General features: G+C 62.6%; 187 protein-coding genes, 1 tRNA gene and 1 pseudogene (2 of these 189 cut by a window edge). 84 read left to right on the forward strand and 105 right to left on the reverse strand.

The genetic code is table 11. The annotated features are described in order from the left end of the window. The 3 genes from ACR9Y2_RS14940 to ACR9Y2_RS14950 form a co-directional block, all read right to left on the reverse strand. A protein-coding gene (locus ACR9Y2_RS14940; RefSeq protein WP_435042169.1) for a response regulator crosses the window boundary here: on the reverse strand, positions 1-253 show its 5' end (the start). The gene continues 2,171 nt to the left of window position 1, outside the view; only the first 253 of its 2,424 coding nucleotides appear in the window; it begins with the start codon at positions 251-253; its stop codon lies beyond the left edge, outside the window. A gap of 158 nt (positions 254-411) precedes the next feature. Continuing rightward, positions 412-2,121, reverse strand: coding sequence for a hypothetical protein (locus tag ACR9Y2_RS14945; RefSeq protein WP_435042170.1), 1,710 nt, complete (start codon positions 2,119-2,121; stop codon positions 412-414). Continuing rightward, positions 2,118-2,882, reverse strand: coding sequence for an ABC transporter ATP-binding protein (locus tag ACR9Y2_RS14950; RefSeq protein ID WP_435042171.1), 765 nt, complete (start codon positions 2,880-2,882; stop codon positions 2,118-2,120). Before ACR9Y2_RS14950 ends, ACR9Y2_RS14945 begins: the two co-directional genes overlap by 4 nt. A gap of 126 nt (positions 2,883-3,008) precedes the next feature. Here ACR9Y2_RS14950 and ACR9Y2_RS14955 point away from each other — a divergent pair, with 126 nt between their 5' ends. Together ACR9Y2_RS14955 and ACR9Y2_RS14960 are read left to right on the forward strand one after the other, a co-directional pair. Then, positions 3,009-4,481, forward strand: a complete 1,473-nt coding sequence (locus ACR9Y2_RS14955) for a family 43 glycosylhydrolase (RefSeq protein WP_435042172.1) — start codon at positions 3,009-3,011, stop codon at positions 4,479-4,481. A 75-nt stretch (positions 4,482-4,556) separates the two neighbouring features. Then, positions 4,557-5,573: an alpha/beta fold hydrolase gene (locus tag ACR9Y2_RS14960; RefSeq protein ID WP_435042174.1), complete on the forward strand. Its 1,017-nt coding sequence runs from the start codon at positions 4,557-4,559 to the stop codon at positions 5,571-5,573. Between the two features lie 22 nt (positions 5,574-5,595). On the opposite strand, the gene ACR9Y2_RS14965 is transcribed toward ACR9Y2_RS14960, so the two are convergent. The 4 genes from ACR9Y2_RS14965 to ACR9Y2_RS14980 all read right to left on the reverse strand — a co-directional run bounded on the left by ACR9Y2_RS14965 (position 5,596) and on the right by ACR9Y2_RS14980 (position 11,369). Further along, positions 5,596-6,141: a DinB family protein gene (locus tag ACR9Y2_RS14965; RefSeq protein ID WP_435042175.1), complete on the reverse strand. Its 546-nt coding sequence runs from the start codon at positions 6,139-6,141 to the stop codon at positions 5,596-5,598. A gap of 213 nt (positions 6,142-6,354) precedes the next feature. Further along, positions 6,355-8,748: a response regulator gene (locus tag ACR9Y2_RS14970; RefSeq protein ID WP_435042176.1), complete on the reverse strand. Its 2,394-nt coding sequence runs from the start codon at positions 8,746-8,748 to the stop codon at positions 6,355-6,357. Beyond that, positions 8,738-9,304 (reverse strand): YfiR family protein, encoded by a 567-nt coding sequence (locus ACR9Y2_RS14975; protein ID WP_435042177.1) that lies wholly within the window; start codon positions 9,302-9,304, stop codon positions 8,738-8,740. Before ACR9Y2_RS14975 ends, ACR9Y2_RS14970 begins: the two co-directional genes overlap by 11 nt. A gap of 85 nt (positions 9,305-9,389) precedes the next feature. Further along, on the reverse strand, positions 9,390-11,369 hold the full coding sequence (locus ACR9Y2_RS14980) for a TonB-dependent receptor plug domain-containing protein (RefSeq protein WP_435042178.1): 1,980 nt from the start codon (positions 11,367-11,369) through the stop codon (positions 9,390-9,392). Between the two features lie 819 nt (positions 11,370-12,188). Here ACR9Y2_RS14980 and ACR9Y2_RS14985 point away from each other — a divergent pair. After that, complete coding sequence (locus tag ACR9Y2_RS14985) at positions 12,189-12,644, forward strand: low molecular weight phosphatase family protein (protein WP_435042179.1); 456 nt, start codon at positions 12,189-12,191, stop codon at positions 12,642-12,644. Between the two features lie 525 nt (positions 12,645-13,169). Here the strand turns inward: ACR9Y2_RS14985 and ACR9Y2_RS14990 are convergent. Then, complete coding sequence (locus tag ACR9Y2_RS14990) at positions 13,170-13,655, reverse strand: winged helix-turn-helix transcriptional regulator (protein ID WP_435042180.1); 486 nt, start codon at positions 13,653-13,655, stop codon at positions 13,170-13,172. Between ACR9Y2_RS14990 and ACR9Y2_RS14995 the strand changes: the two genes are divergently transcribed. From ACR9Y2_RS14995 to ACR9Y2_RS15040, 10 genes are all read left to right on the forward strand, one after another. After that, positions 13,654-14,499, forward strand: a complete 846-nt coding sequence (locus ACR9Y2_RS14995; protein ID WP_435042181.1) for an SDR family oxidoreductase — start codon at positions 13,654-13,656, stop codon at positions 14,497-14,499. The genes ACR9Y2_RS14990 and ACR9Y2_RS14995 overlap by 2 nt on opposite strands. Beyond that, positions 14,496-14,726: a hypothetical protein gene (locus ACR9Y2_RS15000; RefSeq protein ID WP_435042183.1), complete on the forward strand. Its 231-nt coding sequence runs from the start codon at positions 14,496-14,498 to the stop codon at positions 14,724-14,726. Before ACR9Y2_RS14995 ends, ACR9Y2_RS15000 begins: the two co-directional genes overlap by 4 nt. Before the next feature lie 9 nt (positions 14,727-14,735). After that, the gene (locus ACR9Y2_RS15005) at positions 14,736-14,888 is read left to right on the forward strand and encodes a hypothetical protein (RefSeq protein WP_435042184.1); all 153 of its coding nucleotides are present in this window, start codon (positions 14,736-14,738) and stop codon (positions 14,886-14,888) included. A 469-nt stretch (positions 14,889-15,357) separates the two neighbouring features. After that, positions 15,358-15,822: a helix-turn-helix domain-containing protein gene (locus ACR9Y2_RS15010; RefSeq protein ID WP_435042185.1), complete on the forward strand. Its 465-nt coding sequence runs from the start codon at positions 15,358-15,360 to the stop codon at positions 15,820-15,822. Beyond that, the gene (locus tag ACR9Y2_RS15015) at positions 15,806-16,351 is read left to right on the forward strand and encodes a PIN domain-containing protein (RefSeq protein WP_435042187.1); all 546 of its coding nucleotides are present in this window, start codon (positions 15,806-15,808) and stop codon (positions 16,349-16,351) included. Before ACR9Y2_RS15010 ends, ACR9Y2_RS15015 begins: the two co-directional genes overlap by 17 nt. Before the next feature lie 46 nt (positions 16,352-16,397). Then, positions 16,398-16,976 (forward strand): hypothetical protein, encoded by a 579-nt coding sequence (locus ACR9Y2_RS15020; RefSeq protein ID WP_435042188.1) that lies wholly within the window; start codon positions 16,398-16,400, stop codon positions 16,974-16,976. A gap of 419 nt (positions 16,977-17,395) precedes the next feature. After that, positions 17,396-20,524 (forward strand): sensor histidine kinase, encoded by a 3,129-nt coding sequence (locus ACR9Y2_RS15025; protein WP_435042190.1) that lies wholly within the window; start codon positions 17,396-17,398, stop codon positions 20,522-20,524. A 29-nt stretch (positions 20,525-20,553) separates the two neighbouring features. After that, a complete protein-coding gene (locus ACR9Y2_RS15030; RefSeq protein ID WP_435042191.1) occupies positions 20,554-21,168 on the forward strand; it encodes a response regulator in 615 nt (204 codons plus the stop codon). Positions 21,169-21,312: 144 nt separating this feature from the next. Next, entirely contained in the window at positions 21,313-21,675 is a 363-nt protein-coding gene (locus tag ACR9Y2_RS15035) for a hypothetical protein (RefSeq protein ID WP_435042192.1), read from the forward strand. A 229-nt stretch (positions 21,676-21,904) separates the two neighbouring features. Beyond that, complete coding sequence (locus ACR9Y2_RS15040; protein ID WP_435042194.1) at positions 21,905-22,906, forward strand: sigma-54 interaction domain-containing protein; 1,002 nt, start codon at positions 21,905-21,907, stop codon at positions 22,904-22,906. Between the two features lie 162 nt (positions 22,907-23,068). On the opposite strand, the gene ACR9Y2_RS15045 is transcribed toward ACR9Y2_RS15040, so the two are convergent. Then, the gene (locus ACR9Y2_RS15045) at positions 23,069-23,404 is read right to left on the reverse strand and encodes a hypothetical protein (RefSeq protein WP_435042195.1); all 336 of its coding nucleotides are present in this window, start codon (positions 23,402-23,404) and stop codon (positions 23,069-23,071) included. Between the two features lie 129 nt (positions 23,405-23,533). Here ACR9Y2_RS15045 and ACR9Y2_RS15050 point away from each other — a divergent pair, with 129 nt between their 5' ends. After that, the gene (locus ACR9Y2_RS15050; protein ID WP_435042196.1) at positions 23,534-23,872 is read left to right on the forward strand and encodes a hypothetical protein; all 339 of its coding nucleotides are present in this window, start codon (positions 23,534-23,536) and stop codon (positions 23,870-23,872) included. Positions 23,873-24,063: 191 nt separating this feature from the next. On the opposite strand, the gene ACR9Y2_RS15055 is transcribed toward ACR9Y2_RS15050, so the two are convergent. The 5 genes from ACR9Y2_RS15055 to ACR9Y2_RS15075 all read right to left on the reverse strand — a co-directional run bounded on the left by ACR9Y2_RS15055 (position 24,064) and on the right by ACR9Y2_RS15075 (position 28,018). Then, positions 24,064-24,735, reverse strand: coding sequence for an ABC transporter permease subunit (locus tag ACR9Y2_RS15055; protein WP_435042197.1), 672 nt, complete (start codon positions 24,733-24,735; stop codon positions 24,064-24,066). Positions 24,736-24,832: 97 nt separating this feature from the next. After that, complete coding sequence (locus ACR9Y2_RS15060) at positions 24,833-25,573, reverse strand: hypothetical protein (protein ID WP_435042198.1); 741 nt, start codon at positions 25,571-25,573, stop codon at positions 24,833-24,835. Further along, complete coding sequence (locus ACR9Y2_RS15065; protein WP_435042199.1) at positions 25,573-26,469, reverse strand: ABC transporter ATP-binding protein; 897 nt, start codon at positions 26,467-26,469, stop codon at positions 25,573-25,575. Before ACR9Y2_RS15065 ends, ACR9Y2_RS15060 begins: the two co-directional genes overlap by 1 nt. After that, complete coding sequence (locus tag ACR9Y2_RS15070) at positions 26,466-26,861, reverse strand: GntR family transcriptional regulator (RefSeq protein WP_435042200.1); 396 nt, start codon at positions 26,859-26,861, stop codon at positions 26,466-26,468. The genes ACR9Y2_RS15065 and ACR9Y2_RS15070 overlap by 4 nt, the downstream gene beginning before the upstream one ends. 461 nt (positions 26,862-27,322) lie before the next feature. Further along, positions 27,323-28,018: a transposase gene (locus ACR9Y2_RS15075; protein WP_435042201.1), complete on the reverse strand. Its 696-nt coding sequence runs from the start codon at positions 28,016-28,018 to the stop codon at positions 27,323-27,325. Positions 28,019-28,173: 155 nt separating this feature from the next. Here ACR9Y2_RS15075 and ACR9Y2_RS15080 point away from each other — a divergent pair, with 155 nt between their 5' ends. From ACR9Y2_RS15080 to ACR9Y2_RS15095, 4 genes are all read left to right on the forward strand, one after another. Continuing rightward, positions 28,174-29,472, forward strand: a complete 1,299-nt coding sequence (locus tag ACR9Y2_RS15080; protein ID WP_435042202.1) for an RHS repeat domain-containing protein — start codon at positions 28,174-28,176, stop codon at positions 29,470-29,472. A 216-nt stretch (positions 29,473-29,688) separates the two neighbouring features. Further along, entirely contained in the window at positions 29,689-30,573 is an 885-nt protein-coding gene (locus tag ACR9Y2_RS15085; RefSeq protein ID WP_435042203.1) for an RHS repeat-associated core domain-containing protein, read from the forward strand. Continuing rightward, entirely contained in the window at positions 30,573-31,046 is a 474-nt protein-coding gene (locus tag ACR9Y2_RS15090) for a hypothetical protein (protein WP_435042204.1), read from the forward strand. Before ACR9Y2_RS15085 ends, ACR9Y2_RS15090 begins: the two co-directional genes overlap by 1 nt. Before the next feature lie 481 nt (positions 31,047-31,527). Beyond that, positions 31,528-32,001 carry a hypothetical protein gene (locus tag ACR9Y2_RS15095; RefSeq protein ID WP_435042205.1) on the forward strand — a complete coding sequence of 158 codons (474 nt, stop codon included), beginning with the start codon at positions 31,528-31,530 and terminating at the stop codon, positions 31,999-32,001. Here the strand turns inward: ACR9Y2_RS15095 and ACR9Y2_RS15100 are convergent. The 7 genes from ACR9Y2_RS15100 to ACR9Y2_RS15130 form a co-directional block, all read right to left on the reverse strand. After that, positions 31,900-32,490, reverse strand: coding sequence for a hypothetical protein (locus tag ACR9Y2_RS15100; protein ID WP_435042206.1), 591 nt, complete (start codon positions 32,488-32,490; stop codon positions 31,900-31,902). The two genes, ACR9Y2_RS15095 and ACR9Y2_RS15100, sit on opposite strands and share 102 nt — an antisense overlap. 1,119 nt (positions 32,491-33,609) lie before the next feature. Further along, complete coding sequence (locus ACR9Y2_RS15105) at positions 33,610-34,137, reverse strand: hypothetical protein (RefSeq protein WP_435042207.1); 528 nt, start codon at positions 34,135-34,137, stop codon at positions 33,610-33,612. Between the two features lie 198 nt (positions 34,138-34,335). Then, the gene (locus tag ACR9Y2_RS15110; protein WP_435042208.1) at positions 34,336-35,067 is read right to left on the reverse strand and encodes a DUF6454 family protein; all 732 of its coding nucleotides are present in this window, start codon (positions 35,065-35,067) and stop codon (positions 34,336-34,338) included. A 54-nt stretch (positions 35,068-35,121) separates the two neighbouring features. Continuing rightward, positions 35,122-36,222, reverse strand: a complete 1,101-nt coding sequence (locus tag ACR9Y2_RS15115) for an aminotransferase class V-fold PLP-dependent enzyme (protein ID WP_435042209.1) — start codon at positions 36,220-36,222, stop codon at positions 35,122-35,124. After that, positions 36,219-37,931 carry a proline--tRNA ligase gene (locus ACR9Y2_RS15120; RefSeq protein WP_435042210.1) on the reverse strand — a complete coding sequence of 571 codons (1,713 nt, stop codon included), beginning with the start codon at positions 37,929-37,931 and terminating at the stop codon, positions 36,219-36,221. The genes ACR9Y2_RS15115 and ACR9Y2_RS15120 overlap by 4 nt, the downstream gene beginning before the upstream one ends. Before the next feature lie 115 nt (positions 37,932-38,046). Further along, complete coding sequence (locus tag ACR9Y2_RS15125; RefSeq protein ID WP_194452376.1) at positions 38,047-38,373, reverse strand: RNA recognition motif domain-containing protein; 327 nt, start codon at positions 38,371-38,373, stop codon at positions 38,047-38,049. Positions 38,374-38,562: 189 nt separating this feature from the next. Beyond that, a complete protein-coding gene (locus tag ACR9Y2_RS15130) occupies positions 38,563-39,666 on the reverse strand; it encodes a glycoside hydrolase family 130 protein (protein ID WP_435042211.1) in 1,104 nt (367 codons plus the stop codon). Between the two features lie 80 nt (positions 39,667-39,746). On the opposite strand from ACR9Y2_RS15130, the gene ACR9Y2_RS15135 reads away from it, so the two are divergent. From ACR9Y2_RS15135 to ACR9Y2_RS15155, 5 genes are all read left to right on the forward strand, one after another. Then, positions 39,747-39,956: a hypothetical protein gene (locus ACR9Y2_RS15135; protein WP_435042212.1), complete on the forward strand. Its 210-nt coding sequence runs from the start codon at positions 39,747-39,749 to the stop codon at positions 39,954-39,956. Positions 39,957-40,126: 170 nt separating this feature from the next. After that, positions 40,127-40,528, forward strand: a complete 402-nt coding sequence (locus tag ACR9Y2_RS15140; RefSeq protein WP_435042213.1) for a YciI family protein — start codon at positions 40,127-40,129, stop codon at positions 40,526-40,528. Further along, positions 40,528-41,790 (forward strand): RNA polymerase sigma factor, encoded by a 1,263-nt coding sequence (locus tag ACR9Y2_RS15145; RefSeq protein WP_435042214.1) that lies wholly within the window; start codon positions 40,528-40,530, stop codon positions 41,788-41,790. The genes ACR9Y2_RS15140 and ACR9Y2_RS15145 overlap by 1 nt, the downstream gene beginning before the upstream one ends. Before the next feature lie 42 nt (positions 41,791-41,832). Further along, positions 41,833-42,474 (forward strand): NAD(P)-dependent oxidoreductase, encoded by a 642-nt coding sequence (locus ACR9Y2_RS15150; RefSeq protein WP_435042215.1) that lies wholly within the window; start codon positions 41,833-41,835, stop codon positions 42,472-42,474. Continuing rightward, positions 42,474-43,370 (forward strand): sigma-70 family RNA polymerase sigma factor, encoded by an 897-nt coding sequence (locus ACR9Y2_RS15155; protein WP_435042216.1) that lies wholly within the window; start codon positions 42,474-42,476, stop codon positions 43,368-43,370. The genes ACR9Y2_RS15150 and ACR9Y2_RS15155 overlap by 1 nt, the downstream gene beginning before the upstream one ends. Positions 43,371-43,413: 43 nt before the next feature. On the opposite strand, the gene ACR9Y2_RS15160 is transcribed toward ACR9Y2_RS15155, so the two are convergent. The 3 genes from ACR9Y2_RS15160 to ACR9Y2_RS15170 all read right to left on the reverse strand — a co-directional run bounded on the left by ACR9Y2_RS15160 (position 43,414) and on the right by ACR9Y2_RS15170 (position 47,345). Continuing rightward, positions 43,414-46,026, reverse strand: a complete 2,613-nt coding sequence (locus ACR9Y2_RS15160; RefSeq protein ID WP_435042217.1) for a glycoside hydrolase family 2 TIM barrel-domain containing protein — start codon at positions 46,024-46,026, stop codon at positions 43,414-43,416. Between the two features lie 121 nt (positions 46,027-46,147). Then, complete coding sequence (locus ACR9Y2_RS15165; RefSeq protein WP_435042218.1) at positions 46,148-46,417, reverse strand: hypothetical protein; 270 nt, start codon at positions 46,415-46,417, stop codon at positions 46,148-46,150. Further along, complete coding sequence (locus ACR9Y2_RS15170) at positions 46,407-47,345, reverse strand: sigma-54 interaction domain-containing protein (RefSeq protein WP_435044868.1); 939 nt, start codon at positions 47,343-47,345, stop codon at positions 46,407-46,409. Before ACR9Y2_RS15170 ends, ACR9Y2_RS15165 begins: the two co-directional genes overlap by 11 nt. A gap of 241 nt (positions 47,346-47,586) precedes the next feature. Between ACR9Y2_RS15170 and ACR9Y2_RS15175 the strand changes: the two genes are divergently transcribed. The 4 genes from ACR9Y2_RS15175 to ACR9Y2_RS15190 are packed head-to-tail and all read left to right on the forward strand — an operon-like array spanning position 47,587 to position 51,708. Then, complete coding sequence (locus tag ACR9Y2_RS15175) at positions 47,587-48,450, forward strand: ABC transporter permease subunit (protein WP_435042219.1); 864 nt, start codon at positions 47,587-47,589, stop codon at positions 48,448-48,450. Continuing rightward, a complete protein-coding gene (locus ACR9Y2_RS15180; protein ID WP_435042220.1) occupies positions 48,447-49,250 on the forward strand; it encodes an ABC transporter permease in 804 nt (267 codons plus the stop codon). The genes ACR9Y2_RS15175 and ACR9Y2_RS15180 overlap by 4 nt, the downstream gene beginning before the upstream one ends. Further along, positions 49,247-50,836, forward strand: coding sequence for an ABC transporter substrate-binding protein (locus ACR9Y2_RS15185; RefSeq protein ID WP_435042221.1), 1,590 nt, complete (start codon positions 49,247-49,249; stop codon positions 50,834-50,836). The genes ACR9Y2_RS15180 and ACR9Y2_RS15185 overlap by 4 nt, the downstream gene beginning before the upstream one ends. Beyond that, a complete protein-coding gene (locus tag ACR9Y2_RS15190; protein WP_435042222.1) occupies positions 50,833-51,708 on the forward strand; it encodes an ATP-binding cassette domain-containing protein in 876 nt (291 codons plus the stop codon). Before ACR9Y2_RS15185 ends, ACR9Y2_RS15190 begins: the two co-directional genes overlap by 4 nt. Here the strand turns inward: ACR9Y2_RS15190 and ACR9Y2_RS15195 are convergent. Next, complete coding sequence (locus ACR9Y2_RS15195) at positions 51,688-53,643, reverse strand: HD domain-containing phosphohydrolase (protein WP_435042223.1); 1,956 nt, start codon at positions 53,641-53,643, stop codon at positions 51,688-51,690. The genes ACR9Y2_RS15190 and ACR9Y2_RS15195 overlap by 21 nt on opposite strands. A gap of 204 nt (positions 53,644-53,847) precedes the next feature. Here ACR9Y2_RS15195 and ACR9Y2_RS15200 point away from each other — a divergent pair, with 204 nt between their 5' ends. Together ACR9Y2_RS15200 and ACR9Y2_RS15205 are read left to right on the forward strand one after the other, a co-directional pair. Further along, positions 53,848-55,566 (forward strand): S8 family peptidase, encoded by a 1,719-nt coding sequence (locus ACR9Y2_RS15200; protein WP_435042224.1) that lies wholly within the window; start codon positions 53,848-53,850, stop codon positions 55,564-55,566. 239 nt (positions 55,567-55,805) lie between these two features. Continuing rightward, entirely contained in the window at positions 55,806-56,831 is a 1,026-nt protein-coding gene (locus ACR9Y2_RS15205) for an abortive infection protein (protein ID WP_435042225.1), read from the forward strand. A 261-nt stretch (positions 56,832-57,092) separates the two neighbouring features. Here ACR9Y2_RS15205 and ACR9Y2_RS15210 read toward each other — a convergent pair whose 3' ends face one another. Then, the gene (locus ACR9Y2_RS15210) at positions 57,093-58,148 is read right to left on the reverse strand and encodes a zinc dependent phospholipase C family protein (protein ID WP_435042226.1); all 1,056 of its coding nucleotides are present in this window, start codon (positions 58,146-58,148) and stop codon (positions 57,093-57,095) included. Positions 58,149-58,249: 101 nt separating this feature from the next. After that, positions 58,250-61,837: a two-component regulator propeller domain-containing protein gene (locus ACR9Y2_RS15215; RefSeq protein WP_435042227.1), complete on the reverse strand. Its 3,588-nt coding sequence runs from the start codon at positions 61,835-61,837 to the stop codon at positions 58,250-58,252. Between the two features lie 511 nt (positions 61,838-62,348). Between ACR9Y2_RS15215 and ACR9Y2_RS15220 the strand changes: the two genes are divergently transcribed. Further along, positions 62,349-63,437, forward strand: a complete 1,089-nt coding sequence (locus ACR9Y2_RS15220) for a cytochrome-c peroxidase (protein ID WP_435042228.1) — start codon at positions 62,349-62,351, stop codon at positions 63,435-63,437. Positions 63,438-63,588: 151 nt separating this feature from the next. Here the strand turns inward: ACR9Y2_RS15220 and ACR9Y2_RS15225 are convergent, their stop codons facing one another. Both ACR9Y2_RS15225 and ACR9Y2_RS15230 read right to left on the reverse strand, forming a co-directional pair. After that, complete coding sequence (locus ACR9Y2_RS15225; RefSeq protein WP_435042230.1) at positions 63,589-64,269, reverse strand: hypothetical protein; 681 nt, start codon at positions 64,267-64,269, stop codon at positions 63,589-63,591. Positions 64,270-64,301: 32 nt separating this feature from the next. Next, positions 64,302-65,966, reverse strand: a complete 1,665-nt coding sequence (locus tag ACR9Y2_RS15230) for a S8 family serine peptidase (RefSeq protein ID WP_435042231.1) — start codon at positions 65,964-65,966, stop codon at positions 64,302-64,304. A gap of 368 nt (positions 65,967-66,334) precedes the next feature. On the opposite strand from ACR9Y2_RS15230, the gene ACR9Y2_RS15235 reads away from it, so the two are divergent. Further along, positions 66,335-68,269 (forward strand): ankyrin repeat domain-containing protein, encoded by a 1,935-nt coding sequence (locus ACR9Y2_RS15235; RefSeq protein ID WP_435042232.1) that lies wholly within the window; start codon positions 66,335-66,337, stop codon positions 68,267-68,269. A gap of 66 nt (positions 68,270-68,335) precedes the next feature. On the opposite strand, the gene ACR9Y2_RS15240 is transcribed toward ACR9Y2_RS15235, so the two are convergent. Further along, positions 68,336-69,397, reverse strand: coding sequence for a photosynthetic reaction center cytochrome c subunit family protein (locus ACR9Y2_RS15240; RefSeq protein WP_435042234.1), 1,062 nt, complete (start codon positions 69,395-69,397; stop codon positions 68,336-68,338). A gap of 204 nt (positions 69,398-69,601) precedes the next feature. On the opposite strand from ACR9Y2_RS15240, the gene rpiB reads away from it, so the two are divergent. The 3 genes from rpiB to ACR9Y2_RS15255 are packed head-to-tail and all read left to right on the forward strand — an operon-like array spanning position 69,602 to position 72,542. Further along, positions 69,602-70,066 (forward strand): ribose 5-phosphate isomerase B, encoded by a 465-nt coding sequence (gene rpiB / locus ACR9Y2_RS15245; RefSeq protein ID WP_435042236.1) that lies wholly within the window; start codon positions 69,602-69,604, stop codon positions 70,064-70,066. Then, positions 70,063-71,343 (forward strand): serine hydroxymethyltransferase, encoded by a 1,281-nt coding sequence (glyA, locus tag ACR9Y2_RS15250; protein WP_435042238.1) that lies wholly within the window; start codon positions 70,063-70,065, stop codon positions 71,341-71,343. The genes rpiB and glyA overlap by 4 nt, the downstream gene beginning before the upstream one ends. Positions 71,344-71,366: 23 nt before the next feature. Continuing rightward, positions 71,367-72,542, forward strand: a complete 1,176-nt coding sequence (locus ACR9Y2_RS15255; RefSeq protein ID WP_435042240.1) for a glycosyltransferase family 4 protein — start codon at positions 71,367-71,369, stop codon at positions 72,540-72,542. Here the strand turns inward: ACR9Y2_RS15255 and ACR9Y2_RS15260 are convergent. Continuing rightward, complete coding sequence (locus tag ACR9Y2_RS15260) at positions 72,539-73,267, reverse strand: hypothetical protein (RefSeq protein ID WP_435042242.1); 729 nt, start codon at positions 73,265-73,267, stop codon at positions 72,539-72,541. The genes ACR9Y2_RS15255 and ACR9Y2_RS15260 overlap by 4 nt on opposite strands. Positions 73,268-73,525: 258 nt before the next feature. Here ACR9Y2_RS15260 and ACR9Y2_RS15265 point away from each other — a divergent pair, with 258 nt between their 5' ends. Continuing rightward, positions 73,526-74,107, forward strand: a complete 582-nt coding sequence (locus tag ACR9Y2_RS15265; RefSeq protein ID WP_435042244.1) for a hypothetical protein — start codon at positions 73,526-73,528, stop codon at positions 74,105-74,107. A gap of 197 nt (positions 74,108-74,304) precedes the next feature. Next, complete coding sequence (locus ACR9Y2_RS15270) at positions 74,305-76,290, forward strand: glycoside hydrolase family 65 (RefSeq protein WP_435042246.1); 1,986 nt, start codon at positions 74,305-74,307, stop codon at positions 76,288-76,290. On the opposite strand, the gene tadA is transcribed toward ACR9Y2_RS15270, so the two are convergent. After that, complete coding sequence (gene tadA, locus ACR9Y2_RS15275) at positions 76,287-76,751, reverse strand: tRNA adenosine(34) deaminase TadA (protein WP_435042247.1); 465 nt, start codon at positions 76,749-76,751, stop codon at positions 76,287-76,289. The genes ACR9Y2_RS15270 and tadA overlap by 4 nt on opposite strands. A 67-nt stretch (positions 76,752-76,818) precedes the next feature. Between tadA and ACR9Y2_RS15280 the strand changes: the two genes are divergently transcribed. The 7 genes from ACR9Y2_RS15280 to ACR9Y2_RS15310 all read left to right on the forward strand — a co-directional run bounded on the left by ACR9Y2_RS15280 (position 76,819) and on the right by ACR9Y2_RS15310 (position 85,971). Beyond that, the gene (locus ACR9Y2_RS15280) at positions 76,819-77,979 is read left to right on the forward strand and encodes an ABC transporter permease (protein ID WP_435042248.1); all 1,161 of its coding nucleotides are present in this window, start codon (positions 76,819-76,821) and stop codon (positions 77,977-77,979) included. A gap of 15 nt (positions 77,980-77,994) precedes the next feature. Continuing rightward, complete coding sequence (locus ACR9Y2_RS15285; RefSeq protein ID WP_435042249.1) at positions 77,995-79,161, forward strand: ABC transporter permease; 1,167 nt, start codon at positions 77,995-77,997, stop codon at positions 79,159-79,161. A gap of 26 nt (positions 79,162-79,187) precedes the next feature. Further along, positions 79,188-80,534 carry an efflux RND transporter periplasmic adaptor subunit gene (locus tag ACR9Y2_RS15290; RefSeq protein WP_435042250.1) on the forward strand — a complete coding sequence of 449 codons (1,347 nt, stop codon included), beginning with the start codon at positions 79,188-79,190 and terminating at the stop codon, positions 80,532-80,534. A gap of 12 nt (positions 80,535-80,546) precedes the next feature. Beyond that, complete coding sequence (locus ACR9Y2_RS15295) at positions 80,547-81,263, forward strand: ABC transporter ATP-binding protein (RefSeq protein ID WP_435042251.1); 717 nt, start codon at positions 80,547-80,549, stop codon at positions 81,261-81,263. Then, positions 81,263-82,171, forward strand: a complete 909-nt coding sequence (locus ACR9Y2_RS15300) for an ATP-grasp domain-containing protein (RefSeq protein ID WP_435042252.1) — start codon at positions 81,263-81,265, stop codon at positions 82,169-82,171. Before ACR9Y2_RS15295 ends, ACR9Y2_RS15300 begins: the two co-directional genes overlap by 1 nt. A gap of 63 nt (positions 82,172-82,234) precedes the next feature. Next, complete coding sequence (locus tag ACR9Y2_RS15305; RefSeq protein ID WP_435042253.1) at positions 82,235-83,503, forward strand: neutral/alkaline non-lysosomal ceramidase N-terminal domain-containing protein; 1,269 nt, start codon at positions 82,235-82,237, stop codon at positions 83,501-83,503. Continuing rightward, positions 83,500-85,971, forward strand: a complete 2,472-nt coding sequence (locus ACR9Y2_RS15310; RefSeq protein WP_435042254.1) for a DUF4838 domain-containing protein — start codon at positions 83,500-83,502, stop codon at positions 85,969-85,971. Before ACR9Y2_RS15305 ends, ACR9Y2_RS15310 begins: the two co-directional genes overlap by 4 nt. 34 nt (positions 85,972-86,005) lie before the next feature. Here ACR9Y2_RS15310 and ACR9Y2_RS15315 read toward each other — a convergent pair whose 3' ends face one another. The 5 genes from ACR9Y2_RS15315 to purH all read right to left on the reverse strand — a co-directional run bounded on the left by ACR9Y2_RS15315 (position 86,006) and on the right by purH (position 94,936). After that, the gene (locus ACR9Y2_RS15315; protein ID WP_435042255.1) at positions 86,006-86,839 is read right to left on the reverse strand and encodes a PIG-L deacetylase family protein; all 834 of its coding nucleotides are present in this window, start codon (positions 86,837-86,839) and stop codon (positions 86,006-86,008) included. 21 nt (positions 86,840-86,860) lie between these two features. Then, positions 86,861-88,078 (reverse strand): hypothetical protein, encoded by a 1,218-nt coding sequence (locus tag ACR9Y2_RS15320; RefSeq protein WP_435042256.1) that lies wholly within the window; start codon positions 88,076-88,078, stop codon positions 86,861-86,863. Between the two features lie 186 nt (positions 88,079-88,264). Then, positions 88,265-91,522, reverse strand: coding sequence for a carboxypeptidase regulatory-like domain-containing protein (locus tag ACR9Y2_RS15325; RefSeq protein ID WP_435042257.1), 3,258 nt, complete (start codon positions 91,520-91,522; stop codon positions 88,265-88,267). A gap of 434 nt (positions 91,523-91,956) precedes the next feature. After that, positions 91,957-93,195, reverse strand: a complete 1,239-nt coding sequence (locus tag ACR9Y2_RS15330) for a helix-turn-helix domain-containing protein (RefSeq protein ID WP_435042258.1) — start codon at positions 93,193-93,195, stop codon at positions 91,957-91,959. A gap of 184 nt (positions 93,196-93,379) precedes the next feature. Next, positions 93,380-94,936, reverse strand: a complete 1,557-nt coding sequence (gene purH / locus ACR9Y2_RS15335; protein WP_435042259.1) for a bifunctional phosphoribosylaminoimidazolecarboxamide formyltransferase/IMP cyclohydrolase — start codon at positions 94,934-94,936, stop codon at positions 93,380-93,382. Between the two features lie 45 nt (positions 94,937-94,981). Here purH and ACR9Y2_RS15340 point away from each other — a divergent pair, with 45 nt between their 5' ends. Beyond that, entirely contained in the window at positions 94,982-95,989 is a 1,008-nt protein-coding gene (locus ACR9Y2_RS15340; RefSeq protein ID WP_435042260.1) for an isocitrate dehydrogenase (NAD(+)), read from the forward strand. 35 nt (positions 95,990-96,024) lie between these two features. Continuing rightward, positions 96,025-96,396 carry a hypothetical protein gene (locus tag ACR9Y2_RS15345; protein ID WP_435042261.1) on the forward strand — a complete coding sequence of 124 codons (372 nt, stop codon included), beginning with the start codon at positions 96,025-96,027 and terminating at the stop codon, positions 96,394-96,396. 302 nt (positions 96,397-96,698) lie between these two features. On the opposite strand, the gene ACR9Y2_RS15350 is transcribed toward ACR9Y2_RS15345, so the two are convergent. Continuing rightward, positions 96,699-99,326, reverse strand: a complete 2,628-nt coding sequence (locus ACR9Y2_RS15350; protein WP_435042262.1) for a protein kinase domain-containing protein — start codon at positions 99,324-99,326, stop codon at positions 96,699-96,701. A 100-nt stretch (positions 99,327-99,426) separates the two neighbouring features. On the opposite strand from ACR9Y2_RS15350, the gene ACR9Y2_RS15355 reads away from it, so the two are divergent. After that, positions 99,427-99,945, forward strand: coding sequence for an ECF-type sigma factor (locus ACR9Y2_RS15355; protein WP_435042264.1), 519 nt, complete (start codon positions 99,427-99,429; stop codon positions 99,943-99,945). Between the two features lie 364 nt (positions 99,946-100,309). Further along, a complete protein-coding gene (locus ACR9Y2_RS15360; protein WP_435042266.1) occupies positions 100,310-100,891 on the forward strand; it encodes a hypothetical protein in 582 nt (193 codons plus the stop codon). A 161-nt stretch (positions 100,892-101,052) separates the two neighbouring features. Here the strand turns inward: ACR9Y2_RS15360 and ACR9Y2_RS15365 are convergent, their stop codons facing one another. From ACR9Y2_RS15365 to ACR9Y2_RS15405, 9 genes are all read right to left on the reverse strand, one after another. Continuing rightward, complete coding sequence (locus ACR9Y2_RS15365) at positions 101,053-101,895, reverse strand: hypothetical protein (RefSeq protein WP_435042267.1); 843 nt, start codon at positions 101,893-101,895, stop codon at positions 101,053-101,055. Between the two features lie 194 nt (positions 101,896-102,089). Then, positions 102,090-104,729, reverse strand: a complete 2,640-nt coding sequence (locus ACR9Y2_RS15370; RefSeq protein ID WP_435042268.1) for an ADOP family duplicated permease — start codon at positions 104,727-104,729, stop codon at positions 102,090-102,092. Further along, positions 104,726-105,061, reverse strand: a complete 336-nt coding sequence (locus ACR9Y2_RS15375; protein WP_435042269.1) for a PadR family transcriptional regulator — start codon at positions 105,059-105,061, stop codon at positions 104,726-104,728. The genes ACR9Y2_RS15370 and ACR9Y2_RS15375 overlap by 4 nt, the downstream gene beginning before the upstream one ends. 214 nt (positions 105,062-105,275) lie before the next feature. Then, positions 105,276-105,581, reverse strand: a complete 306-nt coding sequence (locus ACR9Y2_RS15380; protein ID WP_435042270.1) for a hypothetical protein — start codon at positions 105,579-105,581, stop codon at positions 105,276-105,278. Further along, positions 105,581-106,054 (reverse strand): hypothetical protein, encoded by a 474-nt coding sequence (locus tag ACR9Y2_RS15385; RefSeq protein ID WP_435042271.1) that lies wholly within the window; start codon positions 106,052-106,054, stop codon positions 105,581-105,583. Before ACR9Y2_RS15385 ends, ACR9Y2_RS15380 begins: the two co-directional genes overlap by 1 nt. A gap of 221 nt (positions 106,055-106,275) precedes the next feature. Then, positions 106,276-109,293, reverse strand: coding sequence for a hypothetical protein (locus tag ACR9Y2_RS15390; protein WP_435042272.1), 3,018 nt, complete (start codon positions 109,291-109,293; stop codon positions 106,276-106,278). Positions 109,294-109,623: 330 nt separating this feature from the next. Further along, complete coding sequence (locus ACR9Y2_RS15395; protein WP_435042273.1) at positions 109,624-110,400, reverse strand: hypothetical protein; 777 nt, start codon at positions 110,398-110,400, stop codon at positions 109,624-109,626. A 1,458-nt stretch (positions 110,401-111,858) separates the two neighbouring features. Beyond that, on the reverse strand, positions 111,859-112,872 hold the full coding sequence (locus tag ACR9Y2_RS15400; protein ID WP_435042274.1) for a nucleotidyl transferase AbiEii/AbiGii toxin family protein: 1,014 nt from the start codon (positions 112,870-112,872) through the stop codon (positions 111,859-111,861). Next, entirely contained in the window at positions 112,869-113,468 is a 600-nt protein-coding gene (locus ACR9Y2_RS15405) for a DUF6088 family protein (protein ID WP_435042275.1), read from the reverse strand. Before ACR9Y2_RS15405 ends, ACR9Y2_RS15400 begins: the two co-directional genes overlap by 4 nt. A gap of 759 nt (positions 113,469-114,227) precedes the next feature. Between ACR9Y2_RS15405 and ACR9Y2_RS15410 the strand changes: the two genes are divergently transcribed. The 3 genes from ACR9Y2_RS15410 (at position 114,228) to ACR9Y2_RS15420 (ending at position 116,446) form a co-directional block, all read left to right on the forward strand. After that, positions 114,228-114,788 (forward strand): carboxymuconolactone decarboxylase family protein, encoded by a 561-nt coding sequence (locus ACR9Y2_RS15410; RefSeq protein WP_435042276.1) that lies wholly within the window; start codon positions 114,228-114,230, stop codon positions 114,786-114,788. An 11-nt stretch (positions 114,789-114,799) separates the two neighbouring features. Then, positions 114,800-115,378 carry a carboxymuconolactone decarboxylase family protein gene (locus ACR9Y2_RS15415; protein WP_435042277.1) on the forward strand — a complete coding sequence of 193 codons (579 nt, stop codon included), beginning with the start codon at positions 114,800-114,802 and terminating at the stop codon, positions 115,376-115,378. Between the two features lie 360 nt (positions 115,379-115,738). Continuing rightward, positions 115,739-116,446, forward strand: coding sequence for a hypothetical protein (locus tag ACR9Y2_RS15420; RefSeq protein WP_435042278.1), 708 nt, complete (start codon positions 115,739-115,741; stop codon positions 116,444-116,446). Positions 116,447-117,455: 1,009 nt separating this feature from the next. Here ACR9Y2_RS15420 and ACR9Y2_RS15425 read toward each other — a convergent pair. Beyond that, the gene (locus ACR9Y2_RS15425) at positions 117,456-118,718 is read right to left on the reverse strand and encodes a M24 family metallopeptidase (protein ID WP_435042279.1); all 1,263 of its coding nucleotides are present in this window, start codon (positions 118,716-118,718) and stop codon (positions 117,456-117,458) included. A gap of 175 nt (positions 118,719-118,893) precedes the next feature. On the opposite strand from ACR9Y2_RS15425, the gene ACR9Y2_RS15430 reads away from it, so the two are divergent. Continuing rightward, positions 118,894-122,229, forward strand: a complete 3,336-nt coding sequence (locus tag ACR9Y2_RS15430) for a M4 family metallopeptidase (protein WP_435042280.1) — start codon at positions 118,894-118,896, stop codon at positions 122,227-122,229. Positions 122,230-122,283: 54 nt separating this feature from the next. Here the strand turns inward: ACR9Y2_RS15430 and ACR9Y2_RS15435 are convergent, their stop codons facing one another. Further along, positions 122,284-122,889, reverse strand: coding sequence for a sigma-70 family RNA polymerase sigma factor (locus ACR9Y2_RS15435; RefSeq protein ID WP_435042281.1), 606 nt, complete (start codon positions 122,887-122,889; stop codon positions 122,284-122,286). A gap of 18 nt (positions 122,890-122,907) precedes the next feature. Between ACR9Y2_RS15435 and ACR9Y2_RS15440 the strand changes: the two genes are divergently transcribed. Beyond that, a complete protein-coding gene (locus ACR9Y2_RS15440) occupies positions 122,908-125,640 on the forward strand; it encodes a protein kinase domain-containing protein (protein WP_435042282.1) in 2,733 nt (910 codons plus the stop codon). A gap of 10 nt (positions 125,641-125,650) precedes the next feature. Here ACR9Y2_RS15440 and ACR9Y2_RS15445 read toward each other — a convergent pair whose 3' ends face one another. Further along, positions 125,651-127,099, reverse strand: coding sequence for a glycosyltransferase family 39 protein (locus tag ACR9Y2_RS15445; RefSeq protein ID WP_435042283.1), 1,449 nt, complete (start codon positions 127,097-127,099; stop codon positions 125,651-125,653). Positions 127,100-127,154: 55 nt separating this feature from the next. Between ACR9Y2_RS15445 and ACR9Y2_RS15450 the strand changes: the two genes are divergently transcribed. From ACR9Y2_RS15450 to pckA, 4 genes are all read left to right on the forward strand, one after another. After that, on the forward strand, positions 127,155-127,934 hold the full coding sequence (locus ACR9Y2_RS15450) for an ABC transporter ATP-binding protein (RefSeq protein ID WP_435042284.1): 780 nt from the start codon (positions 127,155-127,157) through the stop codon (positions 127,932-127,934). Between the two features lie 116 nt (positions 127,935-128,050). Beyond that, the gene (locus tag ACR9Y2_RS15455) at positions 128,051-129,109 is read left to right on the forward strand and encodes a methyltransferase (protein WP_435042285.1); all 1,059 of its coding nucleotides are present in this window, start codon (positions 128,051-128,053) and stop codon (positions 129,107-129,109) included. A 125-nt stretch (positions 129,110-129,234) separates the two neighbouring features. Beyond that, positions 129,235-130,452, forward strand: a complete 1,218-nt coding sequence (locus tag ACR9Y2_RS15460) for a pyridoxal phosphate-dependent aminotransferase (protein WP_435042286.1) — start codon at positions 129,235-129,237, stop codon at positions 130,450-130,452. A 10-nt stretch (positions 130,453-130,462) separates the two neighbouring features. Further along, positions 130,463-132,112 (forward strand): phosphoenolpyruvate carboxykinase (ATP), encoded by a 1,650-nt coding sequence (gene pckA / locus ACR9Y2_RS15465; protein ID WP_435042287.1) that lies wholly within the window; start codon positions 130,463-130,465, stop codon positions 132,110-132,112. On the opposite strand, the gene ACR9Y2_RS15470 is transcribed toward pckA, so the two are convergent. Then, positions 132,113-132,727 carry a hypothetical protein gene (locus tag ACR9Y2_RS15470; protein WP_435042288.1) on the reverse strand — a complete coding sequence of 205 codons (615 nt, stop codon included), beginning with the start codon at positions 132,725-132,727 and terminating at the stop codon, positions 132,113-132,115. It abuts the gene before it with no gap. Positions 132,728-132,964: 237 nt separating this feature from the next. Between ACR9Y2_RS15470 and ACR9Y2_RS15475 the strand changes: the two genes are divergently transcribed. Then, a complete protein-coding gene (locus tag ACR9Y2_RS15475) occupies positions 132,965-137,197 on the forward strand; it encodes a beta strand repeat-containing protein (protein ID WP_435042289.1) in 4,233 nt (1,410 codons plus the stop codon). A gap of 693 nt (positions 137,198-137,890) precedes the next feature. Here ACR9Y2_RS15475 and ACR9Y2_RS15480 read toward each other — a convergent pair. Together ACR9Y2_RS15480 and ACR9Y2_RS15485 are read right to left on the reverse strand one after the other, a co-directional pair. Further along, positions 137,891-138,166: a hypothetical protein gene (locus tag ACR9Y2_RS15480; RefSeq protein ID WP_435042290.1), complete on the reverse strand. Its 276-nt coding sequence runs from the start codon at positions 138,164-138,166 to the stop codon at positions 137,891-137,893. Positions 138,167-138,306: 140 nt separating this feature from the next. After that, a complete protein-coding gene (locus ACR9Y2_RS15485) occupies positions 138,307-141,855 on the reverse strand; it encodes a glycosyl hydrolase 2 galactose-binding domain-containing protein (protein ID WP_435042291.1) in 3,549 nt (1,182 codons plus the stop codon). A gap of 187 nt (positions 141,856-142,042) precedes the next feature. On the opposite strand from ACR9Y2_RS15485, the gene ACR9Y2_RS15490 reads away from it, so the two are divergent. Beyond that, positions 142,043-142,234 carry a hypothetical protein gene (locus ACR9Y2_RS15490; RefSeq protein WP_435042292.1) on the forward strand — a complete coding sequence of 64 codons (192 nt, stop codon included), beginning with the start codon at positions 142,043-142,045 and terminating at the stop codon, positions 142,232-142,234. A gap of 96 nt (positions 142,235-142,330) precedes the next feature. Here ACR9Y2_RS15490 and ACR9Y2_RS15495 read toward each other — a convergent pair whose 3' ends face one another. Further along, positions 142,331-144,916 (reverse strand): ADOP family duplicated permease, encoded by a 2,586-nt coding sequence (locus ACR9Y2_RS15495; protein WP_435042293.1) that lies wholly within the window; start codon positions 144,914-144,916, stop codon positions 142,331-142,333. A 12-nt stretch (positions 144,917-144,928) separates the two neighbouring features. Then, complete coding sequence (locus ACR9Y2_RS15500) at positions 144,929-145,258, reverse strand: PadR family transcriptional regulator (RefSeq protein WP_435042294.1); 330 nt, start codon at positions 145,256-145,258, stop codon at positions 144,929-144,931. A gap of 134 nt (positions 145,259-145,392) precedes the next feature. Here ACR9Y2_RS15500 and ACR9Y2_RS15505 point away from each other — a divergent pair, with 134 nt between their 5' ends. Further along, positions 145,393-146,079 carry an adenylate kinase family protein gene (locus ACR9Y2_RS15505; RefSeq protein WP_435042296.1) on the forward strand — a complete coding sequence of 229 codons (687 nt, stop codon included), beginning with the start codon at positions 145,393-145,395 and terminating at the stop codon, positions 146,077-146,079. A 60-nt stretch (positions 146,080-146,139) separates the two neighbouring features. Further along, positions 146,140-146,763 carry a GNAT family N-acetyltransferase gene (locus ACR9Y2_RS15510; RefSeq protein ID WP_435042297.1) on the forward strand — a complete coding sequence of 208 codons (624 nt, stop codon included), beginning with the start codon at positions 146,140-146,142 and terminating at the stop codon, positions 146,761-146,763. Between the two features lie 10 nt (positions 146,764-146,773). Here the strand turns inward: ACR9Y2_RS15510 and ACR9Y2_RS15515 are convergent, their stop codons facing one another. Next, on the reverse strand, positions 146,774-149,539 hold the full coding sequence (locus ACR9Y2_RS15515) for a glycoside hydrolase family 2 protein (RefSeq protein WP_435042298.1): 2,766 nt from the start codon (positions 149,537-149,539) through the stop codon (positions 146,774-146,776). A 168-nt stretch (positions 149,540-149,707) separates the two neighbouring features. Between ACR9Y2_RS15515 and msrA the strand changes: the two genes are divergently transcribed. After that, a complete protein-coding gene (gene msrA, locus ACR9Y2_RS15520; protein ID WP_435042299.1) occupies positions 149,708-150,379 on the forward strand; it encodes a peptide-methionine (S)-S-oxide reductase MsrA in 672 nt (223 codons plus the stop codon). A gap of 16 nt (positions 150,380-150,395) precedes the next feature. Here msrA and ACR9Y2_RS15525 read toward each other — a convergent pair whose 3' ends face one another. Both ACR9Y2_RS15525 and ACR9Y2_RS15530 read right to left on the reverse strand, forming a co-directional pair. Next, the gene (locus ACR9Y2_RS15525; protein ID WP_435042300.1) at positions 150,396-150,932 is read right to left on the reverse strand and encodes a YeeE/YedE thiosulfate transporter family protein; all 537 of its coding nucleotides are present in this window, start codon (positions 150,930-150,932) and stop codon (positions 150,396-150,398) included. Continuing rightward, on the reverse strand, positions 150,925-151,452 hold the full coding sequence (locus tag ACR9Y2_RS15530; RefSeq protein WP_435042301.1) for a YeeE/YedE thiosulfate transporter family protein: 528 nt from the start codon (positions 151,450-151,452) through the stop codon (positions 150,925-150,927). Before ACR9Y2_RS15530 ends, ACR9Y2_RS15525 begins: the two co-directional genes overlap by 8 nt. Before the next feature lie 127 nt (positions 151,453-151,579). Here ACR9Y2_RS15530 and ACR9Y2_RS15535 point away from each other — a divergent pair, with 127 nt between their 5' ends. Then, positions 151,580-152,479, forward strand: a complete 900-nt coding sequence (locus ACR9Y2_RS15535) for a hypothetical protein (protein ID WP_435042302.1) — start codon at positions 151,580-151,582, stop codon at positions 152,477-152,479. A gap of 39 nt (positions 152,480-152,518) precedes the next feature. On the opposite strand, the gene ACR9Y2_RS15540 is transcribed toward ACR9Y2_RS15535, so the two are convergent. The 4 genes from ACR9Y2_RS15540 to ACR9Y2_RS15555 all read right to left on the reverse strand — a co-directional run bounded on the left by ACR9Y2_RS15540 (position 152,519) and on the right by ACR9Y2_RS15555 (position 154,295). Then, on the reverse strand, positions 152,519-153,526 hold the full coding sequence (locus tag ACR9Y2_RS15540; RefSeq protein ID WP_435042303.1) for an NADP-dependent oxidoreductase: 1,008 nt from the start codon (positions 153,524-153,526) through the stop codon (positions 152,519-152,521). Between the two features lie 79 nt (positions 153,527-153,605). Further along, positions 153,606-153,770, reverse strand: a complete 165-nt coding sequence (locus ACR9Y2_RS15545; protein WP_435044869.1) for a DUF3309 family protein — start codon at positions 153,768-153,770, stop codon at positions 153,606-153,608. 36 nt (positions 153,771-153,806) lie between these two features. Continuing rightward, entirely contained in the window at positions 153,807-154,019 is a 213-nt protein-coding gene (locus ACR9Y2_RS15550; protein ID WP_435042304.1) for a DUF3185 domain-containing protein, read from the reverse strand. A 96-nt stretch (positions 154,020-154,115) separates the two neighbouring features. After that, on the reverse strand, positions 154,116-154,295 hold the full coding sequence (locus ACR9Y2_RS15555; protein ID WP_435042305.1) for a CsbD family protein: 180 nt from the start codon (positions 154,293-154,295) through the stop codon (positions 154,116-154,118). Between the two features lie 663 nt (positions 154,296-154,958). On the opposite strand from ACR9Y2_RS15555, the gene ACR9Y2_RS15560 reads away from it, so the two are divergent. After that, positions 154,959-155,777 carry a hypothetical protein gene (locus ACR9Y2_RS15560; protein WP_435042306.1) on the forward strand — a complete coding sequence of 273 codons (819 nt, stop codon included), beginning with the start codon at positions 154,959-154,961 and terminating at the stop codon, positions 155,775-155,777. Between the two features lie 75 nt (positions 155,778-155,852). Here ACR9Y2_RS15560 and ACR9Y2_RS15565 read toward each other — a convergent pair whose 3' ends face one another. The 15 genes from ACR9Y2_RS15565 to ACR9Y2_RS15635 all read right to left on the reverse strand — a co-directional run bounded on the left by ACR9Y2_RS15565 (position 155,853) and on the right by ACR9Y2_RS15635 (position 168,783). After that, complete coding sequence (locus ACR9Y2_RS15565) at positions 155,853-156,656, reverse strand: mechanosensitive ion channel family protein (protein WP_435042307.1); 804 nt, start codon at positions 156,654-156,656, stop codon at positions 155,853-155,855. 5 nt (positions 156,657-156,661) lie between these two features. Then, positions 156,662-156,901, reverse strand: coding sequence for a hypothetical protein (locus ACR9Y2_RS15570; RefSeq protein ID WP_435042308.1), 240 nt, complete (start codon positions 156,899-156,901; stop codon positions 156,662-156,664). Further along, positions 156,898-157,512 (reverse strand): RNA polymerase sigma factor, encoded by a 615-nt coding sequence (locus ACR9Y2_RS15575; protein ID WP_435042309.1) that lies wholly within the window; start codon positions 157,510-157,512, stop codon positions 156,898-156,900. The genes ACR9Y2_RS15570 and ACR9Y2_RS15575 overlap by 4 nt, the downstream gene beginning before the upstream one ends. A 210-nt stretch (positions 157,513-157,722) precedes the next feature. Further along, positions 157,723-158,796: a DUF481 domain-containing protein gene (locus tag ACR9Y2_RS15580; RefSeq protein ID WP_435042310.1), complete on the reverse strand. Its 1,074-nt coding sequence runs from the start codon at positions 158,794-158,796 to the stop codon at positions 157,723-157,725. Between the two features lie 21 nt (positions 158,797-158,817). Further along, entirely contained in the window at positions 158,818-159,252 is a 435-nt protein-coding gene (mscL, locus tag ACR9Y2_RS15585; protein ID WP_435042311.1) for a large conductance mechanosensitive channel protein MscL, read from the reverse strand. Positions 159,253-159,308: 56 nt separating this feature from the next. After that, entirely contained in the window at positions 159,309-159,608 is a 300-nt protein-coding gene (locus ACR9Y2_RS15590) for a ComEA family DNA-binding protein (RefSeq protein WP_435042312.1), read from the reverse strand. Between the two features lie 44 nt (positions 159,609-159,652). After that, positions 159,653-160,393: an aquaporin Z gene (aqpZ, locus tag ACR9Y2_RS15595; RefSeq protein ID WP_435042314.1), complete on the reverse strand. Its 741-nt coding sequence runs from the start codon at positions 160,391-160,393 to the stop codon at positions 159,653-159,655. 281 nt (positions 160,394-160,674) lie between these two features. After that, a complete protein-coding gene (locus tag ACR9Y2_RS15600) occupies positions 160,675-162,411 on the reverse strand; it encodes an ATP-binding protein (RefSeq protein WP_435042315.1) in 1,737 nt (578 codons plus the stop codon). A gap of 2 nt (positions 162,412-162,413) precedes the next feature. After that, the gene (locus ACR9Y2_RS15605; protein ID WP_435042316.1) at positions 162,414-163,319 is read right to left on the reverse strand and encodes a hypothetical protein; all 906 of its coding nucleotides are present in this window, start codon (positions 163,317-163,319) and stop codon (positions 162,414-162,416) included. Positions 163,320-163,380: 61 nt separating this feature from the next. After that, positions 163,381-164,205, reverse strand: coding sequence for an ABC transporter ATP-binding protein (locus ACR9Y2_RS15610; protein ID WP_435042317.1), 825 nt, complete (start codon positions 164,203-164,205; stop codon positions 163,381-163,383). After that, the gene (locus ACR9Y2_RS15615) at positions 164,189-165,022 is read right to left on the reverse strand and encodes an ABC transporter permease (protein ID WP_435042319.1); all 834 of its coding nucleotides are present in this window, start codon (positions 165,020-165,022) and stop codon (positions 164,189-164,191) included. The genes ACR9Y2_RS15610 and ACR9Y2_RS15615 overlap by 17 nt, the downstream gene beginning before the upstream one ends. Then, on the reverse strand, positions 165,022-166,590 hold the full coding sequence (locus tag ACR9Y2_RS15620; RefSeq protein WP_435042320.1) for a phosphate ABC transporter substrate-binding/OmpA family protein: 1,569 nt from the start codon (positions 166,588-166,590) through the stop codon (positions 165,022-165,024). The genes ACR9Y2_RS15615 and ACR9Y2_RS15620 overlap by 1 nt, the downstream gene beginning before the upstream one ends. Positions 166,591-166,617: 27 nt before the next feature. Next, a complete protein-coding gene (locus ACR9Y2_RS15625) occupies positions 166,618-167,349 on the reverse strand; it encodes a PspA/IM30 family protein (RefSeq protein WP_435042321.1) in 732 nt (243 codons plus the stop codon). Positions 167,350-167,369: 20 nt separating this feature from the next. Next, positions 167,370-168,077: a hypothetical protein gene (locus tag ACR9Y2_RS15630; RefSeq protein WP_435042323.1), complete on the reverse strand. Its 708-nt coding sequence runs from the start codon at positions 168,075-168,077 to the stop codon at positions 167,370-167,372. A 283-nt stretch (positions 168,078-168,360) separates the two neighbouring features. Further along, the gene (locus ACR9Y2_RS15635; protein WP_435042325.1) at positions 168,361-168,783 is read right to left on the reverse strand and encodes a hypothetical protein; all 423 of its coding nucleotides are present in this window, start codon (positions 168,781-168,783) and stop codon (positions 168,361-168,363) included. A gap of 291 nt (positions 168,784-169,074) precedes the next feature. Here ACR9Y2_RS15635 and ACR9Y2_RS15640 point away from each other — a divergent pair, with 291 nt between their 5' ends. Continuing rightward, positions 169,075-173,193 carry a DUF3857 domain-containing protein gene (locus ACR9Y2_RS15640; RefSeq protein ID WP_435042326.1) on the forward strand — a complete coding sequence of 1,373 codons (4,119 nt, stop codon included), beginning with the start codon at positions 169,075-169,077 and terminating at the stop codon, positions 173,191-173,193. Positions 173,194-173,262: 69 nt separating this feature from the next. On the opposite strand, the gene ACR9Y2_RS15645 is transcribed toward ACR9Y2_RS15640, so the two are convergent. Together ACR9Y2_RS15645 and ACR9Y2_RS15650 are read right to left on the reverse strand one after the other, a co-directional pair. Continuing rightward, positions 173,263-174,762, reverse strand: coding sequence for an amidase (locus tag ACR9Y2_RS15645; protein WP_435042327.1), 1,500 nt, complete (start codon positions 174,760-174,762; stop codon positions 173,263-173,265). Between the two features lie 212 nt (positions 174,763-174,974). Beyond that, on the reverse strand, positions 174,975-175,373 hold the full coding sequence (locus ACR9Y2_RS15650) for a YciI family protein (protein WP_435042328.1): 399 nt from the start codon (positions 175,371-175,373) through the stop codon (positions 174,975-174,977). Between the two features lie 236 nt (positions 175,374-175,609). On the opposite strand from ACR9Y2_RS15650, the gene ACR9Y2_RS15655 reads away from it, so the two are divergent. From ACR9Y2_RS15655 to ACR9Y2_RS15665, 3 genes are all read left to right on the forward strand, one after another. After that, the gene (locus tag ACR9Y2_RS15655) at positions 175,610-176,869 is read left to right on the forward strand and encodes a hypothetical protein (RefSeq protein WP_435042329.1); all 1,260 of its coding nucleotides are present in this window, start codon (positions 175,610-175,612) and stop codon (positions 176,867-176,869) included. After that, positions 176,847-177,920 (forward strand): TonB family protein, encoded by a 1,074-nt coding sequence (locus tag ACR9Y2_RS15660; RefSeq protein WP_435042330.1) that lies wholly within the window; start codon positions 176,847-176,849, stop codon positions 177,918-177,920. Before ACR9Y2_RS15655 ends, ACR9Y2_RS15660 begins: the two co-directional genes overlap by 23 nt. Before the next feature lie 161 nt (positions 177,921-178,081). Beyond that, positions 178,082-178,834, forward strand: a complete 753-nt coding sequence (locus ACR9Y2_RS15665) for an SDR family oxidoreductase (protein WP_435042331.1) — start codon at positions 178,082-178,084, stop codon at positions 178,832-178,834. Between the two features lie 54 nt (positions 178,835-178,888). On the opposite strand, the gene ACR9Y2_RS15670 is transcribed toward ACR9Y2_RS15665, so the two are convergent. Beyond that, the gene (locus ACR9Y2_RS15670) at positions 178,889-179,641 is read right to left on the reverse strand and encodes a LytR/AlgR family response regulator transcription factor (RefSeq protein WP_435042332.1); all 753 of its coding nucleotides are present in this window, start codon (positions 179,639-179,641) and stop codon (positions 178,889-178,891) included. A 127-nt stretch (positions 179,642-179,768) separates the two neighbouring features. Continuing rightward, entirely contained in the window at positions 179,769-182,354 is a 2,586-nt protein-coding gene (locus ACR9Y2_RS15675; RefSeq protein WP_435042333.1) for a TonB-dependent receptor, read from the reverse strand. A 345-nt stretch (positions 182,355-182,699) separates the two neighbouring features. On the opposite strand from ACR9Y2_RS15675, the gene ACR9Y2_RS15680 reads away from it, so the two are divergent. From ACR9Y2_RS15680 to ACR9Y2_RS15690, 3 genes are all read left to right on the forward strand, one after another. Next, positions 182,700-184,982, forward strand: a complete 2,283-nt coding sequence (locus ACR9Y2_RS15680) for a TonB-dependent receptor (RefSeq protein ID WP_435042334.1) — start codon at positions 182,700-182,702, stop codon at positions 184,980-184,982. After that, the gene (locus ACR9Y2_RS15685; RefSeq protein WP_435042335.1) at positions 184,983-188,975 is read left to right on the forward strand and encodes a cobaltochelatase subunit CobN; all 3,993 of its coding nucleotides are present in this window, start codon (positions 184,983-184,985) and stop codon (positions 188,973-188,975) included. It abuts the gene before it with no gap. Positions 188,976-189,520: 545 nt separating this feature from the next. Beyond that, on the forward strand, positions 189,521-190,030 hold the full coding sequence (locus tag ACR9Y2_RS15690) for a GyrI-like domain-containing protein (protein WP_435042336.1): 510 nt from the start codon (positions 189,521-189,523) through the stop codon (positions 190,028-190,030). A 429-nt stretch (positions 190,031-190,459) separates the two neighbouring features. On the opposite strand, the gene ACR9Y2_RS15695 is transcribed toward ACR9Y2_RS15690, so the two are convergent. Next, positions 190,460-191,212, reverse strand: coding sequence for a hypothetical protein (locus ACR9Y2_RS15695; protein ID WP_435042337.1), 753 nt, complete (start codon positions 191,210-191,212; stop codon positions 190,460-190,462). Between the two features lie 498 nt (positions 191,213-191,710). On the opposite strand from ACR9Y2_RS15695, the gene ACR9Y2_RS15700 reads away from it, so the two are divergent. Continuing rightward, the gene (locus ACR9Y2_RS15700; protein ID WP_435044870.1) at positions 191,711-192,067 is read left to right on the forward strand and encodes a type II secretion system protein GspG; all 357 of its coding nucleotides are present in this window, start codon (positions 191,711-191,713) and stop codon (positions 192,065-192,067) included. A gap of 1,041 nt (positions 192,068-193,108) precedes the next feature. Here the strand turns inward: ACR9Y2_RS15700 and ACR9Y2_RS15705 are convergent. Next, positions 193,109-193,609, reverse strand: a complete 501-nt coding sequence (locus tag ACR9Y2_RS15705; RefSeq protein WP_435042338.1) for a type II toxin-antitoxin system PemK/MazF family toxin — start codon at positions 193,607-193,609, stop codon at positions 193,109-193,111. 1,249 nt (positions 193,610-194,858) lie between these two features. After that, positions 194,859-196,958, reverse strand: coding sequence for an acylase (locus ACR9Y2_RS15710; RefSeq protein ID WP_435042339.1), 2,100 nt, complete (start codon positions 196,956-196,958; stop codon positions 194,859-194,861). A gap of 114 nt (positions 196,959-197,072) precedes the next feature. On the opposite strand from ACR9Y2_RS15710, the gene ACR9Y2_RS15715 reads away from it, so the two are divergent. Together ACR9Y2_RS15715 and ACR9Y2_RS15720 are read left to right on the forward strand one after the other, a co-directional pair. Further along, on the forward strand, positions 197,073-198,224 hold the full coding sequence (locus tag ACR9Y2_RS15715; protein ID WP_435042340.1) for a hypothetical protein: 1,152 nt from the start codon (positions 197,073-197,075) through the stop codon (positions 198,222-198,224). 54 nt (positions 198,225-198,278) lie between these two features. Next, entirely contained in the window at positions 198,279-199,460 is a 1,182-nt protein-coding gene (locus ACR9Y2_RS15720; protein WP_435042341.1) for an MFS transporter, read from the forward strand. Here ACR9Y2_RS15720 and ACR9Y2_RS15725 read toward each other — a convergent pair. The 3 genes from ACR9Y2_RS15725 to ACR9Y2_RS15735 form a co-directional block, all read right to left on the reverse strand. Then, the gene (locus ACR9Y2_RS15725) at positions 199,438-200,766 is read right to left on the reverse strand and encodes an ATP-binding protein (protein ID WP_435042342.1); all 1,329 of its coding nucleotides are present in this window, start codon (positions 200,764-200,766) and stop codon (positions 199,438-199,440) included. The genes ACR9Y2_RS15720 and ACR9Y2_RS15725 overlap by 23 nt on opposite strands. Before the next feature lie 89 nt (positions 200,767-200,855). Continuing rightward, complete coding sequence (locus ACR9Y2_RS15730) at positions 200,856-201,506, reverse strand: hypothetical protein (protein ID WP_435042343.1); 651 nt, start codon at positions 201,504-201,506, stop codon at positions 200,856-200,858. A gap of 73 nt (positions 201,507-201,579) precedes the next feature. Continuing rightward, positions 201,580-201,672 (reverse strand) — tRNA-Ser (locus tag ACR9Y2_RS15735). A gap of 51 nt (positions 201,673-201,723) precedes the next feature. Here ACR9Y2_RS15735 and ACR9Y2_RS15740 point away from each other — a divergent pair. After that, entirely contained in the window at positions 201,724-203,214 is a 1,491-nt protein-coding gene (locus ACR9Y2_RS15740; protein WP_435042344.1) for an ADP-ribosylglycohydrolase family protein, read from the forward strand. On the opposite strand, the gene ACR9Y2_RS15745 is transcribed toward ACR9Y2_RS15740, so the two are convergent. Next, complete coding sequence (locus tag ACR9Y2_RS15745) at positions 203,183-205,543, reverse strand: SpoIIE family protein phosphatase (RefSeq protein WP_435042345.1); 2,361 nt, start codon at positions 205,541-205,543, stop codon at positions 203,183-203,185. The genes ACR9Y2_RS15740 and ACR9Y2_RS15745 overlap by 32 nt on opposite strands. A 26-nt stretch (positions 205,544-205,569) precedes the next feature. Further along, a complete protein-coding gene (locus ACR9Y2_RS15750) occupies positions 205,570-206,904 on the reverse strand; it encodes an FAD-dependent oxidoreductase (RefSeq protein WP_435042346.1) in 1,335 nt (444 codons plus the stop codon). 159 nt (positions 206,905-207,063) lie between these two features. Here ACR9Y2_RS15750 and ribB point away from each other — a divergent pair, with 159 nt between their 5' ends. Next, entirely contained in the window at positions 207,064-208,197 is a 1,134-nt protein-coding gene (gene ribB / locus ACR9Y2_RS15755) for a 3,4-dihydroxy-2-butanone-4-phosphate synthase (protein ID WP_435042347.1), read from the forward strand. Between the two features lie 72 nt (positions 208,198-208,269). On the opposite strand, the gene fba is transcribed toward ribB, so the two are convergent. Next, the gene (fba, locus tag ACR9Y2_RS15760) at positions 208,270-209,298 is read right to left on the reverse strand and encodes a class II fructose-bisphosphate aldolase (RefSeq protein ID WP_435042348.1); all 1,029 of its coding nucleotides are present in this window, start codon (positions 209,296-209,298) and stop codon (positions 208,270-208,272) included. A 56-nt stretch (positions 209,299-209,354) separates the two neighbouring features. Then, a complete protein-coding gene (locus ACR9Y2_RS15765) occupies positions 209,355-210,704 on the reverse strand; it encodes a DUF418 domain-containing protein (protein WP_435042349.1) in 1,350 nt (449 codons plus the stop codon). 258 nt (positions 210,705-210,962) lie between these two features. On the opposite strand from ACR9Y2_RS15765, the gene ACR9Y2_RS15770 reads away from it, so the two are divergent. Next, positions 210,963-212,003 (forward strand): sialidase family protein, encoded by a 1,041-nt coding sequence (locus ACR9Y2_RS15770; protein WP_435042351.1) that lies wholly within the window; start codon positions 210,963-210,965, stop codon positions 212,001-212,003. 25 nt (positions 212,004-212,028) lie between these two features. On the opposite strand, the gene ACR9Y2_RS15775 is transcribed toward ACR9Y2_RS15770, so the two are convergent. Then, entirely contained in the window at positions 212,029-212,745 is a 717-nt protein-coding gene (locus ACR9Y2_RS15775) for an MBL fold metallo-hydrolase (RefSeq protein WP_435042352.1), read from the reverse strand. 75 nt (positions 212,746-212,820) lie between these two features. Then, positions 212,821-213,969 (reverse strand): alpha/beta hydrolase, encoded by a 1,149-nt coding sequence (locus ACR9Y2_RS15780; protein ID WP_435042353.1) that lies wholly within the window; start codon positions 213,967-213,969, stop codon positions 212,821-212,823. Between the two features lie 604 nt (positions 213,970-214,573). Between ACR9Y2_RS15780 and ACR9Y2_RS15785 the strand changes: the two genes are divergently transcribed. After that, positions 214,574-215,365, forward strand: coding sequence for a PEP-CTERM sorting domain-containing protein (locus tag ACR9Y2_RS15785; protein WP_435042355.1), 792 nt, complete (start codon positions 214,574-214,576; stop codon positions 215,363-215,365). A 734-nt stretch (positions 215,366-216,099) separates the two neighbouring features. Further along, positions 216,100-216,819: a hypothetical protein gene (locus ACR9Y2_RS15790; protein WP_435042356.1), complete on the forward strand. Its 720-nt coding sequence runs from the start codon at positions 216,100-216,102 to the stop codon at positions 216,817-216,819. A gap of 87 nt (positions 216,820-216,906) precedes the next feature. Here ACR9Y2_RS15790 and ACR9Y2_RS15795 read toward each other — a convergent pair. Then, positions 216,907-217,197 (reverse strand): annotated as a pseudogene (locus ACR9Y2_RS15795) (arsenate reductase family protein); the annotation flags it as partial. 77 nt (positions 217,198-217,274) lie between these two features. Beyond that, positions 217,275-217,610 (reverse strand): rhodanese-like domain-containing protein, encoded by a 336-nt coding sequence (locus tag ACR9Y2_RS15800; protein ID WP_435042357.1) that lies wholly within the window; start codon positions 217,608-217,610, stop codon positions 217,275-217,277. A gap of 247 nt (positions 217,611-217,857) precedes the next feature. Between ACR9Y2_RS15800 and ACR9Y2_RS15805 the strand changes: the two genes are divergently transcribed. From ACR9Y2_RS15805 to galT, 4 genes are all read left to right on the forward strand, one after another. Continuing rightward, positions 217,858-219,201 carry an acetyl ornithine aminotransferase family protein gene (locus ACR9Y2_RS15805; RefSeq protein ID WP_435042358.1) on the forward strand — a complete coding sequence of 448 codons (1,344 nt, stop codon included), beginning with the start codon at positions 217,858-217,860 and terminating at the stop codon, positions 219,199-219,201. Positions 219,202-219,210: 9 nt separating this feature from the next. Then, positions 219,211-219,747: a methyltransferase domain-containing protein gene (locus ACR9Y2_RS15810; RefSeq protein ID WP_435042359.1), complete on the forward strand. Its 537-nt coding sequence runs from the start codon at positions 219,211-219,213 to the stop codon at positions 219,745-219,747. A gap of 80 nt (positions 219,748-219,827) precedes the next feature. After that, the gene (locus tag ACR9Y2_RS15815; protein ID WP_435042360.1) at positions 219,828-220,187 is read left to right on the forward strand and encodes a YraN family protein; all 360 of its coding nucleotides are present in this window, start codon (positions 219,828-219,830) and stop codon (positions 220,185-220,187) included. A 42-nt stretch (positions 220,188-220,229) separates the two neighbouring features. Next, positions 220,230-221,231: a galactose-1-phosphate uridylyltransferase gene (galT, locus tag ACR9Y2_RS15820; protein WP_435042361.1), complete on the forward strand. Its 1,002-nt coding sequence runs from the start codon at positions 220,230-220,232 to the stop codon at positions 221,229-221,231. Here galT and ACR9Y2_RS15825 read toward each other — a convergent pair. From ACR9Y2_RS15825 to ACR9Y2_RS15840, 4 genes are all read right to left on the reverse strand, one after another. Next, entirely contained in the window at positions 221,173-222,387 is a 1,215-nt protein-coding gene (locus ACR9Y2_RS15825; RefSeq protein ID WP_435042362.1) for a hypothetical protein, read from the reverse strand. The two genes, galT and ACR9Y2_RS15825, sit on opposite strands and share 59 nt — an antisense overlap. A 195-nt stretch (positions 222,388-222,582) precedes the next feature. Further along, positions 222,583-222,909: a type II toxin-antitoxin system PemK/MazF family toxin gene (locus ACR9Y2_RS15830; RefSeq protein ID WP_435042363.1), complete on the reverse strand. Its 327-nt coding sequence runs from the start codon at positions 222,907-222,909 to the stop codon at positions 222,583-222,585. After that, positions 222,890-223,075, reverse strand: a complete 186-nt coding sequence (locus tag ACR9Y2_RS15835; RefSeq protein ID WP_435042364.1) for a hypothetical protein — start codon at positions 223,073-223,075, stop codon at positions 222,890-222,892. The genes ACR9Y2_RS15830 and ACR9Y2_RS15835 overlap by 20 nt, the downstream gene beginning before the upstream one ends. A 161-nt stretch (positions 223,076-223,236) precedes the next feature. Beyond that, positions 223,237-223,557, reverse strand: coding sequence for a hypothetical protein (locus ACR9Y2_RS15840; protein WP_435042366.1), 321 nt, complete (start codon positions 223,555-223,557; stop codon positions 223,237-223,239). 52 nt (positions 223,558-223,609) lie between these two features. Here ACR9Y2_RS15840 and ACR9Y2_RS15845 point away from each other — a divergent pair, with 52 nt between their 5' ends. Both ACR9Y2_RS15845 and ACR9Y2_RS15850 read left to right on the forward strand, forming a co-directional pair. Continuing rightward, on the forward strand, positions 223,610-224,155 hold the full coding sequence (locus ACR9Y2_RS15845; protein ID WP_435042368.1) for a DUF2721 domain-containing protein: 546 nt from the start codon (positions 223,610-223,612) through the stop codon (positions 224,153-224,155). Positions 224,156-224,197: 42 nt separating this feature from the next. Further along, the gene (locus ACR9Y2_RS15850; RefSeq protein WP_435042369.1) at positions 224,198-225,700 is read left to right on the forward strand and encodes a methyl-accepting chemotaxis protein; all 1,503 of its coding nucleotides are present in this window, start codon (positions 224,198-224,200) and stop codon (positions 225,698-225,700) included. On the opposite strand, the gene ACR9Y2_RS15855 is transcribed toward ACR9Y2_RS15850, so the two are convergent. The 6 genes in view from ACR9Y2_RS15855 to mazG are tightly spaced (at most 4 nt apart) and all read right to left on the reverse strand, a layout consistent with a single transcriptional unit that may run on beyond the window. Further along, positions 225,697-226,434: an SDR family NAD(P)-dependent oxidoreductase gene (locus tag ACR9Y2_RS15855; protein ID WP_435042370.1), complete on the reverse strand. Its 738-nt coding sequence runs from the start codon at positions 226,432-226,434 to the stop codon at positions 225,697-225,699. The two genes, ACR9Y2_RS15850 and ACR9Y2_RS15855, sit on opposite strands and share 4 nt — an antisense overlap. Then, the gene (locus tag ACR9Y2_RS15860) at positions 226,418-227,716 is read right to left on the reverse strand and encodes an MFS transporter (protein WP_435042371.1); all 1,299 of its coding nucleotides are present in this window, start codon (positions 227,714-227,716) and stop codon (positions 226,418-226,420) included. The genes ACR9Y2_RS15855 and ACR9Y2_RS15860 overlap by 17 nt, the downstream gene beginning before the upstream one ends. Positions 227,717-227,720: 4 nt before the next feature. Further along, positions 227,721-228,611, reverse strand: coding sequence for a DMT family transporter (locus ACR9Y2_RS15865; protein ID WP_435042372.1), 891 nt, complete (start codon positions 228,609-228,611; stop codon positions 227,721-227,723). Then, positions 228,608-229,729 carry an o-succinylbenzoate synthase gene (gene menC / locus ACR9Y2_RS15870; RefSeq protein ID WP_435042374.1) on the reverse strand — a complete coding sequence of 374 codons (1,122 nt, stop codon included), beginning with the start codon at positions 229,727-229,729 and terminating at the stop codon, positions 228,608-228,610. Before menC ends, ACR9Y2_RS15865 begins: the two co-directional genes overlap by 4 nt. Further along, positions 229,714-230,472: a GNAT family N-acetyltransferase gene (locus tag ACR9Y2_RS15875; RefSeq protein ID WP_435042375.1), complete on the reverse strand. Its 759-nt coding sequence runs from the start codon at positions 230,470-230,472 to the stop codon at positions 229,714-229,716. Before ACR9Y2_RS15875 ends, menC begins: the two co-directional genes overlap by 16 nt. After that, on the reverse strand, positions 230,427-230,686 hold the 3' portion of the coding sequence (gene mazG, locus ACR9Y2_RS15880) for a nucleoside triphosphate pyrophosphohydrolase (RefSeq protein ID WP_435042376.1). The gene runs 565 nt beyond the window's last position; only the last 260 of its 825 coding nucleotides appear in the window; its start codon lies off the right edge, out of view — the gene reads right to left on this strand; it ends in the stop codon at positions 230,427-230,429. Before mazG ends, ACR9Y2_RS15875 begins: the two co-directional genes overlap by 46 nt.

The raw sequence follows: 230,686 nt of genomic DNA on the forward strand, positions 1-230,686 counted from the left end.
CTCGCTCGTCGTTTACCCAGAGAATCGGCAACCCCGCTCGCCGGGCCGCCTCCGTCGCGATATCCAGCGCCGGCCCCTCCGGCACGTTGCCTTTCAATCCGTACCACGGCGGCGAACCCTGCATCCCCAGGCGCAAAGTCGTCCGCCGGGCCTTTCGGAGCGAGCGCACACGGTTCAACTCAATGCATGTGATCAGAATCGCCAGGCTGGCCGCCAGAATGCCCGCCCCAATACCAATTGCTTTACGCCGCAACACCCGGTATTCTCCGGCCACGCGTGCGATATTGCGCGAATTGCGGGGCAATCACTGGGGCAGTCCTGTTCCAGGCTCGACGGCGGCCGCATGGCCGTAGCACAGAACTTACCATACAAACTGATACGGATGCGTACCCGGGCCGCCGCACCAGCGCCTCAACGCACCAGGTTCAGGCCCCTCACCGCCAGGTCGGGCTGCTCTTCATAGGTGATCGCCCAGGGTTCTTCCGCCGCCTGGTGCCGCCGCCAGCGGAACCAGCCCAGCAGCGCCAGCAGAATGCCGCTGAATACAATCGCGCTGCGCCAGGAATGGTGCAGCAGCACATTCGATTCCAGCACCCCGGCCATCGACGAACTGAAGCCGAAGAGGATGAAGTACGCCCCAAGCCGCACTTTCAGGTTGGCCTTGCCCGGCAGCCACGAGCAGGTGAAGGGAATCTTGTGGAACTGCCGCATGAGGATCTCCAGCAGCAGTATCGTCTCCACCAGGTAAAACCACGTGTGAATCAACGCGTTTTCCCAGCCCCAGGCCTGGACATACGCAGGCAGCGACAACAACCCGAGGGGCAAAATGCCGGCGAAGATCAGGAACTTGCGCGTTCCGCCCTCCACGGCCGGAGTCTGCTCGCCCACCGTCAGGCGGAACATCCAGTTGGCCCTCACCTCCACCGGTAATGTGAACAACACGCGCAGGCCGGCCAGCAGGAAGAATGCCAGGTCCAGCGGGATGGTGCATGTGACAGGAGAGGGCCGCAGCGTGCGAGCCGCGAATCCAGAGGCGATCATGTTCGACGCTTCTGTCAGCACCCACGACAGCCCCAATCCCAGGTAGACCGCCAGCAGCAGGCGATGTCCGCGATGCCGTGAGATGGTCCGCCACGTGAACCAGAACACCGCGCTTTCCCGCTGATCCCGCAGCAATGTGGCGTTCAGCAATTTCCGCAACGCATGCTGCACCGGCCCCGGACCCGCTGGCGCCTCCTCCTGTCCCTCCACCGCCTTGCGCATCGCGCGCCGGTAGCCGCAGGCGAAGGCCACAAACGCGACCGTGGCCGCGCCCACCGTACTCCACACCGCGCGGACGCCCAACCCGCTCTCCAGCAAGGGCGGCTGGTTCATCAGCGTCTGCCACAGCGCCAGGAACCAGTAAGCCGGCAGCCAGTGTGTCCAGTTCACCGTTCCGCTGACGGCAGCCTTCAGCCCCGGCGTCAGGAACACCACCCCGAAAGAAGCCAGCAGCGTGCAGATCTGCAGCACCGCCGAGATCTGGCGGAACCGTGCATAGCTCAACACAAGTAGCAGTAACCCCTGCAGCGCCATCGCGCCGAAGAAGACAAAGGCAGCCGACGAGGTCAGCACCGCGGCCTGCACCACAATGCCGCGCAGCACACTCTGCTGGAACATGACCGCCGGCAACAGGATGGCCGAACAGATCTGCATGGCCGACACCAGTAGAAAGAAGAACAGCAGGATCGCGTACAGCTTGGCCTCGAAGATGGTGCGCGTCGGAATCGGCAGCGACCCGAGGATAAACGCATCCCGCCGGTCTGTGAACAGCGCATCCCACCCCAGCACAACGAAGAAACCCGTGCCGGCCATTACCAGCAGAAGCAGCGTCGTCTGGTCCGAAGTGACAATCGCATTCCTCACCGCCGCCGTCATCTTGTCAGGCAGGAACGTATGGCGCAGGAACAGGATCAGCGTCAGCGTGAAGCCGAAGCCGCCCAACAGGCCGAATGCCGTGACGAACACCTGGTGCAGTTCCCCGCCGGCCGCCACCAGTTCGTGGTCGACGAAACGGTGCACGAAATGGCGCACCAGGCGGTTGAAGCGGATCTGTTCCGTGCGGGTCGTGGGCCGGCTCATTGCCGCATCGCCTCCGCCAGCCGCTGCGCCATCTCATCCGGATCCTGGCGCAGGGCCAGTTGCGTGAAAATGGCTTCCAGCGTCGGCAACGCCATCAGGCCGCGCAGGTTTTCCACTGAGTCGTTTGCGACCGCCTTCCCTTTGTGCAGGATGACGACGCGCGAACACACCCGCTCCACCGTCTCCAGTTCGTGCGAACTGAACAGCACCGTCTTGCCCGCTTCCGCCAGCGTCTGGATCAGCCGCCGCAACACCAGCGCGGAATGCACATCGAGGCCGGAAAACGGCTCGTCCAGGATCACCAGCGCCGGATCGTGCAACAGCGCGGCCGCCAGCAGAATCTTCTGCCGCATACCCTTCGAATACGAGGCAATCGCCGTGTAGCGGTCTTCCCACAGCCCGAACTCCCGCAGGAACGCCTCAATCTTCAACCACAGCCGCTGGCGGCCGATCAGGCGCAGTTCACCAGTGAGTTCCAGATACTCGGCGCCCGTCAGGTGTGGGTAGAGATACGGCTCCTCAGGCACATAGCCAAGTTGAGCCTGGAAGCCCGTCAGGTCGGCCCGGACATCGGCGCCCTGCCACAGCACATGGCCTTCACTCGGCTCCAGCAGCCCCGTGATCATCTTGACCGTCGTAGACTTGCCGCTGCCGTTCGGGCCCAGATAACCCGTGACCTGGCCAGGCAGCGCGGTGAAGCTGACATCATCCACAGCGGGGATCCCGCTGAAGCGTTTTGTAAGGCTGCGGAGTTCGAGCATTTCTGGCCCTCCGCCGCGATTAGACTCCACCCGCCCCGCGTCTGTTCCTGAACGCCCCACGCGCTCCGGCCACCGGCAAACTCCCTCTGACCCGCCTCTCCCCCTGGTGATACATTCAAAATCGCCATGACCCCCCAAACAGCCGCGCTCAGCCTTCTCCTCACAGCCGGCTTCCTCCACGCGCAAACGCAACCACCCCAGTACGCAAACCCCCTCTCCATCGAAGACTCGCGCAGCATCGCCGACCCAACCATCCTCCGTTTCCACGGCACTTATTACCTCTTCCTCTCCGGCGGCGCCCTCTGGACCTCGCCGGACCTCGTCCACTGGGCCCACCACGCCATCCAACTGCCCGGCCGCGCCGGCGTCGCCGCGCCCAACGTCTTCGAATATCGCGGCCAGGTCTACCTCAGCGGCAACGATGTCGGCTTCTATCGGGCCCCTGATCCGCTGGGCCCCTGGGAGTACGCCGGCGACATCCTCGACGAGACAGGCCGGAAGAAGCTCCTCTTCGACTCCATGGGCTTCGTCGACGCCGACGGCAAGCCTTACCTCTACTACTCCGGCGCACACAGCGACGGCATCTGGGGTGTGGCGCTCGACCCCGACAACATCACGCACTTCGCCGGGCCCGCCCGGAAACTCTTCACCTTCAACCCGGCCCATCGCTGGGAACGCTACGGCGACAACAACGAAGGCACCTCCCTCAGCTGGATCGAGGCGCCCTGGATGACCAGGCACAACGGCACTTACTATCTCCAGTACTCCTCGCCCGGCACCGAATGGAAAACCTACTCTGTCGCCGTCTACACCGGCCGCCATCCGCTGGGTCCCTTCCAGCCGGCCCCGCGGAATCCCATCCTGGTCCACAAGAACGGCCTCATCAACGGCACCGGCCACCATTGCCTGGTCGACGGCCCCGACGGCCGCCTGTGGGCCGCCTACACCATCCTCTATCGCAATCACAGCGTCTTCGACCGCCGCATCGGCCTCGACCCCGCCGGCTTCGACAAAGACGGCAACCTCTTCATCGACGGACCCTCGGAAGAGCCTCGCTTTGGACCCGGCAACGCGCCCCATCCGGCCGCCGGCAACACCACCGGCTCCGTCGCTGTTTCGCTGAACCGCTACACCTGGGCCGCCAGCAGCATGGCCCCCGGCCGCGACCCCACCTACGCCTTCGACAATAACGTCCGCACCTGGTGGCAGCCCGAAGCGGCCGACCCGCAGCCCTGGCTCATGCTCGATCTCGGCTGCCGCAACCCCGACGACGCCAACCAGGAGTTCACCATCGACTCCGCCCGCCTCCTGCTCGACACGCCCCCGCAGCGGACCGCCCTCGTCGTCGACGGCCACGACCGCACCCTCAACACCGGCCGCCGCGTTCCGCCCGTGGCCTACCAGTACAAACTCGAAGCCTCGCTCGACAACAAAACCTACCAGGTCATCGTCGACAAAACGAAAAACACCGCGGCCAGCAACGTGGAATTCGACCAGTTCCCCCCGGTTCGATGCCGCTACGTCCGCCTCACCCTCACCGGCCGGCCGAAGAGCGACCCCACCGCCCTCCTGGAGTTCACCGTCTTCGGCAAACCCTGACCACTGGGCCTCACCCCAGTCCCGCTGAGCCCCGCGCCGGCGCGATAACCTCAAAGACGGAGGTGCTCGCCCGCCATGTGGACCAAACCGGTATTCCTGTGGATCCCCTGCTGGGTGGTCTTCTTCCTCGGGCCTGGCGCCCTGCAGGCGGCGCAGGATCCTGTCCAGCCCGCCCCACCCGGTGTCCTCGTCGATGTCGGCGGCTATCGGGTGCACTTGTACTGCACTGGCTCAGGCAGCCCAACCGTTGTCGTCCTGGGCGCGGGCTTCTCGTTCGATTGGGGCCTCGTCCAGCCTGCCGTGGCCCGCACGACCAGGGTCTGCACCTACGATCCCTCCGGGACGGCATGGAGCGATCCGCCTCCGCCCGATCCGGCCGCGGGCGCCAGCGGCCCGCTCGCTCGGAGAATGCCAGGTTGCGGGCAGCGGGTCGCTGAGTTGCACGAATTGCTGAGCCGGGCCTCTATCGGCGGCCCCTATGTCATCGTTGGCTACTCCATCGGAGGCCTCTACGGACGCCTCTACGCCCGCAACTACCCTGAGCAGGTCGCCGGCATGGTGATCGTAGATCATGCCTTCCTCGACGCCCATCGCGTCGACCCCCCACCCGCACCCGCCACGAATCCGGAATCGAAGGCGCCGCCCGAGCCCCAGCGCCGCCCGCTCACCCTCCGCGAAGTCGATACCCCGCCCGTCCTGCTCTTTCAGGCCCCCATCGAACTCGGCCTCGAAGACGACCGGAACTTTCAACGCCTGCCCCAGGCCAATCGGGATCTGCACAACTGGGCCCTCTCCCGCGCGCCCATTCGTCCTACCGTCGAAACTGCGGAGGAGTGTGCCGCTGCCGTTGCCGCAGCCTCGACCCGGCCATATCCCCTTGGCTCGCGGCCGCTAGTCGTGATTAGCACGAACAACGCCTCCCCGGCCTATCAGGCACTGCAGGCCAGTCTCCTGGAACTTTCTCGTGACCACAAACAGACGATCGCCGGGGCAAGCACTCACATGGTCATCATCGACGCTCCGGAAACCATCGTCACCGCGATCGCTGAAGTAGTCGCCGCCGTCCGGACTCACTCACCGCTCCAGAAATAGCCGTACATCGCTCACCGCCCGCTCAGCCCCAGGTCGGCGTCGGAGGCTCGTTGTCCATCGTGCCCGTCCAGTCAATCCCGATATTCGCGCGGCGCCGCAGCAGCAACAGCAGTTGGCCCGTGTGGTGCTGGTTGTGACGCAGGTTGACCAGGAACATCTCCCCCACGCTGAGCGGATACCAGGGAAAGCCGCACCGTTCCAGCACGCGTTCGCTCGTCAGCTTCTTCACCGCCTCATCGCTCTTCCGCAGGCAATGCTCGGCATACTCCAGCAATTGCGCCTGCCCGAAGACCTTCTCCGGCGTCGTGATCACCCCTCCGTCCTCCTGACGGTCTCCGGGTAGAAAATGCGCCTTTTCCGTGTGAAACTCTCTCGCTTGGAACGACGCCACGTCGTCCGACAGGTATAGGTCGGTATAGAACAGCGAGTGGTAGGCAATATGCCAGAACGGCGAGCCTTCCGTCCGGTCGTCCCACAGATCCACGGGACAGGCGCCAATGGCCGCCCGTGTCATCTGGATCGCCGCGGCCAGTTGCCGGCCAATCACCGCCGGCCAGTAGTCGTTCATGCATCCTCGCTTTCGCCGCGTGCCTGCCTCTCGAAAGGCGCGCCAGTGGGTTCAATCCCTCTCTCGTGCTCCATCATACGCGGCTGTTCGCCACCGCGGAATCCACGCTAAGAAAGTGATAAGGACAGCCCTTCCGCGAACCAGGAAACACCCGCCGGGCCACTAGAGTCCGACCCTGTTACCCCATCGGCTCTACGAAGGGACGCACAACTTCTACGGCAATATGCTCGACTTGGCAATCCGGGCCCTGGCCGCCTCCAGGACACGCGCCAGCGCCCCACCGTCCACGGGCTTTGCGATGTACTCGTCCATCCCCGCCGCCAGGCAAAGTTCACGGTCCTCGGGCATCGCGTTGGCGGTGATCGCCACAATCTGTGTGTGCCTGGGCCCTGCTTCCGCCTGCCGGATCAGGCGCGCCGCTTCGAATCCATCCATCTCCGGCATCTGGCAATCCATCAGGATCACGTCAAACTGCATGCCCGCCGCCGCGCTCACCGCCTCCCGCCCGTTCTGGACAAACTGCGCCGAATACCCCAGGCGAGCCAGTTGCGATCGCAGAACTTTCTGGTTGATCAGGTTATCTTCCGCCACCAGGATCGAGAATTCACCGTTTCGCTCCGCTTCCCCTGGCGGCCTGCTGCCCTTCGGGCCAACCGGGCACGGCGCCGTCGACTCGGTCCGCAGCGTCTGGTGCAGAACGCGCAGCAAATGAGTGAACTGCACAGGCTTGACCAGGTTCCCGGCTACGCCCGCCGCGTCCAGATCCTCCACGGCCAGGGCGCCCTCCTCGGCCAGTAGGATGACGCGCGCGTCACCCAGCGAATGCTGCGCATGCAGCGCTCGCGCCAGCGCAATCCCGTCTCGCGAAGCGTGCTCCGCGCCCAGCAGCACCACATCGAAAGTGGGGACTTCACCACCGCTCGCGCCGCCTGCCCCCAGGAAGGCCTGTACATCCCTCGCCGTATCGACGGCCATCCCGGCCTGTTCCAGTCGCCGCCGCAGCAGGGCACTGCCGTGCTCGTCATCATCCACGATGAGTGCCCGCCGGCCCGCAAATTCACCAGGCGCCCCGCTCTCCCGCTGCAGCCTGGTCAGTGGCACCGTAAACCAGAAGTCCGATCCTTTGCCCGGCTGGCTGATGACCCCGATCTCGCCCCCCATGGCCACCACCAGCCGCCGGCAGATCGCCAGGCCCAGGCCCGTTCCGCCAAACCGCCGCGTCGTCGAAGAATCGGCCTGCGTGAACGCTTCAAAGATCGATCTCTGGGCCGGTTGGGGAATGCCGATCCCCGTGTCGATCACATCGAAACGGACAATCGAGACTTCACCTTCGCTCGACGAAACATCGGCCTTCACCACCACTTCGCCCACTTCCGTGAACTTGACAGCGTTGCTCAGGAGATTCAGCAGCACCTGGCGCAGTCGTCCGGGGTCGCCTCGCACCTGCGGGGGCACCGCCGCAGTCGGGTCGAACCTCAGTCGCAGGCCCCGGCTCCGGGCTCTCTCCCCTATCAGCTCAATCACATCCTCCACCACGTCTTCCAGGGCAAACGGGATCTGCTCCAGGCCCAGCTTGCCCGCTTCCACCCGCGAAATGTCGAGGATGTCGTTCAGGATCCCCAGCAGCGCCTGGCCCGAACCTCGCACCGTCTCCACCCAGTCCCGCTGCTGCAGCGTCAGGTTCGTCTCCATCAGCAGGCCCGTGAATCCAATCACCGCATTCATCGGCGTCCGCACTTCGTGGCTCATCGTCGCCAGGAACTCTCCCTTTGCCTTGGCCGCGTCCTCCGCCTTCTCTTTCGCCACCGACAATCGCGCATTGGCCTCAGTCAGTGCCCGCGTGCGGGCCACCACCTCGGACTCCAGATTCTCCGCCGATTCCGACAACCGCTTGTCGCGGATCTGGATCTCCTGCAGCATCTCGTTAAACGCAGCCATCACTGCGCCCAACTCGTCCCCTCGCTCATTCTCGATGCGCACGGAGTAATCCCGCTTGGCCGACACCTGCCGCGCCGCGGCCTCCAACTGCAGCAGGGGCGCGGAGATCCAGCCCTGCACCCGCCGTGATACGACGAGCGCAATGCCCAGCGACAGCAGTGCGAACAGTGCCGTGATCGAGGAGTACACCACCACTCGCTCGTGCAGAATCGAGAGATCCGCTTCCAGCGAGATATGGCCCACTACTTCCCGGTCGAGCAGCACCGGACGCACCACCACCAGCCCCGAAGCTGGTTCCACCCCGCTCTTCGGAGACTTTGCATCCTTGGCCGCCCCCGCCGGATCGGGCCTCGCATAACTCGCCACAAGCCGCCACCGGGCGTCAAACACAGTCGCCCGCACGATCGATCGCTCAGCCGACAGGGCCGCCAGGCTTCGCGTCACGTCCGATCGCGTATCGAACGCCATCGCCGCCGCGATATTGTTCCCCAGGATGTCCGCGATGGAGGTGCAGTTGCTCTTCAACTGTTCCTTCACCCACACCACTTCGTAGGCAATCATCCCGGCCGCCGTCAGTCCAGCCGCGATCATCCCGGCCAGCAGCGTCAAGCCCGTCAACTGCCGCCGGAGCGAGGGTGCGGCCGGTAACCACCACCTGCTAATCCACACCGTTCGCTCCTTTCCTCAGGTTGCGCGACAGGTTCAGCAGCCGGGCGCTGACGTCCAGCCGCGATGCGCGCACCGCCTGAAGATTCGTGTCGAACTGCACCTTCCGCTCCCCCACCACCAGTTCAAACATGCCGCCTATCTGCACAAACCCCGCACCATTGCCGATGGTCAAAACCGGCTGATGGCCCAGCGCCCGAACCAGTCCCCGCGCCATCTCGTATTGCGTCCCATCCACCAGCAGGACGCGGCAATGCGCCACATCCGGCTCCGTCTTGCCCTTGAAAGCGACCGTCCGGTTGCCGATCACCTTGTCCTTCGCCGCGGAGCGGACCGCCGCCCCGAATTCGCTCGGGCCCAACGTGCAAATCGACAGCGTGGTCGCATTCTCCTCCCCGGGAATCGACTCCCAATTCACCAACCGCAGGAAATTCAGTACAAACGCCGCCTTCACTTCCATCTCTTCCGCCCCCGGGACGGCCATCGCCTCACCCGAGGCCGGATGCCCACTCCCGTACACCAGCATCACTGTCCCGGCCCAGGCACTCAGCACCCGCATAGCGGCAACCGCACCCCAGCCCCGCCATCCGCCCCTGAACCAGGACGCGCGGCGCAACAAGCTCGAATTACAGGCCGGACGACCTTCAGTCATTGCGCCAGAGAAACCTCACAAACACCGACCGGCCGGCCGCCGGCAAACTCAACGTCGCGTGTTCCGGGCTCAACGGATCCTGGTAGGCCTTGTTCATCAGGTTCCGGATGCCAAATTGAACATTCATCTGCCGGAAAAGACGCGTGGTCGTCAGCGTTAAATCCGCCACGGTCGCACCAGGGAGGCGGCTCCCGTCGGCGGCCAGCCGCGTGCCCATGTACCGCACCGCGCCGCCCGCCATCAGCCGCCTGCGCAGCAACGGCACCGCGGCCCGCATCAGCCCCAGTTGCGCCGGGGAGTTCTGCAGGTAAGAGGTCGCATCCGCCCCCCTCGTTCGTTGAATCGATACGCTTGCTGCCGCCTCCAGCCACTCCGTGGGCTGTCCGTTGATCTCAAGTTCGAATCCCGTCGCTTTCGCCCTCGAAGAGTTCCGGTATTGCAGCGTATCCGGCCTCACCTGGACCCCCTCGATCAGGCCCGACAGCCCGTAGTGGAACACCGACGCCACGAAGTTCGCCTTTTTGCCCAACCGCTGCTCCCGGGTGACTTCGAATGTGTTCGCGCGCTCCGCCCTGAGTTCCGGATTCGGCTCCCAATACCGCTCGAAAGTAGAAGGATTGCGGAACGCCCGCCCGTACATCACCTTGTACGTCCGGTTCTTCCGCTCGTAAACCAGGGCCACTCGCGGCGACACGAAGGCCTTGTCCTCATTCGAGTCGTCCACCCGACCGCCCAGGTACAGGGTCCATCGCGGGAACAGGCGCACCTCCTGCTGCGCGAAAAGGCCGGCCCTCGCACGCCGGTGGCTGATCCGGAAGTTGTCCTGCCGCGTAATGCCGTCGCCTGATGTCGTGACGTCGAAGTTGTATTGGGTATTGCGGAGGTCCACGCTGCCCTCCGCGCCCAGCGTCAACGTGCCCAGTTTCTGGATGCCGCGCTGGTACACAAACTCGCTGCCGCCCCAGTCCCCCAAAGCGCCGTCGTAATTCCGAATTCCCTCGCCGTAATCGTAGATCGCGTCATAGCGGTACTGGTCATAGTGGATTCGCCACCGCACGGAACTGTCCTCGCCCAGGTCCCGGTGCCACGCCGCCTCCACGAAGTTACGGGATTCCAGGTCCGTGGTCCCTGTGTTCCCGATCTCCGTCTTGTACCATCCGGTCGTTGCCTCCGCCAGGTGTTGACCAAAGACCGCCGTCACAGACCACTCACCCCAGGCCAGATTCGCGAACAGGTTGTAACCCTCGCCATTGCCGCCGCGATCCACGCCGGTCGGTGTCAGCCCCGCCTCGCCCGGCCGTTGCAGTTCAATCCGCCGCCCGGCCACCCTCGAGGCCGTCGCCGAAATCAGCAACCCGGCATTCCGCCCCAGCGAGGTCGCGCTGGTCACACTCACCCGCTCGTCCCCGAATGTGCCCGCGTCCAGGCTCGCACTCAGGCCGTCAGCCGTCTTGGGCGTCTTGGTAATGATGTTGATGGTCGCGAAAACCCCGTTGCTGCCATACAGGGCGGAAGAAGGCCCACGCACAATCTCGATTTGATCCACCAGGTCGAGACTCAGGGGAAAATCCTCGCCAAAGTAGTACATCGCGCCATAGACGTTATCCGTCATGCTGTGCCCGTTAATCAGCACCAGAAAGCGCATGTTGAAGTCGCCCAGCAGCGAAAATCCCCGGGTGCCCATGAACCGGAACGGCCCATCGGAGCTGGGATAGAAGCCTCGGACGTTCGATAGCGCCTCGGAAAGGGTCCGGTACCCAAACTTCCTGATTTCGTCCGCGGTCACGATGGTGACGTTCGCTGGAGCATCCTTCAGGGATTGTTTTCTTAGTGTTGCAGTCTGTACCTGGAGGTCCATCAATTGCTCAATGGGCATCGAGTTCAAGTCGGGCGGAGGCTTTCCGGGTGGCTCCGCACCCATCGCAAAGGCGCAGAAGAGTCCTGCTGCGAGCAGGGTAGTGGACCTCGACATCTTAATATAGGTATCGACGATCGCCAGTTGCCGCTTTAGCCGGATCCGTGACCGCCGTTTGTTCTCGGGCCCGGGATCGGGAACCTCACGGGAAACCGGGCCGTGCCGCCGCGGCGCGCGGAAACTCAACCGTCCTCCCTGGAATCAGTACTCTTCCGTGAGGCCAGTAACTTCCCGTGGAGTAATCTTACGTGGGGCATGCCCCCAGGCTTGCGGGCCGGCAATCGTGCCGGCCATCTTCTCAAGCCTCCGCAACCAGCAGGGCACCCCCCCAAACTCAACCAATGACACCCTCCATCTGACACCCATCCCAGCTCAACAGCTTAGACTTCGCCCTCAGAGGGGGATACCCAATTCAGCAATCAGCGCCCTGGCGCCAGTCGTCCCAACGCCCCAACGGCGCATTCGGAAAGGTTCAGCTTCGGCGCGAGTCGATGAGTTCGCCCACGCCAGGGTAGGGGACCAGGATCAGGTGCATAGGGCTCGACTACGAAACCCGAGCTGGCACGCGGTTCCGCCGGGTGTGAGGTGGTCGGCCCCGCCAGCCGCAACACATCGGGCAATTCCGGGCATCCTGATGCTAAAGTGCAGAGGAATATCCTGGCTTCTCAAGGAAGGCTCGATGAGGATGGGTCAGCCGACTCCGTCTCCCCGGCAGAGCCCGCTTGCGCAGTCTCGGCAGAGCTGGCTCAGGTTCTCCATCGCGCTCTGGATCGCAGACCGGCCTCAAGCAGCCCTTCGCATAAGTGGCCAGGCGCCGCAGGTTGGCACAACATTTGAAGTTTCAATACCGCTGCAAATGCAGCACCAGGGAGCAGCATGAGCAAATTGTTTCCCATCATCCTGGCGACCATCGCCATCGCGCTAGGCCAACAGGCGCAACCCAGGAAAGTTGTATTCGTTTGTGAACATGGGGCCGCAAAAAGCATCATCGCCAAAGCCGAGTTCGAACGGCTCGCCAAAGAGAAAGGCATTGCGGTGCGAGTGGTTTCGCGCGGCACGACTCCTGATGCCGAGATTGCTCCAGGCGTTCGCAAGGGACTTCTTGCCGATGGTACGGACCTTGGTTCAGCGAAGCCCGTGAAGATCTCCGCGAAAGACCTCGAAGGCGCCGCCGCGGTCGTGACGTTTGGACCTGACCTTGCGGAATGGAATCCGAAGGGTGTCAAGACCCTGGATTGGAGCGCAACCCCTTCGCCCAGCAAGGATTACCGCGAAGCACGAGATTACATCCGGAAACAGGTGCAAGCGCTCGTAGGCGAAATCCAGAAGTGAACGGCGGCGAGCCGTTGGTGGATCGCCAACCGGGGCAATTGGATCGGTTGTCGCGGGAAACGCTGGCCGGGAGGCGCCCCGGCCGCCGCCTGGGTCGGGTTTCGCGGTGGAGTACATTCCGACTGGCTCTCAGTCTGTTCCCTTTTCAGTACTTGTCGAACAGGTGAGGAGACGCACGCATCCTGCCACGTCCGGAAATAGACAAACCACTCATCGCCGGCTTGTATCGGTACGTGCGATGCGATGCTACGGGTCTTCTGGTCAGCGGAGACGGCCGGCAATTGACCAGGTCTCGGCCGAACTAGTCTGTACTGAGCGGCTAACTCAACGAAGGACTGATCAGACACAACCGCCAGATTCTCCTGCTGCGGAAGGCTCTCCGCCGAATTTCCTGGAAAGCCGAAGATCCACGGTTCCTAGTCGAAACCACACCCCTGTCCGTCGCCCTCGAACGCGATTGCGAGGCCGCGCGACAATACTCGTCGGCCACAAGCCGGTGTTCTCCTGCCGCTAATCCATGGAAGGTCATGTCGGCAATGCCGTATCCATCTCGCGCCAACTCGTCCCATCCGCCTGATCGTGCAGGGCCCGCGCCGCCTGCACGCGTTCGATGTTCGCCTCGGCCCAGCCACAAATGGCTCCAACCAGATCGCACAACGAATAGCCAAGATCCGTCAGCGTGTACTCCACGCGAGGCGGCACGCTGGCGTAGATCTTCCGAGTCACAAGCCCGTCCCGTTCCAGGCTGCGGAGCGTGTTGGTTAAGACCTTCTGGGAAATTCCATCAACGGAACGACGAATCTGGGCAAAGCGCATTGTCCCGCAGGAGAGCCGCCGGATCACCAGCACCGTCCACTTGTCAGCAATTCGGTCCAGCACCTGGCGCGTTGGACATTTACTATTGAACACATCCCAGGGAGCCTTGGTTTCCAAAAGGTGACTATCGCTCATTAAGGTGCCTACTTGTGATTCTATCCCAGGTATCAAAGAATCGAGGGAGGAGAACTTCATGAACCAACCCATCCTGATTACAGGAGCGTCCGGCGTCCTGGGCCGCGCGCTCGTCAATGCGCTCGTGAGTGGCGGCCTCGCGGTTCGGCAGGCAGTTCGCAATCCCGAAAAGGCCCCGTCCGGCGAGACGTCGGTTCGATTCGACTACCACGTTTCATCCACCATCGCCCCAGCTCTCTCCGGTGCGAGAGGCCTCCTTCTGATCTCCCCCTCCCTCGAGCCGGACGCACCGGCTCTGCTCCGTCCCGTCGTGGAATGTGCGAAGGCGTCGGGCGTGCAACATATCGTCTTCATTTCCGCCTTCGGCGCGAACTTCAACGAGCAGGCCCCGCTGCGCGTCGTCGAGCATATCGTGATGGATTCCGGAGTCCCCTACACGATCCTGCGGCCGAACTTCTTCATGGAGAACTTCTCGGAGGGCTTCCTGGCGGGCGGTATCAAGGGTACGGGCGGAATCCACCTGGCGGCGGGGGACGGCAAGACCAGCTTCATCTCGGTGCGCGATATCGCCGCCGTGGCGCTGGCCGTGTTCCGCGACTCGTTGACCGGCAAGGAGCTTGATTTGACCGGCCCCGAGGCGCTGGACCACCTCGAGGCCGCGAAAATTGTCAGTGAAGTTTCGGACCGCGCGGTGGCTTATCACGCCCTGACCGAGGAGCAGATGGTGGATGGGGCTCGGGGACTCGGGATGCCCGAGTCGGCGATCGGCTACCTGACCGTACTCTACAGCGTGGTGCGCGCCGGCTATGCCGCGCCGGTAACTCCGGTTGTGGAACAAGTCGTCGGCCGCAAGCCAATCACCTTCCGGGCGTTCGCCCAGGCGAACGTCGCGGCCTGGAAATGAATCGGCGTCAACTCCTCCAAACCGGCTTCGCGGCAAGCGGGGCCCGTCTTCTCGCGGGCCGCGCCAGCGCCCAGGATGCCGGCGCAACCATTTACCTGAATTCTGCGATTGGGGTCGACACGAAGCCCGGGTCCAGGGATAAGCCCCTCAAGACACTGGCCGCCGCTGCACAACGCGTCAATGCCGGCACGGGCGTTGGAGCGATCACCGTCGTCCTGTCGGACTGAGTCTACGCTGTGGGCGAACCCGCGCTCTTCAAGCCCGCCAACCGGTCGTTCACCAGGGATGCCCGCCTGACCGTGCGCGCCGAGGTTCTGCCCGACGACCCCGCCTGGTCGCCGCGGAACCTGCCGGTGATCATCCACACGCTGCCGCTCTCGCCAAATTGAATGGGGCGCCCCGCCCCGTTCGGAGGCGTGGCGTACGGAATGCAATTCGAAACCGCCCACGCCACAGTGCAAGGCCTGAAGATCCTCGGCACGCCGCATCTGGAGGGCCCAAGCCAAAGCTCCATTGAGAAACGAGGCCGCGAAGCCAAGGCTTCATCCATGGCAGGGCAGCCTCCCAAGCCCTGTGGGCAGGCGCCAGTGCTGTGTGGGAAGGTATCAGTGCCTTGTGAGGTGGACTTTATCCGCATGTGGGGTGGGCTTCAGCCTGCGGAGGACTTTAGGCCTCCTCTTCGAACCAGGAACTGCGCAGCAGGGCAAGTACCACCCGCCCCGGCTTTCTTCGCTCGCTATCCACCTGGGCAGCAAGTCCAATCAAATACGCCATCGCAATCGCGAATCCTTCGAGTCTCCAGTTGCATATATAGCATTTGAGTCAGATAAAGCATATACTGGTCGTGGAAGGATGACCATGCCACGGAACAAAGAGACCCAAATACCGCTGGCGATCTCAGGGACCGACCAGAGACAGGTGCTGGAACTCTATCAGAAGATCCAGCGAAGCCGAGCCAAGCTGGTCGGGCCGGATGGCAGGACGCAGAGCCTGCCGGTCTCCCTCTACGAGTTCCTGGTGAAGCTGATTGCGGATCTGTGCGAGGGCCAGTCGGTTGCTATCGTCCAGAACGACGCGCAACTCACCACGGTCGAGGGCGCGCGAATGCTCGGCATCTCGCGGCAGTTCCTCATCAAGCTACTGGAGCGCGGCGACATGCCCCATCACATGGTGGGGACGCACCGCCGCATCTATGTCCGCGACCTCCTGGCGTACAAGGCCAAACGGGATTCGAACCGGCGCAAGATCCTCGATGACTTGACGCGGGCCGAGGCCGGGGATGGCCTCTACGATCTGGAGCCGCCGGATGCTCGCCCAGAGTAATCAGTACATCGCCGTTCTCGACACCTGCGTGTTGGCGCCCATGCCACTCTGCGACACTCTGCTCCGCCTCGCGGAGGATCCGGCGTTCTACATCCCGAAGTGGTCCGCCGGCATATTGCGCGAGCTTCGATCCACGCTGCAGTGTATGGGCTACACGCCGGCGCAGGCAGAGCGGCGGATCTTCGCCATGGAATCCGCGTTCGAGGATGCCAGCGTCGCCGGCTACGAGTGCCTCGTTGGGGCGATGACCAATGACCCAAAGGACCGCCACGTCCTCGCGGCCGCCGTGCGTTGCGGCGCACACGCCATCGTCACGCACAACGTCAAGCACTTTCGGCCGGAATCAGCTACTCCGTACGATCTCGATATCCTCACGCCGGATGACTTCCTGGTGCATCAGTTCCACTTCGACGCCGACCTGCTAATGGAGAAGTTGACGGCCCAGGCAGCCGCGCGCGGAATAGCCTTGGACGCACTCCTGGATCGCCTCCACCAGCAGGCACCAAGCGGCGTGAAGCGTTCGCGCTGAGGTAGCGGACCCGGACCAGGCACGAGTCGACGGGCCCGAAGGTACAATGGTCCTCGTGATAATCCGGTCTGCTGCTCTCTTGTTCCTCTGGCTGGCAGCCATGGCTGGAACACCGAACAAAAAGCAGGATCCGGCACCGCCACCGCCATCCGAGTTTGCCGTGGGGCGCCGCACGTTTTTCGACTTTGGACCACCATTTGAGTTCTACGAGATAATCTCGGTCCGATCACGAGGACAGGGTGCCGAGATTAAGCGGATCATCCTGACACCGCCCGGAGATCCATGTACGCAGCCTGCCACCGTCGAAATAGCCACGGCCTCGACCACGCAGACGATTGCGGACTTGCTCGGTGGTACAAGCCCTTGCGCTATTCCTGAGAAGGCGCTGCGGCGCGAGTTGAAGCGATGCAGGAAATGCTTGGTCTTCAGCGGTGCTGATATCACGATGGCGGTGCCTTGCGGAAAACAGATGCGGCTGATCCGAATGGATATCCTGGACCGGGACATGTTCGATCCTGCGCCGAAGACGCCCGAGCATACGTCCTGGACAATGGGATTAATCGGCCGCCTTGACCAGTTGCTTGGTAGCCTCGTGATGGACCGGCCGAGTGACGAAGGTCAATAGAATCCTTGGCGGGCCGATCCAGGTCACGGGCGTGACGTTGGCGGAGTTGACGGTGAACCGCGCGAAATCCACCACTCCTATCCAATTGGCTTGGACAAACCCTGTTCCTCCTCGAAGCTCATCTGCGATCACTCCCATGCGAATCAGTCCACAGCTACCTGTGTGAGGTGTAGCGGCACGGCGGAGCACCCGTTGTCAGGTTGGCGCAGGCTTCCGGGAAGGGTGTCCGGCGAAAGCTATCCCTGCCGGTCAGCGACACGCCGCCCGATCACGGTTGTGTGGAGCCACTTCGTTTGGTAGTTTGGGGGATGCTGCGCGTTGTGCACAACTCAGCATGACCGTCGAGGACCTTCAGTAGTTCCAATCGGGCCCGACAGAACGATCGAGATTTGGATCTGGCACGGTAGCTTCGCGGATAAATGCCGGAGCTGCCTGCGATTCCTGTGTTAAGGATCGAAGGAACTCCGATGAAGGTCGCCCCAATACTTTCGATCTATACCTTCCTTCTTCTGCTCGTACCCAGCGCCAGAGCTCTCAATCCGGATCGCGACATCCACCAACTCGCGCACCGGTCTTGGAGCGAAAAGGATGGGTATCCGGGCAGAGCGCAGGCCTTGGCACAGACCACGGATGGATTTCTCTGGATAGGTACGGATAACGGTCTGTTTCGATTCGACGGCGTTCGTTTCGAGCGCTATGTCCCGAAATCGGGAGACAGGCTTTCAGAAGGCCCGGTGCGTGGCTTGCGGGCGCTGAAGGATGGCAGTTTGTGGATCGCTTATCGGCTCGAGAACAAGATCTGTGTCCTGCGTAGCGGCGACGTCAAAGGATATGACACGTCTGATGGTGTAACGTCAAACCCTACCAGCATCGTCCAGGACCACGAAGGCACCATTTGGGCAAACACCGAGGCCGGAGTTATACGTTTCAACGGTACGCGATGGGAGCGCATTGGTAAGAATTGGAACTTCCCGGAAGATGTGCCCCACATCACTTCAGATGTATTGTTCGTCGATAGCCACGGAATTCTCTGGGCAGGCGTCAACAACACTGTACTGTACCTAAAACAAGGATCGAAGCGATTTGAACCGACAGGTGCCTATGCCGGTTTCTCGGCCTCCATCGGGGAGGCACAGGACGGAACAATATGGCTATCGGACATCCTAAGCTATGTACGGGCCATTAGCACATCCGTGAGTCCGAGATCCGCCGCGATTGCCAAATGCGAGGTGGAGACCCCTAAAGGGACACCCCCCAAGTGTCTTAGCGAAGATCGGTTAGTAGTGAAGATTAGGACCGCCGCCCATCTTCTTTTCGACCGTGATGGAAGTCTTTGGATGTCGACGGATACTTCCGGAGTGGTCCGCGTCCCACACCGCGCACTGCACACGCAGGGGCCACTTTCGAAGACCAGCGATGTCGTGCAGACGTTCACTTCGAGGGATGGTTTAAGTGCCGACAGCAGTACTCCCATACTCGAAGACCGGGAGGGAAATATCTGGGTAGGAACGCGGGATGGACTGGACCAGTTCCGTGATACTGCCTTGGTTCCGGTTGTCCTGCCAACATCTCTATATCGGGTCGCGGTGGCGCCCGCTGACGGCGGTTATGTCTGGGTTGTAGGCAGTTGGGCTTATGCTGGCAAGACCCACGGCGACTACGGTGAAGTATCATTTGTCCCCTCCGGTGCCTTCAAACCTTATCGAGATCCCCGTGCCGTTAACTGGTTCTTGAGTGACGCGCTGGAACAATGGAAGAACGGCGGCTTCCGAAAGGTGGCCACGGCTCCATATAGTCACGGCGGGGGCGGGTCAGGCTCATGGCAGGTTGCGGGTGACAGGTCAGGAACGCTGTGGGCGTTTTCCAGCGGTCATGGGTTCTTCTCTTTGGAGCCCGACCATTGGAGGCCCTGGCCGACTGCGCCTGAAGTCGCGAAGCAGCGAGTCGTGAACATGTTTTCCGACAGCTCGGGTCGAATCTGGGTATCAACCTACGAAGGCGACATCATCACGATGGATAGAGGCACCGTTGTGGACTATCCCGTCAAGCCGGATACGCCCCTGCGCTATGTCAAGGCCTTCGCCGAGCGTGCTCCCCAGCAGATATGGGCGGGCGGTGCAGGTGGTCTGGTTATGATCGACCGAGGTCGCTTTCGCCATATGAAACCGGCTGCTATGGATTCATTGGAAGACATTACCGGAATTGTCGATGCAGGGAACAATGGGCTTTGGCTCAACACCGCGGCTGGTGTCATTCACGCCTCCAAGGATGAGGTGGATCGGGCTTTGAATGATGCCTCCTATCGCTTTCAGTCGGAGCAATTCGGATTCTTTGATGGCCTTCCGGGACAGGCGGAGAATATCTACCCATATCCAAAGGCAATACAAGGAACAGACGGCCGGATATGGTTCACGGCGACAAAAGGCCTCGCCTGGATCGACCCGAAAGTGACTCCAAAGAGAAATACGATTCCGCCGGCAGTTGCGATTACCTCCTTATCGGCGGATGGTTCACTCTATCCGCGATTGGCCGATATGCGACTCCCCGCGCATACCTCGAACGTTCAAATTGACTACACTGCATTGAGCTTATCCGTACCCGAGCGCGTTCGTTTTCGTTACAAACTGGACGGAGCCGATAAGGGATGGCATGACGCCGGTACGCGCCGCGAGGCTTACTACAGCAATCTGGGGCCTGGGTCGTATCAATTTCGCGTGATCGCCTGCAACAACGACGGGGTGTGGAACGAGGCAGGTGCCTCACTCGCTTTCGCCATTGCTCCTGCATATTTTCAGACTCGTTGGTTCCTGGCGTCGTGCGCGGCCGCTTTTATGGGATTGCTGTGGGGCCTGCATCGGATCCGGCTCCATCAGATTGCCAGGCAATTCACCGTGCGTCTTGGGCTGCGTGTGGATGAGCGAACTCGGCTCGCCCGCGATCTGCATGACTCCCTCTTGCAGGGTTTTCAGGGGCTGATACTCCGGTTTCAAGCGCTCTATGAGTTGCTTCCGCCGGGGGAAGCAAAGGAAGAACTGGAGCAAGCCCTCGACCGCGCGGATCAGGTAGTCGCTGAGGGTCGCAAGGCCGTTCATGATTTGCGCTTGTCTACTGTCCTCAGCAACGACCTGCCGCCCGCGGTGAGAGCCATGGGCGACGAACTGTCCGGTGAAAGTTCGGCGACGTTCGGCTTCTTAGTCGAGGGCCGGGTTCATGAACTCCACCCGATCGTCCGCGACGAGGTTTATCGCATTACGCGCGAGGCGCTTCGAAATGCCTTCCGCCATGCCCAGGCGCGTCATATTGAAGTGGAGATCATCTACGACGAGCGCTGCTTCCGATTGCGAGTTCGTGATGACGGAGCAGGTATTTCACCCGCAATTCTCGAAGAAGGTCGTCCCGGCCACTACGGTGTGGCCGGCATGCGTGAACGCGCCGCCGGGATCGGTGCAAAATTGGATATCTGGAGCGGAGTGGGAGCCGGGACGGAGATCGAGTTGAATATCGCAGGCTCGATTGCTTATGGTAAACGGCCAGGTCCCTCCCGCTAAAGGTATTCCTGGAAAGAGCGAATGACTTTATGATCCGAATTCTGTCAGTAGACGACCATCCCGTCGTCCGCGAAGGCATCGCCGCGCTGATCGGGAGGCAATCGGATATGGAATTGGTCGCGGAAGCCTCGAACGGACGTGAAGCGGTCGAGCAGTTCCGAATACACCGTCCTGATGTTACGTTGATGGACCTGCAAATGCCGGAGATGAGCGGCATTGATGCGTTAAGTGCGATTCGCGGCGAGTTCCCGGCAGCGCGAATCGTCGTATTAACAAGCTACGCCGGTGATGTCCAGGTTTCTCGCGCTTTAAGAAGCGGCGCCCGAGGGTACCTGTTGAAGGACATGTTGAGAAAGGAACTACTCGAAACGATTCGCGCGGTTCATGCCGGCCAAAAGCGAATGTCATCAGAGAGTGCTGCCGAAATTGCAGAGCATGCCTCGGACGACTCCTTGACCCCACGGGAAACAGACGTATTACGGCTAATCTCCGCTGGAAATGCCAATAAGGAGATCGCTAAGCAATTAGGGCTTACCGAGGAAACTGTTAAGCATCACGTGAAAAACATTCTACCCAAGCTTGGTGCAAACGATCGGACTCATGCCGTGACAATCGCACTCAGGCGCGGAATCATAGCACTATAGGCGATCATATCCCTCGAATGGGGGATGGCACGGAGCCCTTCCGGGCGTATCGGCCCAAGGTGCAGATTCCATACCATGGGGTCGGGATCTACTCTGCAACGTCTATTTTCGACCTTTCCTAACAGCTGGCCTGGGGTCGGCCTCTTGCTGCTGAGGCTTGGCGTCGGTACCGCCCTGATTCATCTTGGCATCAGGCCCTTCTTTGTCACGCTCGGAACGCCAGGCATTGCCGCTCGAGATGCTATCGCGGGAGTCGGCGGCATCTTCCTGGTCGCCGGCTTGTGGACGCCCGTTGTGGGGACAGTCATCACTCTTGACGAGCTATGGATCGCGTTTTCACTTGGTCCTTCAGAGCTGGACAACCGCTTGATTCACATCATATTGGCCGTGGTGACCGCTGGGGTGGCGATGCTCGGCCCTGGTGCATGGTCGATCGACGCTCGCATTTTCGGTAGAAAGCGCTTCAAGATGGAGAATCGCAGTCGGGGTAGGAACTCATCCCTCTAGAGAGGGATCAGGGCCGCAAAAACTGGGGGACCCGATCGAGAACGATTGGGGGGTGAAACCTGCCAGGCCTACCGCCAGAATAAAGAGCAGAAAACAGTGACCTGGAATTACTGGGAGTCATTTTAATCCAGGTCGTGTTCCTCCGGATGTCATGAAGTTACAGCGGAAGGGGGGAAGGCACCCTTCCGCCGGCTGTCCTTTTCGTTATTGGCCCAAAGAGGAGACGACGATGGCTACTTTAGATTTGATCGGTTCCAGCCCGAGATTTCGGGCATTACTGACAGAAGTCGAGAGGGTTGCACCGGTGGACTCCGCTGTCTTAATCCAGGGTGAAACCGGCACCGGAAAAGAAGTGATCGCGAAGGCGATTCACGAGGCAAGTCCTCGCCGTAAAAACCACTTTGTTGCCCTTAACTGTGCGGCCATTCCGAGCGCGTTATTGGAGAGCGAGCTGTTCGGTCACGAGAAAGGCGCATTCACGGGCGCTTGGGCGCCAACGATCGGGAGGTTCCAAACGGCCGATGGTGGAACGCTCTTCTTAGACGAGATTGGGGATATGCCACTGGAGCTTCAGCCTAAGCTGCTGCGCGTCCTACAAGAGCAGGAGTTTGAACGATTGGGCAGTGCACAGACGGTTCGGGTCAATGTCCGTGTAGTTGCGGCGACCAACCAGGATCTGGCCGAACTCGTGAACAAAAAGCTGTTTCGAGCAGACCTATTCTACCGGCTGAATGTAATTCCAATCTGCCTCCCCCCGTTACGTGAACGCGCCCAGGATATTCTGGCGCTGACGGAATTCTTTGTAGCGAAGTTCGCGGCGCGTCTCAACAAACCCATCGATCTGATTCCCGATGAAGTGGTGGCGGTACTCGAGGCGCATGATTGGCCGGGAAATATTCGGGAGCTGCAAAACGTCATCGAACGCGCGGTGCTCTTTTCGCCTGGCTCCGTGTTGCGCCTGCCTCTAGGCCTGAAGCAGACCGTGAAGCAGCCTTCGGAAAGTGCTGCACGGACGCTTGCCGACGCTGATCGAGAGCATATTTTGGAGACGTTGAAGCAAACCGATTGGATGATCGGCGGGCAGGATGGAGCGGCGAACCGGCTCGGATTGGCTCGAACGACGCTGATTTATAAGATGCGGAAGCTGGGGATCGAAACCCGCCGGTCGTCGCGGCCACGCGGCATTCGGACGTTGACCGACGAGCAATTCTATGCTGCCGCGAACTGGTGAACTGGCGGCGCATGCTTCAACCGTCGTTCGCGGCAGGCCGGCACTGGATTTCGTCATGACGGCGAGGGGGACAGCATGACGCGGCCCACCGCGATCATGACCTCCGGGATTCATGACATCGCCGTACGACTCCGCGCGCAGCGAAGCAGGGCGCAAACCTCCTTAACCCGCCCACCAACCGGCAGCCAAGGTCAACTCCTCTCGTGGGCAGTCGCCGACCACCGCGCCAGTCATCGGTTTGCGAGCCTGCTGCTGAAAGCGAATGCTCTCCAGAAATAACTCATCCCCAAGAGGTTGCCCGGCGTGTGTCGACTCACGAAGGCGACGATACTCCACTTCTGGCGCCGGCATCCCAAACAGTTGGCGCCAATTCTCGACTCCCCCTGACCGCCGGAAGAACTCCATATCGAGGAGCCGGCGACGATCGTGGCCGCTGAAATGGGCCTCCGCACTCGACCACTCATAGTCCACCGGTTGCTCCGCCAAGCCGGCCCGCATGGGATTTGATTCGACATAACGGATTGCAGTCCAAAGATGCGCGGGCCCCATCGGACAGGAGTCGAAACGGTTCTGCCAGAGATGCCCGCAACGCGAGCGTCGAGCATTGAAATACTGCGCGAACCGGCCATGGACACGCCGGAAGAGGACGGCCAGGGAGTCCTCTTCCGGAGGGACCGCGATCAGGTGTATGTGGATGGCCATTCAGCAGTAAGCGAGAACCGAGACGGACGCAAAACCCGCCTGCTCACGCAGGAGATCCAAATAAACCAGACGATCGGCTCAAGTGCGGAAAACGAGTTGGCGCGCGGTTCCGCGCTGGGTGATGTGGTGGGCCGCGCCGGGCGCAACGCATCAGGCAATCCGCGGCATTCTGATGATGAAGTGCAGATGGACATGCCGAAGTCTCAAGCAAAACTCGGTTGGGACGGGTCAGTGGCTGTTCCCTTTCCGGAAAATCGTGGATGACATCAACAATCCCGATGCGCCCGCCGTCCCGGTTGACGCAAAGAAGTAAACCCGCCTTTCTAGGCTCATCCAAACGGCTTGGCACAGACGGCGCATGGTGCCGATCGGGAAAATCATTCGTCCTTGCGCAGCCTGGAACCGGTTGCCGGGTTCTAGAGAGAGAAGGGGTCCGGTTGCCTCGGCTTGGCCCGCTAGGATCGGTCCATTCTGACTGGCAGTTGAGAGGCAAGGTAAATCAGCGCAACCGATACCAGCAAAACCCCACCAAGAATCGCCCACGGCAGGGGGCCAACGAAGCTGTGGGTCCGGGGATCAAAGTACGGCATCCCGGTTCCGTTCATGATGTAGTGAATGTGCAAGGGGTATGGCCGGAGGAATGGCGTCCTGGCGACCGCTAATGGGTAAATGTAGAAAGCGATCAGCGCTGCGGTGAGCGCCGAGTAATCGTTCTCAAGCACAGAGGATGCCAGGAACGCCGAGGCGAAGACGACCCAGCCGATTGCGACCCACAGGACGAAAAAGCTCCAGGACTGAAACGCCGGATAGACTTGGCCGGCTCCAGCCGACAGCCAGGGGATCAGCAGCGCAGGCAGCAGTGCAAGGGTCGCCACTTCAGCCAATCCTGTCATGGCGCGCGTGGCGAGCAGATAGCCGCGGCGGACGGGCAAGGCCAGCGTGAACATCAGCGTGTTCCGTTCCCGTTCAGCATTCAGTCCTCCCAAACCAAGCACGATCGCCACCAGAAGGAAGATGCCGCGAACGAATCCGCCGTAAACGCGCAGGTAGATGTAGTCCGGGTATGGAAGGATGCCCCGTGTGGTCTGCATTCGCGAGCGGAATAACTCATGGAAGAAGACAAACACACAACAGAGCGCCGCTATCACAATGAGCCCGATGAAGAACCGGGAGCGGCTTTCCAGCCATGCTTTGTAGAAGAGCATCACTTCGGCACCTCGCTGGTCAGGAGAAGTCTTTGGATTCGAGAATGCGTGCGGCCAGGACTACGCAGCCGGCTCCGAGAACAACAATCACGCCCAGCGGCACCCACGGCAGGGGGCCGGTGATCGCATGATCGGACGGATTGAAATAGGAAAGGCGCGCTCCGCTCATGATTTTGAAGCAATCGAGGCCAGGATACTTGTCGAGTGCTGAAACATTCACGATCGCTGTATAGAGCATCGTCACGAGGAAACAGGTGATCCATGCCGAGGCGACGCCGGGGATGACCGTGGACAGAAGTTGGGCAAGGCCGAAAACCAGCACTCCGCAGCGGGCCCAAAGGATGGCGAATTGGAGGGCTTGCGATACTGCGTATTGCTCTCCAGTGAATTGGGAAAGTACCGGTATGACGAAGGCCGGAACAAGCGCCGCGATCACTACTTCCAGGATGCCCACCGCCGCCCGCACCATCACCAGATGAGACCGCCGGACAGGCAGGGCCAGGGTGAATCCCGCGGTTCCGGCCGACTGTTCCTGGCGCAGGCCCCCACAGCCGAGCACCATGACGAGCACGACGAATAGATTGCGGACGTAGTCCTTGTAGATCGCATTCCAGACATAAGCCGCATAGTCCATGGGGGGCGAAGACTGGAAACGCGAGCGGCTTTGAAGGACCAGAATGACCGTACACACCCAGATGAGAGTGAGCACACACATCATGAACCTGTTCCGGGTCTCCCGCCATGCTTTGTACCAGAGCATCAGGCGTGATCCTTCACCGTGTCGAGGAAGACCTCCCGAAGGCTGGCCGGGGCAATCTCGACGGAGACCGCCCCGAGATCCTTTGCATGCCGGGCGACGCGGTCGGCATCGCCTTTGACCAGCGCAATCACCTGGCGGCCGTTTGTATGAGAATGTTCGACACCGGGGATCTTGAACTCAAAGCTTGGCGGCTGCTTGTCGAAACCGGCATTCACCCAGCGGTAGCTCTCGCGCAACTGGTCCATGGAAAACGACATGGCGAGTCGCCCGCGATCCAGGATGAGAATCTCATCGGCAATTCGCTCCACCTCACTCAACTGGTGTGAGGAGAAGAACACGGTTGTGCCTTCCGCGGTAGAGCCCGAGAGGGATTGGAGAAGATCCTCTATGGATACGGGATCGAGCCCTTCCGTCGGTTCATCGAGAATAAGCAACGCGGGCCGTCGGGCGAGGGCGAGCAGCAGCGCAAGCTTGGTTCGCATGCCCTTCGAGAGTGCTTTGACTTTGCGGTTCAGCGGCAGGGCGTACTGCCGCAGCAGTGTGGCCTCCACTTCGGGTTGCCAGTCCCGATAGAAGGAACGCGTGAAGCGGATCAGTTGTTGAACCGTCATGTACGGGTAAAGACCTTTGTCTTCCCCCACGAAGGCGACTCTACGGCGAGCCTGAAGGCTCTCTGCCGCTACATCGATGCGCGCGCCCAACATCGTGCCGCTGCCCGATGTGGGAGAAATCATGCCGAGGAGCATCTTGATGGTAGTGCTCTTGCCAGCGCCATTTCGGCCGAGGAATCCCGTTACGCTGCCGGCCGGCACATGGAATGTAATGTCGTTTACCGCCTGAACCGTGCCGTACTGCTTGGTCAGACCGCTGACCTCAATCACATAGTCGGGCGTCATCGTCCCTCCACAAGCGAATCCGAGTAGAGAATCTCAGCCTCAGCTAGGCGGAGGATCTCTTCGTCGGTCAGTCCTTTATCCCGCAGGCTGGCGACAAATGCCCGCATGCTCTCCCTCGCGGATCGGAGCAATTCGGCCCTCGATTTCTGTCTTCGCCTCGCGGTGATGTACGCGCCAAGGCCTTGCCGCAGTTCCAGCAATCCTTCATGCTCGAGCTCCGAGTAAGCCTTGGCGATAGTGTTGTGGCCTACGGCCAACGTCTCGGCCAGGGTGCGAATGCCGGGCAGCACATCGCCGTCTTGGAGGATCCCGGTCTCGATACCATGTCGAACCTGCTGGACCAGTTGCGCATAGAGAGGCTGGCCCGCTGAAAGATTGAGTTTGAACTGCAAACTACTGTACCTGATAAAGGGTACAGCGGTACAGTCGGCCTGTCAAGAAATCTTCCTGCCCCGCAGGTTTAGGAGGCAAACGAGACGTGCCGGGTGGCTCATCATTCGATCGCCGTTCACACAAGGGACACATCGGCAACAGCATCGTGAGGGCTACGCGAACCCCATCTCTACTCGCGCCCGCCTGAGATAATTCGGCTCCGCATGCGTCTTCCTATTGAACCTATGAGTCTTCTTCACTCCTGGCGGCTGGATGTCAAGCTGGGATTCCGGATGCTGGTGAAGTACCCGGGACAGGCGCGTTCCGGCGGGGTCGCGAGGGGGACGCGAGGGGGACAGCCTGACGCGGCGAGGGGGACAGCCTGACGCGGCCCACCGCGATTATGACCTCCGGGATTCATGACATCGCCGTACGATTCCGCGCGCAACGAAGCAGAGCGCAAACCTCCTTAATCCGGCCATCAGCCGGCAGCCGAGGTCAACTCTTCCGGTGGGCAGTCGCCGGCCACCGCGCCAGTCATCGGTTTGCGAGCCTGCTGCTGAAAGCGAATGCTCTCCAGAAATAACTCATCCCCAAGAGGTTGCCCGGCGTGTGTCGATTTACGAAGGCGACGATACTCCGCTTCTGGCGCCGGCATCCCAAACAGTTGGCGCCAATTCTCGACTCCCCCGGACCGTCGGAAGAACTCCATGTCCAGGAGTCGGCGACGATCGTGGCCGCTGAAATGGGCCTCCGCACTCGACCACTCATAGTCCACCGGTTGCTCCGCCAGGCCGGCCCGCATGGGATTTGATTCGACATAACGGATTGCAGTCCAGAGATGCGCGGGCCCCATCGGACAGGAGTAGAAACGGTTCTGCCAGAGATGCCCGCAACGCGAGCGTCGAGCATTGAAATACTGCGCGAACCGGCCATGGACACGCCGGAAGAGGATGGCCAGGGAGTCCTCTTCCGGAGGGACCGCGATCATGTGTATATGGTTGGGCATTAAGCAGTAAGCGAGAACCGAGACGGACGCGAAGCCCGCCTGCTCACGCAGGAGATCCAGATAAACCAGGCGATCGGCTCGAGTACGGAAGACGAGTTGGCGCGCGGTGCCGCGCTGGGTGATGTGGTGGGCCGCGCCGGGCGCAACGCATCGGGCAATCCGGGGCATTCTGATGATAAAGTGCAGGTGGACATGCCGAATTCTCAAGCAAAACTCGGTTGGGACGGGTCAGGCTGTCCCCTTTCCTGACCGGGGCGACGGAGACGCCCAGTGGCGCCTCGGGCTGGACCCAGACGTATGCGTACGGGAATCAGTATGGAAATATGACGGTAACGGACTCGGTTGGCGTCGTGCCGTCCGGTTTGATTTGTAATTCGTATCAGCAGTCGGCCAATAAGCCGGTGAACAACCAGTGCACAGCGGCTACATTTGGCTATGACGCGTCTGGGAACCTGAATTCGACTTCAGGCCGGAGCATGACTTACGACGCAGCGAATCGTCAGGTGAAGTTGACCGACGGCGGGATGACACAATACCTGTATGACGGGGAAGGTAGGCGGGTGCAGAAGGTGAGCGGCAGCCAAACGACGACGTATGTGTACGATGCGATGGGGCAGTTGGCGGCGGAGTATGGTGGTTCGACGGGGACCGGACCCGGTTGCTACACCTGTTACATGACCACCGACCATCTGGGCTCGACGCGTCTCGTGACCGATGAGCATGGCGTACCGGTGCGGCGGTGGGACTACACGCCGTTCGGGTGGGAAATCAACGGGAGCTATGGCAAACGGCCTCAGATCTCGGGCTACGTGACATCGGATTCGGTGCAGCCGAAGTTTACCGGCAAGATGAGGGATTATGAGTCGGGATTGAATCTGGATTACTTTGGGGCGAGGTACATGTCGGCGGCGCAGGGGAGGTTCACGTCGGCAGATCCGGCACTTGAGAGTGCGGATCCAGCGAATCCGCAGACTTGGAATCGTTATGTATATGCACTCAACAACCCACTGAAGTTCGTTGATCGGAACGGGAAATGGCCGACTTCCATTCACAACGACATCATACTGGCGGCCTTTCCGGGCCTCGCCAGCGAGGAGCGACGGGTTCTGAACAAGGCTAGCTACGATACGGACTACACCAACCGTGTAAATGGGCATGGCCCTCAGGATCCGGAATCGTCCTTCGTGCACGGCATGACCGATGCCGTTCATGGCCAGTCTCCTTCTGGCGCAGAGACAGACGGAAATGCATTCATTCAATCCAACGAGCAGGGCGCTCAAGTGGAGCAAGCGAAGTTTCAAAGGAGTGGAGAAGTCGGCCTTTCCCCAACGGCGCTCCAGTTGTTCGGCAACGCCCTGCACACCGTAGTAGACCGAACCTCTCCAACTCACGAGGGTAACCAACCTTGGCACGGCACAGCCGGTGCTTCGAACAAGGTAGCCGCCGCCAAGCATGTGGCGGGCGAGGTGAACATTACGGCGAGGCAGATGGGGCGCGCGGTCAAGGAATCTCGTGAAGCCTTTAGGAAGACGTTTGGCGATGCCGCATACAAGCGGGCGATTCAAGCTGGACAACAACGAGAGGCGGAAAGGAAGAAGATCCCGTCGCAAATGGATCGATAGCCATGCCACGCTCGGTTCTTTTTGTCATAATCGCAATAGCCCTCGGGGGCCTTATCACTCTGACCGGGTTTTGGCTCTCGTCTCCAATTGATACCTACATCCTGGCGCCCGGTGTCTCGACGGCATTCTGGCTGTGTTCTGGTCGCGTCCACGAGATAAGCTATGCCGTCCTTTCGGTTGGCATCAATTGGCTCATCTACTCTGTGCTGAGCTGGTGTGGCCTGCGATTTGGGCTGGGCGCAAAGTCACCAGCTTCCAGATAGCTGCCAGTTCTCCCGAATCCGATCAGGGTTCACCGGCAAGATGAGGGATTATGAGTCGGGATTGAATCTGGATTACTTTGGGGCGAGGTACATGTCGGCGGCGCAGGGGCGGTTCACGAGTCCTGACCCGGTTTTCTTTCAGGCCGGCATGTTGACCGACCCACAGAGGTTCAACCTCTATGCCTACGTCCGGAACAATCCACTGCGCTACGTAGATCCGAAGGGCGAAGCGTTAGAGCTCATAGGAGACAAAGAAGAAAGGGCGAGGAAGCTCGCTGCGATACAGGCGAGGCTCGGAGAAGCTGGGAAGTATCTCTACGACCATACCTACAAGGGCAAACACTACGTAGGGATCTACGCACACGGTCAAGATGGGAAGGGGCCGGCATTTGCGTCGATCAATGACGCAACAAAAACGCTGTCGCGAATCGTCAACGATAAGGCGGTCGCCACCATCGAGTTTGCGCAAGAGGGATCCAAGATACAGAGTGGCAGCGGAAGGGTGCTCGCCACAATCGGCTCGATAGATATTGCATCGGGTAAGGGGCCGGGGTCCACTCGGATGCAGGGGGATGGCGCGATCGCAGTGTATGTGTTGGCTCCGGGCCTAGACACCGGACAACTGCCCGGCGCAATGATGTCCAATGGTGCGCCGGGGCAACAGGACACAGGCCTTGTCCTTTGGCATGAACTGGGGCATGTTCTCGGGCTCATGTCGGGCCAAGTGGGTCGTCAGACCGATGCCCGCGCACTTGACCTTGAGAATACAGTTCGGCGGCTGAAAGATCCAAATGCGCCTGTTCGAATGTTCCACGATCCTCCTCCCGGAGTTCGCTAATGAGAACAAGTTATTGGGCCGGACTTCCGACTATCGTACTTGTGCTTGTCGGCTGCCGAAGCGGAGCTGATGGAGATGTTGCTGCTATTCGTAGAGCAATGGAGCCATTGATCTACGTGGGAGATGCAGTCGATCTACCGGGAGCGAAGGTTGCGGATCACGGTTCTGAGCGGCTGACATTCCCGGATCACCTTGTGAAGGGCAAACAGTACATTTTTCATAAACAACGCACGTCCGCGGAATCATGGGCGCTCGTTCAGAATAATCTCAGTGCCAACGGTGCGAACATCCTCAACGGACCTCGCGGCAATGTTGGTCTCGTGTACACCACCGTAGGGGGGCCCTGGTATGCGATTGAATTCCGCATGGGACGTCTCCGTTGCTCTCTTCAAAACCGCCCAGCGGCGGAGCTGAAATCGACAGGCTTAGGTCCAGGGATGGAGCAGCAAGATTTTGTCTTGAAGATTGAGTGATGTGCGGGAATACCGGGAAAAAGCGACGAAAAAGCGACAAAAAGCGACAGCCTGACCCGCCCCGCCGCAATTGATCAGAATCCGACCTCCGACTGGGGCTCCTCACCCAAAATGACTGCGCCTGAACTCGATTTCTCCATCCATCTCGGGGCACCCTTAGGCCGCCTGGCCTGAAACGACCTCTTCCCTCTGCCCAGATCGCCCAATCCTGCGCCATATCCCTCAAACAATACAAAGTAGTCGGCATTCAACCAGTACAAATTGCCATCGGGACGGGTGCCAGTGTCCCTAAACCAGCAAGGGTATAACCACCGCCGCGAAGCCCCCCCACCTGCCCCACTTCTCCCCCATTTCAGCCCCACCCTGAAAATCAGTTCACCAGATCGGAATTTATCTTCGCCCTCGAATCAATCAGTTACGCGCCAGTTCTTGGAAAACGCTAGGTCCGCCGCAGTACAACCTCGGCCAAGGAGCAAGAACTATGGAACTGTTCAAACAGACTGCGGACGACTTCTCACCGTCGCGCCGCTTTCTGCAAACCACTGGCGCCGAAAACGCTCTCCTCTTGGGAGACGATTCGGCCAACCTCATCACCTGCATCGAGGATCGCGCCCTCTTTTCAGGCCTGCGCGACGACGTGCACCAGCACTTCACGCCGGCCAACCGCTTGGAACAGCACATGGCCGATTCCATCGCCGAGGAACTCTGGCGCAAATCGCGCTACGCCCTCGTCGAAACCACAGCCCTGTCCGCTTCCATCGAACGCGATTGGGAGGCCGTCAAAAAGACCTGCCCCAACGCCGACCCCGCCTACCGCACCTACTTCGCCTTCCGGACCATGGACCCGCCGGACCTAGCCTGCGTCCGCACCACCCAGGACTTCGAAAACCGCTCCTGGCGTCGCAGCCGCGCCGACATCGCCGCCCTCCATGCCCTCAGGAGCAAACTGCGCTGACGACGAGCACGGGGTACCCCCACCATGACGAAGCAACCCATCTCCGAGCGCCGCCTCGCCGCCAATCGCGCCAACGCCCAGAAATCGACCGGCCCCCGCACGCCCGAAGGCAAGCGCCGCGTCGCCCAAAATGCCAGCCGCCACAACCTCTATTCGAAACTCCACCACCTCCCCCAGGAGATCGCGGACCTCCTCTACCGCCAGGCGCTGGAGGAGACAGCCGACATCGCCGACCTGCGCTTCCGGGCCCTCCTCGTCCACCGCTTCATGCTCCGCGGTCACGAACGCCGCCTCTTCCAACTCGAAGGCAAACTCTGGGCCGAAGCCCTCCGTGTGAACAACGGAGTTGTGTCCAACGCCTCCCTCTGGATCCGCGGGAAACAAGGCGACGTAGTCCAGGCCCTCGGCCGCTACCACGCCTGGATCTGCGTCCGCATCCGGCAAGTCCAGAAGGCCGCCTTCCCCTATCTCATAGGAGACGAAGCCCACCAGGCATCCCTCCCCGCCAGGGCCGTAACCCTCCTGGCCTCCGTGGCCGGCTCCGCCAGGCCGATAGCCGTATCAGTTCAGGCCGCCCCAACCTGTGACTCCGAGCGTGTGTCCTCAACCACCGGCAGCCCAAACACCACCTCAATGAACCCGGGCCTGCAACTCCTCTTAAGAGGCCGCGGCTTCCGAGCCGTAAGACCAGTCCCAGCCCCCCAGGCCGTAAAGGCCATCCGCCCACCCACCGTCCCCGGCCTAAGCCTCCGCTACCTGAACCAATCCCGCAAACCAAGCCCGTCCACCAAAGCGGACACCCCTGCAACGAACCACGACCGTGAGGGAGTGGTCCCCACCGCGCAACGAACCCCGACTGGAAAGGAGTCCCGCATGCCCCTCCGAGCCGCCAAACGAGAGGAAGCCGCGCACCCAGCCCCAGTCCCCGAGCGTCAGCGACGGGCTAGCCCGGCCCAATCCACTCGCCCCGAGGCATCAAACCCAACGCCCAAGCCCACCCCAGCCCAGTCCCCAAGCGCAAGCCACGCGTTATCCGCAAACGCCGCCGTGACGCCAAACGGAGCCGTGAGAACAAATAGAGCCGTGGCGCCAAACGGAGCCGCGAGCGTGAGCGAGCGGATAGCCAACCGAAACTCCCCAACCTCCCGATCCGTGACATCCCCAACCCCGCAATCCCCTCTCCACGAAGCATCAAAGCCAATACTCTTGCCCCTCGCCACCCAGTCCCCGAGCGCAAGCAACCCGATAGTCCCCCGAAATGCCCCAACCAACTCATCCCAACCACCCGAAACCCCGAACCCAACCCCGCAATCCCCTCTTCCAGAAGCATCAAAGCCAAGACTGTCCCCACTCGCCGCCCAGTTCCCGAGCGTAAGCGAGCCGACAATCCCCCAAGAATCCCCAACCAACCAACCCGAACCCCGCCGCGAAATCCACCCCGCCCGAGCGATCAAAGCCAAGCTCGAAGACCCAATCTCCCCTATCACCACATTTCCCAAAACCGGGGCTCCGCCACCGCCCACACCCCCAGCCCCAACAAAAATGGGCAGACTCCGGATGGTTTCCGGAATCTGCCGGGGAGGTCCGTATGCTATCGGATCGAACTGGTTAGGAGTGGTTCAGGTCCTCACGAAGATGCTCCGCCTTCCGGCTCAGCGAATTCAGCTTCGTGGACGTCCGGAACAGCGCCCGCAACTGCTCCGCGTCATGCGAGATCTTCTGCAGGTGCTGCCGGTACTCCGGCAGAAACAGGTTGTTCGCGTTGTCGTTCAGAAACCGGATCGCGCCCGACGTCTCGGCCGCCATGTCCTTCAACAGCGGATTGGCCTCCTCAACAGCCTTACGCTCCGCCGGAGACTCCATTTCACCCCACAGATTCAGATGCCCCACATCTCCGGAAATCTGCTTGACGGCGTCCTTGATCGCCTCCAGCCGCATCGCCTGGCCCTGCCAGCTGATGCTCGATTCCGGCTCGGACATGAAGATCGCTTGCGCGTTGTCGCTGATCCGAAATGCCTGGGCGCTGGCATCCTTCATCATGTTCTCGGCCGAATTGCTCAGCGTTGCGGCCATGGCGGGGACGACGGTCACCGCTGCCGTCAAAGCGTAGACACACCACGAGTGACTGACTTTCATAAGAGGTTCCTTTTCCGGCGCGGCCTGCCCACCGGGCTGCTCACCGCTGCCCGGGCGGAAAGCCCGGCCGCCTGCCGCGAATCATTGCTTCGCTTCCTACACACGTATAGGTGCGCCGGCACCCCTCTCCGTTGCTACCCTCCGCGCGGTATTCTGGCGCGCCGGCGGCTGGTAGCCGTTGGCAATAGGGCTGGTTCCTCAGGGCCGTGCGAGGTCGTAAACCTGTTCCGGATCAAACACAAACAGCCGGCTGGGGCCATCTTCCGGCAGCAGGTAAAGCTTCCCGTCCCGGAAATCCATGCCTTCATTGGTGTACGGCACATTCCGGTCGGACTTCCCCAAGGTATAGGTCCGCAGCGGTTCCAACTCCTCGGGGTCCAGCCAGTGAACCACGCCGCCCGACGCGATCAGCGTGCCATACCGGTACTTGATCTCCTGGTAGTGGCTCGCATTGGGGTTGCCGCGCACACTGACAAAACGGCCCTCATACGTCCATTCGTAGAACTTGCGCGCGTCCCAGTTGCCGCCCAGCAGGTGGCCGTCCATCAGCGTCAGGCAGCCGATGTGGTCGTCCACCGGGAAACTCGAGAGGATGGCCAGCGTAGCCTTCGACCTGCGCTGGATCACCGTGTGCCCGTCCTTCTTGTACTCGGCCACCGGGATCCACAACGTGTCGTCATCCATGTCGAAGCCGCCCGGGTGGAACATAGCGCCCTGCTGCACCTCCACCGACCGCAGGCGCTTGCCCGTCGCCAGCTCGAACTCGTACAGGTAGCCCTTCTTCGCCACCCGGTCCACGCTCGTCACCCACAGCGAGGGCCCGTCCACCACGATGCCTTGCACGTGATGCGTCGCTCCCTCCAGCAAAGTCACGGAGATGGGTTGCGGCGGAGCAGCCATCCACAAGGCGAGCAGGGCGAGGGGCAACATGTCAGGTCCATTCTCCCTCGACTCGACGGTCCGCGTAAGGCCCCAGCCGGAAGATCACAGCGCCGCGATCAGCCGCTCGATGTCCTGCTCGTCGTTATAGAAGTGTGTCGACACGCGCAGCAGGCCGTGCCGCGCCGAAACCATCACGCCCGCCTGCTTCAAGGCCCGCGCCACCACGCTGGCGTCGCGGCCCGGCAATCGCGCCGCGATGATGGCCGTATCGTCGAACGGCAGCGGTTCGCCGCCCATGCCGCGCAACGCCGCCCGCGTCTTCGATGCCAGCTCCAGCACCCGCTGCTCAATCGCAGCCGGACCCAGCTCCAGCATCAGGTCCACACTGGCCTCCAGCCCATACAGCAGGGAAGACGGCAGCATCCCGCCTTCGTACTTCTCCGCGGTCTCCACCAGCACCGGCGTGCCCAGGTGCAGGTTGTCCACGTTGCGCCAGTCGTGATGGCTGCGCCACCCGATGCTCAGCGGCTCCATGCGGGCGCGCTGCCGGGCGGACACCGCCATCAAGCCCACGCCGTTCGGCGCCAGCATCCACTTGTAGCAGTTCACCGCCAGCATGTCGGGCTCCATCGCTCCGAAGTCGAAGCGCACCGCGCCCAGCATCTGCGTGGCGTCCACATAAAAACGGATGTCGCGTCCATCCAGCGCGGAGGCCAGCTCCGCCAGCGGTACACGGAACCCGGTAGTGTAATTGACACTACTTACGGCCACCAGCCGCGTGCGCTCGTTGATCGCCTCCAGCAGCCGCGGCCACGGAGCTTCAATCAGCTTCACGCCCCGGTCAGAGAGATACGCCGGGGCATAGATATTGTTCGGGAACTCGCCTTCCAGCGTCAGGATCTCGTCGCCCGCCCGCCAGTCGATGCTGTGCATCAGGATCGCCAGGCCCGCGTTCGAATTCGGCAGGAACGCGATGTCCGCGGCCTCCGCCTGGATCAGTGTGGCCAGCTTGCCCCGCAGCCGGTCGTGATCTTCAAACCACCCCAGGAAGTCGGAGCAGGCGAGCTCATCCCGATGGGCAAAGTGTCCAGTCATCGCTTCCACCGTGCGCCGCGAGAGCTGGCCGAAGGTGGCCGTGTTCAGGAAGGTCCGATTCTGCAGCGCGGGGTACAGCCCGCGGATCGCCGGCCAGTCGATACTCATTGCTTCGCCGCCCGGACCTTCGCCGCGACCAGGCTCGCGACCTCGGCCAAAGGCACCTCGCTCTTGGCGCCGCTCCGCCGCTCGGCCAGTTCCACGATGCCCTGCGGCAGCTTCTTGCCGATCACCACCCGGTACGGGATGCCCACCAGGTCCGCATCTTTGAACTTCACCCCGGGGCTGAGATCGCGGTCGTCAAACAGCACATCCACGCCCAGCTTCTTCAACTCCTCGTAGACCTGCTGGCCCGCCGCCGCCAGTGCGGGGTCCGACGCTTTCACCGGCGTCACCACCGCTTCAAACGGAGCAATCGAGACAGGCATGCTGATGCCGTTCGCATCGGAATACAGCTCCACGACTCCGCACAGCACGCGTTCGATGCCGATGCCGTAGCTGCCCATGATCACCGGCGTCTCGACACCGTTCTGGTCGAGCACATTGAGCCCCATCGAGTGCGAGTACTTGTACCCGAGCTTGAAGATGTGGCCGATCTCCATCGTCTTCAGGATCTGCAGCGCCGCCCCTGTCTCCAGCTCGGTATCGCCGGCAGTCACCTGGCGCAGGTCGTGGAAAGCGACCTCGAAATCCTCGCCGGGCGTGACGTTCAGCAGGTGGTAGTCGTCCTTGTTCGCGCCGGCCACCATGTTGCGGCGGCCTTCCAGCGAACGGTCGCCGATCACCGGCACGCCGCTCAGCCCCACCGGCCCGAGAGAGCCGGCCTCCGCGCCCATCAGGCTGCGCATCTCCTCCGGATAGGCCGGACGGAACTCGCTGCACCCCACTGCACTCTGGAACTTGGTTTCGCTCAGTTGATGGTCGCCGCGCATGAGGGCCACCACCGGCTTGCCGTCCGCGATCAGCACCAGCGATTTGATAATCGAAGTCGCCGGGACCTGCAGGAAGGCAGAGACCTCTTCGATCGACTTCTGGCCGGGTGTATGAACTTCCTGCGGGCTCAGGTCGCCCTCGGGATCGGGCGCGGCGGGAGGCGCCGGCCGCGACACCGCCTTCTCCAGGTTGGCGGCGTAGCCGGTCTCTTTACAGACGACTACATAGTCCTCGCCGGCCTCGGTCGCGACCATGAACTCCTGCGACTGGCTGCCCCCCATCGCTCCGGAGTGCGCTTCCACCGCGACATATTGCAGTCCGCAGCGGTCGAAGATCCGGCAGTAGGCCGCGCGGTGCTTCTCATAGCTCTCGTCCAGGCCCGCCGGGGCGAGATCAAACGAGTAGCTGTCCTTCATGATGAACTGCCGCACCCGCAGCAGGCCCGACTTAGGCCGCGGCTCGTCGCGGAACTTGGTCTGGATCTGGTACCAGATCTGGGGGAGCTGCTTATAGCTGCGGACCTCGCCCCGGGCGATGACCGTCATCACCTCTTCGTGCGTCATGCCCAGGCAGAGCTGCCGCCCAAAGCGGTCCTTCAGCCGGAACATGTTGTCGCCCATGGCCTCGTAGCGGCCCGACTCCTGCCAGACTTCGGCCGGGTTCAAGGCAGGCAGCAGGAACTCCTGGGCGCCAATCGCGTCCATCTCTTCCCGCACAATCTGCTGGATCTTGAGCAGCGATCGCTGCGCCAGGTAGAGGTAGTTGTAGATGCCGGCGCCCAGTTGCCGGATGTAGCCGGCACGCAGGAGAAGCTGGTGGCTCACCACCTCCGCTTCAGCCGGGCTCTCGCGCAGGGTGGGGATGAACAGTTTGGACCACAGCATGGTAAACCTGCAAGTTTATCATGGGGTTGCAGCCAACCACTGCTCGCGGTGGGGAAACACAAAAAGACCGGCGCCTTGTGAGCGCCGGCCCTTCGATGATCTTGTGCTGTGCTGCTTAGTAGCGGTTGCTGCGGCCGCGGCCACCGCCGCCGCCACTGTTGCCACGCCCGCCGCCGCCGCCGCCGAAGCCGCGATCTTCCTTCGGGCGAGCTTCGTTGATGGTCAGGTTGCGGCCGCCGAGATCGATGCCGTTCAAGGCATCAATGGCGCGGTCGCCTTCTCCATCGTTGCTCATCTCGACGAATCCAAACCCCTTGGACCGGCCCGTGTCACGGTCGGTGACGATGCTGACGCGGTCGACGGTGCCGTGCGCCTCGAACAGTGAACGGACTTCACTTTCGGTCGCGCCGAAGGTGAGGTTGCCAACAAAAATGTTTCTCATTTGATTTTCCTTGCTGAACTGGCAGGACAGCGAATCGGGGCAGGATCGGAAAGGCGGATGAACCGGACGATGCGAAAAATGCCTAAATCAGCCAGACTGTCAAACTTCACTTTTTAGCATATCACGGGTGCAGGAATCCGGTGCCCTTAAATTGAATTATTTTCATCCCTCCCTGGCCTGGCCAGTCTCTCACCGGCCAGGGCCCTGACCGGTAACGGCCACACCCACCAGCGAGTCGGCGCATCCATAGTAGAGGAACCACTTCTTTTTGAAGTACACCAGCCCCTCCGCGAACGTGGTGCCGGCGGCATACTGCCCGCTACGCTCGAACGCCAGTTCCGGCTTGAACACCGGCTCGTCCACGCGCGCCAGCAGTTTCGCCGGATCATCTGCGGCGAACAGCGCCTCCCCCACCGCGTAAGTTTCGGGCGCCAGGGAGGGGCTGCCGCCCTCGGGCGCGTTCTTGCCGTTGTAAAGAACGACGATGCCCCTGGGTGTCCAGACGGGTGGTGGTCCTACCTCGGGGAAAGAACTGTCGAAGCGCCCCTCGCGCTTGGCGAGGATGGGCAGCGGCTGTCCATCGGGTCCCGCTAGAGGCGTCCAATGGACGAGATCCTCCGAAGTGGCGAGGCGGACGGTGCCTTCACCCCAGTACATCCAGTACTTACCCTTGATCTTCTTAGCGATCAGCCGGCCGCTGGACAGGCTGGTGACGATGCCGGCGGACTTATAGGACATCTCGCTGCCGAGGGCGGGCCCGTGCTTGGTCCAGTGCACCAGGTCAGTCGAGGTCGCGATGGCGGCGGCCGTCTTCTGGTGGTTCCACTGGGTGTAAGTGAGGACATAACGGCCATCTTCGGCTTCGACGATGCGCGGATCCTCGACGCCGCCGTCCCATTCGCGTTCCTTCTCACCGTCCTCGGCCGGGAAGAAGACCGGCTCGGGCCGGCGCTGGAAGTGGAGTCCGTCACTGCTCTCCGCCAGGCCGAGGCGGGAGGTGTGCATGCCGATCTTCATCTCCCCGGAATCGTCTTCCGCGCGGTAGAGAACAAAGACCTTACCGTTGCGGACGATCGCGGCCGGGTTGAACGTATGCAGCGCTTCCCAATGGACCGGGCCCTTGCGCATCGGGCAAAGGAAGGTCGAATCCTTGCGCGGCGAGATCACCGGGTTAGCCTCCGCCGGACGCTGGAACCGGCCGAATTGCCAGCTCGAGGCGGCGCCGGAGAGCAGAAACGCCGCCGCCACGAGGGGCAGGCCGTACTTCAGGGGACGGAAGATGATGTGCTTCATAGCCTCTATCGATTGAATCACGGTCCAATCCGGCGGGATTAGGCTTGAATCCGGCGGCGGGCGGCGTTACTGTCTTTGACATGGTACGAGCAAATGCCGCCGAGGTGTTCTGGGATACCAGCAAGAAGGTCTGGATCGTGCGGATCCAGGTGGGCGGGGAGGCGGTCCGGCGGGCTTGCAAAGGCGCCGGGCACGACGCCGATGACGCATCACTCCGCACCCTGGCACACCAGACAGCCGAGGATGAGGGCTACGAACTGGCGGACAGCGCGGTAAGCATCCAGCGCTGAGCCCCACCCAGGGGCCGGCGATTCGTGTCGAAGTGCACCCCAAGCAAAGAGCGGGCAGTGGATCCCTGCGCTGTTTTTTGAAAAGGGCTGTCGAGAAAGGGCAGTCCGCTCCGACTTACCCATGAATCCGCACAACTGAGTGCGAGAATCGAGAGGAGCGGAAGCACGATATGAAATACATACTCATGATGATGGCGAACAAGGAGAACATGAAGGTCGCCCCGATCGCCACCTGGCCCCATCAGGACATCCAGGCGCATATCGCCTTCATGATGAGCCTGAACAAGGAGTTGCGGACGTCGGGCAACCTGGTGCAAGCCGAAGGGCTGGCAGGACCGGAGCAGGCTGTCGTCGTCCGGGCGGCGCAGGACGGCACCCCCATCACGGACGGCGTATTCCCGGAATCGAAGGAGTTTCTGGCCGGCTACTGGATCGTCGATGTCGAGACGACCGAGGAAGCCTACCGCATTGCCGCCCGCGCCTCGGCGGCGCCAGGACCCGGCGGCGTGCCGTTGAACATGCCCATTGAAGTACGGCAGGTGATGAGCGGTCCGCCCGAAGAATTTGTCTGATGGCCGAGGTGTGGACAGACGGCGCCGAGCACCTGCTGCGCGAACTGGCGCCGCAGGTGCTGGGTGCGGTCATCCGGCGGTTTCGCGACTTCACTGCCGCGGAAGACGCGGTGCAGGAAGCACTCATGGCGGCGGCTGCGCAATGGCCGCGGGAGGGTGTGCCGGAGCATCCGCGGGCGTGGCTGATCCAGGTGGCGGTGCGGCGCATGACCGACCTCCAACGCAGCGAGTCAGCCCGCAGGAGGCGGGAGACCGACGCGGCGTTGCACTACGGGTTCCTGGCGCCGCCGCCGGACGTCGAAGCCGGGCGGATGCAGGATGACACGCTCATCCTGCTCTTCATGTGCTGCCATCCCGCGCTGACCTCCTCGTCGGCGATTGCGCTGACCCTGCGCGCTGTCGGCGGCCTCACCACGGCGGAAATCGCGCGCGCCTTCCTGGTGCCGGAGGCCACGATGGCCCAGCGCATCAGCCGGGCGAAGCAGACAGTGAAGTCCTCCGGCGTGCCCTTCAGCCTACCCACGGAGCAGGAGCGGGCGGAACGGCTGCGCAGCGTGCTGCACGTCCTCTACCTGATCTTCAACGAAGGCTATACGAGCAGCGACGGGCTGGAGCTGCAGCGCTGTGAACTTTCGCTGGAGGCCATCCGGCTGACGAGGGCAGTGCATGCCCTGCTGCCGGCGGATGCGGAGGTGGTGGGCCTGTTGGCGCTGATGCTGCTGACTGATGCCCGGCGGGCGGCCCGCACGGGTCCGAACGGAGAACTGATCCCGCTGGCGGAGCAGGACCGGGGACTCTGGGACCAGGGCCGGATCGCGGAAGGGGTGGGGCTGATCAGCACGGCTCTAACGAAGGGCGCGATTGGACCGTATCAACTACAGGCTGCCGTGGCCGCGGTCCACGATGAAGCCGCGCGCGTGGAGGAGACGGACTGGCGACAAATCCTGGCGCTTTACGACCTGTTGCGGCGCATGTCGGACAACCCCATGGTGGTGCTCAACTATGCGGTAGCCAGTGCGATGGTGCACGGCGCGGCCCGCGGCCTGGAAGTAGTGAAGGCGCTGGAGCAGGATGGACGGCTCTCCGGGCACCATCGACTGGACGCCGTCCGCGCGCATCTCCTGGAGATGGCAGGCGACCGGCCTGCCGCCATCGAGAGTTACCAGGCAGCTGCCGCCCGCACCACCAGCCAACCGGAGCGGAACTACCTGCTGACAAAGGCGGCGCGGCTGCGGGAAGCGCCGGCACAGCCCGGCGGGTAAGCGCCGCGTCACAGGCGGCCGGGCTGCCTTGTCTTAGGAGATATGAGACTCTTTGTGATCGGAGCCAGCGGCCGTACCGGCCACGAGATTCTGGATCTAGCCCGGAGACGAGGTCACCAGGTGACGGCCTATGTGCGGTCGCCCCGTAAGCTGAAGGCGGGCGGCTGGCTGACGGTGGTCGAAGGGAGCCCCCTGCGTCCTGGGAAGATGGCCGAGGCCTTGCCGGGGCACGACGCGGTATTGTCGGCGATTGGGCCGCCGACCAGGGAGGCATTCCGGCCGAGCACGCTACTCACCGATTGCGCACGGGCTACGATCGAGGCGATGCGCGCGGGCGGCGTCGGACGGCTGGGTATCGTCTCGGCTGCCGTCCTGTTCCCCGAAAAGGGGCTCTACTTCGCCTTTTTCAAGTGGCTGCTGCGCCATCATGCGCAGGACTTGCGTGCGATGGAGGAGTTGGTGCGAGCCAGCGGGCTGGCGTGGACGATTGCCCGTCCGCCGCGCCTGACGAAGTCGGCGGACGAAGGTTTTCGAGCACTGGACGGGGCACTGCCGCCGGGCAGCACGGCGATGTCATACCGCTCAGTGGCGGCATTCCTGCTGGATTCAGTGGAGCAACGCCTGCATATCGAGACGGTGGTGGGCCTGGGCCGCGGGGTAGAAAGTGAGATGAGACCGAGCTGATGCCTCAATCGACCGATGCCAATTTGGCGCTCTTCGAGCCGCACCGCCGCCTGCTGGTGGCCCATGCTTACCGCATGCTGGGCGATCTCGCCCGGGCCGAGGACATGGTGCAGGAAGCGTGGCTGCGGTGGAGCGGCCGTGAAGCGCAGGTGGCGTCGCCGCGTGCTTACCTGGTGACGCTGGTGACGCGGTTGTGCATCAACGAGCTGAACTCCGCCAAATCGAGGCGCGAGGAGAGCCGCGGCGACCGGCTGCCTGAACCTGTGGACCTGGACGAAGGCGGCATCGGCCGGGCCGAACTGGTTGACCAGGTGTCGATGGCGTTTCTGGTGGTGTTGCAGCGGCTGACGCCGGCGGAACGCGCGGTGCTGCTGCTGCGGGAAGTGTTCGACTTTGACTACGCGGAGATTGCCGGGCTGGTGGGCAAGTCCGAGGCCGCCTGCCGCAAACTACTGGAACGCGCGCGGCAGAACGTAGCGGCGGAGAAACGGATGTTCGCGACCCCGCCGGAGACCCACCGGCGCATGCTGGAGGCGTTCACGCAGGCGGCGCGATCGGGTGATCTTGACCAGCTTGTGTCGATGCTGGCGGAGGATGCGGTGATGATTACCGATGGCGGGCCGGAGGGGCGGCGGGTGGAGGGTATTCGAAACCTCCAGGCTCCTTTGAAGGGCGCCTGGAACATCGCCTCGTTCATCAAGGCGACAGCCGGGCGGGCGGTGCTGGAGATGGAACTGCACGAGCTCAACGGCCGGCCGGCGCTGGTTCTCTATTCCGGAGACGCTCCGTTTGCGGCGCTGTTGCTGGGCATCGCGGAAGGCCGCATCCAGCGCGTCTTCTTTCACGCCGATGCGGGCCGGTTGCGGCACCTGGGGCCACGTACGCCGCGCGCTTGAGCCGCAAAGCGTCCTGGCCCCGGGCGATTGGGATGCGCCTCTGTCAGAGGACGCGGATCGAAACGGTTCCTCCGGCCAGGCCTTCCGCCTGGGCCTGCAGGGTGATGCTGCCTGCGGTGCCTTTGGGCCTCAGGATGGCGAGGCACTGGCCATGGAACGTCTTGGGGCGCGGCTTGCGGAAGCTGAAGGGATCCTTGGGATTAGCTGAGCCGGCCGCGGCCAGTTCTCCGGCGCCGCTGACGCTGAAGGCAACTGGGATCACCGTGTCGGGGACGAGGAGCCCAGCGGCGTCGACGACCTCGACGGTGACGAAGGACAGGTCGTTGCGATCACGGCGGATCTCCGCGCGGTCGGCTGTGATCTTAAGCCTGGCCGGCTTGCCGGTGGTCTGGAAGGCCAGTTCCGAGATGGGCTTGCCGGATTGGTAGGCAACGGCCTTGAGTGTTCCGGGGCGGTAGGGGACGTCGAACTCCGCCGTGAGCTGGGTTTCCGGCGAGACGGGTTTGCTGGCGATCTCGGCCCCGTTGAGCAGCAGGCTTACCTTGTCCCCGGTGGTATAGACGCGGACCTTCAGGGTCTTGCCTTCGCTGCCGGGCCAGGTCCAACTGCGCAGTTCGTCCGACCAGCCCCAGGCGCTGATGCTCTCTGTCTGGCCGGCGGGCACGGGCCGCTGCACGGCCATTTCGAGCTTGCTGAGGCCCCACAGGATTCGCCGGTAGTAGCCCTGCGGTTTGAGCTGCCCGATGAGGTCGATATCGCCGCAGTAGCAGTTGAACCAGGGGAAGGGCAGGCTGATGTTGCCGAAGCTGGTGAGGCCGGTGAAGATGTTGCCGAATCCGCTGGGTTGCGCCGGCCTCTGGTTGGGCGGGCCGCCACGGCCGGGCGAAGTCAGCTGGGCGTTGCCGATGGAGGACTCGCCGAGGTGATCCATGCCGGTCCAGACAAAGTCGCCGAGGACGTAGGGGTGTTTCTCGACCAGTTGCCAGTTCTGGAAGGCCTGCTGCGGGAATGATTCGGTGCCGAGGATGATGCGTTCGGGATGGCGGGCGTGGTCCTTCTCATAGAAGCCCCACATGTAGTTGTAGCCGCCGACATCCAGATGGATGAACGCCGGATCCAGGCTCTCGCTGCCGGCGAAGGCGCCACTGATGGCGGAGGTGACGAGGCGGGTGGGATCGAGCTGGCGGATGCGTTCGACCATGCGTTTGGCGGTCTCGACACCGGCCGGTTCGGCACGTTCCGGAATCTCGTTGCCGATGCTCCACAGGAAGACGCAGGGATGATTGCGGTCGCGCAGGATCATGGCATCCAGGTCGTGCTGCCACCACTTGTCGAAGTACTGGTGGTAGTCCTGCGGGTTCTTCTGGCGCTGCCACTGGTCGAAGGCTTCGTCGAGGACCAGCATACCCAGCCGGTCGCAGGCGTCCAGGAAGGCTGGGGAAGGCGGATTGTGGCTGGTGCGGATGGCGTTGAAGCCGTTGGCCTTCATGAGTTCGATGCGGCGTTCTTCGGCGCGATCGATGGCGCAGGCGCCCAGGAGTCCGTTGTCGTGATGGAGGCAGCCGCCCTTGAGTTTGATGGCTTCGCCGTTGATGCGCAGTCCGTTGGTGACGTCGATTTCCACGCGGCGCAGGCCGAAGGATGTGGAAGCGGAGTCCGCGGCGGCACCGGCTGCCAGGACGGCCGCTTCGGCCCGGTAGAGGTGCGGAGTGCCGGTCGACCAGAGCTTGGGATTGTCGAGAGTGAAGGTATGTTCCGCCGTGGCCGTCGCGCCGGCGGCAACTGAAAGCGTCACCGCCTGGTTGGCGGAGACGGGGGCTTTGCCGTCGAAGAGCTGAAGGTGGACCGTGACTTCGCGCGTGCTGCTGGTGCGGTTTTCGACTCCAGCCGACACTTTGACAGCGGCCCGTTGCCGGGAGACTTCGGGGGTAGTGACGAACAGGCTCCAGGTGGGGATGCGCACGCTGCCGGTGGTATTCAGCCAGACGTGGCGATAGATGCCCGAGCCGGAATACCAGCGGCTGTTGCGGCCCTCGTTACGGACCCTGACCGCGAGGACGTTCACACCGCCTGGGCTGAGGTGCGGGGTGAGGTCGTAAGCGAATGTGGTGTAGCCGTAGGGCTGGTTGCCGAGGAGGTGGCCGTTGAGCCAGACGTCGCTGTTCATGTAGACGCCGTCGAATACGATTTCGACCTGGCCGCCGGCCGGCAACGCGTCGATGTGAAAGTGCTTGCGGTACCAGCCTGTGCCGCCGACGAACCAGCCTGTATCGCGGCCACCGGCACTGAGGTCGGTGTCGAAGGGACCTACGCGCGTGGGCAGATCCGCGGCGCCCCAGAGGATGCCTTCGCCATTGCCATGCGCGGGGCGGGGCGGGAGATCCTCGACGCTCCAATCGTGCGGGAGGCTGAGGGCCCGCCAGGAGGTGTCGTTGAAGGCGGGCAGCTCTGCTCCGGGTGCGTCGGCGCGCAGGAAGCGCCAGTCTTCATCGAAGCGCTGGTTCCGTTTTGGACTTGCGGCCATCTGGGTTACCGCGGCGCCGGCGGGTTGGGCCAGAAATGGGGCGGAGAAGAGGGCCGCCGCGGCCTGCAGCGCGCTCCTCCGGGGCACTCCACCAGGCGTCTCGTGCACTGTATCCGGCTGCTTCGATTCCATGGGCAACTCCCTGTGTTGGTGGCGGGCCCTGCCGGGCGCCTGGGATTACCCGTCTTCCAAGGGGTTCAGCAGCGGCATCCTTCACATCTGCAGATCTGATTGTACGGAATCAGCGAGGGGGTTACAGCAGCAGGCAGCCGCTGACGAGGCGGCCGTCGAGGATATGGGTCCAGATGACGCGGGCGCGATGAGTGGCTCCGTCGCGGCGCAGAAGCACCTCGAGGCCCGGTACGAGCTGGCGGCTGGAGTGCGAGATTCGAAAGCCCTGCTGGCTGGTCTCCTGGAGCTGGGCTTCCACGGTGATGGGCAGGGGATCTTCGAAACTGAGCTGGACGGCTCCGGAGGCCGGGGAGCGCGGCGATTGCCTGCGGTTGGGGGTTTCAGCCGGCATGCGGCCCCACCCTGACCAAGGCGCTGCGTTCGACGCACAGCCCGTAGGATTTGATGCGGCGCTGGAGGGTCCTGCGCGAGATACCGAGGGTCTTGGCTGCCAATTGCTGGTGGCCGCCTGACTTCTCCAGGACCTGGGCGATGACATCCCGTTCGGCTTCACCAAGCATCGACAGATTGGCCAGGCTGGCCGAGAATCCTTCTTCCTGGAACTCTTCGGGCAGATCGGCGACGGTGATGGCGCTGCCTTGTGCGAAGACGGCGGCGCGAATCATCACATTGCGGAGTTCGCGGACGTTGCCCGGCCACTCGTAGGCTTCCAGGGCGAGGGCTGCGTCACGGGCGATGCCCAGGTCGGCCTTCTGGGTCTGGATGAAGTGCGCGGCCAGGGGGAGGATGTCTTCGCGGCGTTCGCGCAAAGGGGGGACGGCGAGGCGGATCTGGGAGAGGCGGTGGTAAAGGTCGAGGCGGAAGCGGCCCTGTCCGGCGGCGGCCTTCAGGTCCTGGTTGGTGGCCGTGACGAGGCGGACGTCCACATTCACCTTGCGGACTCCGCCGAGCCGGTAGTAAGGGGCGCCATCGAGAATCCTCAACAGTTTCACCTGGACGCGGAGGTCGAGGTCGCCGATTTCGTCCAGGAAGAGCGTGCCCTCGTTGGCGATCTCGAACAGGCCGGCTTTGGAGGATTCGGCTCCGCTGAAGGCTCCGCGTTCGTAGCCGAAGAGCTCGCTTTCCACCAGGTGTTCCGGCAGGGCGGTGCAGTTGATGTCGACCCAGGACTTCGTTTTGCGCAGGGAGTGGTGGTGGATGGCCCGGGCGATGACCTCTTTCCCGCTGCCGCTTTCGCCGGTGATGAGGACGACGGCGTTGGTGGCGGCCACCTGTTCGGCCTGTCGGAGCAGGGCGCGGATGCGTTGGCTGGCGAACACAACGTCCAAGCCGAGATATCCGCGTCTGTCGCAATCGAGGTTCATGGGGTCAGGAGCCGGGCAGCGGCGCGCGGCAATCTCTCCAGTATCGTCAAGTATTGAGGAAACGGGGTGTTCCAGCCATAGGAGCATCGCACTAAGTGATGTCGGGAAAAGACCCTCGAAATGAGGAGATCACCCTAGGGATCCTACTCTGTGTATAGACCGCGCACCGATCCGCCGATGACACTATCAGGCTCAGATGAAGATAGTTGGCACACAACTGGCGCGGATGGCGATTCTGGTGTTACTGGCAGCATTCGGTTCGGCCATGCTGGTAAGGTTTTCACCGGGCGCGCTGGTGGACGAGCGGGAGTTGGACCCTCGGCTGAGCGCCGGAACGCTGGCGGCCATGCGAGCCCAGCGCGAGGCGGAGAACAGCCTGGGCCAGGGCTTTGTGCGGTATGTGCGGGGCGCCTTGCACGGCGACCTGGGGCAATCGCAAACGAACGGTGCGGCCATCGCGGATTTACTGAAGAACAATGCGGCTGCGACGCTGAAGCGGGTGGTGACCGGGCTGGCCGGAGCGTGGTTGCTGGGGCTGGCGCTGGCGATCCCGGTGGCCGCATACAGGCGGGCCTGGGTATTGGATACGGCCACGGCGCTGTTCGCAGGCCTGTTGTTGAGCCTGCCGGCCGGTGTGCTGGCGCTGCTGTGCCTGACGTTTGGCGCTCCGGTGGAGCTGGTGCTGCTGCTGGTGCTGACGCCGCGGATCTTCCGCTATTCAAGGAATGTTCTGGCACAAGCCTATGGCGCGCCCTGCATTGATATGGCACGGGCACGCGGGATTGGGGAGCTGCGCATTCTGTCCGCCTATGTGATGAGGGGAGCGGCACCGCAGTTGCTGGCCCTGCTGGCTACGTCGCTGAGTATGGCGATCGGCTCGATCATCCCGATCGAGGCGATCTGCGATGCGGCGGGCCTGGGGCGGCTGGCCTGGCAGGCGGCGACGGCCCGGGACCTGCCACTGCTGCTGAACCTGACGATGCTGATTGCGCTGGCGACGACGGCCGGCATGACCGTTGCGGAACTGGCCGCGCGTCCCCGGTTGGAGGCGGCGCAATGAAGTTCGCCAGAGTGTTTGCCGTCGTACTGCTGGGCATTGTGGCGATTTCGGCATTGGCTCCGCGGCTATGGACGGCCGGCGACTATGCGACGCAGATGCGTGAGAATCCGGATTCTCCGCCTTCGCGGCAAACCCTGCTGGGAACCGATGCGCTGGGCCGCGACCGCCTGGCGCGATTGCTGTACGGTACACGCGTTTCGCTGACACTGGCCCCGGCCGCGGCCCTGCTGTCGTGCGTGCTGGCCGCCCTGATCGGGGGGATGGCCGGATTTGCCGGTGGCTGGACGGAGCGGCTGGTGTTGGGCGCGGTGGATCTGTTCCTTTCGCTGCCCTGGCTGCTACTGCTGCTGATGGTGCGTGCATGCCTGCCGTTGAATGTGTCTCCGGCGGCTTCGATGGCGATCACGTTCCTGGTGCTGGGACTGTTGGGCTGGCCCTCGTCGGCGCGTGTGGTGCGGGCCGCCGTGACCCGTTTGCGGGAGGCCGATTTCATTTTGCAGGCAAGAGCTTCGGGGTGTACACCCTGGCGCCTGCTTTCGCGTCACCTCGTTCCGAATGTGATGCCGGTGCTGCTGGCGCAATTCTGGACCTCGGTACCTTTGTTCATCCTGGCCGAGGCGACGCTTGGAATGCTTGGCCTGGGTATCTCTGAGCCGCTGCCGTCCTGGGGTGGAATCCTGCGAGAGCTGCAGAGCGGGGACCTGATGGCCCAGCCCTGGATCGCGGCTCCGGTGGTTCTGCTGGCCCTGGTGATCGGCGGATTTCAGCTTGTGCTGCCCAGGGAGGATTACTCCGTATGATGCGACTGTTCACACTGATTGTCCTGTTGGCCGCCAGCTTGCCGGCGGCTGAGCTGCGGTTTGCGCTCCACAGCGAGCCGAAACAACTGGATCCGCTGCTGGTGGCTGATGATTCGGCCGAGGCGATCCGCTACCTGACGGAGGGCGTGCTGATCCGCGTCAACCGGCTTACACAGAAGCCGGAAGCGGAGCTCGCGTCGTCGTGGCAGGTGACGAATGGCGGCAAGCGGGTGGTGTTCACGCTGCGCCGCGGGGTGAAGTTTCCCGACGGCGCGGCTTTCACGGCCAAGGATGTGGCGGCGACGTTCCAGAAGCTGCTGGACCCGGCGCTGCACTCGCCCCTGGCCGATACTTTTAAGACCGATAAGGGAGAGGTACGGATCACCGCTCAGGACGACTACACGGTGGTGGCGGACTTTCCCGCCTCGGCTGGAGCGTTCGAGCGGCTGTTCGACCAGGTGCCGATCCTGTCGGCCACGGCGTCGCGCAGGCCGGCTCCGGGCTTGGGTCCGTTCGTCGTGGCGGAACACTCTCCGGGCTCGCACCTGCTGTTGAAGCGCAACCCGTCCTATTGGAAGCGGGGGGCAGATGGCAAGACGCTGCCGTTGCTCGACGGTATCCGGATTGAGTTCCAGCAGAACCGGGATCTGGAGCTGCTGCGGTTCCGGCGGGGTGAGTTGCAGCTGATCGATTCGCTGACTCCGGATCTGTACGAGCGGCTGGCGAAGGAGGGCGGCCAGGCGATTGATGCCGGCCCCACTACGGACGTGGAGTTTGTGTGGTTCAACATGGCTCCGCAGTCGCCGTTGCCGGCCTACAAGAAAGCATGGTTCCAGTCCCAGGCGTTCCGGCGGGCAGTTTCGGAGGCGATTTCGCGGACCGACCTGAGCCGTGTGGTCTACCGCGGCCATGCCAGCCTGTCGGCGGGTTATGTTTCGCCGGCCAATAAGCAATGGTTCAACGCACGGCTTGCTCCACATCGATATGATGCCGCCGCCGCGGCGAAGCGCCTGGCGCAGGCCGGGTTCGTGCTGAAGGGCAGCGTCCTGCAGGATGCGGGCGGACATGCGGTGGAGTTTTCGCTGATCACGAACGCGGGCAGCAAGACGCGGGAGCCGATGGCGGCGATGATCCAGCAGGACCTGGCCAAGATCGGGATCAAGGTCAACATTGTGAGCCTCGACTTTCCGTCGCTGATCCAGCGGATTACGCGCACGCTGGACTATGAGACCTGCCTGTTGGGTTTTGTGAACATCGACATCGACCCGAACGGGATCATGAACATCCTGCTGAGTTCGGCGGCCAATCATCCCTGGAATCCCTCGCAGAAGACACCGGCCACGCCGTGGGAGGCGGAGATCGACAAGCTGATGCTCGCCCAGGCGGCCAGCAGCGACGCGGCGGCGCGGAAAAAGAGCTTCGACCGGGTGCAGGAGATCCTGCTGGAGCAATCACCGGCTGTGTACCTGCTGCATCCGAACTCACTTTCGGCCGTTGCGCCGAATGTTCGAGGCGGCAAGCCGGTGCCGTTCTATCCGCGGACGTTTTGGGATGCCGAGCACCTGACGCTGGTCCAGGGAAAATGAGTTCACTGCTAAAGCTGCGTATTTCGGCCGGCTACCCCGGCAAACCGGGGGTGCTACGCGACGTGGCGTTCGAAATCGCCCCGGGCGAGATTGTGGGCCTGGTGGGCCGGAGCGGGGAAGGGAAGAGCACGCTGATCCTTTCGATCCTTGGCCTGCTGGGGCTGAAGAACGGAACCTGCACGGGCAGCATCGAGTTCCAGGGACGGGACCTGGTGGGTTTGAAGGAAAAGGAGATGCGCAAGCTGCGTGGATTGCAGATTGCGCTGGTGCCGCAAAGTCCGCTCTCTGCGCTGAATCCGAATCTGCGGCTGGGCGCCCAGCTGGAGGAATGCTGGCGGGCGCATCGCACGGGCAAGCCGGAATGGCAGCCGCTGCTGGCCAGTGTGAGCCTGCCGGCGGAGCCAGAATTCCTGCGGATGTACCCGCGCAATTTGAGTGTCGGCATGGCCCAGCGATTCCTGATCGCCCTGGCCTTGCTGCACCGGCCCGCGCTGCTGCTGGCGGATGAGCCGACCAGTGCGCTGGACAGCATTACGCAGGCCGAGATCCTGGCGCTTTTCCGGAGGCTGAACCAGGAGACCGGCGTGAGCATCCTCTACATCTCGCATGACCTGGCGTCGGTGGCGGCGCTCTGCCAGCGGGTGGCAATCCTGCATCAGGGGGAGTTGGTGGAGAACGCGCCGAGCGGGGAGATCTTCCGGGCTCCGCGGCATCCGTACACGCGGCAACTGATTGCTGCGATTCCCCGCGTGCCGACGGTCGCGGAAGCAGGTCCGGCGGCGGCGACCGGTGATCTGGCGGCGCTGGATCAACTGCACCGCGGGCAGGCCGAGGCGGCCGTGAGCGGGGACCTATCGCGGCTGGGGCGCTAGCTCGAGCCGGCGGCTGAGCTTCGAGGAGATCGAAAGCAGGACGTTGAGCTCCCTGGTACGGAAGGCATCACGTCCCTGGCGATAGAGGGAGAAGACGTGGGTGACGCCGGCGGGGGTTTCCAGGGGGACGGCCAATGCGGAGCCCAGGGTGCTGAAGCGTGCGGGATCGTTCAGATAGCCCGGCTCGACGGATGGGTTGCCGTTCATGATGGCCTTGTTGTTTTCCGCAACCCAGCCGGCCAGTCCCATGCCCATGGGGATTTCGAGAGAAGCGAATTGGCGTTGCGCTTCGCCATCGAGGAATACGGGCAGAAGCCGGTCGCCCTCGCACTGGTAGACGGCGAGGACATCGTAGGGGATTTCGAGTCGCAGGATCTCGCGGGCGACGCCGAAGATTTCGGGCTGGCTGAGGCAGGCGGCGAGGTCGCGATCGACGCGGTCGAGCAGGAGGCGTTGCGCTTCGGCGGCCTGCATGGAGTTGTGAATGCTGGTGAGGTCGTTGGCTGTGGTATCGGCCGATTCCTCGAAGCCGGCCGCCGGGGCGGCGCCCCGTTCCACCTTCAATTCGGTGGAGAGTTTGGTCTTCTGGGCGACGACGCTGGCTTTGGCCATCCGTTCCAATTCCTGGTAGCGCCGGGACAGGACTTCCACGATGCGGGGATCAAAACTCCGGCCTGCTTCACGCTGCACCATGGCGAGAGCTTCGTCGAGGGGCAGGGCGCGCCGGTACTGACGGTCGGAGGCGAGGGCGTCGAGACAGTCGACGGTGGCCAGGATGCGGGCGCCGATGGGGATGTCTTCGCCGGCCAGCCCGTCGGGATAGCCGCTGCCGTCCCATTTCTCGTGGTGGCCGCGCACCATCGGGGCTACGGGATAGGGGAACTCCACCTGTTCGATGAGCTCGGCTCCGACGATGGGGTGGATCTTCATTTTTTCGAACTCTTCCGGGGTGAGTTTGCCCGGTTTGGAGATGATGTACTCCGGTACGGCGAGCTTGCCGATGTCGTGGAGCAGGGAGGCGGCTTCCAGCGCCTTGAGCTCGTTCTCACTGAGATTGAGTTCGCGGCCGATCTCCATGGCGTAGACTTCGACGCGCGCCAGGTGGTCGCGAGTGGTCTGGTCCTTCGCTTCGACTGCGACGGCCAGGGTCTGGATGGTGCGGCGATGGAGTAGAGCCAGTTCTTCGGCGTGGCGGGTCTGCTGTTCGGCGTGCAGTTTGTCTTCTTCCAGGCGTTCCACATAGAGGCGGTGGGAGCGGTAGACCACATATAGGACGGGTAGGACCAATAAGGAGGACTGCCAGCCGAAGGCTTTGCTGAAGGCATTCAGTCCCAGGGCGACAGCGGCGCCGACGAGGTAGTTGGGGAACGACCAGAAGTAAGATTCGCGCCAGACCGCCCAGGCCGATTTCTCCTCAGTGAGGGCGATGACCAACGCTACGGAGAATGTATTGGTCAGGAAGAAGGCGCAGGCGGCGAACATCAGAAGCAGCGGAGCTTCGAACCAGCTTTCCAGGCGCAGGCCGGCGTGATAGGCGAAGTAAGATGCGCCGATGGAGCAGGCGATGCTGGCTACATTGAATATGGACTGCACGGCGCGCGGCGGGCGTTTGGCCAGGAAGAAGCGCTGGAACAGGATGCCTCCGCAGCCCATGGCGAGGGTTTCGCCGAGACTCAATGAGGCGATGCCGATCAGGATGAAAAGGAAGTTCATCGACATGGTGCCCGAGCCCGCGGAGAGGGTGACCTTCATGCCCGAGGCGATGGCCGAGATGCCGAGGTAGAAAAGGAAGCGGCCCCACTCGTGGGTTTGCCAGGTCCAGAGGCCGTAGCCGAGGACCGCGGCGCCGCCACAGGTCAACAGCAGGATGTAGGCCTGTGCGAGCCGGGGTGTTTTTGGCCTGGGCCCTTCAGTCGACTCGATTGGAGTAGGCATAGTATTTCCGTCGTGGCCCAAGCTGTACATCGGCGTACTGAATCTTTCGCTTTAGATCAGGATCGGCGTCAATCGTGGCGCAGGCTGCGCCAAGCGTGACGCGCACGGAGGCGCGGCGCCAGGTGCGGGTTGCCCTAACGCGGGTGTTTTTAGAGGGTTAGCGGAGGGCGGGACTATGGTACGGGACGTGCCAGTAAGGATCGCATGAGATTCGCCAGCTCAATTCTCTCGATCGCCCTTCTGCTGCCGCTGAGTACTGGTCTGTTCGGACAGAATTCCAAGCTGGCGCCCGATCTGGCCGCGTTGCTGAACAATCCTTCCAATTCCACGAAGCAGGTGGATGTCATTGTTCAGCTCAATCCTCCTGGCCTGTTGCAGACCGTGACGGGGCTGGTGGGGTTGCTGCCTGGCGTGAACCGGCTGCTGTACACGCTGATTCCGGCGGTCACCCAGACCCTGCCTGTCGCGTCGATTCTGTCGCTGGCGAATCTTTCCAACGTCCGGTACATCTCGCTGGACCGTCCGGTTGGCGCTACGGTGACGGCGGCCACGGACTATTCGCATGTGGCGATTGGCGCCAATTTCGCGGCGTCCTATGGATTGACGGGCGAGGGGATTGGGGTCGCGATCCTGGACAGCGGCATCGCCAATCACGCTGACCTCGCAGGGCGCGTTGTTTACCGCGAGAGTTTTGTCTCCTCGAAGAATGCGGACGATTATGGACACGGCAGCCATGTGGCGGGGATTGTGGCCGGCAACGGAGCTGCGTCGCAATCCGGCGTGAAGGGCATCGCTCCGGGTGTCAAGCTGATCGACCTGCGGGTGCTGGACGCCAATGGGATGAGCAGCGACAGCGTGATTATTGCCGCGATCGACCGGGCGGTCCAGCTGAGCAGCAAGTACAACATCCGGATCATCAATCTCTCGGTGGGGCGTCCTGTTTACGAAAGCTACAAGAACGACCCGCTGGTGCAGGCTGTGGAAGCTGCCTGGAAGAAGGGGATTGTGGTTGTGGTGGCGGCGGGGAACTTCGGCCGCAGCGGATACTCGACCATCCTGTCGCCTGGGAATTCGCCGCTGGCGATTACGGTGGGTGCGATGAAGACGCTGGACACGCAGTCGACGTCGGACGACCAGATTGCGAGTTACAGCTCGAAGGGGCCCACGTGGGGCGACCTGGTCGTGAAACCGGACCTGGTGGCGCCGGGCAACCTGATCATGTCGCTGCGGACTCCGGGGTCGACACTCGACCGCACCTATCCGTCGAGTGGGGTGGACAGCAATTATGCGCGGCTGAGCGGGACGAGCATGGCGGCGCCAATGGTGAGCGGAGCGGCGGCGCTGATGTTGCAGCGGACGCCGGGCTTGACCCCCGACGTGGTGAAGGCCCGGCTGATGAAGACTGCGTCTAAGAGTTTTCCGCTGGTCAGTGCGACCGTGGATCCTACGACGCATGTGGTCTACCCGGCCACTTATGACATGTACACGGTGGGCGCGGGCTATCTGAACCTGCTGGGCGCGTTGAATAACTACGACAGCACCAGCCGTTCCGCGGCGTCGCCCGCAGTGACTTACAAACTGGCTGCCGGCCAGGCGCTGCTGACGGCGGCAACGCAGACCGTTTGGGACAACAATCTGTGGAGTCTGGCGAACGTTTGGGGGACTCATGCGTTGGAGCCTTTGACGGCGGCCTGGGGCTCTGCCGCGGCGTGGGGGAGCGCCGCGGCCTGGGGTTCGACAGCGGCCTGGGGCTCGGCTGCGGCCTGGGGTAGTTCCGCCGCCTGGGGTTCCACCTCGCCCTGGGGGAGCAGCGCGGCGTGGGGCAGTACTGCGGCTTGGGGTAGTTCGGCGGCGTGGGGGAGTGCCGCTGCCTGGGGTTCCTCGGCGGCCTGGGGTAGTAGCACAAACGGCAAAGGCGAATAAATGCAGGGGTGAGGGCGCGGGCCACCGGCCGGCCCGTAATTCTTACCACTGGGAACGGACCGGCGGAGGGACGCCGGCGCGGCGGATGGCCGGCTCGGCATTGAATCCAAAGGGACAAGCGGAAGCGGCGCGGTTCTGGAAAGCCGATTGCTCGCCAGGATGGCAGGTGTCCTACAAATCAGCAGTCCGGGTTGTGAGTTCCGCCGGTAGTGTGCCGGCAGGGCGGGGCGGGGCGGGGCGTGAGGCTGAAAGGCGTCAACTACGACGTCGGAATCTACCCCTTCGGAGAAACGCGGCCTTCGCGGCCCATCTTCGACCCTGACACCGTGCGCCGCGAGATTGAGATCATCCGGCGTGACCTGCACTGCAATGCGATCCGCATTGTCGGGCGGGATCTGTCCCGATTGATGACGGCGGCCGAGTACGCGATTGAGCAGGGACTGGAGGTCTGGTTCGGACCCGGCTATCACGACGCGGACGAAGAGCAGACCCTGGCCTATTTCGCGGAATGCGCCCAGGCGGCGGAGAGCCTGCGGCTGCAGGCGCCCCGGGTGGTCTTTATCACCGGTTGGGAGTTGACCTTCTTCATGAAAGGACTGGTGCTGGGCGAGACGGGGCCGGAGCGGGTGGGCGCGTTCATGAAGCCGTGGAAGTTGCTGTGGAGTACGCTGCGCCTGGGTCCCTTCAATCGCAATCTCAACCGGTTTCTGGAGCGTGCCGTGGACGAGGTGCGCCGCCACTTCCACGGTCCGGTGACGTATTCCGCCGGAGCCTGGGAGGACGTGGACTGGAATCGCTTCGATTTCGTGAGCATCGACTGTTACCGCGACGCCATGAATCAGCGGCTGTTCCGCCAGAATCTGCGGAAGTACTTTGCCCACGGGAAGCCTGTCGTGATGACGGAGTTTGGCTGCTGTACTTACAAGGGCGCGGAGAAGAAGGGCGGTTACGGCTGGGCGATTGTGGACTGGAGCAGTGAGCCGCCGCGGCTGAAGGGCGCGTATGTGCGCGATGAGGAGACGCAGTCGAAATACCTGATTGAGCTGCTGCAAGCATTCACCGCGGAGGAGGCGGAAGGCGCCTTCGCCTTTACTTTTGTCATGCCCAAGTACCCCTACTCGGCCGATCCCCGGTTGGACCTGGACATGGCGAGCTACGGCCTGGTGAAGAGCTACGCCGACCGGATGGGCAGCACGTATCCGGATATGCCCTGGGACCCGAAGCTGGCCTTTCGCGCAGTGGCGGACTACTACGCGAAGTCGTAACGGGGCAGCGGCTGGCGCCAGGGGTCACCTTGGAATGTCATTGGGCGTTGCGGGAGCGGCCTGCGAGGAAAGTTCCAATGACCTCAGTTCCTGCACGGCGCGTGTCACTTTGGCCCAGTCGTGCTCATTCGATTTTGTGGAGATGGGCGCGCTGAGGTCTCCGTAGAATGCAAGCAAGTCGCTTCTCAGGGCGGCGGGCACGTCGTTGAAGTGGCCGTCCAGTTTGTCCAGCAGCGAGGCATATGTCTCATCACCGAGGGTCTATTTTCCAGCGATGGTCGGTTCGCCCACATCGAAGTTTTCGTTCGGAAGCACGAGCCGGCCCGCCCCGACTGCAGCCAGGAACTCCCGATATTCACTGAGGGTTGCATTGAAGCTGGCCATGAACAGCTTCTCCACTTCCGGAGTCGGTGTCCGGAATTGCAGCGCTTTTGCCGGGCCGATGTGGGGCACCAATTTGAACAGGAACGCCAGCAGCCTGACGCCGAAGCCTGGGCGCTGATACTCCTTACCCCACTCCTTGTGGTAGCTGGCGCGCGACAGGTTATAGAGGAATCTGCGGCGCGTCATGCTCGGAGTGCCCTTGACGATCTCGTCCTTCTTCATCTGCCAGGCGATGCGGGTCATGGACGGAATGGTGGAACTGACGGCGTGCCGGTATGAGCCGATGGCGAGACTGACGTTGGTGAAGACGTCGCCCAATTTCAAGCCGTAGGTTGCGAGGAAGGCGCGTTCGAGCACAGGCCGAGCTACCTGGAAGCCGATGAAGCCGTGGTAGCTGTCGGGCGCGTAATGGCTCTGGGCGACCTGCAGGACATCAAAGGCCAACTCCGTCTTGACGTGGGAAAGCGGGTCGTCGGCGAAGGTGATGCGATCGCCGAACCGGCGCTTCAGCTTGGGATAGAGCATGGGAATCGCCACGTTGGTGGCAATCCGGTGGCCGTTGTTGTCGGAGGCGTAGTGGGCGAGCCCGCCCAGCGCGAAGGCGTATTCGTTCAGATCCTGCGATTCACGAATGAGATTGAGGATGAAGTCGCCGCTTCTGACATAGTGCAGCAGGCCGGTGAAGAGCTTCGATCCAAAAGGGTAGTACCCCATGTCCTGGATGATGCTGCCGCCATAGGCATAGGCGTGCGCTTCCTGGAGCTGCTCAGGAGTCGCACCCGGGAAGCGTTGGAGCAGGAGACCTTTGATGGAGGTGTCCCAGGCGGAATCGATGATTGCTTCGTGCGAGAGGACAGAATAGGGCTTCGCGCTGGGCGCTAGCGCCAGCATCGACAGCATCACCGTAAATAGGCACCGGGCAACCCCACTCATGAATCCCTCCGCTCTGCGACCTTGCCCGATTGTCCGATCAATGCGGTGCCGGGCACAAGCCCGGGGCCGGCATAGAGGCAGGTTGACGGCGGCGGTGGAGCTCAGGAGGCCTGCACGCACTGGGGCCCACCGGTTGGGAGGGCCTGTTCCAGCGTCTGGTAAAACTGGTCCGGATCGAAGGGTTTCACGATTACGGCGTCCATGCCGATTTCCAGGCAATGCTGCTGGATGTGGCTCATGGCGTGGGCGGTGAGCGCCAGGATGGGCACGTGGCCGCCGGTGGTGAGTTCCCGTTCCCGAATCATCTGCGTCGCGGTCCAACCGTCCATCTCAGGCATCTGGAGGTCCATCAGAATGCGATCGAAGAATGTTGACTGCGACCGTTCCACGGCTTGCCGGCCATTGCCTACGACTTCGACGCTGTGCCCGCGCTTCTTCAGCAGCGCCATGGCCACCCGCTGGTTGACGACGTTGTCTTCCGCCAGCAGGATGCGCAGCGGGTGGGCGGTGATGCTTTCAAACTCAGACCGGCCGGGCTGGTTGGAAGTCTCGGCGCGAGCGGCGGCCGCGCTGGCCTTCACCCAGAACCGGAACGTGCTGCCCTTGCCGGGTTCACTCTCGACGGTGATGCTGCCGCCCATCAGGCGGACGAGGCGTGACGAGATGGTCAACCCCAGTCCGGTGCCGCCGTAGTTGCGGGATGTGGTGCCATCGGCCTGACGGAATGCCTCAAAAATCAATGCCCGGGCCGATTCCGGAATGCCGATGCCCGTGTCGCTGACCGCGAACCACAGTTCCAACTCGCCGCTGTCTGAATTCCCTTTGTAGGCGGAGACGTGGACTTCACCCTGGTGCGTGAACTTCAAGGCGTTGCCGATGAGGTTCAGCAGAACCTGCCGGATGCGGCGCGCATCGCATTCGAGCCAGGCCGGAACATCCCTGGCGATGTCCCATGTCAGTTGGATGCCCTTCTCGCGGGCGCCGGCCAGGAACGTCGCACATGCCCCCTCCATCAGGTCGGTCATGCGGAAGGGCGCGGCTGCGATCTCGAGTTTGCCCGCCTCAATCTTGGAGAAATCAAGGACATCGTTCAGGATGTGGAGCAGCGACTGCGCACAGGATTTCACCATATGAAGCGATTCCTGCTGTTCGGCCGTCACCGCCTGGGCCAGGGTCACGTTGATCATGCCGATGATGCCGTTCATCGGCGTCCTGATCTCGTGGCTCATGTTGGCCAGGAACTCATCCTTGAGCAGATTGGCCTGGCGGGCCTGCTCGAGCAGCCGTTCGATCTCGGCGTTTTGGCCGACGATGCGTTCCTGCTCGATCCGCAGCTGCTGCGTGCGTTCCTTGACCGCGGCCTCCAGCCGGACGCTTTGTGAGATCAGCCGCCTGGTTCTCCAGACGATGATGCCGGCCAGCATCAGGAGAACTGCCAGAATCGCGGCAGCCCGCATCCACCATGTCGCCCACCAGGGTGGCGCGATGGTGAAATGAACCTGGGCGGGCACGCTGCTCCAGACTCCGGCGGCATTGCGCGCCGTCGCTTCCAGGACGTATTTCCCAGGTGGCAGATTGGGGAACCGGACCTCACGCTGTTTAGTCTCGAGCCATTCGTCGTCGAGGCCGGCCAGCCGGTAACGGCAGAGCACGTCTCCTTCGGCCAGAAACGTTAGCACGGAGAACTGGGCGGTGAGGGTGTGGTTGCGGTAAGGCTCCACAATGGGCCGTTCCAGGTCGGGCGTCTGGTCTCCCAGTTGGAATTTTGTGAACTCCACGCGCGGCCCTTCCAGTTTGGGCCTCGAGACGGGGACCCGGTAGTGAGCCAGGCCACGGCTGGTGCCGATCCACACGCTGCCATCGGCGTCTTCATAGAAAGCGTCGGTATTGCAGTCGTCCCAGATCAGCCCGTCCTGGCGCCCGAAGTGATGCCACTGTTTGCCGATGAGAACATCGATGCCCTGGTCCGTGCCAAACCACAGCCAGCCCCGCCGGTCCACTTTGACAAAGATGGCCTGCTCCGAATGCAATCCAGACTGCCGGGTAAATGTTTTGACAGAAAGGCGGTTCCCGTCCACTTTTATCTTGGAAACGCCGCTGCGGTCCCGGTAGCCGACCCAGATGTCACCGTCGGGCGCTTCGGCCAGGAAGCCGGCGGCCGTGGATGGCAGCCCGTCCGCTTTGGTGAAGCGCCGCCAAACTCCGTTTTCGCGGCGTGCCAAGCCCCTGGTGCCGGCCGCCCAGAAGCGTCCCTGGCGGTCTTCCAGGACGGCGGAAACGGTCTCGCCGGCATCGCCATTGGGCAGTTCCTGCTTCTGAAACTCAGTTCGCCCGCTGAGCGGAGCGGCTGAGAACAGGCCTCCTCTTGTCGCGACCCACAACGTACCCGCCCGGTCGAAGGCGAGGCTCCAGATACGATCACTGCCCGGTACACGCGGCAGCGCGAACGTGCGGACCTGTCCGGTGAGGGGCTCCACGCGGGAGATGCCTCCGGGCGAGCTGCCGGTCCACAGGGCTCCATCCGGACCCAGGGCCAGCGACCTTGTCTTATTGCCGGCGAGGCCGTTTGCTTCGGTCCACAGCCGCCAGGCCGGTCTGCCCGTGCGGGCATCCACCCGCAGCTGGTTCAGCCCATTGTCCGTGGCCACCCATAACTGCCCCTGCGCATCGCGCGCCATCTTCCAGACATGTTCCCCGCTCAAGCCTTCGGTACGGGTCCAGCCTTCCCACTCATTGCGCCCCACCCAGCGGGTCAGGCCTGTACCCCACAGTCCGATCCAGAGGGAACCTTCCCGGTCCTGCAACACCGCGCTGGTCGCTGCCGCCAACAAGCCTTGTTCCTGGCCGGTGACCCGCCACTGCCCGACCGCATATTCCCAGACGCCGTCATCGGTGGGGACGAAGAGTTCACCGTCCCGGCCGGAAGCCAGTGTGGCAAAATCGCCATTTGATGGGATATTGCGCGAGGGGGCAACGAAGCGTCCGGAGTTCGCGGGTTTGAGCAGCAACCGCTTCGAGCTTCTGATCCAGACCGTACCTTCCCGGTCTGTCAGCAGGGCATCCCAACGGTCGGGGGGTACACCCTCCAGCGGGCCGAACGCTTCCGTACGGCCATTCCGGATGCGGCAGACGCCCGAGCCGCAGCCGTACCACACGGCGCCGCCACTCTCGACGTGTACTCCATAGGCATGGCCCGCGGGTTGACCGGCGATGGCTTCGAACTGCCGTTCCTTGCCAGCGGACGGGACGGATGCACGGAGGATGCCGGCATTGGTGGTCAGGTACAGGCTGCCCGTGGTATCGCCGGCTAAGCCGAATCGCCCCGAGCTCTCTATGGTTCCTGGAATGTGAACGGGTTCGAAGCGGGATCCGTGGCGGCGGGCCAGCCCGCGCGAAGTGGCCACCCAGAGAACGCCGTCGGTTGACTCCACGATACTGTCCACGGTGGAGCTGGGCAGGCCATCGGCGTCGCCGAAGCGTGTAAAGGCCGCGCCATCATAGCGGAACAGGCCATTCTGGGTGCCGACCCACAGGTAACCGGTCCGGTCCTGGAAGAGGCACTCGGTCGCAAGGTTGCTCAGCCCCTGTTCCTGGCCATAGGTCTTGAAGCTATACCTCTGAGCCTGCAGCGAAGGGGATAACAATGCGGCTATGAGAATAAACTCTCTGAGATCTGGCCCGCGCGCCAAAATCTTCTCCTGAAACGGAACCCCACCCGCTAAACGGATCAGCGCGAGCAGGCCTTAGAAGTACCTACAGTACAGTATCGGCAGAACTATCGGGTTCGATTAGCCAATTCAGATGCTGGGCTTTTAGGAATATGTCTGGTTCGGTCGTCCGCGCGTTAAATTTTCTCCATGCTTTGGAACTCGCCGGGTGCGAGCGCCGGTTTCCGGCCCAGGGATGCTGGCTGTATCCTCCGTCGGGGCAGCTGCTGCAAGTCAATTGCAGAAAGCGGCTGGCATTCGAGCCTGCCACTTCAGGCATGGACGAGTTGGAGAGTGTCCCGCCCCAAAAGAGTGGGCGGCGCCCTTGCTGTGCGGCGGTTGGCCACGAGCCGGACATTTCAGGAAGGCATCCAGCCTTCGAAAAAGGGGGCCTGGAGCACCCCAGCCCGCCCCGGTTCACGACGATCTTGCAAACTATTTGCAGTGTTGCTATGCTGCTTAGGTTAAAAAACTGTTATTCGGAGTATAGAACATGAAAGTCGCTTTAGTATTGTTCGCCATCCTGATCTCCAGTCCGGCCACCTGGAGTCAATCGATGAATGGAACGAAGGCACTGAAGGAGTTGCTGGGCAAAGCGATTTTCCTGGATACGAACCTCTCGGAACCGGCGGGGCAGGCCTGCGCTTCCTGCCACGACCCCAAGCACGGCTTCAAAGGAAATGGCGACCCGCAGGTGGCGGTGGTGGGTGGCGCTGTCGCGGGGCGTTCCGGCAACCGGAATCCGCCGTCGGCTGCATACGCGTTTGCCAGTCCCGAGCCCGGTTATCGACTGATCGATGACGAGCAGGTGTACGTGGGCGGTCAATTCTGGGACGGCCGCGCGGCGAGCCTCGCCGATCAGGCCAAGGGCCCGTTCCTGAACCCTGTCGAGATGAACAATCCGGACCGCGCCTCGGTGGTGCGCAAGGTTTGCGGCTCCAACTATGGTCTCCTGTTCAAACTCGCCTATGGATTCCGGTTGTGCTCCGGCTCGTCCGCAGTGCCGGACGCCTATGATGCGATTGCGGACGCCATTGCGGTTTTCGAGCGTTCCAGTGACATGAACTCATTCAGCTCGCGCTATGACAGATACCTGGCGGGCAAGCTGGCGTTGACCGATAAGGAACAGGCGGGACTTCAGCTCTTTGAAGGCAAGGCCAAGTGCGCGGGCTGTCATCCATCGGGCCGCCGGTCGCCCTTTACGGATTTCACCTACGACAACCTGGGCATCCCGAAGAACCTGACCCACGAAGCGACCAAAGGCGCGCCGGTGGATCATGGCCTGGGCGAGCGGTTGGGGCCCCAGGAGAACGGCCGGTTCAAAGTGTCGACTCTTCGCAACATCGCCATTGCGCCGCCGTATGGGCACAACGGCTATTTCCAGACGCTGAAGGAGTTGGTCCATTTCTACAACACGCGGGATGTGGCGAGCGAGAAGTGGCCGGCACCCGAGGTCGATGAGAATGTGAACCGGGATGAGCTGGGCCATCTCGGCCTGACCGCTGAGGAAGAGGATGCGATCGTCTCATTCCTGGAGGCCCTGACTGACCAGAAGCCCTTCTTCAACCCGTTTGGGGAGTGATCCGGCAAAGCTGCCGGCCTCTGGGCTGCTGGACAGGCGATGGGGTTTGGGGGCAGAAGGCCGGCACGACTGCCGGCCCGCAAGCGTAGACGCATACCCCACGGAAGAGGGGCTTTGTTAGGATTCGTGGTGATTGGGGCGAGCCCCTCCGCTACTCTGCGCTTCCCATTTCCAGGACGAAACGCCGGTAGCAGTCAGACACAGCCCACATCATCGGCAGTGTTGGAATGACAATGCGCCAACTGGGCAGGAAGCCCAGGCTCACAACTCCGCTGACGATGACGACCCCGGCGAAATAGTACGGTAGCGCCCAGAAGTTGCAGCTTCTGAAGATCGCGAAAAGGTCCTTCTCCTCGATCAGGCACAATACGGTGGATACCAGCAGGCTGTCGAGCAGATAGTCGGCGGCTGCCGCCAGTCCCAGGATGGCTACCGAGCCCGCAGCAGTAATGCCGGTGCCGGGCCAGTGGGCCACCTGGTAGGCGGCCCATCCGCTGATGCTCAACACGGCGCCATTGAAAACGACTTGAATTAGGGACGGCCGCACTCGCGCCTGCCAGACGGTTTGGACGATGCCCGTGGTGAGGGCAATGAGGACCGTCTCGCTGGTTGACAACAAGGCGATGCTGGCCAGGACGGGGACAAATCCACCCGCGACGGTGCCAGTCATCCTCGGCAGGGTAATCTTCAAAGTCGACAGATAGGCAGCCAGGGTAAGCAGCGCGGCGAAGAGCAGCGGGTCGTGAGTTGTCCAGTTCCAGGCGGCCTGGAGCACAACGCCCGCACCCGCGCACGCCACAATCGAGATGTAGAAGATAGCTCTTCTAGGCATACTGATAGCCCTGGTTGAGGGAGTTTGCCGCTCTAATTCTCGCCCACCACCGTACTCTCCGCGACGAGTTCGCTGGTGCCCCAGACGACGCCAGTACCCCACACAACGCCCGTTCCCTGCGGATTTCCGGTGCCCCACACGACCCCGGTGCCCCACACGACGCCGGTCCCCCACACCACACCGGTGCCCCAAACTACGCCCGTGCCCCAAACGACGCCGGTGCCCCACACCACACCCGAGGGGAGAACCAGTGAGACTGTCCTGTTGGTGCTGTTGAAGCTGACGGCGGGAGAAACGGCGGAGCCCTGGGCGAGCTCGGTATTGGTGAGGGCTGCCGCGATATCCAGATATCCGGCGCCTACTGTGAAGATGTCGTAGTAGCTGACGAACTTCTCACCAGTTGTTGGTTCAATGGCAACGCTCGAGCTGGGGAATCCCTTGTACGCCGTCTTCATCAGGCGCGCCTTCACCTGGTCCGGTGTAAGCGCCGGTTCCTTCTGCAGCATCAGCGCTACCGCTCCGCTCACGACTGGCGTCGCCATACTGGTGCCGCTGACCATGTAGTAGCTGGTTGACAGGCCCCTCGTGCCATTGTTCGCGTAGTAGGAAACCGGGATTCGGGTGCTGGGATAATCCACCGCGAGTTGGGCCAGCGGAGAGGACAGCAGGGAGACGATTTTGTTTCCCGGCGCCACGATGTCGGGCTTCACAATGTGATCGCCCATCGTCGGCCCTTTGGCGCTGTAGCTGGCAATTGCATCGTCGGCGCGCGATGTGGTGCCGTTGGCCTTCATCGCACCCACCGTGATGACATATGGATCGTTGGCTGGTGAATTGACGGTGCCATAGCCCTGCGTGCCCATCGAATTGTCCCGGCCGTTATTGCCGGCCGCCACCACCACCACGATGCCCGCTTTCCACAGCGCTTCCACCGCCTTGCACAGGGGGTCTGTTGCGTAGGATTCGTAGATACGCCGCCCGAGCGACAGATTGACTACGCGGATGTTGTACTTGGTCTTCAACGCAAGTACGCGGTCCAGGGCCGCCAGCACTGCACTGTCGGTGCCCATCCCATCGTCGTCCAGCACTTTGAGGTTGATGATTCTCACACCTGGGGCCATCCCGGTGAGCTTGCGTACTCCGTTGTAGAGGGAGTCATCTCCGTCTCCGGCGATGATTCCGGCCACATGGGTACCATGGCCGTACCCGTCCGTCGCGAGACCGCCCACAAAACTCTCGCTATACACAACGCGCGAAACCAGCTTGCCCGAAAGGTCATTGACGCTGGTCACGCCGCTATCGATCACCGCAACGCCGACACCCTCTCCTGTGTATCCCCAGGTGCGGGCCAGGTCTCCACCCACGGTAGCTACGGCCGTGTCGAGCATGCGGCCCACTTTGCGGTTCGGCGTGACGTACACCACGTTGGGGTCGTCGGAGAGCTTCGCGACGAGGCTGGCCGGCAAGGTGAGCGTCATTCCGTTGAACGAGGTGTGCAGCCTTTGCACCATGGCGCCCAGGACCTGAACCTTGCTGGTATCCGTAGTAGTCACCTTGTTGGCCAGTTGGACGATGACTTCCACCGCCGCGTCGTCCTTGCGGTCCCTTAGTTCCTCCGAGATCTTCTGGAGCTGGATCGCCAGCAGCGGACCGCTCATCAGGACGAGGGCTAAAAGGGATTTCAGGGTCAAGTTCATTCAGAATTGCCTCCGGGCAGCCTAGTCTTAGCAGGCAGGGGGCCATTCGTAAACAATTGATTCGGTGCGGCTTTTTGTGATCACGCGGAAGGCTGCCCGACAGGTTGTCAGTCGATGCTCACCCGAATAAATGCACCGAGCCTGCCAAATTGTCCGGTTTTCCAACAGGCTCCTGGGGCGCAATCGCGGTCGGGCGCTCCTGTTACACTACGTCCAAGGCCATCAGGAGGCCCCCGTGTCCGCGGGAAGGACTGCGTCCCCTGATTGTGTTTCGACGTCCATCCACTGGATGAACTCTTTTCTGCCCGAGCGAGCGGACACCGGGCGCAGCGGCCGGCGAGTGATCGCCGCCCCGAAAGGAGCTCACCATGTCCCACCATCCACCCGTCCGCAAACTGCGGCCGCAACCCGACCTCGATCAGCTCAAACGCCAGGCCAAGGAACTGCTCCAGGCCTTTCTCGACGGCGATCCGGCCGCCGTCACCGAAGTCAACGCGTTCTTTCATGGCGCCGATCCAGCCACCTTCGCCCTCCACCATGCGCAGCTGGTCTTCGCTCGCAGCCACGGCTTTGAAAGCTGGCCGAAACTCAAGGCTCACGTGGATGGCGTCACCGTCCAGCGGCTCGCCGGTTTCGTGCGCGCCGGCGACATCCGGCAGGTGGAGGCGATGCTCAAGGTGAGACCGGAACTCGCCAACATGCAGATGTCGTATGGCGACGAGCACCGCCCGCTTCACTTCGCCGTCATGAATCGCCAGCCTGAGATTGCGCGGATCCTGATGCATTGCGGCGCTGACGCCAGGGCCGGGATTCACCCGCACCGCGACGCTACCACCGCGGCCACCCTGGCAGCCGAGCGTGGATTTGACGAGATTGTCGCCATCATCGAAACCGAAGAGCAGAAGCGCCGCGAGGCCCTCAGCGGCCCGGACACAGCGGTTACCAGTGTTCAGGATGATCTCAGCAGCGCCATCGCCTCCGGGGATGAATCGCAGGCCTTTGCCATGTTTCAGGCGGATCCTTCACTCACGGTGGCATCGGACCGGGATGGCTGGACGCCGCTGCACACCGCCTGTGCCGTGAGGAATCCAGCTCTGGTCGATTGGCTGCTGCGGCACAGCGCTTCGCCCAATCAACCGGGCAAGGACGGCCGCACTGCCTTTGATCTTGCCGCCATGGGCCGCAGGACCATTCAGCCACAGCAGTTTACGGCCGTTGCGGGTTTGCTGCGCCAGGCGGGCGCGGAACTCACTCCGCGGGCCGCTGCCGCGCTGGGAGACGTCGAATGGCTCAGCGCCCGTCACGCGGAAGGCCGGCTGCAGAATCCCATTACCTGGAGTTCAGGCGGTCTGCTCACCCTGGCTGTGCGGCACAACCAGCCCGAGGTGCTCCGGTTATTGCTGGACTTTGGGTTTGATCCGGACGAACGCATCCGCTCCGGCGAGGGCGAGCAGGCTGCCATCTCTCAAGCGTTTCCACTGTGGCATTGCGCCGAACTGGGCCGGCTCGAAATGGCGGAGATGCTCATAGCCCGCGGCGCCAACCTCAACCAGCACGTGGATTCCAGCGGTTCCCCGGTCTACAGCGCCTTCAGCCACCGCCAGTGGGCCATGGTCGACCTCTTCACCCGCTACGGCGGGATTGTCGGCCCGGACACTGCGGCCATCTACCGACGGACTGACATCGCGCGCCGGCTGCTGGAAGACGAGACCGGCGGAACCCTGCCCGAAGGTGTGGTCTCCCCTGGCCGTTCCGTCGCCGCGGATCTGTTGGAATTCGGTTGCAGCGGCGGGGCTCCGGAGATTGTGCGCCTCGCATTGCCACACCTGGATTGGCCCCGTGACGATCCGCGCTGGTTTCGCTATCTGGCGCGTTCTCTCGATTTCTGGAATCACATCCCCTGGCTCTATGCCGCCAATCAGGAACTGGACCGCGGAACCTATATTGATTGTTTCCTGCAGGTGCTGGCTCGCTGCAACCCGAACATAGTGGGTGGGTTCGGGCGTACGGTGCTACATGAAGTGGCGGCCATGGGCGATCACGTCACTGAGGAGGAAGCCGCACCCTTTGCCCGGGCGCTGCTGGCGGCGGGAGCGCACACTAATCCCAGGGATGAAATCCTCGGAAGTACCCCGCTTGGCTGGGCCTGCCGCTGGGGCCGCCTCGAGGTCGCCCGGATTCTCCTGGAACATGGGGCAGATCCCATCGAGCCCGAAGCGGAAGCGTGGGCGCGCCCCAGGGCCTGGGCCGAGAAAATGGGCCACGCGGGCATCGTGAAGCTGCTGGTGGACCGCGGGGCCTGAGGCGTCGTCCAGCCTGAGTGCACGCCAAACCGGGGCGGAGGCCGCGCTCCGCCCCACTACCGGCAGCTACTCCCCGGCGGGCTTGGCGAACTTCGCGTCATCCACCTGCACGTTCTGCTGGATCTCCTTGATTTGGATGGTGAACCGGCCGTTGGGCCGAGCCAGCGTCCACTTCATGGGGACCTTCACGCCATCAACTTCCTTATAGTCCGCGTAGTCGATCTGCGTCGGGTTGCGGCCCAGCGGCGTCTCGGTGTACCGGATGGTGCGCACCAGCAGCCCGCTGCCGCGGTCAAAGAACATCCGCACCGGCGGTTGGCCGGGACGCACGCCCATCAGCGCGACACAGGCCACATCGCCAATCTTCTCCGGGCGGCCCGGGCGGATCGACTCAAAGAAGGACTTTAACTTGATGGATAGGTACATCTCGGCGTCCATGCGGGCCGCATCCGCTTCCGCCGCCGACATCACCCGCGCCGGACGGCCCGTGTTGCCCAGCCACCCCACCGTTCCATCGAACGCCGTCAGGCTCTCCCCATTGGGCATCTTCATGGCGGAAATGCGCTTATTGGGCGCCTTAGCCGTGATCTCAATTGCGGATTCCTGACCGTTCGCCAGGATCACACCCTTCATCACGCGGCTGGTCACCTTCTGGATCGCCTGCTCCCCGCCCAGCGCCTCGACGTACTTGTCCAGAATCTGTTCCGCCGTCGGAGTCGGGCCGCTGGGACGAGGTGCTTCGGCTCGCACTTCGTCGGAACTCTGCACCGGCGGCATGGAGGCGGGGTGGGTGGCTCCGTTATGGCAGGAGTTGCAGGTGAGCTCCCGCTGCCCCTTGAAGTGCGTCTTGTTCATCGCACTGGTCATGGCGATCATCTCGCGCGCAACAGTCTTGGCCTTCTTGTCGTCGGCTTCGTTCTTACCCTGGACGTGACAGAACGAGCACTGGACTCCAAGGGAGGCCGAGATGAACTGCATGGCCGGCAGCAGTTGGTCCGCCGGGGTGCCTTTCAGCTCTGTGATGTTCTGATAGACCTCTTCCGCCTTCTTCGGTTCTGTGGTCTGTCCCTGCGCCAGGCCAACCACGGCAACCATCGCGAACCATGCGAAACCACCCTGCATTTTCATAGTGATGCCCCTCTCATCCAGCTATTGCTTGCGGCCAGCCCAACCCCGCGGCAGTCCCAGGCCGTCCGGCGAGCCGGCCCCCAGATTAGCATGCGCCGCCAGCCTGGACCATCCCTTGAATGAGGGAGATGCGGGCCGCTGCCATCCTGGGCAGGCCCAATTCCGGGTTTCCGGAACTCTACGTGCTAAACTCGTTATTTCCTCATGAAAATCGCGATTGGAGCTGACCACGCCGGATTCGCTCTAAAAGAGGAATTGCGCGCCGCTCTGCTGGCTAAAGGCCTTGAAGTCAAAGACTTCGGGACGAACTCCCCGGACTCTACCGACTACCCCGACTACGCTTCGGCTGTCGCGGGATCGGTGGCCAATGGCGGCTTCGACCGCGGCGTCCTGGTCTGCTCCACCGGAGTGGGCATGTCGATGGCGGCCAATAAGGTAAACGGCATCCGCTGCGCCCTGGCGTTCAACGACGATGAAGTGGCCCTCACCCGGCAGCACAACGATGCGAATGTACTGGCCATCGGGGCTCGCTACATGAATCTTCAGCAGGCGGAACACCTGATTGACGTGTTCCTGAATACTGCGTTCCTCGGCGGACGCCATCAGCGCCGCGTAGACAAGATTATGGATTTGGAAAACCAAACAACCCAGGAGGACCATCCCGCATGAATGAACAGCAGCGCATGAGCCGCACCCTGGCCGAGGTCGATCCCGAAGTCGCCCAGGCGATCCGGCACGAAACTGAACGGCAAAACTCGCGGTTGGAACTCATTGCCAGCGAGAATTTCACTTCGGAAGCAATCCTCGAGGCGACTTCCAGCGTCTTCACCAATAAGTATGCGGAAGGCTACCCCGCCAAACGCTACTACGGTGGCTGCGAATACGCCGATGTGGTGGAAAACCTGGCGCGCGACCGCGCCAAACAGCTCTTCAAGGCGGAATACGCCAACGTCCAGCCGCACTCCGGTTCGCAGGCCAACCAGGCCGCTTACACCGCTGTACTGCAGCCGGGCGACACGATTCTCGGCATGAGCTTGGCCCATGGCGGCCACCTGACTCACGGCCACCCGCTGAACTTCTCCGGCAAGACCTATCATGTGGTCTCCTACGGCGTAAAGCAGGGCGACGAGACCATCGACTACGACGAACTGGCACGCCTGGCTGAAGAACATAAGCCGAAGATGATTGTCGGCGGCGCCAGTGCGTACTCCCGCATCATCGACTTCAAGCGCTTCCGCGAGATTGCCGATTCCGTCGGCGCTCTCTTCATGGTGGATATGGCGCACTTCTCGGGCCTGGTGGCCGCCGGGATCTATCCGAATCCCTGCGAACACGCCCACATCGTCACCTCCACCACCCACAAGACGCTGCGCGGACCCCGTTCCGGCATGATCCTGGCGCAGGCGCAGTTCGGTCCGGCTATCGATAAGGTAGTGTTCCCGGGCCTCCAGGGTGGTCCGTTGGTCCATGTCATCGCCGCCAAGGCTGTCTGCTACCTCGAGGCGATGAGCCCCGAGTTTGTCGCCTACCAGAAGCAGGTTGTTGCAAACGCAAAGGCTCTGGCTGCGGGTATGACCGAGCACGGCTATCGGGTGGTTTCCGGTGGAACGGACTCCCATGTGATGCTGGTCGACATCTTCTCCAAAGGCCTGCGCGGCAAGGAAGCCGAAAAGGCGTTGGACGAGGCCTTCATCACGGTCAACAAGAACTCCATCCCGTTCGACGTCAATCCGCCCCTGAACCCCAGCGGCGTACGCCTGGGCAGTCCGGCCGTGACGACCCGCGGCTTCGGCGAGACCGAAATGAGAGAGGTTGCCGCGCTCATCGCTCAAGTGCTCGATGCGCCTGCCTCCCTCGACAATCTGGCTGCTGTGCGCCAGCGCGTAGCTGCCTTGACGGAGCGTTTCCCGCTCTATTCCTGGAAGCTGCCCACCGTGAACGCCTGATCCCAGGCAACACGAACAGAGCCATGCCGCTCCGCATCCTTCTCGACGCCCGCCACGTCAGGGATTTCGGATTCGGCACTTATATCCGGAACCTGGTACGGGGTCTCGTCGCCATTGGGGCTCCGCACCATTTCCTGCTGGTTGCCCACAAGGCGGATCAGCACGAATTTGACGGGTTGCCGGCCAATTTCGAGCTGCTGTTCTATGAGCGGAAGGATGCCGATCCCCTGGATCAGGTGGCATTCCCGTGGTTTGTCCGATCCCAACAGGTCGACCTCGCCCACATCCCGTTGAACACAGTCCCGCTCACCATGCCGCGCCCCTACGTGGTGACGGTGCATGATCTTTCCAGCCTGGTCTGGGATGCGCCCTCGGGTTGGAAGCACGAACTGCGGCAGTTGCAGGTGCGCCGCGGACTGTTGCGCGCGGAATGCGTCATGGCGGTCAGCGAGTCCACGCGGCACGACGTCATCCAGTTGCTGGGCATTCCCGCGGAACGCGTCCGCCGCATCTATGGCGGGGCCGATCCGCGCTTCACCCATCACATTCCGGGGCCCGGGGCCCGCGCTGCCGGGCCGGAAGCCTGGGCGCATGAACGGCGCAGGATTCTCGAACGGTACGGCATTCATTATCCCTTCCTCCTGTATGCCGGGACGATCCGCGCCCAGAAGAACATACCCCGCCTGGTGGAGGCCTTTTCCCTGTTGCGCGGCGAACTGCAGGACATGCCGCAGTGGCGGGACCTCCGGCTGATCATCATCGGAGACGAGATATCGCGGTACCCGGCCGTCCGCCAGGCCGTGATTCAATCCCGTATTGAACAGCAGGTCCGCTTCCTGGGGTTCGTGCCGCTGGACACGCTGCGTGTTTTTTACGAAGCAGCGTCCGCCTTTGTCTTTCCTTCGCTCTATGAGGGGTTTGGGCTTCCTCCCCTGGAGGCCATGGCGTCGGGCACCCCGGTGGTCTGCTCGAACGCCACGTCGCTGCCCGAGGTGGTGGGCGACGCCGCCATGATCGTCAGTCCCGACAACGTCTTTGACATCGCCCGAGGCATGAAGGAAGTCCTGCTGGACGCTGCTTTGCGGGCGGAACTGGTCCGCCGGGGCGCGGAACGCTCGCGCTTCTTCCGCTGGGAAGACACGGCGCGGGAAGTTCTGGATACCTATGTTACGGCCGCTACCGGCCGCGGCCGGACTTAGATCCAGCGGCGCAGGCCGTGCGTCCGTCGCGGATCCTTACCCGCCCATACTACCTGGGCCCTCACAATCCTCAACTGCGGCGTATCGTGCAACTCCACATGCGAGGGGCCGGCATGGCCGGTCAAGGTGGATTGCCCCAGGATCACCAGTCGCTGGTTCTCCTTGCGCAACTGCCGGATGAGCCCGGCGCCGCCCCATTGAATGGCATACCAGTGCCGTCCGCTCAAGGCGATCCGGTCCGGTTCGTCGCGGCTTAACAATGCAAACTCCACGTGCCCGAAGGCCTGGGCCAGTTCGGCGTCTTCCCCCACTTCCACCAGGACGAGCCGACCGGAGCCCTCAAAGGACGCCCGTGGGAGGGGAAACCACTCGATCACATCCTCCCAGCACGGAAACGGAGAATCCGGGCCCAACCGGCCGCGGAGCACAGGCACGAGGCGCGTCTGCGAGCCGTAGTGGCCCCGCTGCTCCAGTTCAAAACCCAATTCTTTTGATTGGATCAGGTCTAAAAGGCTGAAATCCAAGCCGGCGAGCAGCGCATCCCCGAAATCGGTTGAGAATCCCCGGACGCCTTTCAGCACGTTATGCATATGGGGTTGAGAAACCCCAATGTGACGCGAGAGACTCCGTTCTGTATACTCGCCGTTGCTCAGGCGGTGCTTCACCGCAGCCAGCAGCCGATGCTGCAACGTCGCCAGAGTCAATCGCGTGGGTGACAGGGGCATATTTCTGATAGAAATAGGATAGTACTGGTACCCCTCGGCATATCGAAATCCCCCGCGAAAGCGACTCTTCGCTGCTTGTTTGGTGCCCAATTAAGTAACCTGTTGTCATAGGCTTGACACTGAATCCGGAAGTTTCCTGGAATTCAGGCCCACTCCTCCAGTTGACGATTTCGGATATGGCCGTACTATTCAAATCATGGAATCGCGGATTGCTCGCCACAGGCTGCAGCCGCAGATCAATTGAAGGAAAAGAGAACCATGGAGTGGACCCGTTCTGAAACCCTCGCTTTGGCATTCACCGCATGCACGCAGTGCTTTGGCATTGGTGTGCGTTCGGTTCGCGGGGGAAAGCTGAAGCCGTGCAGTTGTGTTCTGCGTTCGATTTTTCGCGCCTGCTACGCGCGATTCCGGAGCTCTCTCGAGAAGCAATCCCATCTTTGTCTCACCTCGCTGGATGGCACGCATCGTGGAGGGGGCCGCAATACCTGGGGCCGAAAGAATGAAGAGTTTGTCGCCGATTTCTACCTTGTGACGCGCAGAAGGCTGAACGCAGCGGACTGGCGGATCTTCTCCGCGCACTACCTGCTTGGCGCCGATTGGCGCCTTTGCACCCGGCAGCTAAAGATGGACCGGGGTTCATACTTCCACGCCATCTACCGGATCGAAGAGAAGCTGGGGTTGGTATACCGCACCCTTTCGCCCTATTCGCTGTTCCCCACCGACGAGTACTTCCAGGGCGCCACAGGCTGTGAGCAGTGCGACCGCCGTCCGGAAGTGGTTGAAATACCGCGCAGATCGCTGCATGAGCGTCTGAAGGTACCCATCCGGAAAGCCGCCTGACCTGCCGCGATTGGGGGAGACTCGGAGTTTCCCCCATCGAACCCTCAAATGGACATACAATGCCGTTCGTGGCATTCACTCGGCGGCAAGCTCTGCAGACCCCCCTCCTGGGACTCCTACCTCAATCTCCCTCCTCCCCCATCGACCGCCGCGGACTGGTTCGCCGGCACAATCCGGTAATCCACATCCTGGATCCCATGAGTCCGCTTTCCGTCGGTAATGGGGAATTCGCCTTCACCGGCGATATCACCGGACTACAGACCTTTCCTGATGCTTATGAAAAGGGGATCCCCCTCTGCACTCAATCGCAGTGGGGTTGGCACAGTTTCCCGGCGCCGTCCGGTGTCTCCGCGCGTGATTTCCGCACCACGAAATTCGACACCCACGGCCGCATGGTGGGTTACCCCACCAGTTCAGAAGGCCAGAAGGATCTCTTCGATTGGATGCGGGAGAGTCCGCACCGGCTGAACCTGGGCCGCATTGGCCTGCGCCTGCGCAAGAGCGATGGCAGCGACGCGGCCGCGGAAGACCTGCAAGGTGTGGAGCAGACGGTCGACCTCTGGTCCGGGCTGATGACCAGCCGGTTCTCCCTGGAGGGCACCCCCGTTAAAGTAGACGTTGTCTGCCATCCGGAGCAGGACCTGCTCGCCGTGGTCGTCGAATCGCCGCTGGTCACCCAGAAACGGCTCGAGATTGTGTTGTCCTTCCCGTATGGTTCGCCCAACGTGAACGCCTCCGACTGGAAGAAGCCAGAGGCCCACACCACCACCCGCCGCCTGGTCACCCCCGCCGAAGCCGAACTGCAGCGCCGGTTGGATGGCAACCAGTACTATGTGCGCGCCGCCTATGAGGGCGGAGAACTGGTGGACGAGGTCGCCCATCTCTTCGCGCTGAAGCCGCGATCCGGCGCGGTGAAACTGACATTCCGTTGCCTGTTCAGCACCAGACAGCCGTCCGTGCCCACTCCGCCGGCCGCCGCCGTTTTCGAAGCCGCGAAACAGCATTGGGCGAAGTTTTGGAGTTCCGGCGGCGCTGTGGAACTGGAAGGCAGCAGCGATCCGCGGGCGCGGGAGTTGGAACGGCGCATCGTGCTCTCCCAATACCTGACGGCGATCCAATGCGCGGGTTCGCTGCCGCCGCAGGAGACGGGGCTCACCTGCAATAGTTGGTACGGCAAGTTCCACCTGGAGATGCACTGGTGGCACTCAGTCCACTTCGCTTATTGGGACCGCCTGCCCCTGCTGGAACGCAGCCTCGATTTCTATCGCAGGAATCTGGCTGCTGCCCAGGGCTTGGCCGCGCGGCAGGGCTATCGCGGTGCCCGCTGGCCGAAAATGGTCGGTCCGGATGCCCAGGATAGTCCGTCCCCCATTGGTCCGCTGCTCATTTGGCAGCAACCGCATCCCATCTACTATGCGGAACTCTGCTACCGGGCCCGGCCCGTGGCAGCGACCCTGGCAAAATACCGCGACATCGTCTACCAGACCGCCGAATTCCTCTCTTCCTTTGCCTGGCTGGATGCCAAGCGGGGCGAGTATGTGCTGGGTCCGCCGGTGATCCCTGCCCAGGAGAATCATCCGCCTCGCGAAACCTGGAATCCGACGTACGAATTGGCCTATTTCCGCTGGGCACTCGAGGTCGCCCAGCAGTGGAGGCTGCGCGCCGGCCTCACCCGGGAACCCAAGTGGGAAGACGTGCGGTCGAAACTGTCTCCGCTGCCCGTGAAAGATGGCCTTTATCTGGCCCACGAAAACTGCCCGCAGACGTTCACGGAAAGAAACCGCGACCATCCGTCCATGCTGGCCGCGCTCGGGGTCCTGCCGGGCGCGGGTGTCGATGCGGAAACGATGCGCAACACCCTGAAGAAGGTGATGACTTCCTGGAAATGGGCCGACACATGGGGTTGGGATTACCCCATGACGGCCATGACCGCGGCCCGATTGGGCGAGCCCGGCATCGCCGTGGATGCGTTGCTGCTCGAAACGCAGAAGAACAAATACCTGCCCAATGGCCACAACTACCAGCGGCCCGGTTTACATCTGTATCTACCCGGCAATGGTGGCTTGCTTACGGCTGTGGCCCTGATGGCCGCCGGTTGGGAGAACGGTCCGGCCGAAGCCGCGCCCGGCTTTCCGAAACAAGGCTGGAATGTGCGGATGGAAGGGCTGAAGAGGGTGATTTAGCGCCGGGCGCGGAAGAACTGCTCCAGCAGCGCTACGCAGTCCGCTGCCATCACACCTTCCACCACCTGGACACGGTGGTTGAGTAACTCGCTGTCGGCAATGCGGAATTTGCTGCGGACGCCGCCAAAGCGCAGGTCGCGGCCGCCGAAGACCAGGCGCGCAATTCGGGCATTCACCAATGCTCCGGCGCACATCGCGCAGGGTTCCAGCGTGGCGTAGAGCGTTGCCTTCTCAAGCCGGTAGTTGCCGGTGTGCTCAGCTGCCCCGCGGATGGCCTGGATTTCGGCATGCGCGGTGGGATCGTGCAGCGCGATGGGGTGGTTCCAGCCCTCGCCGATGATCGCGTTGTCTAAAACAATGACCGCCCCGACAGGCACTTCTCCGGCCTCTGCTGCCTGCCTGGCCAGGGCCAGGGCCCGGCTCATCCACTTTTCATCGTCCGTTTCTGACCATTTGTCCATGTTGCGCGCCAATTCATCCATTCCTGGCGAACTCCCGCAAAGAGTTGCTCGTAGAATGGACTGAGCCATGAGATACCTGCCATTGATTGTAAAGAACTGCCTGCGCAATCGCCGGCGCAGTCTCCTGACCATCGCCAGCCTGGCCATCTCCCTGTGCCTGCTCGGCGTCATGATGGCACTCTACTATGCACTGTTCCTCGGCGCCCCAGCGAAGTCGCAGGCGCGGCGCCTGGTGACGCGGCACAAGGTCTCCATTGTCTTCCAGATGCCCATCTACTACCGGGACCAGATCCGCAACATCAAGGGAGTGGAAGAGGTCGCTATCTGGCAATGGTACGGCGGTGTTTACAAGGACTCTCGCGACCAGCGCAACTTCTTCCCGCGGATCGGGGTGGAGGCTGACAAGCTCTTCAAAGTCTATGGAGAATACTCCATCCCGGAAGACCAGAAGAAGGCGTTCATCCAGGATCCTGCCAGCTGTGTTGTAGGCAAGGCCCTGGCCGACCGCTTTGGCTTCAAGGTTGGCGACAAGATCCTGATCAAGGGCGACATCTTCCCGTTCGACCTGGACTTGACCATTCGCGGGATTTACACCTCGTCTGAGACCTCCGACGAGTCGCTGTGGTTCAACTTCAAGTATCTGGAGAACGCGTTGCGGAACTCGTCCAGGCTGGCCGCCGGCACCTTCACGATGCTGGCTAATGATCCGGCGGAAGTGCCGCGCATTGCCCGCGAAATCGACGCCCTCTTTGCCAACGCGCCGACACCCACGCACACTGAGTCGGAGTATGCCTTCGGCGTCTCGTTCCTGTCGTTCCTCGGCAATATCAAAGTGATCCTGATGAGCATCTGCGGCGCGGTGACGTTCACCATCCTCCTCATCAGTGCCAACACGATGGCGATGAGTGTGCGCGAACGGGTCCGTGAGGTGGGTGTGCTGAAGACGCTGGGCTTCCAGCAGTCGACGATCCTCGGCATGATCCTGGGAGAATCCGCGTTCATTGCGCTGATTGGGGGCGCCATTGGGCTGGCCATTGCCGAGTCACTCTGCGCCATCATCCGGCGGGGGCCCGCGATCGTCGACCAGACCAAGACGCTGACCCTGCAGCCGCCCGTGATCGCGCTGCTGCTGGGCATTGCGATGATCATCGGTGTGGCTAGCGCGGTGGTGCCCGCCTGGAATGCGGCGCGCACCAATATCATCGACGCGCTCCGGTTTACCGACTAAGCGGAGAGAGAAATCATGGCGATTCCAATCACCTACAACATCCGGAATCTGGCGGTTCGCAAAACCACGACGGTGATGACCGCGCTCGGCATCGCGCTGACGGTGGCTGTCCTGCTGGCCGCGTTTTCGCTGGTGGAAGGCCTGAAGACGGCCTTTGAAGGCTCCGGCCATCCGCTGAACATCCTGGTGACGCGCAAAGGCTCCGACTCCGAACTGAGCTCAAATTACCCGCGCTCCGTCTTCAATGACACGAAATTCAAACAGGGCATCGCGAAGGACAAAAAGGGCGATCCGCTGGCTTCGCTGGAGATGGTCACGGTGATCACCCTGGCCAGCGAGGAGTTTCCGGAAGGAACCAACGTGAACGTCCGCGGCATCACGCCCACCGGCATCGAGATTCGCGACGACTCAAAGATTATCGAGGGACGCTGGTTCACACCCGGCCGCCGCGAAGTGACTGTTGGCAGTTCGGTCGCCAAACGCTATCCCTCCGCGCACCTGGGCGGCAAGCTGAAGTTCGGCCGCGGCGAGTGGGAAGTCGTCGGTGTCTTCGATACACCGCAGATGGCGCGGAAGTCCGAGATCCTCACCGATCTGAATCAGGCAGCCGGCGACTTCGAACGCACCGAAGTGCTGAGCTCGGCGCTGATCCGCGCGACCGATGAAGTGGCGCGGCAGGCGTTGATCAACGACCTCAGCTACGACTCGAAGCTAAACGTGCAGGCGAAGACCGAGAAGGAATACTACGCGATGCAGACATCCTCGGGCGACCTGGTGAAGTACCTGGGGACTTTCGTCGCGTTCATTATGGCGGTGGGCAGCTGCTTCGCGGCCATGAATACGATGTACGCGGCCGTGGCGCGGCGTTCCAAGGAGATCGGCACGCTGCGCATTCTCGGCTTTTCGCGGGTCGCCATCATGACCAGCTTTCTGGCTGAGTCGCTGATGCTGGCCACGCTCGGGGGCATCCTGGGCATCGTGCTGGTTCTCCCCCTGAATGGGATCACCACCGGGATCGGCAGCAACGTCACCTTTTCGGAAGTGGCGTTCCAGCTGAGAGTGTCACCGCAGATCATGGTCCGCGGCCTCGTCTTCGCGCTCTTCATGGGCGCAGTCGGAGGCCTGCTGCCGGCCTTCAGCGCCGCCCGTAAACAGATTCTCGTTGCCCTGCGGCAGATCTAGCCGCAATCAGGTTTCCTACTAGACCCATGGACTCAGATATCAAAAGTCTTCGTATCGATCGTTCGGCGGAATCGCACTCCGGCGGCTCGAGGTGGGCCACCCGATGGATCCTCATCGGGATTGCCCTCTTCCTGCTGCTGGGCGCGGGCGCCATGGTTTATAAACAGATGAATTCCGCGCTGGAAGTGACCACGGCGCGGGCCCAGGCGCAGCAGACCGCCGGAGGCTCCAACCAGGCCGTCATTCTGAACGCCACCGGCTACATCATCGCCGCCCATAAGATCCAGGTGGCCTCGAAAGTTGTCGGCAAAGTGGCCTGGATCGGCGTAGAGAAAGGCGACCGCGTCAAAGAGGGCCAGGTCATTGTCCGGCTCGAGGACGACGAGTATAAGGCACAGCTCCAGCAGGCCACCGGACAGTTGATGAACCTGCAGGCGCGGCTCGACGAGCTGCAGAACGGCTCCCGCCCGGAGGAGATCGCTGCCGCCAAAGCCAACGTCGAGCAGGGCAGGGCCGACCAGGAGAATGCGCGCATCACCCTGGCACGGACGAGGCAATTGCAGAGCGAGGGGGTGATGTCGAGGTCGAGCCTCGATGACGCCGTGGCACGCTACGACTCGGCGGTGGCTCGGGTGAACTCGCTCCAGAAGAACTACGAGCTGGTGCACATCGGCCCCCGCAAGGAACAGATTGACGCGGTGAAGGGCCAGATTGAGCAGGCGAAGGGCGTCGTGGCGTTTATGCAGACACAATTGAACAACACGATCATCCGGGCGCCTGTCACCGGTACGATCCTCGAGCGCGTGGTCGAACGCGGCGAGTTCGTCACCACCAGCTTCGTGGGCGATCGTGGCGCCAAAGGCTTCGTCGTGTCCCTGGCGGACTTGAGCGATCTGCGCGTGGAACTCGATATTTCCCAGAACGACTTCAATAAGCTGGGTTCCCGCCAGAACGGTGTGATCACGGTCGATGCCTATCCCGAAAGGAAATGGGAAGGCCGCATCGACGAGATCTCGCCGGAAGCGAACCGGCAGAAGGCCACCGTGCAGGTGAAGGTGAAGGTGCTGAATCCGGACGAATTCTTGCGGCCGGAGATGAACGCCTCTGTCGCCTTCCTCTCCGACGACAAACCGCAAACGTCCGCCGCGCCGGTGAAAGCAGGTAAACCGGTGGTCTTCATTCCGCCCTCGACCGTCCGCAACGATCATGTCTTCATCGTGGTGGGCGAGAAGGTGGTGGATCGCGCGATCAAGACCAGCGGCAATACGCAGCAGGGCCTGCGCGTGGAAGATGGGCTGATCGGCGGTGAGGATCTGGTGGTGGATCCGCCCGCTGAACTGAAAGACGGCATGAAAGTCCAAAGGAAGAAGTGAAGGAGCTGAGCCATGAGTGAAGTTGTTATTAAAACCCGCAAGCTGACGAAGGAATACGTCCGCGACGAGTTTCATGTCGTGGCCCTCCGCGATGCCGAGATCGAGATCCACCGCGGCGAATTCGTCGCCCTCATGGGGCCTTCTGGATCGGGCAAGTCCACCCTGTTGCACCTGGCCGCGGCCATGGACCGGCCTACCAGCGGCGACATTGAGGTATTGGGATCGAAGCTGAACAGTCTTTCCGATGGCGACATCGCGCGCTGGCGCAACCGCCATGTCGGGTTTGTTTTCCAGAGCTTCAACCTGATCCCGGTGCTGACGGCGCTGGAAAACGTCGAGCTGCCATTGAAGCTCACGCACTTGAAGAAGGCTGAGCGGCTGGCGCACGCCACCACGGCGTTGAAGCTGGTCGGGCTCGGCGATCGCCTGGGCCACTATCCGCGGCAGCTCTCCGGCGGCCAGGAACAGCGTGTCGCCATCGCCCGCGCGATTGTGACCGATCCGGACATCCTGCTGTGCGACGAGCCCACCGGCAACCTCGATTCCAAGTCAGCCTCCGAGGTCCTGTCGCTGCTCTCCATCCTCAATAAACAGCACGGCAAGACCGTCGTCATGGTGACCCACGATCCGCACGCCGCGCACTATGCCTCCAAGGTTCGGTACATTGACAAGGGAGAGCTCCTGGCCGAGGGCACCATGCCCGAGGACTGGAAATCCATGTCAGCCTGATGCCTGCGCGTTTAGCCATACTCTACGAACACCCTGAGTGGTTCCGTCCGCTGTTTGCGGAACTGTCCAAGCAGGGCGTTCCCTATGAGGAATGGCGTGCGGACGAACTGGTGTTCGACCTGGATGAGCAGGAATTCCCCGATCTGGTGCTGAACCGCATGAGTCCGTCGGCGGCCTTTCGCGGTCATGGCCACGGGCAATTTGCGGTCCGTGATTTTCTCACGCACCTGGAATCGCGGCGCGTGGCCGTCGTCAACGGCGCCCAGGCGTACGACTACGAAGTCTCAAAGATCCGCCAGCACGGCCTGTTTCAACGTTGTGGCGCGCGCACGCCGCGCACCCGGGCCGTCAACAATCCCTCCCTGCTGCGGAAAGCCGCGGAGGGACTGGCTTACCCGCTGCTGGTGAAACCAAACTGCGGCGGAGCCGGCGGCGGCATCCGCCGAGTGGACTCAGAACGCGACTTTGCCAGCGGCGAGTTTACCTTTGGCTGTGATCACACTGCCCTGGTGCAGGAGTTCATCCCCACCCGCGACGGCAGTTGCTACCGCATCGAAGTGCTGGATGGCGAAGTTCTCTACTGCGTGCGGATTCAACGTGAGGGGCAGGGGTTCAACCTATGCCCGGCCGACGTCTGCCAATCCGCGGCAAAGCCGGTCTTCACCCGCTGTGAACCGCTGCCGGAGGCTGCTGTGACTGCCCTCGCCGTGGCCCGACTGGGGAAGATGGACGTCTGCGGCGTCGAATATATGGTGGATCACCGCAGCGGCGATCCCGTGTTCTACGACCTCAATGCGCTTTCCAACTTCGTGGTGAATGCGGAGTCTATCGTCGGCTTCAATCCCACGAAACGGTTCGTCGAGTATCTGACCCGGCGGCTGTACTCGGCCGGGCGCGCCCGTTACTGATCGCCCCTGAACCCCTCTGACCGTCGTCGCGCATACACTGGATAACGGTACCTCGAGTCTTCCATGCGCTATCTCCTCTTCCTCCTGCCGCTGACGCTGTATGCGCAACTCTTCCAGGCCGGCACGGCCCGGCGCGAGATTACGCCCAGGGAGCCCGTTCCCATGTGGGGCTATGGTTCCCGCCACGACATGCTCTCGGAAGGCGTGATGGACCCTCTGTACGCCGTGGCGCTGGTTCTGCGCACTGGTGACCAGAAGCTGGCGATTGTAGGTATGGATCTCGGCCGCGCTCCGGCGGAAGGTTCGCTGCAACGCATCCGGCTCCGCGTGAAGCAGCAGACCGGCATCGAGAACTCCTTCATCGCCGGCTCGCATACGCATCACGGTCCGGTGATGGAGCTGACGGATAAGGAGGGGCGCGGCAAGGGCAAGTTTGACGCCACGATTCGCTACTACGCCCAGATGGAAGATGCCGTGGTCGAGGCGATTGTCGAGGCGAACTCCAAGCTGGCTCCGGCCCGGATGGCCACGGGTTCTGTGCAACTGCCCGGGTTCAATGTGAACCGCCACACGAAGCTCGAACCCAAGCCCAGTGACCGGGAACTCGCCGTACTGCGCATCGATGGACTGGACGGTAAACCCATCGTGATTCTGGCGAACTTTGCCGCCCATCCCACCACGCTCCCCGATAAGACCATGACGTTCTCAGCGGATTGGGTGGGCCAGATGAAGAACTGGGTCGGAGCGCAGGCCGGGGCGCCGGTGATGTTCATGCAGGGCGCCTCCGGCGACCAGTCGGTGAACCGCGAAAAGGGCGGCTACAAGGAGTACGGCCAGGCGATCGGCGCCGAAGTCTGGAAGCTGGCCCAGGGCCTGCAAACGAAGGACGTCGAGAAACCCACCCTGATCCTGAAGGAAGAGCGCTTCCCGTTTAAAGCTCGCGTGGACCTCTCCAATCCCATGGTGCACGGCATGTACGCCAAGGCGTTCTTCCCCGAGCTGATTACGAACTTTGAGGATGAGTATGTCGGCGGCGTGCAGCCCCGCCTCACCGTGGCGCTGTTGAATGGCGACATCGCGCTGGTGGGCGCCAGCGGCGAATTCTTCTCGAATCACGCCATCCGTTTGAAAGAGCGGGCGCGCGTGAAGCAGTTGTTCTTCTTCGGCTACTGCAACGGCTACCACCAGTACTTCCCCACCATCGAAGCGGTGGCCGAAGGCGGCTATGGGGCGGATCCGACCGTATCGCCCGTGGCCGTGGGCGCCGGCGAGCAGCTCATGAATACGGCGCTGGTGTGGCTCTATCAGATGTTGGGGAGGATCAGGCAGTGAAACGTGTTGCGGCATTCTTCCTTGCGCTCGCGGCGGCGCAGGGTCTCACGTTGGTCGACAAGGGTAAGTCAGGCTATTCGATCGTCCTCTCGGCGCAGGCCTCGCCTTCCGAGCAGCGGGCGGCGCAGGAGTTGCAGCGGTTTGTGGAGGAGATGTCCGGAGCGCGGCTGCCGGTGTCGTCGGACGACAAGCCTGTGCGCGGCCCGATGGTGCTGGTCGGCGACAGCGCGGCCTTGCGGAAACTGAAACTGCAGGTGCCGTTCGACAAGCTGGGGCCGGAAGGCTTCGTCCTCCAGGCCGCGGGCAACAACCTGATCATCGCCGGAGGCCGGCAGCGCGGCACGATGTACGGTGTCTATACGTTCCTCGATCAACTGGGCTGCCGCTGGTTCACCCGGGAAGTGAGCCGCATCCCGAAGCTCTCGACCATCACGGTCACGCGCTACGCCAAGCCGGAGCTCCACCAGCCCGCCTTCGAGTATCGGGAGCCGTTCATCACCGAGGCCTGGGACAAAGACTGGGCCGCCCGCAATCGCACCAATGGCAACCACTCGCAGCTCGATGCCTCTACAGGCGGCAAGCTGCAGTATTACCCCTTCGTCCACTCCTTCTATGAGCTGGTGCCGCCGAAGGAATACTTCGCCGAACACCCCGAGTATTTCTCCTTCATCGACGGCAAGCGCCGCACGGAGCGCGGCCAGCTTTGCCTGACGAATCCGGACGTCCTGCGCGTCGTGATTGCGCGTGTCGAAGCCTGGATCAAAGCGCACCCGGACGCCACCATCTTCTCCGTCTCGCAGAACGATTGGGAGGGCTGGTGCGAATGCGACCGCTGCCGGCGTGCCGAGATGGAAGAGGGGGGCCAGCACTCCGGCCCGCTGCTGCGCTTCGTCAATGCAGTGGCGGAGTCGATCGGCCAGCGCCATCCCGACAAGCTGATCGATACGCTGGCTTACTGGTATACCGAGAATCCCCCGCTGAAGGTCCGGCCGGTGAAGAACGTGCGCATCCGTTTGTGCCCCATCGGCATCTGCGTGTCGCACAGCTTTGGGCAGTGCCCGCGCAGCTCCTATTTCCATAAGAACCTGCAGGCGTGGTCGAAGATCACCAGCCAGCTCTATATCTGGCACTACAACACGAACTTCTCGCACTACCCGCTGCCATTCCCCGACTTCGATGAGCTGGCCGCGGATATCCCGCTCTACAAACAGCACGGTGTGGTCGGCCTGTTCATGCAGGGCGCCTATGCCGCGGGGGGCGGCGGGGAGGCCTCTGAGCTGCGCGCCTACGTCCTCGCACGCCAATTGTGGGACGCATCCACCAACGTCGATCAGGCCGTCCAGGAGTTTCTGGAGGGTGTCTATGGTGCGGCGGCCGGACCGCTGCGCGCCTACTTCGACCTGCTTCACGGCGAAGTGCGCGGTCCGGGCGGCCGGCATCTCTGGATCTTCAACGTGCCCGACTACTCGGCCGGCTTTCAGGCCAAGGCTGCTGAACTCTTTGCGAAGGCGGAAGCGGCCGCCAGCGATGAAGCCACGCGGCGCCGCGTGCTGAAGGCAAAGCTGCCCCTGGAATACTACGGCCTGCTCCGCGACACCGATTTCGACGTTCACGGTTCGCAATGGGGACCGGCCGACGTGGCGAGCCTGAAGCCGCGCGCCCTGGACCTCTTCGCACGCATGCGTACTTTCGGGATTCAGAGCATCCACGAAGGTCAGGAGTTGGCGCGCGATGAGAAGCACTACACCGAAATGTCCTCAGTACCCTTGTTCACCCTCGAAAATGGGCAATGGCGCGCGGACGTGGTGCCGGAGCTCAACGCCCGGGTCGTGCGGTTGATCGACAAGTCGACCGGCCGCGACACGATGCGCCGCTTTCCTCCTGGCGAGGGCGCCTACCCCTTCGTGGGCGGCCAGGTCGCCAGTGTCCACGCCGACTACTACGCCAAAGCCCTGGATGTGACCTGGACCGTGGACTCGCATTCCACTGAACGCCTGATCCTGTTGGGCCAGTGCGCCAACGGCCTGCGCGTCCGCCGCATCTTCGAACTGAATACAGCCGGCCTGCACACCTCGACCGTCGTGGAGAACGCCGGCCAGGCTCCGGTGCCGGCCGCGCTGCAGGTACGGGCCGAGTATACTCCTGGCGACATCGACTCAGCCGCCATGTCCTTCACCCGGATCAGCGGCCAGCGCGTCGAGCAGCGCTTCATCACCCCCGACCACGAGCCCACCGACAAATACACCTGGAACGGCGGCGATAAACCAAGCCGCGAGTGGAAACTGCTGCAGGGCGGAGGCCTGCCGTTGTATGTGCGCTTCCAGGACGAGCAGGTAGGCCGGACCTTCCTGAGCTGGACTGCCAAATCGCGTGCCGGAGTGCAATTCCTCCTATGGTCGCCGGAGAAGTTGTTGAAGCCCGGCGAATCGCTCAGGCTCGACGCGGATTACGGAGCAGTGCGCCCATAGTCCCAAAACGCAGCTCTGAAAGCTGACAGCTCCCTCAGTACTGATTGAACTCCGTGGCCCAGCGGAACGCCTCCACCCAGTGACCGCCCTTCTTGGCGATAATCGTGCGCAACTCGGCCCGCGCTTTCTCCTTGTCCTCCGGAGCCCAATCCGGCCGGTACTTGTGCATCGCCGGCTCCCACTGGCTGACGTGCGCCAGGCCCGCGGCCTCCTTCTGCTCCTTCACCGAATCGATGTTCACCCACATGTTGGCGTCCCTCTCGGTGACATAGAAGAACATCATCGCCGGCACCTTCCACGGCTCCAGGCCCTGCTGCAGCCGCTGGTTCGGGAAGTACAGATGGAACTCCGCCGCCCGGATCGCATCCAGCGTATTCGTGGCCGCCATCCGATGGTCGGTCTTGTGCCAGCGGACATAGTCGGAGCCGGGGTCCACCGTCATCACGATGTCGGGCCGGTAGCGGCGGATCACCTCCGTCGCCTGTTCCACCAACCGGCGGCTGTCGACATACTCCAGGAGGCCGTCGTGATGGCCCAGCCACAGCAGGTTTTCTTTCGGGATGCCCAGGATGCGGTTGCCCTCTTCCTCTTCGGCCTTGCGAATACGCGCCAGCCGCTCGCCGGTCATCTCGAGATCGTACGATCCCTTGTCATCGTTCGTGTAGATCACGATGCGGATCGTGTTGCCGTTCTTCGCCAGCAGCGCCAGCGTACCGCCGCAGCAGAACGCATCGTCGTCCGGATGTGGCGTGAACAGCAGGATCGTCTTGCCCTTGATGTCTTCGATGCGCGGCGGTGTCTCGGCCGCAACAGCAGGCACCAGGGCCAACAGCAGGGCGGGGAAGACGGTTGGAATTCGAGAAAGCATGTTAGGTTTCACCTCTGGAGGCTAAACTGGACGCGGCTCAGGCTGCGGCTTGGCCCCCAGCCAGGAGATCAGGATCGCGAAGACGACAAACAGCGGGATCATCGTCATCGGCTCCGGCCGCAGCGGCGGCTGCAGATAGCGGAACGAGTTGGCGATGGCCGTCCACGTCAGCAGCAGGAACATGGTCCGGGCTCGCGCATAGCGCGCCACCAGCACCGACACCACAATCGTGGAGATCACCAGGAACGTCCAGATGGCCTCCTGCGAAGCCCACTTCAACTGGTCATGCAGGTCCCAGGTGAACGCTGCATAGGTCGTCGTGATCGCGGTCTGCCAAGCTAGCGTCTTCGAATACAGGATCAACGCCGCCAGCACGGCTCCGGCCACTGTGTAGCTGAAGCGTACCTTCAGCTCCTCGCCTGCGTAAATAGCCAGCCCGATGGCAATCGCCGCGCTCAGGATCGCCGTCCACGCCGGCGTCGCCGCTTCCGGCTGCGAGCCCTCGCGTGTCAGTTCCTTCCGCAGGCGCCACGCACACCAGGCATAGGAGACCCCCAGGATCGCTCCGAACGAAAGTTCCATCGCTTTCCACCAGCCCAGCGGCATTTCGCGCCAGAGGCCCTTGCCCCAGGGCTGCAGGGACGCTCCAAAGGCGAACCCGAGCCCTCCGCCAATGCAGCCGAACAAGGCGAACCAAGCCGGCACACGGGCCCGCAGCACGGCCAGCAGGCACAGCCCGCCCACCCACAGCCCGGCCCACATCTCTTCGCGCGGTTTCTCCAGGCGGTTCGAAAAATACATCAGCTTGGGATGGTCGATCACGGCCCAGCCGGCCCACGTCCCCAGCACCATGGCCGCGAGCGCCAGCAGGATCCGCCGGTTCGGCAGCTTGTCCCGGTCCAATGCCATACCTAGGAATGCTCCGCCCAGCAGGCCCCAGGCCGCGCCTTTCAATCCGAAGCCGAGGATCGCCCACCAGAATGTTTCCGGATGCAGGCTCAGGCCGACGGTCTGCCCGTACGTTTCCTGACCGCCGAACCCCACGCCCACCGCGCCCAGCGCGGCAATCAGGCCTGCGTCAGACTCCCGGCCCAGGAAGAAACACAGCGCCAGCCCGATCATCGCCCCTGGGATCATGGCCCCCAGAGAGCCTCCGCCAATCGAGCCGCGCAGCCCCCACCCCAAAGACATCGTGACGGCGCAGAACAGGCACCAGAACCAGGCAGGTCGTGTATTCATGTGCATAACTGATCTGAACCAGGATAGTGGAGCCGCGGGCCGTTGTGGGGAATATCCGTTGCCTGTCGAAACAAAAAGCGCCGGCTGACGGTGGTTCCGTCCATGCCGGCGCCTTCCGGATAAATAAGCCCGCGCGGAGCAGGGGGTTCAGGTGGCCGCGCGGGCTGTTCAGGCTGCGAACGCGATCTAGAAGCCGAGCCGGAGCCCGAACCGGATCTGGCGTTCGCCGAACGAACTGGAGATCACACCAAACGAAGCCGGGCTGCTGACGCTGGTGCCCGGTCCATTGAAGTGCGACGTATTCGGCAGGTTGTAGAACTCAGCACGGAAGTCCGTGTTGATCCGCTCTGTGATCTGGAACTTGCGGTTGATCATCAGGTCGGTGTTCCACAAGCCCGGACTGCGCAGCAGGTTTCGGCCGGAGGTGCCGAAGGCGGCCGCCGCGGTGACAGGAGAAAACGCGGTGACGTCAAACCAGGTAGCGCCCGGTCCAATGCCATGCGGATAGTTCACTGTTGTGTTGATCTGGTTCGCTGTCTGAATGTTGTTTGGCGCATTCAGTGAGCTGTTCGAGGCCCCCACGGTGAACGGGGTTCCGGTATAGGCGGACATGACGCCATTCACTGCCCAGCCGCCGACGATCTGCGAGATCAACCCCTGGCTTGCGAACTGCTTGCCCTTGCCCATCGGCAGTTCGTACACCCAGCCCATCTGGAACACCTGCGTGCGGTCATATCCGGCCACGGCGCGGTTGCGCGGGAACGCAGGACCGTAGTTCCAACCCACCGAGGCCCACCCGTCGTCGTCGGTCATGTTGATGGCCTTCGACCACGTATAGGCGCCCTGCAGCATCAGGCCCTTGGAGAACTGCTTCCGCAGGCTGGTCTGCAGCGAGTGATAGTTGGCGCTCAGATACCCGTCCCACATGTTGGTGGCGGCGGTGCGTCCGAACAACTGGTAGTACGGCTGGCTGGCCTGGCCGCCGCCCGGGACGCCCGAGTTGATGTCGTAATCGGCCAGCATGTGCGTGCTCTCCGTGCCGACGTAGGCAACAGATGCAATCATGTCCTGCGGCAGTTTGCGTTCGATCGTGAAGTTCCAGCTCTGCGTGTAGCCGCGGTGGATCTCGCCGGCGTACGGGCTGCGCATATCGGCCACACCCGGCAGCGTGACGATGCCGGTCGAGAGATCCGGGCCGAACACCGGCGGAACACCGCTGGCCAGCGAGCCAGCCGAGGCGTATCCGTTCGGCGCCTGGAAGTTGAAGTTGACCGTCAGCGGGTAGAAGCCGCGCAACGGCCGCGAGAACGGCAGCGGATCGAAGTTGATGCCATAGCCGCTACGAATCACCGTCTTGTCGTCCAACCGGTAGGCCAGGCCCACCTTTGGTGCAAACAGTTTGTGGCTCACGGTCACGCCGGCGTCGTTCGGCACATCGCCGCGTCCGCCCAGATAGACCAGATTCGTCGCCGGATCCAGGCGTTCGATGCCCTTGTCGTGGGCGCGCGTCATCAGCGGATAGAGCTCATAGCGCAAACCCAGCGAAAGGGTCAGCTTCTGGTTGATCTGCCAGCGGTCCTGCGCAAACCAGCCGAACTGCCACTCGCGCGGGGTCATCAGGATGTACTGCAGGCTCTTCTGGATGTTGTCCGTCGCGCCCAGCAGGAACTCCGCGTAAGCGTTGAAATTGTCCGGGCTCGCACCGCCGGCGATGGCCGTCGGTCCGCCATTGAAGGAGAACGAGCCGCGCGGACCCGCGCCCAGTTCAGGCTGGTAGTGGGTCATGCGGTGGTTCACGCCGTCAAACCCAAACCGGAAGATGTGCGCACCCTTCGTCCACGTGAGGTTGTGGCTCATCGTGTACGACTCTTCCGTACGGAACGCCGGCATCCAGTTCGGCACGCCGAATCCCTGGTAGCCGCTGATCCCGATGTTCGGGAAACCCTTCTGGGCCAGTTCCGGTCCACCCAGGCCGGGGATGCCCAATGTGGCCGAAAAGTCCTTGCCGTAGTCGCTGCCCTTCACGGTCTGGTCCATGCGCTGGTAGCCGATGACTCCATCGAGCAGCAGCGTGGGCGAGAAGGTGTAGGTATGGCCGATCGACATGTTCATCACGCGGGTGTCGCCAGTGCCGGGGTCCGATCCGGGCGACGGCCCAATGCCGTCTCCAAAGAGGCCTTGGCCGCCGGAGAGCGCCTTCATGATGCCGTAGTGGCCGAAGATCTGGTGCTTGTCGTTGCGGGTCCAGTTGATCTTGGCGTCGTTGTAGTCACGGTTGAACAACGGAACCTGGGATCCGAACCAGTTGTTCAATGCGCCCGCCGAAGTCGGGCTCGGATAGTAGGCCTGGATCAGGTTCGCGATCGGGCTGATGCGGTTGGCAGGAATCACATTGCCGGCGAACGGCGTGCGCCCGCTGCCATCCGCGTTGCCGGTGGCCGGATCATAGATCGTCGTCCCGCTGGCCGCGAAATTGCCGTTGCGGATGTCGTTCGTGGGCACCGAGTAGGTCCCCACCGCCCCTTGCCGCTGCCTCGTGCCATCGAAGCTGTAAAAGAAGAACAACTTGTTCTTCTTGATCGGTCCCCCGATGGTGCCGCCGTAGTTGTTATAAATGCTCAGCGGTTTGTCCACACCGGCCGCCTGGAAGTAGTTGCGCGCCTTCAAATGCTGGTCATCGTGGTATTCAAACAGGCTGCCATGAAATTGGTTGGTGCCCGATTTGGTGATCAGCGTGATCGCGGCGCCACCGGCCATGCCCTGCTCGGCGTCGCCGGCCGACGTGGTGACGTTCACCGTATCCACCATCTCCGCCGGCATCACATAGCCGGTGTGGTGCGGCAGCCACAGGTTCACACTGCTGGCGCCGTCGATGCGGGTCATATTGTTGTTGGCGTTGGTGCCATTGATGTTCGTACGCAGGGAGCGGCCTGGCGTGTCCGTCACCGAGTTCTGGAGCGACGCCGGCGTGGCGCCCGGCACCAGGTTGATCAGCGACTGGTAGTTCCTGTAGCCCGTCAGGGGCAGCGAAGAAACCTGCTTCGAGTTCAGTTCCGTGTGCGTGTCTGCTTTGTCCGTCTGCAGCGACGTGGCCGATGCTTCCACCGTGATCTGCTCCGTCGTGGAGCCGATCTCCATCGTCACGTCACTACGCGTAATGGTGTTTGCGGTGACGGTGACTTCCGTACGCGTGTAGGGCCGGAAGCCCTGCGCCGAAATCTTCAAGTCATAGCTGCCAGGCACGATATTGGCCACCGTGAAACGGCCGCCCTCATCCGATTTGGCTTCATACACCTGGCCAGTGCCTTTGTTGGTCAGTGTGACGCTGGCGCCCGGCATCGCCGAGCTGGATGAGTCCTGCACCAGCCCCACCACAGACCCATACAGAACCTGACCGTCCGCCGTAAACGGGCTGACGGCAAACAAAATACACAAACAAATCAAAGCTAGCGCTTTGCTGTTTATATTCACGAGACAACCTCACTTGTTGTGCGTCTTTGGATTTCGAACACTGTCCGCTCCCGGCCTTGGCGTGCTGCGCCATCGAAGAACCGGCGGGCAGACCCTGATGAATAGGAGGAGTAAGTGTCCCAACGAACTGCCGGCAGGAGAGACGCCTGGCGATCCGCAATGGACTCCATGCTGGGAAATGCCAGACACGGCTTCACGCTGGCGGCGGGACTCGGATTCCTCCGCTCCCGGTATGCACCCCTGCCTGATGGAAGCAACCCTTCCACCTCCATGGGGCGAGTCTAGGCGTCTTTGATGACCACCGTAAGTCAGAACCTGTTGCAACGCCGTTCAAGTCGCGTTGCAACGCGTTTCTAATGCGTTACGTAATTGAAAAGAAATGCTTTCCTGAATCGGAAAAGGTGGTGTTACAAGCCGGCCGGACGCTCCGTACGACGGTGCAGGATTCGCAGTTTCGGGTCCAGCGGAGCCCCACCCCGGATGCGGAATTCAAAGAGAGCCTCAAAGGATGGCACGGGCTTTCCAGCCGCCACCCCCAGCTTCTGCAGAATCTCTCCCAGGATAGTGGGGTTGCAGACGGCGGCTGCTGCGCCCTCAGTCCCCAGCGTGCGCACGCCCGCCAGCACCAGGATCCGCTTCTCAGGCGTCACACCCCTGGTCAGGGCCACGATCGCAAACTCAGTCCCGTTCTCCCGGTCTTCGCTCGAGACGTAGTAGCGCGCCTCATCCGGCCCCGGATGCTCGTTCTGCACCGCTCCGTGCGAGGCCATCGGCCCCTCGGACTCAGGCTTCAGGTTGAACTTCTCCAGCTTCGGCAGTTGGCCCATCGGCTCGTTCTGCTCCTGGCCGCCGACGAAGATAAGATCGCTGGACTCCGCGTCATCCCAGGTGAAGAGCTGGGCCCGCTTCACCCGTGCATCCACCCCCAGGCGGCTCAACTGGCGGGAGATGTCACGCACCGCCATCACCTCGCCTGAGCCGGTGTATAGATCGTTGACAGGTCCATCGGACGGATGGGCAAAGGCAGGCAGCCTCAAACCCGTTGTGGTGGTCCCGCGGAAAGCCGGATTCGAATACACGAGGATCGGAGCTGCCGGGTCCAGGAATTCGTGCCAGAACGTGCTGACCTGCCAGGGGATCTCCGGGCGGGAGCCACGCCGGCCAAACCAGAAACCACCCCCCGCACCCGCAATCGCCGCCACTCCGGCCGCCAGGAAGGTCCGCCGCATGGGCGCGGCCGGCTTCTCAATCGCCTTATGTTCACCGTTCGAATGGCCGTTCCCGTTGGAATAACCGTTCGAATGCCCGTTCGTTCGATAACTGCCCGAAACGACATACGCGCCCTTGGGAATCGAGATGATGACAGGGTCGGCCGACCCCTCCTGCGTGTAATACTCAGCCAGCTTACTCCGTAAACGGCTCGCCACCACGCGCACCGTGGAATCGCTGCGCGGATCGTAGTCATCGCCCCGCCCCAGTGCATTCGTGGCGATCTCGAACTCCTTCACCGGTTTGCCCGGCTGCTCCACACCATGCATGGCGAGGTAGAGCAACACGTTCCGCATCGGGTCGGAACTGGAAAAGCCAGGCTCGGCCAGGATTCGTTTTACTTGGGCGAGGACCTCTTCAGGAGCCGGACCGTCCATAGTAGGTTTTGACGCTACGTTTTGAGTCGCGGTAACAGGCTTAACCACCGCGCAAAAACGGCGTTGGATCGCATTGAGCGGGCCAACGCCGTTGATTGCCATCACTTAGCCTGGGAAGTATCCGCTTGATTAGCCCCAAATAGCCATCCGTTTGAGAGCGAATACTTCTCCCCTGCTTCGCACTCTAGTGCCGGAAATGCCTTACGCCTGTAAACACCATCGCGATCCCCAGCCGATTGGCCGCCGCGATCACATCTCCGTCCTTCACAGATCCGCCGGGCTGGATAATCGCCGTCGCGCCATTGGCCACCGCGCCCTCCGGCCCGTCAGGGAAGGGGAAGAACGCATCCGAAGCCACCACGCTGCCCGCCAGGGAGAGTACAGACTTGCGGGCCCCGATCTCCACCGAGAACACCCGGCTCATCTGCCCGGCGCCTGAGCTCAACAGTTGCCCCGCCTGCGCGTACACAATCGCGTTCGACTTCACGTGCTTGCAGACCTTCCAGCCAAACTTCAGCGCTACCCACTCGGCCTCCGTCGGCTGCCGCTCCGTCACCACTCGCGCCGTGGCGGGATCGAACGTAGCCAGGTCCGGCGATTGGGCCAGGAACCCGCCCGTGATGGACTTCACTACCAGCTCGTCCGCAACGCCGCCTTCCACTGTCACCAGCCGCAGGTTCTTCTTGGCCGTCAGGATCGAAAGCGCCTTATCGCTGTACCCCGGAGCCGCAATCGCTTCGACAAACAGCTTGGAGACTTCCAGTGCCGTCTCTTCGTCCAGCGTGCGGTTGAAGGCCAGCACGCCGCCAAAGGCGGATACCGGGTCAGCCTCGTAAGCCTTTCGGTACGCTTCCACCAGCGTCGCCTGCTCGGCGCAGCCGCACGGATTCGTGTGCTTGATATTCGCCGCTGCCGGCTCTGAAAACTCGCAGATCAGCTGCCACGCCGCGTCCAGGTCCACCAGGTTGTTGTAGGAAAGTTCCTTGCCGTGCAGTTGCTTGCAGCCCGCAATGCCCTTAGTCCCGGCCGCATAGAGCGCCGCCGCCTGATGCGGATTCTCGCCATACCGCAGCGCCTGTAGGCGCGGCACATGCACGTTCAGCACCCGTGGGGTGGTTTCCTTGACGTCCGACCAGCCCTCATCCCCCACTTCAATCGAAGCCAGCCGCGCCGTGATGGCCGCGTCATACTTCGCCGTCGTCGCATACGCCTTCCGCGCCAGGTTCCAGTGCGTCTTCTTCGACAGCACGCCCTCGCTCGCACTCAGCTCCGCCAGGATCGGCTCATAGTCGTCCGCCGAGGTGACCACAGCCACGTCCTCGAAGTTCTTTGCCGCTGCGCGGATCATCGTCGGCCCGCCGATATCGATGTTCTCGATCAGCTCCTCCACCGGGGCTCCCTGCTTCGCTGCAACCTTCTCAAACTCATATAGATTCACGACGACCATATCGATCGTCGCAATCTCGTGTTCGGCCAGCGCCGCCATGTGCTCCGGCACCGCTCGGCGGGCCAGGATTCCGGCCGCCACCCTCGGATGGATTGTCTTCACCCGGCCATCCAGCATCTCTGGAAAACCGGTCACTTCGCTGACGTCCTTGACGGCTAAACCGCCATCTCGCAGCATCTTAGCGGTGCCGCCGGTGGAAATGAGCTCACAGCCCAGGGCCGCCAGGCCCTTCGCGAAGGGCAGCAGGCCGGACTTGTCGGTGACGCTGAGGAGTACACGTTTGACTGCGGGCATAAACGTCTATTCTCCCACTATCGGCCGCATTGCTACCATGTTGACGTGGCATACAAAATCACGCTGATCCCCGGCGATGGCATCGGGCCGGAAGTTGCCGATGCGACCGTGCGAGTGCTGGAAGCGACGGGCGTCGCGATCGATTGGGAAAAAGTCGAACTCTCGGCTTCCATCATCGAGAAGTCCGGCACCAGCCTGCCTCCGCACGTGCTGGAATCGATCGAACGCACGGGCATCGCGCTGAAGGGGCCCGTCACCACCCCCATCGCGGGCGGATTCAAAAGCGTCAACGTGGCCATCCGTAAGCAGTTGGACCTGTTTGCCAACGTTCGCCCCGTCTTCACGTTGCCCGGCCTCAAGACGCGCTTCCAGGACGTCAATATCGATATGGTGATCTTCCGCGAAAACACGGAAGACCTCTACTCGGGCCTGGAGCACGAGGTCGTCAAGGACGTCGTCGAAAGCCTCAAAATTATTACGCGCTATGCGTCCATCCGCATCGCCCGTTACGCCTTCGAATACTCCAGGAAGAACGGCCGCCGCAAGATCACCGCCGTCCACAAGGCGAACATCATGAAGCTGTCGGACGGCCTCTTCATTCGCTGCTGCCGCGAGATCGCCACCGAATATCCCGAGATCGCCTACAACGAACTCATCGTCGACAACGCCTCGATGCAGTTGGTCATGCGCCCCGAAACCTTCGACGTCCTGCTGCTGCCAAACCTCTATGGCGACATCGTGTCCGATCTGGCGGCCGGCCTCGTCGGCGGCCTGGGCGTCGTGCCCGGCGCCAATATGGGCGAGAACCACGCGGTCTTCGAAGCCGTCCATGGCTCCGCTCCGGATATCGCCGGCCACGGTGTCGCGAATCCGACCGCGCTCATGTCGTCTTCCATCCTGATGCTGCGGCATCTCGGCGAAGGCGCTGCCGCCGACCGGTTGCAGAAGTCCCTGGCCAAAACCTTCCGCGAAGGATCCCACTTGACCCGCGACCTGGGTGGTTCCTGCGGCACCAACGAGTTCACCGACGCGGTGATTCACAACTTGGCCTGAACGCGCCGGTGGGCACGGCCGGCAAAGGAGCATCCATGAAATTCGCCGCTATCGCAGTGGCGTTCTCCCTGTCGCTAGGGTGCGCCCAGACAATGAAAACGCCGCCGTTGCCGCCCAAACCGCCGCTCACCGTGGAGAAATTGGACGCCTCCCCCTGGCCCGGTGGTCTCAACGTGGTCCAGTGGACCGCGCCCGGGCGCTGGGAATACGCCATGATGCTCGCCGAGGCCGGCAAACCCACTCAGATCTTTCCGCCGCGGGCCGTCGAACCCATCGCCGGCGGCCTGCTGGTGGAAGAGCTGAACCGGGCCGGCATGGTCGGCTGGGAGGTTGTCGGCACCTCCACTCTGAAGCCGGGACAACTCACCATCCTCCTCAAACGGCCGCTCGTCGTCGCTACTCCCTAGAAATCGATATCTCCTCCCGCCGTTGATCCGCCCCTCGGCCGGACTGCTGCCCTGCCTGCTAACTACTCCGCCAGATCTCGCTTGCCCTGTTGGAGGGACATTTTCTTGGCGAGATTCCTGTTAGCCGCGTGGGTGACTGCCCTGCTTGCTGCATCCGTGCCGGCTCTGGCGGCACACCACACGCTCGGGCCCGCCTTCTCCAGCCGGCCCGAATCCTTTGGCCCGCAGGTCGGCCACATGCTCGATAGCCGCCAACCCCCCACAGGCGAGGGAAAGCTCCGCGCCCATCCGCCCACTGTCCGCTACTGCCTCAGCCTGGCCGCTTCCACCTGCCGCTGGACGAAGGCATTCTTCGGCAGCTTTGCGCTCCACGCCTTCCACAGCGCCATCCGCATCACTTCCACCGCGGAAGCCCTGTCAGCCTGTCCGGCCAGCCTGTGGATCGCAGCCGCGCTCCGGTAAAGATTGGACATCTCCATCGCCTCCGGCAGGCTCGATTCCGGCTTCGGATTCGAGGCGAGCACCCTCTCCATCAGCTCCTGGTAAACATCCGAACCCCGCCGCGCATGACCTGTATGCGCTTCGTACTCCGCCTGCGCCCGCATTCCTTCAATCGCCTCTGAGCCCAACTCGATGATCCGGGCCGGATACTCCTTCAACGCGCCCAGGTGTGCGAAAACCGCGTCCAGGCGCTGCCGGGCCTCCGCCGCCTGCCCCAGCTTCAGCAGCGGATACACCGATCCCGCCAGCGTCGTAGCCTGGTCCCTGTGCCATCCGGCATTCTCCTGCGTGCCCTCCAGATGCTTCAGCGCATCGTCATACAGCGCCAGCGCCTGCTTCGGCTGTGAACGGCCCACCAGGCTGGCCAGCCGCGTCTCCGCGTAAAAGGCCCGGTGCCGGCTGTGAAAGTCCTTCGCATCCCTGCGCGCAAACTCTTCGGCGATCTCGAAAGCGCGCCTCAGGCTGGCTTCCGCTTCCTGGGCGCGCCCCAGGCTGATCGCGTCCACTTCACCCAGGATCTGACCCTCCCGCACCAGGGCCAACGCCAGCGTCAACCTCTGCCCACTGCGAAGCTCGCCTTTGGGCGGCTCCAGGATCCTCACCGACTCGCGCACCGCACGCAAGGCCTCGTCCAGGTTGCCCCTCTCCCGCTCGATCAAAGCCACAATCATCAGCGTCGCCCCCGCCTGGCTCGGCCACTTCGTCGCCTTCGCCAGTTCGATCGTGCTGCGGCACAATTGCAGCGCGTCCTCCGCCTGCCCGGCCAGGCGGTAGCGATTGGCCACATTGATCCCCGTGATCAGCGCCTGCTGCGCTTCCATCCGTTCCGGAAGCCCGCCCGCCTCCAGATACCGCTTCAACAGCCCGGCCGACTTCCGCGCGAATTCCAGTGCTTCCTTGTTCCGGCCGCCGTCCCCGGCCAGGATCATCCGGTCGTGGGCGATCTGGGCCGCACGCAGCACAGCCAGTCGGTGGCCCGGCCGCTCAGCCAGCACGGCTTCAATCAACTCCTGCGCCCTCAACTCGCTCTGCTCCGATTTCCCGGTCTGTCCCAGATTCGGAGCGATCCCCACGCCCTGCACACGGGCCACCCGCAGATACGCCGTGGCCACTTCCATCCGCAGCTCGGGATCCATCCGCGCATCCACACTCACCCGCCGCAGATACTCCAGCGCCGTGTCCACAATCATCTGTCTCGCCTTCGACCCGCCCGGTAGCTGCGCCACCTCCACATCAACATCCAGCAGCTTGGCGGCCAGTTGCCGCACGTCTTGAAACCGCCGCTCGGCCACCGCCCGCTCGCGGTTGGCCAGCAATACCCCCGCTGAGAGACTGGTCACCACCACCACGGTCGCCGCCACCGGCACCCAATAACGCCTGGTGAAGCGCCGCGCCCGGTACCAGATGTCGCCCGCCCGGGCCTGTACAGGCCGCCACTCCAGCACGGCCCGGATGTCCCCCGCCAGCTCATCTACTGAGCTGTACCGCTCCTCCGGTTCCGTGCGCAGCGCCTTCCGCAGCACGTAATCCACATCCTTCGGAATCTCGCTGTTGACCTTGCTGGGCGCCACCACCTCCTTGGTCTCGCCGCTCTGCAGGTTCTTGGGCGGCGCCATCCCCGTCAGCAGTTTGTACAGCACTGCCCCCAGTGAGTAGACATCCGTCGCCGTCGTCTGCGCCTCACCCGCGAACTGCTCCGGGCTCGCATAATTCGGTGTCAGCAAGCGCTCAATCGTCTGCGTCGCCTCACTCGTGTCGTCCACCAGCCGGGCAATCCCAAAGTCCAGGAGTTTCGGCGCCCCCGACGGCGTAACCAGAATGTTGGAAGGCTTCAGGTCACGATGGATGATCAATCGCCGGTGCGCATGCGAAACCCCTTCGCACACCTGCAGGAAGAGCCGCAGCCGCTGCTCCACGCCAATCTCTGCCGCGTAGAGGTCGATCGGCACCCCGTCCACATGCTCCATCACCAGGTAGGGCCGGCCATCTTCGGTATGCCCCGCGTCCACCACATGCACAATCGACGGATGCTGCAGCGAAGCCAGCAACTGCCGCTCCCGCAGGAACCGGTCGTGCCACTCCTTCCGATGGGAGTGCCGCAGCAGCTTCACCGCCACCGTGTGATGGATCTCCCCGTCGGCGCGTTCCGCCAGGTAGACCACGCCCATCCCACCGGAGCCAATCGGACGCAACAGTCGGTAGGGGCCGCAATGCGCCGGATCCGCGCCGCTCGCGTTGCGCAGCCACTCGCCGGCTGCGTTCGCCACCATGCCCGTCAGGTCGTCGCAACTCTCCGATTCGTAGCTCAGCAGCGACTCGACTTCCGCCCGCAGGCCAGCCGCGATGTCCCGGGTGCGAAGCACCCTCTCGCGCTCCCGAGGCGTCAGTCCAACCAGCTCGTGAAACAACTTTCGCAGTTCGTGGTTCATCGCTGTTCCAGGAGTAAGCCAGTTTGAAGGGATACTGGCGCAAGTTGTATGATTAAGGATACGTCATCCGCCACGCTTCCGAAGCAGGGGAGGTGTTCCCATGAGTAACGAAACTGCATTGAGCGCATTCGTTGATCTGCTCTACGGAGAATTGCACCGCATCGCCTCGGCGAAGCTGCGCGGCGAGCGCGCGGGCCACACTCTGCAGCCCACCGCCCTGATAAACGAGGTCTACGTAAAACTCGTTGCCGGCCAGGAACGGCAATTTGAAGATCGGGCTCATTTCCTGGCTGTCGCGTCCCGCGTAATGCGTCAGGTCCTGGTCGACTATGCCCGCGCGCGAGCCGCCCGCAAACGCGCCAGCGATGCCATTCCCCTGACCACCGGTCTGGCTGTCGCCGACGATGGCGCAGTGGAGCCCGTCGACCTCCTGCACCTGAATCGTGCCCTGGAAGAACTTGCCCAGGAGGACGCCGCCCTCGCTCAATTGATCGAGATGCGCTACTTCGGCGGCATGACAGCCGAGGAAACCGCGCAGGCAACCGGTCAGTCCGTCCATATAGTGCGTCACGATCTCCGGTTGGCGCAGGCCTGGCTCCGCCGCTGCATGGCGCAATAGCCGCCACCCCAGCTCGGCCAGGAGCCGCCCCGGCGCCTCGCCCGTTCATCTCTGTAGCCATCGTCAATCTCATACGATCTCCGCCTCTCCCGCCGCATCAGTGGGATCTGAAAACATAAGCGAGATCCGGGAAAGAAATTCGCACACTACCCTCCGAACACGGGCAACCGCCGGCCGGGCGTCCTCCCTGCTGCGGACCGGCCCGCCGGTGCACTGCGCCGCACTGCCCCTAATTCATTCCTGATTTTTTCAAATAAAGTTTGCCAATTTACCGCAAGCCTCTCGCTTGCATGAGTGGAGAGGCTTGCAAGGCTGGCTCAACGGCGCCCACCAAGCCTCCAACATCTCAATCCAAGGAAGAACCATGACACGAAAAATCAAAACACTCATCTGCGACCCGGCGGTGCACCGGCTGGGTCTGGCGCTGGCCGCCGGCCTGGCCGCTTCTGTTGCTCTCTTTGCCTCACCCGACGACGTGATGAACATGCACGCCGGACACAACACCAAAGTCCCGGCCAAACTGGTGGAACTGGTCCGCCTGGCCACCTGGCCCTTCATCGACGTCAACGCCACCGCCGGCGCCGGCTACATGCCCGCCTTCGGTTGTGTCACCGGCCCCGATCACGGAGCCATGGGCATCCACTACATCAACGGCGAATTGGTCGGTGACGGCGAGGTGGACGCCTCCAGGCCCGAAGCGCTCATCTACGAGCCTTCGAGGAATGGCCTGCGCCTGGTCGGTGTCGAGTTCATCGTCGATGCCGCCGCGTGGATGAAGAATCACACCAGTCCGCCCATGCTGGAAGGCCAGGCGTTCCAGTTCGTGAACAGCCCCAACCGCTACGGCATCCCGGCCTTCTTTGAACTCCACGTCTGGGCCTGGCGCGACAATCCCAACGGCGCGTTTGTCGACTGGAACAACAACGTAAGCTGCGAAGGCCAGTAGTTCTTCCCGGGGCCGCCGCCCACGCGATATCACCATACCGCCTGCGCACGGTGGGCATGGGGCTCGGAGGAGCTTGCGTGGTAAGCACCCCGACCCTCGACTGCGGCCCAATCACTTCGTCTCAACCGGGCAGCCCTGCTGCCCGGTGCCGGCTTATCCCATCACGGCCGCTCCGCCCTCGTCCGGATCGCTTTGAGCAGGCCCCACCGGATCATTCCGCTACCCGGATACACCAGCGCCCAGTACCGCCCCATCGTGCGCTGCGCCGCTTCGTCGGTCGCCGCGATCCTCGTCTCCGTGATCACCCTCGTCCGGCCCCCACCCGCATCCTCCAGCAGGAAATTGGCGGCGACCTTCACTTGTCCCGGCAGGTTCCAGGTCAGGAACTCCTCAGGCGTCAGGCGGACGGGCTTGTTGTTCCACGGCTGGCCCGCCAGTCCAAATACGAACTCGCGCGGCGTGTCGGCCAGCGGGAAGAAACCGGATCCCGGCCGCTTCACCACATCGAGGATCCTCACAGGCGCCACCGCCCCTCTCGCGCCCGTTGGCCGCTTCATTCCGGACATCACGAAGCCGCGGATTCTGCCCAAAGCCTGCATCGCCTCCACATCGCTAAACGAGACCTCGTCCAAAGCCTCGCGCACGCGCTCCGGCGTTGCGTTCACCACCAGTTCATGCCGTTCGTGGAAATGATACGTGGGCAGGAAGGCGTCGATCCGGCTCGTCGCCACCGGCGTGGCGTACGACTGCAGCGGCCAGAACATTCCGGCTGTGAAGAGAACAGCCCCCACTCCGGCGCCCGCGGCCAGGCTGTACACGCGCCGCGAGAAGCCCAGCCACCGCGCAGGTACGAGGAGAAACAGGAGTCCAAAGCAGAATGCCGCCAGCCCCGAGTAAACCAGGACCGAAGGCCATTGCAGCCGTCCCATCGAACCCATCAAAACCAACCCGCCCACCGCAACCACAACCACCGCGGCCGCGCGATACCACTGCGCTCGAGTCATAGGGTGTTCCGTTCACCCCGAGTATAGGAGATCGCGCAGAGAGATCTGTGTAACGATAGGCCGCGCGCCATCTGCCCCGGGCCGCTGCCGGGCTGCTTTTGCACCTGGCCCCGCCCACTCGATCAGGAAGCCTCAAAGTGCCGGAGGGCGCTTCCACCGGCCCGCGGTTCAAACTGCCGGAAGCACCATTCCAGTCACCCTTCGTCGCGTAGCGTGGTCACCGGGTCCACACCGGCCGCCCGGTGCGCCGGCAACCAGCCTGCCATCAGGCCCACCACAATCATCGCCAGGCACCCAGCCGCGAACGCCCATGGATCCATCGGCGACACCTCATACAGCAGGCTCTTCATCACTCTTGTCAACGCCAGGGCCCCCAGCAGGCCCAGGCCCAGTCCGATACTCACCAGCCCCATCGCGTTTCTCAGCACTTGCGAAAGTACGTCCCGCGAACGGGCGCCCAGCGCCATGCGGATCCCGATCTCCCTCCGCCGCTGCGACACAGTATGCGAGATGACGCCGTAAAGACCAATGCCGGCCAACAGTGCGGCAATCGCCGCGAAAACGCCAATCAACCAGGCCGGTCGGCTCGCGCCGGACAATGTGCGCGCCCTCACCTGCTCCAGCGTGGCCACCTCACCCAGCGGAAGTTTCGGATCCACGGCCCGCACCGCTTCGCGCATCGCAGACACCACCGCCGCAACATCGGTCTGCGCCAACACGATCAGCTTGACGTGCACGGCCGGCGCCTGGGCCATCGGCACGTAGACCACCGCCGGATCGGGCATCCCTGGCGGACCCACCCTCTCGCCCCGAATCACGCCCGCGATTTCCACTTCGGGCATGGACATGTTGGGCTCCCCGAAGGGCGGCATCGAGACGCGCACTTTGCGGCCGACGGCCTCCTGCACACGGCCGACATCCTTCAACCGCGCCGCCAGCGCCTCATTGATGACCACCACTAGCGGCGCGCTGGCCGTGTCCCGGGTCGTCACCCCGCGGCCCGCCAGCAGCGGAATCCCGAGGGTTTGGAAATACCCCGCATCCACGCGCTTCAGGCGCACTCGCACCAGTTTCGATTCGCCAGGCTCGCGCAACGCCTCGCCATTGCCGATCCACTGCAGCGGCATGTGCGACGTCAACCCCACCCGGTTCACGCCGGGTACGGCCTGCAGCCGCTCCGCTACCGCGGCGTAGAATTGAGACGCCTTCTCGGGCGTCGGATACGAGGACTTGGGCAGATCCACCGACGTCGTGATCACGTGCTCGACCCGGATGCCTGTCTCGATCTGTTGCAGTTTTAAGAGGCTCTTCAATAGCAGCAGGGCGCCGCACACCAGCACCAGCGACAGCCCCACTTCGCCAATCACGATGGAACGCCGCACCAGCGCGTGTGAGCCCGATGATCCGCGGGCCGCCCGGTTCAACGACTGCGCCAGGCTTCCGAAGGAGGTCTGCAATGCAGGCAGAATACCCGTCAGCAGCGCCACACCCAATGCCACCGCGCCGGCGAAGCCCAGCACCCGCAGGTCCAGCGTAACCTCTGCCGTGAAGGGCAGCGCCTCTTTCAGCACCGGCGTCGCCGCCTGAAGCAATACCTTGGCTAACAGCACTCCGGCCGCGCCGCCCACCAGGCACAGCACCAATGTCTCTGTCAGCAGTTGGGCCACCAGCCGGCTCCGGCTCGCGCCCAGCGCCGACCGAACGGCCAGTTCCTTCGAGCGCGTCGCGCCTTTGGCCAGCAACAGGTTCGCTACATTGGCGCAGGCGATCAGCAGCACCAGCGCCACCGCGCCAAAGGCGATCGAGATCGACCGTTGCAGTTTGGCGCCCACCAGCAGGCTGGCCAGCCGCTCCACCACAATTGCACCTTGCCGCTCCTCTTCTGATGCCTTTTCCATCGTGGCCGCATACACGGCTTGCATGCGCTCGTTCACCTGGGCCAACGCCGCGCCCGCTCGCAGCCGGCCGTAGACCATCAGCCAGTGGCTCTTGCTCTCTCGCTCGACCGGTGTGAACGCCAGCGGCTTCCAGAACTTCGTCTCGTCGCGATCAAAGGCGCCCGGCGCCAACACCCCAATCACCTGGTACGGCTCACCATCCAGCATCGGCCGTCGCGTAAGGATGTCCGGGTCCGCTCCAAAGTCGTTCTGCCAGGCGGCGTGGCTCAGTACGATGACCCGGGCCGAACTCCCCTGGTCTTCCTCCGCGGTGAACGTCCGGCCCATCCGGGCCTGCGTGCCGAACACCTGGAAATATTCAGCCGTGACCGCCTTGCCGTTCAACCGCGACGGTTCACCGCCGTTCTGCAGCGCCACCGAGATGGATTGCTCCGCCGACAACGCCTCAAAATCGCTGGCCAATCGCTTCCATTCCAGGAAATTCGCGGCGCTCGTCGCGTTCGTTACCCCGGGCCGGGGCGCCTCCCACACGCGAACAAGCCGGTCCGGCTCAGCGAACGGCAGCGGCTTCAACATCACCGCGTCCACCACGCTGAACATCGCCACGTTCGCGCCAATGCCCAATGCCAGCACAGCCACTACCGAAGCCGTGAAACCAGGCGAGCGCGCCAGCGACGATAACCCGTATCGAAGATCTCGCATCAACGCTTCCAGCCACACAAAGCTCCGCCGTTCGCGATGGAGTTCCTTCACCTGCTCCACTCCTCCAAACCGCAGGCGGGCCTCCCGCCGGGCCTCCTCCGGTGAAAGCCCCCGAGCCACGGCGTCCCGCTCGGCCAGTTCCAGATGCGCCTCAATCTCGCCTTCGAGTTCCTGCTCCAGGCGCCGCTTGCGCAGCAGCGCCAGCAGGTTGTGGGCCGCCCGCCGTAGCGTCATGACTCCTCCAGAAAGCGGGCCACCAGCGACGTAGCCTTCTCCCAGTTCGCCACCTCCACCAGGAGCTGTTTCCGGCCGGTCTTGGTGATCGAGTAGACCTTCACCTTGCGGTTGGTCTCGGAAATGCCCCATTCAGTCTGGATCCAGCCCTCCTGCTCAAGTCGGATGAGGGCAGGGTGAACCGACCCCTGGCTCAACTGCAGCGAGTCACCCGAGACCTGCTCGATGCGCCGCGCAATGGCATACCCATGCAGCGGCCCCATCACCGCCAGCGTCTTCAGCACCAGCAAATCCAACGTTCCGTAAGGCACTTCTGCTTGTTGTTTCGACATGTCGACACTCGACAGCTATAGAATGGAACGCCGGCACATGGGTGTCAACGGGTGAAGATGTAACCTTTTCATCCGGAGCCGATCGGAATCAGCCACTGCCAGGGAGGCCGAGCCAGGTGTGAGCCCCGCTCGCTGCACCATGATGCTCGCCCAAGGCCCCTATGCGACGCCTGATGCGGCTGGCTCGGGTATTCTGCTCCGAGCCGAGGAGAATTCACGGAATCACTCGAGAGAGCATTTCGGTGATGTGCGGGTCGAGGGTTTCGATCTCAACAATCCTGCCTTTGGCTTCAGTGACGGTCGCACCACACTCCAGCATGATGGCGATTCCGTTGGTTCCCATACGCTTCCTGAAATCTGCACCTTGCGTGTAGAAGGTCCCGCACATTGCCGCCCCACAACGACAGCGATCCTCGACACGCAGGTTCATCACCTCTGCAGCGAGATCGTTTCGCCTCAACGTGCGAAGGTCTCGGAGAACCTGCTTCGCCAGTTCGGGGAACAGTTCACGGACGAGCACTAGCGATCCTTGCCGACGTATTGGATCAGCCGTTCCCGTTGAAAGATGACGGAATCCACATCGGTGGACTCCCAACCTTTCGCCGAGCACTCATGCAACAGTTCACCCGAACAAGTGAGCAGACTGCTGACAAAAGGATTAGGGGAAAAATCGAACTCATGAATCACCTCCGTCCGGCCAACAGCCATTTCGAGAAACTGGCATTGCCACGAGTCTCGACGCTCGGCGAAGACATGAACGAGGTAAGGTCCGTCCATGAAATTAACGTCGGCATTCCGTGTCCTGCGGTCAAGTAGACCGACTGTGGCCTCAAGCCACCATTTCACCATCACTATCGGAAAGTCGTACCAGTGGGATTCTGGAAAGGCCAGTGTTCCAACTTCGCACCAGATTTGGCCACAGATGCTTCCGTGCCCCGTTCGAGTCAGAGAACCAGATTGAATACGAATCACGAAATCGGCGCTGGTCTCCATAGGCTCACTCAGCTTACCGAACTTCCTGCTGGATCGCGGCCACTCCGTGACTGCTCCTCTCGTGCTCAGCGATCAGTTGCCGCTGATTCGCCAAAATCTCAGGTCCACGCGTGCGCATGACTTCACATTCGAGCAGACGGAGAAGGCCGGCCGGATATAGCTCTCCTGGCGCTCACCAAAAATCTGAGACCAGATTGGCGCAGACTCGATTCACACTGCACCTAGGGTTGCTCAACCGTCAACAAACCGGCGTCGAACGTCGCCCCACCACCAGCAGAAATAGAAACAATACTGTCTCCGCTCGGGAGGTCCGGAACTGTGATCTCGATTCTGCATAAACCGGGGCTGATCATGCCGGCGAACTGCACGAGTGCGGCGCTGCCCCCAATATGGATGGTGGGCGTCTCCGCGAGTTGCCCCAGTGGATCGGGAGAGCCCTCGGGAACCGCCGGCACCGGCAGCCCACAGCCGTTCCCGTACAGGCTGATCAGCTCATTGGGGTGCGCTGGTGCGAATTCGTACAGCTCCGAGGATAAGCTCGATGGACCAACACGTCGGCCGTCGGCGTGCGTTGCCAGAATGTATTCAGTCGCGCCCACATGCAGGAGCGTGAGCGAAGACGGGTTGAGGGTGACCATAAACGCGGCGCTTGCGGTTTGCTCCATGATCACCTGCACCGGAACCGCGCCAATCGCGTCGTCCAGTGGCGAAAGGACGTAGATCTGTGTCGGGTTGACTTTCGCAATGTAGGCGGGTTTGCCATGGACCAGCACGCGCACGCCCGCCAGTTCGGTCGGCAGATCCCCGGCCGGCCACTCAGAAGTTCCACTCCAGCTCACGCCGCTATCACTCGTCCCCGAAGGGGCAAGATGGCTGCCCCTGATCTCGATCCACTTGTTCTGGGAGATTTGCCCCGGCCCGCCGGCTGTCACGATGGACGTGATCATCGGGACCTCGGCGTCATTTCTTGGCACTGTCCAGGATCCCGCGGAGATCCTTGTCCGGTTGTCGCCTTGGATGTCAACGAAAATCCGGTGCGTGCCGCCAAGCACCAGCAGGTTTTCGAACTTCAAACCGAGGGTGACATGCAAATCCGTGGCACTCCCACGGAACGCCGTGGCTTCCGGAACAACCGCGCAATTCCGCTCATCTCGCGGATTGGTGCGACCGCGCTCCAGATCAACTTGAACGGTACACTCGTCGTTGGATCCGAAGTGGATATCGACCAGCTTTTCTGCGAACCCGTCCGGCGATTGGAAATCAAACGTGAACTCTCCAACGCTGCCCATCCCGCTGCCAGGACCGAAACCGGTGAGTGACAGGCCCGTGCCCGCCTGAACTACCGTCGCCGATTGTCGTCCCGCTTGGATCGTGGCCGTGCGCTGCTTCGCCTCGTCGTTCGCTGAAACCTCGAATCGTATGAGGCCTGGGCCGGTCACTGGGCCCGGCCCGGACATGGTAATCCAGGGCGCCTCGCTTGCTACCGCCCAGGAACACGAGTCCGCTGCCAGAACTTTGATGGTTCCCTCGCCGCCCTGTTGGGCAAGGACGATACTCGGAGTCTGGATGGCGGCACAACCGTCGTTGTACTGGACTGTTACCGAAAGGCCTGTCTTCGTCGCGCTGTTGACCGTCACGGTGAGTGGCGAGTACGGATCGGACCATGACTGGCCGGGCAGTAGCGCGGGATCACCGGATTGCCAAAAGTCCCAGGCTGGCATCGGGTGGGCCATGCTCAGCAGATACGAGCGGTTCAGGCTCGGAGTGAATGGACTCTCATAATGAACAAGCGCGCCCGCGAAAACGTTACTGCTTGCGTTTCGCCAGAAGATCGTCGCAGGATCTGGATAGTCGGCGCCGAGTGGTTGCCGGTACTCAATCCAGAGCCAGGATCCGGTGCTGGCATCTCTCAGGATCCGCAACGCACGAATGCCTGTAGTGCTCTCAAACGGCGCCACGGTGTACGTTCCCGAAGATGTCACCTCCTGAAACTCTCCCGGTGCCAGCCAACCCAATCTTGCCTTATGAGGGGCAGCATAATGGCCCTTCGGAAGTGAGCCCATGGTAGGGCCCCAGGTGCTGCCCATGGTGGAGAAATTGTCACCATATTCATAATCCGCACCCGGGGTTTCGAGCCGGCCCAGCGGTCCGTCAGCGAAACCTAGCAAGTTCGCATGCGACATTTTGAGGCCGTGCCCGAGTTCGTGCGCAACAATCTGTGAGAAAGCGGAGGCGGATTGGTAGTTGCGAGCCCAGAACCACTGCATCGACGCCATCGTTACCGAGCCTTCGGGCGTCGCCTGTTGAACACATCCGAGGGTGCTCCAGGCCAGAACACCGTCCGGTGGGCATTTCATGTCCGGCTGAATGAACGAAAGGTGGGAGTACCGGGTGAGATCGACGCGGCCGCGGATGGCCGCCAGGAACTGCTCCTGGGTGAACGGTTGATCGCACGAGTAGTTGGGCAGCTCGATTGGAAATACGTCTCCGGTGGCGCCGGTACGTCCGTACGAGTTTGCGAGCCAAAAAGCATTCAGTGAATCGCGAGCGGAATCAAACAAATAGAACTTCAGGACCGCCGGATTGTAGATGGACGGAAGTACCGGGTAGTCAGGCGTCGTCACGGTGAACACCGCAATATTCTGCGGGCCCGTTGCACTGCACGATTCGAGCCCCGGCTCTACGCCCGCTGATCGAATGGCCGTCACCGCGATTCGCTGCTGCACCTTCAGTCCTGAGATCGACGCGCGCTCATTCTGTCGAACGGGTGAGTGCGGATCAGGGAGGACAAGCTCTGTAGTGCCGCTCTCGGTTCGAAGATAGATACGGCTCCTGCTTGTGTTCCTTTGGAAATCGTCTTCGATGACGATATTGATCGTTCCATCCCACGTGCCCCAGGCTTCGATGAGATCGCCGTGCCCGCTCTGCCGGCCAATCGCCTCTGCCACGCCTGAGGGCAGGGCGAACCGGATCGCTTGGGCCGGGTCCAGACTGAGGAGATCACTCAGAACCCGTGCGCGTCGTTGAAGCAGATCCTTCGCGGCAACCTGGGTGCCCGGTGTTCGCCAGTTAGTGATGCGTTGAACGGCTTGATTCAGAATGCCTGCTTCGTGCACAAGGGCCTCCCTGGACGACTCTTGTGGTTGCGCCCTCGCGTTCACCGGCAGGAGGAGTATGAACACGGCCACCGCCGTGCAGCCGGCGACGTATGACCAAAACGAGCCGTGTTGTCGTGCCATTCAATACCGCTCCCAGGCAATCTCAAAATGGAAAAGAGAATTACGGCTCCGATTCTACCAACACCTACGCGGCGTCAGGAGGCGTGGTTCGCAACGATCCCCCTAAGCCCGGCCAGTCCCCCAGCGAATCACCAAAACCTGACGTGCAAATGGAGCTAATTCCTCGGCGGATCAGCCAAAGCCGCCCTCTTCTTTCTACGATTCCGGCAATCCAGGGAAGTCGACAGCCCGCCCCGCCCCGCCGCGATCGATCACAATTCGCCAGCCGATTGAGACCTCCGACTGTCAGGGACCTCTCGGCCAGCAGAGTGCCGCGCGAGCGGATACGATTTACGCTACCGACAAAGTAACGACTGTGACGCCGTTTGGCCCGCCCACGGCGAAACGCCCATTTTGTGGATCGAGGGCCATTGGCGGCGGCGCAGGAGTCCCCAATTCGATGGATCCGACCTGCTTTCCGGAGTATATATTGTCCCAGCGATGGACAATCGCGCCGCTGGCAATCTCAATCGCCTTGGGGCACTCGTAAAATGAGATTACCCACTCACCCCAGGGCATGATCGTGCCTGCGGGCTCCACTAAGCCTGTTTGTAAACGCCACTCACGCTTGTCTATCGACCAAACGCCTAGCTTACGCGGGCCAATCCCTGTCGCCGGGATATCATCATTGACGACCTCATCGGTCGATGCGAGCACGACTTCATCCTTCCCAAGAAATGCCGCGCTGTCGATTTCAGCACCGAACGAAAAAGCGTGATCAGCCGCAGATTGTTTGCCGTCGTCACCGGCGCTGTCAGGATGCAAGAGTGCTGCCAGATCGCACACCCATGCGCCCCCTAACGGATGCCAGAACCATCCAGCGTCGAGAAGGTACCTTCCATCCGGAGAAACCGCAAGTCGAGAATGAAATTCCATGTCTCGAGATTTCTTGGTAACCAAGACACTCGCCGTTTCAGCATCCTCGACCTCGATGGTGTCAGATGAGTTCGGGCAATGGATCACGACAACGCGTCCCGTCGGCCCTAACGCGACCGTCAGCGGATAGTCATAGGCGTGGGCGAAGTAAAAACTCCGATTCAACTCGCGGTGAATGTCGCCATTCTTCATGAGGAGGGCCTTCGTGGCCCGATTTGCATACGCAACCGACCAGAATATGTCGTCCTGCCGAACGCCCGCTGCGCGATCGAACGGATAGCCTAGACTCCGCGTGATCGGCGAAATTGTACCGTCGAGTCGTATTCGCAAGTTGCTGGTTACATCTACGAGTTCATCACCGTCCCATGAGAGCGTTGAGAGTCCTCGGCAGTTGATGGTTGTTGCTCGATGGAGCAGTTTCATTTGGTCGGCTCAACTAAAGTCTAGCGGACAGATCCTCTCGGGCGGCCACGCACGCTGTTTGAGAGCGGCCGGTAGTCCAAACTGAAACTTCCGCGAAGGGCCGAGAAGTGCCTGGACGCAGCAAATGGATGTCTGGCCTCGCCGGCATTCGGTGATGGTCCAACCTGAAGCTGGGGACGTCAACAGGGGAACGGGCAGCACGAAAGAAGTTCCGCCAACGGGAGCGCAGGGAAAAGTGTGTTTTTTCTTGACAACTACTCACCATGGATGTGCCGTGTCCTGCCGTCGATCGGTTGAATTCCGCAGCACATCGAGTCCAGGATCGTGTCGAAGAAGTCCGTGGCGTTCTGGGGAACGCCTTCGTAGGCAGCGTACCCGCGCAGTGGGATCAGCTACGATAGCGCTGGTACCCACATGGCGGCGTCTCGTCTACTGTCGAGCATCGTGCTTCTGCTGTTGCTTGCGGCGAATATTCTCGGGCAGACCGGGTCGTCACCGTGGATTCAGCGGCTCCTACCGCCCGATGCGAGGATCATCGAGACGACGGAATTACGTACGAGCAAGGGAGATGCTCGAATCCTTGCTCTGTGGATGATTGCTCCCAAAAGGGTAATGCGCCAAGGTGACCCCGGCTGCAACGATTGGGTCTACGGAGACCACTGGTATGGCCCCACCCGCCTTTCACTGGTTGACTCGAACCGGGAGCGGATCATCAACACATTAGAAGTCCGGGGTTTGTACGAGGGAAGCGACGAACAGGAGCACGGGTCAACAAAACTGATCCAACTTCGGCGGTTCATCGCCCACATTGTCGCACTCGTCGTGGAGCTTTGCTACCCAAGTTCCTTGAGTGCCCGTTGCACCGTCATCGTGCTCTTTCCTGTTCTCGCAGCGAGGAAGGCGGGAAGGCGACAGCCTGCCCCGTCCCGCCGCAATCGATCACAATTCGTCCTCCGATTGGGGCTCTTCACACTGAAGAACGACAATCTTTCTCCACTCGTTCATCCTGCTCAAAGCCATCTCCGGCGGCCATGCCCGAAACGGCCATGCCAGCCCGTTCGGACTGCCCAGGAATGCCCGACGGTTATGCGGTGTCAGCTTGGCGGTTTCAACATCGCTAGCCTTCGCGAGAGGTGAGTATTGCGAGTCCCCGAACTTCCAGCCCGGAGCGAACTTCTCAGGCCGGGCAACGGTCTCAGTACCCGGGGATTCGGCCGGCTGGTCCGGTCAGAAGTTTAGCTCCGTCTCTAGCGCGGCCAGTTTTGTCAGGAGCAATTCAAAAGATGGCTGCTCCCCGAAGATCATGTCCGCCATATCCCTGTAGTCCCGCCTAAGGGCCGCGATTCGACTCTCAGTCGGCGATACTCGGAGAGTCCCACGCCGTGCCAGATCATATCGCGCCCACCCGGACGGATAGAATGCTTCCTTGTGACTCACGACTTGGGAGAGGAGTTCCGCATCGGCACGGGCCTCCGCTGCTATTGAGCCCCCAGCCAGCATGGCCACATCGTAGTAGTGACGCGAGTAGCGGCCCGGAAGCGGCTTGTCTTCTGGACGGTAATACTCCGCGTGTAGGATTGTGACTTTTTCCCAGAACGTTCGCTTGGCAAGGATGGCCTCGACTCGCGCTTCGCCGTCGGGCATGAACTGCGGAAATTCTTCTGCCACAAACGGGCGAATGGAGAAGCGCCCACGCGGCACGAATTCCGCGTGCGTTCCCAACTCGAGTATCACCTGCGGTCGGATGTACGCCAAGCGCTCCGCCGCGGCCGTCGGATAGCGGAAGAGGACCACATTGGGGTCGGTCCCTGCCACCTCCAACTCCCAGCCGCTATCTGACGGCAAAATCTCGTTGCATCTTGTCCTGAGGCCTTCCAGGAACTCGCCGCGAATGTAGCTCTGGCATTCCATCATCATCTCGGCCAGAATGCTGGCGCGCCTGGTTTTGGAGATGCCCGGTTGACGAGGGTCTCGTTCTCCTGTGAACCCCAGCGCGGCATAGTCCACGGCAATGTCGATATCTTCAGAAAAACGGTCTATCGCGTGGAACACCTTTGAAAGGGAGGTCCCGCCCTTGAAGAGCAGCCGGGTTGATAGGCCTTCTATCGAGAAAAGCTGCTTAAGACTCCAGCACACCCAAAAGTCCTTCTCCACCACGGCATCAGGCAGCCCTTTGCGCTCCGCTGTTGCCTGGAAGGCTAGTGCGCGCTCGTTCGCCGGCATGCGGGCTACACTGTTCATCGCGGCGTCTCCTCAACTTGCCTGGCTATCTCATGGATCCAATCGACACCGAACCGAGTACTCCTCGAGAGCTTGCGCTTCTCGGCGGCCGACAGTAGGGCGCGCAGCTTCTCGATCTCTTGCCGGCCAACCCCGTCCTTCTTCAGGTACCGCAGCGCCTGAACCACAAGTGCGGATTTGCCCTCAAGTCCGGCTAGGGTCTTCGGCCTGGCATGCTTGAATTGGATGGTCCGGCGGCCAATCAGTACTGCCTTGCTTGGGCCATCGGTCAAGTAGACGATCTTCGCCGGAACTTGCGTCGATAAGCCCAGCAGGTTTGCAGCCCATGCACCGTCAGGCACGATCTTCCACCGCTGCCTCCTGGCAATCGCCCGAGCCGCGCTATCGATGTCCGGGCTCAGTTGCCCGCCCAGCGCGGGATTGACGCGCGGAACATCGTAGAGTCCCCGTCGCACACGCCGGATCGCGCCGCTTCGCGTCAGGTCCGCCAGGGTCACGTCAATCGTGCCCCGACTGGCGATCTCCAGGAAATCCTTTGCCGTGAAGACCTGGCCCTCGGGGAGCTGTCCGATTCTCGCAACTATTTGATCGCGCATGGTTTGCATCGGATGTCTCAGTATCGTGATTTAGAAAAAGTATACTCGTTTTTCTAAATCACCGCCACCTGCTCTACCTTAGTCCCTTGCAAGCTCAAGCCGAAGCGCGCTGGTTGGCAAACCACGCCACAACAAGCCCGGCATCACTCCTCGTCGCCGCCATTCGCAGCGCCGCGCACGAGCCCCGAAAGTCCCTCAGCCTGATCGGTCCTCCGCGAGAGATCCGCATCGTCTGCCCCTCAGATTGCTGCTCCTTACCCAGCAGAACGGCAACCTGGCTCCCGTCTCCTATCCTGCCCGCCACCATCTCCGGTTGTCATGCCCACAACGGTCACACTCGATCGCCCGCACCGTCGAATCCTGTGCGCCAGATCCCACAAGAAATGCAAAGTTGTCGACAATCAGCGCGAGGAAAACGCCGGTGCGGCGGGTGCCAATGTGCCCATCTCGCACCAAGCATCACCCACAGTCGACACATCCGCCCGGACGGCAAACCGCACTGCGACGGTTGCGACTGCCCCCAGCCCTCCGGCCAAAGTCCCAACCGTCCTCAGCCGTCTTCTCCTACACCTCCCTCCCACGAAAGCCGCCCAGATTCGCCCGGCGCCAGCACACGCATTTCTTCGAACAGATCCTCCAGATCGCATCGGGCGATACCCCTCCAACAGTCCCGGCTCCACCTGTAATGATCATCTAATTACTTTTGAGTATTGATTGAACTCGCCGAATGACCGAGTCTACGGAGAGGAGCTTCTTCCCATGCCCCACATTGCCTTACCCGACGGCCTCCCCGGAATCCTCGGCCCCATGGCTTTTCGGCCCGAGACCGCTAAGCCCATGAATGAGTTGGCCGACGTCCTGCTCCGTGGGCCAAGTACGCTGACGCCGGGCGAGCGCGAACTCATCGCGACCTATGTCTCTTCGCAGAACGACTGCTTCTTCTGCCAGACCGTTCATGGCGCCGTTGCGGCTCATCACCTGGGCGGGAATGAACAACTCGTCATCGACGTGAAGCAGAACCCCTCCGGCGCCGGCGTGTCCCAGAAGATGAAAGCCCTGCTCGCGATCGCGGGCAAAGTGCAGCGCGGCGGGAAGAGTGTCACCCCCGAAGACATCGAACGTGCCCGCGAACTCGGCGCCACCGACCTCGAGCTGCATGACACCGTCCTGATTGCCGCCGCCTTCTGCATGTACAACCGCTACGTGGACGGTCTCGCGACTTGGGCTCCGTCGGACTCGCACATCTACCGCGAGGCAGGCGCTCGACTGGCCGCCGAGGGCTATCAGGCCTCTACTGCGCGACAGGCCGCGGCTCGCTAGGAGTTCCCAACATGCCCCACATCAAACTCTCAGCAGAATTGCCAGGCATCCGCGGACCTTTCGCCTTTCGTCCGGAGACGGCAAAGCCCATGTCCGAACTGGCCGAAGTCCTGCTCCACACCCCCGGATCCCTCTCAATGGCCGATTCGGAACTGATCGCGACCTTCGTTTCATCCCGCAACGATTGCCACTACTGCCAGACATCGCACGGCGCTATCGCCGCTTACCATCTCGGCGGCAACGAGCAGCTCGTGCTCGACGTGAAACGCGATTTCGAGAATGCCGGCATCTCGGATAAGCTCAAAGCCTTGCTCAACATCGCTGGCAGGGTCCAGCAGGGCGGCAAACTGGTCCGGCCGGAGGACGTCGAGCGCGCTCGCAGTCACGGCGCTACCGATATCGAGATCCACGACACCGTACTCATCGCCGCGGCATTCTGCATGTACAACCGCTATGTCGACGGTCTCGCCACGTGGGCCCCGGCGGACATGGACTCCTATCGGCAGCGTGCGGCGGCCGTCTCGGAGAACGGATACCTGGGTATCCTTGCCACCGTAACAGCCCAGGCGGCTGGCTCGAAGGGCGAGTAGAGGCGGCGACCCTTTTCGACGGCAAACTCGAGCGAGAATAACCCGCCGAACTGTGCAGCGCCCAACCGCCACGCCGCCATTGCTTGTGGAAGTGCCGGGCTGGCGTTTAAACCCTCCACCTGGACCGCTCCACCGAACCCTCCACGCTGTTTGCCTGCGCTTCTTCTCGCATTCCGGAAACGGCTTCCGGTCATTTCCAGCACGAGTCCGCAAGACGGTCACAGGAATTAAAGATCTTTATTTCCTTTATTTGCAGCATCACTTCTGAAGAAACAGCGAAACCGTCTTGACCCTGCCAGTTACCCTGGAATCGCGCCGGCTCCCATGCCGGCAATTTTCATTTATAGGGAGATTTTAGTTATGGCGACCGCAGCTCAGATCAATGCCAACCAGGCGAACGCGAAACGCTCCACCGGCCCCGTCACCATCGACGGCAAGGCCCGTTCATCCCAGAACGCCCGCAGCCACGGCTTCACCGCCCAGCACCTCAACATCACGCCCGAGGACCGTGCTCAATTCCAAGCCCTCGAAGCCGCCCTCCGCCTCGACACCCGCCCCGCGAACTGCATCGAGGAGGAGATCTTCCACCGCATCCTTACCCACACCTGGAACCTCCGCCGCATTGAATCCTTCGAATGCCTCATCCTCGCCGAAACGGACCCATTGGCCGAAACCAACACCCACGACGGCCAGCTCGAACGCTATGCCCGCTACCGCCGCGACCTCGAACGCGGCCTCTACCGCGCCATCAAGGAGCTGGGCAAACTCCAAACGGAACGTGCCGCCCTCGGCCAGCAGCATCCCGATGTCGTCAAAGGCATCCGCGAAAACGTCCCCCTGGCCGAAGTCACCCGCCTGACCAGGAACACCGAGGAGCTCTTCTTCTATGAAGGGTATGGACGCCCGCGTCGGGCCCTGGAACACCTAACCACTGGCATCGATTCCAACCACCCCGACAACCAGGACCCCATCGCTGATCTCCAGCCCATCCGCGTTCCGCGCAACGAAGCCAACCTGGTCGGCCCGGACGGCCTCCCCAATCGGAACTACGACGTAGCCGGCCTCTAAGCCCCGTGTCCAGGCAAAGCCGCCGCCCGTCGACGAAACGAAGCCGCTGACGACCGCCGCCATTCAGCCTCAGCCGGAGCCCCTCCGGCCAAGCTCTTTGAAAACCTAACCTCTGCCATCCCCAGGGGCGCCTCCCTCCGCGCCCCCAGGCCAAGCCCGCAGCAAGAGCGACGGCTCGTCTACACCGCGAACGGCCGTTCCAGCAACGAATCCAACGCAGTCGCTAATAGCCCGACCAGCCGCGAAAGCCAGGCCAGCCAGTCCAAACCGGGGCATCGATGCAACTCCATGCCAAGGACACGGGTAACGTGAGAGCCAGTTCAGCCGCGCTGCGAACCGCGAATGGAAATGAGCGGGCCCCAAATCAGCGTACGTCTTCAAAGGCGTGCTCCTCGGCCGCGCCTCTCCCACGGATCGCCGAAACGAAGCCAGTCTCTCCCGTCTACACCGCGAACAGCCGTTCCAGCAACGAATCCAACGCAGTGATTCATACCCCAACCACCCGCGAAAGCCACGCAGACGCAACGAACCCCGACCATCAGGGAGGGGTCCCAGGCCTCAGCCCAGCCCGACTCCACCAGGAAGCCAAACACACCCCGCCCTGCCGCCAAACCACCGGAAGCCTGGCGCACAACCCAGTCCCGGAACGCCAGTGACGGGCGCCCCCCGAGCACCCCCATCAGCCCCACGAAACGAAGCCAGTCAACTCATCCAAGCCGGCCCGTCTACACCGCGAACGGCCGTTCCAGCAACGAATCCAACGCAGTCACTAACAGCCCGACCAGCCGCGAAAGCCACGCAGACGCAACGAACCCCGACCATCAGGGAGGGGTCCCAGGCCTCAGCCCAGCCCGACTCCACCAGGAAGCCAAACACACCCCGCCCTACCGCCAAACCACCGGAACCATGGCGCCCAACCCAGTCCCGGAACGCCAGTAACGGGCGCCCCCCCCACCGCCCTCAGCAGCCCCACGAAACGAAGCCAGTCACCTCATCCAAGCCGGCCCGCCTACACCGCGAACGGCTGCTCCAGCGAAGAACTCTGCGGCGTAAACAGCTCCGCCCCGTTCTCCGTAATGTGCATGTCGTCCTCCAACCGCACCCCGAACTCGCCCTTGATATAAATCCCGGGCTCGTCGCTGAACGTCATGTCCTTCGCCAGCGGCAGCTTGTTGCCGCGCACCAGGTAGGGCCACTCATGCCCATCCATGCCCATCCCATGCCCAAGCCGGTGCGTGAAGTACTTATAGTCCGGACCATAGCCCGCCTCCGTAATCACCTTGCGTGCGGCCGCATCCACCGCTTCGCACGCCACACCGGGCCGCGCCGTCCGCAAGGCCGCATCCTGCGCCTTCCGCACGATGTCGAACACCTTCTTCATCTTGTCCGTAGGCTTGCCGACAGCAAACGTCCGCGTAATGTCGGAAGGATACCCGTCCGCCCGGCACTCGCCGTCAATCAGCACGATCGTCCCCTCGCGGATAATCTGCGGCTGGATCGTCCCATGCGGCAGCGCGGAGTACTCGGCCGTCAGCACCATCGCTCCACCCTGGAAACCCAGCTGCGCATGAGCCGCCGTGATCAGCTCCCCGAACGCCCGCTGCGTCATCCCCGGCGTAATCGCCTTCCAGGCCGCTTCATAAGCTTCCAGCGTCACACTGTTCGCCAGCCGCATCAGCGCCAGCTCCGCCGGACTCTTGATCATCCGGCAGCCCGCCGTAATCTCCGTCCCGTTCGCGATCTTCACCTGGGTCGCGGCCTTGCCAATGCCTTCGCTGAAGACGAACTTGGTCGTCTCCTCCACCCCCAGCACGCCGGTGCGAATCCCTCGCTCCTTCAACCCGAGCGCCACCTTCTCATAGGGACTCTCGTCCTCTTCCCAACGCGTCACCTGTGCCTTCGTCCCAGCCGGACCCAACGCGATCTGCTCCCGTGCTCGGTCCTCTTCAAAGCTCGGTACGACGAAGAACGGTTCCCCCTTGGCGGGCAGGACCATCAACAGCATTCGCTCGCTATTCCCCCACCGGACATTGGCGAAGTACTGCAGCGATGTGCCGCCGGCCATGCAGATGGCATCGACCTTCTTCTCGGCCATCAGCCGCTGAGCGCGGTCCAGCCGGGACTGGCGCTCCTCATTGGTGATGGGCTTGATCTCGCCGCGCCTGCTCTTGAGAGCGGCTATCGATGGCGGCAGCGATTTCGTCTGGGCGGACAGGATGGGCGCGGCAGCCGCTGAAGCGGCGGTGGCCATGAGCGCGCGTCTGGTTAGCAAGCAGGTCTCCCTCGAAAGGCGGTGGATTGCAGATCGCTTCGCCGACGCGGGCGAGCTCCTCTTTCCCTTATGTTGCCACGGAAGAGGCCGCCGCGCTCAATGCTCCAAATTTCTTTCACGCTCCGTGATCGATCCGGCCGCCCGCTTCCACACTGAGTCAGTGAGGAAATCAGAGATGAGACTCACTACATCCATGTTGATCTGGGCCGCCCTCACCAGCGGCTCTTTATTCGCCGAAAGGCGGACTTTATCGGAGGACGAATTGGCCCGGTTGGAACAGCAGAACCCGGCCCGCATCGACGCCAGCCGAGCCTTTGTCGAAGCCCAGCAGCAACGGCTCGGCCTCAACGCCGATTCGATCCTGCAGCCCGCGGGCAATCCCATACTCGACGAGTTCGGCACGCTCCACGTCCGCTTTCTCCAGCTCTTCCGCGGCGTCCCCGTCCGTACCGGCCAGGTGGTCACCCACCTCACCGTCGACGGCCAGATGCTCACACCCACCAACCGGCTCCACCGCCGCATCGACGTCGATACCAACCCCGCTACCACCGCCCAGCAGGCCCTCGAGACCATCCGTCTCGACCTCGCCGCCGCCGACCGCGCCTTGGCCAACATGCCCGCCTCCGCCATCGCCGGCACGCCGGAACTCTACATCGATCCCGTCGTCGAAACCGTAGCCTTACCGTCGCCAGCCGGCGGCCCGGCGCCCAATGCCGACGACGAAGCCCGCCGCGTCAGCGGCTATCGCCTCGTCTATCGCGTCCTCGCCATGCCGGCCGAAGACGCTCCGGATGAGTTCACCTTCCATGCCGCTTACTACTTCATCGATGCCCCCACCGGACGCATCGTCCGCAAGACCTCGGCCGAAGCCAGCGACGATGTCCGCGAACCGGCCGTCGGCAACGGCTTCCCCATCTACCGCCGCAAGGTCCAACTCAACACCACCAAGGTGAATGGCGACTATCAGCTCTACGACATCACCCGCGGCAAGTCGCCCGGCAACACCACCCGCAGCAACAACAACTCCGACTCCCATAAGTTCAAGAAGACCAGCGCCATCCTCGACAGCTCCAATAGCTGGGGCGACAACCAGCGCTACAGCTCCAACATGCCGCTCAACGGCCAAACCGCCCAGTCCCCCGCTGTCGACATCTTCTGGGCCGTTGCCCGCACATACGATGTCCTCGCCAAGGTCTTCAACTACAAAGGCCTCGACGGGAACAACACCCCCATCAGCACGCGCGCCCACTACGACGTCAACTACACCGACGCCCACTACAACTACGGCGCCCAGGCCGCCTTCTTCGGCGACGGCATCATCGACCCCGATCCCGAGAAAGACGCCTTCCCCAATATCTCCCTGTCAACCGTCGCGCACGAGCTCGGCCACGGCGTGTGGGGCTATCACATGACCACCGACTACGACCGGCCCAGCGAAGCCTCCGGCCTGAACGAAGGCCACGGTGACATCCTCGGCGCCATCACCAACTTCTACGCCAACGTCACCCTCGGCAAGGGCAGTTCACTCGTCTACGCCAACGACACCAACTATTTCAACGGCCGCATGTACAATCCCCCCAGCTACCCCTCCGATCCCTCCAAGCCGCCCTTCTACAACCAGACCGGCCGCCGCTACTGGCAGTCCGGCATGGGTACCTTCGAGGAACACGTCCAGGGCTGCGCCTACGGCCACATGTTCGTCATGCTCGTGGAGGGCGCTTCCACTGATCCTGCCTCGGCCACTTACTCCACCTACTTCCCCAAGGGCATGGCCGGCATCGGTCTCGCCAAGGCCGCCCGCATCTGGTTCCTGGCCACCACCGTCTTCCCGCCCGACAACGACCCCACCTTCTCCACCATGCGCGACGCCTGGGTCGACGCCGCCGAATATGCCTATGGCGCCGACTCACCCGAACTCAACGCCGTCACCAACGCCTGGGCCGCCATCAATGTCGGCAAGGCTGTGAAGGACACCGCCCAGCCCCAGGTCTCGGTCACTTCCCTTGTGCTCGATGAGACCGAGGGCAGCCTACTCGTCACCGCCTCCGCCAGCGACGACACCTTCCCCATGGTCGAGTTCGGCCTGGCCAACTCCGTTCGCGCCACCCGCATGATGCCGCCCTACCAGGCCGTCATCGATGTCTCCTCGCTCAAGCCCGGCACTTACACCGCCTTCGCCCGCGCCGTCGACTTCATGGGCAAGTCCACCATCAAGTACGCCCAGTTCACCATCAACGGCGCCAACCGCGCCATCGACAATGGCAGCTTTGAAGATGGTTCCGACGGCTGGGGCATCACTTCCGGCGACATGATCTGGACCAACTCCAACGGCGCCTACCTCGGCCAGAACTACCTCCGCTTCCGCGACGACGGCCAGACCGCCAGCCGCAAGTTCAAGCTGCCCAAGGAAGCTCTGAATGCCAAACTCAGCATCCGCTACCGCGTCGCCGGCGTCGAATACCTGCCTGGCGAAAACCTGTTCATCGACCTCCACGACTCCAGCATCAACAAGACCACGCCCCTGGCCGACATCTCCAGCGAGGAAGTGACCCTCAGCGATCCGCTGCACCACTACAAGCGCCTGGAGTTCAATGTCACCCAATTCAAGGACAGGAATATGACCCTGCTCCTCAAGGCGTCGCTCACCAAGTCCAACACCACCCGCTTCGTCATCGACGCCGTCAGCCTCACTTACACACTGCCCCAGGCGATCAGCCTCAGCGTGGAACTGGATGAGCCGGGTGATGTCCTCCGTTTGCGCAGCGCCACCACGGGCGTCAGCGCGGAGACCATCAAGATCATTCAATACCGCATCAACGGCCAGACCGTCGCCTTCGACGGCAACACCCTCACCGGCGCCGTCTTCAACACCGGCGCGGTACCGCCGGGCACCTACAACGTGCAGGCCTTCGTCATCCGCTTCGACGACTCCGAGTTCGGCTCCAACATCGTCCCCATCACCTTCACCGGGAAGAAAAGCATCGTCACGAACGGGAGCTTCGAAAACGGCCAGTCCGGCTGGTCCCTGCCCGGCTTGAACTCCTCCATCGGTACCAACGATGGCGAGAACCAGATGAACTACGCCCAGACCGGGGTGCGCTACGCGCGCTTCATCACTTCCGGCGCCGCGGGCACCTCCAAGATCAGGCAGCTGATCGCCATTCCGCAGAACCCGCAGTCCGTCACCATCTCCTTCTACCTGAAGCTGCGCGTGACGACGAAGGACCCTGGCGACGTCTTCAAGGCGGCACTGGTCTCCATCAACAACCAGGAACTGCTGCCCATCACCACCGTGAATGGCGGCGCGACTCTGCCCCCGCAGGATGCCGTCGCCGGCTATACCCGCGTGGTCTACAGCCTGAACCAGGCTCAATTGCAGGCGCTGCGGGGAACAACGGTCTATCTGGAGTTCAGCGTCGCCCAGAACGCCTCCATCGTCACCAACTTCTACGTGGACGACGTATCCGTCTACGCTCCGGTGCTCGGGCTCGGCTTAGGCCTGGGCAACTAACCCCACGCCTTACCGCCAGGTCAGCGGCTGGACGTCATACGGCGTCCGGCCGCTTCATCGTTCCACGGCCGCGCTTTGCCCCGTGCCTTCCTTCAGATATCGATGCAGCCACGCCAACCCAATCCGCAGCTCCCGCCCCACGGTCGCCACCGAGACCCCGGCCACCTCCGCAATCTCAGCCACCTCAAGCCCGCCGAAATAGCGCATCTCGATGATCCGGCTCTTCCGCTCATCCTGGGCCGCCAGCGCCGTCAACCCGTCGTCCAGGTGCAGCAGGTCCTCGTCGCGCTGCACGCCCACGATCAGCGCTTCTTCCAACTGCACCGGGGCCAGCCCGCCGCCGCGTTTCTGGGCATTCCGTCCCCGGGCATGCTCCATCAGCAGTTGCCGCATGATATGGGCCGCAATTGCGAAAAAATGAGCCCGGCTGCGCCAGTCTTTGTTCTCGATGCCGGCCAGCTTCAGGTACGCCTCGTTCACCAGCGCCGTCGCCTGCAGCGTGTGGCCCGGCCTCTCCCGGCGCATGTAGGACGCAGCCAGCTTCCGGAGTTCGTCGAATACCAGTGGAGTTAATGCCTCAAGCGCCCTGGAATCCCCAACCCGCCACGCCGCCAACAATTGTGTGACATCCGCCCCAGGGTGCTCCGAATTTCCGGACATGTTATATCAATAGCTCAGATGGACGACCGCTGGGAACGTATTCAGGATCTCTTTTTCGACGCCGCTGCCCTGCCGCCAGGCCAGCGCTCCGCTTTCCTTGCCGGCGCCTGCGGCTCCGACACCGCCCTGCGCTCAGAGGTCGAATCCCTGCTCGAGGCGGAAGAGGGCGCCGGCAGCTTCGTCGAGAGCGCCATCGGGCGCGCCGCCACCTCGCTCGCGGCCGCCGCCGCCGAACCCGCACCCCGCACTGTCGGCGCCTATCGCATCCTGAAGGAGATCGGGCGCGGCGGCATGGGCGCCGTCTACCTGGCCGAACGCGCCGATCAGCAGTACCACAAACGCGTCGCCATCAAACTGGCGCGCTTCGCCGGCTATGGCGACTTCGTCCACGAACGCTTCCGCCACGAACGCCAGATCCTCGCCTCCCTCGAGCACCAGAACATCGCCCGCCTGCTGGACGGCGGCGAGACTGCGGACGGCATGCCCTACATCGTTATGGAGTACGTCGAGGGCCTCCCCGTCACCGGCTACATCGAGGCTCACGCGCTCGATGTCCGAGCGCGCCTGGAACTCTTCCTCAGCATCGCGGCCGCCGTCCAGTACGCCCATCGCTTCCTCGTCATTCACCGCGACCTCAAGCCCAGCAACATCCTGGTCACTGCCGCCGGTGAACCCAAACTCCTCGACTTCGGCATCGCCAAGCTCCTCGAACCCGGCGCCCTGCAGGAAGCGATCATGCACACCTCCACCGGCATGCGCCTGCTCACCCCCGACTACGCCAGCCCGGAGCAGGTGCGCGGCGAGCCGGTCACGACGGCCTCCGATGTCTACTCCCTCGGCGTCGTCCTCTACGAGATGCTCAGCGGCGTCAAGCCCCATCGCCTCAAGGACTACACGCCCCTCGAGATCGACCGCGCCGTCTGCGAGACCGAGACGGAACGCCCCAGCACCGCCGCCGCCCGCACCGGTGTCTTTCATCGGCTCGATCCTGAGCTGGATGTCATCGTGCTCGAGGCCATGCACAAGGATCCGGCCCGCCGCTACGCGTCCGTCGAGCACCTGGCCGACGACATCCGGCGCTTCCTCGCCGGCCTCCCCATTCAGGCTAGGCGCGATTCCCGCGCCTACCGCGCCCGCAAGTTCCTGCGCCGCCATCGAGTGGCCAGCGCCGCGGCGGCCCTCCTGGTAATCACACTCGCCGGCGCCGCCGGAGTCACCTCCTGGCAAGCCTCCGTGGCCCGCCAGCAGGCCCGCCGCGCCGAGATGCGCTTTCGCCAGGTGCGCCAGCTCGCCAACCGCTTCCTGCTCGACTTCGACGAGCAGATCCGCAACCTCGAAGGCTCCACGCCCGCCCGCGAGTCGCTCGTCAAAACTGCCAGCGAATACCTCGACAGCCTTGCCTCGGAGGCCGGCAATGACGCCGAACTCCGGGCTGAACTGGCGACCGCTTACCGCAAGCTCGGCGATGTCCAGGGCGGGCCCCGCGGCGCCAGCCTCGGCCGCAGTGAGGATGCCCTGAAGAGCTACCGGAAGTCCGTGGAAATCGGACGCGGCCTCTTCGACGCCGGTGTCCGCGACCCCAGCCTGCTGAAGCAGATCATCGAAGCGGAACGCATGCTCGGCCTGCTCGAGCACCGCCTCGACCAGAAGGACGGCGACGCCCGGTACGAGAAGAGGCTCGCTGACTCTACCCTCCTGGCGGAGACGCTGGTGAAGGTGAAGCCCGACCTCGACAGCCAGCGCACCCTGGCGTCCCTTTACCGGGAACTGGGCGAGCGCTACGCCGACACAAACCGCGCCACCCTCGCTGAGCAGCGCTACACCCAGGCTTTGCCCCTCTACGAAAAGGTGAGGCAGCTGGCCCCGGGCGCTCGGTCCGATCGCGGTGTCGCGCTCGTCACCCAACGGCTCGCCGATGCCAAGGTCATGCGGGGCGACCTGGACTCCGCACAGAAGCTCTACCGGACTTCGTTCGACGCGTTCGCCGCCCTGGCCAACGCCCCCAAGGCGGGACAGACGGAACGCCGCGGCCTGATGGCCGCGCACCTCTCTTTGGGTGCACTGTTGGGCGACCCGCTCATCCCCAATCTCCGGCTCACCTCGGAGGCGATCGAACAGACTCGCGCCGCCCTCGCCATCGCCGAACGCCTGGAACGGGCTGATCCCGCCAACCGCACCGCCAAGCTCGACCTCGCCTACACTGAGGCTCAACATGGCCGCGTGCTCCGCTCAACCCAGCCTGAATCCGCCGTGAAGCATCTGCGGCATGCCGTCTCCCTGGCGGCGGACGTCCTGTCCACGTCGCCGGCTGACCGGGTCTACCTGCGGCATGTGTTGCGCTACAAAACAGACCTTGGCGTGGCCCTCGCCGCCGCCCGCCAGGCAGCGGAATCCGAGACAATCCTCAAGGCCGTCACTGCGGACCTGCAAGGCATCGATACACCCAGCGCCAGCTACGATCTCATCGGCGCCGAGGCGCGCCGCGAACTGTCAGCGCTCGTCCGGAACGTCCAGCCGGACGAGGCGCGCCGCCTCACTCAACAGGCCCTGGACCGGGTGGAGAAGTATCTGCTCGATCACTCCGACAGCCTCGAGATGCTCCACCACCTGAGCCTGCTCTATGAGTCCGCCGCATGGTTCGATTCCTCGTATACGAAGAAGGCGCGGCAACTCTGGGCCGACTGGCCAAAGCACGGCACCTCCGGGCTCTTCGACCGCCGCCGGCTGGAAGAAGTTCACGCCCGCCCCTGACCGGCCCGGGTCACTGCGCTGGTGCGCAGGTCGTGAGTTGGTAGAAGTGAGTCGGCGCGGGCTTCATGAACCGCTGCAGCAGTATCTGCTGCCATTCCGCATAGGGTTCATACAGGCTCACCGCCCGCTGGCGGCCATCGCAGGCTGCATTCTCCCGGTTGGTGGTGACATGTTCCGGTGAGATGTCGCGTTGGTTTCTGACCACCCAGACCGTTCGCGCCGCCGGCAGCAGGCGGTCCGCTTCCGGTTGCCCCTCGTGGGTCAGGACAACCGACGGCGTACGGCCCGACAGGTAGTGCTGCAGCGCGACTCCGTCCGTGTTGAAGGCGTCGATGAGGATCAGGTCTGCCGGCGTGGCCTGCTGGTTGAGCCGCCCGGCGATCTCGCGCAGCGGAGCCGCATAGCCCGGGTTCAGGTAGTTCTGCCTGGTGAAGTAGAACGTGAGGGACGTCGCGGTGGCCGCCACCAGCAGCCCCGCAGCCCACCAGCGGACCCGCCCGATGGGCGTCAACCCAATCGCCACGGCCATGGCGAGAAATGGGATCAGCCACAGCAGCCGCGCCGGAATGAAGGGGTAGCTCACCCAGCGCGAAACCCCCAGGTAGCCCACGATCGTGAGAGCCGACAGGAACACAACCAGCGGCTTGGGGCAGACCCGGCTCCCTCGTTTGGCAAGCCAGAGGACCAGCGGGACGAGCAGCAGCGCCAGGAAGGGGAAGCTTTCCCCGATCGTCAGGGATACCACCCCGAAGCCGATCTTGATGGGCTGCTCCAGCCAGGACGAGCCGGTCAAGGTGTAGCGCGAGGAGAAGCCCGCCGCCTGGCCCCAGCGGCCCAGGGCATCGGCGAACTTGAACAGCCAGGGCAGGTAGCCGGCCATCGCCCCCACCATCAGCAATGCCGTTCGCCGGAATCCAAGGAAGGCCAGGGCTGGAAGCGAGCAGGCGGCCAGTACCGCGAAGCCCGGCACGTAGTGGGTGTAGAGCAGCAGCAGGACGGAGATGAGAGCGGGCCAGTAGCCGTCCTTCGTGCGGATCCAGCGCCAAAGGAAGTAGACCGCCGCGATCATCAGTGCGGTCTGCATGGAGTAGGACCGGGCCATCCGGCCATACAGCAGCATGCACGGCGAGAAGGCAAACAGGCCCAGGGCCAGCCACCGGCGCGCCGGCCGCCAGCGGCGGGTCCACAGCAGGTCCAGCAGCAACGTGGCGATGAGCGCCCAGAGGCCAGAGAATGCCCGTAGCCCGGCCAGCGAGTGCCACGGCCAGCCGTGCAGCAGGAAGTAGTACAGCGGCGGATGGATGTCCCGCTGGAGGATGGGCACGATCTCGTTCAGGGGGTGCGGAACGGTGCTGAACGTGAACAGCTCATCGGTCCAGATGGGCAGCAGGTCCAGGTTTGCGAACAGCAAAACCGCCTGCAAGAAGAGAATGACTGCAATCGGAAGGACGCGCTTCAAACTTCGAGGCTAGCATTTCACGGTACCCAAAGGGGTCCGCTAAAATGACGGGTTCATGCCCAAGTTGATCGAGTTCGAGAACGTCACCGTCCATCGCGAGGGGTATCCGGCGCTGCGGGAAGTGACTTTCTCCATCGAAACCGGTGAGCACACCGCCATCCTGGGCCCCAATGGCAGCGGCAAATCCACCCTGATCAAGGCCATCACCCGGGAGTGTTACCCGCGCTACGCGCCGCCGGTCTGCCGGCTGCGGATCTGGGGCAAGGAGGTCTGGCACCTGTTTGAGCTCCGTAGCCTATTGGGGATTGTCACCAACGACCTGGTGGAGACGTGTGTCAAGCCCTATTCAGCCCTGGAGACCGCCCTCAGCGGGTTCTTCGGCAGCATCGGCATCTGGCCCAACCATGAGGTGACGCCCCGGATGGAGGAGGAAGCCCATAAGGCATTGGCTTTCTTCGACATCGAGCATCTGGCCGAGCGCAAGCTCACCGAGATGTCCAGCGGCGAACAGCGGCGGGCGGTCTTTGCCCGGGCACTGGTCCACGGGCCCAAAGCCCTGATTCTGGACGAGCCCACCAACAGCCTGGACGTCCGTGCCCAGCGCGAGGTGCGGGACTCCATGCGGAAGCTGGCCGAGGGCGGAGTGACCGTAATCCTGGTCACTCACCATCTGCCCGACATCATTCCCGAGATCGGCCGGGTGATCACCCTCCGCGAGGGACGGATGCACTCGGACGGGCCCAAGCAGCAGGGCCTGCGGGCCGACTCGCTCAGCGCCCTGTTCGGAGTCGACGTCAAGGTCGCGAGCGAGGACGGTTACTACCATATGTGGTAGTAGTACTGAACACGATCCATCACTGGAAGTGTCCTACAAAGTCATACTCTTCGGTCTGTATTCCCTTGCGTCGCCGGCCGGATTGCCGTAATCTTCGATCCCGAAAGGGGCTTCCGATGCAGATTGAACAGGCGAAGCTGGATCGCTTTATGGGCAAGATGCTGGTGGAGTTAGGCGCGGCGATCAACGCCGCTCTGGTTCTCACAGGGGACAAACTGGGGCTCTATAAGGCGATGATGGGGGCCGGTCCGATGACCGTCTCGGAACTGGCGGCAAAGACCGGCACGGATGAGCGCTATCTGCGGGAGTGGCTCTCGGCCCAGGCGGCCGGCGAGATCGTCGAATACGATGCGGAGAGCGGCTGTTTCAGCCTGCCCGATGAGCATGCTCTTGCGTTAGCCGTGGAGGACAGCCCCGCGTTTCTGCCGGGTGCGTTTCAAGTCCTCGCCTCCGTCATGAAGGACGAGCCGCGGATCACCGATGCCTTCCGCACGGGTGAGGGTGTAGGCTGGCACGAGCACCACCCGGACCTGTTCCACGGGACGGAACGGTTCTTCCGGCCGGGCTATGCTGCCCATCTGGTGGGGGAGTGGCTGCCCTCGCTGGACGGCGTGGTGGAGCGGCTGAAGGCGGGCGGCAAGGTGGCCGATGTCGGCTGCGGGCACGGGTCGTCGACCATCCTCTTGGCGCAGGCGTTCCCGAACTCCACGTTCCACGGGTACGACTACCACGATGCGTCGATTGAAGCGGCGCGCCGCGCGGCTGAGCGGGCCGGGGTCGCGGACCGGACCTTCTTCGATGTTGCGAGTGCGAAGGCATACCCGGGCGGCGGATTCGACCTGGTCACCTTCTTCGATTGCCTGCACGACATGGGCGATCCGCAGGGCGCGGCGGCCCATGTGCTGCAGTCGCTGGCGGCGGACGGAACCTGGATGATTGTGGAGCCGTTCGCCGGGGACAAACTCCAGGAAAACCTCAACCCGGTGGGCCGCATGTTCTATTGCGCTTCGACCATGATCTGCACGCCGGGCTCGCGGGCGCAGGAGGTGGGATTGTGCCTGGGCGCGCAGGCCGGGGAGCAGCGGATTGGTGACGTTGTGCGGGCCGCGGGCTTCACCCGGTTCCGCCGGGCGACGCACACGCCATTCAACCTGGTCTTCGAAGCCCGCCCCTGACAGCGATTTCGCTTGCGTCCCGGGCGGGCTGGCCGTCATGATATCCCTAATCTCCGCCGGCCAAGTTCCGCCGAGCGGGTCTAGTTAGAGGGCTCAACGGGAAATCTCTGGGCGGAAGAGGAACGATGAGCCTCAGCCAGATGGCCCGCTCGATTCACGAGTCCGTCACGCTCAAGTTGAACCAGACCGCCGCGCTGCTTCGGGAGAAGGGCGAACCGGTCATTCATTTGGGTGGCGGAGAACCGAAAAGCAAGACGCCCATCGACGCGATCGTCGCCTGTACGGGGGTACTGAACTCCGGGGATATTAAATATACTCCTCCGGATGGAATCCCGGCCTTAAAGAAGGCGATCATCCGCTACACCGAGGAGCACTACGGCCGGCAGGTACGGCCGGAGAACGTGGTGGCCTCGTGCGGGGCCAAACAGGCCATCATGGCCGCACTGATCGCGATTCTTGATCCCAAAGACGAGGTTATCTTCCCGGTGCCTTACTGGGTGAGCTATCCGGAAATGGTCAAGCTGGCCGGTGGCGTGCCGGTGCCGATCGTGCCGGAGGACGGCAGTTTTCATCCCACCATCCGCGAGCTCGAGGACGCGGTGGGCAGCTATTCGAAGGCGATCATCCTGAACAGTCCAAACAACCCGTCGGGGGTGATGTACAGCCGTGAGTTCATCGGCCAGGTGGTGCAGCTGGCCGAGCGTAAGTCGTTGTACCTCATCATGGACGACACCTACAACCGGCTGGTGTTCGACGGCCGGTCGCCCATCAACTGCTATGACTTCTCCACGCAGGACCCGGAGCAGTCGAAGCTGCTGGTCATCAACTGCGTCTCGAAGATGTACGCCATGACGGGCTTCCGCATCGGTTGGGCGGTGGGCTGCCGGGAACTGGTGCAGGCAATGGCGACCATTCAATCCCAGCAGACGTCCGGTCCGGCCACTCCCTCGCAGTGGGCGGCGGTTGGCGCCCTGAACGGGATCCAGAACTCGATTGAGGCCCTGCGGCTGACCCTCGAAAACAACCGCAACATCCTGATGGACCAGTTGAACGCGTTCCCGGGTGTGCGGGTGACCCGGCCGGACGGCGCCTTCTACTGCTTCCCGGACTTCAGCAACTATGAGAAGAACTCCCAGAAGCTGTCGGAGTTTCTGCTCCAGAAGGTGCGGGTTGTGACCGTGCCGGGCAGGGAGTTCGGCATGGAAGGGCACCTGCGGCTGAGCTTCTGCGGGACGGCCAAGGAGATCACGCAGGGGGTGGAGCGGATCCGGTGGGCCCTGGATCCGACGGCTCCGAATGAGCTGTACCTTGGTGACCGCCGCCTGGTCCGGGACTGGATGTGAGGAGGACGCCATGAGCCGATATCCCGACACACCCACCCCGGCCGCGCCGCAAGCCGGAGCCGCGGCGAGCGCATATGGCCTGCAGAACCACGGCCTGAGCGGGCTAAGCCGGATCTATTGGAATCTGACTGAGCCTGCACTGTATGAGGAATCGATTGTCAGGGGGGAAGGTTTCGTTTGTCACGAGGGTCCGCTGGTGGTGCACACGGGCAAGCACACCGCGCGGGCGGCGGCTGATAAGTTCGTGGTCCGCGAGGCTTCCTCGGAGGAGTACATCTGGTGGGGCCAGCACAACCGGCCCTTCCCGGCCGAGAGCTTCCAGGCGCTGCTGGCGCGCATCCAGGCCTACCTGCAGGGCCGGGACGTCTTTGTCCAGGACTGTTATGGCGGCGCCGATCCGGCCTACCGGCTGCCCGTGCGGATCATCACCGAGACCGCCTGGCACAGCCTGTTTGCGCGCACGATGTTCCTGAAACCAGAGAATCTGGAGGGCTACCGGAACCATATTCCGGAGTTCACAGTAATCGCGGCTCCTGGCTTCAACGCCAGCCCGTTGATCGACTCCACGCGGACGGAAACTTTCATTGTTCTGAATCTGGCGGCCCGCCTGGCCATTATCGGCGGCACATGTTACGGCGGGGAGATCAAGAAAACGGTCTTTACCGTATTGAATGCATTGTTGCCGCTGGATGGGGTGTTGCCCATGCACTGTTCGGCCAATGTCGGCGCCAGGGGTGATTCGGCTATCTTTTTTGGACTTTCGGGTACTGGAAAGACGACGCTCTCGGCGGATCCGGCCCGGCACCTGATCGGCGACGACGAGCACGGCTGGTCGGATGATGGAGTTTTCAATTTTGAAGATGGCTGTTATGCGAAGGTGATCCGGCTGTCTGAGTCGGCTGAACCGCAGATTCACGCGTGCACACGGCGGTTCGGAACGATTCTGGAGAATGTCGTCTTTGATCCCCGGACGCGCAAGCTGGACCTGAACGACGACCGGCTGACGGAGAACACGCGGGCTGCCTATCCGCTGCGGTACATCGACAACGCACTGCCCGAGAAGCGCTCGGGCCACCCACGGAATGTTGTGTTCCTGACATGCGACGCCTCAGGGGTTTTGCCGCCGATTGCGCGGTTAACACCTGACCAGGCGGTGTATCACTTCATGAGCGGTTACACGAGCAAGATCGCGGGGACGGAGATTGGGCTGGGGACGGAGCCGGAGATTACGTTCAGCGCCTGCTTTGGCGCTCCGTTCATGGTGCACCACCCGTATAAGTACGCCATGATGCTGAAGGCGAAGCTGCTGGCGCACGGAGCCCAGGTCTGGCTGGTGAATACGGGGTGGACCGGGGGGCCGTTCGGGGTAGGGAAGCGCATCAGCATCGGGCACACGCGGGCGCTGCTGAACGCGGCCTTGGGCGGTGGGCTGGACGAGGTGGAGTACTGGCGCGACGAGGTGTTCGGGCTGGAGGTGCCCAAGCACTGTGAAGGAGTGCCGGACTCGATTCTGGATCCCGCGAACACCTGGCCGAGCCGGGAGGAGTACAGGCGCAAATATGACACGCTGGCCTCCCGGTTCATTGAGAACTTCCGGTTGTTGACCGGGCAGGAAGGGATTCCCGCCGGGTTGGAGGGCCATGGACCGCGCCGCAGCTGATCAATAGAACTTAGGAAAGTTGGCGAATCCGGCTTTGGTCAGGTCCTCAGAGATGGAGGTCATCTCGGCGTACTTCATGGGGCCGATGAGGATGCGGATGCTGTTCCTGTCGGCGCCGGCGGCGAGTTTGCCGCGGAAGCCCTTGGCATTCAGGGTTTCCAAAAAGGGCTGGACGGTGTCGGGGGTCAGGTTCCCGACCTGAAGGAAGTTCTGTCCCTTCACGGGCTGAATCAGCGCCATGTTGGATGGTGCGGGCGCGGGGTTCTGGACAGGCGGAGGTGGAGCCGGCACGGCTGGTTTCACGGCCTGGGCCTGGGGTGAACTGACGGCCGGGGCAGGAGCGGCGGAGGCCATTTGCGCGACTGGGGGTGTCGCGGCGACGACAGGCCGCGGTGCGGTTCTGGCACGGCGGGCATGCACGGGGGGCGTGGGATTCGCGGCGGCCGCGTGCGCAGGAACCCTGCGGCCCACGAGGTAAGCCGTGCAGGCCACGATCCCGATGACCATCACGACGCCGAAGGCGATGGCGGTCATCTGGCGGCTTTCCAAAACGAGTAAGGGGCGCTCCCCGGAGTCCTTCAGGATTTCAATTCTTGCGTCGCTACTGATCTGCATACTCGGCCTCTTCAGGAAGACTATCGGCCAACTCAGCCAGATACCTTAGAGCTGGGCAGCGGATTTCAGGCGGAGGCTCCGAAACAATATCAAGAGAATTGTTTGGACATGGCCTATAGGTGGAGCTTATACTGAGGCGGAAATTGCCGCACGCAGGGCCTGCCCCGCCGCCTGATTCCGGGTGTTTCGGACCTTGTAGATGCTGGCCGTTCAATTGCCTCGGAAAATATCAAACGTATGCCCACATCAAAGATCCTCCTTGCTTTGTTACTGATGATCGGAGCGATTTCGCCGACGTTTGCAGCCACCGCTGTATACAGTTTCACCGGCGTTGCGTCAGATGGACGCACTCTCAGTTTTCAGTACACCGCCCCGGCCCTGATTACATCCGCCACGGTAGTGGCCGCTTCGCAGGCTAGCTGTTCGCCGGCCTGCGATGATATCGGGTTCTTCCCTAATGCGCAGTTGAACTATGACCTATTGGTGGTGGATGTGCGCAATGCCGGCGGCCAGCCCACGGCATTCACGTTCTACTACCCGGCCGGCTCGTTTGCCGCGCCCGGCGGATATAAGACGCTGAGCGTGACCGGCGGTTCGAATACTGGATCGTTGACGGTGCAATCGACCGGCAGTCCGGTGTTGACGACCACGGCGCTGCCGCGCGGTTCCGTGGGGATTCCATACTCCACTGTCATCACGGGACAAGGGGGAACGGGCAATTTGAGCTATTCGGTGGCGGGCGGCGCTCTGCCCCTCGGTTTGACCCTGAATACGAGCGGAGTGCTGGGTGGAACGCCGGGGGCAGCGGGTACCTCCCAGGTGACGATCCGGGTGACGGATTCGGCGCAGGTCTCGACGACGCGCAGCTATTCGGTGATCATCGCCCAGGGCTTGGCGATCACCTCCTTGAGTCCGCTGCCCAGCGGCACGCTGGGACTGCCCTACAACACCAACCTGACGGCTACGGGCGGTAGTCCGAGCTACAACTGGACACTGGATTCGGGGGCATTGCCACCTGGCGTGCAGCTCTCGCCCAGCGGTGCCTTGACCGGCACACCCTTTTCCGGCGGCACCTTTTCCTTCACGGCGCGTGTAACGGATACCACTTCGGCCTTTGTGACGCAGACATTCACGGTGGGTATCTCATCAGTCCTGACGATCACCACCAGTTCCCCATTACCGATCGGTTCGGTGAATTCGTTCTACAGCGGAGCCCTGAACGTCATTGGAGGGGCTGCTCCCTATGTGTGGTCGATCACCTCGGGGCAATTGCCCTCCGGCCTCACCTTGTCGACCTCTGGGCTGATCAGCGGTACGCCGACGGTGCCCGGTACGGTGAGTTTCACGGCCAAGGTCCAGGACAATGGATTGAACCTGGCCACGCAGTCATTCACGCTGACGATTGGTGTCGGCCTGGCAGTCACCACGGTATCCCCCCTGCCATCAGGGAGTATCGGCGCCGCGTATCAATATTCGCTGACCAGCGTTGGTGGAACGCCACCATACACATGGAACAATGCGAGCGGCGTACTGCCCGCCGGGCTGAGTCTTTCACCGCTGGGCGTGGTCTCCGGAGTGCCGACGATCGCCGGGACGAGCACTTTCTTTGCCCGTGTGGCCGATGCAAGTGCCAATTCGGCGACGGTGCCGCTGGTAATTACCATCATCCCGACGCTGCAGATCACGACGGCCAATCCGCTTCCGTCGGGATCGATTGGCACCGCATATAGCCAGGCGCTGGCGGTGAGCGGCGGTTCGGGTCCGTATACCTGGAGCCAGGCGGGCGGCACCCTGCCGACGGGGCTCACCCTGCTGCCGGTGGGGGTTGTGAACGGCACGCCTACCGCGAATGGAACCTATAATTTCGTGGCCCGGGTGACTGATTCCTCAGGGGCCTTCACCCTGCAGTCATTCAATGTGACGGTGGGGAGTTCCCTGGCGTTCACAACGTCGTCACCTTTGCCGAATGCGCCGACGGGGGTGGCCTATTCGCAGACCCTGGCCGTGTCGGGCGGCAACGCGCCGTACACCTTCAGTGTTTCCGGCGGATCCATGCCGCAGGGCCTCACCCTGGCCACGGGCGGCGTGTTGTCGGGTACGCCCACGACCGCCGGTACGTACGCCTTCACGGTGCTGGTGACCGACGTGACCGGGCTGACCACGACGAAGGATTTCTCCCTCACGGTGGGCGCGGCCGGTTTCAATATTGACACGCCCGCGGGGCTGCCCAATGCGACTCTGAATGTGCCGTATTCGCAGACGATGGTGGCCAGCGGCGGCACGCTGCCGTATACGTGGATTCAGACAGAAGGCACGATTCCTCCCGGATTGGGGCTGGCGCCGAGCGGCCTGCTCTCCGGCACGCCGACCGCCGTGGGTTCCTACCTGTTCCTGCTGCGCGTCACTGACGGGCTGAGCGTGGTCGCCACCAAGACCATGACGCTGACCGTAGCGCTGGCCGGCAGTACTTTGGCGATTACGACCAGTTCACCGCTGCCGGTTGCGCCGTTGAACCAGGCGTACACGGCCACAATGGCTGGATCCGGCGGCACGCCGCCGTACATCTGGACGTTCTCCGGCGGCTCGATTCCCCCGGGACTGCAACTGAGCACGAATGGCACGCTGAGCGGCACCGCCACGACAGCCGGCACCTATTCGTTCAACATCCTGCTGACCGACAACACGGGCGCTTCCGTACAGGGACTGTTCTCGTTGACGGTAGGGTCGGGGCTGACCATCACAACGCCGACGACGCTGCCCACCGGTGCGGTTGGGAGCGCCTATTCCCAGTCGCTTTCCGCGACCGGTGGAACGGCGCCGTACATCTTCTCGCTGCAGGGCGGGACATTGCCGAGCGGGCTGAGCCTGAACACGAACGGGCTGATCTCCGGGACGCCACTGGGTGCGGGGACTTCGTCCTTCACCGTCCGGGTCCAGGATGCTGCCGGCGCCTCGGTGACGGGCACCTTCACCCTGGTGGTTGGTTCGGTCGCCACCGGCATTGTGATTTCGCCCTCGACAGTGCCTGGCGGGTCAGTCGGGGTGGTGTACTCGCAGACCCTGACGGCATCAGGCGGTGTGGCGCCGTACATCTTCTCGCTGTTCTCGGGCGCGCTGCCGCCCGGCCTCACCGTCTCAACGAGCGGCGTATTGAGCGGCACCCCCACGTCGAGCGGATCCTTCTCGTTCACTGTGCGAGCCAGCGATAGCCAGGGCGCGGCGGTGAATCAGTTGTACACGCTCTCGGTGGGTTCGGTGCTGCATATTACCAACACCTCCCCGCTGCCGGGTGGAACGGCAAACTTCTTCTACTCGCAGACCTTCTCAGCGACAGGCGGCACTCCGCCTTATACCTGGTCGATCAGTTCCGGGACCCTGCCCACGGGGATGCTCTTCTCCACGCAGGGGATCATCAGCGGGACGCCGACCTCCGGCGGCACCTACCAGTTCGTGGTCCGTGTGGCCGATGCAACAGGCGCCAGTACGACACAGTCGTTCACGCTGAGCATCACGGGCGGCGTCTCGATCACGACGACCTCGCCCCTGCCGGATGGCAGCGTAGGCTCCAGTTACTTCCTGACGTTTGGAGCAAATGGCGGGACGGGTCCATATAGCTGGAGCGTCACCTCCGGCGCACTGCCGAACGGTCTGTCCCTTTCCAACACGGGCGCGCTGACCGGCGTACCCACGCTGCAGGGTCAGTATCAGTTTGTAGTGAAGCTGGTCGATGGCACGGGGCTTTCGGCTTCCTCGCCCTTCACGATCACGATCAGTTCGGCGACAACGCAGCCGCGTGCCGGCGTCATCGCCCAACTGGCGTCGGGCGGTGGTTGGAAGACCAGCATTATCCTGCTGAATCCGACTTCTTCTCCGGCGCAGGTGCGGGTGAACCTCATGGCGGAAGACGGCACACCGCTGGTGTTGCCACTGACGGTATCGCAGGCCGGCTCCTCGGTTACCGTTTCGGCGGCTGTGGTGGATCGCACCATTCCCTCCAACGGACTGCTGCAGATTGATACGGAAGCCCTGATCTCCACAACCTCAGTGGGCTGGGCGGATGTGCGCAGCACGTCAACGATCTCGGGCTACGCGATATTCCGGCAGCGTAGCGGGTCTGGTAGCGATTCCGAGGGCACCTCGCCCCTGGAAACCAAGTTCCCGACGAATGTCCTGGTCTCCTATGACCACACGGCGGGCTTCTCCACCGGTGTGGCGCTGGTGAATCTCGACAGTAGCGGGACTCTCACCGCGATCATGCGGGATGACAACGGGAACGAACTGGGCCGCGACGCCATCGCGATCGGCGCCGGCGGGCATACTTCGTTCTCGATGGCCGAGCGCTTCCCGATCCTCAACGGACGGCGGGGCACGGTTGAGTTCGTGAACAACCAGAACTCCGGCACCGTGGCCCTGGGGTTGCGGTTCAGCCCGACGTTGAGCTTCACGTCGCTGCCGGTTACCGGCCGTTAGCGGCGATCGAAAGAGTCCGTTACCTCAACGGCCCGGCCGTCCTCATTCGGGGCGGCCGGGCCGTTTGCTGTCTGGGCAGCGGGATCGAGGGGAGAGAGGAACACTCCCGATAAGATTGGGTTTTGCATTGTTCAATTGACGCTGTGTCGAATAGCCCAGCCCGCACCATGCTGCCGGCCAGATGCTGTTTCTTAAGATTGAGGACACCGCATTTTTAATATTATTGAATGTGCACTAGTTAATAGGCGGGAATTCAATAGTGGGAATTCCGGCCGGGGAGGAATCCTTACCGGGGCCGGATGACGTGGTTCGAATTGCGGCTGGCGCAGGGTTCGGGCGACGGCCGGATGGCGTGCGAAGCCCAAAGAAGACAGGGGTACTAGGGGCTTCCAGAATGGGGCCGAGTGTTCGAATACGCCGGCTGAGCCAGCGTCGGGGAGGGCCGTGGGGGCGGTGCGAAGCCGGGGCGTCCGGGCGGAGGATTGGCTATCGTTCGATAGAAAATGAGCCCAAATGAGTGAAATTGTGAGCGGAAATTCACCAAAATTAGTGTAGATTGTCGGCAGGGTCGGGGCGGAAGACCTGGCGAGGGACCGCGCTGCCGGTGATGGCTGGGAGCTTACCGGGGCACACGAAAAAGCCCGCCACTCGCTGTGACGCGGGTGGCGGGCATTTTACAATCACGATGCTGAATTATGCATTCGGTCTTTGAGGGCAGGTTCTTGCATTATGGCCGGTCTTGCCACAGATCTTGCAAGTGCGTTGTTTCTTCTCGCCGGCCTTGGGGGCCTTGGCGCTGAACCGGCTGCCGGACTCCACGAGTTCGAAGGTGAAGCCGAGCTCTTTCAGGGTCCCAATTTGCGCCTGGATCGAAGCGATGGCTTCGTCCCGGGCTTCGTTCATCAGAGTCTGATACTTGGCCTTGAAGTCTAGGGCCTTCTCAATTTTGGTAGGTTTTGGATCCGCCATTGCATTACTACATATCATAGATGCAAACAACGGGTCAAGGCGGTGGCTCCGGAAGGGCCATTATCCACCGCCTCAGACCAGACATTAATGTTAAGTGAGTAATACCCCGGAGGGTCCTACTCAGGAGCGCAATCAGGGAATTATTGCTGCCTGTCCGAAGGACGGGATTGATTTGCGACCGCCGCGGCCTGGGCAACTTCCTCCAGGTTATAACCTGCGACGGAGATGGCCGGCGACTCACCGCGGGTGTCTGCTTCCCGTAGCTCGGTGACAATGCTGCGTGTTTCGCCCGGCATGAGCGCGATGTAATTGTCGTTATACAGGGCGGGCAGGATGCGATCGCCGCTGACGGAGCGCACGGCCTTGACTCGCACCATCAGGGCCGGTGTTGCGGAGATGTTGCGAAGCTCGGTGGTCAGGCGCCAGGAATCGCCCTGGCGCTGAACGAGTGTCCTGGCCGATACACGCGTCTTGGCGAGGTCCCGGAGAGCCCGGAAATTGCCTTCCTGGACACCGCGCCAATAGAAATTATCGGAGATCAACTGGCCATTCCTGGCTAGCTGCAGCCGTAGAAAGTGTACGGAAGAGAGTCCCGCGGGATACTCGATTGTGCCGGCGATGACCGTGCTGTCTTCCCTGGAGTCCACGGTATAGGAGACGTCCTGCTTCACTGATCCGTCGAGATTCAGTATCTGTAGTCGGGCTGACAGTCCGGACTGGTTGCCTGCGCTGTAGTTGACCACCTCGACCGCATCGGTGGATGGATTCCACTGGATGTGAAGAGGTTCTGAGGCTTTCTTGCTGCCAAAATAGCCCGATCCGGGTTCGAGGTAATAGTCGTACGTCTGCCAGACAAATGAAGGCCAAGTGGGGTGGCTCATCCAAATCAAGAGACCCATGCGGTATTTACTCTGCGATTCAAACATCGCGCGATGACCTTCAAAGTTCACGAATTGGGCGAGTTCCAGCCAATCGGAAATATTCTTAGCGCCGCCATAGCTCTTGTCGATGCGATCGAGGAATGAGGCGCCGCCCTGGGCTCCAGTGAGGCAGAAATCGTGGAGACCCCACATGCGGCCCTGGGGCCACATGCCGGATTCGGGCATCATCTGCTTCAGGCTGTCCATGCTGACGATGTTGGGCATGCCCATCTCGCTATGGAATTTGGGGGTGGCGCGTTCAGTGAAATAGGTCTTGAGGGGCATTGCCTGGTAGGGGCCGTGACCGCTGACAACATCATCCGCGGAGCTGGAGATGTAGTGAATGCCGGGGTGCAGGGCGGCCAGGGCCTCACGGATGCCGTCGTCGATCGGTTTCGGCGGAAACCCTTCATTTCTGCCGCAGTACAAGCCAACGGAGGGGTGGTTGCGGATGCGGCGGATGGTGTCTTTCGCGTTACCGAGGAACATTTCGTTGTTGTCGGGGTCGGGGCCATCCCAAGGGTTGGCGAGCCAGAAATCCTGCCAGACGACGATGCCGTGCCGGTCGCAGGCTTCATAGAATTCGTCGTCGCCGACCTGGCCCACCCAGTTCCGGATCATGGTGAAGTTCATGTCGCGGTGGTAGCGGATGGCGGCATCGTACTCGCGGCCGCGGTAGCGCAGCATGGATTCTCCGAAGCCCCAATTGCCGCCGCGCGGGACGAACCGGCGGCCGTTGATCCACATGCGCAGGGCTCCGCCTTCTTCGCTGTAGGTGAACTGGCGGACCCCGGCCTGGAGGGTCTTGTGGTCGGAAACCTGGCCCGGGGAAGTTTCGAAGCGCAGGTCGACGTCATACAGATCGGGCTGGCCGTAACCAGCGGGCCACCAGAGCTTCGGATTCCGAAGATGTAAGACAGGGTTTGTGGAGGGATCCAGCTTGACTGTTTGTTCGCCGCCGCCCGGCAATGTGACTTTGGCCGAGGCCGTGGCGTCGCCGAAGCGGCCGGTGAGGGTGCCGCTGACCGCGTTGGCGGAGTGGTTGTGAAGAGTCACCTCGAGGGTCACATCGGCCTGGGAGGTATCCGGCAGCGGCAGGGCGGTGATGACGCGCGGGTCGTCGAGGGTGACGGCTCCTGTCGAGGTGAGGTAGACGTCGTTCCAGATGCCGGTGTCGCGGCCGCGGATGGTGGGGATCCAATCCCAACCGATGGCGGCGTGATAAGTGGGATTGTCGGCTCCGGGGACGCCGCCGTTCTTATCGGGGCTTTCGTAGGTCTTTTCCTTGATGCTGCCGGGGTGAGCGAGTTTCTCGATGCGGATGGCGAGGGCATTGCGGGCGCCGGGTTTGAGCAGTTTGGTGACATCGAACCGGCCGCGCAGGAAACCGCCATCGACGCGGCCCAGGCGGGCGCCATTGAGATAGATCTCCGCCTTCCAGTTGATGCCGTCGAGATTAAGCCAGACGTGCTCGCCGGGCGATTTGGCGGGAGGAGCGACGAATTCGTCCCGGTACCAGAAGTCGGCATGGAAGAACGAATCCGAGATCATGAGCTGGTTGTCGCCGTAGTTGGGATCGGGCAGGGCTCCGGCGTTGTAGTAGCTGGAGAGCACGGTGCCGGGTACGGTGGCCGGCAGCCAATCGGTATCGCGGTAGCCGGGCTGGGAGAGTTGCGGTCCACTGGATGAGACCAGGGAATCGCGCTGGACGCGCCAGTTGCCGCCGGCGAGGTCGAGCCGGCCATCGGCGCGAAGGGCGGGTGCTGGCTTGGGCTGAGGGGCCAGGCCGCCGGTGCCGAAGACTTCGAACTCGCTCAGCAGGTAACCTTCGGGGGAGGCGGCTTTGGTGAGTTGTAGACGAACGTAGCGTGCGTGGGTGGGTTGTGGCAGCTCGATGGAGTCGGACGGGCCCGCGCCGGCGGGCAGTGGCTGCACGGTCTTCCAGGTTGACCCGTCGGAAGAGAGCTGGAGGGCGCCTTCGGCGGCGCGGCGGATCCACGTCAGGACGACACGCTGCAGCTTCGATTCGACGCCGAGGTCGACGGAGACCCACTCCGTACCGGCTCCGGCTGATTTCCAGGCGCTGGTGAAGTTCCACGGGCCGCCCAGGTGGACCTGGACGTTGTTGCGGTAGAAGGTCACTTCGTTGGCCTGCCAGCTGCCGGCACGGGCGTTCTGGAACTGGAGCCGGTAGAAGCGGGCGCGGGCCGGATGAGGGAAGTGGACGGAGCGCAGGATCTCGCCGGTGGGACGGGCCATCTGGCTGGCCTGGCCGAGGTCTTTCCAGGTTTGGCCGTCGTCGGACCCGGTGACGCGGCAGTTCCAGTTCTCGGGTTCGCCGTGGGCCACGAGCCGGGCGTCGATCTCGATGCGGTCGATCTCTGGAGGCGCGTCGCCGCCGATCTCAAACTGGACCCAGGGCTGTTTTCCACGGAGGGTGACACCACTGACCCAGTTGCCGTCGAGCAGCCATTCCCGCTCATTCTTCCTGAGCGTGCCTTGCTGGCTGGTGGAGACGGAGACCCAGCGGGGCACTCGGGTGTCTTTGATGCCGTCGGTGACGAGCTGGGCGGTCAGGTTGTAGTCGTAGCTGCTGGAGTGGTAAGCCGGTCGCCGCAGGGCCAGATTGCGCGCGGGACCGGAATCGGGCCGAAGCACGGGTCCGAAATCCTGTTTCGGATCGCCTGGATAGATTCCAACGCCGCGGGAGAAGTCCTGCGCCTGGAGTGCCAGCCCCAGCGCGAAAATGGCCAAAATCGTGGGTCTCATCAATTACCTTTATACCTGATTATCTGCTTCCAGCCCTTGTGGGACAGGTTCCCGGGCCGTTGGCCTGATCTGAATCTTGGCGCGGAAGGACAGGAAAGTGAGCCCTACCTTCACTTTTTCGAAACAAATTGCATGCAAAAGCGTCTTATTAAGTGAAGGTGCTCTTGGGCATCATCAGGAGGGCGACATGAGCCTCAAAGACCGTTTAGAGCTGGAACGCGAGATTCTGGAAAAGATTGAGCAGGGCCGTGAAGGCTCGGCCGAAGAAGATTATGAAGCGCTGGAGCGCGCGATCATCGAGCGTGAGCTCGCTGAACTCGAAGAGCAAGTCCAGACTGAGCCGGAGCACGTTCTAGTGCGCCGCCGGAAGCACAACTAAGCGGCCTGTTTTGTAGCAGTTGAACCCTGACAATGGAATAGCCTGATACGCGGCCCGGAAGGTCGGCGTGCGCCCGCATAGTGCCCAACGGGGTTCCTATTCCTGGCGCAAAGCGATACCGGGATCGATGCGGGCCGCGGTGCGCCCTGGCAGAAGACATGCGATGAGGCTGGTGACCGCGAGGGTGCCTGCTGTAAAAAGCAACACTTTGGGATCGCGAGCGGTCACGCCGTAAAGCATGGCCTCCAGAAAGCGTCCAATGACGAGCCAGCCGAACGCCAGTCCGGTCGCCAGGCCCATCATCGGCGCTTTGATTCCGCTGGCCAGGACCAACTGCAGAAGGTCGGCCGTGCTGGCGCCTAACGCGCGACGCAGGCCCAGTTCCGGCGTACGGCTGCGCACGTTGTAGGCGATCACGCCATAGGTGCCGATGGCCGCCAAGGCCAACGCTACGGCAGCAAAGAGGCCCAACAGGACCACCTGGAAGCGCGGCCGGGCTAGTTCGCTATCTACCACCTCCTCCATCGCTAGGGGTCTGGCAAGCACAACCTGATCGTCCAGTGTCTTTAGCTCGCTGCGCATGGCGGCGATGATCTGGGCCGGGGGCTGGCTGGAGCGCACGACCGTGTCCACCGGGTTCAGCGGGAAGCTGTCGTAGGACAAGTAGAGCTCCGGTTGGGGCGCTTCGCGCAGGCCGCGGTGCCGGACATCTTTGATGACTCCCGTGATCCACATTGATGATTTGCCTTGGGGCAGTTGAAAGCCGACAGGCTGTTTGCCCCGGAGGAATTTGCGGACGAAGGCCTCGTTCACGGCCACCTGCGATTTGATCTTCGGATCGAAGGGCCCGCCAGCCGCCCAGCGCATGCCGAGCGCTTTGAAATAATCGCCGCCCACCGCACGTCCGCCCACCAGTTGCTCTTTCTCGGAGCCCGGGATGAAAATGCGAAGGTCCAGCAGCATGGTGTAGCGCAAGGGTAGGGAATTGGAGATTCCGGCGGACGAGACACCCGGAATCGTGGCCAGGCGGTCCAGCCAGGCGCGGCCGAAACGGGCTCGATCGTCCCTGGTTTTATAGCGGCTCGTAGGCAGGTCAATGCTGGCGGTAAAGATATGGTCGCGGTCGATGCCGATATCGATGTCGCGCATCGTAAGGAACGTCCTGACGAGCAGGCCCGCGGCGATCAGGACCACGGTGGTCAGACCCACCTGCAGCGCCACCATGGCTCCGGACCAACGGCGGCTGCCCCGGCTCATCCAGGGATGGCCCACCCGCAGGGCCTCATCCTTGGCTTCACTGGCCGCGCGCCAGGCGGGCAGCACCCCGAAGAGCAGGCCGGTGAGGATGGTGATGCTGAAAGCGAAGAGATAGATGATCCAATCGGGCGCGGTATTGGCCGTGCGCGGGATCGTGTCCGGATAGAGGCCGACGATTACCTGGTAGAGCAACTGGGAGACGAGCAGTCCGGCGGCTCCGCCGGCGAGGGAGAGCGCCATGGCCTCGGTGACCAGCTGCCGCATGACCCGAGCCAGTCCGGCGCCGAGCGCAGCCCGTACGGCCAGCTCGCGGCGACGCAGAACGACCTGCGCGAGCATCAGATTGGCCAGGTTGGCGCAGGCGATGAGCAGGACGCAGCCGGTGGCCGCAATCAAGGCCAGCAGCGCAGGGCGCAGCTGATAGCCCACCTCATCTTCCAGGGCCGAGAGCCAGATGCGGCGATGCTCGTCCGGGCCGGCGATGGTGGCCAGTTCGCTGGCGGCCTGGTCTGCCGGAATGCCCGGCTTGAGACGTCCGATGAGGAAGCTCGTATGGGTGGGGAGACGCATTCCGCCCACGCGCGCCCGGGAGAGCGGCATGAAGGCGTCCGGCTCCGCCCTGGTTCCGCGGAGAGCGGTTGAGCCACCGCGCGCAACCTGGATGAGGGGCGTCGCCAGGAATGAGTCGGGGACGATGCCGATGACGCGGCAAAGACTGCCGTCGGCCTCGATTTCCGAGCCCACGATGCCTGGGTTGCCCGCAAAGCGGCGGCGCCAATAGCCCTCTCGGAGCAGGATGGCATTGTCCGATCCCAGGCTCATGTCGGTCTTCGAGAAGGAGCGGCCCGCCAGCAGGGGGGTGCCCAGGGTCTCGAAGAAGTCCTGGGAAACCATGCCCGTGAAGACCTGCTCGGGGTTGCCCTGGCCGATGATGGTGACGCTCCAGGGCCGGAAGGAAGCGAATGAGGTGAAGGTCAGGCTGCTGTTGCGCCACTTCTCGATCAGGACGTTATCGGGGGGCGTTCGCGCCTCCTTGTCCTCGATCCAAACCTGGACCAACCGGGCGGGTGCGGAGTAGGGCAGCGGCTTCAGCATCACGTTCCAGATCACGCGAAAGACGGCGATGTTCATGCCGGCGCCCAGCGCGATGGTCAGGATGGCCGTGACGGCCACCAGAGGCCGTTTGCGCCAGATGCGGAGCGCGAGGCGGAGGTCCTGCAGGACAGTCTCCAGCCAGCGGGCGAGCTTCACGTCCCGGCTTTCCTCCAGGATGCGGGCCGTACTGCCCAGGCGTCGCTGCGCTTCAGCCGGGCTGAGCCCGAGATCGGCGGCACGCTGTTCGGCATGGAAGCGCAGCTCATCGTTGAGGTCGCGATCCAGCTCATCCTTGCGAAAAACGTTCCTAAGTCTGGAAAACCACGACACTTGCGACCTCTTTCAGGCGAGCCGGAGGATGCGGTCGACCGCCGCTGTGGAGGTGCGCCAGCGTTGCTCTTCTTCCTGCAACTGGCGGCGGCCGGTCTCGGTGATCTCGTAGATGCGGGCGCGGCGTTTGTTTTCAGTGACGGCCCATTCCGCCTGGATCCAACCGGCTTCTTCCAGGCGGTGGAGGGCCGGATAGAGCGAGCCTTCCTCGACGCTGAGCGCCTCGTCGGAGAGGTGCTCGATCTTGAGGGTGATGGCGTAACCGTGTTGGGGGCCGGTTTGGGCGAGGATCTTGAGGACCAGAAGCGGGAGGGAACCCTGGGGGAAAGTGACCTTGGCCATGCTTAGTTTGCTTACCTACGCAACTGAGTATGAAGCGACCGGCCGGTTCAGTCAAGGGCCGAGTGGTAGAGCCAGCGGGGAGGCAATGCGGACAATTTTATGAAGATTAGCCAGGCTGCGGCTAGACTGAGATCATGATGCGACTGCCAACCGGGTTCCTCCTGGCGGCGATGGCCGCTGTGATTCTGCCGGCGGTGCAGGGTGCGCCGGCCCCTTTGGGTTTGGGCCAGGTGGTGATCCTGGTGGGGCCTCCAGGCAGCGGCAAGAGCGTGCAGGCGCGGAACCTGAGCAAGAAGTACAAGGTGCCAGTGATTTCGGTGGCGGACCTGGCTCTGCGTGCGATGCGCGGCCAGGGCTCGGCGCGCGGCGGGAAGGTCCAACTGGCGAACTCGGGTGAACTGTTGAGCGACGAGGCGGCGATCGAGTTGATCAGCGCCCGGGCGGGCCAGGCTGATACGGGCAAAGGCTTCATTCTGGACGGCTATCCCGGTTCGGAGGCGCAGGCGAAGTTCCTCGACTCGTTTCTTACGACACGATCACTGCAGGCGCCGAAAGTTGTCGTGCTGGAAGTCCCGGACGAGATTGTGCGGGTGCGCATGTTGAAGCGCAAGAGCGTCGACGACACTCCGGAGAACATCGACCGGCGGCTGGCGGATTACCACAGGGAAGAGAGCTTCCTGAATTCCTGGTATACGCCGCGCAACACCGTCAGGGTGGATGGAACGAAGCCGCCCGGGCAAGTCTTTCTGGAGATCGAAGACGGCCTAGTGAAGGTCTTCGATCGCGGGGACTTCAAGACGCGTGAGGCAGCTCCGCGCTAGCCATCGTTGAGGCGCGCCGCTTGAGGGCGATCATCACCCTCCTCCAGGTAGGATAGATGGGTGACTTCGATTCGAACCCGGCGTCTGAATCTCAGCCTGATGCCGGAAGAGTTCCTGGAAGCATCGGCGGCCGGCCAGTGGATAGAGGCGGCCAGGATCCTGGGCGGCAGCATCCCACCGGAGTGGTGGCTGGAGCGGGACCTGGTGGCCCTGCGACTGGCGGATTTGCGTGCGGATGCGCGCTATCAGCCTTGGTCGCTGCGAGCCATGATGCACCGCGAGACGAAGGTGATGGTGGGGTTCTGCGGCTTTCACACGGTACCGAATCCGGCCTATCTCGAGTCCTGGGCTACGGATGCGGTGGAGTTCGGCTACACGGTCTTCCCGGGGTTCCGGAACAAGGGTTTCGCGACCGAAGCGGCGCAGGGGCTGATGCGTTGGGCATCGCGGAAGCAAGGCGTGAAGAAGTTCGTCGTCTCGATTTCGGCCGCCAATCACCCTTCCGCGGCGGTGGCGCGGAAGCTGGGGTTCACGCGCGTGGGTGTGCGCATGGATCCGGTCGATGGGCTGGAAGAGATCTACATCTCCGAGGCGCCGCGTTCCGGACAGGGCTGGCGGGTGCTGTCGCTGATTGGCGCGGCGGCTGGACGGCGGGTGCGCCGGACCTTCGCCGCCTCGGAATAGCGCCGCGGGCTCACTCGACAGTCAACCGGCGGAGTGCGGGTTCGGGGATGGATTCCCGCGGATCAAACTCCGGGCCCGTGGTGTAGCGCAGCAATGAATCGAACAGCGCGATGGCCTCCGGATAGGCTTCATCGAAGTGCTCCCGCAAACGAAGCGTGGTGACCAGAAGCCGGCCTGTCCCTACTTTGCCCTCCACCGCATAGGCCATGCGGGAGAGATTCTTGGTCTTGCTGAGGAAGGACGACGTGGTGCGGATGCCGCCCACGATGGGCTGAATCCCCGCGGGCCAGTTGTCGATGGGCAGGGGAAAGGCCCCGTCGATCAGGTTATAAAACTGCAGGTCGGCCAGGCCGTCATGGGGAAAGCCCGAGAGAGCCGGGTGTTCCAGGATCATGGTGCCGGCCGCGCCTCCGGAGGCAGGAAAGAACTCGACACCGCGGCGCTCCACGGTCTGCCGCAGCATCAGCCAGACACGGCCGCCGGCGTGGAGATGAGCCAAGGCGGCGGCATCCAGATCCTCTGTGATCAGCAGGCTGCCGGCGGTCAGTTTCGCTGAGCGGGCCTGCAGCCAAGGATATTGGCGGCTGAGGGCGGCCAGGCGGAGGTTGGACACGACGGGTAAGGCTGCGGCAGCGGTCTGCCGGGGCTTGGGATAGGCCCAGAACTGCCAGGCGTTGGTGTACTCGCCGTGGCGGGTGTCGAGGGTCAGGCGCAGTTCCAGTTTCCTCGCGACCGGCGCGGCGCCTGCGTCAAGCGGGATCGTGGCGATCGTGGACACTTTGCCCAACTCGGCTTCCACCCCGGACAGGACGGCGCCCGCGATGCGCTTGCCGCCATCCAGCAATGCCCAGGTGAGGCGGCCGTCGTGCACGGCTTCAGCGCCATAGTTGGAAACCCGCACGCCCACCTGCCTGGGCTCGCCCGCCCATAGCGTGCGATTGTCGACGCCCGCATCCAGCATGAGCAGGACAGGGGTGTTCAGTGCACGGCCCTCTTCCGGAGTAATGCCTTTGGGCCTCCAGAAGTAGTCGAACCAGCCTTCCTCCCACGAGTCGCCTTCGCCGGTGCCGCCCGGATAGTCGACGATCAGCCAGTAGTGATAGCCGCTCACCTCCGCATGCCCGCGCACCTTCTCGATCTGGTATTTGCGACCCAGTTGCTGCAGGCGCTGGGAGTTGCGCACGTAAGCCGGGTAGATGGACTCCAGGTGGTTCGCCGCGACCCACTTCGATTTGGCGTCGAGCCAGGTGGGCAGCAGCACTCCGGTGAACTGCTCTTTCAGGCTGATATCGGGCAGGGAGCAGTAGTATTGCCCGAACTCGTGGCGCACGGTAGGCCGGTCGGCCGGAGCGCCGCGATAGAGGCTCACCATGTCGGTGGGACGCATGTCGAAACCGTCATTGGAGAGGATGAGCGTCGCGGGCGCTAGTTCCTTGCCGGTCTTGTAGAAGTCAGCCACGGAGGAGAGAAACTCGGCGCGGTCTGGATCCGTTTTCAGCCAGTCGAGGTTGAACTCGTTGCCGAAGGCCAGGCTGAGCAGGGAGGGATGGTTGCGGTAAGCGAGCAACGCGCTGGTGAGCTCGCGCTTGAGGAAGTCGCGATGGGCGAAGAAATACTGCGTGTAGGCGGCAGGCAACTCGGCCATGACGAGCATGCCCACTTCGTCCGCGGCCTCGAAATAGGCGGCTGGCGGCGTCATGGAGTGGAACCGGACGGCATTGAAGCCAAAGCTCTTGGAGAGTTTCAGGCGTTCCGCGAAGACGGCCTTCGAGGAGGGCGGAAAACCGGTGAGCACCTCGACGTTGTCGTCCCCATAGCCTCGCAGGTAGAGGGGTTTTCCATTTAGCAGGATTGTGCCGCCGCGTGTGGCCACTTCGCGGTAGCCGAAGCGTTGGTCCAGGCGATCGATGGCGCGGCCCTGGTCCAGTAGTTGGATCGAGGCGGTGAGCAGTTGCGGATTATCTGGCGACCACAGGCGCAGTTTTGCGGCATCGATCTCCACAAATGCCTGCGGGTCAGCGGCTGTTGCGGCAATGTCCTGGCTGGCCGGGGGCGCGCCCGGTACGGCCACGCTGACGGTGAGCGGTCTGTTCTGGCCAGGGGCGTCCACGCGGATCCGGAAAGAGACGCGGCGGCGGCTGGTGTCGGACGTAACAAGTACGGAGGACAGGCGGATGCGGGGCTCGGAGGCAAGTTCCACCGATCCGAAAATGCCGCCCCAATTGCCGATGTAGTTCAGCATGCCTGTCGGCATCAGGGGCTTCTGGAGGTCGGGTGAGGCCTCGATGGCGACGGGCGGATTCTCGATCCTCAGCACGATCGAATTGGCGGCGCCGGGCCGGATGGCGCTGCTGATGTCGAACTCGAAGGGCGCGCTGAAGCCGTCGTGGCCGCCGAGTTCGACTCCATTCACGAAGAGGGTGACCCGGCGGTGTGCGCCGCCCAACCGGAGGATGGTCCGCTGGCCAGTCCAATTGGCGGGGACGTCCACGCTGCGGCGGTACCAGGCCGTGCCTTCGAAGCTGTGGCGCAATTGGGGAGAAGCTGGGCCGAAGCCCTGGGCCTGCCAGGCGCCGGGTACGGCGATCTTGTCGGGGAACGGATCCGGTGTGGAGAACCACTTCTGCTGGAGCCCTGAGTTGGCCGGGTCGAGCCGGAATTGCCAGGTTCCGTTGAGGTCCAACTGTTGCCGGGCGGGCTCGGCCCCAGGGAGGGCCGGGAGCAGGGCCAGTGCTGCTAGAAGCGCAGTCAGTAATCCGGAACGAAGACCATCCATGCCTATTTATGACTGGTTTGAGGGATCCGGCACAACGCATGAGACGATCCGGCACGGCGTGCAATCCAATGGGCTGGAAACCGGCCCGCGTCGCCTGGTTCGTTCTAAAATAGTCCGGTGCCAAGGGGGAGGGGAATTCATCTATACCAATAGGTGATAAATGTACGTATGGCGATCAAAACGATTCTCGGCCGGCTTCCGGCCTTACTGTTCGCGACGCTCGCCGGCGGGGGTGCGGTGATGACCGCGGCGACCGGAACTTTCCCTGACCCCGTGGTTGATGCCAAGCCCGCTCCGGGCAGGCAGACGGCGGTGCTGGCCGGCGGCTGTTTCTGGTGCACCGAGGCGGTCTTCGAGATGGTGGAAGGCGTGGATGACGTGATCTCCGGCTATGCCGGCGGCACCAAAGACAGCGCCAAGTATGACATCGTCTCCACGGGCCGGACGGGCCACGCCGAGTCGATTCTCATTACGTTTGAGCCGTCGAAGATCTCGTATGGCCAGTTACTGAAGATCTTCTTCAGTGTGGCGCACGACCCGACCTCGCTCAACCGCCAGGGCGCCGATATCGGGCCGCAGTACCGCAGCGCGGTCTTCTATGCCAATGAGGAACAGAAGCGCGTAGCGGAGGCTTACATCAAGCAGATCAACGAGGCACAGGTGCTGAAAAAGCCCATCGTGACCCAGGTGGTGCCGCTGGACAAGTTCTACACAGCCGAAAACTACCATCAGAACTACGCCACGCTGAACCACGAGAATCCGTACATCGTGAACGTGTCAGACCCTAAGGTGGAGAAGCTTAAGAAGCTCTACCCGGGTTGCGTGCGTAAGCGGAAGTAATGGCGCAAGCGCGCCGCTATCTGGCTCGCTCCAGTCGACGGAACAGGAGCAGGGCGCCTGCCGTGAGTACCGCCAGGACGGACCAGGCAGGCACACCCAGGAGTCCTGAAATCGTGACCGGGCCTAAGTCGTACCACTTCATGAGGGTGGAGGACAGCAGCCCGTAGAACTCGGCGAAGATAGCGGAACCCGCGAACATGCCGAGGATTCCGAATAGAGCATCGCGCTGGCCTTCGGCGGCGGCGGCGACCCCGGTCCCGGGACAGTAGCCCAGCAGAACCATACCCACGCCGAATACCAGGCCGCCCAGGGTCACTGCGATCAGCGGCGCCGGTTTCACGTGGAGCGCCGCCAGGCCCATCCACTTCAGGGTATAAACGCCAATGCCGCCCACGACGATGGCGGTGAGCATCGTCTTCAGGACGGTGAAGTCGCGCAGCAGGAATTGTCCGACGATCACACGGAACTTTGCCACGTGGCCTTTCTGGAGGAAGAAGCCGAACAGAAAGCCCGTAAACAGGCCCAGCAGCAGTCGCGGAGCGGTGTCAGTCAAGGTTGGACTCCTTCCCATACAGCACAAACGCTGTTGCCAGGCCGGAGAGGAACAGGCAGGCGAAGAAGAGCCAGCCGGACACGGCCAGTTGCAGGGACCCGCTAATGCCGTTGCCGCTGGTGCAGCCTCCGGCCAGGCGCGCCCCGAACGCGATAATCACGCCGCCCACGAAGGCCGCGGCGTAGCGGGCCGCGGGGGAGGGACCGAACCGGCGTCGCCAGAGGGCGGGGATGGTGGACTCCGGTTTGTCTCCGGAGAGCCGGGCGCTCACCCAGGCGCCGAGGAAAATTCCCGCGACCAGCATCCACTCCCAGTCCACGGCGGGCGGGAATTTCTTGAAATACGGGTTGGCGTCGACATAGGCGGGGGCGAAGGTTCGCTCCACCATGCCGGCGGTTTTGGCCAGGGCGGTGGAGACCCCCAGCGGCCGGTCCGCCGTGACAAACGCAAACCACGACAGCACGCCGATCAGGCTGCCCACGGCATAGGGCGACCAACGGCGCAGGCTCAGGATGTTCATCGAAACGCTCTCTTCCGGGTGCGGGCGGAATCCAGGCGGAGTTCTGCCGCCTGGGGAGAGAGATGCAAATGAGGCAGCTTGGTGACACTCCGGCAATGCGTCTCCGCTTTCGGTGGAAACTGGATCCATGGCATCCACGGACTGGGCAACCTTACTCGACCAGGGCGAATTCCCAGCGGCCCTTGAGGCTTGGCGGGCCTGCTTCGACGCCGACGTTGATTCGCTCGAAGCCACCTGGGCGCGAGCCGAGATCGAGGAACGCTGGGGTGATTTCTTCTTTTTCGGCAGGGAACCCGGCGCTTCGCCTCATTTTCACGCCGCGCTGGAGGCACTGGTTCCGCCAGGTGTGATGTTCACCTCGCTGGAGGAAAACGACCGGCGCATGGAAGCCCACGGCCGCGTCATGAATAAGCTGTACGCACTCGACGGGTCGGGCCTGCCGCGCGCCGGCAATGACGGTGCACCGCATCCGAATGCCCGGCTGGCCGTGCCTCCGCCGCTGCGCGTGACCTTGCCGGAAGCGCCTGTGGTGGCAGAGCGCCGCGAAGCCGTCTCGCGAGCCCGGGAGACCCGCATACAGCAGGAATTGCCGGCTGCCGCGCTTTTCCGCGATGCGGGTCACTGGCAGCATCACCTGCTCGGCCAGATGTGGAGCGACGCCGGGGGGGCCCTGGGTCCCCTGCTACCGGATGAAGCCCGCCGGGCCTATAGTTGGAGCCTATACTGGTTCGGCCTGTACAACGCAGCGTGGAGCGCGAACCTGCCCGCGTCCCGCTGGGACTCCGATGGCGGACAGGAGTTGTTGGAGGTCCAGCAGGCTCTCTCGGTGCTGGGTATGCGAGCCTCGGAGACGGTATGTCCGGAATGGATCGATGCGTTGCTGGACGGAGGCTGGGAAGAGGCGCTGGCGGCTCTGCATGGGCAAGCACCACTAGAGCACTTTCTGCCGCTCACGAAACTGCTGGCCACCGTGTGCCGGGCGGCGGGCGCCGAAGAGGCAGCGCAGTTTCTCATGCCGAATTCGTGATGGGAATGGGGCGGTGTGAGAGGCCCCATGAGGCCGCCGCTAGACGCGCACCAGTGCCTTGCCCGTGTTCTCACCGCGGAACAGGCCGATGAATGCCCTGGGCGTGCTCTCGAGGCCCTCATAGACCGTCTCCTCACACCGCAGGCGGCCTTCCTTCAGCCAGAGAGCCATCTGCTTTCGGCCCTCGGCGAACCGGCTCGCCCAACGCGTCACGATAAAACCTTCCACCCTGAGCTGCTTCACCAGGATCTCCGTGAAGGGTCGGCGGCCCACATCCTGCGACCTGTCGTTGTATTGCGAGATCTGGCCGCACACCGAGACACGGCCCCGGAAGTTCATCAGGGCCATGGCGGCGTCCGTCAGCTCTCCGCCCGCGTTGTCGAAGTAGCAGTCTATGCCGTTGGGGCAAACGCGCCGCAGGGATTCCTTATAGGGCAGCTCCGTACGGTAGTTGAGTGCCGCATCGAAACCCAGGGACCGGATGTACTCCGCTTTGGCATCGGTGCCGACGGTGCCCACCGCGCGGCAGCCTAGAATCTTGGCGATCTGGCCTACTGCGGACCCGACGGCACCGGCCGCTCCCGATACCAGTACGGTCTCGCCCGCTTTGGGAGCGCAGAGCTCGATCAGGCCGAAATAGGCTGTCATGCCCGTACCGCCCAGCAGTCCGAGGGCTGTCTGGATGGGCGCTTCATGGGGATCCACCAGCCGGACCCTGGCGGCATCCACCGCCGCGTAGTCCTGCCAGCCCCACATGCCGGCTACGAAGTCGCCTTTTTTGAAATGGGGAGTTTGTGACTCGACCACCTGGCCGGTGGCCGCGCTTTCCATCAGCGAGCCTGTGAGGATGGGATCGACGTAGGTACGGACGCCGCTGATGCGCCCGCGCAGGTAGGGATCCACGGAAATCCAGAGGGAACGCACCAGCACGCCGTTTGTGGGGCAAGCGGGGATTGCCTCCTCCTCCAGCAGGAAATCAGATTCCTGCGGCATCCCCTCCGGCACCCGGGCCAATAGAAAACGGCGATTGCGATCGGGTAAGGTCATGCATTCACACTACGCCGATCTCAGGGGTGAGGAAACAGAGCTGCGTGCGAACCAGCGCGTCACGATTCGCACGCGGCGTTCACCTAAGCATGCCGAGCAGGTAGAGCAGCAGGACGAGCAGCAGGATGGTCCCAAGCCCAATCCCGGCGCCTCCGCCGTAGCCCCAGCGGCTATGGCCGTAGTAACCGCCGCCTCCGCCCAGTACCAATATCAGAATGATCAATAGGATCAACATACAGCAGATTCCTTTTCCGCCAGCCCCAGTGGAGCCGGCTGCGGACTACCTTGCCTTCGAAGTGGCCACAAGCGCAACGCCGCCAAGCAGTGCCGCCGCGCCAGCCACTGGCGGTAGCGGAACATTGTGCGACTTCTCCCGCGTTGCCTCAATCGGGCCCAAGTCGACGACCTTCTCCTTGGTCGTGTAAGTAAAGCCGCCCCAGGCCAGTCCGATCAGGCCCAGGACGATCAGGACGACTCCCAGCGTTTTCTGCATTGTGGTTTCCTTTCGTGGCGGTGTTGCGCGGCGGAGGCTCCAGGCGGCCCGAAGCTTGCTCCCGGCTGTGGCGCCGTCCGCCGCACGGTTGTTGGGCTACTTTTCGAATACCTTCTGGATCTGGCCGGCCTTCTTCTGGAGCTTGCCGGCGATCTTTTCACCCTGGCCTTCACCCTTCAACTTCGGGTTGTCGGTGATTTCGCCAACCTTCTCCTTGACCTTGCCTTTGACCTCGTGGAACTTGCCCTCCACTTGGTTCTTTGTGCTCGAATTCATTGAGTTCTCCTTGTTGGGGTCTGCCAGCACGCCCCGGCGATGTCGTCAACGGCGGGACGGAGATGCTCTCCGCGCCGCGTCCCGAATCGCAACCGGTTGAACCGGGCCATTCGAAACAGCAGGGCGGGGGCTGAATGATGCTCGACTATGGGAGATCATTCCGCTGGCACAACCACGCCCGGCTGCAACCCCGGGACTCGGCCGCCCATTGGACGTCCAGGTCTCAGGATTGTTCGCGGCGGATCGCATCTGCGTTTCCTAATGCACACGAAGGTCCAGAGTGCTGTTCGGTAAAAATCCATGGCGCTGGAGGGCCGAACGGGGCAAATTTGAGGTAAAACGGGCCAAAGCGGGCAATGCCGCACGGCAATTTCTACCCGTTCCGCCAGTCCATCCTTGTCTGCGTCGTAGATAGGATCGGCTCCAATCACCTGCGGATCAACCGCACCCATACGGCCTTCAGATACCTTCCATCCAGTCAACGTTGTGAGCGAGAGCCAATGCACTGACCAAATCAGGTCAACTGACCGCACGGCGTTAGTGGGTTAGTCTGCCGGGACTGGATCCGGCCGCTGCGGGTGTGCTTCGACATGGTTTACGGTTTCCATCGCCGGCTACGGTTCGGACCTTCACCTGCAATGGAAAGACTGTCTTCGAGTCGTAATGGAGAAGTTCACCATGCATGTCAAACGAATCGCCAGTATCGCCGCCCTGTCGGTCCTCTTAGGGACCTGTGTGCCGGTCATGGCAGGCCAAGGGCAAGAAAAGGAAAAAGAGAAGCAGGGCAAGGGCGAGAAGCGTGAAGGCAAGCCGCAGCAGGCAGAGCCGCGCGGGCAGCAGCAGCGGGGCGGGCCGCCTGCGCAACAGGAGCGCGCCCGTCCTCAGTCGCGCGAGCAGCAGCATCAGCCTCAAGCTCAGCAGTCGCCTCGCCCGCAGGCCGGGCCGCCTCAGCAACAACATCGGGCGCAGGATGAGCAGCGCCAGCGGCAGCAGCGCGAACAGTCACGGCCCCAACCGCAGCAGCAGGCGCCGCGCCGGCAAGAGCAGCGCAGTTACCAGGCTCCTCCACAACGTTCACGCCAGGATGCGATGTCCTGGCAGCAGAAGCGCGGCTGGGTGCGCCCGGGCGCCTGGCAAGGCCAGCGCGATTGGCAGCAATCCCGCGCCCGGCACTGGGAAACCGAGCACCGCGAATGGCGGCAGCGCGGCGGTTACGGCGGATACTTCATCCCGGCCGATCGCTATTCGCTGCAATTCGGCCCGCAGCACTACTTCCGCATCCGCAGCCGGCCGGTCATGTACATGGGCTTCCCGCGCTTCGAATACGGCGGATTCTCCTTCATGATGGTGGATCCGTGGCCGGAATACTGGGCTGAGAACTGGTATGACCAGGACGACGTCTATGTCGAGTATGACGATGGCTACTATCTCTACAACCGCCAATACCCACGTGTGCGGCTCGCCATCACCGTGGTGCTGTAAATCGATCGATGCGAACGTGACCCGCGCGCGTCAGGGGACATCAAACCCCTGGCGCGCGTTTCCCTTTGCAGTGGGTCACTGCTTCGTCACGTGATCGAGAATGTTCGCGTTCGAAATCGTCGTCTCACCATTGTCGGACTGCAGGACGATGTGCGTCGCCGTGATGGCGCGCAGAACTCCCTGCTGGCCGGCGATCTCCAGCGGCTTGCCCATGGTCAGTACCTTGCGGGCATAGAATCCGGCCGTGATGTTGCGGATGACGTCGCGCGTCCCCAAGCCAAAGGACAGTCCGAAAGCCAGCGAGGCGCCCCCCAGCACCAGTCCGGTCACAATCCGCACGATGTCGGTGTCGATCTTCAGTTGTGCGATGGCCATCATGGCGCACACAAAGAGGATCGCGCCGGAGACCAGCTTACCCAGCGCGGGTGCGAACTCAATCCCTGAACTCTCGGCCGACTGGCTGACAATCTGTCCGATGAACTGTCCGGCGGTACTGCCCAGAATCAGCAGCACCAGCGCCGCGAAAATATTCGGCAGGTACGCGAAAAATGCCCCGATCGCACCCGAGATGGCGTCCAATCCCAGCGCATCGCCCGCGGTTCGGGCCAGGACCAGCAGAATCAGGAAATAGGCGAGGCGGGGCAGCAGGACGGTCAACTCCTGACGGATGCCGATCCTGTGGATCGCCTGGTCGATGCCGGCCCTCGCCACCAGGTCGTCCAGCCGCATGCGGACCAATGCTTTTCGCAGAATGCGCTCAACTAGTTTTGCGATGAGCAGGGCCGCCGCGGCCAGCAGCAGGCCGACTACGACTTTGGGGGCCGCGGCGATGGTGGAATCCAACAGCCCACCGAAGGCCTGTATGAGTTTTTCCTTCACGGCAACTACTCCTTGTCCTTGCTCACCGTCTTCACCACGTGGCCCAGCAGTCGTGCCATCTCGAGCAGGGTCACCTTTGGCAGGTGCCAGGAGTAACCCGCCACCTGGGCCGCGGTGGTCCGCCGGTGAATACTCCTGCGAACCTTGGCTACGAAGGCCGGAGACGTTTCCAACTCCTGGTCTCTCAGCGCCAGGATTGCCTGCCCTGTCTCCTGGTCCACCGGCTTGCCGTTCTCCGGGTTCACTGTGCCACCCTCCCGGCCGCCGCTGCTTCCTCCACGGCATACCGGAACCGGAACAGCTCCCGCGCGCGTTTGATACGCATCTTCACCGCGGACAGTCCGATGCCCAGCGAAGCCGCTATTTCCTCATACGAGAGTTCGTCCATATCGCACATCACCAGCGGGATGCGGAGGGTGGATGGCATCGAGTTCAGGATCTCGCCCACCCGCTGCCGCTGCCCTTCCTCTTCCAGTTTTCGTTCAGCTTCGGCCGGCACGTGCAGTTGTTCGTGCAGTTCCATTGACGAGTCGTCGAGGGAGAGCGACTCTTTGCCCCCGCGCTTCTTTAAGTGATTCAGGCAGTGGTGTACCTTGATCCGCTGCAGCCAGTGGCGAAAGGTGGAGCGCCCCTCGAACGTGCGCAAAGCGAAGAATGCCTTCACGAACACCTCCTGTGCCAGATCCTCCGAATTGTTCTCATCGCGGGTCAGGTAACGGCAGTCCGCCAGAATTCGCTTCTGGTAAAGCTCAATCAGCTGCTCAAAGGCCCTCAGGTCACCTTCGGGCGCCTCCCTGACGGCGCGCAGAAGTTCCTCGTCGCGATCTTCCCACTCGTGTCCGGACTCATCCGCCATGCGATGAGCATCTCATAACTTCGGACTTCCTGGCTTAAAACAGAATCTTGCATCTTGTTTCAAGAATGAGATGAGGACCCTGTCTTTCCTGGCTGCGGAGAGCTCCTGGCTGCCGCAACATTTTCCGGCCGCACTGTTTCCGCCGCCCGCGAAATGAAAAAGGGGATCGGGGCAATCCTCCGGCCCCGATCCCGTCGCCTCCGATTCCTACTACCGGGCGAACGTGAATCCGAGTCCGGTAGTGTAAAGCAGATCGTTGGCCAACCGTCCCGGTACCGGATTGCTCAGGTACCTGTCGCTGACCGAGACATTCCAGGTCAACCACTTTGTCAACGCCGTGGTCGCGCCCACGTCGAAGTTCATGCGGTATTGCCCGGTCGTCGAAAGGTTGTTGAACATGCGGAAGCTCTGCACCAGGCTGGTTCTGGCGCTCAGCTTGTAGGCCAGGTCGTCGCCCCAGTAAGCTTCGGCCGAGTTGCGGGTGAACGCCGCCTTCGGGGCGGGGTCGAACTTTTCACGATTCCAGGCGCCGCCGCCCACCAGGTCCAGCGTGCCGTTCTTCCCTTTCCAGGCGTGAAAGCCGGCGCCGCCGCCCAGTACGACGCGCAAGTCCAGTGACTGGAACTTGTCGTACTCATAGTCGTTGAAGCCGTTCAGGAACAGCCTACTCGTCAGGTTCCGGCTGTAACCCCACCCGCCGCGAATCGCATTCGCAGTCTGCGCATTCACGCCGTTGATGGTGGCCGACGACCGGATGGAGTTGAAGTAGGCAGTGGTCCGGCTGGTGCTCGAAACGCGTGCGAAATTCAACGGTGTCGTGATCACGAGTGTCTTCGCATTGCCCTTAGTGCCCGCCAGGCTCAGGCTTCCGTTGACGGTCCACAGGTCCAGCAGGCCCGGATGACGGAACCGTTCGTACGCTCTCTGTTCCGCGTCGTTCCTCAGCGCGACGATACCGCCGGGTTCGACCACGCGTGGACCACCAGGCGCCTCGACCGCGACGCGGCCATCCTGGGTCTGGATGTTGGCCTTCACCGTCTGGTCGCCGGCCAGCACCACGTTCAGCGGCTGGTCGGTCTTCACGGTTTGGATGTCGTCCCACTTGAGGGTCACCGCTCCGAAGTTCTTGCTAAGGATGGTGACGGTCTGGCCATCCTTTTTGACGATACTGCCGGTCACGCGATCGCCGTCCTTCAGCACGATCTGATCGCCCATCGCTGTGACGAGAGTCATGGCCGTCAGGAAGCACACTCCGGGCAGCGCTTTGAGATTGAGAGTTGACATGGTGTTCTTCCGCTTGTCCTGTCAGCCCGCCAGTTGCGAAGTGCAGTGCGGGCACCGCGTGGCCGGAATCGGGATCGCGGTGAAGCAAAACGTGCAGTCCTTGGTAACGGCTGCCGCCGGGGGCGCCGGTTTTTGCAGCTTGCTGGCCGCGCGCACGACCACGAAGATGACGAAGGCGACGATCAGGAAATTGATCACTGAGTTGAGGAACGTGCCGTAGGCGATCACTGGGGCCGCCGCCGCTTTCGCCGCTGCCAGGGATGCATAGTGCTGTCCATTCAACGTCAGGAACAGTTCCTTGAAATCGATGCCGCTCAGCAGCATGCCGATGGGCGGCATGATGATGTCGTTCACCATCGAGGTCACGATGGCGCCGAACGCCGCTCCGATGATGACCGCCACCGCCAGGTCCAATACGTTGCCCTTCATGACGAAGGCTTTGAAATCTTTCAACATTCCGGTTTCCTTATTTCTGCTTACTGCTGTCCGAGATGGGTGCTGCTTCCACGGGGTTACTTCTGCTTGGCGATGACCTTGTCCTTGATCTTCGAGTAGACGGTGGCGGGCAGGATCTTTTTGTCCACCAGCTCGTTCTTGCCTTTGTAGGGGCGGCCTTTGACGATCCGTTCACCGTACGCTTTGCCGATACCCGGCAATGCTTCCAGCTGATCGATCGTGGCGGAATTGAGATCCAGCAGGTCTGCTGCCGGAGCTGTTTTGGCTGCCTGGGTGGCGGCCTTGGTGGCGGTTTGCGGAGCCGCAAATAGCGAGGCCGCGATCAGCAGCGCGGGCACGAGTTGAATGATCTTCATGGGGTCAAATTCTCCTTGAACCGAAATGTTTTCGCCGGACACGATCAGGGCTTGTCATCAGTGGCAAACGTGTTGAGTTCCGCTGCTCCAGCCAGTGCCGGGTACAGTAGACCGGACAGGATCGCGCCAACGATGGGTGCGACCCAGAACAGCCACAATTGCTCAATCGCCCATCCGCCAACGAAGAATGCCGGTCCCGTGCTGCGCGCGGGATTGACCGACAGGTTCGTTACCGGGATGCCGATGAGGTGAATCAGTGTGAGGCCGAGACCGATCGCCACAGGTGCGAAGCCCGAAGGCGCCCTGCGGTCTGTCGCGCCCAGGATGATGAACAGGAAGAAGAACGTAAGCACGACTTCGGCGAGCAGGCAGGCCAGCATCGAATAGCCGCCTGGCGAGTGCACGCCAAACCCGTTTGATGCGAAGCCGCCGCTGGCGTCGAAGCCGGCTTTGCCGCTGGCAATTACGTACAGGACCCCGGCTCCGGCGATGGCGCCAGCCGTCTGCGAAGCGACATAAGCCGGTAGCTCTTCCAGGGGAAAGCGCTTGGCCGCCACCAGCCCAATCGAGACCGCCGGATTCAGATGACACCCGGAGATATGTCCGATGGCATAGGCCATGGTGAGCACTGTGAGGCCGAAGGCCAGCGCCACACCGGCAAAGCCGATGCCAAGACCTGGGAATGCGGCGGCCAGGACGGCACTGCCGCACCCTCCAAATACGAGCCAGAACGTGCCGAGGAATTCCGCTGAACAGCGGTTGAGGAGACGAATTGGGTTCTTCATGGGGAGCGTTTGGTTGCTGGACGTTGGCCGGGCCTGTCCGCCAACTGGCGCCGCCAGGGCGCCGCGGATGGCCCGTTTCAAGTTAGAAATCTTCCCTTCCATTCCCTCTGACAGCCGGCCCCTGGCGGAAGTCACATCCGCCACGAAAAAATTAGAGGAGCATGTGGCGCAATGCGACTGGGGCCAGCGAGGTGGGTGGGCCGAGGTTTGGCCGGGGCAGGGAAGCCGGGCCCAATACGGCCCGGTTCGTCAGCAGGTTGGACGTTGTGAGGAGCTTCGCGTCAGCGCGCCAGGGCCAGCAGTTCGGCCACCCGCCGCTGGATCTCGCCCCGGTCCATCGTCCGATACTCGTCCGGCAGCAGGCTGCGCGAAGTGCACTCCAGCACTGCCACCAGATTCTGCAGCTCGATCTCGTCAGGGTAGCTGGGTGGAATGAAGTCGGCGATAGCGGCCTTCAGGTCATCGACATCCACAGTGGTGTCGCCTTCCAGCGCGCTCTTCATCCGGGCTCGCACCAGTACGGCTTCCGTATCGGCGCCCGAGAGCCGGCCCGCATTAGCCAGGAAGAACTGTTCGGCTTCCTCTGACGCCACACGGGTTCCGGTCTTCTTCTGCATGGCGCGCAGCATCGCCAGCCGCTCGCCGTCGGTCCGCGGATAGAACAGGGCGATGTGCTCTTCCGCCCGCCCTTGCCGCTTCAGGTCCACTGGCAGCAGATCCGGCCGGCAGGTCAGCAGAAACCAGATGACTTTGCCGCGCAGCTCCGTGTTGCCCATGAACTGCGCGATCTGCGCGAACACACGGTTGCCTACGCCGCTGTCTCCTGAGCTCGACCGGTCGCCCAGTTGAGCATCCGCCTCGTCCACCACGACTGCGATGGGGCTCATCGCTTTCAGCAGCGTCAATACTCGTTCCAGATTGGCCTCGGTGACACCCTGCCACATGCTGCGGAAGTTCTTCAGCATGACCGCCGGAATCCCCACCTCGCCCGCGAAGCAGTTCGTCAGGAACGTCTTGCCGGTGCCCACCGGACCGGAGATGACATAGCCCATGGGCAGCACGTCGAAGCGGCCCGCCCGCAGCGCCGCCGCCGCGTCTTGCAGCTTCTTCTTGGCTTGATCCAGACCCGCCACCATCGAGAGGTCAAAGCGGCTTTGCACGAACTCCAGCAGTCCGCCCGACTCGGCTTCGATCAGTTCCTTCTTCAGCCGCGTGAGAAAGGCCACCGTCAGCGGCTGTTTGTTCTCACAGGCGTGCGAAATCAGGTTTTGCAGTTGGACGCGCTTCAAGCCTGCGCCCAGCTTCGCCAGAGTCTCGGCCGTCACCTCGGAGCCTTCCGGCAGCGGAGTGGCCGCCATCTGCCATTTGACGAACTCGATGCGCTCCGCCTCGTCCGGTAAGGGGATCTCGATTGCCGAGACGCCCGGATTCTGCACCAGCCCCGCATTCAGCGCCGCCAGGCTCTCAGTGATCAGGCAAACCGTGAAATCGGCCTTTAGGAAGTTCTGGTTCTGCGCCCAGCGCTTCAGCATCACCAGGCAATTGCGGTCTTCTGATCCCATCGACGCCGAGTCGCTGGCCGGGACAATCGAGTCCGCGAAATCCAGCATCAGCGCTATCTTCTTGTGGTCCATCACCCGCAGCCGCAGGTAGCTCTCGATAAGGGTCAGCACCGCGTCCGGATTGCGCGGTAGCCCCTGTGTGTATTTCGTACCGTGGAACGAATCGTAGCCCACAAGGGCCCGTTGGAAATCGGCCTGCACGTCATTGTTCGCGAACGTGATGCCGCCGCCCCGGTCGTAACTCAGCACCAGGTCGCGGCGCCCGAACAGCCCCTCGTTCAGGAACCTGGACAACGGCACATACTCTGTGCGGTCGCCCCGCCGCCATGGCACCAGGTCGTGCACATTGCCGTGCAGCACGAACATGGCGAGCGTCCGCGAATAGTACTTCTCAGAGAGCCGGCGCGCCCATGCGGGTAGCGGCTCCAGCGGGGAGGGCGGTGTGGTCGAGCTCATATTCAGTTCCGGACACGGTTCTGCTGCGGGGGATCCCCGCCGGCGTCGGGCAGGCGCAGTTCATCGCTCTCCTGCGCGGTGAGAGCATAAATCTCTTCCATCTCGCGTACGCTCTGCTCGGTCTGTTCCACATCGAGTACCAGGTTCTCGAGCTGCGCGCTCACTTCCTGCGGGTCGCGCATCGTCACCGACTGGTCGCGGATCAGTTGCAATACGTCCTCGATCGCGGCGCACTGCGCGTCGATCACCTGCCGGTTCTCCTGGATCTTCTCGAACTTCGTCACGCGCTTGCGCAGGATCTCAATCCGCCGCCGGTTGATCTCCTGCACCTTCGGTGTGTTCTTCTCCAGCGACTTTTCGAGGAACGCCACCTCGCTCCGCACCTGATCCGCATTCAGCGACTTCAAGTACTCGCGGTGCGTGTTGGCCGTGAACAGAAGCCGCACGTAGCCTTCCAGCAGGCCGTCCAACCGCTCCGCCATCTGCCGTGCAAAGATCTGCGAGCTGGCCGAAAGCTGTTGGTAGTTGGTACGGATCGCCTGCGACACCTGCTGGACGAACGCATACCGGCTGCGCATCTCCGGCGGCAGGTTCTTGTACATTTCTTCCAGCCGCTTGTCGTGCTCTCGTTTTTCGCCGGCATACTTCCACGACCGCACCAGCCGCCGGAACCGGCTGCTCTGCGGCACCAGGGCGACGTACATCAATTCCAGCCCCGCGGCCAGGATCAACGGCAGCCCGGTGCCCGAAACAACTGCGAACGCCGCCGCTCCGGCCAGGCCGATCCAGTTGTACTGCCACTTCAGGGCCGCCTTGACGTAGTCCTGCTGCGAAAGGCCCGCTTCGTCCAGCTTGTGGTTGATAGCACCCTTCAACTCGGTACCGAAACTGGGCTTGTCATTGGGCATGTGCGACGCGTATGTCTGCTAATCGATTGTATAAGGGTGCGCCGGCCAACCGCCACGGCTTCTAAACGCTGACGCGCACCTGGCCCGCGCCACCAGCCCTGCGCAATCGCGCCAGGGCGTGCGCCTCGACGTCCTGGAACTCACGCTGCTCCTTCAACCCCTGGTCGCGGGGCCGTCCGAACGGGACCGGAATCTCCTCCACAATCGTGCCTGGGCGCGAACTGACGATATACATCCGGTCCGCCAGGAACACCGCCTCCGCCACATCGTGCGTGACGAACAGCACCGTGGCCGCCGTCTCGTCCCAGATGCGCAGCAGCAGGTCCTGCATCTCATTGCGCGTTTGTGCGTCCAGGGCCCCGAATGGCTCGTCCATCAGCAGCACCTGCGGCCGCACCGCCAGCGATCGCGCGATGGCCACCCGTTGCTGCATGCCGCCCGAAAGCGTATGAGGATAGGCGTTCTCAAACCCCCGCAGCCCCACCGCGTCAATCAGGTGCGACACAATCTCCTTCCGCTCAGCCTCTGGCGTGCCCTTGATCGTCAGCCCGTATTCGATGTTCTTCGAGACCGTCAGCCAGGCGAACGACGTGTACTTCTGGAACACCATGCCGCGGTCCGAGCCCGGCCCTGTTACCGGCCGCCCATTCATCAGCACCTCGCCCTGCGTGGGAAAGTCCAGACCCGCGATCATCCGCAGAATCGTCGACTTGCCGCAGCCCGACGGACCCAGCAACACCCGAAACTCCCCAATGTCCCGGCCATCGGGAGCGAACTCGTCCTCCACTTCGAAGTTCACGTCACGCAGCGCCTCGATCTTCTCGCCGGCGGCGTTGGTGAAGACCCGGGCTACATTGCGGAGGATAATCTTACTTTTTTGTTGCATGGCCGGTAGGAACGGGCGGAGCCGCTGTGCGAAGCGCCGGTTGTTGCCAGGGGAATAGCCGGCTCTCCAGAGCCGTCAGCAGCCATCGGAACAGGAATGCCGCGACGCCGATCGCGATGATGCCCGCATACACTCGCTCAAAATCCAGAACCTTGCGCGCCGCTTCCACCATGTAGCCCACGCCGCGCCGCGAATTCACCATCTCGGCCAGAATCACATAAGTCCAGCCAATGTCGTAGAGGATTCGGAACGAACCGAAGATCGCCGGAAACGACGCCCGGAACAACAGCCATACCGCCTGCGGTACGTTGGCACCCAGCGTGTAGGCCGTCTCCAGCAGCGCATTGTCTACCTTATTCACTTCTTCCACCACCAGCGACAACAGGTAGAAGAACATCCCGAAGAACAGGAACCCTACCTTCATCCCCTCGTCCATGCCGAACAGGGCGATGAACGCCGGAAGGAAGGCGGTGATCGGCATCGACCGCATCGGCGCCGCCACCGGGTTCACAAAGTGATACACCCACGGGAAGCTGCCCATGATCAGGCCAAGCGGTATGGCTACCACCACGCACCAGCCGAACGCCTGCGCAATCCGCCACCAGCTCTGGAACACATTGCCCAGCAGGTCGTACTCGGTCCATAGCCGGACCATCGCTGTCACGACGCCCGCCGGGTCCGGCAGCGCCAGCGGCGGCAGCAGGTCGCCGCGCGTCAGCACAAACCACACCACCACCACCAACGTCCACGCAGCGACGCCGAGTCCCAATTGCCACTGCTTCGCAAGGGGCCGGCGGATAGTGGATGTGTGTGCCATTATTGTCCCGCCGGATTCGCGTAAATCTTGATATCCGTGCGGCGGTTCTTCTCGCGGCCCTCAGGCGTGTCGTTGTTGTCGATCGGCTTGTCCGGACCATTCCCAGCGGTCCGCATGCGGTTGGCCGGGTAGCCGTACTTCTTCATGAGATAGCTCTTCACCGTCTCGGCCCGTTCCCGCGAGAGGGACATGTTGACCTCGCGCGAACCCGTGGCGTCGGAGTTGCCGTCGATGTCCACCACCGTATTCTCATACGCCCGCATCATGCCGCCGATCTCATCCACCACAGCCCGCGAATCCATACTCATCGCCGCCGAGTTCGTCTCAAAGTAGATCGCCCGGCGCTGCGTCGCGATCGGCGTTGCTCCCTTGGGCGGAGCCTTGTACTCGATGGGCGCCTCGGTCGAGGTCGACGAGAACTTGCCCTCCATGCCGGCCACGTACCGCCGGTCCACACTGCCCTCCAGATCCGGCACGCCCTTGACTAGCCGCATCTCGCGATACATGTCCTGCGCCATGCCCATGATGTTGTGATAGTCGCTGCCCGCGCCCTGGCCGAAAAACGCCTTGTTGTCGGCGTAGTCGCTCAGCCGCACGCCTTCCAACATCGTCTTTGCCAGATCGGCCGGGATGTTGAAGTCCTTGATCGTCCCGATCAGCGTATGTGCCCGCGACGGCTGCTGCTTGATGAACTCCACGCCCTCCAGCCAGCCTTCCAGGAACTTCCGCAGGGTCTGCGGGGAGGCATTCGAGAACCGGTCGCTCACCACCAGGATGTCCGCGATCAAACGGTTCGCCACGCGCGTGTCGTAGATCTTCTTCGATCCCTTGCGCTTCGCCACCGCGTCGCTCATGTCCGGATCCCAGGCCACCGCCGCGTCCACCTTCTGTTGCGCGAAGAGTGTCGCCGGCTCGATGCCGTCCTTAGTATGTACGGCCTTGGCAAAGATCTCCGTCCGCTGCTCCGTCGTCAGGCCGGACGTCTTCAGTCCGTTCCACAGCAGGAAGTGCGACGGCGTGTATGGCGCGAACGCCACACTCTTGCCTGCCAGGTCTTCAATGCTGTTGACGCCCTGCTTGCCAATTACGCCGTCAGCGCCGCGCGACCAGTCCACCATGTAGACTGCCCGGGCGTGGAAACCCTTCTCGGCGAGCTGCGCGTAATCCTTGGCCCAGACATCGGCCGTCGTCAGCATGACATCGACATTGTTCGACGCCAGCGCGGCCGTGCCTTCCGTCCAGTCGTCAATGATCTTGAACGAAACCTTGATGCCCTTCTTGTCATAGATCGAGCCTGGCGCGGTATCCAGGCCGCCGTTGGCCACCAGGCCGCCCACGCAGCCCACCCAGATATTCACCCTGACTCGGACTTCGTTCGATTCCTTGTCGCCCGTTGTGGGCAGCGGCTTCGACGTATCGACAGCCGACTTGGTCGCCGCCCTCTCGCCGCCCTTACCCAGCAAGCCCGACAGGTTCACCACCCCATACCGGTCCAGGCTGTAGCCGACCAGGCCCAAGCCCAGCACAAAGATGAACGCCCACCCGCCTTTTTCGATTCGTATTGCCATGATTGCCTCTTAGGTCGCTTCCTGTAACTAGCTGGTGCGATCCTGCTCGCGGCCGCCGATTGTCTTCTCCGGCGCCGGTGTCGACGCCGAAGGCGTCATCAATCCCATCTCCGCCTTGAACTGCTTCACCAGTTCGGCCGCGCGCAGCTTCTCGGCGTCTTCTTCAATCTGGAACCGCTGCTGGTCCACATTGCCGATTGCCATCTCCATCCGCGCCTCGTTCACCGCCGTCGTCTCTTCGATCTTCCGCACCATCTCATCGTGCGTCTGGCTGATCCCCGCAACTTCAAACTGCTCCATGGCATCGGCCACCTGCTTCTGCCACTTCGAACGGCGGTAATCGCGAATCGCGTTCATCGCCTCGTTCGTCTTCCGTTCTTTCTCGCGCAGGAACGCCTTTTTGACGTTTAGGGCCTTGTCGTAAGCCGACCGTGCCGTCGTCAACTGGCCCTGCGTGCGCGCCAGCGCTCCGCGCAGTTGCTCCAGTTGGATGGCAAACTGCCCTGCCAGATCGTCCCGACCTGCCTGAATGCTGGCCTTGACCTTGGCCCCCAGGTCATTCAGTTGAGCCTGATACTTCGACTCTTCCTTCTCCAGCAGCGTCACGTTGGCCTTCACCATCGCGATGCTCTCATTCATCCGCGGAACCTGATCGTTCATGTCGCGAATGTTCTGCTCGAGGATGAGTTCGGGATCCTCGGCAATGGAGATGAAGAAACCGAAAAACGAACGAAAGATCCGCGACAGGCGGTTCATCATGAATCACTGCTCCTTCCCGGCTAATTGCCGGGTACTTTACTGGACTCTGCCTTTGCCGGCACCGCGGGGCCGGTGGTGATTGGGTTTTCCGGCACAAACGGAGCCACCGCATCAAAGATCCGGCGCTCTTCCTGCTGCTTCTGGAATCGCCAGCCCTGCAGGCGCTCGCGCTCTTTCGTGACTTCGTCGTTGTTGGCCTGGATCTTCGCCCGCAACTCGTTCAGCACCCGGTCGGCTTCCGCTTGTAGGTTCTTGTTTTCGTCGGCCTTGCGGGTTTCCAGTTGATCCAGCGCCCGCTGCTGCACCGCTTCAAACGTATCCAGCGCCCGGTCGCGATGCACCGCGTCCTCAATGATCTCCTGCAGTTTCACGCCCGCCGCATCCAGGGCCAGCAACACTGAACTGCGCTTGATCTCCACCGGCAGGCTGCGAATGTGTTCGCTCTTCAGCATGTCGGCAATCTTGAAGATGGTGAAGCCGTGGGCCGGCACACGCACCTCGGCGGCATCGTAAATCTGGGCAAACGAGGCCGGATCCGCCACCGGGTTGGCAAACTTCGGCGCGGGTGTTGGTTGAATGGAATGGGCCAGGCTCGCGATCTCGTCGGCCGCGCTCACTGGAGCCGCCGCACCCGGTCCCGCGGTGCTCTCGCCGGTCTCGCCGCCTGAAGCCGGCTCCCCCGTCACAGAGTCCACCGAAACGAAGTAGTTGTACCACTTCTTGCTCATCGCAGCTTTTCCCTCACGGTAAGCGTAGGACTATGAATGGATTAAAGTCAAACCATACCCTGCCCTGGACAGGTCCAGGACCTCACTGGGCTAATCGAGGGTCACAAGGACCATCCGCCCGGGGTACTTCACTTTTTGCTCGATCGACATCACAGGGTGTCTGGAATCGGTCACAGACGTCCTCCACATCACAGAAAACGTAACATCTCTCACGAATGTTCCATCTTCCGGAGGATCCGGCATGGATTCTTTCGGAGGACTTTGGAAGGGTCTCCCGACGCCGCTAGCGCAGTTGCATCAGGCCCAGCAGGATCATGCCGCCTAGTTCCGCCCCGATGCCAATCAGGGTTGCGCCGAAAGCCCAGTAGAGCAATCGGGCACCATCTGAGATCTCCGCCTCGCCTGCGACCTCGAAGAACATTGGCAGTATCTCGCTCACCATGAATTGGAACAGCCAGAATATGGACAGGAAACAGGCGACAGACTCGATCCCCCCCGAAATAAAACGGATTACCGCATCTCCGGCTTGGCCGTGGAATTGGCCTGAGCGGGTATTGAATGTCAGCAGATTCATCCCGCTCATCGTTCGCATGAACTCGGTGGCGCCGAATGTCATCAGGATCGACCAGATCCAGATCTTTCCGTACTTCTTCAGGACCTGATCCAGCGTTACGGCTAGGTTACGCGATTCACTATCTGTATCCATGGCGGTGTTCTCGTTTCTCGTTCAATTGTATAGAAAGGGGTCTTAAATACCAAAGAAAATTAATCTCGCTACCTGAATCATGAAACTGCGAACAGTCATCGCGCGGAGCGTAGCCTGAATTCGCCGCCAGGCGCGGTCTCGACTTGCTCCGATTCTATTCCCGCTTCGCCCGTCCGCTCTTTACACGCGTCATTGGTCGAATCCGGACATTAAAGTTAGACCTGGCTCGCAAAATCAAAATGGATCGAGACGGAAAGGCAGGTCGCTTTCTGTTAGCCTAGTCATTTCGTCATGCCTCGCTTTGTCGTTCTTTTCCTCATTGCCACCGGAACCGCCTTTGGTCAGACTGTCCCTGGCGACGCCCCTTGGACGGTCCCGTTTTCGAAAGACACGACCCGGTCCGTGGCAGCCGCCAAGGCAGTCTCAGCGCCGGACGGGGCGGATGCCATCGTGCTTCTGGACGAGCAGCGCTACTTGATTGACCCACAAGGGCGTACCACCGCCATCCTGCGGAAGGTCTACCGCGTTCTCACCACGGACGGTGTCGAGGACTGGTCCTCGCTCGAGCAGGAATATGCGCCTTGGTATCAACGCCGGCCGGAATTGCGCGCCCGGGTGCTCACGGCCGACGGTGCCAGCCACTGGTTGGATTCGAAGACCGCATCCGAGGCACCGGCCCAGGAGTTTGGCTCCAATGTTCTTTCTGACCGCCGGGTCCTGCGGGCTCCCTTGCCGGCCGTCGCCAGCGGTTCACTCGTCGAGTTCGAAATCGTTGTCAGGGAGAATGCCCCCCTCTTCGAGGCTGGCGCGGTCCACAGAATCAGCGTATGGGACTCGATTTCCATTCAACGATTCCATCTGGTCATCGATGCCGCACCCGGAGCCTCATTTCGATTCTCTTCTCAAATGTTTCCGAAAGACACAATTCGGAGTTCGGAAACGAAATCGGGAGTGCACGTTGATTGCGACTGGGGTCCCATTCCCGTCAGGAAGGAATGGGAATCGTCGCTACCCTTTGATGTCGCGTCACAGCCGGTCTTTGAGTTTTCGACGGGTCGTTCGTGGCAGGAAGTTGCGGCTCGCTATTCCACAGTTGTCGACGGACGCATCGGCACAGCGGGGCCCGGTAGCCCGCTCGACCCTCCCAAGTCCGGGGAGACCCCTCTCGCCATCGCCGCCAGGTTGACAGCGCTGCTTCACAAACAGGTCCGTTATACAGGACTCGAACTGGCAGATGCAGCCATCGTCCCGGCTGCTCCATCCGACGTGCTCGCGCGGCGCTACGGAGATTGCAAAGACAAGGCGACGCTTCTGGTCTCCATGCTCCGGGCCTCGGGCCTCAAGGCCAATGTCGTGCTCCTATCGTCCGGAACAGGGCTTGACGTCAATCCGGAACTGCCTGGGCTCGGCCAGTTCAATCACGCAATTGTCTATGTCGATGGTCCTCAACCGTTCTGGATCGATGCCACCGCCCAATACACCCGGGTAGGAGATCTGCCCACTCAGGATCAGGGGCGCCTGGCGCTCATCGCCACTCCCTCCAGCACGACGCTCGTGAAGACGCCGGAATCCACCTCTTCTGAGAACCGATCGATTCATCGCATCGAGATTCGTTTGCCCGAGTTCGGGAAATCCGTTATTACGGAATCAATAGAGGGCTACGGTTCCGCCGAGTCGGAACTCCGCGCCCGATATGGTGACTCAGAACCATCGAAGGTCAAAGAGACTTTGGAAGCCCAGGTGAAGCAGGTTTTTCTGGCTGAAAAGCTCGGCGACTACTCCGCTACCCGTGGTGACGATTTCACTCAGCCGTTTAACTTGAAAGTCACGATGAACAACGCTGGACGCGGAGCCACCGACGAGGATCAGGCAGCGGCCGGCCTCTTCTCTCACTTTGTGTTCGCTTCCCTGCCTTACGGGCTCGCTCCGACAGGCGCGGCCAACGCCGGGTCGGAAAAAGAGATTGCTCGTGTTCACGACTTCGTTCTTCCACAGGCTTATCAATGCGACTATCACTACCGGATCACGTATCCATCATTTCTCACGATCAAATCTCTACCGGCGAATGAAACCCTGAAGTTGGGGACCGCCACCTTCAGTTCCAGCTACACGAACGATGCGACAGGCTCTGTGGAGGCGGTTTTTCGCTTCGACACGGGCCGGAGGCGTCTCACACCCGCCGAATACGCCGCGATGCGGACCGAACTTCGCCGCATGTGGAAAGAAACGCCGGTGGTGATTCAGTTCACTTCCGCCACGAGCGATGCCCTGGCTCTGGGAAAAGTGGCCGAGGCAGCCCGCCTCGCCCGGGAGTACGCCTTGGCCCGCCCTTCCAGTTCAGTTGCGCAGGCCAAGTGGGCCCGCATCCTGGTAGCTGCCGGCGCTGGTGAAGCCGCCATCGCGGCCGGTCGCAAAGCGGCTGAACTCGATCCCAAGTCATCGCATGCATGGCAAGCCCTCGGCTGGGCCTATCAGCACGATTCCTTCGGCCGCCGCTTCCGCGGCAACTGGAATCCCTCCGCCGCCGAAGAGAGCCACAGGAAGGCCATCGAAACCGCCGAAGACAAGCTCGTTCCTCAGATCGACCTGGCCATTGTCCTGGAGCATAATGCCGATGGCGAACGCTATGGTCCCGGCGCCCGCGTGGCTGAGGCCGTGCAGCTTTACAGGACGGCATTGGAAAAAGGTCCGAACGCTGTCATCCATCAGAACCTCGTCATAGCCCTCATCTATTCGGGGAAATACCCGGAAGCTGGGGCGGAGATCAAGTCTCTCCCATCCGGCGGGTTGAAGCCCACGCTCTCAATCATGCAGTCCGCGCTTGCTCATGGATCCGATCGTGCTCTGCTTGACGCACAGAACGAACTTCCTGATTCGGCCGCCCGTTCGACCGCCATAGCCGGCGCCGCCGCTTCCCTCAGCTTGCTGCGGAGGTATGACTTGGCAACTGAACTCTTGAAAGCTGCTCGCAGGATCAACAACAGCCCCGAACTGGAGACACGTCTTTCCACGACGGCCCGGCTGAAGCGCTATGACGAGAACCGCTATCCCCACGATGACCCCCGTTCCGTGGTTTGGCAGTTCTATCTGAAGTTGTTCGCCGGCCGGGCGGAACTCGCTGACATACGGCCGCTGCTGACCAAATTGGAGGTGTTGGGCCCTGAGGCCGGGCAGGCTCAACTGGAATTGCTGCGTATGCTCGCGGCTCTCCGGGGCCGATTCCGTTCCTTGGGCTTCTCCCGAGAAGGCGTCATCGATCTCATCATGAGCTCTCTCGACTTTGAAAAGCACGGAGAAGACACCCTCGGGTATCGAGTTTCAGGCTCAGCCTCCGCTATCCCGATCTCCTCCACTTATGTCGTCAAGGAAGAGGGCCAATATAAGATCCTCGCCACCGCATCCAGTCTGGAAAACGTCGGCAAACTCGTTCTGAACCTGTTGAAGGCGAACGATCTCGGCTCCGCGCGTCGCTGGCTCGATCTGGCTATAAACGGTCAATACACGCCCGCTGGCCAGCCTCCATCCGGCCGGACCGTGGAGGTTCTAGTAAGAGGCCCGAATAATTCCGATAGCCCCGCCGCCCGCTACCTCTGGGCCGGAGTCAATAGCCCGGGACTTGAGGCCCTCAAGATCCGCGTGACGGCCGCGAGTCTCATTGGCACATATTCCGTCTCCGACGAGGCCATCGGAATCCTGCGGCAGGCAAGGGCCGGAGCCAAGGACAGCCTGGACCGCGGGAACATCGACCTGGCCCTCTGCCAAGCGTACGCGAAGTCCTCCAAATGGGCCGAACTTCTAAAATCAGCGAAGGATCTCTCAACCAGTTATCCCGTTGCCGACAAGAGTTTTCCCTTCGTCGTCAAAGCCCGGACCGGTCTCAAACAATGGACGGACCTTGAGCTGGATGCGGTGGCAGCGTTGAAGAAGTCACCGGATGACAGCACAGCATTGCGCGCGGCCGTGCTGGCTACCCTCCGTGCAGGCAAGCCGGATCAGGCAAACGCATACATCGAAAAGCTTCGCAAGCTGGAGTTCTCCAGTGCTGACGATCACTTCTCCATCGCCTGGAGCAGCCTGCTCGCGGGTAAGCCCGACGCGCAGGCCATTGAGCTTGTGCAGAAGGACCTCAAGCCTGGGGACCTTCAGCCCGACAATAGCTATGTCCTTGGATTCCTGCAGATGCAGGCGAACCGTGCAGATGAAGCCAGGAGTTCCCTCACCGGGGCACTGGAAGTGGAGGATTGGGCTCAACTGGATGCCCGCCCCTGGATCCTCCAGGGCAAACTGCAGTGGGAGTACGGCAACCGCGAGGTCTCCGAATCCGCATTCGCCGAGGCCCGAAAGAAAGGTGTTCGCAACGACGAATTGGGCTGGATCCTGACGTTAATCCCGAGCGACCGGAAGCAATAGTGTTCCGGGGATGGTGGCAACAAACTGCACTTCTGCCGGATTGTGCGAGCCGGAGGAACGCTCCCCTCCCTACACCACACCCGGCCGCTTCTTCCCAAATCCCGTAGCCTGCTCAAACGCGTGCGCCATCTGCAGCACCGCAAAGTCCTGGTGGTGCCGCCCCACAATCTGCACGCCCACGGGGAGCCCTTCCGCCGTAAACCCGCCCGGCACGGAAGCCGCCGGATTCCCCGTCACAGAGACATACCAACACGCCTTCATCCAGTCAATGTAGTTGCTGAACCGCACACCCTCGATCTCCGTCGGATACGGCGTATTCACGTCAAACGGAGGCAATTGCGTCGTCGGCAAAACAAAGTACTCATACTTCTCCAGGAACGCCTGGAATCGCCGCCACATCACGCCGTGCGCCGTTTCGGCTCGAGCCAGATCCTGGCCCGTCAGCCGCAACCCCTCTTCGATCTCCCCACGCAAGGTGTCCTTGAAAGCTTCCGGGTGCTGATGCAGCCGGTCGGCGTAGCTCGCCGCCGAATTCCAGGCCCGCAGCACGCGGAACGCCACCTCACACGGAGCGAAGTCCGGCTCCGCCTGCTCAACAACACACCCCAATGCTTCAAATGTCTTACGATGACCTTCGACAACGCTCCGCACCCGCGGATCGAACGGCACGCCGCCCAGGTCCTTGAAAAATGCCACGCGCACGCCCTTGAAATTACGCCCCAAAGGCGCCGCGAACCGCTCGCCCGGCTCCTCAATCGACAGCGGAGCCCGTGGGTCCGGGCCCGCGATCGTGCTGAACGCAAACGCCAGATCCGCCACAGTTCGCCCCAGGCACCCTGAAGTTGCGAACGTCGACCACGCAAACGCAGCCTTTGGCGCAGGCACCCGCCCGACCGATGGACGGAAGCCCACCACGTTGCAGAACGCGGCCGGATTCCTCAGCGAGCCCCCGGCATCCGACCCGCTGGCCACCGGCACCAGTCCGCAAGCCAAGGCAACCGCCGCTCCGCCCGACGAGCCGCCGCAAGTCTTCGAAACGTCGTAAGGGTTCAGCGTGGCGCCAAATACCTTGTTGAAGGTCTGCGAGCCAGCGCCAAACTCTGGAGTATTCGTCTTCCCCAAGGTAATGGCGCCCGCCCGCCGCATCCGCTCCACAACAATGTCATCCTCAGTGGGCACGTAGTCTTTGTACAGAGGCGAGCCGAAAGTCGTTCGCAAACCGCGCGTCTCCATCAGGTCCTTGTGAGCCACCGGCAACCCGTGCAGCGGACCCAATTTCTCTCCTCGCGCCTGCTTCTCATCCGCCTGGGCGGCAGCCTCGGCCGCCATCTCCGGAGCCAGGTTCACAATCGCATTGACCTTGGGATTCACCCGCTCAATCTGTTTCAAATGCGCAGCCAGCGCCTCGCGAGCCGAGAGCTTCTTTGTACGGATCAGCCGTGCCATCTCCACGGCACTCAGGAAGCACACATCCGTACCCGCGGCTTCCGCAGCAGTGACGCCCGGAAGCAGCGACGCCGCAGCCAGTCCCCGCAGAGCATCCCGACGCGTAGAAAGATCCTCGCTCATTTAGCTGACTCTACCATCGATGCCGCCCAAGCCTCGCCAAGCCGCCAAACGGAGCCGTGAGCGTCAGCGAGCGGAGGAGTCCCCGAAAGCCCGCAATCCACCGCCATTACTCTTACCCTGCCCCGCGGCATCGACAAACTGACAAACAGAGGTAGCAGCTCCGCAGGCCGTTCACCGGCGCATACCTGCAATCCATTTGTAGATCCGGCTCCTCAAGACGAGGCTTTTTCCGACCTCCGCAGTTCGCTCTCCTCGATCATGCCCGTCAGGTCGGCCGCGGGGCGAATCTCGAACGGCCCGGCCTTCACGCCCGGATGCTTCGACATCAATTCAATTGCATGCGCCAGGTCGCGAGCCTCCAGCACCAGAATCCCACCCAATTGTTCCTTCGTTTCGGCGTAGGGGCCGTCTTTGACGACCACCTTGCCGTTCGCCCACCACAACGTCCGCGCCTCACCCGGACCCTGCAACGCCTCTCCGCCCGCAAAATGCCCGCCCTGCCTCAATTCGTCATCGTAGGTGAAGCACTCGTCCACCATGGCAGTCCGGTCGGTGTCGCTCAGCGACTCAAACTTGCTCGGCTCAATGTAGCCCAGGCATATGAATTTCATGATTCTTTCCTTTCAGGCACTTGGCGCGACGAGCGGGCATCCGGAACGCGACACCGCCCGCTCCGCTCAACCCGTCGTCATCACTCCTCACTAGTTCGTCGTTCCAATTGGCCGCAATTCGACACGAGGCCCGAATTTTTCCTGTGTCACCGCCAGGAGGTTAGGCGCCCGCCGCCGGCCCTCTCGTCCTTCGTTTATACTGGCGGCTTGTGCGGAATTCCAGCTCGAATCCATTTTTGTTTACAGACCTAAAAGCATGGATATGCCTGGTAGCCTATTCGCTGCTCTCCCTTGCCGCCGTGGCCCAGACCCCGGTCCTCGAACTCCATACGGAAGGCAATACCCGCCTGCCGTCCGCGCCCGTCGTGGCGGCGTCCGGACTCAAACTGGGCTCCCTGGTGACTCGAGCCGAACTCGACAACGCAGCCAATGCCCTCTTCGCCACGGGGCTGTTTGAATCCGTGAACTACCGGTTTGCACCGAAATCCACCAATCAGGCCGCGGGCTATGCCGTCACCTTCCTACTCACTGAGGACCCTGCGCAAGGGGTAGCCATACTGGATATCCCCGGTCTTGATTCCGCTCGGCTCTGGGAAACCCTCCGTTCAGCCAATCCCCTCATCACCACGGCGATGCCGCAGAATGACCAGGCCCTGGCCTACTACCGGCAGGCCATCGAAGCTGCGCTCCTGCAACTCGGCCGCAAGGAAACGGTAACTACGAAGCTCGAGGCCGACCTCGCCTCTGGCCGCATGGCCACGGTCTTTCAGTCCGGCAACCGGCCGGTCATCTCCTCCCTCCGCTTCGAGGAGAACCGGAAGATCTCCGCGGCCGCCCTCTCGAAAGCGGTCTCCTCCCTCCTGGTGGGGCGCAACTATTCGGAACGTGAAGTCCGCAGCCTGGTCGATCTGAACGCGAAGCCGCTCTATGAAGAACTCGGACATCTGAACTTCGCCGTACGCTCTGTGAGGATCGAGAACGCGGGCCCGCAAGCGGTGAACGTATCCGTCCTCGTGGACGAAGGCGCCCAGTGGCGTCTCGGCAAGGCAGAGATCGAGGGCGCGGACCTGCCGCTGGCCGCACTCCGCAAGGCCGCTGATTTTCCAGTCGGGCAAATCGCCAACTGGAAACGAATCGCCGCCGGCATCAATGAGATGCAGCGGGTCCTCCAACGCGATGGCTATCTCGCCGTGCATTGCGAGCCGCTGCGCCATTACCGCGACGATACGGGCCAGGTCGACGTCGTCTTTCGGGTCGACCACGGCAAACAGTTCCACTTCGGCTCCCTCCAACTGCGGGGGTTGAGTGCCCAGTCGGAGAAGCAGGCGCGGGCGATCTGGAAACTCAAGGAAGGCGATCCGATGAACACTGAGTACATTTCCGAGTTCCTGGTGGCTGCGAAAGACGGGCCCGCCAGCCAAGCCCACTCAGTGGCGCGCGAGCTGAAAGCACGCCCTGGCAGTGAGGTGATCGATGTCGTTATTACTTTCCAATAGATTCAACGTCGCCGGCGGCCTCCTGGTTCTGCTACTTCTCGGGCCCGCGGCCTCCGCTCAGGATGACGAGGCAGGGAAGACCCCCGCGACCACACCGGGTCCCACCCGAAAATCGATCACGCCCCCAAAGCTGCTTCACCAGGTGGATCCTGACTTCACCCCCGAGGCCAGAGCGGCCGGGGTGCAGGGCACCGTCCTCTTCGAATTGGTGGTGAATGAGCAAGGCGTGCCGGTCAACATCCAACTCCTCAGTCCGCTGGGCTTCGGCCTCGACGAAGCGGCCTTGCTCTCCCTGCAGCAATGGAGATTCGAACCGGCCCGCAAAGACGGACAGCCCGTCAGCTTCTTAGCCACCGCGAGAGTGAACTTCGTACTAATTGCAAGGAAGTTCGACAGCGAGGCCGAAGAGCGGCGCACGAAATTCAACCTCGCCCTCAGAGGCTTGTCAGCTCAACCGGGTCCCCAACGTGAACGGGCGATCCAGTCGATTCGTGATCTGGCCCAGGCCAGGTTCGCGCCCGCCTTGTACATCCTGGGGTCACTCCTTCAGAAGGGCGATGGGATGGACCGCGACCTGCCCCGGGCGCAGGAACTGATCCAGGAATCCGCGAATAGGAAATACGGTCCGGCCCTTTTCGTCATCGGGTTCACCCGCCTCACTAGCACGGTGGATCCGGCGGAAAAGACGGCCGCACTCCGCTTGATCACCGATGCCTCCAACCACGGCAGCTACAACGCACAGTTCTACCTGGGCGATACCAGTGAGAGGGGAACGCACGGCCCGCCTGACCTCGAGCGCGCCGGCCGCGCCTTTCGTCTCTGCGCGACAACTGGCCATGCCGATTGCCAATACCGTTTGGGCAAACTGCTCCTCGATCAGGCTTCGAAACAGGACCGCGCCCTCGTGCAGGCTGTCGCCTGGCTGCAACTGGCTGCCGACCAGGGTCAGTCCGATGCCGCCGCACTCGTCAAACAGGAAGCGGCCCGTCTCACTGACGACCAGGCCGGCCGCGTGAAACGGCTCAAACCGCAGCTCCTGCAGAAGCCGTAACGAAGCACTCGTGGTCGGCCGCCCGCATCTATTGCCGCTTGGGTCCTTATGCCTAATCCGCAAAGACCGTCGGCCGCTGTCTGCGATACTGGGGCTGGGATACCTGTCATCGGGCCTGCCCGCCCTCAAATCCTATCGATCCCCCACCTCCCCCCAAACCCATGAGTGAATCACCTCTCATCCTCATCACCGGAGGCGGCCGAGGCATCGGAGCCGCCACCGCTCGTCTCGCTGCCGCCAAAGGCTACACCGTCTGCCTCACTTACCTGCAAGGCAGCGAGGAAGCCACTAAGGTTGTCACGGAAATCACCGCAGCCGGAGGCCACGCCCTCGCCCTCCAGGCCGACATGCGCTCTGAATCCGCCATCATCACGCTGTTCCAGAAGCTCGACGAGCGCTTCAGCCGGCTCTCCGCCCTGGTCAATAACGCCGCCACCCTGGAAACCCAGATGCGTCTCGACGCCATGGACGCCGCCCGCATGGAGCGCATCTTCTCCACCAACATCATCGGACCCATGCTCTGCGCCCGCGAAGCCGTGCGGCGCATGTCCACCCGGCACGCCGGCCGCGGAGGCGCCATCGTCAACGTCTCCTCCGGAGCAGCCAAATCCGGCTCCCCCGGCGAATACGTCGACTACGCCGCCAGCAAAGGCGCCCTCGAAACCTTCACTGTCGGCCTGGCCAGGGAGGTAGCGGAAGAGGGGATCCGCGTCAACGCCGTCCGCCCCGGTTTCATCTACACCGGCATGCACGCCAAGGGCGGCGAACCCAACCGCGTCGACCGCGTCAAAACCCTCGTCCCCATGCAGCGCGGCGGTCAACCGGAAGAGGTCGCCGCCTCCATCCTCTGGCTCCTCTCCGCGGAAGCCTCCTATGTCACAGGAGCCATTCTCGATGTCTCCGGCGGGCGGTGAACCCGCACCTGCGGGAAGCCTGACCCCAGCCTGAGCTACCCGGCTGGCACGGCATCAACCCAGCAGCTCACGAACATTGCGCGCCAGTCGCTTGCTCACCACAAACTCGATCCCGCTGCTCAGCGTCAGCAGCCAGCGCTGGCTGCTCAGCGTGCTCATCTTCCGGACATGATCGACATTCACCAGCGCATTGCGATGGATGCGCCGGAAATTCTCGTTCTTCAGTCGATCCTGAATGGCCCGCAGGCTCTGCGTCGCCAGGTACTTCCTCTTGGCCGTCACAATCCACACCAGATCACCGTCCGCCTGAAATGCGTGCACTTCCGAGGTGTTCAACAGGACAAATTCCTCCTTGTCCCGGCCAACCACCTTGCGCGATACCGGGGTCGGTTGGTCCGTGGGTGCCTCCTGCACCCGGACCAGTCGCTCGGCCACTTCCATCGGATTGCCCCAGATTCGGCGTGCCCGCTCCAACGCCGCGTGCAGGCGTTCCGGCCGGACTGGCTTCAGCAGATAGTCGATTGCGCCGGCATCCAGGGCTTGGATCGCATATTCCTCGAAGGCCGTAACCATGATCAGGATTGGCAGGCGGCTACCCTGGCGGATACGCCTCGCCACCTCAATGCCGGAGAACTCGGGCAACTGCATGTCCAGGAATACTACGTCCGGCTTGAGGCTCAGGATCAGCGCCAGCGCGGTCGACCCGCTGTCGGCCTCGCCAATGATCTGGACATCGCCTGCCACTTCCAGTTCTTCACGCAGCACGCTCCGCCCAATCGGCTCGTCATCGACAATCACCGCTTTCATTGGCATCCTGGTGGCATCCCTCTCCGGCATGGCGGCCTCGCCGCTCGCAGGTGGCCGCTGTTGATCCCGGAAACCCCTTCGCCTTCGAACCGCATCGGGGTTACCGGAATGGAGCCTAGCCGCCCCCTCAGAAGACGAATCCCAGGGCGAACTGATACGCCCGGGGCGCCACGAAATGCGTCCCGCTGAAGGTCGATAGGAAGTTGTACAGCGCCACTTTGTTCGTGAGATTGGTGGCGGTGAATCGCAGCGTGGTCCGGTAGCGCTCCGTCTGGAAAAGGTTGTCCGTCCCTACGCCAATGTCGAACAGGTGGCGCGAAGCGACGCGCGGCGGATTGTGGTCGTCATTCCCTGTCCCTTCCTTCGGGATCACCAGCCGCGTAGCCCCGAAATTCGCCGTCGTGCACACCGCATCGGTCAGCGGCGAGCCAATCGTCGGCCGCTGGTCTCCGCAGTAGAAACCGATCGCCGATTGCTGCGCACCGCTCAACGCCAACGCATCTTCCAGTCCCCCCACGGCTCCGGCCACCAGTCCGCTGTCATAGCGCCAGGTGAACGCGACCCACGGTCCGTGCGTACCGCGCTGGTAGCGCAGGTTGGTCGTCTGCTGGAACGCCTGGTCGTGATCAATGCGGAACACGCCATCGCCCCCGACATCATTGTTGAAAACCAGGCCGCCCGTCTCCGGCCCGAAGAACCGCGCCCGGGTGTGCCCCATCGTGGTGAACCATTGAAACCCCCGAATGTTCGGTGTGCCGATGCGGACGGCCACACCGTCCAGCTTGGACTTCTTCCAGGAAATGGGGAAGGCAATCGGGGTATCGAACAAGGTGCCAAAGTCGTAGGCATTGTTCGTGTACTTCCAGAAGTAATCCGCGCTCGCGATCAGATACCGGCCAATCGCCTGCTCGATGCCGGCATTGTACTGGTTGCGATTCCCGGCTGGCAGCGGCGTGCTCGCTGCTCCAAATGCGTTCGAGGCCAGGCCCCCCATGCCGGTGGCGCTCGACAGGACAAGGTTCTCGTTATAGGGCGTCTCAAAGGTCCTCGAATACGCTGCCCGGATCACCGTCCCCGTCGGTTTGAACATGTACGAGGCGCCGATGCGCGGCTGGGCGCTGGAGTCCGTAACGATTCCGTGGTAGGAATCCCACCTCAATCCGGCCTGGATGCTGAGATTGCCCAGCCGTATGGAGTCCTGGATATAGAACGCATACTGGTTCACATTGGCGCTGCCGCTGAACTGAAACGGCTGCCCGCCGCGAGTCAGGTCATACGGAGGCAGCCCAGGCAGAAGATCCGGATTCGCCGAGAAACCGGCCGGGGCACAGTCGTCCGGATTTGAGATGGACGGCAGCGTCTGCGGATCGCCGCTGGCATCCACGCAAACCGGATTGAAGAATGGGTCCGTGATCCCGAACGTGAATCGCTCATTGAGCCGGGTCTGCATCAACTGTGTGCCGGCCTTCACGTTGTGGCGCCCGCTCGCGTAGGAAACGTCGGCCTTCACACCCCAGTTCGTCAGGTCGCGGCGCTGGCCAATCGTGGCCGGCGTATCGCTGAATGCGTCGCGGCTCGGATAGTAGTTCACGCGATCGGCCCGGTAAAACGGATTCACGGTCAGCACCGCCTTGGCTCCGAATGTATGCTGATAGCCCGGAGCGAAATTGAAGGTGCTGATCTTCTGCCGCTGGTCCTGGTTCGGCTGGTCATAAGTGTTCGGGATCTGGAACCAGTTCCTTGCCCAGAACAGGTTCAGGTGAATCGCATCGCGGCCGTTGGGCTGGTAGTCGAAGCGGTCGAAAATCGTACCGTTGTTGCCGATGGCGTGGATAGGCGTAAACTCCGGCGTGTCCAGGAATCGGCCGGACCGCAGGGCGTTCGCAGCCAGGAAGTTGCCGGCCTTCGGCCCGCCCAGCGACAGCGTCGCCTCCTCCGCATAGGTGCCGAACGAGCCCCACTCCCCCAGCAGGCTGCCGGTCGGCTTCTGCCCGAGACCCGACTTCGTCACGGCATTCAGCACCAGGCTGGTCTTGTCTCCAAACTCCGCCGCCGGTGCGCCCGTAATCAGTTCCATCGACTGAATTGCATTCAACGGAATCTGCGTGGAGAAGCTCTTGCTCTGCTGGTCGCCAATCGGCTGCCCGTCAATCGAGAAGCTGGTTTGCGCGTGATCGCCCAGCGGGTGGAAAAACCCGTTTGAGTCGGCCGCCACGGCGCCGCTGCTCAACATGATGGCGTCACTCAGGCCCGATCCGGGCGAGGTGGTGGGCAACTGCGAAAGCGTCTTTGTGTCCACATCGTTGTGGGCATACGGCACATTCTCCAGCAGATCCAGATGCTCCGCTTCGACATTCACCGTGGTAGTGGTCCCCTGCAACGCCAGGCTCACGTTCAGTTCCACCGGCACCGCTCCGCGAACGTCGACATCCCGTTCATCACTCGCGAAGTTCGGCGCACGAACAGTCAAATGATAAGGATTGGGCGGAATATTCGTCAGGCGGAACGCCCCATCCGCATCGGTGATCCCGGATTGCCGGTAATTGCTGACCCGGTTCAAAATGGTGACGATCGCTCCGGAAATCGCCGCGCCGCTCGGATCCTTAATCGTGCCTTGCAGCGTGCCGGCATTGCCCAGTGACTGACCATTGGCACAGTCGCCCAGACTGAGTGCCAGCAGGCCAGCCGCGGCTAAAACGAGGAAGCTTCTCATTCGCTCAACATAACGGCCGCCGCCTGCTACGACCTAGCTCTGCGGCACAGGCGGGCCCCATGCCTCCGCAAACGGGCTGCTTGCGCCGGTGAGCGGACGGCCTTTGCCCCCATCACCTCGCCCCACTCGCTGTGGGTCCGACCCGCTCCCGCCCTCGCCGCGGCATTGCGCCCGTTAGCCGTCGTTTGCCGCCCGCCCACCGCAATCCTCCACCCACCCGCCAGGAACCTTGCGGGCCGTCAGTTGGGCCCGGGCTAGAGTGAATGTTCTTATGCCACCGGCGCCGGGCTCTCTTTCGGACATGCGCTGCCGGGTCGGCCAATAGTCCGAAGCATTAACGTCATCATGCCCAATCCCAATCTCACCGCCACCGTCCCCATGTCTCTCCGTCTCGCACTCTGGCTGCTTCCTCTCCTGGTATTGGGCCAGGCACCCTCCAGCCCTCCACCTGGGGCCGCGGCGGATCCCCCCAATGCGCCGCTGAAGTCTTCTGTCACCGTGATCGGCACACGCAGCCCCATGGAAGTGGACCATTCTCCGGTCTCCACGTCGCTGGTCACCCGCGAAGAGCTCGAACAGCGCAACATCCGTCAGGTCGATCAGGCTCTGGCCCTGACCGAAGGCGTCATTGCGATCCGTGGCAAGGGTCCGGCGGACAACGATTTCGGGCTCGGCCTGCGCGGCTTCGCCGGACGCGGCGGCCAGAACCGCACGCTCATCCTGCTCGACGGCCAACCCATGAACAACTCCTACATCGGCAACGTGAACTGGTCGACGTTCGCCGTCAGCGAACTGGAACGCGTGGAAGTCGCGCGGGGACCCTTCTCCTCCCTCTACGGCGGCAATGCCATGGGCGGGGTCGTGAACCTCATCACTAAACCCGTCGACCGGCGCAGCCTCGAGATCTTCGGCCAGTATGGCAACCGCTCCACCTCCAACTACTCCCTCCGCGCCGCGGAGCGGTTCTTCGGCCGTCTGGGCTTGAGCTTCGGCTACAGCCGGTTCCAGACCGGCGGCTACTCCCCCCAGGAGATCCTGCGCTCGCCCATAACCTCGACCGGCGGCGTGCCCGTCACCGGCGTAACCTCCTGGCTGACGCCCACCGGCGGGACAACTTACCAGGTGGGGGATCGCGGCCGGAACTGGTTCAACCAGCACGCCTACCGGCTGCGCGGCGAGTACGCTTTCACCCCCAGGCTGTTCGCCAGCCTGCAATACATGCGCCAGTCCCGCATGGACGGCTACGACGCCTACACCACGAATCTGCGCGATGCCGCCGGAGCTCCGGTGGACACCGCCACCATCTCGTTTCAGGACGCCGCCGGCGTGACCCGGCGCCTGTCGGTCACCCCCGCGAACTACATCGGCACGCCCACCGGCGCGGTCACCAACATCTATCAGGCACAGGTGCTGGCCACCTTGCGCGACCACTGGACCCTGCGCGTTGCCGGTGGAATGAACTACAGCCCTGGCGATTGGTACGTCACCCCGGGCGCCAATGCCACGCTCACCTCCGGCACCGGCAGTTGGGTCAATCAGGTGAGCCAGGGTTACTACGGCAATGTCCAGGCCACCTGGTCCGCCCATCGGCACTCCGCCATCTTCGGCACGGAAATGCGGCACGACCGCGCGGCGATTGGCGGCCAGGCCATTCCCAACTACGCTCTGCGCGAGGGCGGCGGCGCCTATGACTCCCAGGCCAAAGGCAAGTCCATCAACCAGTCGGCCTACGCGCAGTACCAGATGAACGTCTCGGACAATCTGCTGGTCGTCGCAGGCGGACGTCTGGACACTTGGCGTACCTATGATGGCGCCAACCAGACTGGACTCACCTCGCCCCTCGTCCCCTACCCTGACCGCTCCACCCGGGCCCTTACCGGCAAACTCGCCGCCACTTACCGCCTGCCGCATAGCTGGCAGATTCGAGCCAGCGTGGGCAACGCATTCCGCAACCCCACGGTCTACGACCTCTACCGCGATCTGAACCTCTCCGGTACGCTCTATCTCGCCAACCCGAATGTGAAACCGGAACACCTGCTCGCCTACGAAGCCGGCCTGTCGAAACAACTGCCCTGGGCGGGCCTCGTCGAAGCGACCTACTACATCAACCGCGTCAGCGACCTCATGTACCGCACCACCGATCTCGACGCCGATCCCACCGGCCGCATCCGCCGCCTCACCAACGTCGGCATGGGCCGCACCATCGGCTTCGAAACGTCCGCCCGGCAGCAACCGGCCCGCTGGCTGCAGTTCCGGCAAAGCTACAGCCTGGCGAAAGCGGAGATCACCGAGAATCCCTCGCTGCCCGCCACAGTGGGCAAACGCCTGCCCTACGTGCCGCTCCACACCACCACCTTTACGGCCCTCGTCTCCCGGCACCGCTGGAATGGCGCCTGGAGCGGCCGCTATGTCTCCTCCGTCTTCTCCTCCGACACCAACACCGATGTGGTCCGCGGTGTGCCCGGCAGCTATAACCCCTTCTTCGAGACCGATGTCACGGTCTCTTACCAGGTCAACCAACGCCTCTCCTTGCTCCTGACCGCGGACAATCTGCTGGATCGCCGCTACTACATGTCATTCTCGACACCCGGCCGCTCGGTATTCGCGGGCTTCCGCTGGAGGTACTAGATGAGGGGCGCTTTCAGATGTACCCTTCTGATCTCCGCCGGCCTCCTCGCGCTCGCCGCGGAAACGCCCAACGCCGTCGTGCTCCTGCGCACCGCGCAATCAGCGCCGGGTGCGCTGGAACGAGTCAAACAGGAGTTGGGCGCCAACGCCTTCGAATGCACTCTCGTCCACGATGGGATGCCCCCGGAACGTCTGAAGAAAGCGCGCGTCCTCTTCCTGGAACACCCCTCGCCCGAGTTGCTGGCCCGCTGGAAGCCTGTCGCCCTCGAGTCCATCCGCGGCGGCCTCAAAGTAGCGTCTGATATCCCCGATGTCGTGCAACGCGCCTGGGGCGTCGAAGTGAATCTGCCCTTGACGCGGCGCCTGCTGCCCTACTTCCAATATGGGGGCGGCGACAATCTGCGCGCCTTCTTCCTCTCCATCTACCAGGAGGCGGGCGGAAAGCCGGCCGCCATCCCTCCGCCGCTGGAACTGCCTCGCACCGGCGTCTATCATCCCGACGCACCGCGCCTCTTCCCCAGTCTCACCGCCTATCTGGAGTGGTACCGCCAAGCCAAACCGAACCAGGGTGCCCTCGCCGCGGTCAGCTTCTTCCACTCCTACGTGAAGAACGGAGACCTCGCCTTCATCGATGGGCAACTGCGCGCTCTCGAACGGCAGGGCCTCGCCGCCGCCGGGCTCGTCGGCTGGCCGCTGCATTCGCTCGACCAGCTCTTCGAGGCGCCGCCCTCAGACCCCCTGCAGGTTCTGCTGGCCTTCACCCTGAGCCTGTCAAAGCCCGAGGACGCTGACTTCCTGAAGAAGCTCAACGTCCACGTCATCAGCCTGATGGTGACGCGGGACAACTATGCTCAGTGGGCTGCGACGGACCGCGGCGTCACCACCGATCGCGTGGCCACCTCCCTGGCCAACCTCGAAACGGCCGGCGCCGCTGATCCCATCATGGTCGCCACGACTGAAGCCGGCTCAGACGGCATGGATCGCACCATGCCCATCGCCGAACGCGTCGATATGGCCGCCCGCCGCGCCCGCCGCTGGATCGCCCTGCGCCAGAAGCCGAACTCCGAAAAGCGTCTGGCAATCCTCTACTACAACAACCCGCCGGGCAAGGGAAACCTCGGAGCCAGCTACCTCAATCTGCCGCCCAGCATCGAGGCCGTGCTCCAACGCCTGCAGCGCGAGGGCTACCTCGTCGGCGGCCGCATACCCACGCCCGAACAGATCATCGGCCTACTGGAAAAGGCCGGGCGCAATGTGGAGACCTGGGCGCCAGGCGAACTGACAAAAATGCTGGGCGAAGGCGGCGTCACCCTGCTGCCCGTCGAGAAGTATCGCCAATGGTTCGACGAAATGCCCGGGGAGTTCCGCAAGTCAATCAATAGCCGTTGGGGACAACCGGAACAGGCTGAACTCATGACGTGGCGCTCCTCGTCGGGCCGCCTGTTCTTCGTGATCCCCGGACTCCACCTGGGCAACGTGTTCGTGGGCCCCCAACTCCTGCGGGCCTCCTTCGCTGAGTACACCAACGTCCAGCACAGCGGCACCTTGCCGCCGCATCACGGCTACGTTGCCGCCTACCTGTTCTACCGCCATCAATTCAACGCCGACGCTGTGATTCACATGGGCCGCCACGGCACCCTGGAATGGCTGCCGGGCAAGAACGCCGGCCAGGCCGGATGGGATTGCTCCGAGGTGATCCTTGGCGACCTGCCGAACCTGAACTACTACATCATGGACGGCAGCGGAGAGGCGATCCAGGCCCGCCGCCGCTCCGCCGCCGTCGATCTCAGCCACCTCACACCCATGCTCGCCCGTGCTGGCAAAGAGGACCGGTTCGCCTCGCTGGAGAAGGTACTCACTAGTTGGGAGGAGACGCATGAGTCCTCCCCCGCGCTGGCCTCCGAGTACGCGGCGAACCTCAATCGTGAGCTGGAGTCTTCCGGCCTATCCAAACAGCTGAAGCTCGACCTTTCCAATGCGGCTGCGAGTTACGAGCGCGTCCGGGAATTCCTCGACTCCGTGGAAGACGCACCCATGCCCCTGGGCCTGCCCATCCTCGGCCGGATGCCTTCGGACGACCGCCAGCTCGCCGGCCTCAGCACATTTCTCCAATCCTCGTTCGAACTGGCCGACGCCCGCCGCCTGGCGCAGTCCTTCCCCCTCTGGGCCGCCGCCATCGCCGCGGGCCAGCCGCCCGTCATCCCCGAAGGGCTGCCCGCACCCTTGCACGCCAAGGTGTCGCGGGCGCTCGATGACGGTCATACCTGGCTTAACAATGTGCGCCTCTCCCCTGAGCGCGAGCTGGCGGTCCTCATCGAGGCCCTCCGTGCCGAGTTCGTCCCCAGCGGCCTCGTCGGCGATCCCCTCGCTGTGCCCGCGGCCCTGCCCTCCGGCCGCAATCTCCACCACGGCGATCCGGCCATGATCCCCACCAAAGCCGCCTGGGAGGTCGGCAGAAAGCTCGCCGGCCAGCTCCTGGCTGACCACAGAAAGAAAACCGGCCGCTATCCCGAGAGAATTTCGATGGTGCTGTGGCAAGGGGAAACCGGACGCCACCAGGGCGCCATGGAAGCCCAGGCCATGTACCTGATGGGCGTGGAGCCCGAATGGAACGCCCGCGGCGTGCCCGACCGCCTGAAGCTCATCCCGGACGCTCAACTCGGCCGCCCGAGAGTGAACGTCGTCTTCACCGTCAGCGGCCTCTATCGCGACGGCTACCCCGACAAGATCCTCATGCTCGACCGTGCGGCCCGCCTGGCCGCCTCGGCCGGCGATAACGCCCTCAGCCGGCAGAATCGCGAAACCGAGGCCGCCCTCAAGTCGGCCGGCGTTGATCCCCAACAGGCCGCCGCCGTGGCCGGAGCGCGTGTCTTCACCACCGCCCCCGGCTCCTATGGCTTCGGCCTCCAGCAGATGGTGGAGCAGAGCCGCGACAAAGAGGAACCCAAAACCATGGCCCAGCTCTACCTCTCCAAAATGAACTACGTCTACACCGAGAAGGCTTGGGGTACGCAGGTTCCCAAACTCCTCGAAAGCCAGTTGAAGGGCAATCAGGTCATCCTGCACAGCCGCTCGTCGAATCTCTACGGCGCCGTGGACAACGACGACGTCTATCAGTGGATGGGCGGGTTGCGCATTGCCAGCGAAGCGGCCGGAGCCAAACCCGAACTTCTCATGAATAACTTCCGCCGCCCCGGCCGCGAGAAACTCGAAACCGCCGCCGGCTTCATCGCCTCCGAGCTGCATGCGCGCAACTGGAATCCGGAGTGGATCCGCGAGATGAAGAAAGAAGGCTACTCCGGAGCCCGCGAGATGGGCAAGGCCATCGAGTTCCTCTACGGCTGGCAGGCGACCGCGCCGGAAACCATTGCACCCGAGGTCTGGAAGAAGACCTACGACGTCTACGTCGCCGACGAGTACAACCTCGGCATGAAGGAGTTCTTCGAGAAAGCCAATCCGGCCGTGCGTCAGAATGTGGTGGCCCGCCTGCTTGAAGTGGATCGCCAGGGCTCTTACAAATTCACCGCCACCGAACGCCGTCAACTCGTGAAGGAGTTCGTTCGTCTCGTCTCCCAGATGGGGGTGGCCTGTTCCGCCAATGTCTGCGGCAACCGCAAGTTGCAGGCGGCGACGCTATCCGAAGCCCGGCGGATGTCGCCCAGCGAACTGGCGCCGCAACAGTTGGCGGAGTTCCGGAAGCAGTTCCAGCAGGCCCTTCGGCCCGCGCCGGCAGTCCCCTCCACCCCCAAACCGGTCGTAGCCAGCAAACAGACCGCGCGCCCCGACCTGTGGCGAGGACTCCGCGTCAAAATCGTCGACATGAAAGCGTTCGCCGCCCGCGCTCGCCGGGTAGTGACCGACAACCCGCTCACCCTTCTCTATACCGCCTTGGGATTGCTTGGCTCCGGTCTTCTGCTGGCGCTGTATCGGCGCCGTCCGAATCAATGGGCGGAACTGAGGCTCGGGGATCCGCCGGCGGGCGGCCAATCGTAAACGCTGGGCCAGGCCCGCCTGATCCTCCTGCGAATGGCCCTTCCAATCCGGACAACGTCTCACGCCACCATCTTCGTTCCATGCGTCGCCACCAATTGCCCCACGGCCCGCCTAGGCTCAACTCAAATCCCGCGAACTCTGCCGGGAGGGTTGCCTCGATTCCAGTTGCGGCCGTTCCAACTACCAACAGTCTGGATCGGCGGGAACGCTCCGCCGTGAACCCTGCGTACGCGCCGTCTGGGAGGAACCTGCGCTTCCCCTTCCGAATCGCGAACGGCAATACCTCAACCCTCACCCTCCGGGCCGCCAAAGTGGCCGCCGGCGCGCATCCAGCTCTAGTCCCGGACGGAAGCGACAGGCTCTGAAACGCCCTTTTTACTCCACATCCGATCCCGCCATGTACCTGCCTGTGGCCAGGTTCTTTGGTGCGGGGGCGCTCTGCCTCCGCAAACTGCGCGAAATTCCTGCAGGTCACGGATGTCGCCCACCCATGCTTCCTTTCACAGCTCGCATCGGCTAACCTGTTTCGGATAAGGAGGTATTTTATGCCAACGGCTTTGAATCTCGAATTCGCGGAAGTTCAGGTCGAGCCAGCCCTCGCCGCTCAGTTAGCCTGTGAGTGCGGACCGGATCCCGCTTCCATCAGCGCCGCCATTCGCAACGCTTTCGAGTCACTGATGGGCTTCATCCGTCGCCACCAGCTTACGGAGAATGGGAATCCACGCTGCATCTACACCGCCTACGGAGCTACCGGTGTCGCCTTCACTGTCGCATTACCAGTGGCCGCCGGACTGGGACCCGTCGGGGAGGACTCTTCAGTCCGCGTTGAACTCCTCCCGGCGGTCAAGGCCTATCGCTTCATCCACAGAGGCCCCTATCCGGACCTCGCGCAGACCTACCACCACATCTCTGGATTCATGAAAGAGAAGGGCTGGATGAAATCCGAAGCGGATTGGATGCGCTACATGCCGATGTGGGAGGAGTACTTGAATGATCCTGAAACCACGCCCCCCGCTGAATTGAGGACCTACATCTATCTCCCAGTCTCAGACTAGGAGGCAACCGCCCCGATCCTTCCCGGGCTGGAGTTGGTGCGCGCCTGGGCGGAGGATCCGAAGCCGCAGTCGTTTCTCCTGCAACAGGCCACATCCGGTAGCGATGAGGACCGGCGAAAGGCCGCGAGTGCTGAGTTGGCCTGGGAGTGGGGGATGAATCCAGAGGGGATTGCTCAGCTCAACGTGAAGCAGTCGGAGTCCTCGCGCGATTCCGGATTTCGATTACTCGCAGGAACCAGGTGCGGCACAACAGGCGGGCCCGGCAGCGTCATGCAAGGTTCGCCTTCAGCTTTATCAGCCTGTCGCCGTCGGGGTGTGGGAGTATTGGCAAGGCGCCGTTCCCTGCGTCTGATCTCGTTAATCAACCACCCCATCACCCCGAGACGGACAAACCTTATCGTCAATCGCAAACTCCAGTTTTCCGCCCGTCTACTCCCCACCCCCGTTTCGATACGCCAGCAGCATCAGGTCCTTCAAAACCGCCGAATGCCTCTTCACATCCGGCAAGGCCAGCCGCAGCCGGTACCGCCCATCCCATCGGATATACTCCATGGGGTCTAATCCTGACTCCTCGATTTGCCGCTCGACTTCATCGGATTGCTGTAGCCGGATCTCCAGGTTTAAGCTGTTCTTCTTCGGACGGAAGATCACAAAGTTGCTCGGCTGGCCATCCCTGCCAAGCCCGATGTACACCTTGTTGAATTTAAGTCCCAGATGCGGGGCAAAGCCATGGACCAGCTCCAGAAGCTGATCCGCCATCGCGACCGTTGCTTTACTGCTCCTCTGCTCCCAATAGTTCCGGTCGGCGGGATCGACTGGTTCGTCCTCATCAGCACCGCGTGTCACCTCACTCAGGACGGTGGTGAACATCAGTGCCACCTTGTTCTCCACAAGCAGCGCCTGCATCTGAATGGCAATCAGCGGAATGGTTCCATTGAACAGGCTAACCACATTCAGAAACCGGCTGGTGATGTCCTCGGCTACTAACACGGCACAGTGGTCGTATTGCGGATAGCGCTTCCGTTCGATATCCCAGTATTCGATGGTGCGGATGATGTGGGATTCATCAGAACTGCCGAGCTGGATTTCGACCTCATATCGCCTCGCTGCCTCCGAATCTTGAAGCAGCAGGTCCAGTCGCCCCGCTCGCGCCTGCCTGCGCTCACTGTCTTTCAGGATCAAATCCCCGAGACCCAGGATCGAAGGATCCTCCGCGATCCTCGCTTGTACCCACTTCTCCGTGAACTCGGGGTGACTCTTGAGCAGGATCCGCTCTGGCTTGATGTAGGTAAGGAGGCCCATGTCTTTCTGCCCGGTCTATCGGCAATTACGCCTCGGAGGGTAAGATAAGTTCCACCGAAATTCATCAGGGTTCACGCCGCAACTGCGGAGATCCAAACGTTCATATTTCAGGAACACGACGGAAGGCAGGGCTGCCTCCAAACTCACTTCCGGCTGGAGCGATTCCCCAAGCCGATCGGCTCGCATCCTTCTAGAGGCTGATAGTCCTCCCCCTCTAGGTTCTCCCTACCACGCTCCGCGGGGCTTCAACTTTTCACGCGCCTCCGTCGTCTTTGCCTGCAGGGAAAGGGTTGAGTCGAATCTGTGCACCGCCACCTTCGCTCACTGCTCGAGGCTGTAGTGTGCGTCTCCGTCTGTGTCCTCTACCTCCTCCTACTCGTGCCAATCACCCGCTGCGGACCTCCACCCGAACGCTCCCGGTTCACCGCAGCCCATGCCCAACTCCAGGCCTTCCAAACCGCGCTTGGCGCTTACCGCGATGACATAGGCCACTATCCATCCCAGAAGCAGGGACTCCAGGCTCTCCGTACCCAACCCGCCGGCGAGGCCAAATGGCGGGGACCCTACCTCCCGCAGGACATCCCGCTGGACCCCTGGCGCCACGCCTACGAGTACACCGCCCCCCAGAATCCAGGCTGCCCACCGCGGATCCGGTCCTATGGGGAGGACGGTCAACCGGGCGGAACCGGTGCCTCTGCCGACATTGCAGACGAGCCAGCACGCTGCACCCACTGAGGTCCTCCAGGGGTGCGCGCTCGACTCGCGCCCCTTCTTCGCGGGCAGAAGACGCTCTTCATCCACGACTCCGCACCCGAAGACGCATTCCACCCACCTTTCGAAGATCCATGTGGTCCAGCCCAGTTGCTCAATCACAGCCCGGCAGCCCTCCCGCAACCATGTGGCCCTGACCGCACTCTCAACTCAGGCTCACTCCACAAAGCTTCAAGTCCGCCCCTGCCGCCAACCACGGTCCGCGAGATTGACACGATCGAGCGTAGTCCGGCAAAGCACGGGTCAACACAACTCATTCATCGATCTCACGCGCGGATCCTCGAGTACCGAATGCCAGTCTCCGGCCTCCAGTACCCAGAAGACGCAAACCGGTCGGGGCGCGGTTTGCCCAGTCATCGCGCTTCTGGCCGGTCCCACCGCTGAAATCTTCTGGGGTTTCGGCAGGCGCAAAACCATTTCGGGACTTGGGTGCTTCACAAGCCAATGCTTATTGCTTAAGTATTTGTAATGAAAATACCTATATCTCAGCGTATGGAGAAGCCAGAATCACTAGTCCAAGGTGAGATGGTCGGCGAGTCAGCTGAGTTTTACTTTCTATGCCGGAGGAAGCGGAGATCGGCGCGGGCGAGGGGATAGTTGCCGCAACCTCTGCGACCTATCTGGCGCCAGTGCCGTCACGAAGTGAAGTGCAGGAGATTTGCTTCGTGTAGGCGCCTATCACGGAGGCTACAAGCGAACGCATTTCCGGTTGGGTCAGGCTAACCTCGGGCGAAGGGGTCTCATGGATGAATCTCGGCTGAGCCTTTGCCTCTTTACCTGGTCGGCCTTGGCCGCAACCCGTGCAGTTACTGCCTTCTTAGGCACCCACTGGTTGAGTTTCTTACTGACTGGGGGCCGACGGTAGATGGCCCTGTGGAACCGCTAACACAACTGGACCATCCTAAATCAGAAGGCCCCGCCTGAGCGGGGCCTTCTGCAATCCCGATTTACGGGCCAAAGTCGTGCAATCCCGATTTACGGGCTACACTGCGTCTCAAGGATACGTCAGCTGGCATCCCCAGTCAAGATCACAGATGCCGGCCGCTTTGCTTCCTCATCCACCTGTTTGGATGCTTTGGGTGACGATTCCGTTTCTGGGGCTGCCTCAGGCCCGCGCCAATCAGACATACCAATCGCATACAGGACGGACTGCCTAACCCGTTGTAGGTCGGCAGCGCGCAGGCGTGGAGACATGTATCTTCCTCCCATTCTCACGCGATCCAAGCGATGACGCCCCACGCATGTCACCATGTTTGCCTTTGCCCAGACCGTCTCTGCTTGATCAAAGAAGTCGTATGATCTTGGACTGAATCCGCAATGGCATCCCTCAGGTGGAGCGGGAGCAGTCTTACTCACAGGGACGACGATGTACGTGTCGGGGAAGCATACGCGGGACCTGTTAGAAAGCACAATAACAGGGCGCTTCTTCGTCATTTCTGGAGGCTGGAAGCCGCTGAAGTCGCATATCAAGACCGTTCCCGGCTCTGGAACGAAGCTGATCGGCATTCTTTATACATCGATTCTACTCCCACGTGAAGCTTCGTCGTCGGATCTATCTCAATATTGCAGGTGTATTTTAGAGCCTACTCCCAATGTAATGGAGGAGTAGGATCTCTCTGTCTATCGCTATTAGCCAATGGACCGTGCCTGCCCCCTATAGAACACAAGTGTGGCCGGGTTGGATTATGCGGTCAGGGTGTCACTCGACCTCGCGGGCTGATGAAGGCAATTCCACGCTGAAAGCAAGGCGGTAGATACGCGCTCGCGCGCTTTCCGGATGAACCAGAAGGCCGTAGCTTCGTCCGAAACGAAAACTCCACGGTCTTGAGCGCCCAATCGCGCGCCGCCTCGCCGGCTTCACAGGTCGCCCAAAGTGGGCGCTTTCCGGGTCTCGCTTGCCAGAAGCCCCGCTCGGCACCCGTCCCTCAGCCGGTTTGGGGACGTTTCCAAGCTTCTCGCTCACTTCGGCTGTGAAGCCAATCGTCGTCCGGGCTCATTCAGGAATATCTTCCCTTTGGATTCAGCAGCTTCCAGGCATCCCGTCCGAAAAGCGCTTTACCTGCGTGCCATAATCCCGCTTCGACAGGAGACCCGTCCCGTCGTTCGGATCTGAGCCCCCGCTCAGCTCCCGGCTCTTTGACATCCGCACCTCAACTCGAACCCAATCCGGAACTCCAGTTCTTCAGTTCGGATGAACTGGAGCCCCGGCAACAAGCCCTGCCCCGTCCTGCTTTGCGGCATCGCCCGCCATGAGGCGCTGCCGGCCCGCATCCACCCCTGCGACCGTGCCGGGCATCCTGGGACTATCCGCCGCAACCAGCCCATGCTTGGGCCCAGTGCACAGAGTATCTATAAGTAAAGAGGGTGATTATGGACACACCGAAGCCATTGCTGGACTCGCCTGTTTCCCGGCGAACCGCACTCCCAATCCAGCAGCTATGAGTGAACGAAGCCATTGACGATCACCCCCCAGCGTTGGTGAACTCGGTTTCATCTCCCCCCCGACGCACCCCGAATCCACCGGATCTGAGCGATCAAAGCCAACCTCGCCCGGCCGCCGGCATTTCAGAATCGACCTCATCCCGAAGTGGGATCCTCCGAATCCACCAGATTTGAGTGAACAAAGCCACCGTGGTGCAGTCGCTCGCGATCATGGATCCGGCTTCATCTTCAAAGTGAGATTCCCGAAATCCACGAGATTTGAGTGAACAAAGCCACTTCCAGCCGCCCCCTTCCACCACGCGGCCCACCCCCCTTAGAACCGGTCCCGGCTCTCCAGATTCGCCTCAATCTCCTTCCTACTCCGCCAGGCCGTCCGCAACTCCCTCCGAGCCAGATACGGCAACTGGTCTGTCTGGTGCTTACTCCCCGGCTGCGAGGAGTTCCCATACGACATCAGCACCTTCGCATGCGCCCGCGGCTTCGTGAACTCCACCGCCGCCACATACGTCTCCCCGTGCGTCTGCGTCCGCACCCCGTTTCGCAGCGGCCCAAAGGTGATCACCCGGAAGATGCCCAGATTCCCGAAGCCCCCATTCGCCGGCTGATCCACCCCGGCCCATTGGATCCGCATCACCTGGCCCCACGGCACGTCCAGCGCGGCAAAGTTCTTCAACGTCTCGGCCGCCGCTTCGTCCAATTGCGCCGCCGCCTTCTTCGGATCCTTCAGGCCGGAGGGCGTCGTCAGCGGAGCCTTCAGGTCATACGGCACCGCAAAGCCAGCCTGCGAGCCCATCGCCGGGCCCATAAACCGCGTCGCCCAGGCATGGAACAGAACCGCCCCGCGGCTCTCCGGCTGCGCTTGCCGGTCCCACTTTGCCAGCACCCCCGCCGCCTGTTTCGCCAGTTCGGTGCCATACTGCTCCACCGCCTGCAGCAGCTCCGGCAGGATCCGGTCGGCCAATTCGGCCCGCGTCGAATGCTTCTGCTCTACAAACCGGTCAAAGGTGAACTTGGGCTCCTCGCTCAGCATGCGCAGCGAGCGCTCCGCCCGGAAGCTTGTGTTGACCGGCGCCGTATACGCCGGATACCGGGAAGGATCCAGCGAACTGGGCCCGGCCGCATTCCACGGAGGATCATTGGTGTTGTGGACATAGCCCGACGCCGGATCGATTACCTTGGGCAGCTCTTCATAGGAGTGGTACGAAGTCCACAGCGTCTCCGAGGTATCGCCCGGAACCACCCCGGCCCAATACCGCAAATCACCCTTCGCCCGCTTGGGCAGCAGGCCGTTGAACAGATACTCAATCCGGCCGTCCCGGTCCGCATAGAGGATGTTGAAAGTAGGCACCTGCAGGCGCTTGAGGGCCGTCTCGTACTCCGCGAGGTTGTGCGCCGTCGCCATCTGCCAGTACTGCTCCAGCAGGAATGGGCGGTCCAGCCCCGCCACCCGCAGCGCCACGGGTCCGGACGGATCCTGCCTGATGACCGGGCCGTGCACCGTACTGTAAATGGTCAGCGGCTCCACCCGGAAAGTGCCATCCGCCTGCCTCACCTTCAGCTCGTGGCTCGTCTTCTCAAAAGCCTTCACCCGGCCGTCAAACAGGTATCCGTCGCCCTGAGCCTTGATGGCGTAGAGATCCGCCGCGTCGATGGAATTGACGGTCTGGTTGAAGCCGGCATAGTCGCTGAACACAAACCGCAGCACCGGGAACCCCACCTGGCTCGCTCCGTACAGATCGATCCCGGGCGCCGTCAGGTGGATCTCATAATAGGTGCTCCAGTCGCCCCACGGCAGATGCGGATTGCCCAGCAGCAATGCGTGCCCGGCCGCGGTCCTCTTCGGCGCTATCGCCCATCCATTGGAGCCCACGGCCTCTGGCGTATCCAGGAAGTTCGACGCCGTCTCCTGCGGAGCCATCGCTCCGGCCAGCCGCGACGAGCCGATGTAGGTGAAATGGACAATCCGGTGGACATGCTGCAGCGGATCCAGCGCCGTCACCGGCAGCACCCGCTTCGCCTCCTCCGACAGCGCCTCCGGATGGCGCGCCGCATAGTCGTTGATCCCCTTGGCGAACGCCTCCAGATACCCGCGAAACTCCGGCGTCTGCCGCCCCAGCCATTCCGCCGAGCGCTGCGGCACGCTGTTGGTCCACACCCACCGGTCGTTCGCCAGGCCGGCCGCTCCGAAATACTCCGCCGCCCGCCCGCGCGATTCGCCATACAGCTTCAGCAGCAGATTGCCGTGGCTCTGCGCCTGCGCATACCCGTAGCAGTAAAAGAGGTCCGGGGTGTTCTTCGCGTAAACGTGAGCCACGCCGAAGCGGTCCCACAGGATTTCAGTACCCTTGGCCGGGGATGTGGCCCAGGCGGAGAGAACGGCACACAGGCCGAGGATCGCGGCGCGCCATTGCATAGCGGGGGAGACTCCTTCGCGTACGGCAGGGACGGTGCCGCTCTGGCGACGGAGCCACGATCCAGAATAACGCGGGCCTGCACCCGCGGCGAGCTTCCGCCGATAGATTCGTCAGTGGCCCCCCTTCTCGCTCTCCTGCTTCTGGCCAGTGATCCGGTAATCCACGGCGGCGGGGCCGTCCTGCGTTCCGCCTGCTCCACCGATGCCGATACCCTGGTGCGCCTGCCCGCGGACACGGCCGTCCAGGTCCGCTTTTCCATCTCCGGTGACGCCGGCACCTGCTACAAGGTGGCTTCCGCCGGACAAACCGGCTACGTGCTGGCGAGCGAACTGGACGGACTGGAGTCCTATCGTGCCGGGCTGCGGGACGCATCGGAGCTGGAACTGCCAAAGATGCTGCGCGCCGAGACCGCTCGCCTGAAAGAAGAGGCCTCGGCCCGTCCGGGTGCCGGCGAAGTCCTCGCTCTCATAGAAGCGAATCAACCCCGGCTGGCCCTCCAGAAAATCGAGGCGGAGCTCAAACATGCAGGCCGCGCAGATCCACTCACCCTGGCCCTGGCCGGCCTGGCCGCTTACCGCGGCGATGAGCCCAAGCTGGCCCTGGCCTATTGGACGGAGTCGCAGGCCCTGGCGCCGAATCCCTCCGTCGATGCCCTCATGCGCAAGGCGCGGGCGGAAATCGCCGGCGATACCAGCCGCAACAAGCTCCGCGGCTACCGCTTCGTCCTGCGCTACAACAGCGAGGAAATTCCCGAAAGCACCGCGGCCGAGGTCCTGTCGGCGGCCAACGACGAGTACGCCCGGCTCGACGCGGAACTGGGCTGCGAACTGAAGGAACAGCTGCCCCTCGTGCTCCAGAACCAGGAAGCCTATCGCGCCACCACCGGAGCGGAAGAGTGGAGCGGCGGCCAGTTCGATGGACGCATCCGCGTTGTCCTCTTCCGGCAGGCTTTCCAGCGCGAAGCGCGCCAGGCCGTGGCCCACGAGCTCGTCCACGCCTGCCTCACCGCGCGCGGCCGCTTCCCCCATTGGTTCCACGAAGGCATGGCCATGCGCTGGTCTGGCGAACGCCCCACCGCCGCGGACGTCGCCTCCGTGCAGGGTCTGCACTCTCCGCCCGCTCTCGGTTCCTCGCCCGAACAGGCGCGCATCTTCTACACCTGGTCGTGGGCCGCCGTCGACCGCATGTACCGCCGGTTGGGCGGGCAGGGCGTCCGCGACGCCCTCCGCAACCCGAATTCTGTCACGGCTCCATTGGGCAACTGATATACTGCCCGCTTTGTGACTTCCAACGCCAAGCGCACCCCATCCCACTGGCCCATGCTCCTCTTGCTGGCCGTGTCCGTGTTGATCAACTACATGGATCGCGGCAACCTGGGCATCGCCGCTCCGCAGCTCACAAAGGAGCTCGGCCTGCGCGATTCGCAGATGGGCTTCCTCCTCGCCGCCTTCTTTTGGACCTACGCGCTGTTCCAGATCGTCGCCGGCTGGCTGGTGGACCGCTACGATGTCGCTCGGGTCTACGCCCTCGGCTTCCTGGTCTGGTCGGTGGCCACCCTGGCCATGGGCATGGTCACCGGCTTCGCGGCCCTTGTCGCGTTCCGGCTACTGCTGGGCATCGGCGAGTCGGTCGCCTACCCGGCCTACTCCAAGATCCTCTCCAAGGGCTTCAAAGAGGAAGAGCGCGGGCTGGCGAACGGCATCATCGACGCCGCCACAAAGTTCGGTCCGGCTGTCGGCGTTCTCCTCGGCGGCTGGATGATCGGCGTATACGGCTGGCGCTGGTTCTTCATCCTCACCGGCGGTTTGAGCCTGGCTTGGCTCGTCCCGTGGCTCTACTACTCGCCGCGCGATACGACGGCCGGCCAGCAGAAACAGGAAGGCCCGGGCTGGCTGGAACTGGTCGCCAGCCGCTCCGCCTGGGCCACGTTTATCGGCCTGTTCTGCTTCAACTACAACTGGTATCTCCTGCTCACCTGGCTGCCCTCGTTCCTCATCCGCGAACGGCACTTCAGCATGGGCATGATGTCGATCTACAACGCCTTCCCGCTATGCGTCACCGCGGTCTGCACCATCACGGCTGGCTGGATCTCTGACCGGATGATCGCCAAGGGCGCGGAAGTGGTGCCGCTGCGGCGCAACTTCATGATCGCCGGACTGCTGCTCACAGCCATCATGCTGCCCTTCGCCACCGTGCCGTCCCACGTCCTCTCCATGACGTTCCTCGTGCTGGCCTTCTGCGGCTTGGGCTTGTATACGTCGAATTGCTGGGCGCTGTCGCAGAATCTGGCCGGTGCCGGCGCTTCCGGCAAGTGGACTGGCCTACAGAACGCGGTGGGTAATCTCGGCGGAGTCGTCGCACCGGTCGTGACGGGCTATCTCGTCGAACGCACCGGCACGTTTCTGGCTGCGTTCCTGACCTCGTCCGGCGTGCTGCTCGCCGGCGTCCTCATCTACATCTTTATGTTGCAGGTTCCGCCTAAGTCTCGTACTCTTCGCTGATGAACGTCATGTCGAAGGCGTGCGACAGTACATCGAACGTCAGTTTGTAAGGCTTGCGCTCAAAGCGGATCAGGTCAATCGCGTGCGTGATCACATCGCGCGCCTGGCAGCGGCGGAACCGCTTGCCCGCCCGCATGTACTTCTTGTCGATGTACTCCTCAATCGTCAGGTCGTCGCACTCGATCTTCTGGCTATCGCAAAAACGCTTGAAGATCTTGATGAACTCCGCGACCTCCGGCGACCGCACGAACATCTTGTACTGGATGCGGCGCAGGAAGGCCTCGTCGCCCAACTGCTCCGGACGCAGGTTCGTGGAGAACACCAGGAAACACTCGAACGGGACTTGCGCCTTTCCGCCCGTGCGGAACGTCAGAAAGTCGATGCGGCGCTCCATCGGCACAATCCAGCGGTTGAGTACCTCCGCCGGCGTCACCTTCTGCCGGCCGAAGTCGTCGATGAGATAGATGCCGTTATTCGCCTTGAGCTGGAACGGAGCATCGTAGATCTTCGAAGCCGGATTGAAGCTCAGGTCGAGCATCTCCAACGCGAGTTCGCCGCCCGACATGATGAACGGCCGTTTGCACTGGAACCAGCGTCCGTCGAAATCCAGGTCCCGATGGAACGCGCTGACCTCGAAATTGTCCTGGTCCAGCCGGTTGTGATAGTTGGGATCGTAAAGCTGGATGATCTGGCCCTGGTACTCGATGGCGAACGGCGCGTAGATCGGCTCCGATTCAATGTTGAACAGTCCCTCGGCCAGGTAGGTCTTCCCGTTGCCCGGTTGGCCATAGATCAGGAACGACTTGCCGGCATTCACCGCTGGCCCCAGGTGGCTCATGGTCGCTTCGTTCACCACCATGTGCTTGAAGGCGTTGTTCAGCATGTCCTTGCTGAGCCAGTCAGCGCGGTTCCGCTGCATCTTGACGCCCACCGTGTACTGCTCCAGCGGCACCGGGATGCGCCCCACATAGGAGTTTGATTCCATGTATTCGCGCGTGAGTTCGCGCGCCGCTTCCGTCAGCGCGAACGTCGAACTGATATCGCCAATACCCAGGCTGCTCTTCGCCATCAGCAGGTGCTGGCGCTTCATCGACTCGATCAACGGTCCGATCACACTGAAGTTCAGGCCCATCGAACTGGCCAGCAGACGGCCGGAAGAATCCCCTCGAAAGTAGAGGGTCTTCAGGATCATCTGCTCCACCATCGACTGCGAGAGCCCCAGGTCATCCATGGTCTCCGGCACCGGCGGGACGAATTTAATCTCTTCCGCGTCTGCGGTCAGGGGAAGTACGGAATCGACACTCACCCACCTCCTATCGGCTGTAGGTGGAATTGGCTTGAGAGGTCCTTCGTCTTTGGTTCGCTGATTCCCGGAAAATCAGCGCGCCTGCCCGGTCACTCCCCAGTGATGGACAGGCCCAGGTGGCGGTCGGCCAGCAGGATCGGAATCCGGCGCAGGGCCAGGAAGCCCAGGCAGACCAGCACCGGTCCGGCGATGCCCAGCAGCAGCGGCAACTGCTCGCCGGTCAGCACTTTCGCACCGGAGGCGCGCCACGCAGCCGGCAGGAAGCGAGGCACGATCAGCGTCAGCAGGACGATGAAAAAGAAGCCCATGCGCATCAGGTCGCGGGCCGCCTTGGCAGTGAAAACCTGGACGGCTACCAGGGCGGCGAGGCACGCGCTCAGCCAGGCGACGCAGGCCGTGAAGAGGGCCAGGGCGGTAAGCATGCCCGCCGGCGGCAGCACGACGCGGTCGCGGAAGGCGGCCAGGGCGGCAAAAGCAGTGCCCAGGATCAGGACCCAGCACAGCCAGCCGTAGAGAGTTCCCCCGAACGTGACGCCCCGAATCGTGCCCATGTCATCCTGGCCCACCACCCCTCCAGCCACGAAGTTGGAAGCGAACAGGATCGCAATCGCCGTATAAGGCAGGATGATGGCCGGGTCCAGGAACATGAACCCGAACTTCCAGGGAATCAGCGTCCCGGCGGCCGCGAGACCGGCCAGCATGAGTAAGCCGCGAACTCCGCCAACCAATTGCCACAGCATCGATTTCGATTCTACCTGGAGGGACATGGAATTGGCATGGGGAATTGTAGCCGGGGTAGATGGAGGACGGGAATGGCGGAGAGGGAGAGATTCGAACTCTCGGTAGAGCTTTACACCCTACGACGGTTTAGCAAACCGCTGCTTTCGACCACTCAGCCACCTCTCCGCGAAGTGTGTGGGCTGGTCTTTCCGCATAGTAGCATGGATCCAGGCCTGTATGCGCGTTGCCCTCCTCTTGTTCCTCTCCTGTTCGCTGTATGCCCAGTCCGTGGAAGACCGTACACGGGCGGCATTTACGGCCCAGATCCTGGGGGCGAACATGGGGTTCCCTTTCGAGCACAAGCCCGCCTCGGTCCAATGGATCTCCGACCTGCCGTCCACGTTCCGCGGACCCGCTCCGGTGGACGATGACTACTACTACGAGATCGTGGCCTTGCGCGCGTTCGAGAAGTACGGTCCACGGCTGACCATCCAGCAGTTGGGTGCGCAATGGAAGGAAGACAATGCCGGTTCCTGGGGGTCGTCGGAGCAGGCCAGGCTCCTGATGCAGCGCGGCATCCAGCCTCCGGATACCGGCCATCCGCGCTACAACCGGCTCTGGTTCACCATCGGGCCGCAGTTCTCAGCGGATATTTACGGCATGCTGGCCCCCGGCAATCCGGCGCTGGCGGCCCGCTTGGCGCGGTACTACGGACGCATCAACGGCTGGGCCGAAGCGGTGGAGGGCGGTGTGTTCGTGGCGGCCATGGTCTCGCTGGCCTACTCCGAGACCGATCCCAGGCAGATTGTCGAGAAGGCGGCTGCCTTCATCGACCAGCGCTCACCCTATCGCAAGGCCCTGGACCAGTTCCTGTCCATGGCCAAGGCGGGCCGGCCGCCGCGTGAGATTGCGAATGCCCTGGAGGAGCGCTGGCACATCGAGTATCCGGCCACCAACAATGCGGTCGCCAACGGGGCGCTGGTCGCCATGAGCGTCTACTTCGGGGAGGGCGACTTCCTCAAGACGGTCAACCTGGCCTTTGGAGCGGCCGATTTCACCGACGCCGACTGCAACGCGGCCAATGCCGGAGCAGTGGTGGGCGCCCTGCGCGGCATGAAAGGCCTCCCGCCCATGCTGGTGGAGAAACTCCAGAACCGGATCGCCGGCAACCGCATGGGACCCATCACGTTCGATCCGCCGGTGGACGAACGGATTTCCGGCATCGCGCCTAGAATCATGAACATAGCGCGGCAGCCGCTGTCCGTGCCGGAGGTCAAGCCGGAGTTCTTCGAGCTGGAGGAGCTGACGCGTTACTGGGATCCGCGCTGGCAACTGGAGCGGGCCGGATTCGGCGGCGCCGGCGGAGGCCTGGGCGGGATCCGCGGGATCACTTATCTCGACAATGACGTACTGGTGACCTGGCCGAGGGATGAGGTCCGGGGGGTTGTCCTGTCGACCACAGCCGACTTGCGCGGCGGCAGGCTGATGAAGCTGGAGGTGGCGGCCGAAGAGAACCGGGCCTGGCGGCTGGAGATCTACGCCAACAACCAGCGGCTGTTCAGCAAGCTGGTGGAGGGCGCTGCGATGCAGACCGTCACCCAGGCGCTGCCGTCCGGAGGCCCGAAAACGGTGATCCGGCTATTCCAGCACACGCTGGTGGGAGACAAGCCGCCGTCGCCGGCGCACTGGCGGAAGATCACGATTGGACCCGCAACGCCATCACGGTGATGTCGTCGTGCTGCTCGGCTCCGCCGGCGAAGGCATCCACCTGTTGGATGATGACGTCCAGGATGGAGGCAGGCGCTAGCGTGGCGGCCGCCTGCAGCGCCGTTTCCCAGCGCTCGTCGCCAAACTCCTCACGGCCCAGGTTGTGCGCCTCGGTGACTCCATCGGTGCAGACGGCGACCACGTCGCCGGGTTGCAGGTGCAGGTCGCCGCAGGAGTAGCGGGCGGTGCGGGTGAGCCCCAGGGCAAGGCCGCGGACACCGGCCCTTTCCTTTGCACCGGAGGCACGCAGGATCAAGGCATCGCCATGGCCCGCGCTGGAGTGCCGCAGGATGCGGGTTTGGGGGTCATAGACGGCGCACCACAGGGTGGCGAAGCGGTTGCGCGGGGTGGCGTCGAAGACCAGTCGGTTGAGGTGGCCCATGATCTCGCCGAGGTCGTTCACCCCTCCGGCGCACAGGCCGCGCAGCGAGGCCTGGAGGCTGGCCATGAGCAGGGCGGCCGGTACGCCCTTTCCGCAGATATCGCCGAGGGCGACGATCAGGCGGCCTTCGGACGTGAGGAAGAAATCGTAGTAGTCGCCCCCGATGGATTGGGCGGGGCGGCAGCGGCCGGCGTAATCGAGGCCCGGGACGGCGGGCGGATGGTGGGGAAAGAGCCGCTCCTGGACTTCGCGGGCGATCTCGAGTTCGCGGTGGATGCGTTCGCGCTGGGCCGCCTCGTGGGCGACGGCGGAGGTGAGGCGGGCGTTCTCAAGGGCCAGGGCGGTGTGACCGGCGACGGTCTGCAGCAGCCGGCGGTCGCTGCCGGAGTAGGGTTCCTCGTTCAGCTTGGGGCCCAGGATGAGATGGCCAAGCTGGTTGGCGCCGGCGGAGAGCGGGAAGGCGATTTCGTGCCCGGAACCGGGCCCGTTGGCGGTGATCTCCACCCTGGCTACGTGGAGCGACTCTGAGATGCGCTGGCAGACACGCTGCTTGAGCTCCTCCGGGTTCGTGATGTGCCGCACCTCCTCCCCTAGTTGGACGAGGACCTGTTCGGTTTCCACCTGTTCGCGGAAGAAGCGGCGGTCGATCCACTGGGCGGCTTTGCCGGAGCCGCGCTGCAGCAGGATGATGGCCGCCCCGCAGAGGGCAATCGCCTGCAGCCGCATGGGCCGGCGCGTGGCCGGGTTGCTGAGGGTCTCAAAGGTGAGATAGATGATGCCCATGGTGAGCATGGCCAGCAGGATGCGCATGGCGCGCTGGGCCAGCGCGTATTGCAGGCCCTGCCGCAGGACGACGCGCACGTCCATGGCCTTCTCCACCACCAGGACGTAAGCCAGCGTCGCGGGGAACAGGAACAGCAACAGCACCACAGCGGCCAGCAGTACGGGGTTCACTGAGCCGACGCTGACATGGGTGACGGAGGTGTAGACGATGACGGCGAAGATGGGCGAAAGGCTGACGTTGGCGCCCCAGAAGAGGAGTTTGAGGCGGCGGCGGGCATCGGGGTCGGCCGTCGAATAGCGCTTGAGCTGCAACGACATGAAGAACAGGCCGATGGCCAGGAAGCCCAGCAGCATGACGACCGGGCTGGCCTGATCGACCAGGCGGCCGAGTGTAGGATTCACCGGCTGGCCGGAGTGTTCGAACGCCTGCACGAACGCGTTGACCAGGGCGAAGAGGAAGATGGGCAGGCCCACGGCCCAGCGCGTCCAGGCTACGTACTTGAGCTTCTTGGAGGGGTCGGGGAAGAAGAGCCCGAAGAGTAGCATCCACAGGGGCCAACTGCGCTGCAGGAAGGTGGAGTACCAGATGCCGAGAGCGCGGAAGGGTTGGGGCCAGCCGTCGGGGAGGCTGCTGAAGCTGGATTCCAGGTTGCTGAAGCTGAGCATCATGGCGAGGACCAGCCAGGCCAGCGGGTCGGACGGACGCATGATGACAACGAACAGGCCCAGGGTCAGGCAGAACCAACGGGTGACGAACTCCATGAACAGCGACATGAGCACTTCTGTCCAGGTGCGATCGGCCCTGCCGGCCGGTGCGAGGGTGATGGCTGCTTCCTGTGGGGGCTGGCCCGGGCGCAGGAAGGAGACGCGCAGCACGGCGCCGGCAGGGACGGAGCGGAGGTGCTCATCCAACTGGGTGCGCTGCAGCAGGACCCGGCCGTTGAGGGAGAGGATCGTGTCGCCTTCGCGGAGGCCCGCCTGGACGGCCGCCGGCCGGGTGGAGGCGACGAGCAGCGTGCCCGAGGCGAGGTCAAAGGGCCGGGCCGGACCACCAAAGTGGAAGTGGGCGGAGTCGACAGTCTGTGCTAACTGATAGGAGAGTGTGGCGATTACCACCAATCGCACGACTCTACCTGCAAATGACATACCGCCTAAGGTACCGCAGTTTTGCTCAGCACCGGTGGCGCATAGAGGCCCAACTGAGCGGCCAGGCGCGCGGCTTCGGCGCCGAAGCCGGGCAGGCAGGCGGGGAGGTCGGCCGCATGTTCGGCGACCCAGGGATCCGTTTCAGGTGTCGGTTCGAGGTGCGCTTCCAGGCCGTGCAGGCGGCGCCACTCGCCGTGCCAGCGGTCGCCGCAGGCGTCGAGATCGGCGAGCGTGCCCTGGCCGTGCAGGATGCCGGCCACGGCGGTGGCGAGTTCATGAGCCTCAAAGAAGCCGATGTTCATGCTCTGGACGGCGACGGGGCCTGCGAGGTGGGCGGCGTCTCCGGCCAGCCACATGCGATTCTGTCCGAAACTGCCGGCCAGGCGGCGCTCGAAGCGGACGACGGTGCGCCAGTGGATGCGGCCGATGGAGGCTTCGAACCAGGGAGCGCGCGAGGCGATGAGGTCAATGAGGTGGCTCTGGTCGAGGACGGCGGGGTACTTGTTCGGCGAACCTTCGGTGCGGTCTTTGGCGCGTTCGGTGGGGAAGTAGCCGAAGCCGGAGCGCAGCAGGCGGTCCTTCATCTCCTCGGCGACGGTGTCGTGATAGTCGGTGAGCTGGAAGCTCCAGCGGCACAGGCCGCCGGGCAGGGGCCAGAGCACGTCGCTGGTGCCGGGTCCGAACACGACGTGGGCTTCGTCGCCGAGCTTGGCGTCGGTCTCGAACTCAAAGACCGCATAGTATTGGGCGGGGGCGACCTCCGGGTATTCAATGTTGAGGGTGCGGCGGACACGCGAGTTGTAGCCATCGGCGCCGATGACAAAGGGCACCTGGATGTCCCAGCGGCGGCCGACCACCCACTCATTGTGGGCCACGACGTAGCCGCGCGATTCGCGTTCGAGGCGGTCGACGGTGGCGGTAATGTGGTTGGGCGTGGGCTGCAGGGCGGAGATGTCGTGGCGCCAGTGGACGGCGGCGCCGGCTTCGCGCAGGGCGTGCTCGAACATATCCTCAATGACGTCCTGGCGGACGACGGCCAGGCAGGCGAGCGGATCGGAGGGATCGCCCAGGCGGACTTTGGCGCGCGTGCCGCCGCGATCGCAGAGGGCAAGCGTGCGAACGGCATAGGCGCTGCCCATGACGCGGTCGAGCACGCCGAGCTCGCGCAGCAGGCTGAGGGTTTGGGGGTAGAGTGCGAGGGCGTAGCTGTGTTTGCAGGCCCACACTCCGGAATCAACAATTTCGACGATAATGCCTTGTTTGGCCAGATCCAGGGCTGCCAGCAGTCCAACGGGGCCGGCGCCCACTACTAAGACTTCGGGATTTCCTTCAGCGAACATGGCATAAGTCTCCTTGAGACGGCCCAAGTATACACCCGGCGCGAGCCCTGGGAACCAGCTAAGTTGATCCAGTTGTCTGATTTTCACGAGGCTTACACAGGGGCTGGCGTGGTTAGGGTGAAGAGCCTCTCATCGCTCATAATGAAGACGTAGGACCTTATGCCTTTTGCCACGATTCCGCAGGCTCTGGAAGCCTTTCGTCAGGGCCGGATGCTGGTTGTTGTCGATGACGAAGACCGTGAGAACGAGGGAGACCTGACACTGGCCGCAGAGTTTGCGACGCCGGAAGCGATCAATTTCATGGCGGTGCACGGACGGGGGTTGGTGTGCCTGGCGCTGGCGCCCGAGATTTGCGACCGGCTGGCGCTGCCGATGATGTCGCAGAAGAACACGTCGCAATTCGGGACGGCGTTCTGCGAGGCGATCGACGCGGCGGAAGGAGTGAGCACGGGGATCTCGGCGGCGGACCGGGCGAAGACGATCCAGGTGGCGATCGACCCGAATTCGCGGCCGGCGGATCTGGCGCGGCCGGGGCACATGTTCCCGCTGCGGGCGCGGGAGGGCGGAGTGCTGGTGCGCTCCGGTCAGACCGAAGCGGCAGTAGATCTGGCGCGGCTGGCCGGCATGCGGCCGGGCGGTGTGATCTGCGAAATCATGAACGACGACGGAACGATGTCGCGGGTCCCTCAACTGGTGGAGTTCTGTAAGAAGCACGGGCTGCTGCTGATCTCGGTGGCGGACATGATCCGTTACCGGATGGAGAACGAGCGGATTATGCGGCGGGCGGCCGAGGGCACGCTCACGATGGACCTGGGGCAGTTCCGCACCATTTCCTACTCGTCGACGATCGATCCGGAGACGCATCTGGCGCTGGTCTACGGAGAGCCGGAGAAGGCCTCGACGGCGCTGGTGCGGATGCACTCGCGGTGCACCTACGGGGATGTGTTCCATTCGACCGAATGTGATTGCCACCGGATCCTGCGGGCCTCGCTGGAGCGGATTGTGGCTGAAGGCGCCGGCGTGCTGGTGTACCTGCACCAGACGGGACCGGGCATCCGGCAGATTAATCCGGATCCGACGGGCGGGTTGCCGCGTCTGATGTCCCACACCCGGGCGTACATGCATTACGCGACACCGGAGGGGCAGAGGCTACTGCAGCACGAGACTGGATTTGGCGCGCAGATTCTGGCGGACCTGGGACTGAAGCGGATCCGGCTGCTGACAAATCACCCGCGCAAGGTGGTGGGGTTGGAAGGTTTCAATATCGAGATTGTCGAGCAACTGCCGCTCTAGGCGGGCTGACCGAGTGGAAAGACAAACAGGGCGCGGAGTGATCCGCGCCCTGTCGTGTTTCCGTGGAAAGTACTATGCGCTGACGAGCTGCGACTTGTACATCTCGGCCATCTCGGAGAGCGGCTTGGAGGTGTAGTCGCCAGCGTGGCCGGCCTGGCCGAACTGGACCATGCGTTCCGCCACAACCTTCTTCATGGCTTCGCGCGCGGGCTTCAGGTAGTCGCGGGGGTCGAACTTCTCGGGGGTCTCCATGAAGACCTTGCGGATGGCGCCGGTGATGGCGAGGCGGTTGTCGGTGTCGACATTGACCTTGCGGACGCCATTCTTGATGCCGAGTTGGATCTCTTCGACGGGGACGCCGAAGGTGGTCTTCATCTTGCCGCCGTACTGGTTGATGATGTCGATGAGTTCCTTCGGAACCGACGAGGAGCCGTGCATCACGAGGTGGGTGGTGGGCAGGCGCTTGTGGATCTCGATGAGGATGTCCATCTTGAGGACGTCGCCGTCGGGCTTGCGGGTGAATTTGTAGGCGCCGTGGGAGGTGCCGATTGCGATGGCGAGGGCGTCGCAGCCGGTGGCCTTGACGAAATCTTCCGCCTGGGCCGGGTCGGTGACGTGATCGAGACCGGAGCCGCCGGAGCCGTGGCCGTCTTCGATACCGCCGAGGCAGCCGATTTCAGCTTCGACCGTGACGCCGCGGGCATGGGCGTACTCGACGACTTCCTTGGTGACCGCAACGTTGTGCTCGAAGGAGGAGGGGGTCTTGCCGTCTTCCATGAGCGAGCCGTCCATCATGACGGAGGTGAAGCCCATGTCGATGGCGGAAATGCAGGTGGCGGGGCTATTGCCGTGGTCGAGGTGCAGAACGGTGGGGATCTCGGGATAGATCTCAGTGGCGGCGAGCATCAGGTGATACAAAAAGCGATCCTGCGAGTAAGCGCGGGCGCCGCGGGAAGCCTGGACGATCACGGGCGACTTCGTTTCGCGAGCCGCCTCCATGATGGACTGAATCTGCTCCATGTTGTTGACGTTAAAGGCGCCAATGCCGTAGCCGCCTTTAGCCGCTTCGTCGAGAAGCTGGCGCATTGAAACGAGAGCCATGTAAATCTCCTTGGGCCGAATTAGGACCTATGAATCCTGTTTTCAAGTTTATTTTACTACACCTCTGACCTGGCAGGTATCGATTCGCGAGGCTCAATTTGGGGGTCGAATGTAACGGATTGCAGCCGCATCGGTTGGCGTTGCCAGTAAGTGAGGGAGCGCCAGGCCCACTCAAACGGGCCGAATTGGAAGTGGCGGAGCCAGAGCGGACTCCAGGCGAGTTCGAGCAGCCAGATGGCGGCTACGACGTAGTAGATCTGGTAGCGCTGGAGTTGGCTGTGGTACCCCAGGACATTGAAGAAGAGGGTGCAGAGGATGCTCTGCATGAGGTAGTTGGTGAGGGCCATCTGGCCGGTGGCGGCGAAGATGCGGCGGATGCCCGCGAGCCGGGCGTGGCGGAAGACGAGGACGATGAGCGCGACATGGCCGAGGCAAACTGCGATGCGGGCGGGCTCGTACCAGGCGCCGGCCCAGGCGTTGGCGAGGATCGAAAAGCTACCGTCCACCTGGAGGCGGAGTTGGGCATAGGTGAGGGGCAAGCCCACGCCATAGCCGGCGGCAATCATCTTCCAATAGAAGGCGGTGGAGCGTTCTCCGGTGAGGACTCCGGTCTTCATGAACGCCATGCCTAGCAGCATCATGGCGAAGAGGTCGTACTGCAGGGGTGAGTAGATCGACAGGCTGTGCCACCAGAGCACGATTGGCATGCGCGCTTTGACCGAATTCACGAAACCGGTGGTGTTGAGGGTCGTGTACTTCCTAACGGCCGCTGCCTCGGGTTTGTCGTGCTTCGCGCGCTCCTCCCAGGAGGAGAGAGCCTTCTCCTGGTCTTCGGTGAGGGTCTTGCCGGCTTTCTTGAGGGGCGCGGCGGCGACGGCGATGTCGTGCTTTTCCGTCAGATCACGGGCGTCGTAGATGCCGTAGGCGATCATGAAGACGACCTGGAGCGCCCAGAGCCAGATGAGGCCGCGGGCCGACATCCGGCGGAAGGGGTAGAGGGCCAGGCCCAGCAGCGCGTAGGGGAAGAGGACTTCGCCGAACCAGAGAAGGTAGGCGTGGGCAATGCCGAACAGAAGCAGCCAGAGCGTGCGCCGGTAATAGATATCGGCGATGAAGGCGCCTCCGCCGCGCTGCTCGGCGCGGGTGGTGAGGAGATAGACTCCGGCTCCGAAGAGCAAGGTGAAGATGCCGCGCATCTTGCCGTCGAAGACGACTCCGGCGACGAGGAAAGTCCACAGGTTGACGCCGGTGGAGCCGCCCGCCACAGTGGGATCGCTGTAGACCGTGGGGTGGAAGGCGAAGCCGACGATGTTCATCGCCAGAATGCCGAGGACGGCGAGGCCGCGCAGGGCGTCGACGAGGGTGAGGCGTTGATTTGCCTGAACAGGTGCCAGAGCAGTGGACACGGCGGTGTCCTCCCAGGTTGATTTGGTTCAGCCTAGCACGGGTTGCACCGGCAGGAGCCGTTGAGAAGCAGAGAGGGGTTGCGTCGACATCGGCGCCGGGGTGGATATGTTAGACTTTGCCTGCATTTTATGAAGTTGCGTTGCCTGGTGTTCTCATTGCTAACCGCGTCAATGGGTCAAGCCGCGGAGCCCTTCCTGACTCACACAGACGTCTTTAAATCTGGTGAAGAAGGGTACACGGGGTATCGGATTCCAGCCGTGGTGACCGCAGCGGACGGATCCCTGCTGGCCGTGCTGGAAGGCCGGAAGGACAACAAGAGCGATCCCGGCGGCGGGGATATTGACCTGGTGATGAAGCGCAGTGAGGACCACGGCCTCACGTGGTCGAAGCTGGTGGTGGTGGATGACCCCGGCGAGAAGTGGAGCGCGTCGAATCCGTCCATTGTGGTGGACCGGGCGGGGGGACGCATTTGGCTGGCCTTCAATCGTTGGAAGCCGGGCAAGGGCTCAGTGAATAGCCGGCCGGGCACTGATGACTGCCAGTCGTGGTTGCGGTGGAGCGACGATATGGGGCGGACGTGGTCGGCGGCTCGGGATATCACGAAGGAGGCGCGCGACTTCGAGCGGTGGGGCTCCATGTTCTTCGGACCGGGCGGAGCTATTCAGACGAAGAGCGGGCGTCTCGTCATACCCGCCGCGATGTGTCCCGATACATGCAAGGTCATGGGGGGCGCTACGGGTTGGTTGGGCTCGCTCGAACTGATGCGTCCGTATGTGGTGTTTAGCGATGACCATGGCACGACCTGGCAGCGGGGTGAACTGGTGGCGGTGCTGGGTGACGAAAACCAGGTGGTGGAGCTGGCGGACGGCTCAGTGATGATGGACGTCCGGCAGGGCAATGGCGAGCGGCGGTTTGTCACGGTGAGCCGGAACGAGGGTAGCGAGTGGAGTTGGCCGACTACCGGGCAGACCGTGACCGCGGTGGCAACGTCCATTGAGCGCTTCAGCCTGAAGGCGGCAGGCAGCGACCGGAACCGGCTGCTATGGACCGGTCCGGATGGACCCGGGCGGCGGCACCTGGCGTTGCGGGTCAGCTACGACGAGGGGCAGACTTGGATCAACCAGAAGACGCTGAGTGGCGGGATCGCCGCCTACTCGGATATCACGTTGCTGAAGGATGGCACCGTGGGGGTGCTGTGGGAGCGCGGCGTGACCGAGTTGTCCCAGTTTGTGACCTTCACACGGTTCAATCGGGAGTTTGTGGAGCCGCCTGGCACGCTTGTGCCGGAGTGGCGATAGGCCGCTGCCGATTCAGGCTGCGCGATTACTTGTACCAATCCAGCAACTTCACCTGAACGCCGCTGCCCGCCAATCCCTTTTCGAAGACGGAGAGGTCGGACTCCCGGTAGTGATACGGGGTCGCCACCTTGGGCTTGAACGCCTTGACGGCGTCGGCGGCTTCTTCGGGCGTCATGGTGTAGGGCAGGTTCATGCAGACCAGGGCCAGATCAATGTTCTTGAGGGCGCGCATCTCGGGGATGCCCTCGGTGTCGCCGGAGATGTAGAGGCGAAAGCCGCCGTAGGTGACGATGTAGCCATTGCCGCGGCCTTTGTCGTGGAAGAGTTTGCCTTCGGAGGGACCGCGTTTGAGGTTGTACATAGGCACGGCTTCGATGGTCCAGGCGCCCACTTTGGTGGTTTCGCCATTGGCGAGGATCTGGGCTCCTTCGAGCTTCTCGGCTACGGCCTTGGGTGCGATCACTTTGGAGGAAGTCTTGCGGACGGCGGCGAGGGCTTTGGGGTCGTTGTGATCGCCATGGATGTCGGTGACCAGGATGAGATCGGCCTGGGGGAGCCCGGTGTAGTTGCCGGGGCTGGTGGGGTCGACGTGAACGACCTGGCCGCCGGCTTCCAGCATGAAACTGGCGTGTTTGATGACAGTGAGTTTGAGGGGACCGGACTTGGTGTTGAACTCGACGGTGGGATGAGTTTGGGCAGTGAGGGCGGCGGCGGCCGCGAGGGTGAGGAGAAGCATCCGCATGGGTTTCAGTATAGGTCCAAGCGGAGGGTGGAGAAGGCGCGGCATGGGCGGGCCGCGCCTATGAGGAAGATACAGTTAGGCTTTGAGGTGTTTGGCGAGGAACGGCAGGCCCTGTTTGCCGGAGAAGACATGGGCTCCGGGGTGGATCTCGTGGCCGATGCGGTCCTGGGCTCCGAAGGCCTCGTAGACTTTGCTGACGTTGGCGAAGGATTCCTTGAAGGCGTTGACGGGGAAGATGGGATCCTTCACGCCGGATTCGCAGAAGAGCGGGCGGGGGGCGATGAGGCCGGCGACGTCGTACTGCTCGCACCACTGGAGGATGCCGGGGACGTAATTGTCGATGCAGTGGGAGAGGCTGAGGATGGAGTCGCGGAAGGTGTTGAGGTAGCCGCTGACGAAGGCGGCGCTGATGCGGGGTTCGAGGGCGGCTCCGAAGACGGTGCAGGTGCCGCCGCCGGAGATGCCCATGAGGCCGATGCGCCTGGGATCGAACTCCTTGCGGGTTTCGAGGTAGTCGACGGAGCGGATGATGTCCCAGACGCGCCAGCCGACCATCGTCTCGCCGAAGAGCAGGGCGGCGCCGGCTGAGGGCTGGCAGGAGGAGGTTCCGCCGTTCTTGGAGCGGGCGGCGGCGTCGCGGCGGCAACCGAATCCGAGGGGTTCAATGGCGAGGGCGGCCATGCCGTTTTCCACGATCTGGAGGGCGTAGTCGTAGGCGTAAGGGCCTTTGACCGTGCGTTCATTGCCTTTGTCGTCAATGCCGGAGATGTCGTTCACCCCGAAACCGTGGCCGGGGATGCTGATGACGGCTGGCATGGGTTTGGCTTTGCCTTTGGGGATCATGAGGTAACCGAAGACCTCGAGGCCGGGGCGTGAGGTGAAGACGACGGTTTCGCGGGTGTAGCCGGGGAACTCCCTGGTCTCAAGGATGCGCGGCTGCAGCGGGGTGCGCTGTTGGGGGAAGCCGCCGACGAGTTCGGTGACTTTGGCCCGGAGCTTCTTCTGCCAGGCCTCGGCGGATTTGCGGTCGGTAGCCTGGAAGCCGAGGCGGCGCGGCATCTCCTTATAGCGAAGTAGCGAGTATTCCAGGGAGTCAAAATCGGAGTCTTTGACTTGGCCGGAGAACTTGGCGAGGGGCCCTTTATAAGGTGGTTGGGTTTGCGCTTGGGTCTTCATGATGGCCGGGAGAGCGGCGGCTAAGGCGAGGCGGCGACGGGAAATCACAGGAATAGGTTTATCACGGATGGGCCGGGACTGGGGCGGGGCGTGCCCGAGTGCGGCTTGCAGGGCGGCGGGGAGTGGTTTGGGGGGATGGCGGCACCGCGGCCGAGCCGGCAGGGCCCGGATAATCAGTTCTGTTCTACATCTTCGCATTTTGTTCGTGGGTGATTGGAGGTATGAATGATTTTGTTTCCAGGAGAGGGTAAGTACCTGCAAATGGTTATGTTAGGAAGAAGTCTGGCGGCTTGGAGTGCGCTGGAGAATAAATATGAAAAGCGGGATGGTCCGGAACTATTTACCGCCTCTGAGAAGTCACGAATCCGGGTAAAGCCTTTGATGTGATGATGTTGATGGCCGGCGACCGGTAACGGTTTTAGTATGTTGTGGTTCGAAACCAAAAAGTGTCGTGGCTGGTGAGGCTGAGTGGCAGTTTTGCTGTTTCATCGAGGCGCACGCCGGGGGCCATACCTATATATCGAAATAAGCGCATTAATGATTGATAATAAGTATATTCTCGGGTATATTCAGGCAACAGCAACTTCGTCGCAGGTGTCTCCGAGTAGAACGGAGATCGCCTTTCTTCGCGGCAAACAGGAGGGGAATAAGTTTGAAGAACCCAAACAACGCACAAACCGTCCGGCACGTACTACTACCGGCGGTAATATTGATGGCCATCATGGGCACAGCCCAGGCCGCCCCAATTTATGGAACCATTACAGTTGGGGGCTCGGCCGAGGTCACCCAGACCACGATCGACTATGACCCCATAATCGCGGGCGATCCGCTCAACGGCACCGGGGACCTGGGGGCACTTGCTCCCGGGACTGGGGTCTTTTCGACATTGGGATTCCTGGACCCGGGCACGATTGTCGATCGTAGCGTGACGGCCGGAGTTGTTCCGGCCCAACCGGCGGGGGTGCCGATCCTCGTGATGAACTGGTTGACGTTCACAAATCCTGCATTCCGTTATGCGTTGGATCTGACGTTCATCGACATTGGCTCATACTCGTCGCTGGACTGCGGAGCGCCTGAGGCGGTCTCGCAGACGTGCACTCCGTCTGCGCCGGCGCCTTTCCAGTCTCCGTACAACCTCTCGAACTTCAACGATTCGACGGCTGGCCTGTCTTCGAATGCGAATTTTTCAGTTCGGGGCGTGATGCGGAATCTCGACACGGGACTCATTGACTACAACTTCAATGGGGTGTTCGGCGCGGAATTCCTGGGGCAGTCGTACCAGGACGTGCTGGCGGCGGTTTCTGTGCCGGGCGGCAGCGTTGTGGCCAGCTATAGCGGCACCATCAATGCGACCTCCGCGGCAGTTCCAGAGCCCTCAACCGGGCTACTGGCCGGGATTGGAGCAGGTTTGCTGGGCTTGTCTATCCTGCGCCGCAAGAAATAAAAAGCGAAAATAGAGGGACGCGCCGGGACATCGGATTCAACTTGAGTTTGAAGTTTTTGAGCGCGCCGCACAGACAATTAGACTAGTACGCTTCCGGCGGGAGAATTCTGTTCTCCCGCCGGCTTTTTTTTTTCGCCGGCTACTACCTTACGATACCTTACGCGAGACGGCCCCGAAGTCTACCTAATCCCCGCCCGAATAGCTCTCAGCACCTGCTAATTTTCTCCATTTGTACTCCTCGCCATTGGATTAGTTTCCCCGCAACATATTGATTCTTTTAATGTGCGCTGGCTCCAAAATCGAGTAGCCCCCGCCTTTGCGAGGCTAACGGAACGCCGTGAGTCCGACGATGGACTGTACAGGCATCAGATCATGTTTGCGGATATCAGCAGCGCACCGGCTTCCGCCTTCGCTTCCATAATTCCGCGACATCTGATCTACTGGGAGGGCTCACGAAACAGTCCTCGAAGTTTCACCCGGAGCCAATCTGGTTTCGGGCGGTCATGCCTAGCTGTACCCCGTCTCTTCGGCCCGCCATCGCGGCGCCGGGAAGACAGTCCGCGCGAAATGACCAATTCGAAACGCAAGAGGATGATTCAATGAGACTTCCCGCCCAGAGTCACATGGCCGAAGGCCGACGGCACATTGTGCTTGCACCAGAATCGGCCAGTATCCCCAGGCCCTTTCAGAATGTGGCCGTCAGCCAAGACGAGCACCGGCGATTGATAGGTGAAGTGCAGAGGTTGCGCGGGCGGATTGCGGTGGAAGAGGGTGCCCTGCGGGCTTCGCAGTTGACTGCGGACGGACGCGATGCCTCTTCGACCGATGCGCTCTCCTGGCATCTGCTCTCCCTGGGCGACGGCGGTGCGGTGGAGGGATGCGTTCGCATGCTGGTGCATCCCCGCCAGACGAAGTTTGAGAATTTGAACGTCAGCCATACAAAGATGGCAGCCTGCCCGGAGTGCGGGATTAAGCTGCGGTCGGCCGTGGAAGCCGACATGCGCGCGGCGCAAACAGCGGGGGCGATGGTGGTGGAAGTGGGCGGATGGGTGCTGTCGGAAAGAATGCGCGGCACGGCGGAGGCTGTCCGCCTGGCATTGGGCGTATGGGCTTGGGGACGCCTGCTGGGGGGCGCGATGGGTATTGCGACGGCCACGACCAGGAACCACTCCGCTTACATCCTGGGGCGGATTGGCGGGCGGCCGCTGCAGTACAGGGGCGAGACGATCCCGAAGTACTTCGAGCCCAAGTACAACTGCGACATCCAGATTCTGCGGTTTGAGAGTGATTCCTACAGCGACCGTTTCGCCCCGATTGTGGATTCGATGACATCTGAGCTGATCGAGTCGACGGTCGTGTCATCCAGTCCGCGCGGGATCCGGTTTCTGCCGTCGATCGGCGCTGGTGTCCATTTTCCGCACCCTGAGCCCGCGTTCGCCGGACTGGCGAACTGACGGGCATCGCGCCGGAGCGTGAACCGGACGCCCCGCGGGCGGCGATTTGCGCCCCTGCGAGGGTGTCAGGGAGCTAACGTCCCGGCGCTAGATTCGATTCCACTCAGATTCGTCGAAGCCGAACAGGATCCTGCCGTCTTTGACGAGCAGGGGCCGCTTGATCAGGTTCGGATTGGCCGACATCAGGCGAATCGCCTCAGCCCGGGTGGGCGGGTTGGCCTTCATGTTCATCTCACGGTAAAGCTCGTTGCGAGTGTTGAGGAAGGGAAGATAGTCGGCCTTGCCGATGAGGCTGTCGAGTTCGGCTTCACTCAGACCCTTGTTGAGATCGATGGTCTCGGGTTCGATCTTGTGTTCGGTCAGGAAACTCCTGGCCTTGCGACAGGTGGTTCAAGTGGGCTTCGTGTAATACTTCAACGCCATGCGGGATGGGTTCCTTTCGTAGAGGGGATTGGCTAGTAGCGAGGCACGCCGGGGTCGATTTGAGCGCTCCAGGCATCGATGCCGCCGGCCATGGACGTGCAGTTTTCGACGCCCTGGCGGCGCAGCCAGTTGACGACATTCAGGCTGCGGACGCCATGGTGGCAGAACACGATGACGACCTTTTCGTCAGCGAGTTCCTCCAGATGCTGCAGTTGCTGGGGCACCGTATTCATGGGGATGAGTTCAGCGTCGTCGATGGCGCAGAGTTGGTGTTCCTGCGGTTCGCGCACATCGATGAGTAGCGCCTCGCCGGCATCCAGCTTCGATTTTGCTTCAGCGGGGGTCAACTCGTAGGACAGTTCTGCCATAGCCAATCCTTTCGCAGTGTGAGCTGGGTTTCGGATCTCACAATCATACTCATCCGGGCAGCGGAGTGGTGAACGATTTCAGGGATATCCAATCTGGGGGATTTGGCGTAGAATCGACCTATGACGGCGACACCGGCCAGCGTCCGGCCCTCACTTTTCGGCAGCGACTAGGCACGGCCCGGGCACAGCGCCCGCCAGTGCACTTCAGTCCAGAACCCCCAGTCCGACACAATTTGAGGAGGTCGTCATGCAGCTCCCTGAGCGGCAGGATTTGCCGATGCTTCGCACGTCCCTGCCTGGTCCCAAGGCGCGGGCGGTGGTGGAGCGTGATGAGAAGGTTCTATCCCCTTCCTATACGCGCAGTTACCCGCTGGTGATTGCGCGCGGCGAGGGGGCCATGGTCGAGGATGTCGACGGCAACCGGTTTCTGGACATGAACGCGGGCATCGCGGTTGTGGCCACGGGGCATGCCCACCCGAAGGTGGTGGCGGCGGTGCGCGCGCAGGCGGAGAAGTTTCTCCACATGTCGGGCACGGACTTCTACTACGAGAATATGGTGGAGTTGGCGGAGAAGCTGGCGGCGCTGGCTCCGGGGCCGGATCCGAAGCGGGTGTACTTCGGGAATTCGGGGGCCGAGGCAATTGAAGCGGCGCTCAAGATGGCGCGGTATCACTCGGGCCGGGATAAGTTTGTGGCGTTCCTGGGCGGTTTCCACGGCCGGACGATGGGGGCGCTGTCGTTGACGGGTTCAAAGAGTGTCCAGAAGCGCGGGTTTGCGCCGCTGATGGGCGGGGTGACTCATATCCCGTATGCATATTGCTACCGCTGCGCGTATGGCAAGCAGCCGGAGACGTGCGCGGTGGAGTGCGTACAGGTGCTGGAGAAGCAACTCTTCACCACGATCCTGCCGGCCGAAGAGGTAGCGGCGGTATTCGTCGAGCCGGTGCAAGGCGAGGGCGGCTATGTGGTGCCGCCGAGGAAGTTTTTCGACGAACTGCGGGCGGTGTGCGACCGGCACGGGATCCTGCTGGTAGCCGATGAAGTGCAGTGCGGCATGGGGCGGACAGGCAAGTTGTTTGCGAGCGAGCACTTCGGCCTGGAGCCGGACATTGTGGCCCTGGCCAAGGGGATCGCCAGCGGGCTGCCACTGAGCGCGACGGTGGCGAAGGCGCAGTATATGCAGTGGAAGCCGGGCGCGCACGCTTCCACCTTCGGCGGGAATCCGGTGAGTGTGGCGGCGTCGCTGGCCACGATTGAACTGCTGCAGCAGGAGTTGATTGAAAATGCGGCCGTGGTTGGAGCGCAGATGCGGCAGCGGATGGACACATGGGTCAGCCGGTATCCGGTGATAGGGGATGTACGCGGACTGGGGCTGATGCTGGCCTTTGAGGTGGTGAAGGACCAGCAGACGAAGGAGCGGGCTCCGGAGCTGCGGAACCGGATCGAACAGATGGCGTTCGAGCGCGGCGTGCTGGTGCTGGGCGCGGGGCAGAATTCGATCCGGCTCTCCCCGCCGCTGGTGTTGAGCAAGGATCAGGCGAACCATGCCCTGGGCGTGCTGGAAGAGTGCATCCAGGCGGTTTGCGGCTAGACTATTGAGGTGACTCGACCGCTGATTCTGGACGTCGGCTGCGGCATCAACAAGTTGCCGGGCTCGGTGGGGATTGACCGCAATGCGCGCAGCCGCGCCGACGTTCTGTGCGACCTGGATCACTTCCCATACCCGTTCCAGGACAGTTCCTTCGACGGTCTGCAAGCCATTCATGTCATTGAACATGTGAGCGATGTCCTGAAGACGATGGAGGAGTTTCACCGGCTGGTGCGGGGTGGCGGCCGGGTGTTCCTGGCGACTCCGCACTATACGGATTTTTCGTCCTTCTGCGATCCGACCCACAAGTGGCACCTGAACTCGTTCTCATTCCGCTATTTCGGGGACGATAACGCGGGTTATGGCTACTACTCCACTGCACGATTTCGTGAGAAGAAAGTGCGCGTGAAGCTACTTGCTCTGTGGAGGTATCTCGGCTTTGAACTGCTGGTGAACGCCTTTCCGCGCTTCCGGCGTTTCTGGGAGCACTACCTCTGCTTCGTGGTGCGAGGCAAAGTGATGGAGTTCGAGTTCGAAGTCCTGAAATAACAGCTTTGCTGTTGGGGCCAGTTTACAGATTCTGCGACGGATTGCGGCACCGCTGGCGTTTGCGCCATTGGAAGCCGGCATTGGCGTGGGGCCGGCGAGCTGAGGATCTGGCTCACAGGTATCTGCAAACAAAGGGTTTTCAGGTGGTGGAGCGCAACTGGGCGGATCCGGCCCGGAGGGGTGAAGTTGACATCCTGGCGTGGGACGGGGACCGTCTCGTGTTTGTCGAAGTGAAATCCAGGCGAAATGCGGAGTTCGGCGATCCGGAAAGGGCGATTGGGGAAGAAAAGATCAAACGGCTGCGACGGGCGGCGTGGTTCTTCCTGCGGCGCTGGCGGATTCCGGAGGAGAAGGCCCGGTTCGATCTGGTAACGGTACTATTCGAGCCGTTCGAGATCCGGCACATTCCCGACTCGTGGTCACTGCACCGTTCAGATTAGGTATTCTAAATACTCAGTAGACTGTAGAACTGGTTTCACGAGTTGCCTGATCTCCGAAAAGACCCGATCACCGGACGCTGGGTGATCATCGCCACCGACCGGGCACGCCGTCCGACCGATTTCACACGGGAGCGCGTGATCCCGCAGGGTGGCCGCCACTGTCCTTTCTGTCCAGGACATGAGAAGAATACTCCGCCCGAGATTCTGGCCTATCGCGGATCTGGCGGCCCGAACGAACCGGGCTGGTCGCTGCGCGTGGTGCCGAACAAGTTTCCGGCGCTGCGCGTGGAAGGCGATCTGGACAAGCAGGGCCAGGGGCTCTACGACCGGATGAATGGCGTGGGCGCGCACGAGGTGCTCATCGAATCGCCTGATCACATGACGTCACTGGCCGAGATGCCGGAGAAACAGGTGGCGGACCTGTTTTTCGCCTTCCGCGACCGGATTGTGGATTTGCAGAAGGATCCGAGGCTGCGCTACGTGATGGCGTTCAAGAATCACGGGGCGGCGGCCGGAGCTTCGCTGGAGCATCCGCACTCTCAATTGATTGCGTTGCCGGTGGTGCCGAACCGGGTGCAGGAAGAGCTGGACGGGTCGCTGCGGTACTTCCAGTTCCGCGAGCGGTGCATCTTCTGCGACATCATGCAGCAGGAGTTGCAGACGCAGGAACGGATCGTGTTCGAGACGGATCATTTCCTGGTGCTGGCGCCGTATGCGGCGCGGTTTCCGTTCGAGCTGTGGGTGGTGCCGAGGAAGCACAATTCGCGGTTCGCGACGACGGAGGCTCCGGTGATCCACAACCTGGGCTGGGTGATGCGGACGGTGCTGCGGAAGCTGGACAAGGCGTTGGAGCAGCCGCCGTATAACGCGATAATCCATACGGCTCCGCTGCAAGTGGGTCCGCTGGAGCATTATCACTGGCATGTGGAGATCATCCCGAAGCTGACGAAGCTGGCCGGCTTTGAGTGGGGGACCGGGTTCTATATCAACCCGACACCTCCGGAGGAGGCGGCGCGTTTTCTGCGGGATATTGGGTTGCCGTAGACTCGGCGGTGCCTGGTTGCGGCGGGTGCGGGCGACTGCCCAGCAGGACCACTACCCAGGTTGCGGCTCCGATGAGAAGGACACTAGCGGTCCAGAAATCGTGGAACGGGCTATCCCAGATGTATTTCATCTCTTCTCCGCCCGGCTGTAGGAGGCCGCTGAATACGAGAATGACCGGAATGGCGGCCATCGGCAGAAGCCAACTCTTCCAGGGCCAGGCCCGGGCTTGGGCCACGAGTCGAAGGGAGCAGGCGCAGACCAGGGCGGGGGCCAGTAGGGTGAGCAGCCCAACGGCGGCCGCCGTTGCCGTGGAGCGGCCGTTTGGGCCGAACAAGGCCCAGTAGAAGCCCCGCACAAGGGTTGGCTGCCAATGGAGATTCGAGCCGGCCTCCGCGGCCAGTGATGCCGCCAGCAGTGACAGGACGACGGGGAACCAGAGTCCAGCGACACCGCTGATCCAAATCCGAGTGGTGTTGGACGCAATTGCGCCGAGACGCCAGGCGATGGCAATGGCGGGAGCGGCTGCCAGAATGGTCCGCTTCCCGATCAGCCATTCCAGTTGAGAGGGTGGCCGGGAGAAGTACGGATTCAGGACCCCGAGGCCATGCCATAGCGAGGAGAGACTCCAGGCCAACAAGCCGACGGCGGTTCCGAAACTGATGGCGGCGAAGGGCCTCCAGGCGGCCCGGGTCCACCCGAGAAGGAAGATGATTGCGGTCAGCCCCAGCCATGCGGCGGGGTAGGTCCTCGTGAAAATGCCCATGTGAAGTTCCTGAAAGGGCGCCGATTCTGAGAGGGGGAATGCTATTGACCTGGCGAGGGCCGGGATGCACTCCAGGTAGCCTGCGGCGAGCCAGACAAGCAGGAGTCCACCCTGCGGCAATTGGCCTGATGTACGCCGGGCGGCGAGGAAGGCTGGGCCGAGATGGCAGAGGAACAGCGCGATGGTGGCCGCCAGCAGGGTGACTGCCGTGAACGGCCAAGGGTGGAAGGATGGTTCCGCATAGGGAGGGCCCGATTCCCAGAAGGACTGGGAGAAGAACAGGGTCGATTCCAGGAATACCAGCCACCAGAACTCGTGTTTACCTGACGCGACAGTTGCGTGCTCCCGATGCAGGCCGCGGCGGATAGATGAGAGGGGCGCGGCTGTTGGCATTCGCTGGATTCGAAACCGCGAGAAGAAGATTTGTTCCTGCAGCAACACATCATCCGCAGAGCACCAAGGCGGATCAACCTGGGCTTTTGTGGGCGCGGTCAGGATCGGGTGGCCAAGCCGTACGATGGAGGCACAACGTGCGATGCCGGGTGATCATCCAGGAAGCACTGGCCAAAGGCGGTTGGCGTGTCGACTTCACTCGGATTTCAGATCGAGTGCATAGGTCAGGGCAATCTTCACCCTCGCAAATGCGTCCTTGGAAAGCTTGCCGAGCTTCTTCTCCAACCGGACCATCGGAATCGACCCAAGCCCCTGCACGTTCACGACAGATTCCCTGTCGAGGTAGGAAACACGTGGGAGCGGTACTTCGTAAGAGCTGGGGCGTTGTTGGGTAGTCAGCGGGGCGTAGGGCACGAGTGCCCGAGGAGCGTCCGGGTCGTAGCGAGAAACGATGACGACAGGCCTTGTCTTTGCCGCGAGCCCGAGATCTGCCAGCCAAACCTCACCGGGATGCGGGTGCATCGAGGAGATCCAGGACTTCCTGCTCTACAAAACGTGATCGCAGGAGGTCGAGGACGCCATGGTCCGCGAGTTCGATTACCTCTGCGACGCGTGCCCGCACCTGGGCGGCCGTCTCGGGTTTCCACTCCCGCAGCTTCGCCTCCAGTTTTTCTGTCAACGCGTCCACTACGATCTCTCCTTTCCTATTCTACCGCCTGCTGCAAGCCCTGACGGCGGCAGCTCCTCCACCGAATCATAGTTGCCGCGCATTACAAAGATAGGGTGACACTTGCACCAGTTCGGTCGAGCTCAGCTCAGCGAGATGCAGTGCCGGTAGGGTGCATTCCCTCACGCCGCCAGTTCATACAGCCGCACATCGCTGACCAGGCGGCGGAGAGTGGCGCTCTTCGGCTTCGACTCCAAGACACAATGATCGGTGCCCGCCAGGCCTTCTACCCGGACCGTTCCGGATTGACGGCTGATGCGCCAGGCGGCTCTGGCGCCGCGGTCCGCGGTCAGGCTTGCCAGGGCTTGCTCCGCCCCGGCGATCATCTGGAGGCCGCCTTCGGGTCCAATAAAGACGGTCCAGTCACCGGTGTCCAGGCCTGCTTCCACCGATCCGGCGGCTGTTTCCAGCAGCTGTTTCGCATTGTGTAGCAGACTCGTCACACCAACCGTATCGGAGAAGGGAGGCCGAACTTGAGACAATGAGATAACTCGTATGTGGCCTCACATTCAACTGAACGTAACGAACCTGGGCACGGCGCTGAACGTCCTGGCGGCCATGATCACCCCGGCCTTGTTGCTTTCAGCCTGTGGTACGTTCATCCTCTCGACGTCCAACCGGCTGGCACGTATTGTGGACCGCATGCGGTCCCTGTCGCACCAATTGGATGAGATGTCGCAGGGCATGCTCGATGTGGCGCTACGAGAGGAGCGAATTGAGCACCACAGGGGTGAAATCAAGCTCCAGGGGCGGCGCCTGAATCTGATCCAGCGCGCCCTGACCCTGCTGTACCTTGCGGCCGTCAATTATGTTTGTACCAGTGTCGCCATCGGCCTGGCGTCGACTTTCACCCTGGTTTGGGTCTACTGGGTTCCGGTGTTCTTCGGGATCGGCGGCGCCTGCTGCATGTTGGTGGCGGCGGTGATGCTGGCGCTGGAGGCGCGGTTGGCGGTCAAGGACCTCTACGACGAGACCGAATTCCACCGGCGGCTGGCCCGTTATTACTCCGACCAGCAGCAGACCCGGTTGCCGGAAGCCTAAGTTTCACTCACGTTAGCCGCCCCTCGCACCGATACGCTCGGTGTGCATTCGTCAACTGGTTGGAATCTTCGAACGAAGCTGCTGGGCTCCGCCGGCGCCCTGGTCCTGGCCACGATTGCCTTGAGCATTCTCTCGCTCTACTCCCTGCGCACGCTCACTTCGGCATTGGACAACTCCACCAGGATCACGGCCCGGCGGATGGAACTCTCGGCGGCGCTGCAGACGGACTTTCAACGCATGCGGTCGGCCTCGCATTCGGCGCAGATTGGGATTGTGATCGCCTTGCTGGAAGACCAGTCGCCCAAGAAAGGACAATGCTCGGGTTGTCACGAATCAGGGATGGCGGAGAAGCACCGGACGGAGTTTCTGGAGGCGGCCACGGGGGTGGACGGACATATCAGGGAACTGAAGCAGGTGCTTCCGCCAGACCAGGCGGCACAGTTGGAACTGATCCGTAGTGGAGTGGAAACGTTCCGGACGCGGTTCTCCGACTACGAAAGGCTGGCGACCTCCGGGCAATTTGACACGGCGCACACGATTGCGACGGACACGATTGCCCCGCTGGTGCTCAAGACGGGTGCAGCGGCGACGCAGATGGAAGAGGCGGCGCGCAGCTTCATGGGCACGACGGCGGAGGACGGCAGGCGAACGGCGGCCCACAGTTCGACGGCGGCATGGGTGGTGGTAGCTATCACCATTGCGGTCGGACTTGGCGGGCTATTTGTGTTGAGGGGCGCCGGGCAGGGATTTGCGCGGGTGATTGCGAGTTTGGGCGGTTCAGCCGGAGAGGTTGTTGCCGCCAGCCAACGAATTGCTCAATCCAGCCAGATCCTGGCGAGCGGCGCCGCCAGCCAGGAAGAGGCCCTGGAACTGACGGCCGGCGAGAATGGGAAGGTGACTGAGGCTGCCGGCGAGAACCGGACGAATGCCGCGCTCGCGGCGCAATTCGTGGAACGCGCCGATCAGCGGACCAACGAGGCACAGCAGTCGCTGAACGAGATGTTGAAGGCGATGGAGGGGATCCACTCCTCCAGCCGGCAGATTGCGAAGATCCTGAAGATTATCGACAACATCGCCTTCCAAACCAATATCCTTGCCCTCAATGCATCGGTCGAGGCGGCTCGCGCCGGACAGGCGGGGCTGGGCTTTGCGGTGGTGGCCGACGAGGTCAGGAACCTGGCGCAGAACTGCGCGGGTGCGGCCAAAGAGACGGCGGGCCTGATTGAGGAATTGAGACTGCGGGCGGAGGACGGTTTCCAGCGTGTACACACAGCCGAGATCGCGATGAAGGCTGTCGCGGAAGATTCCCACAAGCTTCGAAGCGTTGTTTCCGAGGTACACAAGGCCAGCGAGCACCAGGTGCAGGGGCTGGGGCGTTTGAGTACCGCGCTGGAAAGGATAGGGGAGACGACGAGGGAGAATGCGCGCGATGCTGCTGTGAGCGCGGCGGAGGCTGACGAATTGGGCCGCACGTCGGCGGATCTGGAGGATACGGTTCAGGCGGTATGCCAGCTGGTGGGGCTCTCGAAGAAGCGTCTGGGCTAGCGTAGACCCATGCCGCCATCCACCTGCAGGACCTGGCCCGTGACGAACCGGGACGCTTCCAGGAAGTAGACGACTGCGTCAGCGATGTCTTCGCCCGTGCCGGGCTGGCGGGCCGGTGTGGAATTGGCGAGGGCGATGATGGCTGGATCGTCCTTTTCCTTGAAGGGAATCACGCCGGGGGCCACGGAGTTTACGCTGATGCCCGGCGCCAGCGATTTGGCAAAGCCGCGCGTGAGGGCCACGACACCGGCCTTGGAGGCACTGTAGTGGACGTGATCCGGCCAGACCATGAAGGCGCCCATGGAACTGATGTTCACGATGCGGCCCTGGCCTTCGGTGGTGCGCTGCATGACGAGCGCCGCCTGTTGGGAGCAGAAGAAGTATGCCTTCAGGTTGACCGAATGGATGAAGTCCCAGTCGGCTTCGGTGACTTCCAAAACCGGAATCTTGGTGAAGCGGGCTGCATTGTTCACGAGACCGTCCAGGCGGCCCACCTGCTGTTCGATCGAAGCGAACAGTTGCCGGATCTCGGACACATTTTCCAGGTTGGCCTGGAACAGCGGAGCACCGCCGCACTCGGCGGCCGTTTCGCGGGCCTCTGTCTCCGAGCCGCCGTAATGGATGAGGACGCGGGCGCCTTCGCGATGGAGGCGGAGTGCGATGGACCGGCCGATGCGCTTGGCCGCTCCGGTGACGAGGATCACCTTGCCTGTCAGCTCAGACACTGGCTTCACCGTGGACCTCGATCTCCTCAGGATTGACGCCTGACAAAGGCGGCTCCGGCAGCAGGCCGCGCGCCTGCGCCCAACCCCAGCCTAGCGCAGTGGAGGTGCTGAGGATGCCGGCGATGACGCCGATAATGCGCGGATCCACGGTAACCGAGGCCAGGCCGGCGATGAGCATCGAGATCATCATGGTGGCCCAAACCATCGACTCCATGGTGGAGAAGACGCGGCCGCGGAATTCGTCGGGCACATGGCGCAGCATCTGGGTGAAGTTCATGACCGAACTGACGGCGACGGCGGCTCGGGACAAGCCGATGAAGAACAGGGCCAGCAGGTAGCTGCGGCTGATGCTGAACAGGACGTAAGCGCCGCCGTGGACGATGTAGCAGGCGACGATGAGCCACTTGTAGGCTTCGAAGCGCAGTTTCTTGCCCCAGACGTTGGCCACGATTCCGCCAACGATGAGCCCGATGCCGGCGGCGCCCCAGACCTCGCCGATGCCCGCGGCTCCGCGTTGGAAGACGACCTCGCCGAAGAGGCTGAAGAGGATCTGCGCGGCTCCGCCCCCGGTCGCCCAGCCGACGCCGACGAGGGCGATGGCGAGGATGAGCGGGGTGCGGCCCATGTAGGCGAGACCTTCGCGGTACTCCTGCCAGGGGCGCGCTACGCGGTCTTCGCTCATGTCGCGGCGTTCGGCTTTGAAACTGGCGCCAAACGGGACACGGAGCAGGGAAATGCAGGCGGCGGAGACGAGGAACGACAGGGCGTTAAAGCCGAAGGCGACGTTGTAGCCGAGACCCTTGGCAGTGGCGCCGCCGAGGAAGGCTCCGATCGCGACCGAGGTCCACTGCGTGGTTTGGGTGAGCGAGTTGGCGGTGTGGAGTTCTTCCTTGCTGGCGATGACCGGCAGGATGGAGGCACGGCCGCTGGTGAAGAACGGCGAGGCAAACATGAGCAGGGCGCTGAGGAAGATGAGCAGGCCGGTGCTGCGCTGTCCGGTGCAGAAGAGAAAGCAGATGGCGATGACCGCGCGGACGAGGTCGCTGACAATCATGGCTTTGCGGCGGTCGACTCGGTCAAGTACGACGCCGGCGACGGGTCCGGCGGTGATCATGCCGACGGCGCGGGCCAGCATGACTCCGCTGATGGCGAGACCGGAGTGGGTTTGCTCCATCACCAGCGCAAAGACGGCGATGTTGTTGAAGTTGTCGCCTACCTCGCTGACCACCTGCCCCATCCAGGTACAGCGGTAGTTGCGATTGTTCCGGAGGAGCCTGAAGAAGCCGGCCATGGGGCTACCTCTTCCCGGTCAGCCAGACGCCGCTGAGGACCAGCAGACCTCCGGTGGCGACGCCGGGGGTGATGGGTTCGCGCAGGATCAGCAGTCCGGCCAGCGCGGCGACTACCGGTTGGATGTAGGAGAATGCCGCGACGCGGGAGGCCGGCAGGTGGTTGAGGGCGTAGGAGTAGATGAGATAGCAGGCGATGGAGGAGAGCAGCGCCATATAGGCGAGGGCCCACCAGCCGGACCACGGCACTTCGGTGTACTTGAAATCGACCGATTGCCAGAGCAGCAGTGGCGCGCCGGCGAGGGCCCCGGCGCTATAGCCGAAGGCGTTCACCGTCATGCTGTCGTGGCGGCGGGCGAGTTCCTTACCGAAGACGGTGTAGAAGGCGAAGGAGAAGGCGGCAAGGAAGACGAAGGCGTCGCCGAAAAACGAGGCGCCATGGGCGGTGCGGCCGGGCGCGAGGTTCAGCACGGCGATGCCGCCGATAGCGGTACCCATGCCTGCCAGCTTATACAGACTGATGCGTTCCTGCCCGCGGAAGGCAGCCATCAGCATGACCTGCAGGGGTGTGGTGGCGATCATGAGGGCGGCGTGCGCGACGCTGGTGCGGTTCATGCCGACGACGAAGAGCACCTGGTTCAGGGTGATGCCGAAGATGCCCAGAACGCAGAGGGAGGCGACCTCTTTGAAGACCCAGGGTTCGCTGGGCTTGGTTTGGCGGCGTTTCATCCATAGTAGGATGGGGACCAGCAGGACGGCCGCGGTGACGGCGCGCAGCGGGCCAATCACAAGGGGCGGAAAAGCACGCAGGGCGTACTTGGCCACGATGTAGTTCAGGCTCCATACCAGGGTCATCAACGAGACCAGGCCGTAGAGCCGCCGGCGGGAGGTGTTCACTGGGCGGCGTGACTCTCGTGCCGCGTGCGCACGCTCTCCAGGAATTCCAGGTCGAGTGGATAGCCGAAGCCCGGCGCGTCGCCGGTGACGATGGTGCCCCGGGGGGTGATGTCCACCCAGGGATCGATGATGTCGCGCTTCCAGTAGCGGCGGCTGGCCGAGACGTCACCGGGCAGGACGAAGTTCGGCAGGGTGGCCAGGGCGATGTTGTGGGCGCGGCCGATGCCGCTTTCCAGCATGCCGCCGCACCAGACGGGAATGCCATGGCGCTGGCAGATGTCGTGGACCTTGATCGCTTCGGCGAAGCCGCCCACGCGGCCGAGTTTGATGTTGATGATACGGCCGGCCTTCAGGCGAAGGGCCTGTTCCGCGTGGTGCGCGGTGCGGATGCACTCATCCAGGCAGATGGGGGTGTCGAGCGCGGCCTGCAACTGGGCATGGTCGATGATCTCGTCGTGCGACAGCGGCTGCTCGATCATCATCAGGTTGAACTCGTCCAGCTTCTTGAGGTGGTCGATATCGGCCAGCGTGTAGGCGGAGTTGGCGTCGGCCATCAACAGGATGGAGGGGAACTCGCGGCGCACCTCTCGGATGACCTCGACGTCCCAGCCCGGCTTGATCTTCATCTTGATGCGCTGGTAACCAGCGTCCACTTCGGTGTGGATTTTGCCGAGCAGTTGGGCGACCGAATCCTGGATGCCGATGGAGACGCCGCAGGGGATTTCGGGGCGCGCACCGCCGCCGATCAGTTTCCACAAGGGGACGCCGGCCAGGCGGGCTTCCAGGTCCCAACAGGCGGCCTCGAGCCCGCCGCGCGTCATGCGGTGGCCTTTCATGCCGGCCGTGCACTTGCCTACTTCGGCAGCCTTCTCGAAGCTCTTGCCGAGCACCGCGGGGACGATATAGGCGTTCAGCAGTTCCCACGCGCCTTCAGTCCATTCCTCGTTATAGTAGGGGTGCTCGCCGCAGGTGACTTCGCCCCACCCGGAGACGCCGCCGCAGCAGACTTCCACTAGAATCATCTGCCGCGAATAGGTGCGGCCAAAACTGGTCTCGAAGAAATGCACCAGCGGCATTTCGATCCAGTGAAGACGGACGTGCTCTATTTTGAATCCCATGGTCCTAAAAGGTATGTGCCGAATTCCGGCGTTTTTTCGAATCCGATGACGGCCAGGCCGCGGTTGAAGTACTCGAGGAAGTGTTCGCTGACGCCGGCCTGGATTTCCCGGGCGCGGCGCGAGTCAGTGGCTCGGATCTCAGCGATGTCGGCAGGCACCGGAATGCGCTCGAGCACGGGCGGCTTTTCGTAGGGCTGGCCGGTGACGATGCGGTTTACGCGGTCGCTATCGATGTACCACTCGGCCACGCAGCGGTCAGTGGGCAGTCCGCCGTGGAGGTGCGAGGTGGTGGTGCCGTACTGATTGAGGACGAAGCGGCGCACGACGGCGCCGAGGCGCTCCATGTTGAAGTAAGCGTTCTTGATCTCGAGCGGATCGAAGGTCCACTCCACCAACCCGATGCCGCGTGCCTGGGCCTCTTCCCGCTGCTTCAGCTTCAGCATGCGGCCGACGCCGAGATTCCGGTAAGGTTCCAGCACGCCCATCATGTGGCTGTGCAGATAAGTGCTGTCGCCGCGCTTCAGGCCGGGGATCGCCAAGAGGAAGGCAATCATGCGGTCGCCGTCAAAGGCGCCGATGACTTGCCCGCCCACTTTGGTGGCGACCACAAACAGGCGCTGGGGTAACAGCTCAATATCTTCAAAGCCCCAGATCTCCTTTTGCAGCCGGACCGCCTCGCCCAGGTCGGGCAGGGCCGTCAGGTGGCGGAGTTCGATGGGACGATTGTCTTGGCTTCCTGCCACAGTGCTTCCATCTCCTCGAGATTCGATTGCGAAAAATTGCGGCCGCGCGCCGCCAATTGCTGCTCGACGTGGGCGAACCGCTGGCGGAACTTGGTGTTGGTGCGGCGCAGGGCCTGCTCCGGATCGACCTTCAAAAAACGGGCGACGTTGACCAGGGTGAACAACAGATCGCCGAGTTCGCCTTCCACGTCGTGGGTATTCTCGCGGCTGCGCG

The sequence above is a fragment of the Paludibaculum fermentans genome (genome assembly GCF_051172195.1).
Classification (GTDB): Bacteria; Acidobacteriota; Terriglobia; order Bryobacterales; family Bryobacteraceae; genus Paludibaculum; species Paludibaculum fermentans_A.

Coding starts and splice junctions, on each gene's coding strand:
- ACR9Y2_RS15260 (WP_435042242.1), bottom strand. CDS start 73,267: ATGCCCCTGTCACCCACGCGATTGACTCTGGCGACGTTGCAGCATCGG.
- ACR9Y2_RS15455 (WP_435042285.1), top strand. CDS start 128,051: ATGCAGATTGAACAGGCGAAGCTGGATCGCTTTATGGGCAAGATGCTG.
- ACR9Y2_RS14950 (WP_435042171.1), bottom strand. CDS start 2,882: ATGCTCGAACTCCGCAGCCTTACAAAACGCTTCAGCGGGATCCCCGCT.
- ACR9Y2_RS15560 (WP_435042306.1), top strand. CDS start 154,959: ATGGAGAAGTTCACCATGCATGTCAAACGAATCGCCAGTATCGCCGCC.
- ACR9Y2_RS15685 (WP_435042335.1), top strand. CDS start 184,983: ATGAGGGGCGCTTTCAGATGTACCCTTCTGATCTCCGCCGGCCTCCTC.
- ACR9Y2_RS15490 (WP_435042292.1), top strand. CDS start 142,043: ATGAGCCTCAAAGACCGTTTAGAGCTGGAACGCGAGATTCTGGAAAAG.
- ACR9Y2_RS15115 (WP_435042209.1), bottom strand. CDS start 36,222: ATGAGTATCGACTGGCCGGCGATCCGCGGGCTGTACCCCGCGCTGCAG.
- ACR9Y2_RS15330 (WP_435042258.1), bottom strand. CDS start 93,195: ATGGACGGTCCGGCTCCTGAAGAGGTCCTCGCCCAAGTAAAACGAATC.
- ACR9Y2_RS15420 (WP_435042278.1), top strand. CDS start 115,739: ATGGCGACCGCAGCTCAGATCAATGCCAACCAGGCGAACGCGAAACGC.
- ACR9Y2_RS15045 (WP_435042195.1), bottom strand. CDS start 23,404: ATGCGGGCCGGCTTGGCGGAGCAACCGGTGGACTATGAGTGGTCGAGT.
- ACR9Y2_RS15675 (WP_435042333.1), bottom strand. CDS start 182,354: ATGAGAAGCTTCCTCGTTTTAGCCGCGGCTGGCCTGCTGGCACTCAGT.
- ACR9Y2_RS15670 (WP_435042332.1), bottom strand. CDS start 179,641: ATGAAAGCGGTGATTGTCGATGACGAGCCGATTGGGCGGAGCGTGCTG.
- ACR9Y2_RS14945 (WP_435042170.1), bottom strand. CDS start 2,121: ATGAGCCGGCCCACGACCCGCACGGAACAGATCCGCTTCAACCGCCTG.
- ACR9Y2_RS15555 (WP_435042305.1), bottom strand. CDS start 154,295: ATGAATTCGAGCACAAAGAACCAAGTGGAGGGCAAGTTCCACGAGGTC.
- ACR9Y2_RS15010 (WP_435042185.1), top strand. CDS start 15,358: ATGCCACGGAACAAAGAGACCCAAATACCGCTGGCGATCTCAGGGACC.
- mscL (WP_435042311.1), bottom strand. CDS start 159,252: ATGTTGAAAGATTTCAAAGCCTTCGTCATGAAGGGCAACGTATTGGAC.
- ACR9Y2_RS15730 (WP_435042343.1), bottom strand. CDS start 201,506: ATGCTGTGGCAATTGGTTGGCGGAGTTCGCGGCTTACTCATGCTGGCC.
- ACR9Y2_RS15020 (WP_435042188.1), top strand. CDS start 16,398: ATGGTCCTCGTGATAATCCGGTCTGCTGCTCTCTTGTTCCTCTGGCTG.
- ACR9Y2_RS14990 (WP_435042180.1), bottom strand. CDS start 13,655: ATGAAGTTCTCCTCCCTCGATTCTTTGATACCTGGGATAGAATCACAA.
- ACR9Y2_RS14960 (WP_435042174.1), top strand. CDS start 4,557: ATGTGGACCAAACCGGTATTCCTGTGGATCCCCTGCTGGGTGGTCTTC.
- ACR9Y2_RS15645 (WP_435042327.1), bottom strand. CDS start 174,762: ATGAGCGAGGATCTTTCTACGCGTCGGGATGCTCTGCGGGGACTGGCT.
- ACR9Y2_RS15140 (WP_435042213.1), top strand. CDS start 40,127: ATGAAATACATACTCATGATGATGGCGAACAAGGAGAACATGAAGGTC.
- ACR9Y2_RS15120 (WP_435042210.1), bottom strand. CDS start 37,931: ATGCTGTGGTCCAAACTGTTCATCCCCACCCTGCGCGAGAGCCCGGCT.
- ACR9Y2_RS15350 (WP_435042262.1), bottom strand. CDS start 99,326: ATGAACCACGAACTGCGAAAGTTGTTTCACGAGCTGGTTGGACTGACG.
- ACR9Y2_RS15060 (WP_435042198.1), bottom strand. CDS start 25,573: ATGCTCTGGTACAAAGCATGGCGGGAGACCCGGAACAGGTTCATGATG.
- ACR9Y2_RS15365 (WP_435042267.1), bottom strand. CDS start 101,895: ATGACTCGAGCGCAGTGGTATCGCGCGGCCGCGGTGGTTGTGGTTGCG.
- ACR9Y2_RS15375 (WP_435042269.1), bottom strand. CDS start 105,061: ATGTCGAAACAACAAGCAGAAGTGCCTTACGGAACGTTGGATTTGCTG.
- ACR9Y2_RS15235 (WP_435042232.1), top strand. CDS start 66,335: ATGTCCCACCATCCACCCGTCCGCAAACTGCGGCCGCAACCCGACCTC.
- ACR9Y2_RS15470 (WP_435042288.1), bottom strand. CDS start 132,727: ATGCAGATCAGTAGCGACGCAAGAATTGAAATCCTGAAGGACTCCGGG.
- ACR9Y2_RS15385 (WP_435042271.1), bottom strand. CDS start 106,054: ATGGAGACCAGCGCCGATTTCGTGATTCGTATTCAATCTGGTTCTCTG.
- ACR9Y2_RS15090 (WP_435042204.1), top strand. CDS start 30,573: ATGAGAACAAGTTATTGGGCCGGACTTCCGACTATCGTACTTGTGCTT.
- ACR9Y2_RS15775 (WP_435042352.1), bottom strand. CDS start 212,745: ATGCGGATGCTTCTCCTCACCCTCGCGGCCGCCGCCGCCCTCACTGCC.
- ACR9Y2_RS15015 (WP_435042187.1), top strand. CDS start 15,806: ATGCTCGCCCAGAGTAATCAGTACATCGCCGTTCTCGACACCTGCGTG.
- ACR9Y2_RS15135 (WP_435042212.1), top strand. CDS start 39,747: ATGGTACGAGCAAATGCCGCCGAGGTGTTCTGGGATACCAGCAAGAAG.
- ACR9Y2_RS15805 (WP_435042358.1), top strand. CDS start 217,858: ATGCAGCTCCCTGAGCGGCAGGATTTGCCGATGCTTCGCACGTCCCTG.
- ACR9Y2_RS15125 (WP_194452376.1), bottom strand. CDS start 38,373: ATGAGAAACATTTTTGTTGGCAACCTCACCTTCGGCGCGACCGAAAGT.
- ACR9Y2_RS15615 (WP_435042319.1), bottom strand. CDS start 165,022: ATGGCACACACATCCACTATCCGCCGGCCCCTTGCGAAGCAGTGGCAA.
- ACR9Y2_RS15110 (WP_435042208.1), bottom strand. CDS start 35,067: ATGTTGCCCCTCGCCCTGCTCGCCTTGTGGATGGCTGCTCCGCCGCAA.
- ACR9Y2_RS15300 (WP_435042252.1), top strand. CDS start 81,263: ATGCCTGCGCGTTTAGCCATACTCTACGAACACCCTGAGTGGTTCCGT.
- ACR9Y2_RS15430 (WP_435042280.1), top strand. CDS start 118,894: ATGAGACTCACTACATCCATGTTGATCTGGGCCGCCCTCACCAGCGGC.
- ACR9Y2_RS15290 (WP_435042250.1), top strand. CDS start 79,188: ATGGACTCAGATATCAAAAGTCTTCGTATCGATCGTTCGGCGGAATCG.
- ACR9Y2_RS15180 (WP_435042220.1), top strand. CDS start 48,447: ATGAAGTTCGCCAGAGTGTTTGCCGTCGTACTGCTGGGCATTGTGGCG.
- ACR9Y2_RS15155 (WP_435042216.1), top strand. CDS start 42,474: ATGCCTCAATCGACCGATGCCAATTTGGCGCTCTTCGAGCCGCACCGC.
- ACR9Y2_RS15515 (WP_435042298.1), bottom strand. CDS start 149,539: ATGGATGGTCTTCGTTCCGGATTACTGACTGCGCTTCTAGCAGCACTG.
- ACR9Y2_RS15650 (WP_435042328.1), bottom strand. CDS start 175,373: ATGAAATTCATATGCCTGGGCTACATTGAGCCGAGCAAGTTTGAGTCG.
- ACR9Y2_RS15590 (WP_435042312.1), bottom strand. CDS start 159,608: ATGAAGATCATTCAACTCGTGCCCGCGCTGCTGATCGCGGCCTCGCTA.
- ACR9Y2_RS15550 (WP_435042304.1), bottom strand. CDS start 154,019: ATGCAGAAAACGCTGGGAGTCGTCCTGATCGTCCTGGGCCTGATCGGA.
- rpiB (WP_435042236.1), top strand. CDS start 69,602: ATGAAAATCGCGATTGGAGCTGACCACGCCGGATTCGCTCTAAAAGAG.
- ACR9Y2_RS15190 (WP_435042222.1), top strand. CDS start 50,833: ATGAGTTCACTGCTAAAGCTGCGTATTTCGGCCGGCTACCCCGGCAAA.
- ACR9Y2_RS15825 (WP_435042362.1), bottom strand. CDS start 222,387: ATGCCAACAGCCGCGCCCCTCTCATCTATCCGCCGCGGCCTGCATCGG.
- ACR9Y2_RS15050 (WP_435042196.1), top strand. CDS start 23,534: ATGGACACGCCGGAAGAGGACGGCCAGGGAGTCCTCTTCCGGAGGGAC.
- ACR9Y2_RS15240 (WP_435042234.1), bottom strand. CDS start 69,397: ATGAAAATGCAGGGTGGTTTCGCATGGTTCGCGATGGTTGCCGTGGTT.
- ACR9Y2_RS15405 (WP_435042275.1), bottom strand. CDS start 113,468: ATGCGCGATCAAATAGTTGCGAGAATCGGACAGCTCCCCGAGGGCCAG.
- ACR9Y2_RS15415 (WP_435042277.1), top strand. CDS start 114,800: ATGCCCCACATCAAACTCTCAGCAGAATTGCCAGGCATCCGCGGACCT.
- ACR9Y2_RS15210 (WP_435042226.1), bottom strand. CDS start 58,148: ATGAGTGGGGTTGCCCGGTGCCTATTTACGGTGATGCTGTCGATGCTG.
- ACR9Y2_RS15660 (WP_435042330.1), top strand. CDS start 176,847: ATGTCGTTATTACTTTCCAATAGATTCAACGTCGCCGGCGGCCTCCTG.
- ACR9Y2_RS15710 (WP_435042339.1), bottom strand. CDS start 196,958: ATGCAATGGCGCGCCGCGATCCTCGGCCTGTGTGCCGTTCTCTCCGCC.
- ACR9Y2_RS15410 (WP_435042276.1), top strand. CDS start 114,228: ATGCCCCACATTGCCTTACCCGACGGCCTCCCCGGAATCCTCGGCCCC.
- ACR9Y2_RS15620 (WP_435042320.1), bottom strand. CDS start 166,590: ATGGCAATACGAATCGAAAAAGGCGGGTGGGCGTTCATCTTTGTGCTG.
- ACR9Y2_RS15225 (WP_435042230.1), bottom strand. CDS start 64,269: ATGCCTAGAAGAGCTATCTTCTACATCTCGATTGTGGCGTGCGCGGGT.
- ACR9Y2_RS14975 (WP_435042177.1), bottom strand. CDS start 9,304: ATGCGGGTGCTGAGTGCCTGGGCCGGGACAGTGATGCTGGTGTACGGG.
- ACR9Y2_RS15540 (WP_435042303.1), bottom strand. CDS start 153,526: ATGACCTTACCCGATCGCAATCGCCGTTTTCTATTGGCCCGGGTGCCG.
- ACR9Y2_RS15265 (WP_435042244.1), top strand. CDS start 73,526: ATGGAGTGGACCCGTTCTGAAACCCTCGCTTTGGCATTCACCGCATGC.
- ACR9Y2_RS15175 (WP_435042219.1), top strand. CDS start 47,587: ATGAAGATAGTTGGCACACAACTGGCGCGGATGGCGATTCTGGTGTTA.
- ACR9Y2_RS15305 (WP_435042253.1), top strand. CDS start 82,235: ATGCGCTATCTCCTCTTCCTCCTGCCGCTGACGCTGTATGCGCAACTC.
- ACR9Y2_RS15105 (WP_435042207.1), bottom strand. CDS start 34,137: ATGAAAGTCAGTCACTCGTGGTGTGTCTACGCTTTGACGGCAGCGGTG.
- ACR9Y2_RS15065 (WP_435042199.1), bottom strand. CDS start 26,469: ATGACGCCCGACTATGTGATTGAGGTCAGCGGTCTGACCAAGCAGTAC.
- ACR9Y2_RS15580 (WP_435042310.1), bottom strand. CDS start 158,796: ATGTCAACTCTCAATCTCAAAGCGCTGCCCGGAGTGTGCTTCCTGACG.
- ACR9Y2_RS15280 (WP_435042248.1), top strand. CDS start 76,819: ATGAGATACCTGCCATTGATTGTAAAGAACTGCCTGCGCAATCGCCGG.
- ACR9Y2_RS15630 (WP_435042323.1), bottom strand. CDS start 168,077: ATGAGCAAGAAGTGGTACAACTACTTCGTTTCGGTGGACTCTGTGACG.
- ACR9Y2_RS15475 (WP_435042289.1), top strand. CDS start 132,965: ATGCCCACATCAAAGATCCTCCTTGCTTTGTTACTGATGATCGGAGCG.
- ACR9Y2_RS15860 (WP_435042371.1), bottom strand. CDS start 227,716: ATGGCCGGCTTCTTCAGGCTCCTCCGGAACAATCGCAACTACCGCTGT.
- ACR9Y2_RS15195 (WP_435042223.1), bottom strand. CDS start 53,643: ATGCCTACTCCAATCGAGTCGACTGAAGGGCCCAGGCCAAAAACACCC.
- ACR9Y2_RS15400 (WP_435042274.1), bottom strand. CDS start 112,872: ATGAACAGTGTAGCCCGCATGCCGGCGAACGAGCGCGCACTAGCCTTC.
- ACR9Y2_RS15845 (WP_435042368.1), top strand. CDS start 223,610: ATGTGGCCTCACATTCAACTGAACGTAACGAACCTGGGCACGGCGCTG.
- ACR9Y2_RS15025 (WP_435042190.1), top strand. CDS start 17,396: ATGCCGGAGCTGCCTGCGATTCCTGTGTTAAGGATCGAAGGAACTCCG.
- ACR9Y2_RS15535 (WP_435042302.1), top strand. CDS start 151,580: ATGGCATCCACGGACTGGGCAACCTTACTCGACCAGGGCGAATTCCCA.
- ACR9Y2_RS15165 (WP_435042218.1), bottom strand. CDS start 46,417: ATGCCGGCTGAAACCCCCAACCGCAGGCAATCGCCGCGCTCCCCGGCC.
- ACR9Y2_RS15230 (WP_435042231.1), bottom strand. CDS start 65,966: ATGAACTTGACCCTGAAATCCCTTTTAGCCCTCGTCCTGATGAGCGGT.
- menC (WP_435042374.1), bottom strand. CDS start 229,729: ATGGGATTCAAAATAGAGCACGTCCGTCTTCACTGGATCGAAATGCCG.
- ACR9Y2_RS15480 (WP_435042290.1), bottom strand. CDS start 138,166: ATGGCGGATCCAAAACCTACCAAAATTGAGAAGGCCCTAGACTTCAAG.
- ACR9Y2_RS15000 (WP_435042183.1), top strand. CDS start 14,496: ATGAATCGGCGTCAACTCCTCCAAACCGGCTTCGCGGCAAGCGGGGCC.
- ACR9Y2_RS15720 (WP_435042341.1), top strand. CDS start 198,279: ATGCTCCTCTTGCTGGCCGTGTCCGTGTTGATCAACTACATGGATCGC.
- fba (WP_435042348.1), bottom strand. CDS start 209,298: ATGGCTCTCGTTTCAATGCGCCAGCTTCTCGACGAAGCGGCTAAAGGC.
- ACR9Y2_RS15390 (WP_435042272.1), bottom strand. CDS start 109,293: ATGGCACGACAACACGGCTCGTTTTGGTCATACGTCGCCGGCTGCACG.
- msrA (WP_435042299.1), top strand. CDS start 149,708: ATGGCGATCAAAACGATTCTCGGCCGGCTTCCGGCCTTACTGTTCGCG.
- ACR9Y2_RS15435 (WP_435042281.1), bottom strand. CDS start 122,889: ATGTCCGGAAATTCGGAGCACCCTGGGGCGGATGTCACACAATTGTTG.
- ACR9Y2_RS15360 (WP_435042266.1), top strand. CDS start 100,310: ATGACACGAAAAATCAAAACACTCATCTGCGACCCGGCGGTGCACCGG.
- ACR9Y2_RS15830 (WP_435042363.1), bottom strand. CDS start 222,909: ATGCACCCGCATCCCGGTGAGGTTTGGCTGGCAGATCTCGGGCTCGCG.
- ACR9Y2_RS15605 (WP_435042316.1), bottom strand. CDS start 163,319: ATGCCCAATGACAAGCCCAGTTTCGGTACCGAGTTGAAGGGTGCTATC.
- ACR9Y2_RS15740 (WP_435042344.1), top strand. CDS start 201,724: ATGCGCGTTGCCCTCCTCTTGTTCCTCTCCTGTTCGCTGTATGCCCAG.
- ACR9Y2_RS15075 (WP_435042201.1), bottom strand. CDS start 28,018: ATGCCCCGGATTGCCCGATGCGTTGCGCCCGGCGCGGCCCACCACATC.
- ACR9Y2_RS15270 (WP_435042246.1), top strand. CDS start 74,305: ATGAGTCCGCTTTCCGTCGGTAATGGGGAATTCGCCTTCACCGGCGAT.
- ACR9Y2_RS15625 (WP_435042321.1), bottom strand. CDS start 167,349: ATGATGAACCGCCTGTCGCGGATCTTTCGTTCGTTTTTCGGTTTCTTC.
- ACR9Y2_RS15460 (WP_435042286.1), top strand. CDS start 129,235: ATGAGCCTCAGCCAGATGGCCCGCTCGATTCACGAGTCCGTCACGCTC.
- ACR9Y2_RS15440 (WP_435042282.1), top strand. CDS start 122,908: ATGGACGACCGCTGGGAACGTATTCAGGATCTCTTTTTCGACGCCGCT.
- ACR9Y2_RS15320 (WP_435042256.1), bottom strand. CDS start 88,078: ATGAATACACGACCTGCCTGGTTCTGGTGCCTGTTCTGCGCCGTCACG.
- ACR9Y2_RS15355 (WP_435042264.1), top strand. CDS start 99,427: ATGAGTAACGAAACTGCATTGAGCGCATTCGTTGATCTGCTCTACGGA.
- ACR9Y2_RS15610 (WP_435042317.1), bottom strand. CDS start 164,205: ATGCAACAAAAAAGTAAGATTATCCTCCGCAATGTAGCCCGGGTCTTC.
- ACR9Y2_RS14980 (WP_435042178.1), bottom strand. CDS start 11,369: ATGTCGAGGTCCACTACCCTGCTCGCAGCAGGACTCTTCTGCGCCTTT.
- ACR9Y2_RS15200 (WP_435042224.1), top strand. CDS start 53,848: ATGAGATTCGCCAGCTCAATTCTCTCGATCGCCCTTCTGCTGCCGCTG.
- glyA (WP_435042238.1), top strand. CDS start 70,063: ATGAATGAACAGCAGCGCATGAGCCGCACCCTGGCCGAGGTCGATCCC.
- tadA (WP_435042247.1), bottom strand. CDS start 76,751: ATGGACAAATGGTCAGAAACGGACGATGAAAAGTGGATGAGCCGGGCC.
- ACR9Y2_RS15680 (WP_435042334.1), top strand. CDS start 182,700: ATGCCCAATCCCAATCTCACCGCCACCGTCCCCATGTCTCTCCGTCTC.
- ACR9Y2_RS15370 (WP_435042268.1), bottom strand. CDS start 104,729: ATGACGCTACGGCGGGCGGCCCACAACCTGCTGGCGCTGCTGCGCAAG.
- ACR9Y2_RS15095 (WP_435042205.1), top strand. CDS start 31,528: ATGGAACTGTTCAAACAGACTGCGGACGACTTCTCACCGTCGCGCCGC.
- ACR9Y2_RS14955 (WP_435042172.1), top strand. CDS start 3,009: ATGACCCCCCAAACAGCCGCGCTCAGCCTTCTCCTCACAGCCGGCTTC.
- ACR9Y2_RS15500 (WP_435042294.1), bottom strand. CDS start 145,258: ATGGCCAAGGTCACTTTCCCCCAGGGTTCCCTCCCGCTTCTGGTCCTC.
- ACR9Y2_RS15750 (WP_435042346.1), bottom strand. CDS start 206,904: ATGTTCGCTGAAGGAAATCCCGAAGTCTTAGTAGTGGGCGCCGGCCCC.
- ACR9Y2_RS15705 (WP_435042338.1), bottom strand. CDS start 193,609: ATGCCGATCAGCTTCGTTCCAGAGCCGGGAACGGTCTTGATATGCGAC.
- ACR9Y2_RS15080 (WP_435042202.1), top strand. CDS start 28,174: ATGACGGTAACGGACTCGGTTGGCGTCGTGCCGTCCGGTTTGATTTGT.
- aqpZ (WP_435042314.1), bottom strand. CDS start 160,393: ATGAAGAACCCAATTCGTCTCCTCAACCGCTGTTCAGCGGAATTCCTC.
- ACR9Y2_RS14985 (WP_435042179.1), top strand. CDS start 12,189: ATGAGCAAATTGTTTCCCATCATCCTGGCGACCATCGCCATCGCGCTA.
- ACR9Y2_RS15040 (WP_435042194.1), top strand. CDS start 21,905: ATGGCTACTTTAGATTTGATCGGTTCCAGCCCGAGATTTCGGGCATTA.
- ACR9Y2_RS15505 (WP_435042296.1), top strand. CDS start 145,393: ATGATGCGACTGCCAACCGGGTTCCTCCTGGCGGCGATGGCCGCTGTG.
- ACR9Y2_RS15255 (WP_435042240.1), top strand. CDS start 71,367: ATGCCGCTCCGCATCCTTCTCGACGCCCGCCACGTCAGGGATTTCGGA.
- ACR9Y2_RS15600 (WP_435042315.1), bottom strand. CDS start 162,411: ATGAGCTCGACCACACCGCCCTCCCCGCTGGAGCCGCTACCCGCATGG.
- ACR9Y2_RS15150 (WP_435042215.1), top strand. CDS start 41,833: ATGAGACTCTTTGTGATCGGAGCCAGCGGCCGTACCGGCCACGAGATT.
- ACR9Y2_RS15030 (WP_435042191.1), top strand. CDS start 20,554: ATGATCCGAATTCTGTCAGTAGACGACCATCCCGTCGTCCGCGAAGGC.
- ACR9Y2_RS15345 (WP_435042261.1), top strand. CDS start 96,025: ATGAAATTCGCCGCTATCGCAGTGGCGTTCTCCCTGTCGCTAGGGTGC.
- ACR9Y2_RS15635 (WP_435042325.1), bottom strand. CDS start 168,783: ATGGATACAGATAGTGAATCGCGTAACCTAGCCGTAACGCTGGATCAG.
- ACR9Y2_RS15160 (WP_435042217.1), bottom strand. CDS start 46,026: ATGGAATCGAAGCAGCCGGATACAGTGCACGAGACGCCTGGTGGAGTG.
- ACR9Y2_RS15220 (WP_435042228.1), top strand. CDS start 62,349: ATGAAAGTCGCTTTAGTATTGTTCGCCATCCTGATCTCCAGTCCGGCC.
- ACR9Y2_RS15450 (WP_435042284.1), top strand. CDS start 127,155: ATGCCCAAGTTGATCGAGTTCGAGAACGTCACCGTCCATCGCGAGGGG.
- ACR9Y2_RS14965 (WP_435042175.1), bottom strand. CDS start 6,141: ATGAACGACTACTGGCCGGCGGTGATTGGCCGGCAACTGGCCGCGGCG.
- ACR9Y2_RS15530 (WP_435042301.1), bottom strand. CDS start 151,452: ATGAACATCCTGAGCCTGCGCCGTTGGTCGCCCTATGCCGTGGGCAGC.
- ACR9Y2_RS15395 (WP_435042273.1), bottom strand. CDS start 110,400: ATGAAGAATGGCGACATTCACCGCGAGTTGAATCGGAGTTTTTACTTC.
- ACR9Y2_RS15575 (WP_435042309.1), bottom strand. CDS start 157,512: ATGGCGGATGAGTCCGGACACGAGTGGGAAGATCGCGACGAGGAACTT.
- ACR9Y2_RS15130 (WP_435042211.1), bottom strand. CDS start 39,666: ATGAAGCACATCATCTTCCGTCCCCTGAAGTACGGCCTGCCCCTCGTG.
- ACR9Y2_RS15185 (WP_435042221.1), top strand. CDS start 49,247: ATGATGCGACTGTTCACACTGATTGTCCTGTTGGCCGCCAGCTTGCCG.
- ACR9Y2_RS15485 (WP_435042291.1), bottom strand. CDS start 141,855: ATGAGACCCACGATTTTGGCCATTTTCGCGCTGGGGCTGGCACTCCAG.
- ACR9Y2_RS15285 (WP_435042249.1), top strand. CDS start 77,995: ATGGCGATTCCAATCACCTACAACATCCGGAATCTGGCGGTTCGCAAA.
- ACR9Y2_RS15315 (WP_435042255.1), bottom strand. CDS start 86,839: ATGCTTTCTCGAATTCCAACCGTCTTCCCCGCCCTGCTGTTGGCCCTG.
- ACR9Y2_RS15295 (WP_435042251.1), top strand. CDS start 80,547: ATGAGTGAAGTTGTTATTAAAACCCGCAAGCTGACGAAGGAATACGTC.
- pckA (WP_435042287.1), top strand. CDS start 130,463: ATGAGCCGATATCCCGACACACCCACCCCGGCCGCGCCGCAAGCCGGA.
- ACR9Y2_RS15690 (WP_435042336.1), top strand. CDS start 189,521: ATGCCAACGGCTTTGAATCTCGAATTCGCGGAAGTTCAGGTCGAGCCA.
- ACR9Y2_RS15665 (WP_435042331.1), top strand. CDS start 178,082: ATGAGTGAATCACCTCTCATCCTCATCACCGGAGGCGGCCGAGGCATC.
- purH (WP_435042259.1), bottom strand. CDS start 94,936: ATGCCCGCAGTCAAACGTGTACTCCTCAGCGTCACCGACAAGTCCGGC.
- ACR9Y2_RS15640 (WP_435042326.1), top strand. CDS start 169,075: ATGCCTCGCTTTGTCGTTCTTTTCCTCATTGCCACCGGAACCGCCTTT.
- ACR9Y2_RS14995 (WP_435042181.1), top strand. CDS start 13,654: ATGAACCAACCCATCCTGATTACAGGAGCGTCCGGCGTCCTGGGCCGC.
- ACR9Y2_RS15145 (WP_435042214.1), top strand. CDS start 40,528: ATGGCCGAGGTGTGGACAGACGGCGCCGAGCACCTGCTGCGCGAACTG.
- ribB (WP_435042347.1), top strand. CDS start 207,064: ATGCCTTTTGCCACGATTCCGCAGGCTCTGGAAGCCTTTCGTCAGGGC.
- ACR9Y2_RS15800 (WP_435042357.1), bottom strand. CDS start 217,610: ATGGCAGAACTGTCCTACGAGTTGACCCCCGCTGAAGCAAAATCGAAG.